A 230686-nucleotide genomic window follows, 5' to 3' on the forward strand; every position below is an offset into this window, starting at 1 on the left:
GCCCAGCACGCCGCCCCAAGCCACGAATGAGGTATCGAGCCCAGGTGGCGCGCGCCGCGACACAAGCCAACGCAGACCGAGCAGCGTGGCGACTCCGCCGAGCACCAGCCGCTTCGGGAGGAAGAACCGGTCGCTCGTTTCGAGCCCATCCACGCCAATCAGCAGCGCGGTCCCCAGCAGCGCGCTCCCCAAGAGCACGAGCTCAAGTTGGCCGGGCACGAGGCCCGCGCCGGCCAACTCGGTACCGGCCTGCCCCGCAGCTGAACTGGCTCGCGGCGCATCAGCGGAGGCGACGGTCACTCGGCGCTACTCCCACCCCTGGCAGATTCCGCCGACACAGGACTGCCCCGGACCACAGTCATTCATGTCCGCGCAACTCCCGGGTCCATCCACGCAGGTCCCGTCCAAGCAGGACTGCCCCCAATAGCAAACGACACCTTCACAGGCATCATTGGTGGGCTCCGGGAAACAATAGTTCTTGTAGCAATACTCGCCCTCGTCACACGGAGTATTCGCGTCACAGTGGGCGCCGACGAAGGACTGCTTCGTGGTGGAGGAACGCGTGGCAGTGGGCGATGGCGCCCCACAGCCCAACCCCACTCCGAGGAACAGCACAGCAGCGGCACTGAGCAATTGTCTGGTCATGGCTCTGAGTTCACGCGATGAGGGTCCTACATCTCTTCTTCGACACACTTCCCGCCCCTGCACATGTAGCCAGGGTCGCAATTGTAATCACTGTCACAGGTTCCACAGTTCCCCTGGCCCAAGCAGTCCGGCACGCACGCTCCGCTCTCACACGTGAAGCCCGTATCGCAGCCCGTGTTCATGCAGTTGTTGGGATCGTCCACGCACATCCCATCCATGCACATCTCCCAGACCCAGCAATGGACCTGCTCGCAAGGGTCGGGATCCGGCGGCGCGGGGACACAGGTGCTCGAAGGGACATCACACACCTCGCCTGTGTCGCACAGGGTTTGAGCGTCGCAGTAAGCCCCGAGGCTGCGCTGGCGAGCGCTCGACAACGTCTCGCCGTCAGCCAGCGCCACACCGCAACTGACTGACATTCCGGCCAACACCAAGACAGCCCACGTTCGAACGTGCTTCATCATGATGTCGCGTCTCCCTGGGAACCGGCGCGGCCCCGCTTGCGTCCGCGCCGAGCCGTGATTCTTCCCGTGGCGAGCAACCCGTTCAATGGGCCCAAGCCATAAAATCAGGATTATCAGTCAAGCTGGACGCGGCTGGTGCAATCAGGCCGGAACGCGGCGAGCCACATCTCGCGTCAAGGCTTGGACGCCACCGCGCGGCGCACCGCCGAGGCACCCCGGGACAGGACCCTCGCGAGGGGACGCGATTCCAGCCGCCACGGTGCTCCGCTTCGGGAGGCCAGGACCCGAGCCACGGTCAGGGGGCGTCATCCACGCCCCATCGGAGGACGTCATCGAGGCCGAGGACTCGCCTTCGCGCGCGGCCCCGCCCGGATTCAGACCGAGCCCCGCGGCTCACGGCGCAGAAAGACGAAGGGCGCGGACCCGAGGATTTCTCTTCGGATTCCGCGCCCTTTGAATGGTCGGGGAGACAGGATTTGAACCTGCGACCCCTTGGTCCCGAACCAAGTGCTCTACCAGGCTGAGCCACTCCCCGAAAATGCGCTGCACCGCGTCGGCATGCTGCTTCGGGACCGACGAGGCGACGCGGAAATATCCGAGCCGCCTCGCTGAGTCAACGCCCTTCGGATCACCTTTTCTTTCCTCCCCCTCGCCCCCCTGTACAGGGTCCCTCCAGACTCAGGTGCCCCCCAGGGCAACCTTCATCCCTCTTCCAAACACCCGGACATTCCTGTACTCCACGATAGGCATGACACCGACTCCGGAGCCTCCCCTATCCCGGAATCGTTGCAACCGAAGAGGACCATGACGCCCCCGGTCATCCTCATCTCGGACGATGAGCCCCTCATCGTCTCCGCGCTTGCACGAGAGGCCCGTCGGTCCGGCCTCACCTGCGTCTCCGACACCACCTCCGAGCGCGTGCTGGAGCTGGCTCGGCAGCACCATCCCGCCGTCATCATCCTGGACATCAATCAACACCAGGACGGGAGGGACCTGCTCGCGCAGCTCAAGCAGGATCCGCTCACCCGCGACTGCAAGGTCATCATCCTCAGCGGCGTCGAGGACCAGTTCACCCGTCACGTGTGCTTCGAACTGGGCGCCGACGACTACGAGGTGAAGCCCTTCGACCCCACCTTCATCACCCGCATCGCGCGCCTGGCCACCTCCGTGGCGCACGCGCGCTCGTGAGCGCCGCTCAGGGCCGCAGCGAGCGGATGGCCGCGGCGTAGTCCTTCGCGCCGAACACGTAGCTGCCCGCCACCAGCACCGTCGCGCCCGCGTCCACCACGCGCTTCGCCGTCTGCGCGTTGATGCCGCCGTCCACCTCGATGTCCACGTCCAGCCCGCGCGCGTCCAGCATCGCGCGCAGCCGGCGGACCTTGTCGACCGTGGTCTCGATGAAGCTCTGGCCCCCGAAGCCGGGGTTCACGCTCATCAGCAGCACCATGTCCAGCTCGCCCAGCACCTCTTCAATCGCCACCAGCGGCGTGGCCGGGTTGAGCACCACCGACGCCTTCGCCCCCGCGTGACGGATGTGCTGCAGCGTCCGGTGCAGGTGCGGGCTCGCCTCCACGTGCACCGTGACGATGTCCGCGCCCGCCTTCACGAACGCGTCCACGTACTTCTCCGGCTCCATAATCATCAGGTGCACGTCGAGCGGCTTCGTCGCCACCCGCTTGATGGCCTCCACAATCACCGGCCCCAGGGTGATGTTGGGGACGAAGCGACCATCCATGACATCCACATGAATCAAGTCCGCGCCCGCCGCTTCCACGGCGCGGACCTCCTCGGCGAGGCGGCCAAAGTCAGACGACAGGAGCGAGGGGGCGATGCGAACAGGGCGTTTCATGGCGGCGCTTCATAGCCGCTTCAACCCCGTCCGGGTACGTCCGCTCGCTCGGCGAGGACACTGGCGGACATCCCCTCCCCACCGTCCAGGTGGGCCACCGTGGGCAAGGGCTCGTGCCGCCGTGCTACAACCTTGAAGCCCTGCGGTCCCGACCCGCCTCCCCGGAGCCAGCCCCGGTGCATGCCCCCTCCGAGACCCCTGCCCCCAACCTCTCGCGTCGCCTGGCCAAGCTGACGTCCATCCTGGATGTCGCCAAGGCGATGAGCGCCGAGCGGGACCTGGACCTGCTGCTGCCCCTCATCCTCTACGAGGCCACCAAGGTGGTGGGCGCGGACCGCTGCTCGCTCTTCGTGCTCGACCGCGAGCGCAACGAGCTGTGGAGCAAGGTGGCCCAGGGCTCCAAGAGCGAGATTCGCCTCCCGGTGGGCAGCGGCATCGCCGGGCAGGTGGCGCAGACGGGCGCCATCATCAACATCCCGGATGCCTACGCGGACGCGCGCTTCAACCGCTCGTTCGACGTCTCCAGCGGCTACCACACGCAAACCATCCTGTGCGTCCCCATGCGCGACGCCAACGGTGACGTGACGGGCGTCATCCAGGCCCTCAACAAACTGGGCGGGCTCGTCTTCGACGCCGAGGACGAGGAGCTGCTGCTCGCCCTGGGCGCCCAGGCCGCTGGGGCCATCGAGAACGCGCTCCTCCACGAGGAAATCAACCGCCTCTTCGAGGGCTTCGTCTCCGCCTCCGTCGTCGCCATCGAAGCGCGCGACCCCACCACCGCCGGCCACTCGGGCCGCGTCGCCGACCTCACCGTCACGCTCGCGCAGGCGCTCGAGCACCACCCCTCCGGCGCCTACGCCCACCTGCGCTTCTCCGCCGTGGAGTTGCAGGAGCTGCGCTACGCCTCGCTGCTGCACGACTTCGGCAAGGTGGGCGTGCGAGAGCCCGTCCTGGTCAAGGCCGAGAAGCTCTATCCGCACGAGTTGGAGGGGCTCCGCTCGCGCTTCCAGCTCGCGCGCAAGGACTTGCAGCTCCAGAGTTGCCGGCGCCGCCTCGCGGCCGTGAAGGTGCGCGGCGATCGCGCCCTGCCCGACATCGACGCCGAGGAGGATGCGCGGCTCACCCACGAGATGAAGCAGCTCGACGAGGTGATGGAGTTCGTCCTCACCTGCAACCGCCCCACCGTCCTCGCGCAGGGCGGCTTCGAGCGGCTCTCCGAGCTGGGCCGCCTGACGTACACCGACGCGAACGAGCAGCTCCAGCCGCTCTTGCGCCCACAGGAAATCCAGTCGCTCTCCATCCCTCGCGGCACCCTCTCCTCCGAGGAGCGCCGCGAGATCGAGAGCCATGTGGAGCACACCTACCGGTTCCTCTCGCAGATTCCCTGGACGCGCGCCCTGCGCCGCGTGCCGGAGATCGCCTACGCGCACCACGAGAAGCTCGACGGCAGCGGCTACCCGCGCGCCATCCCCGAGAGGACCATCCCCGTCCAGTCCCGGATGATGTCCATCGCGGACATCTACGACGCGCTCACCGCCAGCGACCGGCCCTACAAGAAGGCCGTGCCGCACACGCTCGCGCTCGACATCCTCCAGAAGGAGGCCCGCTCCGGGCAGCTCGACCCGGAGCTGTTCACCGTCTTCGTCGAGGCGGAGATTCCGCGCAAGGCCCTCAAGCGCTGACGGCCCGGTCCCCTCCTCCCGCCAGAGGAGAGGACCCCGAGCCTCGCGTCAGCGGATGGTGTGCAGGCGCAGGCTGTTGATCTTCCCGGGCTGACCCACGGGCGCGCCGAAGACGATGACGATGCGGTCGCCCTGGCGAGCCAGTCCGCGCGCGAGCAGCTCCTCCTCCACGCGGCGCACCATGGCCTCCGACTCCTGGATGGGCTCCAGCACGCGCGGCACCACGCCCCACACCAGCGACAGGCGGCGGCGCACCTCCTGGTTCGGGCTGAACGCGATGATGGGCACCGACGGCCGGTAGTGCGCAAGCAGGCGCGCCGTCACACCCGACAGCGTGAACGCCGCGATGAGCGACGCGTTGCTCGCCTTGGCCGCCTCGCACGCCACGCGCGCGATGACGTCCGGGAAGTTCACCTGCTGCCCGAACGGCATCTCCAGGCCGCGCATCAGGTGCTGCGAGCGCGAGGACGACTCGGCCGCCAGGATGATGCGCTCCATCATCTGCACGGACTCGATGGGGAACTTCCCGCTGGCCGTCTCGCCGGAGAGCATCACCGCGTCCGCGCCGTCGTACACGGCGTTGGCCACGTCGCTCGCCTCGGCGCGGGTGGGCCGGGGGTTTTCAATCATCGAGTTGAGCATCTGCGTGGCCACGATGACGGGCAGGCCGCGCAGGTTGGAGCGCCGGATGATGTCCTTCTGGACGGCCGGCACCTCCTCGGGAGGAATCTCCACGCCCAGGTCGCCACGCGCGACCATCACGCCGTCCGTCTTGTCGAGGATGGCGTCGAGGCGGGCAATCGCCTCGGGCTTCTCCAGCTTGGAGATGATGGGCACCGAGCGGCCCACCTCCGCCATGGCCTGCCGGGCCGTGTCCAGGTCCGACGGCTGGCGCACGAACGACAGCGCGATGTAGTCCACGCCGGCCTTCAGGCCGAACACCAGGTCCTCGCGGTCCTTCGGAGTGAGCGCCGCCGCGCGCACCGCCACGCCGGGCAGATTGATGCCCTTGTTGTTCTTGAGCGTGCCGCCGTGGATGACCTCGGTCTTGATGAGCTGCTGCTTGTCCGTCTCCAGCACGCGCAGCTCGAGCAGACCGTCATCCAGGAGGATGCGATCGCCGGGGTTCACGTCCGCGGCGAGGAACGGGTACGTGGTGGACACGATTTCATCCGTGCCCTTCACGCTCTCATCGGTGGTGATGTGGAAGACACCACCGTTCTTCAGCTCGGTGCTGCCAGTGATGAAGCGGCCCGTGCGAATCTTCGGCCCCTGGAGGTCGCCCAGGATGCCCACGGCCTTGCGCACCTTCAGCGAGGCCGCGCGCAACTTGTCGATGTTCTCCTGATGCTGCTCGTGGCTGCCGTGGGAGAAGTTGAGGCGGGCCACGTCCATTCCGTTTTCCAGCAGCGCCTCCAACATCTCCTGGCTCTGGCTGGCGGGACCGAGGGTGCAGACAATCTTCGCTCGTCGCATAGAGCCCGCGAGGATGGGTGCAGCCACCGACGCGGTCAAGCACGCAACGAGCGGCCTCCGCTCGGTAAAACGGTAAATGAGCCTGCGGGCGGCGGAGCCTTCAACCGCGCAACAGCACACCCAGGTTCTCGCGCTCCCAACGCAGCGCAGCGGCGTAGTGCGGATACGTCCGCTCGCGCTCCCGGAAGGCCCTCGGGTGGTGCACGCGGCGCCCGCCGCGTCCCGTGCTGGGGAAGAGCTGGTGCAGCATCTCGTGGAAGACGATGAACTCCACGAAGAAGGCGGGCACCTCGGGCCGATCCAACGCGGGGTGGATGCGAATCTCGCGCGTCTGGTGGTCGTAGACGCCCAGGCGGATGGACTTGCGGCGGCGGCGCGGCGGCATGCGGCCCCAGCCGATGCGCGCCTGGATGTTGCTGCCGAAGAAGGTCGCGTTGACGGAGTGGAACATCGCCTGGAGGTCGAAGCAGCGCCCGAGCGGATTGAGCTCGGCGTCGGACTCGCGGCGCATCTGGCGGATGCGCGGCTGCTGCCCCCGGATGTAGTCGTCCAGCACGCTGCCGGCGCTGCGGTGGCCGCGGCCCGCATAGTCCGCCACCGCACGCACCACGGGCTCGGGTGCGTCCAGGAACATGTGGTGGAGCCTGAGCTGGAGCGCGCTCGAGCCGCGGCGGAACGACACCATGGTGGAGCGGTTGTCCGTCACCGCCAGCCGCACGGGCATGCCCAGGTCCGCGCTCAGCCGATAGGCGAGGGCCTCGGCGCGCGTCCACAGCTCATCGCGCGCGGCGGTGAGCATGCGAGGCGCTTCCTCGGGCACGCGGTGACGCGGCGGCAGCGGCGCCGGTGTCCGAGGCTCAGGCGTGGCAGGGGCGGCGGCGCTGCGGGCCGCCGCGGAGAGGCCACGCGGGAAGAGGGACATCTGACGGGTGTGCTCGGGCGTCACGCGAAGGGCATCGTACCCGGCACCCCTCGGGACTCAAGGCCAACGACTCTCGCCCGCCTGCCCTCCGTCAGCCCGTCAACCGCGCCCGCCATCACCGGCCCGCAGACGTCAGGAAGCAGAAGGCTCGCCGTGACGGGACTTCAACAAGCGCTCCAGTCGCTCCGGCTCCATGCGCACCACGAAGGTCTTCTCGCGCGAGTACGTCACCGCCCCCGGCGCCCCGCCCTTCGTCTTGCGCACGAACTTCACCGGCACATAGCTCACTTCCCCCCGCGGCTCGCCCTTGGCGCCCGAGTGGTGCAGCGCCAGATGCGCGGCATCCAACAACACCTCTTGGGCGGGCTCGCCGCTGCGCTCCAGCGGCACCACCACATGACTGCCGGGCACTCCGCGCGCGTGCAGCCACAGGTGCCAGGGCCGCGCCACCTTGAACGTGAGGGTGTCATTGTCTTCGGAGCCACGCCCCACCCAGATGCGCGCGCCGCCGTGGCCCACGTATTCCTTGAAGGGGCGGCCCACCGCCGTGCCGTCCTCGCCGGACGCCACGTGCAGCACCTCGGCCTGGGCCAGCAGCGCCGCCTCGTCCATCTGCTCAATCTGCGAGAGCGCCTCCTGCGCGTGCGCCACCTCGCGCGCCAGCTCCGCCTCGCGGTGTCGCGCCTGCTCCACGCCGCGCTGCAGGCGCCGGTACTGATGGAAGCGCCAGTCCGCCTCCTCCTTGGGACCGCGCTTCGGGTCCAGCTTCACCCGCACCTCCTCCACGCCGGACTCGGTGTAGGCCGTGAGCGTCACCTCGGTGACGCCGCGCTTGAGGCGGTAGAGGTTCTGCGCGAGCAGCTCGCCCACCTTCCGATGCGCTTCGGACTCGGGGCCGCGCGCCGCCTCCGCGCGGACCTTCTCCAGCGTGCGCCCGGAGCGCTTGAGGCGCGCGCGGTACGGCTGCGCCAGTCGGCGGCGAATGGACTCGGCGCGGCTCGCCTTGTCCTTCTGCCCCAGCAGTCGCTCGGAGGACTCCAACAGAGGCAGGGCCGCCGCTGGGTCCGGCGTGAGCCGGGAGGGTTGCGCGCGTCCCTTCGCGAGCGCCTCGGCGGAGACGGGCTCGGGCGGAGTCCACATCGCGCCCGGGTGCAGCGAGCGGCGCTGCGCGAAGCCCTCACCGGAGAGCATCAACACCCGGCCGCTCTCGCTCAGCAGGGCGACGCCTCCGGGAGCGCCCACCTCCAACACCAGACGACGGCGCGCGTCCTCGCGCGCGAAGTCGAACACGGCCACCCGCTCGGCCTCCATCCAGCGGGCGCCCTCCAGCTTGAAGCCAGTCAACTCCTGGCGCAGCCAACGCTGGAAAGGAGCGGGCTCTCCGGGGGTGGGGAAGCGATCAGCCGCCACCGAGACGCGCGCCAGGTCCCCTTCCGCGCACAGACACAGGAGGTGGGAGCGACCGGGGACTCGCAGCTCCACGTACAAGAGGCGGGGCAGCGGGCACCACGCCTTCTGCGCCACCGACCCGACGAGTCGCTCCGCCACCTCCGTCAGGACCTGCTCGAACTCGACGGGACGCAGCGACATGGGGCCCTCCGGGAAAAGAAAAACGGCCCGGCGGATTCCGCCGAGCCGTTCACCGGACGTCAATCGCGTCCGAAGATGACGCCGTGCTTCAGCCCTCGGTGGGGGCCGGGGCCGACGAAGCCGACGAGGCGCGCTTGCGAGCCGGCGCCTTGCGGGCCGTCTTCTTCGCCGTCTTCTTCGCCGCACCCTTCTTCGCCGTCTTCGCGGCGGTGGTCTTGCGGGCGGTCTTCTTCGTCGCGGTCTTCTTCGACGCGGTCTTCTTCTTCGCGGACTTCTTCGCGGCCATCGGAACCCTCCGTTCAGGTGATTGGCCCGCGCATGGCGAGCCCTGCACTCGCATTCATGGAAGTGAGTGCTTGAAGTGAATGGTACGGGCGACATGCCAGTGTGTCAACGCATGGTGATGTATCGCATCGCGGGGCGAGGCCGATTTCTCGGCTTCGGGCGCGTCCAACGCGCGGAGTGGGCACTCGCGAGGCCCGCGCCAAACGCGCGCGAGGCCGATTTTCAGCCTCCGGACGCGTTGGGCACCGCGCGCGCCGCGCACTGTCCGCTGTCGCGCATCTGCGCTGCGCGACGCCGCGCTTTCCCCCGCGTCGGGCGAGGCCGTAGGGTCCGCGCCCAGCATGAGCGTCCACGCGCAGACCTTCCCCGAGCACTTCACCTTCGGCGTCGCCACGTCGGCGTACCAGGTGGAGGGCGGCATCGAGAACGACTGGGCCGAGTGGGAGCGGGCCGGAAAGTTGAAGGAGCCGCACGCCAGATGCGGCCCCGCCGTCGACCACTGGAACCGCTTCGAGGAGGACTACGCCCTGGCGCGCGCGGTGGGCGCCACGGCGTTCCGCATCTCGCTGGAGTGGGCGCGCGTGGAGCCCGAGCCGGGCCGCTTCGACGAGGCGGCGCTGGAGGCCTACCGCGAGCGGCTCACGCGGATGCGCGCCCACGGCCTGCGGCCCGTGGTGACGCTGCACCACTTCACGCACCCCACCTGGTTCGCCGGCCTGACGCCGTGGCACCTGCCCGCGAGCGTGGAGGCCTTCCGCCGCTACGTCCGCCGGGTGGCGCCGCTCCTGGAGGGGCTCGACGCGCTCGTCATCTCCTTCAACGAGCCGATGGTGCTGCTCCTGGGCGGCTACCTCCAGGGCGCCATTCCGCCGGGCATCGCGGACGGCCCGCGCACCATGGCGGCGATGGAGAACATGGTCCGCTCACACGCCGCCGCGCGCCAGGAGCTGCTCGAGCGCCTGGGCCGGGTGGAGCTGGGCATCTCCCAGAACATGCTGGCCTTCGCGCCGGACCGCTGGTGGCACCCCATGGACCGCGCCCTGGTCCAGCTGAGCGCCCAGGCCTACAACCACGCGTTCCACGAGGCGCTGTCCTCCGGGAAGCTGCGCGTCAGCATGCCGGGCGTGGCCTCCACGCGGGTGGACATCCCGGCGGCGCGCGACTCGGTGGAGTTCGTGGGCGTCAACTACTACACGCGCGCGCACCTGCGCTTCGTGCCGCGCCCGCCGTTCATCGAGTTCAAGTACCGGGACCGACGCGAGCGGGGCTACACGGACATCGGCTGGGAGGACTGGCCCGAGGGCTTCCTCCAGATTCTGCGCGAGGTGCGCCGGTACGGCCGCCCCGTGTGGATTACGGAGAACGGCATCGACGACCGCGACGGCCAGCGCCGGCCGAGCTACATCCATGAACACCTGGCCCAGGTGCTGACCGCGCGGGCCGAGGGCGTGGACGTGCGCGGGTACCTCTACTGGAGCCTGCTCGACAACTTCGAGTGGCTGGAGGGCTGGGGGCCGCGCTTCGGCCTGTACCACGTGGACTTCCAGACGCTGGAGCGCCGCCCCACCCCCGCGTGCGACTACTACCGCGCGGTGGCCACCGGGCGGCGGCTCATCACCCCGGCCGAGGCGACTCAGCCCAGCGCCGCGCGGTAGTCCACGTCCTGCTCTTCATCCGGAGGCGCGGCGTCCACGTCCGCGCCCACGAAGAAGCGGGCCACGGCGTCCTCCACCTCCGCGGGCGAGTCGAGCTGGTTCACCTCGGCGCGGAAGGCCGCCGCGCCGCTCAGGCCGTGGGCGTACCAGCCCAGGTGGCGGCGGAAGGAGCGCGCCGCGCCCAGCGGGTCTCCCACGAAGGCCACGTGCTCGCGGAAGTGGGCCCGCACGAGCTGGCAGCGCTCCTCGGGCGTGGGGGGCGGGCCTCCGGCCAGCTCGCGAAATATCCACGGGTTGCCCAGCGCGCCCCGGCCAATCATCACGTAGTCGCAGCCGGTGCTCTCGCGCATGCGGCGCGCGTCCTCGGGCGTCTTCACGTCCCCATTCCCGATGATGGGCAGCGTGGGGAAGTGGCGCTTCAGGTCCGTGATGCAGCGCCAATCCGCCCGGCCCGAGTAGCCCTGCTCGCGCGTGCGCGGGTGGATGGCCAAGGCCGCGCAGCCCGCCTCCTGGAGCGCCTCGGCGACCTGGAGGTAGTTGAGCGTCTTCGCGTCCCAGCCCGAGCGAATCTTGCAGGTGACGGGCAGCCCCGTGGCCTCGCGAATGCGCCGGACGATGTCCGCCGCGCGGGGGATGTCGCACAACAGGCCGCTGCCCGCCCCGTTGCGCGTCACCTTCTTCACCGGGCAGCCCATGTTGATGTCGATGACCTGCGCGCCGTGCGACTGGCCCACCTGGGCCGCGAGCGCCATGGCCTCCGGGTCTCCTCCGAAAATCTGGAGCGAGTAGGGCCGCTCCACCTCGCGGTCGAAGCGCAGGTACTTGAGCGTGCGCTGGTTGGCGCGCATCAGCCCCTGGGAGCTGACCAGCTCCGTGGGGCACAGGGCGGCGCCCAGGCGGAAGGCAATGACACGGAAGGGCTGCTCGCTCACCCCGGCCATGGGCGCGAGGATGTACGGGTTCGGCAGGACGTAGGGACCAATCGGCAACATGGAGGCGGGGGAACCTAGCGGATTGACCCCGGGGTTGCAGTGGACGAGCAACGGACTGCGCGCACGGTCTCCAGCGGTTAAGGTCCCTCGCCATGTTCCGGTTTCGTCTCGGGAGCATTCCCGTCGAGGTTCAGCTCACCCATCTGATGTTCTCCGCGGCGCTCGCCTACCAGTCGCTGCCCACCGCGGGCCGAGGCTCCACCGCGGCGGGCTGGCTGGGGGAGCGCTTGCTGGACCCGCAGGGGCCGGGCTACGGCAGCGCCGTGGCCACCTATGTCCTCTCGTGGATGCTCATCGTCTTCGTGTCGGTGCTCGTGCACGAGCTGGGGCACGCGGTGGTCTTCCGCTTGTACGGCTACCAGCCGCGCATCTCGCTCGTCTTCCTGGGCGGGGTGACGGACCCGCACGCCACCGCGCCGCTGCCCTGGCACCGCGAGGTCTTCAGCAGCCTGGCCGGCCCCATGGCGGGCCTCGGCCTGGGGCTGGGGTGCAAGGCGGTGCTCGGCGCCTTGGACACGGTGTCGCCGGCCGCGTACTTCTTCCTCCAGCACTTCTTCGAGGCCAACGTCTTCTGGGCCGTGCTCAACCTGCTGCCCGTGCCGCCGCTGGATGGTGGCCACATCAGCACCGCGGTGGCGACGCGCGTGTTCGGGCGCCGGGGCCTCCTGGTGTCGGGCGGGCTGTCGCTGCTCCTGTGCCTGGGCGTGGTGGCGCTGAGCTGGGCGCGCGGCGGCGGACTGTTCCTCACCTTCCTCTTCGCCATGTTCGGCTTCCGGGCCCTGCGCATGGTGTCCGTGGGGCTCAAGGGCGACAACGTCCGGCTGGAGGAGGCCGAGATGCAGGCCCTCCACGACGCGCGCGAGGCCCTGGCCTCGGGCCGGCTGGACGACGCGCGCCGCCTGGGCCACTTCGTCTTGGAGAGCGAGGCCCTCACGCCCACGCACGCCAGCCGCGCCCACCACCTGCTGGGCTGGGTGGCGCTGAAGCAGGGCCAGGGCCGCGTGGCGCTGGACCACTTCTCCCAGGTGCAGGCCCACCCCCAGGTGGAGACGCACGCCATGGCGGCGGCGCTGTCCCTCATCGGGGATGAGCAGAAGGCCGTGGCGGCGTGGGAGCTGGCGTGGCGCGAGACGGGGGACCGGACCGTGCTGCACGAGTTCGCGGGCTCGCTCATCCGGATGGGCAAGGTGCAGGAGGCGCTGCGACTCCCCCAGGTGGAGCCGGCGGCCGCGTTCCAGTGCGCCGAGCGCGCCCTGTTCATCCGAGGCGCCTACTCGGAGGCGGCGGCGGTGAGCGAGGCCGCGCTCGAGTTCGTGCCGGACCCGGGCATCGCCTACGACGCGGCCTGCGCCTTCTCGCGGGCGCGCAATGTCTCGGACGCCGTGCGCCTCTTGCGGCGAGCGAGCGAGCTGGGCTTCCACGACGCGGCCTACGCGGCGTCGGACGAGGACCTCGCTCCGCTGCACGGGCACCCCGCGTTCGAGTCGTGGCTGGCGGAGCTGCGCGCCTCGCGTGCGTCCTGAACCGGGGCGGGCGCGGAGCACCTCGCCGCACTCGTTCCCACACTGAGCGGCGTGGGCCCGCCGTTCTCTGGCCCTCAGCAGACACCCGGTTAGAGTCCGCGCGCCGTGACGCCGCCCTCGCTGCAACCTGGAATCGAGCCCGTGCGTACCGGAAGAATCCCGGCGCGCGAGGGTGCGGCCGACGAGTCCGATGAGGCGTTGATGGCGAGGTTCTGTCAGGGAGAGGCCGCGGCGTTCGATGCACTCTTCCTGCGCTATTCGCGCCCCGTCCACGGCTACCTCACGCGGGTGACGGGCAGCGCGGCGGTCGCGGACGACCTGGCGCAGCTCACGTTCCTGTCCCTGGTGCGCGCGCGGGGCCGCTTCCAGGCGGGCTCGCGGGTGAAGCCGTGGCTGTACGCCATCGCCACCAACGCGGCGAGGGACCACCAGCGCCGCGGGCGCCGCCCCGAGGAGCTGACCTCCGAGGGGGAGCTGCCCAGCACCATCCCCGCCGACCTGCCCGCCCCGCGCGACGCGGGCCTGGAGCGGACCGTCCAGCGCGCCCTCGCCCAGCTTCCCGAAGGACAGCGCCTGCCCATCCTCATGCACCGCTTCGAGGGCATGGGCTTCGCGGAGATCGCCGAGGTGCTCGGCCTGACCGAGAGCGCGGTGAAGGTCCGCGCGCACCGGGGCTACGCGCGGCTGCGCGAGCTCCTGGCCGGCCTGCGCGACGAGGTGGCGCCATGACGCCCGAGTGCGAGCAGGTCCTGGACCTTGTGGGCGAGCCCCTCCCCGCCCCGCTGGCCGCGCACGCCGCCGCCTGCGGGGACTGCCGCGCGCTGAGGGAAGGCTTCGGCGCGCTGGAGGCCCCGCCTTCATCAGCGCCACCGGCCTTGGAGTCCGCGCGACGACTCGCCCTGGCGGAGTTGGCCGCGAGCCCTCGCCCCACGCCGTGGTGGCATGAGCTGGCGCTCCTGCTGGCCGTGGATGCCGCGGTCGTCGCGGCGGGCTTGCTGGCGCTGGGGCGCAAGGGGCTCGTGCTCAACGCCGCGCCCGCTCCGGTGGTGCTGACCCTGGCGCTGCTGCTCCTGCTGGTCGTGGGCGGCGGCGCGCTCCTGGCGCTGGCTCCGCTGCGCCGGCCTCGTCCGTGGGGGGCGTTGGGCCTGGGCGTGGCGGGGCTCGCGGTGGCCCAGGTGCTGTGCGGCTCGGGGCTCTCGCATCGGCCGCTCCTGTCCGGAACGCTCCGCTGCCTGGGCCTGGAGGTGGGGATGTCCGTGGCGCCGCTGGCCGTGGCGATGGTGCTGCTGCGGCGCGCGGCCTTCACGCCGGGGCGCGCGCTGGCGGCCGGGTTGTCCGCCGCGGGAGCGGGCCTCCTGGTGCTGCACCTGCACTGCCCCACTGGAACGGTGGCGCACGTGCTGTGGGGCCATGTGGCGCCCTGGCTCGCGTTGGCGGGGCTGGCGGTGCTCGTACGCTCGCGGATGGGCTCGCGCAGCTACGCGCCGTGAGCCCGGGGCGACGGACTTCGCCCCGGGGGCTCCCGCGTTCCGTCAGAGCTGCTGGAGCGCTTCCTGCGGGAAGGCCCGCGCGTCCACCTTCGGGTACCACGCCTTCACCTTGCCGTCCGGCCCGATGATGACGCCCACCCGGCGCGCGTTGGCCGCCGAGGCATCATCCGCCGCGCCATAGGCCCGCCCCACCTTGCGGTCCGTGTCGCAGAGCAGCGGGAAGTTGAAGCTGAACTTCTCCGCGAAGGCCTTGTTCTCCGCGGGCGTGTCGAAGCTGATGCCCAGGATGACCGCGTCCTTCTGCGCGTACGTCGGCTGGTGGTCCCGGAAGCCGCAGCCCTCGGCGGTGCAGCCCGGGGTATCCGCCTTCGGATAGAACCAGAGCACCACGTTCTTGCCCCGGTAGTCCGCCAGCCGATGCGTTCTTCCGGTGTGGTCCTGGACGGTGAAGTCCGGGGCCGTGTCTCCTGCCTTGAGCATGCGACGCCTCGCTCGCGTGGCGGCCCGGAGCCCCGCCCCGCCTGGTGTCCGCTGACTCCCCGGGACGCCCCTCGTACCACGCCCACCTCGCCGCCCCGCCGGGAACACCCGGTCGAACCGTGGCGTGGGTGGCAACCGACCGGCCCCATCACCAAGTCACTTGAAGCCGCCGTGTTCCTGGCTTAGTGGGAGCACAAATGAATGTCGATGAACCTCCGCCGGACCCGCGCGCTCGCCTGCGCGCCCTGCGGATCCGCCTCCGCTCGGACCTGAGGCGCTTCACCCACGCCGCGCTCCAAGCCTCCAACCGTCTTCGCCTCCCGGGTCCCTCCGTGCTGCCCATCGCGGGCGCGGTGGTGGGGCTCTACAGCGGGCTGGCCGCCGGCATCTTCGCCAACCTCATCGGCGTGGTGAGCGGCGTGGCCTTCGGGGCCGCGGACCTGGCGCACACGCTGCGCCCGGGCTCGCAGCAGCTGCGCTCGCTGGTGGAGGCGTTCTCCCAGGCGAGGTGGCACTTCGAGTACATGCTGGTGGGCGCGCCGCTCGCGTTGGGCGCCCTGGCGGTGGCGCGGGTCATCGAGCCGGGCGGCCCCCGTGACGAGGTGAAGCGCCGGCTGCGGCTGCTCTCGCTGCTGACGCTGGGCGCCCTGTCGCTCTACTACCCGCTGGTCGCGCTGGCGGCCATCAACAGCGTGTTCGGCCACTCGCACGACCTGCCGAGCCTGCTGCCCACGCTGCCGTGGTGGGTGATGTTGCTGTCCCCCATGCTGGGCGGGCTCGCGGTGGGGCGCCTGCTGCGAGACAGGCCGGAGACGCACGGCCACGGCGTGCCCGAGGTGGTCCGCGCGGTGAAGAGCGGCGCCAACATGGTGCCCGCGGACCGGGGCCTGCTGAAGCTGATTGCCTCCGCCATCACCATCGGAAGCGGTGGCTCGGGCGGGCGAGAGGGGCCCATCGTCTATGGCGGCGCGGCGTTCGCGTCCACGGTGGGCCGGGTGCTGGGCTTCAGCCGCAAGGAGCTGTCCATCCTGCTGGCGTGCGGGGCGGGCGCGGGCATCTCGGCGTCCTTCAACGCCCCCATCGCGGGCGCGGTGTTCGCGATGGAGATCATCCTGCGCGAGTTCGAGCTGCGCGTGTTCTCGCCCATCATCCTCGCCAGCGTGGCGGGGACGCTGGTGAGCCGGGGCGTCCTGGGCGAGGCGCCCATGATTCACCACGTCGACTACGAGCTCATCAGCGGCGCCGAGGTGTTCGCCTACGCGGGCCTGGGCATCGGCTGCGGCCTCCTGGCCTTCGCGTTCGTGCGCATGCTGCACGGGGTGGAGCACTTCTTCCACGGGCGGATGGGGGGACGGCTGTCACCGTGGCTGGGCGCCCGTCCGCTGCCGCAGCGCGCGGCCCTGGGCGGCCTGTGCGCGGGCCTGCTCGCCATGGTGAGCCCCACGGTGTGGGGCAGCGGGCACGACTACATCAACCTGGCGGCGGTGGGAAAACTGCCCTTCTTCTTCCTCGTCACCGCGTGCGCGCTGAAGCTGGTGGCCACCTCCATCACCATCGGCTCGGGGGGCTCGGGCGGGACGTTCTTCCCGGCGGCCGTCATCGGCGCCATGGCGGGCGGCGCGTTTGGCACGCTGGTGCACTACGTCTTCCCCGCGAGCACCGGCCCCAGCGGGGCCTACGCCATCGTCGGCATGGGCGGCGCGGTCGCGGCGCTCACCCGAGGCCCGCTCACCGGCATGATGATGCTGTACGAGCTGAGCGGGAGCCACGACATCATCCTGCCGCTCATGGTGACGTGCACCATCGCGTCCGCGCTCTGCCACTACCTCACCGAGCGCAAGGCGCCCAAGGACCAGAGCGACCAGGACCTGCTCCAAGCCACGCCCGTGCGCGCGCTGATGGCCGAGCAGGTGCCCGTGCCCGCGGGCACGCCGCTGCGCCCCCTGACGGACCTGCTGCTCACCGCCGAGGCGGGCACCCTCCCCGTGCTCGACACCGAGGGCCGCGTCTACGGCACGGTGCAGGTGGAGCAGCTGCGCGAGGTGTGGCGCGACGAGTCCGTCTATCCGCTGCTCGTGGCGAGTGACCTGGCGCGCAAGCTGCCCTCGCTCGCGCCGGACACGGACCTGGCGCAGGCGCTGCGGATGATGGACCAGGAGGACGTGGACGCCCTGCCGGTGAGCCGAACGCCCGGCTCCGACACGTGCGGCCTGCTCACCCGCGCCGCCGTGCGCCGCTTCCTCTTCGCGCACCACACCCGGGCCCACGCACACGGGGACGCGCCCATCACTCCGGCCGAGGCCCGTCACTGACCAACCGCGTCATGTCAGGAAGTCGAGAGAGCAGGCATCCTGCGCGGCCATGTCCGACGCCGCCCTGCGCGCCCTGCACACCGAGCTGTCCGCCCTCCACCACGATGCCCGCGTGCGACGGATGGTCGAGCTGGGGCGCGGGGCGAGGACGCGAGAGGCGGACCGCACCCTGCTCGACACGCTGAGCCAGGGCGCGGCCTACGAGCGCCGGCTCGCGCTGAGCGCCCAGTTCACCTGGAGGGACGGGGGCCGCGTGCTCCGAGCCACCGCGGATGTGTCCTCCCGCATCCGCGCCCTCGCGTTCCTGCTCGTTCCGATGGTGTGCGACGACCTCCAGGCGCTGGAGGCCCTCAAGATGGCGTACGCGATGCGCCGCGAGGGGCAGCTGCTCCTCAGGCTGGTGGAGCGACAGCGACAGGGCGTCATCGATGCGTACCTCGACTGGTTGATGACCCAGCCCGGCGTCCACGGCTTCGCCGATGTCGTCCCCCTCGCTTCCGCCTCGGGCCTGCGCAAGCACCTCCCCCACGCGCTGGAACGTCCGAGCCGCCGCTTCTGGACGCGACTGGCGCGCTTCGCCCCCACCACCTTGGGCGACGTGCTCGCCGAGCGGCTCCGCGCGGTGGAGGGCGTGCCGGATCCGGTGACGCGCCAGCTCCTCGACGCCTCGCTCGCGCGCGTCGCGGACCAGGCGCCCGCGGCGGGCCTCACGCTCGCCGAGTTGCTGCTGTCCCGCGGCGTCCATCCGTCCACGTCCACCTGGAGGCGACTGGCGGAACATCAGCCCCGGCAGACCGTGGCCCTGTTGCAGCGGCATGCGTCCGCGCTCACACCGGCGAACCTCTTCGCGCGCCACGTGCGGGCGCTGGACGTCGCGTCCCTCCAGTGGCTCGTCATGCACCGGCCCGACTCGCTCGGTGAGGCCGAGGCGTTGCTCAAGAAGGTGACCGAGCCCGAGCGCGTCACCCTCGCCGAGGCGTGGTGCGCCGCGGTGGACCTCGCGCCGGCCTGGGGCACCGAGTTGCTGAAGCGGATTCCCGAGGGCGCGGAGCGGGACCGCGTCCACGCGCGCTGGAGCCGCGCGTCACAGGACGCCGATGGCAGCATCGCGCTCGATGCGCTGGAGGCCCTGCCCGAGCCCCTGCGGGAGCGCGAGGCGCGCCGCCATCTGCGTGACGTCGTGGCCTTGGCGACGCAGCCGACCCGCCGCATCGCCTACGCGCGGTTTCTCCCCTGGGAGGAAGCGCTGTCCGCACTCCAGACCTATCTGGGCCATCCGGAGGGAGGGGTGCGCGGCACGGCCCTGGAGGCGGCCCTGGCCATCCCGGGCCTGCGTCCGGACGAGCCCGCGGTGGCGGACGCCGCGTTCGCGATGGTGCTGGCGCGCAAGAACGAGCAGGACCCCGTGCGGCGCGTGATGCTGCAAGCGCTCGCGAGTTGGCCCCGCCAGGTCTTCCGTCCCGAGCACACGCAGGCCATCGGCCAGCTGCTGCGGGACGCGCTCGATGCCGCCGACCTGTCCATGGAGTCCGCCAACAGCGCGGAGCGGCTCCTGCTGCGCACCTTCCGGCTGGATGCCGAGTGGGGCGCGGGCTGGCTGGCGACCCTGATTCAAGAACGCGGGGGACTCCAGGACCCACGCCTGGGTGACCACTTGACCGATGACGAGGTGCGCATCGCGGCGCCGCAGCTGCTCACCATCGCCAAGACCTGGGCCGACCAGAGGCGCGGTGACGCCATCCTCAGACTGTCCGAGAGCCTGGGCTCACGCGCCGCGCTCGTGCCGGGGATGTCGCAGATGCTCGAAGCCATGCGCGACCTCACGGGTTCGCACAGGTTCGCCCTGGGCATCATGCGGTGGATGGCGAAGTGCGACCGCCCCCGCTTCGTGGCGGGACTGGGCGCGGTGATGCGGCGCTGGTTCGACAAGGGCTGGGAGAGCGACATCGTCGAGCTGGCGGCGAACGAGCAGCGGGAGCAGGAGCTCCACCCGGAGCTGCTCGCGGCCCTGGAGCGCGTCGCGCTGCGCCTGGGCGACCCCTCGGAGAGCGCCCTGGGGTTGCTGCGGCGCCGCGCGGTCCGGACCTTCGACGCACTGCTCCCCCGCTTGTTGAAGCAGGACGCCAGCGCCATCCACGCCCACGTCGTCCGCACCTACCTGCACCGGCGACGACAGGACCTGCTGGGGCCGTACCTGAGTGCCCCCGTCATCCGGGGCAAGTTCACCCTGGGCGACTCGCGCTGGCTGCTGCCCTTCGAGCAGGGCTTCTTCCGGTGGACCGCCACGCAGTGTGCCGCGTACTCCGGAGCGCTCGCGGAGGTCTGCGCGGATCCCCAGCGCGACACGCCGACGCTGCTGAGCGCGGTGGCGCGGATGGCGGCGCTCGACTGGGGGCCCATGGAGGGCTTGTGCGCGCTCGTGGGTGACCCGCGACCGGTGGTGCAGGAGCGCGCCCTGCGGGTGCTGGCGCGCTGTGACCAGGGCCAGGGCGTGCCCACGCTGCTGCGCAGCCTGGAAGGGGGCCTCGCGCGCATCGCCATCTACGGCCTGCGCCGCGCCTTCAACGGGATGCCGCCCGCGCGGGTGGCGGCCTTGTTGGCGGATGTCCCGCTGACCAAGGTCACCGTGGCCAAGGAAGTGGTGCGCCTTCTGGGGGAGCTGCGCTCGGACGCCGCCTACGCGCGCCTCGTCGACATGGATGCACAGCCGCTTCACCGCGATGTGCGCATCGCCCTGCTTCGCGCCCTGTGGGACCACCTGGACCGCGAGCCGACCTGGGCAATCCTCGAACGAGCCGTCACCGGCAGCGACCTCGTCATGGCCGCGCGCGTGGGAGACATCCCGGCCGACCGGCTGACCGCCGAGTCCGACCGGCGCCTGTCCGCGCTGCTCGCCCGGGTGTTGGCGCGCCCCGAGCCGGAAGCCCGCATCGAGTTGCTGAAACGGGCGGCCTCCCTCGCCGTCAGGGACCGGGAGTTCGTGTTCCTGGATGCCTGCGGCGCGCGGATCGCATCGCCCTATGACGACGAGGTGCGGGCCGCCACGAACGCGCTGCTCTTCCGGTGTGACGAGCGCACCATCGCAAGGCTCGAGCCGCACCTGGGCGCGACCCGCTCGGACCTTCGCGCGCTGCACGTCGCCACGAACCAGGTGCTGGGGGTCATGAAGAACTGGCGCCCCGTGGTCACCGAGGCCGCGCGAATCGCCGAGCGCGTGGTGAGCGACGACCCGCGGCTCGTGGCGCTCCGCGTGCGCTGCGCCGCGGCGGGACTGGAGCCTCTCGACTTCGCCGCGCGCATCGCGGAACTGGGGGAGGCGGCCCTGCTCGATGCCAACGCGCTGGAGGCCTGCCATGGCGAGGTGGAGCGGCTCCCGCTCGAGACCCTGGAGCCGGTCGGCGCACGGCTCCGCGCCAGCGCCAGCGCGCAGGCCCGGCGCGTGGCGCTGTGGTGCCTCGTGCGAGACGCGGGGCCTCAGCGTGGATGGACGCCCGAGCGGCTCGCCGCGCTCGAAGCGCTTCAGGCGGACGCGTCACCGCTCGTGTCCGGAGCCGCACAGTTCGTGTTCCCGCCGCGCGAATTGATTTCCCCCGCACGCATGAATACGCCGAACGCCTGACCCGCGCCCGTCACCCCGCCCTGCGCGCGGACGCCTGCGCCGAGCGACGCGGCGTCGGTGCCACCGTCGATGGCTCGCCGGGCCCCATCCGGTCCGGCAACCACGCCACGGAGTCAGGCAGCGTGGCGGGCTTGCGCTTCGCGGAAGCCCGCCTCCTCGGCTTGCGCACCACGGCGTTGCCCTTGCGAGCGGGAGCGGGCCACACCGACACATCGAGCCAGAACAGCATCCACAGCATCACGTCCTCCTCGGGCCCCGCGCACGCGGAAGCCACTCCAGGGCACTCGCCCCAGACACGGCGCCTACCTTGCGCTTGAGCTGTGACAGCCTTGTGTCAGCTATCCGCGACGTCGGTTCCTCTCCGTGTCGCCCTCACGAAGTCCTTGTCGCCAGCGCATCCGGCGCGGTGTGCTGCCGGCGTGTCCTCGTCCGCCGCGACCGCCGCCGCTCTCCCGATGAAAGACCACGCCCTGGAGGAAGACCCCGAGCTCGAGCGCGAGGCCCTTTTCCGCAAGCTCGCGCATGCCGCCGAGCAGCTCCGCCCGGAGCGGACTGGGAGCGTGAACCTCTGTGACACGCCCCTGGCGCGGCTCGGCATCTATGTCGCGTGGAACCGCGAGCACTTCCGCCACCTGGACTTCACGCGCCCGCTGCTGGCCATCGTCTGCCGCGGCCACAAGGACGTGCGCTACAAGGGCCACCGCTTCGAGGTCCCCACCGGGAGCGCGCTGGTGCTGCCCGGCCCCATGGGCCTGAGCATCACCAACGTTCCTCACGAGGGCGAGTACCGCGCCTTCGTCATGGACGTCTCGCCCGAGGTGGGCGCCCAACTCCAGCAGCATCACCCCTCGCTGTGCGTGTCCCCCGCGTTCGGTGCCTTCTCCGCGGACCGGCCCCATGTGATGAAGCCGAACCGCTCGACGCTGCTGGCCCTGCTGCACTACTGCCAGAGCATCCCCGAGGTGGAGACCCACGCCACCGTGCTGCGGCACCGCCTGGAGGACGTGCTGCTGAGCCTGTCCGTCCAGTACCGAGGCCTCTCCGAAGAGCCCGCGCCCCGCTCCCACTTCCGCCAGGACCCCATCCTCGCCGTGCGCCAGTGGCTGCGCCGGGGACTCGCGGAGACGCCGCGCGCCACGCATGTGGCCCGCCAGTTCGGCGTGAGCGAGGCCACGCTGCGCCGTCAGCTCTCGTCCCAGGGCACCACGCTGCGCCAGCTCCTGCTGGAAGAGCGCATGTCGCTGGCCCACTCGCTGCTGGCGGATTCGCGGCTCGCCATCTCCGAGGTGGCGCAGCGCTGCGGCTACACCTCGCCCGCGAAGTTCAGCCGCCAGTACCGGCACTGGGCCGGAGTCCCGCGCACGCGAGCGAGAGCGGACCGGGCACATCTTTGAGCGGTGCGGGAACACGCGCCCACGCACCGTTTCCTAGAAGTCCCTCCACGCGACGCCGACTTCCCGGCGGAGCGCTCCAGGGATTTCCATGCGCACCTCTCATCTCCTCTGCTTCACGCTGCTGGTCGCGGGCTGCGACGACTCGAAGCCCACGCCCCCGCCTTCGCTGCCCTCGCCCATCGTCCTCCAGGGCTTCTCTTCTCCGGAGTCCGCGCTTCACGACCCCGAGGCGGACGTGTACCTGGTCAGCAACATGGCGGGGAGCCCGCTCGTCGCGGACGACAATGGCTTCATCTCGCGCATCTCGCCGGACGGCACCGTCCTGAACCTCGCGTGGATTGACGGCCGCAGCGCCGACGTCCACCTCGATGCCCCCAAGGGCATGGCGCTCGCGGGCGACGTGCTCTACGTCTCCGACATCACGGTCGTGAGGCGCTTCGATCGCCACACCGGTCGGCAGCTCAGCGACGTCACCATCGACGGCGCCACGTTCCTCAACGACCTGGTCAGCGCGCCGGATGGCTCGGTGTACGCCTCCGACATGGGGTATCGCGACAACGGCGGCGCCTTCGAGCCCACCGGCACCGACGCCATCTATCAAATCAAGCCGGACGGCTCCGTGCGCACGGTGGCCAAGGGCGAGGTGCTCGGCCATCCCAACGGCGTCGAGTGGAAGGACGGACTGCTCGTCGCCACCATGGGCACAGGCGACGTCTACCGGCTCTCCGCCGATGGCACCCGGAGCGCCGTGCAGCACATGCCTGCGGGGCAGCTCGATGGAATCGTCGCGTTGGCGGATGGACGCCTCGCCATCACCAGTTGGGACGCGGGTGACCTGCTCGTGGGCCGAGAGGGCGGCACCTTCACGGCCACCGCGACCCAGCAGATGGGCATCGCGGACCTCGGGCTGGATGCACGCCGTCAGCGGCTGCTGCTTCCCCTGCTGATGGACAACACGCTGCGCATCGAGTCCGTCGACACGGCGCTCACCCTCGCGCACTGAGGGTCGGGTGCACGGGGCACACCCGGGCGCGCGACCTGCGCCCCGGGTGCCTTGCGCACGGGGCCCGGCTACTTCGTCCCGGCGTCGCTGGGGATGAAGGCGGGCGCGGCGGCGGGCTTGCGCAGCGGGCACGCGGTGATGGCGCCCGTCGGGTCGACGGCGTCACCGCCCGAGTCCACCTTGAGAATCTTGCGGCCCTCGCCCACGGTGAACGTGTAGCGCTTGGCCAGCGACAGCACGGGCATCTTCACGTCGTACGCGCCGACGACCTTCCCCTCGGGGTCCGGGATGAACGGGAACGGCGCCTTCAGCTCCGTCTTGAAGCGCGTGAGCGTCTCCGCGTCGTCCATGGAGATGGCGAGCACCTGGCCCTGGAGCTTCTCGACCTCGGTGTAACGGTCCTTGTAGGCCGTCAGCTCCTTCGTGCAGCCACTCGTGAAGGCCTTGGGGAAGAAGGCCACGATGACCGGGCCCTGCTTCACCATCTCCGACAGCGTGTGCACGGCGCCGGTGGTGTCCTTCACCGTGAAGTCCGGGGCGACTTCGCCCACCTGGGGAATGGCCGCGCTGACCAGCCCCGCCACGAGCAAGGGAATGAGCATGGCGCGGACTTGAAGGCGTTCCCGCGCGGATTGCAAGCCGGCCCGAGGGCGCTAGCCCGCTTCCGCCATGCGGCCCCACACGGACGCGGCGGCCTCGCGCGCCTGCTCGGCCACCACCGTGGGGTTGACCGACAACGGCCGACGCGCCCACACGCGCCACACGCCATCCACCATCACCGCCTCCACGTGGCGACTGCCGAGTCCGTACACCACGTGCCACGCGAGGTTGCCCGCCGCGAGCGGCGTGGGCGGCTGGTAGTCCAGCACCAGCAGGTCGGCCAGCGCGCCCTCGCGCATGGGCCCGATGGCCGCCTCGAACACCTGCGACGCCAGCCGGTGCCCGTTGGTGAGATAGCGCAGCACGTCGATGGGCTGGCCCGCCTCGCGCGAACGCAGATAGGCCGCCTGCGCCTCGGCGAAGAGGTCCGCCGAGACGCCATCCGCGCCCAGCGTGGCCCGCGCGCCGAACTTCAGCGCGGGCGCGTAGCCCACTTCCAGCCCTTGGTTGGAGCGCGGCGTGTGGACAATCCACGAGCCCGTCGCGATGACCTGCGCGAGGTCCGCCCACGCCAGGTGCCCCACGTGGGCCAGCAGCGTGCGCGGCGAGAGGAGATTCGCGTTCAGCAGCCGCGCCACGGGCGAGGCCCCATGGCGCTCCATGGAGAGCCGCTCGTCGAGCGGGTCCTCCGCCAGCGGCACGTGCAGCCCGGTGCCCGTGGCGTGCAGCGCCTCGGTCAGCCCTTGGAACGCGTCATCGGACAGCGTGAAGCTGGGGCCGGCGCCCACCTGGCCTCGGAAGCGGCCCTTGGCCTTCTTCGCGAAGCTGACCGTCTCCTCCAGGCCCTCCTCGCGCCCGACCGCGCCCACGCGGTCCGTCACCGCGTAGGACAACACGCCGCGAACACCCACCTCGTGGAGCCCGCGCGCCAGCCGCACCAGCGAGCCCGTCACCGCCTTCGGGGAGGAGTGCAGGTCCAGGAGCGTGGTGGTGCCGCACTGGAGCGCCTCCAGGCCGCCCGCGGTGCCGGCCACCTGCACCGCGTCCAGGTCCAGCGCGTTCTCGTAGCGCCAGCGCACACGCTCCAGGGACTCTTGATAGGTCTCCAGGGCGGGCTGCGGCATGCCCCGCCCGAGCATCATGTGCAGCCGGTGGTGCGCGCTCACCAGCCCCGGGAAGACGAGCTTGCCGGACAGGGCGACGACCTCGTCGTCCGGCCCCGGCTGGAGGTCCGGACCGCGCGCCGCGATGCGGTCTCCTTCGATGCGAAGGTCCACGCGCTCCACCAGCGCGGGTTCCAGCTCGACGACGTATCCACCCTTGAGGACGGTGCCCAACATCCCTCCAGCAGACGCAGCGACTGAGTGCCTGACGGTCCCCGCCCCCGAGACCCAAACGGAATGCGCCGACGTTAGCACTCCCCCCGAGCCCTGGCGCGCACTGGAAGGGAGTGCACCCACATGCGGCGCGGCCACGACCCTCGGTGTGCGCAACGCACGTGTCACGTCCCCATCGCAGGGGGTCGCTTCCGCCCCGGTGCCCCATCCATCCAGGCGGGGAGGCGGGACCTCGCGGCGCGTCCGGCCACCGAGGCGAGGGGTGATCCACGCGCCGCCGCGAGGGAGCGGGGCAGGTTCAGGCCGCCGGGGAGCGTGTGGGCCTCGCGCCTGGCGACAGAGCGAACGTTCGAGCCGTGCAGAAGGAGATTGGGAAGCGGAGCCGCTGCTACGTAGACTGCCGCCACCGTGGAGCCGTCGGAGCAGAGCCTGTATTGGGTGGGCCGCTACCGCCTGAGCGCGCGAATCGCGACGGGCGGCATGGCCGAGGTGTACCTGGGCCGCCGCATCGAAGAGGACGGGCGGCATGGTCCCGCGGTCGCGGTGAAGCGGCTGATGCCGCACCTCGCCTCGGACCGCCGCATCGTGCAGATGTTCCTCAACGAGGCGCGCATCACCGCGCAGGTTCGCCACCCGCACGTCGTCACCATCCTGGAGCTGGGCATGGAGGGCACCGAGCCCTTCATCGCCATGGAGCTGCTGGAGGGGCGCTCGTTCGCGGAGGTGCGCCAGGAGGCCGCCGAGCGCGGGCAGCGCGTGCCGCTGGGCCTGACGCTGCGGGTGCTCGTGGATGCGTGCCGGGGACTGGACGCCGCGCATCGCGCCGTTGACGAGAGCGGTCGCCCGCTGCGCATCGTCCACCGCGACTTCACGCCCGACAACATCCACGTGGGCACCAACGGCGCGGTGAAGGTCATCGACTTCGGCATCGCCAAGGCGGACGCGCTGGGCTCGGGCACCGAGCCGGGGACGCTCAAGGGCAAGTTCTTCTACATGTCGCCGGAGATGATCGCCGGCCGCCCCGTGGACCACCGCGCGGACATCTTCGCCGCGGGCGTCATGCTGTACGAGCAGCTCTGCGGGCGGCGGCCCTTCACGGGCATGAACGCCGAAGAGGTGCTCACGCGCATCGCCGAGGGACGCCCGCGCCCGCCCACCGCGTTCGACCCGTCCGTGCCTCCCGCGCTGGAGATGGTCTGCCTCACCGCGCTCGCGCGTGACCCGGCCGCGCGGTTCGACAGCCTCCAGTCCTTCATCGAGGCCCTCGAGTCCATCGGCGGTCAGGCCGAGGTCGCCACGCCCGCGCAGGTGGCCGCCTACGTGGACGTGCTGTTCCCGCCCGGCACGGACCCCAAGCGACTGGCGCTGCGCCGGGCACGGCTCGCGGACCCATCCCACTCGGGGACGCCGCCGAATCAGGGCGTCGTGCCTCCCAGCTATGCGGCGACGGTCCCCGCCGCGGTGCTTCCGCCGCCGGATGTCGCGGCCGCGCCTCCACCCGAGCCCTCCGCCTCGCCGCGCGCGGCGTCGCCCTCGCGCATCGAGGACGCGCCCGCCGGGGAGTCATCGCGGGGACGCGGCAGGCGCGTGGCGGGGGTGCTGGGTGGGTTGCTCCTCGTGGGTGCGTTGGGCGGCGGCGCGACCTGGTACCTCCGCCGGCCAGGAACGCCTCCCACCGAGAAGCTCGCTCGGGCCGAGGCGGCCACCACTCCCGAGACGCGCGTCGCCGCCCTGAATGGGCTGGGGACGGACGCCCGCGCGACCGCGGCGGAGCTGGCCCGGGCGAGCGCGCTGTTGCTGGCATCCGGTGCGCACGCGAAGGCCCTCGAGCTGGCGGATGCCTATGCCGCGCGCTTCCCACAGGACGTGGAGGCACATCTGCTCGCCGCGCGCGCGGCCACCGAGCTGCGCATGGGCAAGCGCGCCGAGCACGCCCTCGACGTGGCGGCCTCGCTGGCGCCCAAGGACCTCCGCGTTCCCCTGGCGCTCACCGAGCTGCGCGAGCGCCAGGGAGATGTGCCGGGCGCGCTGGCCACGCTGGCGAAGGCCTACGCCCAAGCGCCGAACCACTCCGACGTGGCGCCGCGCTACGGACGCATGCTGTCGCGCGCGAGCCGACTGGACGAGGCCGCGACCGTGCTCTCCAACTGGACGCGCGAGCACGAGGACCCCGAGGCGCTCGCGGAGCTGGGCTTCGTGCGCTTCCGCCAGGAGCGCGTGGACGACGCGGCGGCGCTGCTGAAGCGGGCCGTGCGAAAGGCGCCGCAGCTGGCCGAGGCGCACTACTACCTGGGCGCGGTCCTCTTCCGTCAGGGCGACGCCAGCGGCGCCGAGCGCGCCTATCGAGAAGCGGATCGCCTCGCGCCGCAGGATCCGCGAGCCCTGGCGGCGCGGTGCCAACTCCACGCCCACGCGGGAGACGCCGCCGCCGTGGCCGAGGCCAAGCGGGCCCTCACCGAGCGCTTCCCCGCGCGCGCGGAGGCGCTGTCCGCCGAGTGCAAGGCGGGGAACTGAGCGCGCACCGCACACGGGCGAGACGCACCACGCAACGCGGGCGCTCCGCCTCAGCGTCGCGCCCCAGGTGGGAGTCGCACCGCACGCGGGCCTGATGTGCCTCGCAACACGGGCGCCCCGCCTCGGCGCCGCGCCCTCGACGACCAGGGAGCGGTTGGCCTGCTCGACACACCCTGTGGAGCGTCCAGCGGCGGACGGTGCTTTCACGCACCTCACCCTGTCCCCTGTCCGACACGCGCGCCTCCCGTTGCACGGGGGTGGTCCACCGCGCAAGGGGGACCGGGTGCATGCCGGCACGCCAGGAGATAAACCGGAGCCCATGCGTACCCTTCGCGCCGCCCTTGTCGTCAGCTTCCTCGGAACCCTGGCCGCGTGCTCGGACTCTCCCGGCACGCCGTCGGATCCACCAGACTCGGGAGTGGTGCGCAACGGCGACGTCGCGCCTCCGGATCGCACGAGCTGCACCGGGCTCACCCAGGGCCCCGGCACCATCGAATCCACGGTGCAGAGCGGAGGCCGGACGCGGAGCTACACCGTGCACGTGCCGCCGGGCTACGACGCCACCCGGCCCACGCCCGTCATCTTCGCGTTCCACGGCTTCACCTCGAACCGGACGGAGATGGAGCAACTCACCCAGCTCTCCGCCCTGGGCGACACCGAGGGCTTCATCACCGTGTACCCGATGGGGCTCGACGCACACGACGTCTTCGGCGTGAGCGGTGTCGATGCGGGCACCACCAGCTGGAACGCGGGCGGGGCCTGCTGCGGGCCCGCGCAGATCGCCAACGTGGACGACGTGGGCTTCGTGGACGCCATGCTCGCGGACCTCGACACGAAGGTGTGCGTGGATCCGCGCCGCACCTTCGCCACCGGATTCTCCAACGGAGCGTTCTTCGCGTACCGGCTCGCCTGTGAGCGCGCCCAGCGCTTCGCCGCCATCGCGCCCGTGTCCGGCATGCTGGGCGTCATGCCTTGCGCGCCCTCGCGGCCCGTGCCCGTGCTGCACTTCCACGGCACCGCGGACGCCACCATCGCCTTCGACGGCGGCACCGTGGCCTTCGCCACCGCGCCCTACCCGTCCGCCCCGGACTCGGTGCGGACCTTCGCCGAGCGCAATGGCTGCAAGGGCCCGCTCCAGCAGACCTACTCCAAGGGAGACAGCACCTGTGAGGCGTACACCGGCTGCACTCCCGACAGCGCCACCGCCAGCCTGTGCACCATCCAGGGCGGCCAGCACGCGTGGCCCGGCCAGCCGCTCTACAACAACGGCACCCGCAACCTGGATGCCTCGCGCGAGCTGTGGCGCTTCTTCCAAGCGCGGCCCCGGCCGTGAGGCCGCGCGCGCGCGCTGTCATCATCAACGCGGATGACCTGGGCTACGACCCCGCGGTGACACGCGGCATCCTCCGCGCACTGCGCGAGGGCATCGTCACCTCCGCCACCCTCCTGGTGAACACGCCGTGGTCCGCCCAGGCCGCGCGCGACGCGCGAGGGCTGTCCGTGGGCCTGCACCTGAACCTCGCGCGAGGCACGCCCGCGTGGAGCGCCTTCCCCACCGCGCTCCTGAATGACGGCCTCTTCGACGAGTCCCGAGCCCCCACGCTGCCTCCGGACGTGGCGGAGGCCGAGTGCCTCTCCCAGCTCGAACGCTTCCACGCCCTCGCGGGCCAGCGCCCCACCCACGTGGACGTGCACAAGCACCTGCACCGCCACCCCGGCGTGCTGGAGGGGCTCATCCGAGCCGCGCGAGCCACGGGGCTCCCCGTGCGCGCGCTCGACCCGGCCATGCACCGCGCCTTCGCCTCGCGAGGCGTGGCCTCTCCGTCCCACTTCCTGGGTGAGACGGGCGCCACCGCGCACTGGACGTTGGAGCGACTGGAGGCCACGGTGAGCGCGCTCCCCGCCGAGGGCATCACCGAGCTGATGTGCCACCCCGGCTTCGCGCCCGAACAGGTCAAGAGTCGCTACGCCGAGCAACGCGAGGTGGAGCTGGCCACCTTCCTCCACCCACGCGCCAGCCAGGCCCTGGCGCGCGCGGGCGTGACGACGGTGGACTTCCGCGCCCTCACTGCCGAGGCGCGCTGACCGGCTCCACGTCCGCGTGGGACACCCCCGAGGCCGCGCGCCAACGAGGCTCCAGGGCCAGCACGTTGCGAACGCGCGCCACCAGCTCGTCCGGGCTGTAGGGACGCGTGCACAGCGAGGCGTCCTCCTGCGCCCACCAGGGTCGCGCATCCCCGGCCAGGAGGATGGGCACCGGCCGGGCGCGTGGCAGGGTGGCGAAGGTCTCCAGGAAGACGCCCACCTGTCCGTGCGCGGCGCTGGTGGACAGCACCACCAGGTCCACCGGCAGGTGCGTGGCCCGGCGCAGCGACTCCGCGCCGTCATGCACCGTGAGCACCTCGAAGCCCTCCGCGCGCAGCACGCGCTCGGCCACCGCCTCCTGGGTCGCGTCCTCGTCCAGCAGCAGCACGCGCCGAGGCAGCCGCTTCACCTCGTGCGGCGGCATGCGGGGCAGGCACACCGTGAAGGTGGAGCCCTCGCCCTCCGCGCTCGTCAACGACAGCCCACCGCCGTGCATCTTCGCGATGGAGTGGCTGATGAACAGCCCCAGCCCCAACCCGCCGAAGTTGCGGTGCGACACGTTGCGCGCCCGATAGAAGCGCTGGAACACCTGGGACTGGTCCGCCCCTGGAATGCCGATGCCTCGGTCCTGCACGTGGATGCGCGCCTCGCCCGCCAGCCGGTCCACCTTCACGCCGATGGACTCGCCCGCCGGGCTGTACTTGTGCGCGTTCTCCAGCAGGTTCACCAGCACCTGCTCCAGCCGGTCCCTATCCCCCAAGACCCAGACGCACTCGCGCGGCACTTCCACGGAGAAGGGCCGCTCGAAGGCGTGGCGGAAGTGGTCCACCACCTCCGCCACCAGCTGCCCCATCTCCAGCGGCGCGAGCTGCAACGCCAGGCGCCCCAGCTCCAACCGGCTGGCGTCCAGCAGGTCGTCCACCAGGCCCCCCAAGCGGTCCACCTGCCGCTTGGCCTTGAGCACGCCCGCCAGCTCCACCGGCTGCCCCGCGGCGAGCCTCCGCTCCATGGAGTACAGGCCGAGCTTCAGCGGCGTCAGCGGCGTCTTCATCTCGTGCGAGGCGATGGACATGAACTCCTCGCGCACCCGCAGCGCCGCCTGCGCCTCGCGCAAGAGCCGCGCGTTCTCCACCGCCACCGCGAGCTGGTTGGCCGCGGCGCTCCACAGCTCCAGCTCGCGCACCGAGAAGGACGTGCCCTGCTCCTTGTAGAGCAGCAGCAGCCCCACCGTGCGGCGCGGCGCGCACAGCGGCACCGCCGCGAAGATGGAGCCCATCGCGTCGCCGTAGCCCCGCTGGATGCCGAGCTGCGGCTGGCGCGTGGCCAGCGCCTGGCGGAACGGATCATCCGCGGGGTCGAAGGTGTCCTCCGGCGCCTCCGAGCCCGCCAGGTCCGACACCGCGCCCCGGCGCAGCGGCTGCCCGTCCTCCTCGGAGAGGAACACCTCGGCCCGCCGCACCTGGGCGCAGCGCACCAGCGCCACCACCGCGGCGGCGCACACGCTGTCCACCTCCAGCGACTCACCCACCGCGCGGGCAATCTCCTGCACCGCCTGCGAGAAGGCGCCCTCGTCATCCACCCCCGAGGGCTCCATCACCAACCAGGAGCCCGCCGGCTCTCCCACCCGCGTGGGCCACACCTGCACGCGCACCTGCCGCAGCGCCCGGGTGATGACGTGCCCGGAATGCGAGTGCCCCTCGCGGATGGCCCGCTCCACGGCGTCCAGGCTCCGGCCGCGCTCCAGCACCTCCAAGAGACCGCCGCCCGGACGCAGCTCCACGCCCGTCTTCGCGGCGAAGCCCTCCTCGCACCACTGCACCCGCAGGTCCGGCCCCACGCGCACCATGGCCTGGGGCAGACCCGCGAGGACGTCCTCGATGTCGTGGGGGAGCGGCATGCGCGACGGAAAAGGGAGGAGGGGGCGAGCGCTGGATTATGGCCCCTCGGCCGACCGCGGAACTCGCCTCGCACTCCAATCCAGCGCGTTGGACGCCCGCGGCGTTGGGCCGCCAACACACGCGAGGGGTCAGCAGCCAGGGAGCCGACGGTGGGGAAAGGGATGCAATGGCCCAGGCGTGTGCTAGACGACAGCCGCATGCCTTCCCAGCCGTCCAAGGACCTCCAGACGTTCCCCAACCCGGCCCCCGAGCGCGACTATGAAATCGCCTTCGACTGCCCGGAGTTCACCTGCCTGTGCCCCATGACGGGCCAGCCGGACTTCGCGCGCTTCACCATCAAGTACGTGCCCGACCAGAAGTGCGTGGAGCTCAAGAGCCTCAAGCTCTACATGTGGGCCTACCGCAACGAGGGCGCGTTCCACGAGAAGGTGACCAACACCATCGCGGACGACATCATCCGCGCCATCCAGCCGCGCAAGCTCACGGTGGTGGGCGACTTCTTCGTGCGCGGCGGCATCGGCACCATCGTCACCGTCACGCACGAGAAGAAGTAGGACGCGAGGGCCCGCGTCCCGCGGCTCACTCCTCCGTCTTCTTCATGATGTCGTCGGCGCCCTTCTGGAGCTCTCCGCCCAGTCGGTCAGCCGCCTTGTGCACGTTCTCCAGCTGCCGCGCGGCGGCAGCCTGGGGATCCGTCCGGGCGGGCCGGTTCATCACGTACCAGACGGCGCCCAGCACCACGCCCAGGCCCACGACGAAAGTGACGATGCGTCCCATGGAATTCTCCTTGTCCCGCCTCAGCGGGTGAGGTGCTGCACGAGCGGCGCCCACTGCGCCTGGGTGAAGTAGAGCCCGGTGCCCGCCGCCGTGACGACGGCCGCCGCCGCCGCGAGCACCCACTTGAGACGCCCTCCGGATGCGCGCGGGCGAGGCGCGTCGAAGGCCTCCATCACGCCCAGCTCCTTCTGCGTGAGGTGCGCCAGCGCCTCTGTCTCGGTCAGCTTCTGTCGGAAGCGCAGGAAGGCCACGAGCAGCGCCGCGTGGGACACCTGCACCTCGTGCGCGAGGAACACGTCCAATTCGCGCCGCATGGCCGCCGCGTCCGGGAAGCGGTCCTCGGGCTTCACCTCCAGCGCCCTCCGGACGATGCGCGCCAGCGGCGCCGGCACGCTCGGGGCCACCTTGTGCAGCGGCGGGTACTTGCCGTCGCGGATGCGCGCGAACACCTCGCCCGCCGTCTTGCCCTGGAAGGGCCGAGCGCCGGTGAGGGCCTCATAGAGCAACACGCCCAGCGAGAAGATGTCCGTGCGCGCGTCCAGCGGCGCGCCCGTCACCTGCTCCGGAGACATGTACGAGGGCGTGCCCACCGCCATGCCCTGCTGCGTGAGCGCCTCCAGCCCCACGTCCTTCGCGATGCCGAAGTCCATCAGCTTCACCTCACCCGCCTTGGTGAGCATGACGTTGGCGGGCTTGAGGTCGCGGTGGATGATGCGGCGGAAGTGCGCGTGGTCCAGCGCGGAGGCGATGCGCGCGCCCACCACCGCGGCCACGTCCGGAGGCAGCGGGCCTTCCTTGATGAGCGTGTGGAGCGTGGGCCCGTCCACGTACTCCATCACCATGAAGAGGGACTCGCCCTTCTCCACCAGGTCATAGAGCGTGACGATGTTCTGGTGACGGAAGGCGGCCAGCGCCAGCGACTCACGACGGAAGCGCGACACCGCCTCCTTGTCGTGCTGGCCCTCGGGCAGCAGCTCCTTGATGGCCACCTCGCGCTGAATCATCTCGTGGAGGCCGCGATACACGAGCGCCATGCCGCCTCGGCCCAGTTCGCCGAGGATGCGGTAGGCGCCAATCTTCCGATGACGAACGGGCTTCTCGGCTACGGGCACGGGGCCAGAGGCTACCGATTCGAGCCGCGAGCGTCGATGCCCCGGGCCCGCTTCCTCCTCGGGCAGGTGCGACGACACACGGTGAGACACAACCCGTGTGTCATGACCGGCGCGCTACACTCGAAAGACCATGCGCCGTACCCACCCGCTCCTCCCGCGCGTCTCCCTCGGAGCCCGCCGCACCGACCCACGCATGCCTCCACCCGGGTCGCACAAATTCCATGACAGCAGCAGGCCCGCCGGGCACGCGCCGCGGCGCCAGGAGGACCGCGCGTGAGTTCCGCCGTGCCCCCTGACGCACTGCCGCTTCCGTCGCCCACCGCGGACAGCCCGGACTTCACCCTGCTGGACGGGGGGGCCCAGGCCTATCCGCGCATGCTGGAGGCCATCGCGGGCGCCCAGCGACGCGTGCACCTGGAGGTCTACGCCTTCGAGCGCGAGGGCGTGGGCTCGCGCTTCGTGGCCGCGTTGATCGCGGCGTGCCGGCGCGGCGTGGACGTGAAGGTGGTGGTGGATGGCTGGGGCAGCGTGAACAGCAGCCACCTCTTGTCGGCGGAGCTGCGCGACGCGGGCGCGCGGGTGCGCGTCTACAACCCGCTGACGTCGTTCTTCACCGGTCGCGCCTGGCGCAACCACCGCAAGATCCTCCTCGTCGATGACGCGGTGGCCTTCCTCGGCGGCATCAACATCGGGGACGACTACGCGGCGCATGGAGACGACCCGGGGTGGGCGGACCTGGCGCTGGAGCTGCGCGGAGACATCTGCCAGCAGCTCGGGGCCCACCTGGACGCGGGCACGTCCGAGCTGACCTCGGGGCCAGTGAGCGTGTTCCTCTCCGGCTTCGGCGGCGGCCACCGGCTGCGCAAGCGCTACCTGTCCGCCATCGAACGCGCGACCCAGGAGGTCATCCTCGCGCACGCGTACTTCCTGCCGGACAGCGCCTTCGTGAAGGCCTTGAAGCGCGCGGCGCGGCGGGGCGTGAAGGTGTCGCTGCTGTTGGCCGGGCGCAGCGACGTGGTGTTCGCCCGCGCGGCGACCATGCGGCTGTACCACTCGCTGCTGAAGTCCGGGGTTCACATCCACGAGTGGACGGCCTCCACGCTGCACGCGAAGGCCGCGGTGATGGATGGCTGCACGGTGCTGGTGGGCAGCTTCAACCTGGATCCGCTGTCGCTGGTGAACCTGGAGACGCTGGTGGAGGTGAAGGAGGCGGGGATCGCGGCCCAGGCCACCACGTGGCTCACGCAGCACGTGGCCCGCGCCCGCGCCGTCACGCTGAACGAGTGCGGTCGCTCCCGCCTCCAGCGCTGGCTGCTGGATGTGGTGGGGCTGACCGTGGCGCGCCTGGCCGAGCATTTCGCGAACTTCGTCGGCCGGCGCCGGGTGCGCTGACGCGTCCCGGGAGAGCGAGGCGCCCGGCCCTCCGCGCGCACGCCGTCCGCCGACCCGGGAGTCCCGAGCGCCACGACGTCCGGATGCGCTCGGCATGAAGCGGCCTCACCCTTCCTCGGGCACGCGCGCCTCGCCACGGCCACGGCCGGTCGGCGCGCCAGCGGGAGGACGAGGCCATGACCGAGCAAGAGGCGTACCTGCGGAAGCTGGAGGCGGAGAAGCAGCAGCTGTCCGCGCGCATCGACGAACTGAGCGCCCAGGCCGACATCGAGCGGACGGATGAGGCCCTCGCCGAGCTCACCGGCGCCCGCCAGCGTGAGCAGGACTTCGACCGCGAGCTGGCCGCGCTGAGGCAGGCGGATGCGCAGGACTTCCAGCGGCTGAAGGACGGCCTGGAGCGGCTCCGCACCCGCACCGATTCGTTTCTCCGGAGCGCGGAGTCCCGCGCCAGCGCCTTGCGCGAGGGCTACCGACGCAAGCGGGAGGCCGAGCTGCGACAGCTGGGCGCGCAGTTCGACGCGCACACCGCCGCCCTGCGCCGCACCCGCGCCGAGGACGCCCTGCTCACCCGACGCGAGGTCGAGTTCTTCCGGCAGGGCTTCCTCACCACCAGCGACCTGCTCCAGCGGCTGGGCAGCGCGCGGGGCAAAGGCTGGGCGGAGACTCGGGCGGAGTACGAGCGCGCGTGGAGGGAGCTCCAGGAGTCCTCGCGGCGGATTCGCGCCGACGCCTTGGCGCGCGAAGCCGAGCCTCCTTCCGCGCACTCCTGAGCTCCGAGGGAGCGGGCGCGGAGTTCACGCGGCTGTCACGGGAGCGACCCGCCCCGGAGCGAGCGAGAATGGAACCGCTGCGCTCGGGCGTTGTGAGGCCCTAGACTCCGCGCGCGACCCAATGCCTGCTCCCTCCACCAAGCCCCCTCACCATCCCGTCCTCGCCGCCATCGACGTGGGCACCAACGCCGTGCGCCTGGAGCTGGCGCGGCCCGACGCGGACGGCGCCCTGGAGACGCTGCACCAGGAGCGAGACCCCATCCGCCCCGGGGAGGGCGTCTTCGCCACCGGCCTCATGCCGGCGGAGACCGCCGATCGCCTGCTCTCCACGCTGCGGCGCTACGCCGCGCTGTGCCGGCGCCACAAGGCCCAGGTGCGCGCGGTGGCCACCAGCGCCCTGCGCGAGGCGCGCAACCGCGAGGACATCGTCCGGCGCGTGCACGAGGAGGCCGGGCTCCACCTGGAGGTCGTGAGCGGCAAGGAGGAGGCGCGCCTCATCTGCCTGGGCGTGCTGCACCGCAAGCCCGCGTCCACCCGCTCGCTCCTCGTGGACATCGGCGGCGGCAGCACCGAGGTCGCCACCGCGGTGGGCGAGCGACCCGACAACCTCTGGAGCCTCGCGCTCGGCTCGGTGCGGCTCACCGAGGTGTTCGACGCCTCCCGCAAGGTGACGCCCAAGCAGCTGCGCCTGATGCGCAGCTTCGTGTCCGAGGTCCTGCGCAAGACGCTGCCCGCGGACCTGCCCCCGCTGCCCAAGGTGGCCCTGGGCTCCTCGGGCACCATCAACGCGGTGGTGTCCTTCGCGGCGGGAGAGAACGGCGGCAACGCCACCGCGCGCCAGCTCACCCAGGCGGTGGAGACGCTGGCGGACCTGACCCCGGAGCGGCGGCGCAAGCGCTTCGACCCGCGCCGCGCGGACATCATCACCTCCGGCGCCGTCATCCTCGAAGGCGTGGTGAAGCACCTGGGCGTGGACTCGGTGAGCGTGGTCAACCGCGGCCTGCGAGACGGCCTGCTGGTGGACCTGCTCTACCGTCAGGACGAGACGCGCGACGACCACAGCCTCGCTGACGCGGCGCTCGTCATCGGCCGGCGCTTCCTCTTCGATGAGAAGCACGCCCGGCAGGTGGCGCGGCTGGCGCTGGCCCTCTTCGATGACCTCGCGGCGCTGCACCAGCTCCCGCTGTCGGCGCGGCCCCATCTGGAGGCGGCGGCGCTGCTCCATGACATTGGCAACGCGGTCAACTACGAGCGCCACCACAAGCACACGTACTACCTCATCCGCAACGCGGACATCCCCGGCCTCGCGGATGGCGAGCGCGAGGTGATTGCCCGCGTCGCCCGCTACCACCGCCGCAGCCCGCCCGACCCACGACACTCGGGCATGGAGGGCCTCACCCCGGCCGAGGTCCGCACCGTGCGCAAGCTCGCCACGCTGCTGCGCGTGGCGGACTCGTTGGACCGCAGCCACCACCAGCCCATCAAGGCGCTGAAGGCCAGCCACGGGCGAGACGGCGTGGCCATCCACCTCACCACGCGCCAGCCCGTGGACCTGGAGCTGTGGAACGTGGAGCGTGAGGTGCTGCCCTTCCGCCGCGTCTTCGGCAAGCGCATCTCCTTCCACGTGCACCACCCCCAGCGCTAGCGCCGCCCGTCCCCCTGGACGCCGTCCGACGGGGAGGCCCGCGCGCGTTGCCCCCCACCCCCGCCATGTCCAGCGTCCGAGGCGCGGGGCTCGCCATGAGCCCCACGGTCCTCGGAGTGGCCCCTCGGGCCAGGAGCGCGCGATGAAAGCGGTGGTCTTTCATGGAGTGGGCGACATCCGACTGGACGACGTGCCCGAGCCGCGCCTCGAGCAGCCCACCGACGCCATCGTCCGGCTGAGCGCGAGCGCCATCTGCGGCACGGACCTGCACATGATTCGCGGCACCCTGCCGGGGATGACGCCGGGCACCATCCTCGGGCACGAGGGCGTGGGTTACATCGAGGCGCTCGGCGACGACGTGCGCAACTTCGACGTGGGCGACCGCGTGGTCATCCCGTCCACCATCGCCTGCGGCAACTGCGTGTACTGCCGGGCCGGCTACACCTCGCAGTGCGACGTGGCCAACCCCCACGGCTCTGGCACGGCCTTCTTCGGCGGTCCCGAGTCCTCGGGCAGCTTCCCCGGCATGCAGGCCGAGAAGGTGCGCGTGCCCTTCGCGAACGTGGGGCTGGTGCGCGTCCCCGAGGGCGTCAACGACGAGCAGGCCATCCTCATCTCCGACATCTTCCCCACCGGCTACATGGCCGCGGAGCTGGCCGAGGTGACCCCCGGCGACACCGTGGCGGTGTTCGGCGTCGGGCCCGTGGGGCTGTTCGCCATCGCCAGCGTGAAGCTGATGCACGCCGGCCGCGTGTTCGCCATCGACTGCCATCCGGACCGCCTGGACCTGGCCCGGGCCCAGGGCGCGGAGGTCATCAACTTCGACAAGGAGGACCCGGTGGTGGCGCTGCGGCGGCTCACCGGGGGCATCGGCGTGGACCGCGCCATCGACGCGGTGGGAATCGACGCCGTGCATCCGCACCACGGCCCCGGCGGCCTGAAGGCCCGAGCGGACAAGGCCGGCTTCCAGCAAGAGCAACGGTCCACCACGCCCCACGCGAAGCCCTCGGGCGCCAACTGGGTGCCAGGGGACGGACCTTCCCAGGCGCTGCGCTGGGCCGTCGCCGCCCTGGCCAAGGCGGGCACCCTGTCCATCATCGGCGTCTACCCGGAGACCGCGCGCAGCTTCCCCATCGGCGAGGCGATGAACAAGAACCTCACGGTCAACATGGGCCACTGCAACCACCGCCCGTACATCCCCCGGCTGCTGGAGCTGGTGCGCTCGGGCGCGGTGGACCCGACCTCGGTCCTCAGCCACGTGGAGCCCATGACGGGCGCGCTCGAGGCCTACCGCAACTTCGACCTGCGAAAGCCGGGCTGGGTGAAGGTGGAGCTGGAGCCCATGCTCTCGCAGTAACAGGGTGCGCCGACCGGAGGCGTCACGCGGCCTTCGGCAGGGACGGCTCCGGGCCCGTGCCCGAAGGCAGGGCCTCGGCCTGCTGCTCCACCACCCCGACCAGCCGCGCCGCCACGCCGTCCGGGCACATCCGCACGTCCAGCTCCGCGGGGTCCACGGAGAGGAAGCGCACCCCGGTGCCCTCCAGCTCGGCGGCCCAGAGGCGGCCCAGGTGCTCCAGCGCCGCCCTGGACACGCCCGCAGCGCCCCAGCGCGGCTGCACCACCGCGCCCGAGGACACGTGCACCACCAGTCCCCGCCCTCGCCGCACCATGGCCTTCGCGATGGCCTGGGTGATGCGGAACGACCCCATCACGTTCGTCTCCAGCACGCTGGTCAGGTAGTCGCCCGCGGTGTCCAGCAGCGGCGACAGCGGCGTGCGCCCCACGGTGCTCGGGGTGTGCACCATCACATCCAGCGGGCCCACCAGCGACGTCGCCACGCTCACCAGCGGCTGGACCGCTCCCGCGGCGGCCACGTCAGACACCAGCCCGTACACCTCCAGGCCCTCTTCGCGCAGGGGATGGAGCGCGGCCTCCAACGCCTGCCCATCCTGCGCCACGCCCACCACGCGAACCCCGCGCCGCGCCAGGGCGCCCACCAAAGCCAGCCCGAGCCCTCGGCTTGCGCCGGTCACCAGCGCCGCAGTTCCTACGAGTCTCATGCGAACACCTCCGGACGCGAGACGCATTACCTCAGGCCTGCCCATTCGTTGGAACGCGCGCCATTCCTTTGGCAGATTGCCAATACATGAGCGACACCGAAGAGGACCTGGCGGGCCGACTGGCACGCAACATCCGAACCCTGCGCGAGCGCCGCGGCGCCACCCAGGCCCAGCTCGCGAAGCTGGCGAACGTGCCTCGGGCCACCTGGGCCCACCTGGAGTCTGGCGCCGCCAATCCCACCCTCACGGTGCTGCACAAGGCCGCGGCGGCCCTCCAAGTCTCCTTGGAGGAGCTGCTGGCCCGGCCCCGCGCGAACGCCCGGCACTACCCACGCGAGAGCCTGCCCGTGCGCATGCGCGGCGCCGGCATGCTGCGCAAGCTCCTGCCGGATCCGCTCCCCGGCATGGAGTTCGACCGGGTGGAGCTGCCCCCCAAGGTGCGCCTCACCGGCGTGCCGCACACCGCCGGGACGCGCGAGTACCTCGCCTGCGAGTCCGGCGAGATGATCCTCGTGGCCAGCGGGGAGCGCTTCGTGCTCGCGCCCGGCGACGTCGTCGTGTTCCGGGGCGACCAGAAGCACTCCTACGAGAACGCGGGCGCACGCACGGCGGTGGGCTACTCCGTCGTGCTGCTGGCGCCCCCCAGCTGAGCGAGGAACGCGTCCAGCGCGGCGTTCACCGCCTCGGGCGCATCCAGTTGGACCCAGTGCCCCACGCCCTCCATGGGCCGCGACGGCAGGTCCGCCACGAGCCGGTGATACGAACCCGGCGCGTCGTTGAACCGCGTGACGACGCTCAGCCGAGGCCCCCGGTAGCGCTTCAGCGCCGCCACCGGGTCGAAGGTGAGCAGCGCCCCCAGCGGTCCACGCACCGCCTCGCGCGGGGTCCGCCGCAGGTCCGCCACGATGCGCGCCCGCACCTCGGGGCGCGAGTCCGCGAGCATCGGTGACCAGAACTGCTCCACCACCTGCGCCCAGTCGTCCGAGGCGAGCGCGGCCATGAGCCCCTGGGCCTGCTCGGGCGGCATGTCCCGACCGTCCGAGGCCGGGTCGAGGAGGAACAGCCCGGCCACCGCGCCCGGGTGCGCGGCGGCCTGGGCCACGCACACCGCCCCGCCCAGGCTGTGCCCCACCAGCACGTAGCGCGTCAGGCCCAAGCCCCGCACCACCGCCTCGACGTCCTCCGCGAGCGCCTCCACCGAGTAGCGCCCATCCCAGGACAGCGCCGAGCGCCCATGCCCACGCAAGTCCAACGCGATGGCCCGCTGACGCCGGCGCAGGTGCGCGAGCTGCGCCGCCCAGTGCCCGGTGTTGCCCGCGCTGGCGTGGACGAACACCACCGGCACCCCACCCTTTCCCCCGTCGTCCACGTACAGCGCTCCCACGGGCCCTTGCATGACATCCCTCCCAAGTCGCTGGCGCGCGGCAGTGCGCGTCCAACGCCGCATTGAGTACGGGCCATCCCTGACAGAAACTGTCACCAATGGTTCGGACCGAGCGGGTGATGGGACTGTTGGATTTCTTGCGCGGGCGCGAGGCCACCCCGGTCGCGGAGATTGCCTCCGCGCTGAAGGTGAGCGCCCGAACGGTGCACCGGGACCTCGCCACGCTGCGCGGCATGGGACACCCCATCGAGAGCGACCCAGGGCCCGGCGGAGGCGTGCGCCTGGAGGGCGCGCGCGGGGTCACCGCCGTGCACCTCTCACCGGAAGAGGTGACCTCGCTGTGGCTGGCCGCGAGCTTGTCGGCCACGGCCACCGGGCTGCCCTGGAGCCGGAGCACGCGCTCGGCGCTCCACAAGCTGTTCGCCAGCGTGCCCCGCGAGAGGGCCCGCCACCTGCGCGCCCTCTGCGAGCGCGTGGTCGTGGGACGCCCCGCCTCCTCGCGCGTGCTGGCGGAGGTGGGACCGCCCTCGGAGGAGCTGCTCGGCGTGTTCGAGCGGGCCTTCGCCGCGCAGGTGTGCCTGTCCTTCGACTACCGGGACCGCCATGGCCAGCCGAGCCGACGCTGCGTGGAGCCGCACGGCCTGCTGGTGGAGGCCCCCGTCTGGTACGTGCTCGCGCTGGACGTCGAGCGGGACGCGGCGCGCATGTTCCGCATGGACCGCATCTCCCGGCCCCGGCTCGTCCTCGAGCGCCCCTTCGTGCCCGACTTCGAGGGCCTGCGCGCCCGAGCCCTGGCGCAGCGCGAACCGCCAGCGCCGGGTTGAGCGCGGCTACTCCAGCCCCGCGTCCGTCATCACCCGCGCGCCCTTCTGCCGCTGCGTAAGGGGGCGATAGCGCCGGGCCACCAGCGTGCTCAGCTTGAAGGGCAGGTCCCGCTCCCGCTCCACGCGCTCGGCCCGAGCCACCAGGGCCGCCTTGGAGTAGCGCTCCGGCCGCTCCAGGCCCACGAGGATGCGGTTCGTGGTGGGGGGCACCTCGAAGACGGACACGCCGTGGAAGCTCACCTGGTAGGTGCGCACCATGGCGGCGTAGTGCGGGTTGGCGGCGGACTCCCACAAGTTGCCCACCACCGCGCCGTTGCGAGCCAGCCGCGCCCGCGTGGCGATGAGGAACTCCCGCGTGGCGAGGTGACGCGGGATGTTCTCCGCGTCGAACGCGTCCAGGATGATGAGCCCGTATTCGGGCCCCTCGGCGTCCATGAAGGCCCGGGCATCCGCCACGTGCACGCGCAGCTGCGAGTCCTCCTGGAAGCCGCAGTACGTCTTCGCCGCGTCGACGACCTCGGGGTCGTTGTCCACCACGTCGATGTGGACCTCGGGCAGCACCGCGCGCAGGAACATCGGGATGGCCCCACCCCCCAGCCCCACCACGAGCACGCTCTCGGGCTCGGGCACGAAGGCCAGGCCCACCATGGCCATGCGCGTGTAGGGCAGCTCCAACCGCAGCGGCTCGCCGGGACGCACCGTGCTCTGCCGCGCCCCGCCCTCGCTGAGCCGCAGCGAGCGACGCCCCTCGTCGTCCTCGGTGACGATGACGCGCGAACTCATGGCGTGCTCAGCCGGCATCGCGCCCGTAGTACCACGCGGTGAGCGCCAGCCGGGGAACGTGCGTGGGCAGCACCTCGTGCTCCAGCCGCTCGCTCAGGAACACCACCAACGTGTCGAGCCGGGGCGGCACCTCCACGGGGTCCTCGCCGTCCGGATACAGCCGGAGCTGGCCCCCATGCGCGGGCTTCCAGTCCGAGTTGGCGTACCAGATGGCCGTGGCCCGCCGGTTGGACTGGCCCGGAAAGGCGTCCAGGTGCCGAGCGTAGCGCGCGCCTCCGCCGGGGTAGCACGCGAGCTGGAGGTCGAAGCGGCCCAGCCCCAGATAGGCGCCGGAGGACAACGCCTCGCCCAACGCCTGAAATCGCTCCCACAACGTCCCGAGCGCCGAGCCCGACTGGGGCAGCACCCAATCCACATGGTCTCCTCGCACGTGTGAATCCACCGTGCGGTCCGCGCCGCGCCGGATGCCTGCGGGATGCAACGTCCCCGCGGACACCCGAGCGCGTGCCTCATCTTGGACCGAGCGCGCCTCGACCTCTCCGAGGAGCGACGTCCGCAGGAAGTAGCCGCGCGCGCCCAGCGCCTCGACCTCCGCGTCCGTCAGCTCCACGGGCAGGGCCCCAGGGCCCCCCCACTGTCTGTGCATGAATGCACACGCTGCCCCAGACGCCCGTCCGTGGGAAGCGGATACACTGCGCGGATGGCGCGCCTCTCGCGAGTCCTCAGCGTCCTCGCCGCCGCGGTGCTCGGCGCGGCGGGCACATGGCTGCTCCTCCGTCCGCCCTCGCCTTCGCTGCCGGACACCCCCTCGGTGGTGCAGCAGATGCGCGACGTCGCGCGCCTGGAGACGCTGGACGTCTCCCTCTACAAGAAGGTCGTCTTCACGCCCCAGCCCGAGGCCCAGGACGCGCTCTGGAAGGACGTCATCGCCTGGGCGCGCTACACGCTCCAGGACCCGCACGGCCGCGCCATCGTCTTCGCGGACGCGCACCTGGGCTTCGACTTCCAGCGCTTTGGCCCGGAGAGCCTCCGCGTCACCGGCACCCGCGTGGACGTCGTCCTGCCGCCCTTGGAGGTCCAGGTTTCGCTGCGGCCCGGCGAGACGGAGATCATCGACTCCAACCTGGACAGCGCCCAGACGGCCGAGCTGCTGGAGAAGGCCCGCCTCGCCTTCGAGCGCGAGGTGCGCGAGGACGCGCGCCTCCAGGAGCGTGCCCGCCAGTCCGCGGAGCGCGCCCTGCGCGCACTCCTCGTCACCCTGGGCTACCGAGAGGTGCGCTTCGTCGACCGCCTGCCCCTGGGCACGGCCGGCTGAAGCGTCACGCGCGCGACAGTCCGTCCGCGGAGAGCCGGAACAGGCCCGGGATGCCGTCCGGCGCATGCCCCAGGCGGAGGAGCGCCTCGCGCGAGGCTTCGTCCGACTCGCGGCACACCAGCACCAGCTCACGCCGCCCCAGGCTCACCTGGAGCGGCCCCTCTCCGGCCTGGGACACCACGCGGCGCCACTGCGCGCGCGTCAGCAGCCGCGCGCCGTCGTGCCCGTCTCCCTCGGCCACCGCCCAGAGTCCGGTGAACGCTTCGGCCTGGCGCACCTCGCCCTGGTCGATGACCACCGGGTGCACCGGCGCGGGGCGCGCCTCCAGGTTGCGCCAGGCCGCCGCGTCCACCGCGTCCGCCGTCAGCCCCGCGCCCTCCAGCGCGGACGTCGGCAGGTAGCGCACGAAGTCCGCATCCTCCAGCACGTAGAATACGTCCAGGCCCGCGGGCCCCGGCCGGTGCAGCGCCCCCACCGCGCCCGCCGGGAAGTCCGCCGGACGCAGCACCGGACGCAGGCGCGCCTCGAGCCGCGCGTCCGCCTCCCCCAGCTCCGAGGACAACCCACCCAGCCGCGCCGCGAGCGCGTCCACGTAGGCCGTGAGCCCTCGCGTCCCGGGCGCCTCGCGATACGCGCCATAGAGCGAGCCCAGGTCCACCCGTCCCACGCCGCCCGTCGCGAGCTTGAGCAGGAGGTCCTTGCCCTGTCGGCGGAAGGCCACCCCCGCGCGCCCCAGCGCCGCGGCCAGCGCGGCGGTGAACTCCGGGCGCAGCACCTGCTCCTGCGGCGTGGGGGGCGGCGGAAGGTCCACCGCCTCCAGCTCCTCCTTCAACAGCCGCGTCTCCGCGTCGAACGGGTCGCGCGCGAGCGCATCCGCCACGTAGGCGCGGGCGCGCTCGGCCTCGCCCCGACGGAGCGCGAGCACCGCGAGCACCTTGAGCACCTCCGGGTCATCCGGCCCGAGCGCCATCGCGTCGCGCAGCTCCACCTCCGCGTCGCCGTGCCGCTCCAGCCCGAGCAGCGCGCGCGCCAGCCCCAGCCGCACCGGGATGTCGCGCGGGAAGTCGCGGCGCAGGGCCTCCAAGAGCGGCAGGGCCTCGCGCTCGGCGCCCGCGTTGACGAGCGCGTGGGCCACCACGAGCCGAGGCGTGGGGCCGCTGCCCATCCGAGCCGCGTCGCGCAGCGCGACCAGCTCCGCGTCGGCCAGCACGGCGCCGGACTCGACCTTGCGGCGCAGGTGCTCCAGTTCCAGGGGGGACGTCACGGCGCGGACTCTAGTGGGGGGCCTCGGCCCCGCCCAGCCCCGGGTCCGCGTCCGGAGGCTGCGGCGCGCCCTGCCGCCCGAGGAAGTCATCCAGGGCGCCCACGTCGATGGGCTTGCGGAACACCGCGTCCACCAGCGCGAGGCTGGCGCGGTTCTGTCCTCGCACGTCCATGCCCGTGACGATGGCCAGCAGCGCCTGGGGCGAGCGCTCGCGCAGCGCCTTCGCCAGCTCCCAGCCGGACATCTCCGGCATCACCGCGTCCAGCAGCGCGGCGTCAAAGCGGCGCCGGTCCCACAACTGGAGCGCCACCGCGGGGCTGTGGGCCACCTGCACGTCGTAGCCCTCCTCGGTCAGCACCTCGGCCATCATCCGCGCGTTGTCCAGGTCGTCATCCACCACGAGCACGCTGCGCGTCTGCTGGAAGCGCCGGTTCGGCTCCGGCCGGGTCTCGCCCTCGGCGGCGGGCGCGGAGGTGGGCGCACGCGCCTCCGTGACGCGCGGCAGCCGCACCACGAAGGCCGCGCCCGGTCCGCGCTCGGAGTTCTCCGCGGACAGCTCACCGCCCCAGCGCTGCACCTGCGCGCGCGCCACCGCCAGGTAGAGCGAGAGCTGGGGCGCCCCCGGGTCGCGGCGCAGCGGATCAAACAGCCGAGCCAGCTCGTCCACTTCGTAGGGCGGCCCCTGGTCCTCGATGCGCAGGGACAGCCAGGCGTCACCTTCGCGCCGCGTGGAGACGTGCAGCGTGCCACCGTCCTCCATGCGGTCGCGCGCGGACAACAACAGGTTCACGATGAGCTCGCGGAAGAAGCCCGCGTCGGCGCGCACCTCGCCCGGGCCCCGCAAGTCCAGCTCCACGTGGACGGGGTGGTCGCGCTGCTCCAGCTCGCCGCGCGACAGCTCCAGCGCCTCGCGCACCGTCTGGTCCACCGGCACGTCGGACAGCCGCTCCTCCGTGCGCTGGACGTTGAACTCCTGGAGCCGCGCCACCAGCTCGCCAATCTGCCGCACCGTCTTGTCGAGCGCCTCCAGGTGCTCGGGCTTGTACTCGCGCTGCAAGAGCGTGATGCGCAGCCTCAGCACGTTGAGGAAGTTGTTGAGCGCGTGCGCCGCGCCGCTGGCCAACTGCCCCAGGGCCTGCTGCCGCGTGCGCCGCAACAACTGGCCCTGGAGGCGTCGCAGCTCGTCGTGCGCGCTCTCCAGCGCCTTGGTCTTGTTGACGGACTCGGTGCGGTCCGTGAAGGTCTGGATGACGCCAGCCAGCTCGCCCTCCTCTTCCCAGACGGGCGTGGCGGACAGCTCCAGGGCGGCCTCCTCGCCGTCGGGCCGCTCCACCCGCATCATCACCCCGCGCACCGGGCCGTGCTCCCTGAGCGCGCGCAGGTACGGCATGTCCTGCGCGTGGAACGGCTCGTCGGACGGGTGGCGCGCGTTGACTTGAGACAGCACGGGCGCCATCGAGATGACGGGCCGCGCGCCCACCACCGCGCGCATGGGCACGCCCATCAGTCGGCTCACCGGCGGCGTGACGAAGGACACCGTGCCGTCCACCTCGGCCAGGAGGATGCCCACGTCCACGTGGTTGAGCACCGACTCCATCACGGCGGCTTCGCGAAAGCGCACCTCCTCCGTCTTCAGCACGCGCGCGTAGGACGCCTGTGCGGACGCGTCCGCCTCCCACACCAGCTCGGACACCAGCTCCGCCACGTGCGAATCCAACCGCCCGTTGCGCCGCGCGTAGACGTAGAAGATGACCTCCGCGAGCGACTTGAACTCGCGCGTGAGGTCCTCCGGTTCGAAGTTCTGTTCGTACCGGTAGGCCCCGTGCGAGCGCACCACCTCCGGCCACAAGCGGATGGCGTCCTCGCCCCGGTCCTTGAGCAGCCGGGCAAGCTCGGTCAGCAGCCGTCGCAGCGGCGCGCGCAGGTCCTTGCCGGGGATGTCCACTTCGTACGTCTCCGCGCGCAGGCGCTTGGCCCACAGGCGGGTGATGCGCTCGAGTTCCGTGTCGAGCAGCTCGCGGAGGGCGACGATGGCGTTGGCGGAGGGCACGCTCAGGCAGCAACGTGTGCACGGCGGCTCGGGCGGGCCACCCATGCGCCCGCTCGCCCGCTCATGGCCTGGGCCCCCGCCCGCCGCCACCTTTCGGGCGACCGCATGCCAACGAACGACCGAAGACAGGACGACCTGGAGCAGCCCCTCTTGTCGGAGCAGTCCATGGCCCAGCTCTATCGGGGGGAGCTGAGCCGCTCGGACACCTGGCGCACCCGCCTGGACACGACGACGAACTGGGCCCTCACCACCACGGCGGCGGTCATCTCGTTCGGCTTCGCGTCCCCGGACAGCTCCCACGTCACCTTCCTGGTGGGCATCTGGATGGTGGTGTCCTTCCTGCTCATCGAGGCGCGGCGCTACCGCTACTACGACCTGTGGAACCGCCGCGTGCGCCTCCTGGAGGACGGCTGGTGGGCGCCCATGCTCCGGCGCGAGCCCGTGGACCCGGACGCGCTGCGCGAGCTGGCGGTGGAGATGTCCCGGCCGCAAATCCAGCTCTCGCTGTCGTCGGCCATCGCCACGCGGCTCAACCGCGCCTACGGCCCCATCCTGATGGTCCTGCTCGTCACCTGGTTCTTCAAGGTGTACAGCCACCCGAGGCCCCCGGACTCGCTCGAGGAGTTCCTCGACCGCGCCCACGTGGCGTGGATACCGGGGGTGGTGGTGATGGGCACCCTCATCGTCATCACCCTGGCGGCGGCGTACCTGTTCCTCGCCTCGCTCTTCATCCGGGCGCCCCTGGGCGAGCTGCGCACCCGCCCTCGGGGCCGGCGCGCCGCCCTGTGGGAGTCCTTCTACCGGCCCTATGCCATCCACCATCGGCGCCGGACGCGGCGTCCCCCCGTGGCGCCCCCCGGCCCGCCCGCGCCCCGCCCGCCGTCTCCCCCGCTGTTCGAGCCGTAGCCCCCAGCCGCCCTGGCGGGCAGGCCCCAGCCCGCTGACGGACGCCGCCCGCGTTCATGGCGGCCATGTCCGAGGCTGAAGCCCGCGCGGATTCCTCCTTCCGGGGGCGGTGCTTTTGTGCTGTGTACCCCCGCCATGGCGAACACGCGCACTGTGACAATCATCAATGGCGACGGCATCGGCCCCGAGGTGACGGCGGCCACCCTCCGCGTCCTCGAAGCGCTCAAGGTCCCGCTCGAGTTCGAGTTCAAGGACGCCGGCAGCGAAATCGTGGCCAAGTTCGGCACCAACCTCCCGCACGAGACGGTGGAGGCGGTCCTGCGCAGCGGCGTCGCGCTCAAGGGCCCCACCGGCACCGTGGTGGGCGGCGGCCTGCCCTCCGCGAACGTGGGCCTGCGCAAGCGGCTGGACCTCTACGCGTCCCTGCGCCCCGTCAAGAGCGTGCCCAACGTGAAGACGCGCTATGACGGCGTGGACCTCATCGTCGTGCGCGAGAACACCGAGGACCTCTACGCCGGCCTGGAGCACATCATCGTCCCGGGCGTCGTCGAGTCGCTGAAGATCATCACCGAGAAGGCCTCCACGCGCATCGCCCGCTTCGCCTTCGAGTACGCCAAGAAGGCCGGTCGCAAGAAGGTGTCCGCCGTCCACAAGGCGAACATCATGAAGCTCTCGGACGGCCTCTTCCTGGACTGCTGCCGCAAGGTCGGCCGTGAGTTCCCGGAGATTCAGTACGAGGAAGTCATCATCGACAACCTCTGCATGCAGCTGGTGAAGGACCCGACCCGCTTCGACGTGCTGGTGACGGAGAACCTCTACGGGGACATCGTCAGCGACCTGTGCGCCGGACTGGTGGGCGGCCTGGGCCTGGTGCCGGGCGCGAACATCGGCGAGCGCACCGCCGTCTTCGAGGCCGTGCACGGCACCGCCCCGGACATCGCGGGCAAGGGCATCGCCAACCCCACCGCGCTGATGATGTCCGCGGTGATGATGCTGGACTGGATGGACCTGCGCGAGGAGTCCAAGCGCATGGCCAACGCCATCCTCAAGGTCTACGGCGACGGCAAGGTGCGCACCGGCGACCTGGGCGGCGGCGCGACCACCCGCGACTTCACCGACGCCGTCATCGCCGCGCTGTAATCAGCCGACGGTGACGCGGCGCACCCCCCGCGCTTCGAGCAGCGCGGGGAGTCGCTCCCGTTGATCGCCCTGGAGGACGAGCGTCCCGTCCTCCAGCGCGCCCCCGCAGCCCAGCGAGCCCTTGAGCGCCTTGAGCCACACCTCGAGCTGCGCCTCGGGCAGACCGAGCTGCTCCACCACCGTCACTTCCTTGCCGCCCCGCCCCTTGCGCTCCATGCGCACCACGGCGCGCGCGGGCCCCTTGGGCTCGGGCTTCGCCGCGGCCGGCTTGGGCGCGGGGCCGGTCGGCAGCGCGGCGCGCTGAGCGGCCAGCGCGGCGAACGGATTGTGGAAGGGCGCCGCGGGTGCCGGCGCCTCATCCTTCTTGTCGCGCTTGCCCATGCGACAGCGGCCTAGTGGCCGTGGCCCTCGTGGCCCGAGGGCTCGCCGGACATGAACACGCGCGGCGGCGGCAGCACCTGGAACTCGGGGGCGTTGGCGTTCCCACCCGCCAGCACGAGCGCGTAGAGCAGCGCCGGAGCAGGCGGCACCACGCGGCCGTTCACGACCACGAGCGGGGTGCCCTCCAGGTTGAACTTCATCGCGGCCTCCACGTCCGAGCGCAGCTTGCCCAGCGTCTCCGGGCTCGCCATGCACGCGTCCAGCTGCATGCGCGACATGGAGCCCGACGAGGCGATCTGCACCACGTTGTCCGTGTCCAGCATCGCCTGGGCGTTGAAGAGCTTCTCGCGCAGCTCCCAGAAGTCCGGCGCGCTCTCCAGGCACACCTGGGCCTTGGCGGCCTGGCACCGCACGCTCGGCGCGTCCGGGCCTCGGCGCGGCATGGCCGGGTTGCACATGCCATCCAGCGGGAACTGACGGGCCTCCACCGACACGGAGCCCGCCGGCACGCGCTTCTTCAGCACGGCCAGCTCCTCCACCAGCGCCTTGCAGTGGGGGCACTTGCTGTCCGTCCACTCGACAATCTTCACGGGCGCGTCCGCCGGACCGTACAGGCGACGCGGCGGCGTGGAGAACGGCTGCGGCGTGGCCGCGCGGTACTGCGCGAGCGCGTCCGACAGGCCCTGGCGCTGCTCCACCGTGAGGCTCCCCAGGAGCAGGTCCAGCGTCAGCGGCGTGGTGGCCGCGGCGCTCGAACCACTCTCGGACGAGGACGCCGTCGTGGGCGGGAGGATGACCCCGGGCTCCGAGGCCTTCGGGGTGGCGCTGCCCGGCAGCAGGGTGACGATGAACGCGGCCACCGCCATTCCCACCGTCCACTTCAACGCGGGCGCCAGCTCCCCGGCGCGCGGCATCACCGGCGCGGGCAGACCGCGCCACGCCACCGCGACGAAGGCGAGCACCAGCACGTAGGTGCCCAGACAGGTGAGACACAGCGCGCCCACCTGCGCGCTCGCGGCGGCGAACGTCACCACGGAGACGACGCCCGCGGCGGCCACCAGGCGCAAGCCCACGGCGGCCGGGCGCACGTCCCGACCCGCGCGGGCCCACACGAGGTACAGCGACGCGAGCCCCACGGCGACCAAGCCCCACACGAGCCCGAGGCCCGCCACGGGCATGCCGAGCAGCTCGTGCACGCGGCTGGCGAACGGCGAGTTCCACACCGTCTCGCAGTTGACGTGCTCGGAGATGCCGCAGACGGTGCTGCCGCCCTCGCGGAGGGTCAGCAACTGCGTCCACTGGAAGAGGGACAGGACACACTCGGCGACCCCGAGCAGCAGCAGCAAGGACGCGCCGCGCGTGGGGACGGAGGGAGTCGGTGGGGCCTTGGCTGGGGCCTTCTGGCTCATACGTGCTCCGGAGGAGGGGTCATCAGGACGAGGAGGCGGGCGGGTTCCGGGCCGTCATTGGCGACCCCGTGCTCCGCGCCCGCGGGGGCGAAGACCGAGGCGCCGGGCCCATGGGTCTCTTCCTCGGTGCCCACGCGAAAGCGACACCGGCCCTCCAGGACGACATAGACCTTGTCGGAGCTGGTGTGCCGGTGGGGCTTCTGCGACTGGCCCGCGGCCAGGCAGTAGACATCCAGGAGGAAGCGCCCGGACTGGAAGACGGCGTGTTTCTGGAGCTTCTCCAGGGAGAACCCCTGGAAGGACGACAGGTGCTTCACATCCATCGTGGCAAACGCTCCTTCGCCTCTATATAGCGACGGACATGGAACCGCTGTCGCTGCATTTTGTTCACGAGCGGGCCGGGGCCCGCTTCTTTTCCGTGGGCGGCCGCGAAGCAGTGGCCGGGTATGGGGACGACGTGGGCGCCGAGTATCGCGCGGCCCGCGACGCCGTGGGGCTCCACGATGCGTCCTACCGCGAAATCCTCCGGATAACCGGGGAGGACCGCGCCTCCTTCCTGCACGGCATGGTCACCCAGGAGGTGAAGGGCCTCCCGGTCGGCTCGGCCGCCTATGCCGCCCTCATCACCGTGAAGGGGGCCATGGTGGCGGACGCCCGCATCCTCAAGCGGGAGGACGACCTCGCCCTGGACACCGAGCCCGGCCTGGGCGCCAAGGTCCGGGAGTTCCTGGAGAAGTACCTCATCTCCGAGGACGCCGAGCTGCACGACGCCACGGCCGAACTGGGGTGGCTGCGGCTGCTCGGCCCCCGGACACCCGCGGTGCTGACCGCCGCCCTGGGCGCCCCGTTCGAGCCCCTGGCGCACCAGGCGAGCCGGACGGCCACGCTGGGCGGGCAGGAAGTCCGGCTGGTGGGCAACACGTCGCTGGGCGCCTCGGACGTGGACGTGCTCGTCCCGCGCGCGGGGCTGGAGGCGGTGTGGACGGCGCTGACTGAAGCCGGCGCGGCCCAGGGCATGCGCCCGCTGGGCTTCGAGGCGCTGGAGCTGCTGAGGGTGGAGGCCGGGGTGCCTCGGTATGGCCAGGACATGGTGGACACCACCATCCCGCTGGAGGCCAACCTCACCCACGCCATCTCGTACAACAAGGGTTGCTACATCGGGCAGGAGGTCATCGCCCGCGCCACCTTCCGCGGACACATGAACCGCAAGCTGGCGGGGCTGTTGCTCGGCGAGGCGGACGTGGCGCCCGGCACCGAGCTGCGCCGCGGCGGCAAGAAGGTGGGCTGGGTGACGTCCGTCGTGCGCTCGCCCACGCGGGGACAGCGGGTGGCGCTGGGCTACGTGCACCGGGACTCGCTGGAGCCCGGGACGGAGCTGACCCTCGCCGAGGGCCCTGCCACGGCCACCGTCTCCACCCTGCCCTTCCCGCCGGGGTAGATTCGGCCTCATGGCCACCTCCTCGTGCTCGCTCCCGCGCCCGCGCTGGCTGCTCGCCGCGCTGGCGATGCTGTCGCTCACCGGCTGCTTCGACATGGTGGAGGACGTCTGGCTGCACTCGGACGGCTCGGCGCGCGTGCGCGTGGACCTGAGCATGCCCCGAGCGCTCCTGCCGCTGGCACAGGCTGGCGCAGAAGAGCCGATGGCGCGCCTGAAGGGACGCACCCAGGCCGCCGAGGTCCGGCTGAAGAATGACCCGGACCTCTCCCACTTCGAGCTGACCTACACCGAAGAGGGAGCGCTGCTCCACGTCATCTACGACCTGACCGTGAAGGACGCCACGCGGCTGTCCACGCTCCAACAGCGGGCCCTGGACGTCGCCACGACGGAGGAGCGCGCGCAGCTCGGCGGATTGTGGGGGCTGCGCATCGAGAAGCCGTCGAGCGGAGAGGCCCTCTTCGTGCAGCGCTTCGAGCCAGACCAGCCCAGCGCGCGGGTGGACACCGACCTCGCGGACGCGGCGGCGAAAGAGTTGGGGCACCGGTTGGCGCTGGCGCTCTTCGCGGACCACCACGTCACGGTGAGGGTGCACGGCGAGAGCATCGGCGAGACGAACGGCACGGTGAACCCGCAGAAGGACTCGGTGGAGTGGAAGATGCCACTGGCGGACTTCGTGAACGGCAACAATCCGGGCCGAGAGCTGCGCGCCGTCGTGTACACGGGGGCGCCCGCGTGGCTGTGGCCGCTCGTCATCGGAGTGCCGCTGGCGACACTGGGACTCGCCATCGCCTCGGTCCGTCGCAGGCGCGCGCCGTAGGCCGATGAAGCATGCGGCGCATGCACGTCAAGCCCAGATGCCCCTCCGCTACGTGAGGCGAGCTGCCGCTCCGAACGTCCCGCCAGACCGAGCCGCATCTCGCTTCGCAGCCGAGCGCTGGGCCTGACGCCTCACCGGCGCCGCGCGCTCCACGCCACGACTCGAAGCGCCACGCTCAACCCGCCACGAGCATCCCCACCGCGCCTCCGCCGAGCACGAGCCACGCGGAGTTGATGCGGAAGCGAAGCAGCAACACGGCGGACACCACCGAGAGCGCCACCGTCCATCCATCCACCAGCGCCGAGCGCCCGAGCTGCCACGTCACCAGCGCCATGAGCGCGAGGGACGCGACGTTGACACCATCGAGCACCGCGCCCGCCGCCCATGAACGCCGCAGCCGAGGCACCAGCGGACCACTCACCGCGACGAAGAAGAACGACGGCAAGAAGATGCCCAACGTGGCCACCGCCGCACCGGGCGCACCGCCGAGCACGTAGCCGATGAACGTCGCCGTGGTGAACACGGGCCCAGGCGTCACCTGCCCCACCGCCACCGCATCGAGAAGCTGAGCCTGGGTGAGCCAGCCCCAGCGCTCCACCAGGTCCGAGCGCAGGAAGGCCAGCAGCACATATCCGCTGCCGTAAAGGACCGAGCCCACCTTGAGGAAGAACAGGAACAGGCCCTGAAGGCTGAAGGGAGTCGCGAGGGCCGCCACGCCCGAGGGCACCACGGGCCACAGCGGGACCAGACTCGCCAGCGAGGACGGAGTCCCCTGCTTCCACCGAGTCATCGCGCGAGCCACGAGCACGGCAAGTCCCGCGAGCAACAACACAAGCAGCTCGTTGACGCCCAGCGCGCTCGCAATCACCGCACCCACGCCCAGCCCCGCGAGCCCGGCGGCCTTCACGGTGGAGCGAAGCAGGCCCCACAGGGCCTGGAGCACCACGGCGATGATGACGGGTTTCACGCCATACAGCAGCGCGTCCGCGCGCGGCAGACTGCCGAACCGCACATAGGCCCAGGCAATGCCCGAGACGATGAGCGCGGCGGGAAGGATGAAGCAGGCCCCCGCCACGATGAGCCCAAGCCACCCCGCGCGCCGATGTCCGAGGTGGATGGCCAGCTCGGTGGAGTTCGGGCCCGGGATGAGATTGCAGGCACCCAGCAGGTCCACGAACTCCTCGCGCGACAGCCAGCGACGGCGGCGCACGACCTCGTCCTCCATCATCGCGATGTGCGCCGCGGGGCCACCGAAGGCGGTGGTCCCCAGGCGAAGGAACAGCAGGGCCAGCTCCGCGAGCGCGGGCCCCCGAGCGTGCGGCGCCTCGGGCTCGGAGGAAGGTTCGCGCGGCTGAGTCATCCGCCGGACCCTACCCGCGTTCCTCCGCCGCCTTCAGCAACGGATGGACGACATCGCCCGCCGACGACAGCGGCGCACAGCGTCCGCGGCCAAGCCGCCAGGCCAACCCAAGCGCCGGCAACGCGAGCAGGTCCGTCACATCCATCACATGCGAGACCGGCCGCACCGAAGGCCGAGGCTGACCCACGCCCCAGGCGCGAACAGCCCGAACCGGCCACTGCATGCCCCCGAGCCCCCAACGCCAACCCTCCGCCGCGAGCCGAGACACCTTGGTCGCGGAGAAGCCGAGCCCCGCCGCCAGGATGCAACCCCAGAGCACATGCCGCGAAGGATGGAACTCCCCCTTCACTCCAGCGCGAGCCACTTCCCAGAGGGCCTGAAGCAGCAGTGGGAACATGACGAGCCCCGCCACATCCGACAGCTTCCCGGTCCACCACGACGGCCAACGGGCCTTGAAGACATGGTCATTGAGGACGAGCACGCCCACGGCCAGCAGCATGCCGGGATGCAACAGCATGCTGCCGGGAAAAGGACGCGAAGAGGCCGTCGCATGATGGCGCGGCGGATGGCTCATGGCTCGAACACGCCCACCGCGAAGTCTTCGGGCATGGCGGGGTGACCATCGACATGCACGTTCGCCAGCATGTCCCATTCGATGTCGACAGTGCCCTCGGCGACGCCGCGCTCCAGTTCGAAGCGAACGGTCATCGGAAAGGCACACGGCGCAGCCTCATTCGAACGACAGTCCGGCGGAGATGACACGAAGGCGCGCTCGCTCAGCGTGACTGTCTCGCCCGGCCCACCGAGGGTGACCGCCGAGCCCAGCAACGGAGGAGAGCTCCCGGGCTGCTCCAACACCACCCGCAGCCAGGGGCGCGCGGACTGGGAGGGATTCGTCGGAGTCCAGCGCGCGGTGGCTCGGACTTGGAGCGCCCCCTCGACCCGTCCGAAGAGGTTCTCCTTCGAGGAGACCTGCACCACGACATTCCGGGTGACACTCGGCTCCTGGGACGTGAGCTGCACGGGGGTGCCGGTGCGCGGGGGTGAAAAGATATCGGGGGACGAAGGCGCGGAAGTGGCAACCACGCTCGCGCACGCCACCAGCAACGCGAGTCGCGCGGCCCAGGGGTGCGCACGAGGAGGGATGAACGAACGCAGGGACTGCGGAATCACCTGAAACGACGGCCTCGTGTCTGACATTGCCTCGGCTGGACCTTTCCCCGAGAGCCCCATGGCCGCCCCCGAGCACCACACTGAAGTCATCGCGAGCGAGCGCGCGCTCCGGGCCCGTAGCAAGTCAGGTGCCACCTCGCGCCCACAGATGGCCAGCAGTCCCGAGCCTCCCAGCACGCCCAAGTCGCGACACCCATGTCATGGAATCGAATCCCTCGCGAAGCCCAGTCGGCGGACCTCGACGCTCTGGCCCAGCCACCGGCCCAGGCGATACCTCAGGTCGAGATCCGAAGCACCGGCAGGCCCGCGTAGTGGTCGACGACATCGCGCCCGATGCGCGCGATGTAGCCATCAGGGCGAACGAGCACCTTCGAGTCCCCGCGCGACAGCAACGTCGCCCCGGGATGACGGAGCACATCGAAGACACGCTGCCCATTGGGCAATCGCCCATCCGGCATGCGGTCACCGGGGTGAAGCTCGCCCACGGGTGCGCCCGACGAGAGAGCACTCTCCCGATAATGAAGCCCGAGCTGATTCGTCAGAGCGCCGCGCTTGAGCGAGCGATTCACATACAACGTGCGACTCAGGTTCAAGACAGCAGCGGCAACAGGGAGTCGCTCGGCCTGATAGCTGTCGAGAATCGAGTCCGGGCCGCCACGCAGTGCCCATGCGAGCTTCCACCCAAGATTCCACGCATCCTGAACACCCGTGTTGAGCCCTTGGCCGCCCGTGGGCGGATGCAGATGCGCCGCATCACCCGCGAGGAAAACGCGCCCCCCCCGATAGCGCTGCACCATGCGAGCCTGCGGGGTGTAGCTCGATGACGTGAGCACCTCGGTGACGCGGCACTTGCTGACGGACTCAATGAGTCCCGCCACGTCCTCCACCTTGGCGCACGTCACCTGGAAGAAATCGGAGTGCGGCATCGGGCACAGCCCGAGCATGCCGCCTCGAGCCCAGGGCCAGACATGCCAGTCCTCGCGAGACAACCCCTCGACCTTCACATCGCCGACGAGCAGCGTCTTGTCCTCCACGGTGGAGCCCACCAGCCCGAACCCCAGCGCCTTGCGGACGGCGCTCCGTCCCCCATCGCAGCCCACGAGATAGGCACACCGGACGAGCACACCCTCCGAGAGCGCCACCTCGACCCCGTCGTCGCGCTGGACGAACGACTCGAAGCGGCGGCCGTACTCCACTGAGACGCCCAATTCGGCGAGGCGCGCGCGGAGCACGCCTTCCGTCTTGAACTGCGGCACTTGCAGCAGGTTGGGATACGGCGTCGCCGCAGTAGGCGCGTGACGAGTCCCGAGCGAGCCGCCGCGAAAACTGAACGGACCGAAGTGGAAGCGCAGGCGCTGGTAGAGACCACCCGCCTTCGCAATCTCGGGCATCACCCCAAGCAGGTCGAAGATCTCCTGAGTGCGAGGCTGAATCCCCTTCCCGCGAGAGCCACGGGAAGGCTCCACGGCCGCATCGACGATGCGCACCCTCACGCCCCGCCGAGCCAGGTCCACGGCGAGCGTCAGCCCCGTAGGCCCCGCGCCGACGATGAGCACCTCTTGTTCGTACACCATACGAATCATCCTCATCGTACGATGTACGGAATGCAAGGACGGTCGAAGAAGCGAGCGAGGAAGCAGGAGGCGACCCAGTCCATCTGGACACGCGAGGAGCCAGGCGCAAGGCAGCCCAAGCTCTCGCGAGCGAAGATTGCGGAGGCGGCCATCGCCATCGCGGACACCGAGGGCTTCGACGCGGTGAGCATGCGAAGCGTCGCTCAGCGACTCGGAGGCTCGACGATGAGCCTCTACTACTACGTGAAGACCCGAGCCGAGCTGTTGGCCCTGATGGACGACGCGTTGATGGGGGAGCTGTTGCTGCCCACTGTGAGCAAGAAGGGCCCACAAGCCCTCCTCGACATCGCGCTCGGCACGGCAGAGATGTTGCGGAGACACCCCTGGGCACTGGTGGCGATGCGAGGAGCGCCGCCAGGCCCCAACGCGCTCCGCCACGCGGAGCAGTGTCTAGAAACCCTGGCCGAAACAAAGCTCTCCGCGAAGGAGAAGCTGACGCTATTGGCGATGGTGGACGACTATGTCTTCGGCCACGCCCTCCGAGAAGCCGAAACACAGACCCCAACGGACGAAGCCCTCGCCAAGAAGTTGCTGGCGACAGGAGACTTCCCAAGGCTCGAAGAGACCTTCCGCCACGGCAAGCCAACCCCCGACCCCAAGCGCCTCCGCCGAGGACTCGAAGCCCTCATCCGACTGTCCCTCCCAATCTGACCAAAGGGGCGAGCGCTCAGTCGCACGAATCCCAACAGAGCTTCTCAGGCTGGGGGTTCAGAAATTACTTATCTGCTTTCGCCTTGAGAGCGCAGCCACAGAGAAAACCCTGAAACTTCACATCTCGAGCACACAATCCAAAACCACCAGGAGAGAGACGCCAACCAAAGCGTTCGCCCAAGCGACATTTACCAGTCACACCAATAAACAACCTGACAAACCTGTCACCCGTACAATAGAGGCGACTCCACCTCTCTCCAGAGCAAGAGCATCAGCCCCGCCCAGCGGCACACTACCCACACATCAATGAGGTCACGGAGCGGCAAGTAGTAATACATGCCAACCTTCTTCACTTTCATCCCCGGCCAACAAGTTCGGCGGCGCCCCTACTCTCACCCCAAGAGCCCCGTCCCCCATCGCAGCAAGAGAGACTCCAACTTTTGCTTGTCTTCAGGGTGCTCTCGAACGTGCGCTCGGCAGGCCTCAACCAGAAACTGCCGAAAGACAGGACAACCCGCAATCACGACGTCCTCATACAAGGAAAAACGTACACCATCAAAGCGAGGCTCGCCGGGATCAAGGTCTCCAGGAAAATCGCAATCTACACCATCGAGACCTCTCCCCACTCCATTCAGCAATCCCTCAATCACGTCCACAAACTCGCCCGCGCCAATCGCATTAAAGAACGCCTGCATAGGAAAAAGTGGATCGAAATCTGAAACAATCGAAATTCGCTTATCCATTCCGACTCTCAAAAATCAGGGAAGAAGCTCCTCACCGCACCTGAATCATCAAGATACCCCCGCATCCTAATGCCTTCTGGAGTTGTCCCGGACCATTCACGAGAAAGACGCCCCTCAGCCTGCGCCTCTGCCGCTGCCTGTCTACCCCACTGCAGATACTGCTCATTCGAAATCACCTTCGGGTCATAAACCGTCTTCTCGAATATTTTCGCCTTCCACGTTCCCGCTGGCTGTCCAGCAGCATCCAGTGCGGCCACTTGATAGTGTACTCGCTGAACGCCCTGGATAGTCGGGTGAGCCTCCGTCTTCACAATATTAATCTCCTTCGAATACTTCATAAACTCTTCAAGGCTATGCGCCCCGCCAATCCCTTTCTTGCGGTCGACAGCAAAGTCTCTTTCAATAATATGTTTTTCATAGTCCGCACGAATACGAACAAATCCCCTTCCGGCAAGACTGAAATCACTCGACTCTCGCGCAGCACGGCTTTCGTTCAGGTTCGCCAGCAACCGCTCTCTCATCGCGTGCTGTTCGAAATTACTGGCCTCTCGTGCAGCGCGACTCTCCGCCAAGCTAGATAGAATTCGCTCACGCGGGGAGAGAGCTAGTCGCGCCTCAGCAAGCAATGCCTCCCGAGCCATCACAGCACGGTATGACTGCCGAGAGTAACCCAACATAACAAGGTTGAAACCCGTCAGCCCGCACGACATCGTGGCCCCATCGTCCCTGGAGATGTCGTCCCCACACTTGTAGGCAATTACAAAAGTATTCGCCATCCCCAGCGCGCTAGCCGTTACCGGATCGACAATCTGTTGATCACCCGGGTTGTGGCCCTTGGAACTGAGGAGGGAGACCCCAGCCCAAACCATCATCCCGGTCTTTGACAGAAACGCAGGGGAAGTGACAGCTGCTATGTAGCCTGTCTTGATGGCGCATGCAGTCTCACTCCCAGCGACGCAATCATCCCGCATTGCAGCGAAACCAGCGTTCAGGCAACTACTAGGCCCCCCAGCACACGCATTCTGGAGGTCTGGCGGCAGGAACTGATTGCCGTACCCATCATTCGCTGCCCGGCCATCCGGGTCCGTGTACCGAAGCGGATTGACGTGGGCATAAGTCCAGGGATGCAACCCAATGGGGTTCTGAAGAAGTTTCTGGCGCTGGAGAATGTCGCCAAGCAACGGGTCCTCCGAGAGGAACCGGCCAGTGCCGGCGTCATACCAGCGCGCAAAGACAGACAGCGGCATCAGCAACAGCAGCGCTACTAGCCAACGGGCTCCTACTACACGCCTCACTTGCCTCCTCCTTCGTCCAGGTCCAACGGCTGAAGTTTTGCGCATTTATTACCAGGCGCGGGGCCGCAAACGTTTGCACACACACTCAAAACAGACCCAGGGTCTCGTCTGGCACGCTCAAAAAGGAATGGATCTGCCGCGAGTGCAAACTGGATAGGTCGCCCCCCCGGATTGAATAGGGAGGAGACATCAAATGGTTCGGGTGGCGGCTTCTTGGCCCCCACCTCGGTGCCTCCCATTTTGGACACCCTTGTCCAGTAATCCTGAACCAAGGGATGTGGAGCGCCTAGCCGAGTAGCTTTCTGACTGTAGACCAAGGCGCGGCGTGCATCATCCTTCACCCTGGGCGTCTTGTGGGGAGGAATCCTCCCACCCGGCGATTGGACAGACACCCGCATGGCCGCCAGATAATTAAAGACCAATGCCAGGTTCCAATTCGCCGTAATGCTGCGCGGATGAACCGTAAGGGCCAACTCGGACAGACGCGCTCCAAGCCCCACGTTCCAGTCATTCACGAGACGCGCGGCTACTTCAGCAATGAGCGCCCCTAGAAGCTCTCTCTTGGAAAGAGAGCGCATCATGGCGCCAGAGGAGACCGCCTCTGACGGGACTTCCAAGTCTTGGATGATGCGCTCGTCACTTGCCTCGCCCCCGCCGGAGGTGGCCTCGATGTTGGAGCGGTACGAGCCCTCCTGGTAGCGCAGGAAGAAGTGCTGCGGAGCTTCCACGATGGCCACCGGATAGTCCAGACGCTCCGCCACCACGAACCAGAGGACAGGCAGCGAGACACAGTTGCCCTTCTTCGTGGCCAACAGCCGCCACAGCGACGAAGCGTCAAGCCGCCGCCCCATTGGGTCGTCTTTGTCGTAGGTGAAGCCATTCTCCCGGAAGAGGACTTGGTTGATGGCGCGGATGCGGTAATCCGGGTCCGTCCGGGAGCCCACCAGGGTACGCACCTGTCCCGCCAGCAAATCGATACGCCGCCGCCCCTCAACAACGTCCGTGTCAGCGTCCACGAAGGTACCCAAGCGCAGTGCTGCATCACCGATGTTGAGCCTGTCCTCCGGAAGCGAGAGCAGTGCCCGGACCACGTGCACCATCGGCGGCTCCTCGGACGCCATCGCTGGCAACGAGAAAAGTAGGACTACGGCGAGAATACGCGCTCGGGCCATGAAATCTCCGGCTGCGTTCTACTATGTGCCTCCTGTTTGTTTGAAGGACGTACCGGATGACAGGCTGGTCATGGACACGACCGTCCAGAAGCGCAGATCCTCGATTTCACGACACGCTGAAACAAGAGGCGCCCCTATCGCGAATAGCGGCCCTGCAGTGATGCGTCGTGTGATGCCGCAGCCCGGAAAGCAGAGCAACGGGAACGAGAACGACTGAGGGAGGCGAGCGTCACACCTCCAGGTTCACGCCAAGCAGAGAAGGGCGTAACAGAATCCCCAACTGAGCCCCGCCGGATTCGCCGGCCGTCAAACATCGTCTGAAGGTGACTCGCTACGTCTTCCTCCAAGGACCCACGCGGAGGAGAACAGGACGCCACACCTGTGCCTCCCCCATCCCAGCTCAGTGACCGCTCGCGCGTGACTCGGCGGAAGCCACGGCGTGCTTGGCCATGTCCTCGAGTCCGGCGGCACCGAGGCGCGCGAGTCCTTCCTCGAAGTTCTTCCCCTGCATGCTGTCTACGTCCAGCAGCACCGTGAACGCCTTGCCCATGAAGCCGTTGTCCCCCTCCATCCGCCAGGTCACCTTCGTTCCCTTCCCGTCCGGCACCAGGAGGAACACCGCGTAGCTCGTGGCCGAAAACGGCTTCAAGAACACCATCTCCACCCGCACCCGCTCCTCGGGCAGGCTCTCCTGGATGGTCAGCCGCCCCTCGCCCATCTGGTTGTTTCCCTTCCACGCGTACCGCGCCCCCACCCCCGTCGGCGCCCCATCGATGCGCCGCTCCGCGTTCGGGTCCAACTTCTCGAAGGGCGACCACCGGCCCCACTGGTGGAAGTCATTGAGCAGCGTGAAGACGACGGACGCGGGCACCGGCAGATGCGCGGTCCGCTCGATGCGGAACGCCGCCGGACGCGTGGCGACAAACACGATGAAGCCGACGACGAGCACCGCGAGCGCAATGAGGATGTACGAGGCCATGGGAGTCTCTCTTTCGTGGGGAGAGCCGAAGCGGGCTTCCATCCCGACAACGAATGAGGATTCGGTGGATCGACACGGCCCGCATTTTTCGGCCTGCGGGCCGTGCCACGGGGTTTTCGCCCCTCGGACTACGCCGGCTGCGCGTCGGGCTGACGGTCCGGATGCGCCGCCTGGAAGGCCGGGAGCGCCTCACACGCGGCCTCGATGCGCAGCAGCGTGGGGTACTGCGCCACGTCCACCGCGAAGCGCCGCGCGTTGTAGAGCTGCGGCACCAGGCAGATGTCCGCCAACGACACCGAGTCTCCCACACAGAAGCGACCCGCCCACGGCTTCACCGTGGTCTCCAGCGCCTCCAGGCCGCGCCCAATCCAATGCGCCGCCCAGGCCCGCTCGTCCGCCTTCAGCTCGTTCTTCAGCTTCTGGAGGACCGACAGGTTCTGCAACGGCTGGATGCCCGAGTTCACCATCTCCGCGAGCATCCGCACCCGGGCCTTCAACAGCAGGTCCTCGGGGAACAACGAGGGCTGCGGCACGCGCGCGTCCAGGTACTCCAGGATGGGGAGCGACTGGGACAGCCGCCGCGTCTCGCCATTCTCCGTCCACTCGAGCGTGGGCACCGTGCGCATGGGATTGAGCGCGCGGTACTCGGCCGTGTTCTGCTTGCCCCCATCCTCCATGAGGTGCACGGGGATGTACTCGAAGGACAGGCCCTTGAAGTGCAGCCCCACCCGCGCCCGCCAGGACGCCGAGGAGCGCCAGTAGCTGTAGAGACGCAACCCCTTCATGGGACCTTCACCACCTTCTGCGCGATGCGCCCGAACACGCTGTGCCCCTCTGCATCCTGCATCTCGATCTCGATGGTGTCGCCGGGCTTCATGAAGGGCGTCTTCGGCTTGCCCTCCTCGATGGTTTCGATCATCCGCCGCTCGGCGAGGCACGAGATGCCGCGCGCCCGGTCCGCGTTGGACACCGTGCCGCTGCCCAGGATGGTGCCCGCCGTGTACGCGCGCGTCTTGGTGATGTGCTGGATGAGGTCGAAGAAGGAGAAGTGCATCTCCGGCCCCGCCTCGGGGTCGCCCACGAGCTGGCCGTTGAGCGTGCTGCGCATGCGCAGGTGCACGCGCCCGTCGTGCCACGCCGCACCCAGCTCGTCCGGCGTCACCGCGAACGGACCGAACGCCGTGGCCGGCTTGCTCTGGAAGAAGCCGAAGCCCTTGGCCAGTTCATCCGGGATGAGGTTCCGCAGCGACACGTCGTTGGCGATCATCACCAGCTTGACGTGCTTCGCGCCGTCCTGGGCCTTGGTGCCCTGCGGCGTGTCGCCGAGGATGACGGCGACCTCGCTCTCGAAGTCCATGCCCCACGCCTCATCCGCCAGCGGCAGGTCCGCGGTGGGCGCGAGGAAGTCTCCCGAGCCGCCCTGATAGACGAGCGGATCCGTCTTCAGCGTGGCGGGCGGCTCGGCGTTGCGCGCCTTGCGCACCAGGATGACGTGGTTGAGGTACGCGCTGCCGTCCACCCACTCGTAGGCGCGGGGCAACGGGGCGTGCAGGGCCTTCTCGTCGAGCGGGCGGCTCTGCACCGTGCCCGCCTCGAGCTGCTGCGACAGCGCGCGCAGCAGCGGCTCCTTCGCATCCCAATCATCCAGCGCGGCTTGCAGGGTGAGGGCCACGTTGGTGGCCAGCGCATAGGCTGAATTGTCCCGCTTGACGACGATGAGCCGTCCGTCCCGGGTACCGTCCTTGAGCGTCGCGAGCTTCAATGCCGGGCTCCCTGGCGGCCAGGAGAAGTAGCGGCGGCCGCCGCGTGCGCCCCGGCTTTTCGTCCGGGGGGCGGGGGGAGTCAAGCGTTCGCATGGGCATGCCGCACCGAGTCCACGCGCATCCCACCTCCAAGCAGCCACGCGGGCCGTCCGCGCCCCGGCTCGTCCGCGGGGACAAGGCAGCCAGGCACACCCACCCGGTCGTCGCGGACCGCGTCCGTTGCCGGACGGTGACGGGCATTCCCAGCATGAAGGCGGCGGCCATTTCGCGCCCAGGCACCCGCCGCGCTCGCGGCGACCGGAGGAGCCATGACGAGGACGATGAGCCAGCGGTGGAAGCAGGGAGCGGTGCTCGGTGGCGTGCTGTGGCTCATGGGCCTGCCCGCGAGCGCGCTGGCGCTCGCCCCCCAGGCCGACACCTCGGCATCGTCGGCGAAGCACGAGGCCGCGATGCAACGCGCGGACCTCACCGACGAACAGGCGCGCAGCGCCATCCAGCACGCGCACGACCAGTTCCGCTACGTGAAGGAAGGCAAGAACGCGGATTACATCCCGTTCCTCGCCCAGGTGAACCCGGACTACTTCGGCATCGTGATTGTCACGGTGGATGGGCGCGTCTTCGAGGTGGGGGACAGCCAGCAGCCCTTCGCCATCGAGTCCGTCTCCAAGCCGTTCACCCTGGCGCGCCTGCTCCAGGACGTGGGCGCGGAGACGGTGGAGACGAAGATTGGCGCCAACGCCACGGGCGCGCCCTTCAACTCCATCACCGTCATCGAGGAGAACAAGGAGGCCAAGCGGCCGCCCGCGGGCAACCCGCTGGTGAACGCGGGCGCCATCGCGTCCGTGAGCATGGTGCCGGCGGGCAACGCCGACGAGCGCTGGGCCCGCATCCTCGGCACCTACAACCTGTTCGCCGGGCGCAACCTCTCCGTGAACCAAGAGGTCTATCGCTCCGAGTCGGACACCAACACGCGCAACCGCGCCATCGCGTGGCTCTTGAAGTCCTATGACGTCATCCCGGGCGACCCCATGGAGGCCTTGGACATCTACACGCGGCAGTGCTCGGTGGCCATCACCGCCAAGGACCTGGCCGTGATGGGCGCCACGCTGGCCAACGGCGGCGTGAATCCCCTCACCGGCAAGCGCGTGATTGACGAGAAGAACGCGGAGAAGGTGCTGTCGCTGATGCTCACCACGGGCCTCTATGAGAACTCGGGCAAGTGGTCCTTCGATGTGGGCCTGCCCGCCAAGAGCGGCGTGGGCGGCGGCATCGTCGCCGTGGTGCCGGGGCGCTTCGCCATCGCGACGTTCTCACCTCCGCTGGATGAGGCGGGCAACAGCGTGCGCGGCCAGAAGGCCGTGCAGTCCATCGTGGATTCGATCGGCGGCGACGTCTTCAACGACCATGCGCCCGGCACCGGACAACCCGCGGCCCGGCCCTGACCGGCCCAGGCCCGCGCGGTTCCCCCGGGGATGGGGTTTGCGTCACAGTGTCGGGCGGGTGGTCCCCGCCGCCCGATACCCCATCGCCCGGAGTCCGCATGACCGTCTGGAATGCTTCATGCCGAGCGCTCGCCCTGGTGACCCTCCTGCCGCTCGCGGCCGTCGCGCTGCCCGCGCCCACCGCGCCCCCGCGTCCATCCAAGCAGTACACCATTGAACAGTTCATGGGGACGACCGGGCTGGCGGGCATGGACTTCACCGCCGACCAGAAGCACCTCCTCTACTCGTCCAATCAGACGGGCATCTTCAACATCTTCCGCGTCCCCGTGGGCGGAGGGGCGCCCGCCCAGCTCACCCACTCCACCACCGACAGCACCTTCCTCGTGAGCGCGTTCCCGCGCGACGAGCGCCTGCTGTTCCAGCGAGACCAGGGCGGCAACGAGCAGGTCCACCTGTACGTGCGCACCCCGGACGGCAAGGAGCGAGACCTCACGCCGGGCAGCAAGCTGCGCGCCTCGTTCCTGGGCTGGAGCCGCGATGACTCCGCCTTCTACGCCCTCACCAACGAGCGCGACGCGCGCTTCATGGACCTGTACCGCTACGACGCGAAGACCTACGCGCGCACGCAGCTCTTCCAGAACGACGCGGGCTACGACGTCGCGGGCGTGGCGCCGGACGAGAAGTCCCTGGCGCTGCTGAAGCCCCGCACCACGTCCGACAGCGACCTGTGGCGCTATGACCTGGCGACCCGCGCGCTCAAGCTCCTGACGCCCCACCAGGGTGACGCCCAGTTCTCCGTCGCGGACTTCGACCCGCTCTCCGGCGCGCTGTACGTGCTGACCAACGTCGACTCGGAGTTCACCCGCGTGATGCGCTATGTGGACGCCACCGGGACGCTGGAGGAGGTGGAGAAGACGGACTGGGACATTGTCTCCTCCACGTTCTCGCGCAGCGGCGCCTATCGCATCACCGTCATCAACGAGGACGGCCGCGCCACGGTGCGCCTGCACGACGTGAAGAAGGGCACCGAGCTGCCCCTGCCCACGCTCCCCGAAGGGGACGTCGTCGCGGTCCAGTTCTCGCGCGATGAGCAGCGGCTCTCGCTGCTGCACAACGGCGACCGCTCGCCCACCAACCTCTACGCCTACGTGCTCGCGACGAAGAAGGCCACGCGCCTGACGAACACCCTGTCGCCCACGGTGGATCCGGAGGACCTGGTGGAGGCCCAGCGCGTGCGCTTCAAGTCGTTCGACGGCGTGGAGATCCCCAACATCCTCTACAAGCCGCACCAGGCCTCACCCGACAACAAGGTCCCCGCGCTCGTCTGGGTCCATGGCGGCCCGGGCGGACAGACGCGCAAGGGCTACGCGGCGTTCATGCAGTACCTGGCCAACCACGGATATGTGGTGCTCGGCATCAACAACCGGGGCAGCTCGGGGTACGGCAAGAGCTTCTTCCGCGCGGATGACCAGAAGCACGGCCGCGAGCCGCTGCGCGACTGCGTGGAGGCGCGCAAGTACCTGGCCAGCCTGCCGTACGTGGACGCCACGCGCGTGGGCATCATCGGCGGCAGCTACGGCGGCTACATGACGCTGGCCGCGCTCGCCTTCCACCCGGACGCCTTCAACGTGGGCGTGGACATCTTCGGCGTGGCCAACTGGCTGCGCACCTTGAAGAACATGCCCCCGTATTGGGAGTCCCGCCGTCAGGCGCTCTACCAGGAGATGGGCGACCCGACGACGCAGGAGCAGATGCTGCGCGACATCTCGCCCCTCTTCCACGCGGAGCAGATCCGCAAGCCGCTGCTCGTCATCCAGGGCGCCAACGACCCACGGGTGCTGCGCGTGGAGTCCGACGAGATGGTCCAAGCGGTGCGCAAGAACAACGTGCCCGTCGAGTACGTCGTCTTCCCCGACGAGGGCCACGGCTTCAAGAAGAAGAAGAACGAGTTGGAGGCCTACTCGCGCACGCTGGGCTTCTTGGAGCAGTACCTCAAACAGCCCGCCAGCGCCGCCGTCACCAACTGACCCCCTGGCGCAAGGCGAAGCGGTGGGCAACGCATCTTTCGTCGCCCACCGCTCGCCCCGTCTACGACTCAGACGCGGAGCGGGTTCACCGCTTCCGGGCACTCCCAATACGTGTACTCGCACACGGCTCGGGAGGGATCGCACGGCACCTGGAGGATGGTGACGAGCTCACAGGGGTGACGCGGAGCCTTCGCCTCACCCGTCTGGCGCGTGCGGCTGCCGCTCGCCGCGCCCTCCGATGCATCGGTTCCGTGAGCGTCAGGCCCACGGGCTTCAGGCGCGAGCGGAGGTGGAACGACCTCCGCGTGGTTGCCTGTCTGTCCACTTCCCTGGGAGCGCCCCTTGCCCTTGCGAGAGGCCCCCCGCGCTTCCTGCCTCGACTCCCCCGACGGTGGTACCGACATGGACGACACCACCGGCAGGAGTCCCGGCGCCGCACCCAGCATCGCGCCGAGGACGTACAGCCTGGTTCTCATGAAACCCCCTTGCCGGCTTCGACCGCCCGCGCACGCCATGGCGCACGGGGCCCGATCGAACGGCAGCGACGAGGGTCGCCGGTGGGTCTGACATTCCTGCCCTCCAGGACAACACGGACACCGGGCAGGCACGAAGGAATGACACACGCCGGTATCCGATGACGGCCCCAGCGGGTACGATGCCCGCCCTCTCTGGAGCCGTAATCGAATGCCATTTCAGATCCACGTCCACCCGCCGCGCATCCTCGAGGTCATCTATCCCGCGGAGGTCACCGCGGAGGACCTGGCCGAGTACGAGAAGCAGCTCAAGGGGGTCATCGCGAGCCTCGGCGGTGATTGGTCCGCGCTGGTGGACCAGTCGCAGCTTCGGGTGATGCCCTCCAACGTGGTGGGCGTGATGGCGAACCTGAATGCCTACGCCCAGCTCCACGGCATGCAGCGCTCGGCGCGCGTGGTGAGCGACCCGTCCAGCGGCCTCCAGGCGTGGCGCATGACGAAGCGGGCCATGCTCAACATCCCCGCCCGCACGTTCCAGACCCGCGCCGAAGCCCTCGAGTGGCTCCAGAACCCCGACGCGGACTGAGCCCCTCTTCCCCATGGGGACGGCGCCGCCCACTGTCCCCGGGCGAGCACGTCCCCTGTCCTCCCAGACGACCTCTCAACGGCCCCGTCCAAGCGAGGCTTGACAGCCCGCAGGCCGCCATCTAACGCACAGCGCCATGAGCACATCCGGTTCGTCGCCGCAGCGTCCCATCAGCAAGAAGGGTCCCTTCCGCGTCCTGCTGCTGGAGAACATCCACGTGTCGGCGCAGGAGATGTTGTCCGCGGAGGGCCTGTCGGTGGAGCGGTTGTCCGCGGCGCTCAAGCCGGAGGAGCTGGCGGAGCGGCTGCAGGGCGTGCACCTGTTGGGCATCCGCAGCAAGACGACCATTCCGCCGAGCGTTCTGGCCAAGGCCAAGGACCTGCTCGCGATTGGCGCGTTCTGCATCGGCACGAACCAGGTGGACCTGCCGGCGGCCAATCAGCACGGCGTCCCGGTGTTCAACGCCCCGTTCAGCAACACGCGCAGCGTGGCGGAGATGGTGTTGGCGGAGGTGGTGGTGCTCACGCGCCAGCTCTTCGACCGCAGCCGCGAGGTGCACACCGGCCAGTGGCGCAAGGTGGCCACGGGCAGCCACGAGGTGCGCGGCAAGACGCTGGGCATCATCGGCTATGGCCACATCGGCTCGCAGCTCGGCGTGCTGGCCGAGTCCCTGGGCATGCGCGTGCTGTACTACGACGTGATGACCCGGCTGCCCTTGGGCAACTCGCGCCCGGTGGCCACGCTGGCGGAGCTGTTGGGCCAGTCCGACTTCGTCACCCTGCACGTGCCGGCCACGCCCTCCACGCACATGATGATGGGCGCGGAGCAGTTGGCGCAGATGAAGCCGGGCGCGTGCCTCATCAACGCCAGCCGCGGCACGGTCGTGGACATCAGCGCGCTGGCGCAGGCGCTGCGCTCCAAGCACCTGAGCGGGGCCGCGGTGGACGTCTATCCCGAGGAGCCCGAGGGCAACTCGGACGGCTTCGTCACCGAGTTGCAGGGCCTGTCCAACGTGGTGCTCACGCCGCACATCGGCGGCTCCACCGAGGAGGCGCAGGCGTCCATCGGCAAGGAGGTGGCCACGTCCCTGCTCAAGTTCTTCAAGTCCGGCGCCACCACGGGCGCGGTGAACTTCCCCAACGTGGAGAACCCGCTCATCCCCGGCACGCACCGCATCCTCAACGTGCACCGCAACACGCCAGGCGTGCTGCGTGACATCAACCGCATCGTCTCGGACCTCAACGCCAACATCCACGCGCAGGTGCTGAGCACGGACTCCAACATCGGCTACCTGGTGATGGACCTGGACCAGGACGTGTCCCAGCAGGTGTGCGAGGCCATCGCCAGCCTGAGCACGGACATCAAGACGCGCATCGTGTCCTGACGTCCGCGCGCGAACGGGCTCACGCGTCGAGGATCTTCCCAGGGTTGAGGATGCCCTGGGGATCCAACGCGCGCTTGAGGGCGCGCAGCAGCTCCAATTCCGCCGGGGCCCGCGAGTACGCGAGGTAGTCCTTCTTCAACAGGCCAATGCCATGCTCGGCGGAGATGCTGCCGCCGTGCTTGCGCACCAGCTCGAACATCGCGTGGTCCGCCTGCTTCACGTGGGCGAAGAACGCGTCCTTCTCCAGCGTGTCCGGCTTCATGATGTTGACGTGCAGGTTGCCGTCCCCGATATGGCCGAAGAGGCAGATTTCCCAGCCCGGGTAGCGGGCGCGGAAGACGCTGTCGAGCTCGGCGCAGAAGGCCTCCAGCGCGGCCACCGGCAGCGAGATGTCGTTCTTGTGCAGCACGCCGGTGGCGGACAGGCTCTCGCTGATGGACTCGCGCAGCGCCCACAGCTCGGCGGACTGGGCCATGCCCTGCGCCTGCGTGCCGTCCGTCACCAGCCCCCGCTCGAAGAGGGACGCCAGCCACGCCTCCACGGCGCTCGCGTCCGGGCTCTCGGCCTCCAGCAGCACGTAGCAGCCGCTGGGCGCCTCGAAGGGTGAGCGCAGCTTGCGGTGGCGCTGCACGCGGGCGAGGCACAAGTCGGTGAAGAACTCGTAGGCCGAGATGAGCAGCGGCGCCTGCCGCGCGTCGCGGAACAGCCGCAGCACGGCGGCCACGTCCGGCACGGCGAAGAGGAACACGTCCTGCTTGCCGGGCAGACGCGTCAGCTTGAGCGTGGCCTCGGTGATGACGCCCAGCGTGCCCTCGCTGCCGATGAAGAGCTGGCGCAGGTCCGTGCCGGTGTTGTTCTTCTCCAGCGCGCCGTTGAGCTCCAGCACCTGCCCCGTCGCCGTCACCACCTGGAGCCCCAGCACCCACTGCCGCGTGAGCCCGTAGCGGATGACCTTCACGCCACCTGCGTTGGTGGCGATGTTGCCGCCCACGGTGCTCGACCCCTTGGACGCGAAGTCCACCGGCCACGTCAGCCCGTAGGGCGCGCAGTGCTGGTGCACCGCCTCCGTCACCGCCCCCGCCTGCACGCGCACCGTGTTGCCGAGCGAGTCCACCGCGTCCATCCGGTTCATCCGCCGCAGCGACAGCACCAGCTCGCCTCGCGCCGCCACCGCGCCGCCCGCCAGCCCCGTGCGCCCACCGGACGGCACCACCGCGACGTGGTGCTGGTGGCAGAGCGACAGCAGGCGGGACACCTCGTCCGTCGTGCGCGGCAGGGCCACCGCGCTGGGCGCCGGCGTGTACACGCGCGTCCAGTCGCGACCGTACTCCTGAAGCTCGCTCGGCTCCCGAGAGAGGAAGTCCGACGGGAAGCCCTCGGCGAGGGCGCGGAGGAAGTCAGCGGGGAGCGCGGCGGTGGACATGGCGCAGGCGTATTTCACGCATCGCGCCATGACAAGCCCGAGGGTGACGGGGCCAGGGTGGCCTGACTACCTGGCGCCGCTCGACCGCTGCGACCGGCACCACGCGCTCGCGCCGAGGGCGGTGCGCTCCAGCAGCTTCCGCAGCCGGGCCACGGGCTCGGGGGGCGCGGGGGCCTTATCGTCCCAGACGAACTCCACCTCCACGGTCCGCATCCCCGCCGTCACGGTGAAGTCCTCCTGGAGGCGGTACTCCGGGGTGTTCACCCGGACCTTGGGCAGGCAGGGCCAGGTGCGCGCGGAGGCCTTGCCCCGGGAGTAGCGCAGCGGCCCCTCGGGAAGCTGGGGGAGGAGCGCGGCGATGGCCGCGGCCCGCGCCGGGTCGTCGTCCAGTCGGACGGCCTCTGGCGCGTGGAAGTTGTGGTTCTTCACCGACACGTCCTTGATGGAGCTGGAGTCGGGGTCGGACGCGACGACGAGCGTGACGTGGTCCTCACTCACGCCCGAGGAGGACTCACGGACGAGGGACGTACGATACTCCACCGCCCAGAGCAGCTCCGGCGCGGGCTCCGCGTGGGCCGGACTGCCCAGCAGCAAGCCGGACACGAGCAGCGGGGCCCACTGCGACAACGACTTCACCCAGACCCTGATTCGTCCTCGCATCCGGAGCGTCTTAGCACCCGGGCCCGTCCTCCTTCATCGGGACGCGGATGAGCAGCGGCTGCGTGCCCGTGGCCAGCGCCTCCTCGCCCACTGCGAGCAGCTCTCCTCGAGCCCGCACCTCCAGCCGCCCGAGCGCCGCGGCTGGGGGCACTTGAGGAAAGCGGAAGCAGCCCCGCGCGTCCGTTCGCGTGCTCAAGCGCAGCGTGGGCAGCTCCACCAGGGCGCCGGGAATGGGCTCGTCCCCAGGCCCCACCACGCGGCCTTGGAACGTCTCGTCCGGCGCGGAGGCCACGACCACGGGGAAGCCCGCCCGGCGAGGGGCCGTCTCCTGCCGCTCCTTGCGCACCGGAATGCGCAGGCGGAATCCCGGGCGCGGCGGCACGCGCAGCCCAGCCCACACCGCCGCGGCCACGGGCGCCAGGTCCACCTCGAACTCCGACTCCTGCATGGCCGCGAACACCAGCTCACCGAGCAGCCGATGCGCGGCTTCAGGTGAGGCCGCGCCCGCGGTCACCAGGTAGCAGACCGAGAACTGCAGCGGCGCACGCCGGCCCGTGCGAGCCGCCGGCGCGGGCGCCAGCTCCAGCAGATACAGGCAGACGCCGCGCTCCAAGGCCTCGCGGTCCGGCACGCCCAGATGCACGGGGGCATCCAAGGCAATGCGGCCCACCCACGCCTTCAAGCGTTGATCGACCTCGTCGATCATCCAGTCCCTCGCATCCCGGGCCGCCTCTCCGGAGCGCCCCGTGCCGCCCACGTCACTTCTTCACCAGCAACGCACCTTCGCATCCCCTCCCGCCCACGCCCATGGCCCTCCAGGATTATCATGGAGTTCTAGCTAAGACAGTTGTGCGGGTTTCCACAGGCCCAGGTGGGAGACCGAACACCCACCTGGGAAACCCGTGGGCGTCGCTTCTCTTTCACCGGGCCTTCCGCGAATGATGCCCCCTGGGCCGGAAACCAGTGGAACGACATCCATGATGATGATGGGCATACCTCCAGAAAGACGACGCAGTCCCCTTCGACTCGCGCGGCCGGTGGCGGTGCTGTTGGGCGTGTTGACATTGGGCCTGAGTGCACAGGCCCAGGCCCAGGAGGGCGGGGGCGGGCAGTACAAGCTGGGTTTGCTGGTGGACGCGGGGGCGCCTCACGGGGTGGGCGTCTCGGCGGTGGTGAAGCCAACGCCGTGGCTGCGGTTGCAGGCGGGTCCCACGACGAACTCGCTCAGCTTCGGCCTGCGGGGCGGGGTGAGCGTGCTGCCCCTGCAGACCTTCATCTCGCCGTCCATCAACGCGGAGGCGGGGCACTACTTCGGCTCGGACTACAACGACGTCATCGACTGGTTGGGCCGCACGCCCGGGCCAGCCACGGCGGGCATCCGAGACGTCGCCTATGACTACGTGGGCGGCAGCCTCGGCCTGGAAGTGGGCGCGGCCAACCGCTTCAACTTCTTCCTGCACCTGGGCCTGAGCTACGTCGCGCTCAACGTGAAGGACCCCACGCCGCTCCTCCAGGACGCGACGAACGACGACAGCGTCACGGCCGGACCGCTCCACGTGCGCGCCACCATTCCCTCGGTGAAGCTCGGCTTCATCTTCTACTTCTTCTGAGCCAGGAGCCTCCCGCCATGCGCATTCCTTCCTATCGGGCGCTCCTGCTGTGCGCCGCGCCGTTGCTCGTCACGGGCTGCGACTCGCTCTTCACCCTCGAAGTCGAGGCCGAGGAGATCTGCAAGACCCAAGCGGACGTCTCGTTCCCCGCCGCGCCCTCGGGCACCGCGAGCGTCCAGCAGACCCTCTCCCTGCCCCTGGGAGACTTCGCCGAGCCGCTGCCCGAGGACGTCGAGGTGACGTCCGCGCTGCGGCTCAAGACGTTCGAGGTCGACGCCAACACGGACCTGAGCGGCATCGAGCGCGCCACCGTGTCCTTGCGCAAGCCCGGCTCCGACGAGGTCATCCTCGTGGGCGAGTACCGCCGCTCCGGCACCGGCCCCGTGCGGCAGATCCGCCTGACGGGCGGCGGCGCGGTGGACGTGCTGGACCTGGCCAAGCAGAGCAACCTCGACTTCGTCTTCGACGCGAAGGGCTCGCTGCCGTCCACCCAGTGGACCGCCAACATGAAGGTCTGCGCCGCCGTGAAGGCGCGGGCCAACTACTTCAACCTGCTGTTCTGACCGTTCGCGCGCCCGGCGCCTCGCTCGTTCGAGGCGCCGGGGCGGCGCGCTCAGGACGCCGCCGCCGCGGGCTGCACGCCGAGGAACTCGCGCCGCGTCCCCATCACATGGTCGAAGAACGGGTGCGTCACGCACCAGTTCGCGTTCTGGTCGCGGCCCATGTGGTGATCGTAGTGCCAGGGCAGGTGCGCGCGCGCCCACGCCGGGTCCAGGTGCGCGCGGCGGTGCACGCGGTAGTAGTTCGCGGCGCAGGCCCACACCGTGCCCACGAAGAAGGGCGCCACGGGGAACAGGGGCGCGTGGGCCAGGGCCAGCACCGCCAGGGCGAGCAGCTCCTTGGTCTGCGCGGACCACGTCCACAGCGAGCGCAGGTACTGGTCATCCAGCATGTCGTGGCGGCGCGACTTCTGGTGGTGCTCGTTCCAGTGGAAGCTCCAGATGCTGCCCTTGCGCCGCCCCAGCCCGTGGAGCACGTGCTTGTGCAGCACCCATTCCCCGAAATTGGAGTACGCCCAGCCCAGCGGGATGCCAATCATGGCCTTCTCCGGCGGGCCGCCCGGCCGACGGCCCAGCAATAAACAATGACTATTTGGTCACTCTTTTTGTATCCCGTGACGCGCTGGAGTGCAAACCCATGGCGACCCTGAAGCGGCCGGGCCCACGCGGCGGGCCCCGAGACGTCAACCGGAGGGAGCGGACCCGCGTGCTGGAGGACGCCGCGCTGCGGCTGTTCCTCGAGCGAGGCCTGGACGCGGTCACCATCGACGACATCACCCAGGCGGCGGGGGTGGCCAAGGGGACGTTCTACCGCTACTTCGAGGACAAGGCCGCGCTGGTGGACGCGCTGCTGGCGCCGGTGCGCGAGGCCCTGCTGGAGGGGCTGGAGGTGTGCGGACGCGCGCTGGTGGCGGCACGGGACGTGGAGACCATGTTCGAGGCGTACCGGGCGATGGCGGCGGTCATCGCGGGCGCGCTCTTGCAATACCCGAGCGTGGTGCGGCTGTACCTCCAGGAGTGCCGAGGGCCGGCGGTGGGGGCGCGGCAGAAGGTGGTCGCGCTGGCGAGGCAGGTGGCGCACCACGCGGTGGACATCACCCAGAAGGCGCACACGCACGGGCTCCTGCGGCCCATCCGGCCGGCGGTGAGCGCGCTCGCGGTGGTGGGCGCGGTGGAGCGCCTGCTCCTGGCCGTGCTGAGCGAGGAGGACGCAGGGCTGGGCAATCCGCTGGAGATTCCGGACGCGCTCACCACGCTGGTGCTGGACGGGCTGCGGAGGCCGGGGGGGCCCGCGCGCCGGAAGTTGGACGGGGAGCCCAAGCGCCCGTAAGGGTGGGCGCGTGGGACACAAGCGAGCCCGGGGCGGGTTCCAGATTCCAGGGTGGGCGTGGTGGCTGGTGCCGTGCGTGTTGGCCCCCGTGGTGGTGCTCAACCTGCTGGTGGCCTGGCTGGGTGACACGCGGGTGCCGCTCCTGTCCTTCGACTTCCTGGCGACGAAGGCGCGGGCGCTCGGGGCGTATGCGCAGCATCGTCCGTCATGCGTGCTGGATGAGCATCCGCCGCTGGAGCCGCTCGTGGTGGCCGCGGAGCGCCGGCACGGCATTCCGACCGGGCTGCTCCAAGCGCTCGTGCAGGTGGAGTCCGAGACGCACACGCATCGCATCTCCGCGGCGGGAGCGATGGGGCCGGGGCAGCTCATGCCGGACACAGCTCGGCACCTGCGGGTGGAGGACCCGTTCGACCCGGGTCCCGCCATCGAGGGCAGCGCGCGCTACCTGGCGGAGCAACTGCGTCGCTTCGACGACGTGCGGCTGGCGGTCGCGGCGTACAACGCAGGTCCGGGCGCGGTGAACGGACACGTGCCCCACAACGGAGAGACCGAGTTCTACGTGGCGAAGGTGATGACCGCGTACGCGCACCTGCGTCCGCCCCCCGCGCCCGCGGCGAGGCCGCCCCTGCGAGTCGCGGACAAGCGAGACGCGCCGAGCCCCGTCGCGAGGACAAAGCCCGAGCCCGCCCCGCGTCCGCAGCCCGTGGCCGAGCGCCCCGCCCGCCCCCCACCGCCACGAAACCAGAAGGTGGCGCAGCAGCCCTCACGCAAGGCGACGCCGTCGACAGCGCGGTCTCAGCACACGGTCCAGCGGGGCACACCTCGCCCCCCCGTTGCGCGTGAGCGCGTTCCGGCGAAGCCAGCGGTGCGGGACGACGCACCCAAGAAAGCCTCGGCGCACGCGACTCGCGGCGCCTGACCGTCCGCGGTTCGCCGTGGGCTCACCCAACAGTTCTTCGAGACGTAGCGCCCCAGGGAGCCTCGTCACGCCAATGACAATCACACCGCGGGCAGCCTGCGCATCCAGTCCGCGATTCCCTGACCGATGGCGTGCGGGTGGTCTTCCTGGATGAAGTGCAGCCCCCGCCCCAGGTCGATGACCTCCAGGTGCGGCAGGTGTTCGCGGCACCAGGCCACCAGCGGCGGTGGCACGAGCACGCCGGGCTCTACGGCGAACAGCAACTTGGGCAGCGGCGAGTGACAGAGGGCGTCTCGATATCGCTCCACAATCCTCGCCACGTCCACGGGGTGTCCCGCGACGGGAATCTCGCGCGGCCAGGCCAGCGTCGGCTTGCGTGAGGTCCGGTCCGGGAACGGCGCCCGGTAGTGCGCCATCTCGGCCGGCGTCAGTCCTCTCACCACCGAGCCCGGTAGCACCTGCTCCACGAAGATGTTCTGGTCGAGCACGAGGTCCTCACCCACGCCCGGGTCTCGGAAGCGCTGGAACAAGCCTCGCGCTCGCTCCGGAAACTGCTCCCACGACGCGAGCGGCGACAGGAACGCCTCCATGAAGACCACGCCTCGAACACGCTCTGAGTGTCGCATGGCCCAATCCAGACCAAGCGCCGAACCCCAGTCATGAACCACCAGCGTGATGCGGTTCAATCCCAACGCGGAGATAAACCCATCCAGATACCTCGCATGGTCCACGAACCGGTAGCTCAACTCGGGCTTGTCCGAGGCTCCCATTCCAATGAGGTCCGGCGCGATGCACCGCCCCAGTCCTCGCAGGTGTGGAATGACATTGCGCCAGAGATAGGACGATGTGGGATTGCCGTGCAGGAACAGGATGGGGGCACCCTGCCCTTCATCGACATACGCCATGCGGGAGCCGTGCACCTCGACGAAGCGGTGCGTGAAGGGAAACTCAGCGGAGATGGAGGTCATGGTTCTTCCTGGGTCAGTGAATCGCGCCAAGCATCGTGCGCAGCGTCGTGACGAAATCGGTCCGGCTCTTGGACTCGGGCTCGCTTCGGTAGAAGGTCGTGACGCGTCGAAGTTCGGAGAGCGTCGCCATCTGCGTTCGCAGGGCCGCCACGGTGCCCTCGGGGCTCGCGGGCTCGGAGTGCTCGATGCGGCCCAACGCCTGCGCACGGCCCAACCTTCGATGACAAGCACAGGCCGCCTCGGGGTTGGCGATGCCACAGTGGCGATTCAGGAACGCGCTGAGCGCCGAGCGCGCTCGACTGAGTCGCTTGCGGAACGTGGCCGGTTCAATGTCGAGAATCTCCGCGGCGTCCGACGAGGAGAACTCGAGCAGCTCGCCGAGCACGAACGCGATGCGGTGGTCTCCATCCAGACACTGGAGCATCGCCCTGCCACAGCGCAGCTTGAGCTGTTGATGGAGGATGGCGTCCTCGGTGCGCTCGACCGCGTCCTCATCAAGTCCCTCCGTGAGGTCCTCCGCGAAGGCCTCGAACGTGCTGCGCGCCGAGGCGGCCCGCTGCTGTCGGAAGTCCAGAATCCTTCGGACCGCGATGCGCCAGGCCCAGGTGGAGAAGCGTGACTCGCCGCGAAATCGGGCCAGTCGCGTCACGATGCGAATCATCGCCTCCTGCGTCGCGTCCTCGGCGTCCTGCCGATCCAGGAGCATCCGCAAAGCCACGTTGAAGAGGGGGCGTTCGAGCGCCTGGACGATCGCCTCGACCGCGCGTGCGTCGCCCTCGGTAGCGCGGGCCACCAGCTCGTTCGTCAACTCCGACAAGGTGTTCGTCATGGGGTCGGAGAATTAGACCGCCCGTCTCACGGAGCTGTGACCGGGAATCGTCACGTCCGCGTCAGGGCGGCCCTTTGGCTCGGCCGGCCCTCGTGAACTCTGGTAGAGCCCAGCCCATGGCTGACTCGCCCTCGACGCTTGGCCCCTCGGTGGAACTCGACCTGGAGGAGCACCGCACCGCGCTCACCGGCCACTGCTACCGAATGCTGGGCTCCATCGCCGAGGCAGAGGACGCCGTTCAGGAGACGTTCATCCGCGCGCTCCGTCACCGCGACCAGTTCGCGGGCCGCGCGAATCCGCGCGCGTGGCTGTACCGCATCGCCACCAATGTGTGCCTAGACGCGATGCACGAGAACTCGCGCCGGGCACGCCCTATCGAGATGGGAGCGCCCGCCGTGCCCGAGGATGCGGTCCTCACCGCGCTCCCGGACTCGCACTGGGTGGAGCCTGTTCCAGACGCCTCGGTGCTGCCCGCGCAGTCCACGCCCGTAGAGTTGGTGATGATGCGCCAGAGCATCCGGCTGGCCTTCGTGGCCGCGCTCCAACATCTCCCGCCTCGGCAGCGCGCGGTGTTGCTGCTCACGGAAGTGCTGGAGTGGCCCGCCGCGGAGATCGCGGAGGCGCTCGACATGACCGTGGCCGCCGTCAACAGCGCGCTCCAGCGAGCCCGCGCCACCCTGGCGACGCGGGACCTCAGCCCTCGCACCCCACTGTCGGAGGTCCAGTCCACCTTGGTGCAAAGCTACGTGGACGCCTTCGAGCGCTACGACATGGAGGCCCTCACCGCGCTGCTGCATCAAGAGGTGAGCATGTCCATGCCGCCGTATTCCCTCTGGCTCCGTGGCGCCGGTGACATCCGCAGCTGGTTGGTCGGGCGCGGCGCGCGCTGCCGGGGCTCTCGGCTGGTCGCCACGACGGCGAGTGGCGCTCCCGCCTTCGGTCAGTACCGACCAGGAGGCCCGGGAGGAACATTCACCCCGTGGGCCCTCAATGTGCTGGAGATTCAGGGCGACCGCATCATCGGGCTGAACTACTTCCTGGACACCGCGAAGCTGTTCCCGCGGTTCGGCCTTCCTGCCTTCTTGCCTCCCGAAAAAGCCGACCCCTGATTTTCTTCACGGGGCACCGATGATTTTCGGCCGCTCGGGGAGTCATCCAAGCGAACCCATTTCCTGGAGCATTCCATGGCCACGACGAACACTCCCCGCAAGGTCTTCATCAACCTCCCCGTGAAGGACCTGAAGGCCACCAACGCGTTCTTCACCAAGCTGGGCTTCCAGTTCGACCCGCGCTTCAGCGACGACAACGCGACGTGCATGATGATCAGCGAGGAGGCCTACGTGATGCTCCTCGTGGAGAAGCGGTTCAAGGACTTCACCAAGAAGGACATCTGCGACACCCGCAAGGCGACCGAGGGCCTCTTCGCCCTGTCGTGCTCGAGCCGCGAAGAGGTCGACTCGATGGTGAAGACAGCCATCGCCGCGGGCGGCTCGTACGCCGTCGAACCGCAGGACCACGGCTTCATGTACGGCTGGAGCTTCTACGACCTCGACGGGCACCACTGGGAAGTCTTCTACATGGACATGAGCGCCATGCCCCACTGAGCATGACGCACGTCGGCGGAGAACTCGCGCCTCCGCCGACCCGTGGCATGTGAGAGTCTCGCCACATGGGTGCTGCTTCGCGAAGCGTGCTTCTCCTCCGTCCAAGCAGGACCCGAGCGAGAGGCGTCGTGGTGAGCCTGCTGATGCTGGTGCCGTGGCTCGTGCTCGCCGCGCCCAATGCCTCTCCCTCCGCGGAAGGGCTCGTAGGGACCTGGGGCAGCGAGCGGCTCCTCGGGCCTCAGGTGCGCGGTGAACTGACGCTGACGAGCCGAGCAGGGGTGTGGCGCGCGCGCATCGCGGGGTTCGACGTCCCCGCGCGCGTGGAGGGCGGGAGGCTCCGCGTCATCCTTCCGGGTGGACAAGGAGCGCTGAGAGGGCCCGTGCCGCAAGAAGGGCAGCGCATCACCAGCCATTGGGTCCAACCGCGCGTGCGCATGAGCGGCATGAAGTTCGCCACGCCGGTGACGCTGATACCGGTGCAGTCGGGCGTCTGGCGCGGCGAGGTCGCGCCCCTGGAGGATCGCTTCTCGCTGTACCTCGTCGTTCGCAAACAGCAGGACGACACGGTGGAGGCCTTCCTCCGCAACCCCGAGCGCAACTGGGGCGGCAAGCAGACCTTCCGCGTCGAGCTCCAGGGCGAGTCGGTCCGCCTCAGCGCCCAGGGCGGCGGCCTCCAGTTGGAAGGCTCGTATGACGCGAAGTCCGCGCGGCTGTCCCTGCGCATCCCCGCCATGGAGGAGACCTTCGAGTTCACGCGCCGCGAGCGGAACCAGGCCGTGGGGCTCCACGCGCGGACACCCGAGGCAAGCCCGTATGTGTATCAGCCGCCGCTCGCGGAGGACGATGGTTGGGAAACAGCCTCGCTCGACGAGGCGGGACTGGAGCTCGAGCCTGTTCGGCAGCTCGTGCAGCGCATCCTCGACCAGGAGCCGGGCCCCGAGTCCGCGCCTGCCATTCAAGGGCTGCTCATCGCGCGCCACGGGAAGCTCGTGGTCGAGGAATACTTCCAGGGATTCGACAAGGAGCGCCCCCATGACTTGCGGTCCGCCGCGAAGAGCTACGCGTCCTTGATGGTAGGCATTGCCCTGGACCAGGGCGCGCCCTTCACCGTGGACACGCCGGTGCTCGCGCTGTTCCCCGAGTACAAAGGCAAGGTGGCGAACCTGGATGCACGCAAGCGCCGGCTCACCGTCGCGAATGTGCTGTCCATGTCCTCGGGCCTCGCGTGCGACGACGATGACCCCGCCTCCCCCGGAAACGAGGACCGCCTCGATGACGCCGTGCCGGACTGGTACCGCTACACGCTGGACCTGCCCATGGCGGCAGAGCCAGGAAAGCGCGGCGTCTACTGCTCGGCGAACATGAACCTGCTCGGTGGCGTCCTGCGCAACGCCACCCGCGCGTGGCTCCCGGAGTTCTTCCATCAATTCGTCGCCAAGCCACTTCAGATGCGCGACTACCACCTCGACCTGATGCCCGACGGGGAGCAATACCTGGGGGGAGGCATCTTCATGCGCCCGCGAGACGCGCTGAAGCTCGGCCAGCTCTACATGGCAGGCGGGATGTGGAAGGGGCAGCGCGTGGTGAGCCAGCGCTGGGTGGAGCGCTCCACCGCGCCGCAGTCGACCCTCCCGGAGGGGCGGAGCTACGGATACGCCTGGTGGAGAAACACCATGCGCGTGGGCGACCACGTGTATGGCGAATACGAAGCCAGCGGGAATGGAGGCCAGCTCGTGATGGTGGTCCCCGAGCTGGACCTCGTGGTGATGTTCACCGCGGCCAACTACAATCAAGCCTCCATCTGGAGGAAGTTCCGCGAGGAGCTGTTGCCGCGATACATCCTCTCGGCCGTCAAGCCCGAGGGGACCTGACGCGTCCCGATCTCGGACCTCCACGCGGCGCCATGCCGCTGTCGCACTTACAAGAAGGGCGCCGCGAACTCAGCCCACTGCGCTCCGGGAAGCAGGAAGGCGCGCGCGGCATCGCCCTGCGTGAGCCACCAACCCCCTCCGCGCAGCTCGCGCTCCAATTGTCCGGGCCCCCATGCCGCAGACCCCGTGAAGCGCAGCACCGTACTGCCCCGCGGTGTCCCCTCTCCTTCCTCCCAGCGCAGGCCCGCGAGTCCCTCCCCTGAGCCCACCCGTGTCAGGGTGAACCGCCGCTCCGGCCGCACGGGACCGCCCCAGCGATCCACGCCGGCTGGCAAGGGAGGCCCCTCTGGCGCGCGGGGGCGATTGAGGACGAGCCCCCACGCCCCCTGCGTCCCGACCTCGAGCAGCAACACGACCGTCCCGTCGAAGTTGCGATCCACCGCGCCCGGTCTCGCCACCAGCAGGAGTCCTGGCGCGGGCGCGCGCATCGGGAGCCCCGCGTCACGCAGTCCGTCACGCCAACGCGGGAGGGCACCGAGCAGCACCACGCCCACCAACGACAGCAGCCACAGTCTCCCCCGCGCGCGGACCTCCATGCGTTCGACTGTAACGCGAGCCACGCACCTCCCAGGTTCCTCCGACGCCGAGCCTGGGGTTGCCCCCCATCCGAGCCCACTTCGCGCGCTTCCAACCTCACAGTCCCGCTGTATTTCTGTGTACACTGCGGGTGCAACACCACGCCAGGGAGGGGGAACCATGCCGCGCAAGCACACGGTGAAGGCGGGGGAGCACTTGATGCGCATCGCCCGGAAGTACGGCCTGCCCGATTGGAAGGCCCTCTACGACGCACCCGAGAACGCCGCGTTCAAGCAGCGCCGCCCCAACCCCTTCGTCATCCTGCCCGGGGACACCCTCCACATCCCTGACGCCGCACCCGCTGAGATGAAGGCCGGCACGGGCAAGCAACACACGTTCACGCTGAAGAAGGCGCAGACCACCCTCAAGCTCCAGTTCCACGACGACGGCCCCGACGCCCGTCCGCTGGCACGCGTGCGCTATCACCTCGACATCGAGGGAGCGCAGCCCGTGGAGGGGCAGACCGATGGCGAGGGCTGGATGGCGACGCCGGTCCCCATGGACGCCGAGGAGGCCACCCTCACCGTGTGGCTCTCCGAGCAGGAGTCGATGGAGTGGACGCTGGAGCTGAGCCACCTGACGCCCAGCGATGACGTCGCGGGCGCGAGGGCGCGGCTCAACAACCTGGGCTTCGACAGCGGAGACCCCAGCGCCGCGGATGAGCCGCTCACGGAGCAGATGCTGCGCGCCTTCCAGCAGGCCAATGGCCTGGAGGAACAGGACGCGCTCGGTCCCCAGACGCGCGCCCGCTTGGAGCGCGAGCACGGCTGCTGAACCCTTGTCCGAGAATGCCCATGGCGCCCCCCACCTCTCAGTCCCCTGACTCCGAGTCGAAGCAGAAGGTGCGCGTCGCGCTCAACAGCGCGAACAAGCTCGTCGTCCGCGACGTGCCCAACATCATCGTGCTGGTGGGCGGCACCGTCGACCCCGGCAACATGGACACCGCAGCGCGCTCGGCCAGCTTCCATGACCCGAAGCTCGCCAGCAGCGCGCATGACCCCAACTGGTATTGGCAGGACAACCGTCCCTTCCGCGAGGCGCTGGATGCCCTGCGCAAGGACTACACGAACCTGCACCTCTTCACGATGCACGGGTGGAGCGGAGACAACAACCCAGACAACCGGACCATCGCGGGCAGATACCTGGCGGATCGCCTCTGCGGCGGTGGCGGCGAAAAGCCGTACTACGCGGCCTTTCTCAACCGAGAGGTCTCCATCCACCTCATCGGCCACTCGCACGGCGGCAATGTCATCAATGAGTTCACCGAGCGGGCCGCCACGTCGAAGGAGTGGCCGAAGAAGTGGAAGATTCGCAGCATCACCTACCTGTCCACGCCCTTCTTCACGAAGATGCATCCGGTGAAGACAGGCGCGTTCAGCGACGCGTGCCACATCACCAACGTCTTCTGCAAATACGACCTCACCCAGCGCGTGGTCGCAGACTTCTCGCTCATGCCGTTGCACGACGTCCTTCGCCAGAAGGGCAACTCGGACGCGCTCATGAAGGAGGTGCATGGGCTCCACTTCGACATGGGCAAGCTGAACGCCGCGCTGATGTCCACGCGGCCCGTCGACAAGGACGACCGCTTCTGGCACATCGACCTGCACCTGCTGATGGACAAGGTGAAGGCGGAGCAGCTCTATGACGAGTCCCTCACGGCCATCGCCCAGCTCCGCAAGGTGTTCGACGCGGTGAGGGGACTGCTGCGCCAGTTCAACACGCCGCTACAGTTCCCCGTCGCCACGGAGCTCAAGGGCAAGCTCACGCATGAGCGCAAGGTGCTGAGCGACTCGCTCCTGGCCCGCTTCCTCGCGGAGCTGAAGACCGTGGAGAAGGGCATCGACCCCACGGAGAAGGCGCTCCGCGCCCGCCGCAAGAAGGGCGAGTACCCCGTGGGCGGGCTCTTCGATGACCTGCACCTCGCCGACTTCCTGCAACCGCTCGTGCGCCTCATTGGCGTGGACCGGAAGACCTTGAATGGTCCGCTGTGGGCGCTCATCGGCTCGATGCTGGAGGAGCAGGTCGCGGAGTTCGACAACACGGTCACCTCGCCCGCCGCGCAGCTCAAGGCGACGAAGTTCGCCACGGCCATCACCCAGGTGGATGTCTCCAAGGAGGATGGGTACAGCCACCGGCACAAGGACGTCGAGTTCGGCCGGTTCATCTCGCGGCTGGAGGGAATCGAGAAGCGCTACGCCGTGGCGCCCGCGCTGCGCAATCCACGCGACCTGCGCGACCTGCTCTTCACCTTGCTCGCGCAGGTGGAGCCGCTGCGGCTGCTCGTGCAGAAGTGGGCCTCGGCCGCGGACTGGGCCGCTTCGCTGGCCACGTATGGGAGCAAGACGAAGTCTCCCGGCCTGCGCGTCCTCATCGACCTGGTGAACCACCTGGAGAGCTACTTCGTCATCGTCAGCGAGCGGAGCGCGGGCGGCCTCCAGGTGGATCAGCCGAAGGTCGATCCTCCCTATGGGAGCCTGGACTACTTGATGCGGGTGTCCCACTCCGTCAGCCGACAGGACCTCTACCCTCCCGTGAAGGAGGCCCTGAAGAAGCAGCTCGACACGCGGCTGAAGCGAGGCTGAGCCCCTCGCCTGAGGCGGCATTGTCCGAGTGAGCACCGGGGCGCTCGAATTCTCGTGTGCCGGTGGGCCCTCCAGCACATCCTGGAGGACCCCACCTTCCTTCCAGGAGGATTCACCGCATGACTGGCACCGCGACTCGCCCCGCTGAGCAGAGTGGCACCTTCAAGCTGGGCGGAGACCTTCCCATCCATCGCCTGGGTTATGGCGCCATGCAGCTCACCGGCCCGGGCATCTGGGGTCCGCCCAAGGACCGCGCCGAGGCGGTGCGTGTGCTCCGCCGCGCCCTGGAGCTGGGCGTGGACTTCATCGACACGGCGGACTCCTATGGCCCGTATGTCAGCGAGGAGATCATCGCCGAGGCGCTTCACCCCTACGCGCCGGGCGTCGTCATCGCCACCAAGGCGGGGCTGGTGCGCACAGGCCCCAACCAGTGGTTCCCCGTGGGAGCGCCCAAGTACCTGCGTCAGGAATTGGAGATGTCCCTGCGCCGGCTGAAGCGGGAGCGCATCGACCTCTATCAATTGCATCGCATCGACCCGAAGGTCCCCGTGGAGGAGTCCCTGGGAGAGCTGAAGGCGCTCCAGAAGGAGGGGAAGATTCGCCACATCGGGCTCTCCGAGGTGTCGGTGGAGGAGATTCAGCGCGCCCGCAAGGTGGTGGACATCGTGTCGGTGCAGAACCGCTACAACCTCACGGACCGCGTGCATGAGGCGGTGCTCGATTACTGCGCGAAGGAGAACCTGGGCTTCATCCCGTGGTTCCCGCTCGCGACGGGCGGGCTGGCCAAGCCAGGGAGCCCGCTGGACTCGGTCGCTCGCAAGCACAACGCCACCCCGGCGCAGATTGCGCTCGCGTGGCTCCTGGCGCGCTCGCCGGTGATGCTGCCCATTCCCGGCACCTCGTCCGTGAAGCACCTGGAGGAGAACCTCCAGGGCGCGACGCTGAAGTTGAGCAAGGACGAGCTGGCCGCGGTGGACGCCCAGGCCCGCGCAGGCTGAGCCTCGCTACCTTTTCCGCTACCTTTTCTTGGAGGGCCGGCACTCTCCCACCGAGCCCTCCGCGCAATGACTCCCATCTGTCCAGGTGGCGCCCGACAGGTTGGCGCCATCCAAGCGCGCGCCCTCCAGGTTGGCGTTCTCCAGCACGGCCTCCCGCAGGTCCGCGTCGCGCAGGTTGGCGTTCTCCAGGTCGCAGCGCTCCAGCACGGCGCGCCGCAGCTTCGCGCCGCGCAGGTCTGCCCGGGCCAGCAGCGCGCCGCCTACCGGCACGGAGTACGCGTGGGAGCGCTCGGAGCGGCGGTAGGGCCCGTTGGGCCCGTGAAAACCGCGCTCCTCCAGATTGATGCCGCGCAGGTTCGCGCCCTCGTAGCGCGCGGACTCCAACCCCCGCGCGCCTCGCAGGTCCGCGCCCTCCAGGTTCACGCCCTGAAGGAGCGCCTGCTCCAGAAAAGCCCCGTCGAGGTTGCACTCACGCAGGTCCGCGCCCTGAAGGTCCGCGAGCGTGAGGTCCACGCCGGAGAGGTCCGCGCCCCGAAGCTGCGCGCGCACCAGCCGGGCCTTCTCCAGCCGCGCCCCGGAGAGCCGAGCCCGCTCCAGGTCCGCGCCCTCCAGGGAGACCCCTCGGAGATCACACCCCGAACACTCACGCGACACGAGGAGCCCTCGGGCACGTTGCTCCAGCTCGCTGGGACAACCCGCGCCCAACACGCCAGACAATCCCAGCAGGCAGACCGGAAGCAGACGCATCACACGGGAGCGGGACATGGACCGACACTACACCGGGCCGGCGGCAGTCACACGGCCCGACGAGGTCCTTCCCACGAGCCGACGCGCGCGACGATCGCGAGCACAGGCCAACGCCTGTCTTCAACCGGCCCCAGGGGACCTCGCATCAGCGAAGCCTGAATCGAACAGCGGGTTGTCCGTGCGGACGACAGTCTCGCCAATGGGAACCGGGCGGACGTCGCTCACGAACAGGCATCGCTTCTTGCAGTGCATTCGGCCCCGTCGGAGTCCCTGCCACGGGCGCCGCTCGCGAGGCTGACCGTCAGCGGCGGGGCTCTCCGCGGCTCCACCTCGTGGTCATTGCAGACAAACTCCTTCAACCCATCGTTCGAGTACGACGCCCCGCACCCCGCCGTGAACCACACACGGTCGGGCTTGGGCGTGACGGGCACCTCCGTGACGGAGTCGGTTCCCGGGAAGAACTTCTGGCAGTACGACAGCGGCTCCAGGCTCGCACCCGAGGAACAGTCGGCATCATGCGTCCAAGGGCCGCCCGGCGCCTTGTGAACGTTGACCTTCCCCCACCAGTAGGAGATGCGCCCCACCTCTCCGCCACGCTCGCCCGAGGTGGACGACCGTGCCTTCCCTCGGGTCAGGAAGGAGCTCGGCACGAGGCCCGCCCCTGCCTCGCCGCGCGCGAGCGTCGCGGGGCCCGCGGCATCACCGCACGCGACGGAGCCCAGCCCCATCACCACGGGCAGCCCCGTGGCACACCCTCTCAACAGGCAGACAGACAGGAGACCTGGCGCACGGGAGCGGGGCATGGCCAGACACTACAACGGAAGACGGCGTCGCGTCCGGGCGCCGTCCTCCCTTTCACATCACGGCACGCGAACGATGCGGGTGCCGAACCAGTCCCTACCGACGCGCGCGCGTCCGTAGAAGCTGCCGGCCGTCATGAAGTACTTGGAATTGACCTGCGTCTCGCTGGAGCCGGGAGGTCCCGGCACGCCACCGTTCTGCACGAAGCGGAAGCCTACGTTGGCATCGCTCCATCGACGAGCTGATACAGCTTCCCCTCGATGATGACCTGGAGGTGTTGGTCCACGACCTGGCGGAGGGTCACCTCCTCGTGAGGTACGCCGCGAGGTCATCCTGGAACTCGCTGTAGTCGACATCGACGATGTCGCTCCCCCGCGGCCTCGGTCGGACGGCGCGGCTCCAGATAGGACTTCGCGTTGACGAAACCGCTCGGAAGCATCTGGCTGGGCGGAGGGATGCCGCTGCGCGTGAAGGCGAGCGCACCGGAGCACGACAGCGCGGAGGAGCACCCCAGCCGGACCTCATGGGGGCCGGTGCGGGTCGCGGTGTACGTGATGCGGCTGCCATGCCCACCGCACGCGTCGTCATTGGAAGCGACCTCGATGTTCGTGCTCGAGTCGATGAGGCGCAGATACGTGTCGTCGTTCGTCGACGAATCCACGACGCCACAGATGTCGACATCCAGGACCTGCCCCTGGGTCAGGTGGACCAACACCGTCGAGACATTGGCGTTGGCAGGGCGTGCTCGTGTTCTGATACAGCTTCCCTGGGCTATTCCATGGACCAGACCTTCGACGTGGGCTGGGACAAGAGCACGGCGGTCAGTCCTGAGGACGGCTCGAACGCGCGCGCCACGGGCCGGGTGTATCGCGTGGACTTCGCTCTGAAGCCGGACTTCCATCCGGACCACGCCGACCCGGCCCGAAATGCCGGGGCATGGGTTCAGCACCCGATGCTGCGGCAATAACAGACAATGCGTTCCCGGCCGCGCCCCACGAGCCATGCGCTCGCGGGGCGAAGACGCCGGGATATATCCCCCCGCCTCCACTGTCTGTCGCTGAGCCAGCACGATTGGCTGGCGCCCAGTCCGAGTGTCTTCCTCGCGGGCCCGCGCTGAGCAATGGCGCGGGCGCGCCGCTTCCGCTCAGGCCTGCTCGTCGGGAAGGAGCATCAGGAGAAGCTCGTCGTCGGGACTGAGTGGGCGCCAGCCCGGAGGCGGAGGGTCGGCGCGAAGCACCTCCCGCGCCCGGCGAACCCTCTCCTTATGGGTGTCTGGAACGATGCCGGACCAGAGTCCAATGGCCTTAGCAATCTTGAAGCGGTTGTCGTCGTCCAACACAGCTGGCCATCCCTCAGGGAGGCTCGCCCATAGCTCGCGTACAAGTTGCCCACGAACCAAGCGGGTCACTTGCCCGGTTCGTATCGCTTCGGCCACCAAACCATCGTAGACCTGAACTCCAGCAACGTCGTCCGGCCCCAGTTCCTCAGCCAGCGCCACCAATGATGCAGTGGGACGGGCCTCAGCGAATGCCGTGAGTGAGTCGTAGCCTCTCGCACGGACGCGCCCGTACAAACGGCCCTTCCAGTTCCCCTGCCAGGATTGTCCGTCGCCGGTCATCGGCTCCTCCAGGTCGTGAACAGGAGCGGGACTCTGTAGACCTTCATGCGTTCCCCGACGATGTCCAGGACCTGATTCCGCGTCAACCTTTGGCCAGCTTCAGCCTCCGCGTCGAAGAGAGTCTCCATGATCATCCGGTTCCACTCGCCCGGCCACGTGCGCCCGCCCCCAACCGCCGACCCTGCCCCAGATTCATTCTCACGAACGTCACGGCGGCGCGTCAGCCGCTCCGACGCATCAGGCCCCGTGACGGATGACGGCCGAGAGACGGGGCCAGATGAATGCGCTGCATCCGACCGCTCGCTGAGCGCGGAGCCGTCCGGAGTACGCGGCCGGGTGTTCAGGTTCAGCGTTGGGCCCCGCTCTGGCGCCACCGACGCGCAGCTGGTCAGCCCCAGGGCCACTCCGAGCCAGAGGACACCCGCTCGCGGTACCCCTCGCCAGGACGCCGACGGCGAAGGGGCCCGCTCGCCGCGCTCCGTCCGCCGTGCAGCACCGCGGCGTGTCGCCCGTCCCCATCGCGTCACGCCCAGGAAGAGCGCGGAGAGAACAGCGCCGGTCGTGAATAGGACCGCACTCCCGGCTTGCCGAGAGTCAGACAGATTGGACATGGACGAGAACCCCCGAGCGCCCGCGCGAGAAAGACTCGCGCAAAGGCAGACTCAAGGTACCGCCGGCTCTGTCCAGCCTGAACGACGTGGCAGGTTCGGACCGAGGGAAACCCTCATCACGCCTCATGCCCCCGCGATGCCCGGCTTGAGCAGGTCAAGCCCTCATGGGCCTCGCGGCACGGGTCATCGTGGGCTCGGCACTAATAGAAGCAGGGGCCCGTCTCGCGCAGCTCGAGCGTCGCCCATTCGCTCGCGGGGCACTCCCTGGCGATGGCCATGGCCTCTTCACGCGTCTGGACGTCGAGATAGAAGAAGCCCCCGACAATCTCTTTCGCCTCCGTGAAGGGCCCGTCGCTGACCATCGGCTTTCCTGCTCGCGTCGTGAGCCGCACGCCCTCGGCGTCGGACTTGAGCGAGTCAGCGAACTTGCACACGCCTCGCGCCATGACGCTCTCGACGAACTTCCCCATGCGCTCGAACGCGCGCCGCGCCACGTCCGGTGGGCGAGTGCGCCGCTCCTCGCCCGACTCCAAAACCAACAACATGAATGCCATGGCAGACTCCTCGAGCGCGAGACCCTAGCGCACCCGCGCGGCATCCGGCTGAGCCAGCACCCAATCCACGAACGACTTCGCTGCGGGTCTCAATCGCCGATGCGCGGGGTACACGACGAAGTATGAAACGCGCGTGGTCAGGGAGGGGCCAGGCAAGCGAACGAGCCGCCCATCCTCGAGATACGCCGCCGAGACTCGCTCGCGGGCCAGCAACACGCCGAGTCCCTGGCTGGCCGCCATCAGCGCGGCGGACGTGTCACTGAAGTGGAAGCGCTCGTCGATTCGCGCGTCCCGCACCCCCGCCGCGCGGAACCAGTCGTTCCAACCTTGCCGAGCCAGGTCCGCGATGAGCGGCAGCGCCGCGAGGTCCGCCGCCTCGCGCACGTTCCCGAGCCCCGGCAGTGCAGGCGATGCCGCGGGGAACAAGGTGTCGTCCATCAAGTGGTGCGCGGTGAGTCCAGGCCAGGGGCCCTGCCCGTAGCGAATGGCGAGGTCCGCGCCGCCCTCATCGAAGCGCGCCAGCGACGCCTCGGAGTCCACGTGCACGCGAACTCCCGGGTGCGCGCGAACGAACGCGGGCAGGCGTGGCAACAACCAGCCGTAGGCCAGCGAGTGCAGCATCGAGATACGCACCCGCTCGGGATAGTCGCATCCCGCGAGCAGGTTGCGCATCACGCTGTCCATGTCGGACATCGCGGAGCTGGCCGCATCCGCGAGCTGGCGTCCCTGCGGCGTCAGCGACACCCCACGCGCGTGACGCTGAAACAACACGAGCCCCAGCCGCGCCTCCAACTGGCGCACATGGTGGCTGACGGCGCTGGCGGTCAGGTGCAGCTCCTTCGCCGCATGGGCGAAGTTCTGGTGGCGGGCGGCGGATTCGAACGCCGCCAGCGCGGGGAGCAGGTCCGTGCGGAGGGCCAAAGGGGGAGCCTCAAATCTGGCTTGTGTCTGCCGCTCAGAGTACGCGCTTGTGGCCCGGGCGGCGATATCCAGAATGCGCCGCGGACACCCAGCCCGTTATTCGTGTCGCCGCCTCCCTGAAACGGATCCCTCCCATGAGCGCTCCCGCCCTCTCCCCCGCGACGCCCACCTCCCCGTCCCTCTCCGACTCCTGGCGCACCCCGCTGGAGCTGGGCGGACTGGCCGCTGTCTGGGGCGCGTCCTTCCTGTTCATGCGCATCGCCGCCAAGGACTTCGGCGCCCTGCCCTTGGTGGAAATCCGCCTGGTGCTGGGCGCGCTCGTGCTGCTGCCCCTCTTGTGGCGTGCGCGCGCCGACCTCACGCTCGCGCGCTGGCCCATGCTGGTGTTGGTGGGCGCCATCAATTCAGCGGTGCCGTTCTCGTTGTTCGCCTGGGCCGCGCAGCGCGCCCCCGCGGGTGTGGGCGCGATCACCAACAGCATGGCCGCGCTGTTCACCGCCCTCGTGGCCTTCGCGTTCTACGGCGAGCGCATCGGCCCACGGCGGGCGATCGCACTCGTCGCGGGCTTCGCGGGCGTGGTCGTGCTCGCCAGTGGAAAGGCGGCGGGTGCCAGCGTCGGCTGGGCCGCGGCGGCGGGGACCACGGCCGCGTTCCTGTATGGCATTGGCGCCAACCTGGTGCGCCGCAAGCTCGCCGGACTGGCTCCGGGCGCGGTCGCCTCGGCGACGCTGCTGTGCGCCGCGGTGCTGCTGTTGCCCTTCGCGCTGCTCTCATGGCCCGAGCACGCCATCCCGGCGAAGTCCTGGGCGGCCGCCGCGGGGCTCGGGGTGTTCTGCACCGGCTTCGCCTACGCGGTGTTCTTCCGCCTCATCCAGCGCATCGGTGCGGCCCGCGCCGTCACCGTGACGTACATCGTCCCGCTGTTCGGCGTGGCCTGGGCGTGGCTGCTGCTCGATGAAGCCGTGACGCCCAGCCTGGCCATCGCTGGCGTGCTCATCCTCGGCGGCGTGGTGCTGAGTCAGCGCGAGAAAGCATGAAGCGCATCACCGCGGGCGGTGGTGGCGCACACCGCGCGCGGCGGGCTCGTCCAACCAGACCTCCACGTCTCGGTGGAGCTGGAGGAAGGAGGCCGGGCAGTGCGGCGTCACCGGCCCATGGAGCATGGCGGTCACCGCCGCCGCCTTGCTCGCTCCGAACGCGAGCAACACCACGCGCCGCGCCTGAAGGATGCTGGACACGCCCAGCGTCAGCGCCGCCATCGGCACGCGAGAGGGGTCGTCTCCGAACAGCATGGCGTTGGCCAACCGCGTCTCGCGACTCAGGCGCGCGCGATGACACGAGGCCACCAGCGACTCGCCCGGTTCGTTGAAGGCGATGTGGCCATTGGGACCGATGCCCAACAGGAGCAGGTCCAGTCCGCCCGCGGCGGCGAGCGCCGCGTCGTAGCGCGCGCACTCGGCCTCGGCGTCCTCCGCGCTCCCGTCGAGGAAGTGGATGCGCTCGGGCGCCAGGTTCACGTGATGGAACAGGTGCCGCTCCATGTACGCGCGGAAGCTGCCCGCGTCCTCGGGCGGCAGGCCCAGGAACTCGTCCAGGTTGAACGTCACCACGCGCGACAGGTCCAGCCCCCCGCGTCGCGTGAGCGCCACCAGCTCCCGATAGACGTTGAGCGGAGTGCGGCCCGTGGGCAGACCCAGCACGAGGTCGGGTTGCAAACGCACCGCCTCCGCGAGACGGGCGGCGCAGGCCTCGGCGGCTTCCTTCTCGGAGCTGAAGACACGCAGGTTCACGAGCGGCCCACAGCATAGGGCGCCCGCGCATCCTTGCCGCGTCCATTCCCCTCGCTGGCGGGAAGAGGACAGAGCCGTCGGCGCCCCGTGGACAGAAGACACGGTACACTGCGGGCCACATGGACCCCTTCGTGACACTCGACGCGACCGCGCAGGCGGACCTCGTCCGCCGCAAGGAAGTCTCCGCGCTGGAGCTGGTGGACGCCGCGATTGCCCGCATCGAACGGCTCAACCCCAAACTCAACGCCGTCACGCAGACCCAGTTCGAGCAAGCCCGCGACAAGGCGAAGCGCCCGCTGCCCCAGGGCCCCTTCACCGGCGTGCCCTTCCTCTTGAAAGACTTCCTGCTCGCGCAAGCGGGGATTCCCCTCACGGGTGGCTCGCGCTTCACGCGCGACTTCATCCCCGACCACGACGCGGAGCTGCTCCAGCGCCAGCTTCGCACCGGGCTCGTCGTACTCGGCAAGACGAACACCCCCGAGTTCGGACTGCTGCCCACCACCGAGGGCGCGCTGCTCGGCGCGTGCAAGAACCCGTGGGACCTGGGGCGCTCCGTCGGAGGCTCCAGCGGAGGCGCCGCCGCCGCGGTGGCCAGCGGCATGGTGCCCTTCGCGCATGCCGCGGATGGCGGTGGCTCCATCCGCATCCCCGCCGCGTGTTGCGGCCTCTTCGGCCTGAAGCCCACGCGGGGCCGCAATCCGCTCGGCCCCGAGCTGGCGGACCCCTACCACGCGCTCGTCGTGGAGCACGCCCTCACCCGCTCCGTGCGCGACAGCGCCGCGCTGCTCGACGCCACCGAGGGCGCGGATCCAGGCGCTCCCACGCTGGCGCCGCCCAAGGCGCGCCCCTACCTCCAGGAAGTGGGAGCGCCTCCTGGGCCCCTGCGCATCCGACTGGGTCTGCGCAACGCGGTGGGCGCCCCCATCCACCCCGAATGCCTGCTCGCCGTGAGCCAGACCGCCAACCTGCTGGAGGAGCTGGGCCACACCGTCATCGAGGAGGACCTCACCCTGCCGCAGGAGGATTCACTCAGCCTGCACTTCATGACGGTGTGGGCCGCGGGCGTCGTCTACACCATCGACAGCTTCGCGCAGCGCCTGGGCCGCACGCCCTCGCCCGAGCACTTCGAGCCCTTCACGTGGAGCCTTTATCAATTCGGCCTCTCCCAGGGCTTGAGCGCGTTCCTCCAGGCCCAGGCGGAGCTGCAACGCTTCGCCCGTGCCCAGGCTCGCGCCTTCACCGACGTGGACGTCTGGCTCATGCCCACCGTGGCGGAGCCTCCCCCGCCGCTGGGCACCTTCGGGGCTCCGCCGGACGCGCCCCTCACGCCCCTGTTCCGCGCCGCGTCCTTCACGCCCTACAGCCCCCTGGCCAACCTCACCGGCCACCCCGCCATGAGCGTGCCCCTGCACTGGACCCCGGACGGCCTGCCCGTGGGCGTGCAGTTCCTGGGGCGGTTTGGCGGCGAGGCCACCCTCTTCCGGCTGGCCGCCCAGCTTGAGGCCGCCCAGCCCTGGGCCACGCGGCGTCCGCCCCTGTTCGGGTAGCGGGGGGACGCAGCGCTCCCTGGCGGGCGCTCGGGCAATCGGTCCTCACGGAACTGGCACCGGGCGCGATAGAACGTCCCCCATGAAAGTCGCCGTGCTCACTGGCGGGGGAGACTGCCCCGGCCTCAACGCCGTCATCCGAGCCATCGTCCGTCGTGCCAGCGAGCACGGCATTGAAATGATGGGCCTGCGCGATGGCTGGAAGGGATTGCTGGACGACAATCACTTCCGCCTCACGCGAGAGACCACCTCCGGCATCCTGCACCGCGGAGGCACCATCCTCGGCACCTCGCGCGTCAACCCGTTCAAGGTGGAGAACGGCCTGGAGCGCGTGAAGCGCGCCGTGGAGCGCAATGGCATCCACGCCGTCATCGCCATCGGGGGCGAGGGCACCCTGTCCGCCGCCACGCGCATGTCCCAGGAGGGCCTGCGCATCGTCGGCGTGCCGAAGACCATCGACAACGACCTCAACGGCACGGACTTCACCTTCGGCTTCGACACCGCGGTGAGCATCGCCACCGAGGCGGTGGACCGGCTCCACTCCACCGCCGAGTCCCACAAGCGCGTCATCGTCTGCGAAGTCATGGGCCGGCACGTGGGGTGGATCGCCACCTACTCGGGCATCGCGGGCGGCGCGGACGTCATCCTCGTGCCAGAGATTCCCGCGGACCTGGAGCGCGTCGCGCAGCACATCCAGCGCCGCCACGCCAGCGGGCGCTCCTTCTCCATCGTCGTGGTGGCCGAGGGCACCCGCATCAAGATGGCGGCGGACCAGGACGAGCAGCTCATCACCACCGGCGCGCTGGACGAGGCCGGCCGTCCCCGACTGGGCGGCGTGGGCAACCTCATCGCGGCGGAGATCGAACGGCGCACGGGCTTCGAGACGCGCGTGTCCGTGCTGGGCCACATCCAGCGAGGCGGCGCCCCCACGGCGCACGACCGCGTGCTCGCCACCCGCTACGGCGTGCACGCCTGCGACATGGTGGCCCGCGGCGAGTTCGGGAAGATGGCCGCGCTGCGCGGCAATGAGATTGTCAGCGAGGAGCTGTCCGTCGCGACCCGCGAACTCAAGCAGGTGCCGCGCTCGTTCTTCGAGGTCGCCCAGGTGTTCTTCGGCTGACCCGACATCCGGTAGCATCGGCCCCCTGACCCCACGCCAAGGGATGGTGCCGATGCTCACCGGCCGCATGATGGACTTTCCGCTCACGCTGACCCACTTCCTGGAGCGCGCGCGCACGTACTTCGCCCGCTCGGAGATTGTCAGCCGCAACCCGGACAAGTCCTTGCATCGCTACACGTACGCGGACTTCTACCGGCGCACGTGTCAGCTCGCCCATGCCCTGACGAAACTGGGGGTGAAGCCGGGCGACCGGGTGGCCACGCTGAGCTGGAATCACTATCGGCACCTGGAGGTGTATTTCGGCGTGCCCGCCATGGGCGCGGTGATGCACACGCTCAACCTCCGCCTGCACCCCACGGACCTGGGCTACATCGCGCGCCACGCCGAGGACCAGGTGGTGGTGGTGGATCGCTCGCTGCTCCCCCTGCTGGAGAAGTTCCGAGGCGCGGTGCCCTCGCTGAAGCATGTCATCGTCGTCCCCGATGACGGGCCCGTGCCCGAGGGCATGCTCGACTACGAGCAGCTGCTCTTGCCCGAGCCCCCCCACTTCGACTTCCCCCGCCTGGACGAGAACTCCGCCGCGGCGCTCTGCTACACCTCCGGCACCACGGGCAATCCCAAGGGCGTGCTCTACAGCCACCGCTCCACCGTGCTGCACACGCTGGTGTGCTGTCTCCCCGAGGTGCTGGGCCTGCGCGAAGCGGACACCGTGCTCCCCGTGGTGCCCATGTTTCACGCGGCGGCCTGGGGCCTCCCCTTCGACTGCGTGGCCACCGGCGCGAAGATTGTCTTTCCGGGGCCGCACCTGGATCCACAGTCGCTGCTCGACTTGATGGCCGAGGAGAAGGTGACCATCGCGGGCGGCGTGCCCACCATCTGGCTGGGCATCCTCGCCCTGCTCGACCGCGAGCCGAAGCGCTGGGACCTCCACGCCATGCGCACCATGGTGATTGGTGGCTCGGCCGCGCCGCCGTCGCTCATCGACGGGTTCCGCAAGCGCCACGACCTGGAGGTGCTGCACGCCTGGGGCATGACGGAGATGAACCCGCTGGGCACGCTGGCGCGCCTGAAGGGAGACCTGCACCACGCCTCCGCCGAGGCCCAGCTCGCGGCCAATGCCTCACAAGGCTTCCCCGTCCCTTTCGTGGAGACGCGCCACGTGAGCGACACCGGCGAGGTGTTGCCCTGGGACAACGCGACCATGGGCGAGCTGGAGGTGCGCGGCCCCTGGGTGGCGGCCTCCTACTTCAGCAACGAGGGCGGGGACCGCTTCTCCGCGGATGGCTGGTTCAAGACAGGCGATGTGGTCACCATCGACCCTGAGGGCTATTTGCACATCACCGACCGCAGCAAGGACGTCATCAAGTCCGGAGGTGAGTGGATCAGCTCCGTCGCGCTGGAGAACGCGCTGATGAGCCACCCCGCCGTGCTGGAGGCCGCGGTGTTCGCGGGCCGGCACGCACGCTGGGACGAGCGCCCACTGGCCGCGGTCGTGTTCAAACAGGGACAGCAGGCCACGAAGGAGGAGCTGGCCGCGCACCTGGAGGCGCTCGTCACCAAGTGGTGGCTGCCGGACGACTACCTGTTCATCTCGCAGATTCCGCGGACCTCCACCGGCAAGTTCCTCAAGACGAAGCTCCGCGAGGACTACGGCGACCACCTGCTCAAGACGCCGGGCGCCTCCCCCACACGAAGCTGACCACGGCCAGGGTCGGCGCGGCCCTCAACAGAGGCGACCGCGCCGGCCGCACCGAGCGCTGGCGCGGGTGTAGAACGGGGAGCGCATGCCCACCGTCAAGCAACTGCGCCCCTTCGCCCGTGCCCCTCTGGCCAGTTTCCTGGAAGCCTCCGGCGCGGTGGTCCTCATCCAGCAGCCCCCCGAGCCCGTCTTCCAGCAGGTGGCCCTGCGCCTGGCCCAGGCCCGCACCGTGGGCATGGCGCACCGCTCCCGCCTCGTCGAGCGCCTGCTCGTCATGCTCCAGGGCTTTGACGCGCTGAACGTCCATTTCCTCCGCCCGGACCATGACGGCCAGGAGCTGACCGTGGGCCGACTGGAGGACTGCAAGCTGGTCGTCCATGACCCGTCTGTCTCCAAGCAGCATGCCGTGCTGCGTTGGCACGCCGCGGCGCACACCTGCTCCGTGCGGGACTCCGGCTCCATGAATGGCACGTGGCTCAACACCCGCTCGCTGAACGAGGGGGAGGAGTGGATGCTCAATGACGGCGATGCCTTGGGCTTTGGTGACGCGCAGTTCCTCTTCCTCCGCGCCGAGACCCTCCACGCCCATCTCCAGGCGGGGTGAGCGCGTCTGACATTGCGCGTCATCCATTCTGTCGACACCGTCGAATTTCATCGACGAGAGAAATCCTGACACACTCGCGGTCAAGTCCAACCCAGTGGGGTATGGACAGACAACTCATTGCGTCATTCATGCGACGCAACTCGCGGCGGTTGATCCAGGAGAATTGGAAATCGTTGTCACTTTTCATCCAATTCCGCAGGAGCTGCCATGAACCCCCTCGAGCGCGGCCGTAACATCCTCAACCGGGTCCGGACCGGTGCAGAGCACGCTGTCGACAATGTGAAGCACACGGCGCAGAACACCGCGCACCAGGTCGCCGAGGGTGGCCGCAAGGTCGGTCAGGCGGTCGACGCGTTCGAGCACAAGGTGGAGGCGAAGGCCACCACGGTGAAGGAGCTGTTTGGCAAGGGCAGCCAGCCGGATCGCCAGTATGACGGCCAGTTCGTGGGCGCGGGGGGCCAGACGTTCCCGCCCAACACGCCGCTGTCGTCCATCCCGGGCGTGACGCCGCGCAACAACCCGAACCCGAAGGAGACCGTCGTCTACGTCAACGGCATCCTCACGGAGAAGGCGACCCAGTCCTACACGCTCCAGGAGATCGCCGACAAGACGGGCGCGAAGGCCATTGGCATCCACAACGCCACGGAGGGCGCCGTCGCGGACGTCATCCAGTGCGCCAAGGACAAGCTCGACAAGGGCAAGAACCCGGCGGTGGACACGCTGGCGGACACGCTCTACTCGGAGCTGAAGGCCGGGCGCTCGGTGCACGTCATGGCGCACAGCCAGGGCGGTCTCATCACCAGCCGCGCGCTGGGTGACGTGGCCCGCCGGCTGCGCATCGAGGATGGGATGTCCCAGGCGGACGTGGAGAAGACCATGTCCAAGCTGAACGTGGAGACGTTCGGCGCGGCGGCCATGTCCTATCCGGACGGCCCCAACTACGTGCACTACATCAACACGAAGGACATCGTGCCCGGCGCGTTCGGCCTGGGCGATGGCAAGGGCCTGGACGAGTTCCTCCACCACCCCGGCAAGGGCGCCGTGGTGAAGCGCTTCACGGAGAGCGGCAGCCCCGTGCAGGCGCACTCCATCGACACCACGTACCTCAACCACCGCGTCCCGTTCGACCAGGCGCGCGCGGGCAAGTTCTAACCCGCGCTCACCCGCGGCCCGGCCCGCGCATCACTCCCGAGAGTCTTCGGGGAGCGCGGGCTGTTGGCCGTAGGTCTTGAAGCGGTCGATGACGCGCGTCATCTCCGCGCCGTCGAGCACCACTGGCGTTCCCACCTGCAGGGCCCGCCAGTACATGGCGGCCAGCGTCTCCACCTCCACCGCGAGCTTGAAGGCCGCGGGCAGGTCCACGCCCAGCGCCACGAGGCCGTGGTTGGCCAGGAGGCAGGCCTTGCGCCCCTCCAGCGCGACCAGGGTGTTGCGCGCCAGCTCCGCAGAGCCGAACGTGGCGTACTCCGCGCAGCGCACGTCCGTGCCCCCCGCGGCGGAGATCATGTAATGGAACGCGGGGATGCTCTTGCGCAGGCACGCGAGCGTCGTGCTGAACATGGAATGCGTGTGGAGCACCGCGCCCATGTCCGGCCGCGCCGCGAGCAGGTCGCGGTGGAGCTGCCACTCGGAGGATGGGCGTCGCCGTCCCTCGTGGCTCCCGTCGAAGCGCATGAACACGAGGTCCTCGGGGACGAGCGCGTCGTAGTCCATGCCGGTGGGGGTGAGCAGGAAGCCGCCCGCCACGCGCGCGCTCAGGTTCCCCGAGGTGCCCTGGTTGAGGCCCGCGCTGTTCATGCGCCGCGAGGTGGCGATCATCGCCTCGCGCAGCGCCCGGTGCTCCCCCGCCCCCGTCATGAGCCGGTGCCTCGCGCGGCCCGTCGCTCGGGGAAGAGCGACAGCATGCCCTCCTCGGTGGCGGGGCAGACGCCGCGCTCGGTGACGAGCGCCGTCACCAGCCGGGCCGGCGTCACATCGAAGGCGTAGTTGGCGGCGGGGCTGCTGGGCGGGGTGATGCGCACGGTCGCGATGTCTCCGGACGGCAGGCGACCGGACACCTCGCTCAGCTCCGTGCCCTCGCGCTGCTCAATGGGAATCTCCTTGAGGCCATCGCGGAGCGTCCAGTCGATGGTGGGCGAAGGCAGCGCCACGTAGAAGGGCACGCCGGTGTCCTTCGCGGCGAGCGCCTTGAGGTAGGTGCCAATCTTGTTGGCCACGTCGCCCTGGGCCGTCGTGCGGTCGGTGCCCACGATGCACAGGTCCACCATGCCGTGCTGCATGAGGTGGCCGCCCACGTTGTCGGCGATGACGGTGTGCGGAACACCGTGCTGGCCCAGCTCCCAGGCGGTGAGGCCCGCGCCCTGGTTTCGGGGGCGCGTCTCGTCCACCCAGACATGGACCGGGAGGCCCGCGTCGTGGGCCAGGTAGATGGGCGCGAGCGCGGTGCCCCAGTCCACGGTGGCCAGCCACCCCGCGTTGCAGTGGGTGAGCACGTTGAGGCGGCCCTGCTTGCCCTTCTTCTCCCATGCGGCCTGGAAGAGCTTCAGCGCGTGCTCGCCGATGGAGCGGTTGATGGCGACGTCCTCGTCGCAGAGGGCGGCGGCGCGGCGCCACGCCTCGGCCTCGCGCTCGGCGGGCGGCAGGGGGGCGAGCGCCGCGAGCATGCCGTCGAGCGCCCAGTGCAGATTGACGGCCGTGGGGCGCGTGGCGCGGAGCATCGCGTGCGCGGCCTTCAACCCAGCGTCCGAGGCATCCACGCGGAGGGCCAGACACAGGCCATACGCGGCGGTGGCGCCGATGAGGGGCGCGCCGCGCACCAGCATGCTCCGGATGGCATGAGCCGCCTCCTCCGCCGTGGAGAGCCGCACCTTCACGAAGGCATGGGGCAGGCGGGTCTGGTCGAGCACGCCGACGGACACACCGTCGGACTCGACCCAGATGGAGCGCATCGGGTGGCCATTCACCTTCATGGAGCGTCGTTCCTCGGGGAGCGGATTCTCCCCAGAAGGTAGCAGCCCCCGGTGCGCCGCCGAAAGGACTCCGCGCGGCGGATGGAGGTGGGGCGCACACGGTCTCCGAGAGGGGCACGGCGCCCGCCCGGTCGCGCAGCCGAGCGTCAATCCAAGACATCGCCCGACTTGAATCCGGGGCACCAGTCCCCGGCCCACGTCACGCGGCCGTGACCTGCCGCCAGCTGCGCGCAGTCGACTCGCACCCGGGTCCAGGCGGGGCGAGAGGACACGCCACGGACCGACTGATATTCTCGTATCGGCATCCGTCCGGCCGCGCACTTCGTGCAAGACATTTCGCCTGATTCACTGGACGGGCGGTACGCCGTTGCATTGCATCTCGGACTTTCCCCTCGCGGTCCCAGACGTTCTGCCTTCGGAGCCCACCATGTCTCGATTCATGAAGTCGTTCCTCGCCGTGGCCAGCCTTGCCCTGCCCTTCGCCGCGATGGCCGGGCCCAATCCCTATGGAGAGTGCCTGGACGTCTGTGATTGGACGGTGCCGTGCAGCCGCTGGTGCACGGCAGGGTGGCCGGGGGACTGGCACATCTACACGTGTGCCACGCATGGTCCGGACTGCGCTCCGGGCCTCGCCGCGGAGCCGACCGAGCAGGAGCGCCTCCTCATCAACTGGGACCTGGAGGCCACCTGCCACGAGGCCACGCCCGAGCCCCAGCCCGCTCCTGCGTCCCAGCCCTGAAACACGCTCGGCGGCACGACCGTCTCGCAGCACGCCATGCGCTCCTGCTGAGTTCGGCAGGATGAGGCTCGATGCGACCTGATGGATGACCCAGAAGTGAAGCGCACGTCCTGAGCGACAGCGGTCCCCTCCGCAGCGTGCCATCTCACTGCGGAGGGGTGCTTGATACCTATTCCTTCACGTCCATGCGGAAGGTCTTGGAGACAACCCTCCAGTCGCCGTCCTTCGAGCGCAGCATGGTGAGGCAGTCCGTGTAGTAACGCGGGTGGATGGAGAGCTCCACCTTCACGAACGCCATCTCCGGTCCCGTCAGGTCGAGAGACACGATGCGACCCGCGCGCGCGAGCCCTCGCGATTTCGGTGAGGGCCTGCTCGCCACCAGCTCCAGCCACTGAGCCCGCGGGACAATCCGAACGCCGCCCTCCTCGTTGATGGAGTAGACGTTGCACAACTCATGAAAGACGGTGCCGAGCTTCTGCGTATCGCCCTCGTGAAGCCCATCAAAGTACGTCTGAATCAACTGCGTAACCGCCTGAATGTCTTGGCTCACGTATTCTCCAATGCCCAGCCTTCACCGCGCGCCGTCGCGACGTGGTGCCCTGGGTCCATGCCCCATGGTGTGGTGGAGCCCACCACTAATCCCCTGTGCTTCCGGGTGCACGCCCATGCACGCGAACATTGAAAAAAGAGAAGCACATCCATCCACCGCCAATACTACCCGGACAAATGAAACCAGTATCACCCGGGCAAATGAATCGAGCGCGGCTCCCACGCGCAGCCAGTAGGCGTCGGGGACGAGTTCACAGCCCCTGCCCCGCAACGTGGGCTGGCCCTTGCCAATGGCCGGGCCAGCCTTGACTCTCGCGAAAGGCGAACGTCCGGCAGTCGCAGCTCGAGGTGAGCGCCGTGCGCCTCGCAATGGAAAGCGTCGCGACAGCTTGATGATGGCGGCGACAGCGAATCAATGCCAAGACACGTTCAATTGGAGTGACTACACGCCTGAGCAAGGCCCACAGAAACCCGCTCCCCGCCTCGGAACTCCAACGGTAGGAGCATGGGTCCGAGACGAAACGACGCGATCCGCGCGGGCTCCTATCGGAGGTCCCTTCGCCATGGCGAGCAGAGGAGATGAGGCTCAAACCCTCCGTCGCTGGGCCGGCAATCTTGACGCCCGTGAGAGAGCGCTCCGGTCGATGCGGCCCATTGCCCTGGGTCACTCGAGGTTGATTCGCCCGGGTGCGCCCGCGGTGCCCGTCACAGTGTGGCACGAACCGCATGCTCCGGTGCTCTGGGGCGTGCTCATGGCGCGCTCGACGCTCCCGTGGGTCACCCGGGCGGTGAACGGGAACGCGAAGTCCTGGGCATCTCCGGCGCGAAGGTAGAAGTTTCCCGCGGCGTTCGTCGTCAGCGTGTACGCCTTCTGCTTGGCGTCGGTGATGACGACCTGGGCACCCTCGACACCCGCACAGTCGTTCGCCTCATGCGCGGCGGAATGGACCGTGCCCGCCACCACGAATCGGGGGGCATCGGCTCGCTGGGAGTGGCACTGGATGCAGTCACCTCCGGGGTGCATCTCGGAGGAGCCGCTGTCTCCTCCCGTCCACTTCTTTCCAGAGGCACACTCGGCGGTGCTCACGGACTCCAGACTTCCACCACCGCACCCCACATGAAAGCTCCCGAGCACACACCCGAGAGCCGCCAGCGACCAGCGGCGAAGCATGCTGGACCTCCCCCTGAAAGGCACTGCCTCGACATCGCCTGCCATGACCTGTTCTCCAGTGAGTCCATCCACGCGGACTCGAACGATAGCCCCACGACTTACATCATCGTAAGCGACGGTCCAGAATGAGAGACTTCTCATGTTCCTCTCACTGGCGAGCTGGCGCGGCAGGAGCGCGGCGCCCTCCCCACGAGCGCCGCACGTTCGAATGCCTGGAGCCGCTGAGGGCTCCCGGCCGCGGCGCTTCGATGCGTGGCGGCGTCCTGGGATTGGAATACGAGGAGGAGCGGCACGACGAGCGCCGGAGCCCGGTATCACAGGGCCGTGGAGACTCGTGAGCGGTGAGGTGGAGGAAGGAGGGAGCGCCCGCCGCCGGCTGAATGGGGCCCTCTGTCCGTTCACGACGCTCGCGCGGAGTGCCTACGCGTTCGACGACACCGCGCGCCCCTTTGGGAGCGCGGAGCCCGTTCGGATGAGCCAGACAAAGGCAGGGAAGCGCGCCAGGGGCAGCAGATAGGCCGCGGCGGGGAGAACCAGCGAGAGCGCGGACAGCTCCGCCAGGGACGCCACCACGAGCCCCATCACCATCAACGTCCGCGACAGCAGTCCGTGCAGCCCCGCCGAGACCGCCACGCCCGCGATGAGCAGGCCAATCCCCACCGCGTAGCCCGGGCCTCCCGTCAAGAACGCGAGCACGTGGAACGCTCGCACCACGGCTGGCGACGCCGCGATGCCCGGCTCCGACAACACCCACTGCGCCAACGCCGAGGCCCCCATCCAGAACGACGCCAGGAACCCGCCGTACAGCGCGATGGTCGTCCCCGCCACGTTCACCCCAAGGAAGCGCAGCCGACTCACCACCGTCGCCGTGAAGATGCCCAGCGGCACCGACGCGCAGAACTGCAAGAACGCGCTCGTCCGCACCGCGACCCCGTTCGCCGTGAAGTACGCCAGCGAGAGTTCCTCGAGCTGGAACGGAGAGGGGAACGGCGTCCCCTTCGCGATGGCGAGCGACAAGCCCAGGCTCGCGACGAACAAGGCCGCGAAGATGGAGCCCACCATCACCAACGGCGGCCCCGGGTGCTTCACCACCACCAGCTGCGCCTCTTGATTGTTCTCTCTCATATCGTTCACCCAGTGAACGATTCATCACTCAAACCATATGGACACGCTAGATTCGATTCATGAAGAAAGATGAAGAGGCGCGGCCGGCCCCGGGCCGAGAAGGCGGGTCGACCGCGTTCCTGCTCGCGCAGCTTGGCGCCCATGCGGCCTCCCGGTTCGCCGAACACCTGGGTCCCACCGGCCTCTCTCCGCCGCAGGTCGGAATCCTGCGCGCCATCGGGAACGGCGCGGGCTCCAGTCAGCACGCCCTGGCCAAGCGCCTGTCCATCCTCCCCAGTCGCATGGTCGTGCTCGTGGATGAACTGGAAGGCCGCGGGCTCGTCGAGCGGCGCGACAACCCCGAGGACCGGCGCCTCTATGAACTCCACCTGAGCCCGCGAGGCCGGCAGACCCTGGAGTCCGTCGGCCGCATCGCGCGCGCCCACGACGAGGCCCTCTGCGCGGCGCTCGACGAGCGGGAGCGCGGCCAGCTGCGCGCCCTGCTCCTGCGCATCGCTGAACACCAGGGCCTCACCCCGGGTGTCCATCCCGGCATGCGACACGTCGGGAAGACCACCTCGGATGCACCTCAAGCGCCCTCGGGAGGAAGGGGCCGCCGCCCCAAGAAGGGCCCGCCCTGACGCCGTGCCGATTCCCCCCGGAACCTCCGCGCGCGGCCGTCTCCAGGTGCCGCGCGACGTTGCGCGGCGCCATGCGTCCGCACCCGCCATGCCCGGCAAGGTGCGCGGCCACGAAGAAAGGGACGCCCCTCCGCGCGAGGGTGCGTCCCCTGTCGACCACCGCGCCTTCGTGGGCCTCGGCTCAGAGGTCGTGGGTCTTCAGCTCTCCGAGATACTGGGCCTTGCCCAGGTCCACGCCGTTGTGGCGCAGGATGGAGTAGGCCGTGGTGGCGTGGAAGAAGAAGTTCGGCAGGGACATCTGGGTCAGGTAGTCCATGCTCTTCATCCCCTTGCCGGGCATGAAGCTCAGCGGCACGGTCCGCGCCGCCGCGCCCTCGAACTGCTCGGGCTTGAGCGTGAGCAACCAGTCCCGCGTCTTGTTCAGCCGCGCGCGCAGATCGTCCAGCGTCGTCTCGGTGTCCTCATAGCGAGGCGGCGTCACCCCCGCGAGAAGCCCGGACGTCCCCTTGGCGATGTCACTCAGGATTTGAACCTGGCGGATGAAGGCGAACTGGTCCGGCGCGAGCCGCGCGTTCAGCAGGACCTGGACGTTGAACTTCTTCTGCTCAGACAGCGCCACAGCGCGGTCCAACCAGACGTGCACCTGGGACAGCGTGCGGAGGAACATCGGGACGGTCAGCTCGTAGGCGTTCATGCCGGCCATTCTGCGAGGCCTCTCACGTTCGTGAAAGGCCTCTCCGCATGTATGGCCTTGCCCCACCGACCGGCGGACTATTGCTTCAGGACCCGACCCGCCACGGCGGACAGCTTCTGGAGCACCGCGGGGTCACGCGCCTCCGGGGCGGTGATGAGCGCGTGGTCCAGCGCCGTCTGGCAGCCGTGCCGGCACGGCCCCTGGTGCGCACCCAGCAGCGGCGCCACGTTCTTCACCAGCCCGCGCGCCTTGCCCGCGTTCCCCAGCAGCACCGCCACCACCTGGTCCACCGTGACGGCGTCATGGCCCGGGTGCCAGCAGTCGAAGTCAGTGACCATGGAGACGCTCGCGTAGCAAAGCTCCGCCTCTCGGGCGAGCTTGGCCTCCGGCATGTTCGTCATGCCAATCACGTCGCAGCCCCAGCTCCGGTAGAGCTTGCTCTCCGCCAGCGTGGAGAACTGCGGCCCCTCCATCACCAGGTACGTGCCGCCGCGCACCACCTTGAGGTCCAATCCCTCACACGCGGCCATCACCGCGTCCCCCAGGCGCGCGCACACCGGCTTCGCCATGGACACGTGCGCCACCAGCCCGGTGCCGAAGAAGCTCTTCACCCGCGCGAAGGTGCGGTCCACGAACTGGTCCACCACCACGAAGGTTCCCGGCGGCAGGTCCTCGCGCAGGCTGCCCACCGCGGAGATGGACAGGACGTCCGTCACCCCGGCGCGCTTGAGCGCGTCGATGTTCGCCCGGTAGTTCAGCTCCGAGGGCGGGATGCGGTGCCCGCGGCCATGGCGAGGCAGGAACACCACCGGGTTCCCGGCGATCTTCCCGAAGCACAGCTCGTCCGAGGCGTCGCCAAAGGGAGACGCGACGCGGCGCCAGCTCACGTCCGTCATTCCGTCAATCTGATACAGGCCGCTGCCACCGATGATGCCGAGGACGGGCGTGGAGGGATTCGACATGGGGATGCGCGCTCCGGTACGGAAAGTGAGGAGTTCAGGCCCTGAGAGCCCATGGGTCGAGTTGCTCGAAACTGGGGTAGGCCGGGTGGCCATGGCCGGGCCGAATCACCACCTCGCCTCGGTCCAGACACGCGGTGCGCAGGCCCGCGCTCTTCGCGGCGTCCAGCTCCGCCACGTTGTCCGACAGGAAGAGGAGCTCCCCGGGAGGCAACCCCACCGCCTGCGCGATGCGCGTGTAGGAGGGTGACTCCTGCTTCGGGCCGGTGGTGGTGTCGAAGTAGCCGGAGAACAGCGGCGTCAGGTCCCCCTGCGTGCTGTAGCCGTAGATGAGTTTCTGCGCGGCCACGCTCCCCGAGGAATAGACATACAGCCGCAGCCCGCGCTGATGCCACTGACGCAGCCCCGCCGCTGCGTCCGCGTAGACGTGGCCGTGCAACTCGCCGCTCGCGTAGCCCGCCGCCCAGATGAGGCCCTGGAGCGTCTTGAGCGGGGTGACCTTGCGGTCCTCGTCCAGCCACTGGAGCAGCAACGCCACGACGGCGTCATCGCTCGGAGCGCCCCCCGCCAGCGTGCGCGCGGAGTCCAGACACGCGCGGACCTCGGGCTCGCTCCGGTGCGCGGCCACATAGGCCGCCAGGTGGCGACGCGCATGAGGGAACAGCACGTCCTTCACGAAGGAGATGGAGCTGGTCGTGCCCTCGATGTCCGTGACGATGGCGCGCAGGTCGCTCACGGCTCGTACTTGGGAAAGAGGTCCGCGATGGCGTTGCCCGTGAAGTTCCCCACCCAGCCATCCGGCCGGATGAAGAAACGGATGGCCGCGAACAGGGGCTGAGGCCCCATGTCGAACCAGTGGCGCATGCCCTCGGGGACGCTGATGAGGTCGCCGCGCGTGCACACCACCTGGAACACCTTGTCCGCCGCGTGCAGGTAGAAGCAGCCGCTGCCCTCCACCATGATGCGGGACTCGTCCTCGGTGTGGGTGTGCTCGGAGAGGAACTTCTGGCGCGCCTGCGCCGCGTTGGGCGCGTCCGGCTTGATGCGCACCACGTCCACCGTGTTGTAGCCGTGCTCCGCCTTCTCCGCGTCCACGACGCTCCGGTAGGCCGCGAGCACCTCGTCCTGGCCCGCGCCGTCCGGCAGCGCGACGGAGGCATCCACGCGGCGGAAGCGGACACCAATGGACTTCAGCTCGCGCCCGATGTCTTGCGTCTCGGTGAAGACACCCAGCGGCTTGGGGGAGGACTCCTGATAGATGGTGAGGCTGCTCATCGACGCACCTTCATCTTCTCGAGTTCGTAGGTCAGCAGATGCTCCAGCGCCACCGTGTGGCGGCGCGCCTCGGCCATGTCGCGGCCCCAGGCATACAGGCCATGTCCCGCGATGAGATACGCCACCAGGTCCGCGCGCTGCGCCAGCACCGCGGTCACCTTGTCCGCGAGCCGAGGGATGTCCTGGTCGTTCGGAAAGATGGGAATGCGGACCGTCGTCTCGTGGGTGCGCGTGTTGCCCAGGGCCTTGAGCAGCTCGAAGTTGCTCAGCTTGATTTCACCCTCGGCCTCCAGCATCGAGGAGAGCAGCGCGGACATCACCGAGTGCGTGTGCAGCACCGCCTGGGCCTCGGGGCGCTCGCGATAGATTTGCAGGTGCAGCGGCGTCTCCGCCGACGAGCCCTTGGGCGGCGGGGCGTGGATGTCCGCCACCAGCACGTCCGACTCGGTCAGCTCGCCCTTGTCCACCCCGGAGCGCGTGACGGCCGCGGTGCGTGAATCCAGGCGGCGGGAGAAGTTGCCACTGGTGGCGGGTACGAAGTTCCTCACGCTGAGGAAGCGCCCCACGTCCACGATTTCGCGGGCGGCTTCGGACAGGGTGGCGGCGACTGCCGGTTCGGCGCTCATCATCCCCTCGGGAAATCCATGACGCGACGCGAGGTCGCGGGACCGCGGGGAGCATAGTCCGGTGTTGACGGGTGCACCAAGCACGCATGAAGACGCGAGAAATCGCGATGTTACGGCGTCTCACGTTCTCACGACGTGGCTAGTGTGACGGCGAGGTGGCGAGCGACTCGACCTGCTCGGTCGTGGGGTAGGCCGGTGGACCGTACACGTTGAACGTCACCGCCTCGACATCCCCCGCGTTGAGGACACGCAGCGCCTCGCCAGCGGGGATGAGGAGCAGGTCTCCGCGCCGCATCAGGCGGGTCTCCCCCTGCAGCTCTACCTCCACCAGTCCCTCGAGCACGAGGAGGACCTGGTCGCTTCCCTCATTGGCCAAGGGCGCGGGGCTGCTGGCGCCGCCGGGATCCAACCGCATCACGGCGGCCTGCGAGCGCTTGCCCGTCAGCAAGACGTCGAACCACGAGGACTCTTCCGTCACGTTCCGGATGTGCATGCCCCAAGCGTGCGCACCGCCTGGCCCGCATCCAGGGCACACAGGCCCGTCCCCTCCCCTGCTCTCCGGGCGAGGGCGCCGCCGCTCGCAGCGATGCGTCTGGGGGAGCGAGTCCTGGCACCCCACGTTGGGTGAGGCGAGCCGTGTCCACCCATGCCCGGAGGCGTCCCATGAAGGTCGAGGACATCATGACCCGAGATCCCGTCACCTGCATGCCGGACACGAGCATGCGTCAGGCGGCGCAATGGATGGTCGAGGGCGACTGTGGCGCGCTGCCCGTGGTGGACAGCGACGGGCTGCCGGTGGGCGTCATCACCGATCGGGACATCACCTGCCGCGTGGTGGCCCAGGGACGAGACCCGGCGGCGCTGACCGTGAACGACGCCATGACGCCGAACGCGGCCACGGTGTTCGGGGACACGACCGTGGCCCAGTGTCTGGAGTTGATGGAGGCCGCGCAGGTGCGGCGCATGGTGGTGCTGGACGATGACGGCGCGGTGTGCGGAATGGTGGCGCTGGCGGACATCGCGCGCAGCGCTCGGCCCGAGGAGACCGCGACGTTGCTGCGGGAAGTCTCGCTGGGGACCTCCAGCGCCTCTCAGACGGGGTGAAGCCACGCGGCGTCCCCACCCGGTGCGTGTGATTGACGGCTCCTACTTGAAACAAACACGCGAACGGGTTTGATTGCGCGGGTCCCGGGGAGTCGGTGTGCCCCCGGGGCTGTCTCGCAACGAGGGAGGACACACGCGATGAAGACGATGACGAAGGCGATCCTGGGTGCGATGTTCCTGATGGCGACTCCCGCCCTGGCCAATGACAGCTATCACGTCTACAAGACGTCCAATGGCGAGTGTGAAATCGACACGCGCGACCACGCGAAGATGAAGGACCAGCGTGGCACGGACCAGTGTATGGGTCACTTCAGCAACCGCACGGACGCGGAGAAGGTCCGCTCGTCGCAGGTGAAGTCTGGCTCGTGCAAGTGCCCGAGCGGGAACAACTGCTAGTCGAAGCCCCGAGCCCTGGCGTCGCGCCAGGGCTCACCTCTTCCGCCGGGAACGTCAGCGGAACAGCGCGGTGAACAGCGACATGCCCAGATTCACCGCGGAGGCCAGCCCCAGCGAGAACAGCGCGCCGGTGACGAGGACCACGAGCACCGGGTGCGCATCCACCACCCTCAGCATGCGATGCAGGCCGTTCTTGAGGAGCGTGCGCTGGCAGTGCACCTGGATGCGCCCGTCCAGCACACCCTGGAGTGACGTCACCATCTCCTCCACCGAGCCGTAGCGCTGCGCGGGGTCCTTGTAGAAGCCCTTCATCACGAACCACGCCAGCTCGGCCGGCACGGGCGGCTGGTTCGTCGTGCGATGCAGGTCCTGCATCGAGGGCAGCACTGACTCCACGCCCTTGAAGATGTCCTCCAGGGTCTTGCGGCCCTCCAAGTAATGGCGCAGGCAGAGGAACTCGTGGAACACCACGCTGAGGCTGTAGATGTCACTGCGCACATCCATCGTCGCGTGGCTTCCCCGCGCCTGCTCAGGAGACATGTACAGCGGCGTGCCCATCACGGTGCCCTGCTGTGTGTGCGGCGACGTGGTCTCCGGACTGGGCAGGGCCGGTGGGGCGGCATGGCGCATGGCCACGGGGAGCGGCGGGGGCGCGGACTCGGAACCCGAGCGCACGCGCCGCGCGAGCCCCCAATCGAGCACCGTCACTTCACCGAACGGGCCCACCATGATGTTCGCTGGCTTGAGGTCCCGGTGGATGAAGCCCTTGCGGTGCGCGTAGGAGACGGCGTTGAGGACGCCGAGGAAGATTTGCATCCGCATCGTGTACGGGAAGCGCGCGTGGGCATCCGGGTCGCCTCGGCGCAGCCGCGCGATGATGGATTCGAGCGTCTCGCCCTCCAGGTGCTTCATCACGAAGAAGTACCGGCCGCGCTCATCCACGCCCACGTCGTGCAACGGGACGATGTTCGGGTGATCGAGCTGGCCGACGATGCGAATCTCCTCCACGAAGCGCAGCACCCGGTCCATGTCCGCGCCGGGGTGCATGCGCTTGAGCGCCACCTGTCGATCGATGTCGTGGTCCTGGAGCAGGACCACCTCGCCCATGCCTCCTTGGCCCAGGGGACGGACCTCCTCGAAGCGCTCGCGCGCGAAGGGGACCACCGCGGGCTGCGCGCCCTTCCACTCCACGCGGGGCAACACCGTGTTGCGCGGCGCCCCGGACGGCGTGCCCAGCGGTGCCTCATGGGTGGAGCCCGAGGACAGCAGCGTGTCCTCATGGCCCATGTCGGTGGCGGCGTGCTCCAGGAGCGTGTTGGACATGGCCCCTGAGATAGCAGGCCGCCTCGCGCCACGCACCCCGCGCCCGGGGTTTCACGCCGGCGCGACGGCCTCGCCCTCGACCTCCAACCGATAGCCCACGCCTCGCACCGTCTGAAGACAGAAGCGCGACGCGCTGTTCCATCGCAGCTTACGCTTCAGGCTGGAGACGAAGTTGTCCACGGTGTGAGGGTCCACCACCACGTCCGCGCCCCACACCGCGTCGAGGATTTCATCGCGGCGCAGCGCGCGCTCCCGCTCGCGGATGAAGAAGGCCAGCAGGTCGAACTCCTTGCGCGTCAGCTCGATGGGCTCGCCCGAGGGGTGCTCCACCCGACGCCCGGCGAGGTCCAGCGTGTAGCCCGCGAACCGGACCGTCTTCGCCTGCGCGCCTCCCGCCCGGCGCACCAGCGCCCCCACGCGCGCCAACAGCTCGCGCAGACGGTAGGGCTTGCCCAGGTAATCCTGCGCGCCGGACTCGAAGCCGCGCACCACGTCATCCTCCAGCGTTCGCGCGGTGAGCATCATCACAGGCACCGTCTCCCCCTCGTCCCGCAGGGCGCGGCACAGCGAATAGCCATCCCCATCCGGGAGCATCACGTCCAGGAGGATGAGCTGGAAGGGGCGCCGGGACAGCTGTTCGCGGGCCTCGCGCACCGACGTCGCCTCCTCCACGACATAGCCCCCCTGGTGCTCCAGGTTGTCGCGCAGCGCGAGCCGCAGATTCGGATCATCCTCGACGACGAGGATGGCGAGGGTTGATGCATTCATGTCAGCGCTCCGGAAAACTCAGCTCGAAGGTGGTGCCCTCGGGGCTCGATGCGGCGACCCGCAGCGAGCCACCGTGCAGCGCGGCGATGCGGCGACAGAGCGAGAGCCCCAGGCCGCTGCCCGGCACCTCTCGCCGGCCCACGGAAGGCAAGCGACGGAACTCGTCGAAGACGTGCTCCCACTCGGACTCGGGGATGCCCACGCCATTGTCCGAGAACCGCAGGCGGCCTCCCGGAAACACTTCCACGCGCAGGATGACGGGGTCGCGGTTGTTGTAAAGACAGGCATTGCGACCCAGGTTCGCCAGGAGCAAGCGCAGCAGCTGCGCGTCGCCGTGCAGCCCGTGGTCGCCCACCTCCACGGACAGGGACACCGGCACCTGGGTCCAGCCCTCCAGGTCCTGGCGCAGCCCCGCGAGCAACTCGTCCCACCGCACCGGGGCGAGCTTCGGCGTCCAGCGCCCCTTGTCGATGCGATTGAAGGACAGCAGGTTCTCCACCAGGAAGCCCAGGCCGTCCGCCTCGCGGATGATTCGCGCGGGGTAATCCCTGGCGCCCGCGCCCTCCGCGACTCGCCACTCCAGCGTCTCCGCGAGCAAGCGGATGGAGGCGAGCGGCGTGCGCAGCTCGTGCGAGACCGTGGCCACGAAGTCGCTCTTGAGCTCGAGGAAGCGGTGCTTCCGGTGCTGCGCCAGGAAGGCCAGGCCCGCGATGACGAACGCGAGCACCGCGCACATCCCCACCATGAACGACTTCAAGGCATGACGCCGCGCCAGGGCCGCCTCACCGCGAGCCCACAAGGGTGACTCGACGGAGACGGGCAGCGACGCGAGCAGCAGCACGGGCTCATCCCCGGGCAGCGTCACCGTCCCGTCCTCGCTCAAGAGCCCTCGCTCGCGCATCTCGCGCGTGAGGGCTTCCAAGTGGGCGGGCACGTTCACCGTGACGCCTCGCACGATGGCGCCTCGGTCCGGCTCCAGGTACCAACCGGACCGCGCCAGGACGGGCCCGTCAATGTGCTCCGGCAGGTCCAGGGGCGCGGTCGCGAGTTCTTGCGCGCGCGCCTCGAAGTCCTCCGCGGGGATGCCCAGGCGCATCGACAGCGTGGTGATGCGCTCGCGGAGGAACTGGAAGTCCGCCGCCGTGAGCCGTGAGCGCTTGAGCAACAACAAGCGCTGCAAGCCCTCCATCCCCACCGAGCCCGGCCCCCCGCGCCAGCCCTCTCGCACCAGCGCCCGCATCACATCTGGCAGCAGGTCTCCCTGGGCAGCCACGCGCTCCACCACGAGCAGGAGCGAGGGCAGGTCCCGCCAGGAGGCCAGCATGTAGTGCGTGCGGTGGAAGAAGAGCGCGCCCAGGGCCTGCATCGTCGCCGCGGTCCGGCCCTTCGCCGCCAGCGTGCGCTCCACGCTCTTCATCAACGCGAGGCGCTCGGCCCAGGGCCCCTCTCCGGCCTTCGTCACCTCCGTGCCAGCGCGCAGCCGCGCGTAGCGCTCTTGAGCGGGCGTGGCCTTGGACGGATTGAAGCGCGCGAGCCGTGGGAGGAGCTGCTCGTCGTGCTCTCGCAGATAGAGCCCGGCGGCGGGCAGCAGCGGCTCCCACCGCGCGGCCTCCAGCGAGTGCCGAACGCCCTCCAGCTCCCGCCGCAAGGACTGTCGCAGCGACGCACGGGCATACTGCTCCAGGGCCTCGCGCTGGGAGCGCAGCGCCGCGCGGGCGTCGTCGCGCTCGGCGATGAAGATGCGCTCGAGACTCCACAAACCCACCCCGAGCCCGGCGAGGCCGAGCACGAGGGCGATCAGGGTGGGCAACAGCCGGCGAGTCATGCGGAGGGAGACCTACTTGATGCGGGGGGCGCGGTCGAAGTCCATTCCGCGAACGGGGACGATGGACTCGAAGCGGTCGTCGCGCTTGTCGAGCGAGCGGGTGGTCCGGATGAGCGCCCCCAGCGTCTTCACGTCAGGGCGATCCTTCAAGGCGGGGCCCAATCCCTCCCAGAGCACGATGAGGCGGTCATAGGTCAGCGGGCGAATCCAGTACGAACCGCGCAGCTTCTCGGCGAACGCCGCCGCCACGTAGGCCAGACGTGTCACGGGAGCGGCGCTTTCATATGAGGACCGCATGGCCTCGGCCGGGAGCTGGACCTCCAGTGGCTTCGAGGAGCCGCCATCTGGCGCCTTGAAGCGAATGCGGAACTTCCCCAGCGGCAGGGAGGGCGTGCGGAGCTGCACCTCGTAGAGGGCGGTCACTTCATGGCCCGCCCCCACCTCGCCGGCATCCACCTTGTCGTCGGTGAACTCCTGCCGCGTCAGGGCCCGGTTCTCATAACCAATCAAGCGGTAGCGAGACACGACCGAGCGGTCGAACTCCACCTGGAACTTCACATCCTTGGCCACGACCTGGAGCATGCCCGTGAGGTTCTGCACGAAGATGCGCCGCGCCTCCTCCAGCCGGTCCACGTAGGCGTAGTTGCCCTCCCCCACCTGGGCCAGGCGCTCCATCAGGACGTCGTTGTAGTGGCCCATGCCGAAGCCCACCGTGGAGAGCGTGATGCCCTGGGCCGCCTGGTCCTTCACGCGAGCCCAGATGCCATCCGCGTCGGTGACGCCGTTGTTCGCCACGCCGTCCGAGCAGAGGATGATGCGGTTGATGCCGCCCTCCACCCGGTTGCGCGCCGCCAGGGCATAGCCCAGCTCCAGGCCCGCCTGAGCGTTGGTGGAGCCACCAATGGACACCGAGTTGATGGCGGCGTGCAGCGGCTGCTTCTCGGTGGCGGCCGTGGGCGCGAGGACCTCCCGCGCCTCACTTCCATACGCGACGATGGAGATCCGGTCGCGCGCGTCGAGCGCGTCCACCAGCAAGTGCAGCGCGCGCTTCACGAGCCCCAGTCGCTCGCTGCCATCCATGGACCCCGAGACATCGATGACGAAGACCAGATGGCTCGGCTTGCGCTCCGCGGCGCGGACCTCCGGCGCCTTCACGCCGATGCGAAGGACCCGGTAGCCAAAGCGCGCGGGAGACGGAAAGCCCTCCACGCTCACCGTGAACGGCACATCCCCTCCGTTGACATAGCCATACTCGAACGCGTTGACGAACTCCTCGACCCGCACGGCGCGCTCGTCGGGGAGCGCGGACCGCTCGAGATAGGCGCGGGTGAGCGAGTACGACGCCGTATCAGTATCCACCGAGAAGGTGGAGAAGCGCTGCTCCTCCGTGTCCACGGTGGGATTCACGCCGTAGCCCTTGAAGTACATGTCACTCAAGGGCGGGGGCGCAGACACCGGCTCGGAGTGACTGGCCGCGGGTTCGCTGGGACGCGGCGCACGGAACACGGTCTGCGGCGTGCCATCCGGAATCACCACCGGCATGAGCGGCACGGCCCAATCCGGCGCGGCGTCACGACTGCTGTTGCTGCCCTGAGGGCCGTCACTGTCCGTCGCAGTGTTCACCCCGATGAGGCCCTCGAACCGACGGTCGGGGTTCCAGGCAGGCGGAGGAAGGAGAGGCCCCTTTCCATTGATCCCGTAACCAGGGTCGCTCGGACTCAGCCCCGAGAGCCAATCCTCGGCCAGCATCCCATCGCTCTGCCCATGCGACCCGCTCCGAGGGACTCGAACCACGGCGATTCGATTGATGAGATCCTGGTCCACATCCACCCCCTGGCCGCGCACAGCACCCACGTCCTCCGTGGGGGCCTCGGCACGTGGGGACGTTGCGGGGATGGGCGTCAGCGCGATGTCGACTCGGACGACGCGGCCCGCTCGCAGGTCCACGCCCGTTCGCTCCGCCACCGCGAAGCCCTCCTTCTCCAAGCGGAGGGAGTAGGCCCCCGGCGGCAGCTGAGGGATTCGATAGTCGCCCTTGGCGTTCGTCACCACGGTCTGGGCGCTCACCGTGCTGGGCGAAGTCGCGACAATGACGACGCCCGGCTCCCCGTTCGGGTTCAACTCGCTACGGACCTTCCCCAGCAGGACGCATGACGCGGCCCGACCCGCCTCGCCCTCAGCCCAGGCGGGCGAGACGAAGAGCAAGAGCCACGCACACAGGGCACTTCGAAACACGAACCTCATCGGGGCAACCTCAGCGAGCCGGGAGGAGGGCATCATCCCGGTCACGCCCACAGCAAACCGCATGTGCACCTCTCCACTTCATCATCGTTTCATCACGGGTGGCATCGATGATGTGGGCGCGGACGAAGACAGCCCGCTCCAGGCGTGCAGCCGAGCAGTGCCGCAGCTCTGAACGCGCGACCCGGGCTCTCAGCGCTCGGGCGGCGTCCCTCGAATCGGTCGGGGCTCGCGCTCAGTCGCGCGCGGCCCACAGGTCGGCAGCGGAGAGGGTGAAGTCGCTCTTGCCGTCCGCGTCCACCCACTCGACCGATGTCCCGCCGTACCGGAGCACGGGCCTCAGTTCGCGCTCCAGTCGCCGATAGGTGAACGTCGGTGACATAGGGAGCATCCAAACCTCCGCGCGCGTCGTCTCTCCATGAAGACCCCACGGTACCGTTCATCCAGTTCGACGGCTACGGAGTGGCGTCCCAGCCGCGACGTCGCCACGAGAGGAACTCAAGAATCAGCGGCGCAGGGCCTGAAAGGGAAAGGCAGTCGGCGTAGGGGGCGGAATCAGAAGCAGGGTGCGTCGTGATGATGCGGACCCCACGCACCTCTTGGGCGGTTGAGCCCAATGGGCAGCATGGGCCGTCGCCAATCCAGTAGTGCGTGGGAGGCGCAGTAGCGACTGCACCCGAGAGGACGAACGCTCTCTCCGCGCTCGCAATGGGCCACCTCGAGCCACCCCCGGAGGTAGCTGCGACCTTCACGCCATTGGCCCAATCACACTCATTTCCTACATGAAAAGAGCGACATATCCCCTGCAACTTGCCGCTGTTCAGCTCACGAGGCACCAAGACCTTTCCCACACCCGGATACGTCTCGAGGGGCACACCCATACGAGCGACGGGCTTGGATGCCCAGAGCACGACCTTCCGAAGATATTGAGGACGCGGAGTGGCTTGAGCATCCGGGCCACATCAACCTGAGGCCCAACCAGGGCGGCGCCACGTCTCTGCGCCGCACCCAGTTGGGCCTCAGACCCAACGCCGACCTGACGAATGCCTTGAAGCCCCCTCGCCCCTCCCTCACGGAGTGATCGCCCCCTCGGCGACTCCGTGATGACGTCCACCTGCTTCGCATTCGCCTCCGTGCGCCGCTCCCCTCCAAGGACTGGGAGAACACGCACAGAGCCCCAACGAGCGACTGCTTCAGCTCGTCACTGACCACCGTTCCCTCGGTACTCGCCATTCATCCAGACAGCAGCTCGGCACGACACCGCATGGAGCCGCCGCCCTCAGTCGCGGACCACTCCAACGGATGCACATGCGGAGCTTCAGGACGAACACCTCGGTGCAGGTGATGTCGCATCATTCGCAGACTCACCTCGCCCGTGCCTCACGAGGACATCGTCACTTCATCATCGTTTCATCATGATGGGACCGGACGTCGGGGAGTGAGCGTCCGCAGCATGGACGCGCCGCGCCCAGGTGCCGCCGCGGACTCTCGCGACATCACAGCGTGCTCCACTCAGCGTCTGTCTTTGGGCCGCGCCTCGGCGAATCTTCCATGCCGTGATGCCGCGTGGCAGCTTTGCAGGAAAGAACGAAGCTATCAACTTGCGCGTGCGTTCCGTACTTCTGCGTGCGACCGGGCTCCTCCGGTCTCATCCAGGAGACACGCCAATGGACGCAACGAGAGACTCGCGGCCCCCGCTGCTCGACGGGCTGCGCCTGCACTTCACGGTGATGGGCGAAGGCCCTCCGCTGTTGCTGCTTCATGGCTTCACCGGCGTGGGCGCGGACTGGGCCCATGTCTTTGATTTGGACGCGCTGGGCCGCCAATACCGGCTGATCGTTCCGGACCTGCGCGGCCATGGTCGCAGCCTCAACCCCTCGGACAACTTCACCATGCGCCAGTGCGCGGTGGATGTCCTGGCGCTGCTGGACTCGCTGGGGATCGAGCGGTGTCGCGCCATGGGGATGAGCCTGGGCGGCAACACGCTGCTGCATGTGGCGACGCTCGCTCCCGGCCGCGTCGAGCGCATGGTGCTCGTGTCCAGCACGCCGTACTACCCCGCGCAGGCGCGCCAGCTCATGGCCACCTTCACGGAGGAGTCACGCTCCGAAGCGGAGTGGGCGGAGATGCGCTCCAAGCACGTTCACGGCGACGCGCAGATCCGAGCGCTCTGGCGCCACGCGCGCGGCTTCGCGAACAGCGTTGACGACATGAACTTCACCCCGCCCCTGCTGGGCACGGTGCGCGCGCCGACGCTGCTCGTCCAGGGCGACCGGGATCCGCTCTATCCCGTGGAGCTGTCGATGGAGATGTACCGCGCGATTCCGGCGTCCCGCCTGTGGGTCGTTCCAGGGAGCGGCCATTGCCCCATCTTCGGGGAGCAGCGGGAGCCCTTCGCTTGCGCCGCCCTGGCCTTCATTGCGACGCCGCCCGACGGCCTCAGGGCTTCGGTGACGTGAACGGCACGTCCTGGACCGGGAGCTTCGTGGCGCCGGGCAGGTCGAAGTGCCACCACTCCATCTTGTTCGGCGTGAAGCCCGTCCCCGTCATCGCCTCGAGGAGAATGGCGCGGTGCGCTCGGGACGCGGGCGTCCCTCCTGTGTAGCCCTGGTGCGCCGCCGGGCTGAAGCTGTCGAACGGGGTCGGCATCTCCACCTCGCCCCCCTCCCGTGTCACCAGCGTCAGGTCCACCGCCGCGCCTCGGTTGTGATTGGAGCCCTTGCGCGGGTCCGCCACATATCCAGGCTTGGGCATGATCTTCCACATCTCCCACTGCACCGCGCGCGGCCGATAACAATCATAGACCTTCAGCCGATAGCCTTTCGGCCGCAGCGCGTCCGCCGCCTGCTTCAGCCGGCGCGCGGCGTCTGGCAACAACAGACACCGCGCGCCGTCGGGATACACCTTGCGATTCAGGAAGTTGTCGGGCGTCGCGTAGCGGAGGTCCAACACCAGGTCCTCCACCACCGTCGTCGCGTCCACCAGCGGCGCGATGCTCGCATCCGGCGCCGGGGGGCTCGCTGCTCGCTGAGGCGCTTGCGCGAGCGCTCCGCTTCCCAGACTCAGCCCTGCCACCACCAGCCATCCCGATGCGGCGCGCATGCTCAGACTCCGTCCGTGTACGGCGTGGGGTCCGGGACTCCGGCCTCCTCGAAGCCCTTCTTGCGCAGCAGGCAGCTGTCACAGCGGCCACACGCGCGGCCCTTCGTGTCCGGGTCGTAGCAGGAGTGGGTCAGGCCGTAGTCCACGCCCAGCCGCACGCCCTCCTGGATGATCTGCGCCTTCGTCAGACCCGACAGCGGCGCGTGCACGGTGAAGCGCGCGCCCTCCACGCCCGCCTTGGTGGCCAGGTTCGCCATGGACTCGAAGGAGCGGATGAACTCGGGGCGGCAGTCCGGATAGCCGCTGTAGTCCACCGCGTTGACGCCGATGTAGATGTCCGTGGCGCCCACCACCTCCGCCAGCCCCAGCGCCATGGAGAGGAACAGCGCGTTGCGCGCCGGCACGTACGTCACCGGAATCTCGTGCGACATCTCGCCGTCCGAGCGGTCCTTGGGCACCGGGATGTCCGCTGTGAGCGCCGAGCCACCAATCTGGCGCAAGTCCACCGTCACCACTCGGACGTCCGTCACGCCCATCACCTGGGCCACCTTGCGGGCCCGCTCCAACTCCACCGAGTGACGCTGTCCATACGCGATGCCCAGACACACGGGCTCGAAGCCCGCCGCCTTCGCCATCGCCAGACACGTCGTCGAATCCAGGCCCCCGGACAGGAGCACCACCGCGCGCTTCGTCATCAGTTCCTCCGTGCTTCGTCGCGGCGCACGTTACACGACGCGCGCTTCAGCCCGCCCGACTGGATGAGGCCACCGGGCCCGCCCCCAGGAAGGGCCGCTCGAAGTACCGGTGAAACATCCGGCTGGCGACCACGATGAGCGGTGTCCCCACGAGCGCTAGAAACGCATACAACCCACCGGACGACAGGCCGAGCGCCCGGCCCACCTGCTCCACTCGAATCAACAGCGGCACGTGCACCAGATACAGGCTGTACGAGAAGCCCCCCAGGGCCACCAGCCCCCGCGGCGTGAGCGCGCGCACCCAGCGACTCGCCGTGCCCTCGCCGTGCGTCGTCGCGCGAGTGCAGTGCACCACGAGACAAGCCGTGCCGAGCGCGAGGACGAAGTCGCTCACCCAATGGAACGGGCTGCGCTCCACGCCGGGCGGGGCGTACCAGTTGAGCTGGGGACAGACATAGACGAGCACCTCGGCGCCCACCCCGAACCCAACCGCGAGCCAGACCCACGGCACGCGCGCCCAGGAGGGCGACTCGTGCTCGGGGAAGTTGATGGCCGCGGCCACCATGCCGAGCGCGAACAGGCCGATGAACCAGGGCGCCGCCGAGTGGATGCTCGGGAAGGCCCAGGTCAGCGCGCAGCCCACCGCCGTTCCCACGCCGATGGCCGCCGCCCCGCCCCATCTCCGCCACGCGGGCAGCAGGAGGAAGGGGAAGAAGAAGTAGATCTGCCACTCCGTGGCGATGCTCCAGAGCGGGCCGTTGGTGGCGTAGACCCACTCGGGAAACAGGTTGTGCACCAGTGTCAGGTGCGAGACCAGGTTGCCCGGTGAGAAGCTGTGCCGACCGCTCTCGCGTCCCAGCAGGAACGAGGGCAGCACGCACAGGAGCGAGAATGCGAAGGCCGCGTAGTACGGCGGCAGGATGCGGCGAGCGCGGCGGCGCAGGTACGTGCGCCACCCTCCCGACATCTCACGTCGCCGCGAGCGCACCACGGGCAACATCAAGCAGTAGCCCGACAGGACGATGAAGACGACGACCGCCGAGTGGCCTCGCACGAACAGGTCCACGAGGTGCCGCCACGGCGCGCTCACGCCGGGGGTGGGCGGTGTCCAGCCCACCGTCTGCAGCATGTGGTGGTTCAGCACGTAGAGCGCGGCGAGACCGCGCAGCCCCTCCAGGAAGGGCAGACGCAAGGAGGCGGGAGCGGGAGACTCCGCGCCGGGGAGGCGCGCGGTGGGCTCAGCGGACTGCCGCTCGTCGGGGGACGGCGCTGCGGGCAGGGGCTGGGCCATGGCTCAGTACGTTCGCTCTCCTCGGACCGTGTAGACGGTGGTGCAGGTGGAGGGCTGGCAGTTGCACTTGGGGCCCGAGCCCGGCAGGAAGACGTCTCGCAACGTGCCGCACGCGAGCGTCGCGTCGTAGCCGCCTTCCTTGGGCCCTGGGGGCGTGCCCGTGGGCGTGCCTCCGTCCAGGCGGGCGCAGTCGCCCTCGATGCCGCGCGTCTGGCTGTCGCTCAAGAGCAGCACGTTGAGCGCCTCTTCAATCTGCGAGTCCTCGCAGCCCGTGCCACAGGATGCGCGCGGCGCGGAGGCGCGGTGCGTGGACATGGCGAGCTGGCCCTCGAAGCCCGCGTCGCGCGTGAAGCCCTGCACCGTGAAGAAGCCCGTGCCCGCATCGGTGTCGCGCGAGAACGTCCCCTCGAAGCGGAACGTCCCGGCGTCGTCAATCTGCGCGAAGTCTGGCGAGCCCGCGTCGCAGGTGGTGCGGCCCGGGTCCAGCTTCGCCTCGAAGCGGAACGAGCCCACCACCTGGTTGCCCGGGTACACGGGGTCCGAATAGCAAGCCATCGCCACCAGCACCGCGGTGACGGGGACCAGGAGCAGCGCGAGTCGCTTCAAGGGCATGAGGCCCGCGAGGTTAGACGTCCAGCGCCGCGAGAGCCACCGCGCGGAAGGCCTCGCTGTTCGCCAACACCGCACCCACCTCCACCCGCATCGGATCCCCGCCGCGCACGCTCGCGTCCAGCAGCGCCAGCACCCGGCCCGCCGCGAGCGACGTTGGCATCGCGCGCCAGGCCGTTACCGCCGCCGCGTCCAGCTCGGGCATAGCTCCAGGCCGCGCCAGCCGCGCGCCGTGCTCGCCGAGCACGAGCGCCAGCGCGCACAGCCAGCCCAACTCCACGGGCCCGAAGCACGCCAGCGACGCCGCGCCCAGCACCAGCGTGTCCGGCGTCACCAGGTACGCCTCCACGCCTCCCGTGGGGGCGACGCGCACGCGCACGTCCGCCGCGCCCAGCGACGCGAGCATCGGGTTCAGTGCGGAGTACAGCCGGGGGAGGCTCTCCGTCGTCACCGGCACCGCGTTCGCGGGCATCGCGTGCTCGAACGCGCCCTCGCGCGGCGGCAGCGCGGTCACGGGTGCGCGGGGGGCCGGCGTCTTGCTCGACGCGAGCGATGCCGCGATGCCGTCCACGCGCTCGACCACGTCCTTGCGGCCCACGGCGCGCAGGGCCTCCGCGAAGAGCGTCCAGCCGTCCACGTCCATCGTGCGCTCGCGCAGCAGGGCCGGCCAGAGACGAATCGCCAGCGCGGCCCCCTCGGCGGTGGGCGCGAGGCGCTCGGCGACGAGGCGCGTGGCTTCGGGGGACAGCACACCCGAGTCCGCCAGCCGCTCGGCCAGCCGCGTCGCCGGGGCCACGAGCTGCGCCTCCAGGTAGCCGCGCAGGATGGACTCCAGCATCGCCGGTTCGTCCGTGAGCCGCTCGCGAAGCTGGAGCGCTTCTCCGGTGTGGCCTCGCTCCTCCGCCAGCCGCGCGCGACGGGCCAGCCGCTCATCCGTCTCCGGGAGCTGCTCCAACTGCGCGGCGGCGTCTCCGGGCCGCGCGAGGGCCTCGAACGCGTCCGCGAGTCGCTCGCGATGCGGCGCCCACGCGTCCGGACCTTCCACCGCGGACAGGCGCTCCGCCAGGGAGAGGAAGACCGCGGGCTCGCGTGACTCGTCCACCAGGGCCAGCAGGAAGCGGACCGCGGGCAGGCACGCGTCATCGTCCGCGAGCGCCAGCTCGAAGGCCTGACGCGCCTCCGCGGGCTGCGCGAGTGGACCTTGGAGCAGCTCGCCGCGCTCCAGGTGCAGCGCCGCGCGCGCCTTCGGCTCCGCCTCGCCCTCGGCGAGCTGTGCCAGCGTGCGCTCGGCGGGCTCCAACCGCTCCAGGGCGCGCTCCAGCGCGTAGCGCTCGCGCAGCAGGGACGCGCGCCGTTCGGCCCAGCCGTCGGCGAGCATCGACAGGGCTTCGATGCGGGCGGGCTCGGGCTGCGCGCGCACGTGCGCCAGCACGGCCTCCGCCACGGGCTCGGGCAGACTCCCCGCCTCCGGGAGCAGGAGCGTCAGGCGGGCCGCGAAGCCCGGCGTGGTGGACAGTTCGTCCAGGGCGCGCAGGCGGGCCCTCACGGAGGCGGCCGGGCCGCGGGCCACTTCGTCTCGCAGCGCCACGGCGAAGGCGCCGTCACGCTCGGCGGACAGGCCCGCCAGCTCCAGCAGTCCCTCCCACTCGCCCTCCGCGCGCAGGCCGTCCGCCAGGGCTCCCGCGTGGGCGGAGTCCGCGTCCGGCAGCGCGACGAGCGCCCACAGCGCCTCACGTGAGCGGACCGTGTCTCCCGCCTGCGCGGCCATGGCCAGCGCGTCGGTGTACTCGCCCGCGGCCATGGCGGGCGCGAAGCCCACGTCCACGGCTCGCGCGAAAGCGCCCAGTCGGCCAAAGCGCTCGGCCAACTCGGCGGGAGGCAGGATGTCCGGGGCCTCGGAGGCGATGCGCTCGATGACCTCCAGCGCCTCGCCCGACTCGTTCGCCTTCTCCCAGAGGTCCGCCGCCTCCAACAGCAGCGGAGGCCGCTCATCGGGGGCGGCCAGCTTCGCGGCCTGCAACAGGGCCTGGGCCGCGCGCGGCGCGTCTCCCGAGGCACGGTGCAGGTGCGCGACCAGCAGCGCGGCGCGCAGGTCCGGCTCGGTGGAGGCGGCGGCCTTCGCGGCCTTGAGCGCATCCTCCAGTCGCTCCGCCTTCTCGAACGCGCGCGCGGCGGCGACGAGCAGCGTCACCCGCTGCGCGCCCGTCACCAGCTCGGCGCGCGCCACGCGGACCTCGGCGCGTCGCGCGTGCGACTCTCCGAGCAGCGGCTCCAGGACTTCGAGCGCCTCGGCGTAGCCCGCGCCGGACGGGCCGCGTGACACCACGAGCTCCAGCGCGTCGCGGGCCACGTCCTCGCGCCCCGCGTCGCGCGCCAGCGTCGCGAACTCCAACCGCAGCGTGGAGGCTTCGTCCGCGTCCACCGTCAGCGGGATGAGCCGCTCCAGCGCGTCAACCAGGAGCGCCGTCTGCGCTCGCGCGCGCAGCCCCTCCACGAGCGCGCGCAGGGCCGGCACGTCCGAGGGGTCCGCCTCCGCGGCGCGCTGGGTGAGCGCCCAGGCCGCCTCGGGGTCCGCCATCGACTCGGCGGCGACCGAGGCCGCGGCCAGGAGCAGCTCGGCGGCGCGGGCGCCCCCAGCGGCTTCCGCTCCGGCCTCGTACACCGCCAAGAGGTCGCCGTGGCGTCCCAGCGCGCGCAGGCCTCGCACCGCGCGGTCGATGACCGTCGCGTCCGAGGGCCGCAGCCGCACGAGGGGCAGCAGCGCGTCGATGGCCTCGCGCGGGTCCTCGAAGAGCTCCGCAGCGCGGCGGTACATCGCCTCGCGGGTGGCGCCGTCCTCGGTGCGCTGAGCGAGCAGCAACGAGGCCCGGTAGAGCCCCGCCGCGTTGTTCGTGCGCGCGTGCACTTCCGCGAGCAACGAGAGCGCCTCATGGCCGCGCTCGCCCTCCGGCTCCAGCGCCACCACCGCGTCGAAGGACTCCGCCGCGTCGTGGAAGGCGCCCGCCGCGAGGGACGCATGGCCCAGGCGAAGGTGCGTGCGCGCGCGCAGCGGCACGGGCAGCGCGTCACCGCCCGCGGACAGGAGCTTGCGGTCATACGGCCGCGCCGCGGTGGCGCCGCCGTCTCTCGCCGCCAGCTCGGCGCGCGCGGACAGGGCGTCCACGTCGGTGCTCGCGCGGGCCAGGTAGTCGTCGAAGGCCTCGGCGGCCAGCAACGCCTCGCCCGCGTCGAGCAGCGTCGTCGCCCGCTCGCGCAGGAGCGGCAGGGCTTCGTCCGGCGTCACCGCCGCCGCGCGCTGGGCGAGCAACTCCGCCAACCGGCGCACGTCCCCAGCCGCCCGCTCGCGCACGCGCTCGAAGGCCTCCGCGCTCGCGGGGCTCAGCTCGAAGGCCTGGTTCTCACACAGCAGCGCGCGCTCCAGGGCTCCCGCGTCGCGGAAGGCCCGGGCGGCGGCGAGGTAGCTGGCGGCGGCCTCGGTGGGCGCCTGACGCCCGGCGCGGCGCAGCATCAGCTCGGCCAGGGCCTGCCAGTCCTCGGAGGACACGAGGAAGGCGTGGTGCCGGGTGAAGACGGGCTCGCGGAACGGCTCCGCCTCCAGCAACACCGCGTCGAACTCGGCGGCATCGGCGGGGCGGCGCACCTGGTGCAGCAGCTCCGCGGCCTGCGCGGTCAGCTCCAGGTCGTCCGGCCTCGCGGCGCGCGCGGCGATGAGGGCCGCCGCGGCGGCCTCGGGCTTCTGGGCGCGATCGCGGTAGAGGAGCGCGGCCCGGTAGAAGAGGTCCGCGCGGCGCGCGGCATCGGTCGTGTCTCCGGCGCACTCCTCGTACCAGGCGGCCAGCTCGCCCAGCCGGTCTTCCTTCTCCAGGAGCCCCGCGAGCAGCGCCTCCGCCTCCGCGAGCGCGCGGTCCTGACGCAGCGCCTCGCGCAGGAAGCCCTCGGCCTTGGCCGAGTCGGCCAGGACGCCCAGGTTCAGCCGGGCCAGCCGGAGCAACACGGGCGCTCGCGCGGGCGTCTCGGTGAGCAGCGGCAGACCTCGCTCCAGCCAGCGCGCCTCGGCCGAGGCGTCGTCCCGGCGCTCCGCCAGCGCCGCGCCCAAGCGCGCCGTCCCCAGGTCCGCCGCCAGCGCGAAGGCGCTCTCCAGCGCCTCCTCCGCGGCGGAGAGGTCCAGCTTCACGTCGCGCAGCAGCTCGGCGCGACGCCGCTCGTGGGCCGCGGCGTCGGCGGGCCGGCCCTGCTCGGTCAGGAGTTCCCGCAGGTCCACCAGCGCGCGCAGCGCTTCGTCCGCGCGGCCCGTGTCCTCCGCGAGCCGGGCCTCTTCTTCGTAGGCGGCGAGCGCGGAGGGAAGGTCGTCCGCGGCGAGGCTCAGCCCGGCCACCTGGCGCAGCTCGACGAGGAGGTCCGCCACGCGGCCCGTCTCGCGGTAGAGCGACACGAGTCGGCGGTGCAGCGGCAGCGGCGCCTCGGACATGCTCGCCGCGCGCGAGAGCAGCGATGCCGCCACGCCCGCGTCGGACAGGGCCGCGCGCGCTCGGTCCGCCAGCGCCACCAGCCGCTGCGCCGTGCGCTCCGAAGGCGCCAACGCACGCGCGTGCGTGACGAGCACCTCGAACGCGCCTCGCGGGTCGTCCCGCTCCAGCAGCGCGGAGAGCCGTCCCACCGCGGGCTCGCACAGCGGCCGCTCGGCGAGCAGCGTCCGGTAGGCCGTCACCGCGCGACGAACGTCACCGGACTGCTCGGCCAGCTCGCCCAGCCGCAGGAACACGGCCTCGGCAGGGTCGGGCGCATCGTGGAAGTCCACCGCGGCGGCGAGCGACTCTTGCAGCGGCAGCGCCTCGCGCACCGCGCCGCGCTGATAGAGCAGCTCCGCGAGGATGGCGAGGTCCTCGCCCTGCGCCGCCACGAGGGCATGCGCGCGACGCGCCAGCCGCAGCGCGCGGTCCACATCCTCGGCCCGCCGCGCGTACGCCACGCCTTCACGCAGGAGCGACGCGGCCTCCTCGGGCGACGCCCCCTCCGCCGCGGCCTCCAGGAGCGATGCGGCCTCCAGCGGCTCGCCCCGCCCCGCCACCAACGACACCAGCCGCCGGCGCACCGCCGAGTCCGCGGGGTCCAGGCGCAGCGACTGGCGCAGCGCGGCCTCGGCGGGCCCTGGCTGCCCCAGTCGGTCCAGGTACAACCCGGCCAGCTCCGCGTACAGCGCCGCGCCAGAGCCCGTGGGCGCATGCGGCGCCTCGTCGGCCAGCAGCGCGGCGAGGCCCTTCCAGTCCTCCAGCCCGCGCAGCACGCGGTGCAATCCGTCGATAGCGCGCGCGTGGCGCGGAGCCAACGCCAGGGCGGACTCCAAATCCCGAGCGGCGTCGCGCAGCCCACCCGCCGCTTCGAGCAGCGCGGCGCGAGTCAGCAACGCCTCCACCCGCCGAGGCACGGGCCCCTGGCGCGCGGCCTCGGCCAGGGCAGAGGCCTCTTCATCGGCCTGGCCCTCGCGACGTGCCAGCTCCGCGAGCGCGAAGAAGGCATCGCAGCGCTCCTCCGCGGGCGGCTCCAGGTCAATGGCCGCACGCAGCGCCGCGCGCGCGGGGCCGCGCGCATCCTGACGGAGCAGCACGGCGGCCAGCGCCATCATCCGCTCACGCGCCCGAGCGCCCAGGGAGGCATCGGCGGCCACGGCTCGACGCCACGCCTCCAGCTCTGCGGACTCTTCCTGCGCCTCGTGCGCCAGCTCGGCCAGCGCGAGCCACAGCGGCGCGGGGCGGTGTGACAGCGACGCGGCCTCGGCGTAGTCCTCGCGGGCCACGGCCAGACGCCCCGCGCTCCGGTGCAGCGCCGCGCGCCGCGCCAGCAGCTCCGCGCGAGCCTCGCCCGTGGACGCGGACACCAACGAGCCCAACAACTCCAGGCGCTCGGCCTCCTCGTCGGGCGTCCCGGTGCCAGCGGGCGGCAGCAGGTCCAACAAGGACTGCGCGGCCCAGGTGTCCTCGGGCTCGTCGCGCAGGAGCCCGCGCAGCGAGTCCGCCGACGTGGTGGTCCGCCCCAGCGCGAGGCTCAGCTCCGCCAGCTCACGCCGCACCTGACGCCGGGCGTCTCCCGTGAGGCGCGGCCACAGCTCCACCAGCAGGTCCGCCAGGGCCTCGCGTGCGCCCGCCTTGCGGTGCAGCGCGGCCAGCTCCAGGCGCGCGTCCAAGTCCTCCGGCGCGCGGGCACAGTACTCGGCGAGCAACCGGCGCGCGGCGTCCGTGCGCGACGCCCGCACGGCGGCGGTGGCGGCCTTGCGCGTGAGGGCCACCCGCTCCGTCTCTCGGGGCGCGTCCGCGTCCGAAGGCGGCAGGGCCAGCACGGCCTCGAAGTCTTCCAGCGCGGCGCGCGCGTCGGTGACGAGCCGCAGCTCGCCTCGGTGCACCCGGGCCGGCGCGTAGGTGGCATCGCGCTCCAGCGCCTCGGCGAGGAACGACTCCTCGCGGCTGGTCCCCGCGGCCAGGAGCGAGGCGCGGAAGAGGAGCTTGGCGCCCTCGCGCGCTTCCGGCACCAGCAGGGCACGGCGCGCGTACAGGCGCGCGGCCTCCAGCTTCTCGCCGCGCTCCAGCTCCAGCTCGGCCAGCAGCTCCAAGACCTCGGCGGCCAGCGGCCCCTTGGGGCTCGCCTCCAACGCGGCCGTCAGGCGCAGCAGCGCCGCCGGGCGCTCTGCGCGCTCCAGCAGGGCGCGAGCGCTCTGGAGATAGAGCGGCGCGGCCTCCTCCGCCCGGTCCGCGCCCACCAGCGCCTGGGCACGCGTGGCCCACAGCTCCGCGAGCGCCTGCGCCTCTCCGGCCTCGGTGTAGAGGGCTTCGAGTCGCCCGGCCAGGGCGTCATCCAACCGGCGCAGCGGGAACGCCTGCGCGTAGGCGGCGATGGCCCCCTCGCGATCGCCGAGCATCTCGCACGCGCGGCCCAGTCGGGAGCGCACGTCCGCCAGCTTCTCGGGCGCCGCCGTGCGCGGCAGCATCGCGAGCAGTCCCTCCAGCGCGCGCCGGGCGTGCTCGGGCCGCTCGCAGCGCAGGGACAGGTCCGCCAGGTCCAGCAGCACCGCCGAGTCCGGGGCGAGCCGCGCCGCCTTCTCCAGCGCCACCAGCGCCTCGCCCACGCGGCCCAGGCGGGCCTCCAACACATGGGCGAGTTCGCGCAGGGCCGCCGCCCCGAGCCGCTTGTCACCCTGCGCCTCGGCCACCCGCGCGCGCTCCTCCAGCGCCGCGGCCAGCCCCGCCATGTCCGAGCGCTTGCGCTGCAACGCGCACAGCTCACCCAGCGCCGGCAGGTCATCCGGCTCCGCGCGCAGCACCTCTTGCAGCGCGTGCGCCGCGAGGTCCAAATCAAACGCGAGGTCGCGTGCGGCCACCGACAGGCGCCGGTAGCGCTGCGCACGCTCCTTGGGCTCCGTCGTCAGCCGCGCCAGGGAAGCCAGGCACCGCGTCAGGAGCGCGCCGTCCCGCCGTGCCTCCGCCAGCGACAGCAAGGACTCCAGCGCGGGGCGATGGTCCCCCTCGGCCTCCAGGGCGAGCGTGAGCAGCCGCTCGGCCTTCTCCGGCTGCTGGAGTCGGCCCCGGTACAGCTCGCCGGCCTCGGCCCACAGCGCGGCGCGCGCCTTCGGCTCCTCCTTCAGCGCGGCGGCCTTCTCCAGCGCCTCCGCGAGTTCCTGTCCGCGGCCCGTGCCCCGGAAGTAGGGAATCAGCTCGTCCAGCGCCACGCCGTCGCGTGGATCCAACGCCAGCGCGGACTCCAGATGCTCACGCGCACGCGCGGGGTCGCCCAGCCGCGAGCGGTACAGCCGGGCCAGGGCGTGGTGACTCTCATGCGCGGCCTTGCGCACCCCTTCCGAGCGCGGCGCCGGGCCCGCCAGCTCCAGCGCCTGCTGATAACCGGAGAGCGCCTCTTGGAGCCGTCCCAATCCCTCGGCGACGCGCGCGGCGGCGAAGAGGGGCTCGGGCTCCCCGGGCAAGAGCGACACCGCCTCGCGGTAGCGCAAGAGCGCGTTCTCGGGCTGGCGCAGGCCCTCTTCCCACACGCGGCCGGCGAGCAGGTTGGACTGCCCCACCCGGTCCAGCTCGTGCCGGGCCAGCGCCACGTCGCGCAGCCGGTCCAACGCCTTGAGCGCGCGCAGGTGCTCACCCCCTCGGTGGCACAGCTCGCCCAGCAGCAGCAGCGCGTCGGGCTGGTCGGGCGACAGCCGCAGCGCGGCCTCGCAGTGCAGCCGCGCCCCGGCGACGTCGTCATCCGTCTGCGCGCACAGCCGCGCGAGGTGCACGTGCGCATCGGCCGCCTCGATGGGGTCGCGCGCGAGGGCCGCCAGGCGACGGTAGGCCCGCACGGCACCGGCGCGGTCTCTTGCCTGATCCGACGCCCGCGCCAGGGCCTTGAGCGACGGCAGGTGGTCCGGCTTCAGGCCGAGCAGTTCGTGCAGCGCCTTCACCGCGACCTGGGGCGCCGTGTCTCGCGATGAACGCGCGGCGGCCTCGGCCGCGAAGAAGGCCGCGGCGTCCTCCGACACGCGCCGAGCCTGCGCGCACAGCGCCAGATAGCGCTCCGCCGCGCGAGCCCCCTCACCGCGGCGCTCGCGCACCACCGCCTCGCCCCACAGGGCCGCCGGGCTGCGGTCTCGCCGACGCAGGAGCGTGGCCGCCACGTCCAGCGCCAGGTCATGCGCCTGCGGATCCGCCACCAACAGGGACAGCAGGCGCTCCGCGGCGAAGGGGTGCGCGTCCTGCGCGTCTCCGGCTTGGAGATAGGCCTGGCGCGCCTCGGCCAGCCGCCCCTGCGCGACGAGCGCCTCCGCGTCCGCGAAGGCCCGCGCGCCCTCCAGCGTGAGCATCAGCTCCTCGTCCGGAGGAGCCGGCGGAGGAAGCCCTCCCGCCGCGAAGCGCAGCCGCAGCCCGCTGGGGGACACCTCGGCGGCGGACAGGCGCGCGGTGTCCAGCGTGGGCATCTTGTAGCCTCGGCTCAGCGCCGCGAGCTGACACAGCGCCGGCAACACGCGCGTGGAGAAGCCCGTGGCGCCGCGCACCTCCACGTCGGGCAGCAGCGCCAACGCGCCCACCGCGGTGGACAACAGCCCCGGCACCTGCACCGCCGGCGTGGCGCAGAAGCCATACAGCCGCACGTCGTAGAGGTAGACGGCGAGCTTGTCCCCATCCGCGTCGAAGGCGACCTTGAACGTGAACGGCGTGCGCTCCGGCGCGGGCAGCCGCCCCTGGCCCTCCAGGTAGCCGGGGCGGAAGTGGAGCCTCAGGTCCTCGATGCCCGCCAGTCGCCCGGCCAGCTCCGCCACCTTGCGGCCCACGAGGTCCGCGTCGACGGACAGCTCCAGGAAGCCGAACAGCAGCTTCTTGCGCTGGTAGCGCGTGGCGCCCGCGCTGACGTTGAACGGAAAGCTGACGTCCGGAATCTGAAGCGCGAAGTCGGAGATGCGCAGGCCGGGCTGCACCTCCAGCGCCGGAAAGCCCACGAAGGCGCGCCGGTCCAGCAGGCGCAGCTCGGGTGCGGCGGCACCCGCCGGGGACGCGGCAGGCTTGGAGGAGTCGCTTTCGGTGGCCATCGCGGAGGCGGGGAGGGTACCACGCAGGCTAAGCCCTCGAAATTTTTGCCAATCCCCCGCTTGTCGGGCAGGCGGCGGGGCAAGGGAGACCCGGCGCACGGCCCCGCAGAACGCGGTGCGCAACGAGCCGAAGCCGTGCAAGATGTCGCACCGTGCTGGCCAACGACTCCCTTGTGCTCGACGGTCGCTTCCGGGTGCTCCGTCCACTGGGCTCCGGCGGCATGGGCGAGGTCTACCTGGGGGAGCAAGTCTCCCTGGGCCGCAAGGTCGCCATCAAGGTGCTGCACCACGACCTGCACGCGCAGGCGGGCATGGCCGAGCGGTTCAAGCGCGAGGCGCGCCTGCTGTCCGCGGTGGAGCACCCCGCCGTGGTGCGCATCGTCGACTTCGGCGAGTCCGGCGACGCCGCGTGTCTGGTGATGGAGTTCGTCGAGGGCACCAGCCTCCACGACATGCTCAATGCAGGGCCGCTCGCCCCCATGCGCGCGCTGCCGTTGTTGCAGCAGCTCGCGGAGGGGCTGGCCGCCATCCACGACAAGGGCATCATCCACCGCGACCTCAAGCCGGAGAACGTCTTCGTCTCCCAGGGCGGGCGCGGTGAACAGGCCCGACTGCTCGACTTCGGCATCGCGCGGTTGGTGGAGCCGGACGCCGCCAGCAACCTGAGCCAGATTGGCGTCGTGCTCGGGACCCCCGAGTACCTCTCGCCGGAGCAGGCCGTGGGCGCGCGGGTGGACACGCGCAGCGACCTCTACTCCTTCGGAGTGCTGTGCTACCGCGTCCTGTCCGGGCGCCTCCCCTTCGATGGCCCCGCGCCCCGCCACTACCTGGCGCAGCACGCCTCCGCCGCGCCGCTGCCGCTGGACCGCGCCGCGCCGGGGCTGTCTCGCGCCGTGGGCCTCCTGGCCCTGGTGATGCGCCTGCTGGAGAAGGACCCCTCGCGCCGCGTGCAATCCGCGCATGAGCTGGCGGACGCGCTCACCGCCGCGCATCAAGCGCTGCTGTCGCTGTCGCCCGGGACCTCTCCACCGCCTTCGGGCAGCCACACGCCAGCGTCCAGCACGTCCCTGTTCGGCGCGGGCGCGGCCGTGCCCTCGCCCCCGAGCGGTACCGCGATGTTCGGTGGAGCCGGCGCGATGCCGGCGACGCCGGGCTCGGGGACGGCCGTGTTCGGCGCCACGCCCGCTCCCGCGGCATCGCAGCCCCCCGCGCCCTCAGGACGCTCGGGGACCGCCGCGTTCGGCACGCGTCCCTCGGGCAGCACCGCCGCGGTGACGGGCGGATCCGCCCTGGCGACGAAGCCGCAGAACCTCACGGTGATGCTCACCGACCTGCAGGGCTTCACCGAGCGCACCAGCCGGCAGACGCACGAAGAGAACGCGCGGATGCTGGAGACGCATGACCGGCTGCTGTTGCCGCTCGTGCGCGAGCATGACGGCCGGCTCATCCAGAAGCGCGGCGACGCGCTGCTCGTCGTCTTCCGCTCGCCCACCGCCTCCGTGCTGTGCGGCATGGCGATGCAGGATGCGCTGTGGCGCCATAACCAGGCCGTGCCCGCCGAGCAGCAGCTCCACGTGCGCGTCTGCATCCACGCGGGCGAGGTGCTCGTCACCCAGGACTCGGTGATGGGCGAGCCCATGGAGGTCGTGAAGGCCGTGGAGCACGTGGCCTCCGCGGGCGAGGTCACCTTCACCGAGGCGGTGAACCTGGCGCGCAACCGCGTGGAGGCCCCCGCCGACCCTTGCGGCACCATTCCCCTGCCCGGCCGCGAGGAGCAGCTCCTGTTGTATCGCTGCGTGCGCGCCGCGGAGGGTGCGCCCTTCGGCGATCGCTTCGCCTCCAAGCCCCGCCCCTCGCCGCTCCTCGCGCTTCGAGAGACGGCCCTCGCGGTGCTCTCCACGGGCGTGGCGCGCGCGCGTGAGGTGCCCCTCCGCGAACTGCTGCGCACCTTGCCCGCGCGCCTGCGCGCACTCGCCATCCACCTGCGCCATCAGCCTCGACAGCTCGGCGCGGTGGCCGGAGCGGCGGTGCTCCTCGTCGGCGGCATCGCGTGGGTGGTTCACTCGCGCGACGCGGTGGTCCAGTCGCGCGCGCTGCTCGCGGAGGGCAAGCCCGCCGAGGCCCTCAAGCGGCTCAACGCGCTGTCCGAACCCGAGAAGTCCAGCCCCCCCGTGAAGCAGGCGCGCGCGGCGGCCCTGCACGCCCTGGGGAAGCACGACCCGGAGCACGACCTGCTCGCCACGCTGGGCGAGGCGGACCGCGCCAACGTGCGCGACTGGGTACTCGATGGACTGGCCGAGGACTTCGGTGACGCCGAGAGCGATCGCGGCCTGCGCCGACTGCTCGACTCGCTCCCCGAGAAGCAAGTCCACGCGCGCTTCGAGGACCTGGCCACGGAGAAGTACTCCGCTCGCCAGTGGGGCGCGCTGCGCTACCTGGAAGCCACGCAGCACACCGAGGGACTCAACCTGGTGAAGATGTACTCGGCTTCGCTGGAGTCCCGTGACTGCGGCGTGCGCGCGCGGGCCGCGCGGCGGCTGGCGGCCCTGGGAGACGCGGACGCCATCCCCGCCCTCACCCGCCTCTCGGAGCAGCCGCGCGACAAGGGCCTGCTGGGCCTGAAGAGCTGTGGCCACGACGAGGCCGAGGACGCGCTGCGCCAGCTCCGCAAGAAGTCCGGCTGAGCCACCGCGCGGCTCCCGCGCCACACCTCGCGGCGGATCCGCGAGGTACGCGCATTGCACACGGCCGGGCACCGCGCGATGCCCGCGCGCCTTGGTCCCGGAGCCTCCATGTCCTCGCTGTCCCTTCGCTCGCTCTGCGTCTGGCCCCTGCTCGCGCTCAGTTGGGCCTGCGCGTCCGTCCCCACTCCAGCGCCCTCCTCCACCGCTTCCGTCGCGGCCGAGGAGACCGTGCTGGCTCCGGGCGTGCGCGTGCGCCGCATCGCTCCGGGCGTCTGGCTGCACATCACGCACACGCCCGCGTTCCCGGACGCACCCGCCAACGGGCTGCTCATCGAAGAGGGCGCCACCTCCGTGCTGGTGGACACGGGCTGGGACGTGTCCCAAGCGGAGCACCTGCTCACGTGGGCTCGGGACACCCTGCACCGCCCCGTGCGCGCGGCCGTGGTGACACACTTCCACGCCGACCGGACCTCGGGCATCCCCGCGCTCACGGCCCAGCGGATTCCCGTCTACGGGCTGGAGGAGACGGCGCGGCTCGGTGCTTCCCATGAGCAGCCGATTCCCACCGCCACGTTCGCCCACGCGCTGAGCCTCGCGCCCGTCGAGCTGTTCCACCCAGGCGCCGCGCATACGCCCGACAACCTCGTCGTGTGGCATCCGGCCAGCGGCATCCTGTTCGGAGGTTGCGCGGTGAAGGACGCCAGCGCCGAGGACCTGGGCAACACGAAGGACGCGGACGTGGCGGCGTGGCCCGCGAGCCTCGCCGCGATGCGGGAGCGCTTCCCCGCCATGCGCACCGTGGTGCCGGGCCACGGGCAGCCCGGCGGCCCCGAGCTGCTCACGCACACCGATGCGCTGCTGCGCACCACGATGCCCTGAGCAAGAGACTCAGTCGTCCCACTTCGCGTGGCCGCGCTTCTTGCCGCGGCCACGTCCGTGGTCGTCATCGTCGTCGTCCCAGTCGCCGCGCCCCTTCACCTTGTCGTCCACGCGGAGCAGGCTGCGCGAGTACGCGTCGTAGTCCAGGTGCAGGTGACCCTTGCCGCCCGGAGCGAAGGCGCGGAACTTCACCTTCCACACGTTGTTGCCCGTCAGGTGCGCTTCCTGGAGCTGGCAGTCATAGCCACGCGAGCGGCACTGCCCCCAGCCCAGGTTGACGGCCTCGTCGTACGACATCGCCGAGGGACGGGAGGGCGGCGGAGGCGGAGGCCGCGAGGGGCCCGGGCGATGGACGACCACGGGACCACCGGGCCGGGCCACGATGCAGCCGGAGCCACTCATCAGCAGCACGCCGAGAAGCAGGGGGATTCGCATGACACCTCATTACGGCGTCAGGCCCTGCCTCTTCAAACGCACGGCGAGTGCAGACACAGACAGGCTGGAAGGTTACAGGCCGCCCGGCGACGCGAAGGCCGCGAACAACTCGCCCGCGAGGTACGCGCGGCTGCCCTTGGCGGCGGGACGGATGAAGTCGTTGAGCACCGTGCCGTTGGACGCGAGCCGATGCGTGGTGGGGAAGGACAGGTTCATCCGCCCGCGCGCCACGCCCTTGCTGCCCCGGTGGATGAAGGTGACGGTGCCGTCGGCATCCACGCCCTCGACCACGGCGATGTGGGTCATCCCATCGTTGCGCTTGCCATCGCGGTTGCGGTCATACGTCTCGCGGAAGAAGACGAGGTCGCCAGGGTTCGGGTTCTGGCGGTGGACCGAGCCCACCTCCATCGCGCGGCGGAAGATGCCGGAGACCGCGTTCTCGCCCGCGAGGAAGCCGTGCGCCACCAGGTCGATGCCCACCTGGAGATACGCCAGTCGCACGAAGCCCGAGCAGTCATTGGGCACCTGCCGGCTGACGCGGCCCAGGTTGCGCACGCCCACGAGTTGCGTGGCGCGCTTCACGATTTGCAGCCCGGGCGCCGTGTGCGTCAGCAGCTCATCCCAGAACCGGCCGGTGCCGCTCGCGGGCCCCGTCAACAGCGCGGCGGCCTCCAGCGCGGCGGAGATGACGCCGGCCACGGGCTGGAGCAGCGCCTGCGTATCGGACGCCACGGCCTCCGCGTGCGTGGCCGTCAGGCGGGCAGGCGCAGCGGGCGGCGCCTCTTCTGCCTTGGCCCCCAGCGCTCCCACGGTGGACGCGGGCGTCTCCGCGAGAGGGGGAGCCTGCACGGGCGGTGGGACCTGGAGGGAGACCTCGGGCGAAGGAACCGGACGCACCGTGGCGCAGCCAACGAGGGCACAGAGCGGAATGAGGACCAGCAGGCTCGGACGGCTCGGCAAACTACCTCCCGGGGGTAAGGCGCGCGCATTCAACCTCACCTCCCGGGACCGTTGCACGTCCAACTTTGCTCAACCTTCCCAGGTGGACAGCAAGTCCTTCACCCGCTCGTACCGCTGGAGCAAAGCCGCGCGGTGCGCGCTCAGCAGCACCATGAAGCCCACCACCAGCAAACCGAGCAAGGACAGGAACGCCGCGCCCACGCGGTGGTCGCGCATGCCGAAGCGCACCAGGTTCGCGGCCACGCACGTCACCAGGAAGCCCGTGCCCAGGTACACGTAGGAGCGGATCCGCAGCGCGATGCCCGCGCCCACCCCCACCAGACACAGGAAGACGCACAGAATCATCGCGCTGCCATGGCTGAACTGGAGCGGCTCCCACGCGCCGGCCATGTAGATGACGGAGGCCGCCACCGCGCGCAGGCGAGCGTAGGTGTCTTCCTCCACCCCATCGCGGAACACGCGCAAGAGCGCGAGCAGCGAGAGGCCCGCGGGGATGGCGTAGTACTGGAGCTGCCCCGCGCCCGTCCCGAACCACACCCACACCAGCGCCGCGTTGAAGGCCACCACGGACGCCAACGACGCGAGCCCGCGACGCTCGGGGTGCGTGGCCAGCGCCGCGAAGTGGGCGGCATGCCCCACGAGCAGCGCCGCGGCCATCAGCGGCGACGACGCCCACGGCACCGCGAGCAACCCCAGAATCGGGAAGAGGTACGCGCCCACCAGCGCGGGCCGGCGGAAGGCCGGGAGGTCCGCGCCCTCGCGCATCGCGAAGGCGTGCAGCCCATTGAAGAGCGCGCCGCCCACCAGCGCCGCGAGGCTGTCCTCCATGCCGGGCACCGCGCCCTGCCCCATGCGCCGCACGCACAGATAGCCCACCGTGAGCACGGCCTGCGCCAGCCACGCGAAGCCCTCGTCCCGCTTCGTCACGGCCCGGTGCACCAGCGCGAACAGCAGCACCGCGAGCGAGCCCGAGGCCACCAGCGCCTCGCGCACCGCGCCGCCCGCGACCTCCATCCACATCAGCCCCAGGGTCAGCTCGGTGAGCGACACCAGCGTGAAGAGCTGCCCCATCCGGCCGCGCTCACGCTCGCCCGCCACGAGCAGCACCACCGTGGCCAGCACCGCGCTCGACGCGCCGAAGTACGGGAGGATGAACTCCGGGCCTCGGCCGCTGGAGTACACCGCGCCCAGGTGCACCCACGCGCCATGCGCGGCCACGAGCGAGGCCAACCACCCCACCCACTCCCGCTCCCGGCGCCGCACCACCACCGTCCACGCGCAGCCCAGACCGAAGGCAAGGCACAGCGAGAGGCTCAGGTGTCGCGGGTCCCTCAACCCACCGAAGGCCAGCAGCGACAGCACCCACCCGCCGTGGTGGAGCACCTCGCCCACCTCCACGTCGCGCGCGTCCAGCAACAGGCCCGCGATGCACAACACCAGCCCCGCGCCCCCAAGCACGGCGGGAGCCCAGAGCAGCGGCACCGCCGCGACAATCGACGCGGCCAACAACCCCTGCGCCACGCCTGCCATCCACCGCGTGCGCGTCACCATCAGGACGAGCGCCGTGAGCGCCGCCATCCCCGCCATCATCGGCGTCAGCGCTCCCGGCCCCACGTCCAGGAGCCGCGTGACCACCACCCCCGCCAGCACGAGCGCGCCGCCCACCCACAGCGGCTCGCTCCAGGAGCCCTCCAGGCCCGGCGTCAGCCGCTCGGACCATCGCGTGAGCGCGCCCTGCACGGACTCGGACTGACACACGGCGGCGAGCGCCGCTGCCATCAGCGCCACTCCCAACACCCACGGGCCCGCCTCGGGACGCCACACCCCGCGCGCGAAGTCAGCCGCCTCTCCCAGCGGCGCGCTGGCGAGCACCACCACCGCCGCCGCCAGCAACCACCGCTGCGAGAGCAGGAAGGCCGCCGCGAACAGCACCCCCGCGACCGAGGCGATGGCCCATGGCGTGCTCGACTCGGCGGCAGGAAGCACCGTCAGGACGAACGCCATGCCCACGGCCGCGGGGCGCAAGGCGCCATCGCGAGGCGCGCGGAAGAAGCGGTGCAGCGCGGAGGAAACATGGTGCTCCGCCAACGCCAGCCCCAGGAGCAGGACCGTGGCGTACGGCCGAGCCGAAGGAACCGTGAGCACGAGCAGCGCGGCCCCGGACACCCGCAGCGACGGGAGCGGCCCCGGCAACAGCGCGAGCGCCCCCGCGACCAGGACGAGCGCCAGGGGAGACGACCAAGGCACCATCCACAGCACCGCGCCCAACAGGCCCAGCTGCACCTGCATCCACAGGGACAACGCGCGCCGAGGTACCTCGTCGGTGGAGCGCAGCAGGGCACGAGACGCCGCGGGCACATGCTCCACGGCGCGCACGAGCACCAGCGCGAACAGCGCCAGGCCCGAGGCCCACGAGAACGGGCGCCCCACCACCAGGATGCCCGCCACCGAGAACACCACCATCAGGCTCGCGAAGAACGGCTGCCGCGTCGCGCGGGTCCACAGGAGGGGCAACAGGCACGTCCCCACCATCAGCAGGGCCAGCCGGGAGTCCGTCCAGCGCACCGTGGCGAGCGCGAGCACGGCCACCGAGCCCAGCGTCCCCACCCACGCGAAGCGCTGACCGCCCGCGGCGACGCGCAGCACGGCGGGCACCTCCTCCAGCACCGCGAGCACCGCCAGCACCGTGGCCAGCCCCAACAGCGCCACGGGACCCGAGGCCGTCAGGCCCGCGACCGCGTACACGGTGGCCATGCCCAGGCTGAGCGACGGGTGCAGGCTGCGCGACGTGAGCAGCGCCACGAACGACGCGGCCAGCAGGTGCCACTCCCGCTGCGACGTGGGGCCCACCGCGACGGCGAAGAGCGGGAACACCAAGGCCACGAGGCCCGCGGCGAGGGTGCTCGGGCTGCGGCCCCGGCGCGCGGTGAGGACCGAGCTGCCCAAGGACCACACGGCGAACAGCGCCTGGGACATCCACGGCGTCATCCAGCCGTTCCACGGGCGATACAGCGAGGACATGTCGGGCAACAGCGCGAACGCGGCCATCACCACCGCGAGGGGGCGAATCGCCGGGAAGCTGCGCGAGGCCACCGCCACGGCCGCGGCGCACACGAGCACCACCGCGCCCAGGAGCGTGACCTGCGCGGCCATGCCCCAGATGAACGCCACGACGGCATACACGACCGCCGGGACACCGAGCCGCCTGACGATGCCACCCCGCTCGCCCAGCACCGCGAGCCCCAGCGCCACGGCCGCCATCACCGGGGCCACCGTGCGGGAGCCGTGCATGAAGGCCAGCTTCGGCAACGTGGCGGCCAGCAGGAACGCCGCGAACGCGAACGCGGGCTCACTGCGCACCGTCCACGCCGCCACGAGCGCGGCCGTGCCACCCAGGCCCATGCCCACGACCTCGGCGACGCCCGAGCCCGCGAACGCGCTCAACAAGAAGACGATGGTCGACACCACTCCCACCGTCGACGCGAGGAAGGCGCGCGTGCGCTTCGTGCACAGCGAGCCCACGCCCGCGAGCGCCAACGCGAACGCGCCGCACACCACCGACGCAACGCCCGTCCCGTAAGCCCCCAGCGCGGAGAACGGCAGCAGGAAGAACACCCCCGCGCCCACCGCCACCAGATAGAAGCGCTCCAGCAGGAGGCCCGCGCCCAGGCCCACCAGCGACAGGCTCAGCGCCGCCCAGAACGCCGGGCGCGCGTCCGTTCCCAGATGGCCGTAGAGGACGAAGCACGGGAGGGCCACCGCGGTGGCGCGCAGCAACACCTCCGAGAGCCCCAGGTCGCGCACCTCGCTCGTGCGCTCCCCTCGCCACCGGAACCGGGCCGCGAGCACGATGCCCGCGAGGATGAACGGCACCGCGGAGAGGGCACCGTACTGGTACGGCAACACGTTCCCGGGCGCGTAGCCCATGCGCTGCTTGATGGCCGCCAGCAGCGAGCGCGCGGGCCCCGGGACCAACTCAACGGTCGAGGCATACGCGAGATACGCCGCGCCATACGCGGGATAGAGCCACGGCAGCCGCGCGATGGGACCGCGAGCCAGGGTCCACAGCGTCCAGGTGACCACCACGGCGGTGAGGAACAGCGCGGGCGCGGCCCCCGCGGCACCCGCCGCGAGACATGCCACCTGAAGCGCCACCACGACCAGGGCGAGCGGCTCCGCCGCGCGCGTCTCCCCCTCATTCCGGAACCGCAGGCAGGTCGCGAGCACGAACGCGGCGAACGGCGCGTAGGTGCCCACCGAGGGAGCCACATCCGCCGACGCGAGCGCCACATGCAGGCGCACGGCGAAGACCCCGGCGAGGAACAGCGGAGCCGCGATGACGAAGCCGAGCGCGCCGCCCTCGCGAGGAGTCGGAGGCGCCTTGCGCGACAGCAAGAAGAAGAGCCCACACGGCAGGACATTCAGCCAGACGGCGAGTCCACCGAGCCGAGCCACCAGCGGCGCCAGGCCCATCATCAACATGGTGGCGACCAGGGCCACCTGCACATGGCGGCGAGATGGCGCGTCAAAGGCATCCAGGGGCTTGCGCGCGAACACCGCGGCGACGGCGGCCCAGCCGAACAACAACGGAACGAGGAGCACCGGCGACACGCCATCGAGTTGCAGCGCATCTCCCAGCCCCATGGGCCCCAGGGCAATCCCCACCAGCGGAGCCACCGCCGAGCCAATCAACCCCAGAATTCTCCCGGGCTGACGCAGCGCCTCGCGGCGAGCCAGGAAGTTGCCCCAGATGGAGAAGCCCGCCGAGTACCCCGCCGTCATCAAGAACACGACGAGCGAGCGGGTGACGGACGTCATCCCCGCCCACGACTCGAAGACAAGGTAGAGCGTGCCCGAGAGGATGAGGAACGCGCCAAGGAACCACGCGATGCTCTCGTAGAGGAACGGCCGCCACATCCGATTCCACGAGGAGGCCTCCTCGACGATGCGGGCCGCCTCTCCCTTGGGCTGTGGCGGCTCGGTGAACGGATCACCAGGACGCATGGGCAGCGAAGATGCGCGCCCGGTCCCTCGCGCCGGCCCCCTGCCCCGAGCCGGCATGCCCTTCCCGGGAGGCACCTCAGGACGCGGAACCCGCGCTCCCGCATCGACCGAGCCCTCCACTCCAGCGGCCTGCCCCTGTCCCTGCGCAGTGGAGTGCGTCCCCATCGCATCCGCGGACACACTCCCTGCCGCCGCAACAGCGCCGTGCTGCGCGACATCACGCATCGGCGCCGCATCGCCCTCGGTACCAAGCGATTCGCCCGGCAACGCAGCGTCGCCAACACGTCGCCCCGGCCCGGTCAGCGCTCCGAGCGCGGACGCCTCCGAAGCGTCAACGACAAGGCCGCCTTCTGCGCCACTCGCTCCTCGGGCCGACGCATCCGAAGCCCCAGCAACACGCTCCTCCTCCGTGCCCGACGGCGCCGCTGCGTGCTCGGAGCCTTCTGCCTCCGACACGTCCGCGCGCGCGAACACCGCCGCAGCAGCACCTTCGTGGGAAGCCTCCCGCGCGGACACCGAAGCGCCAGACGTCTCCGCATCCACACGAGCGGCCACCGTTGCATCCGCCGCGGCCGAGCCCTCGCGAACCTCATGCGCCGCGGCTCGCGCGGCCACGCTCAGCGAACCGGCCTCGCGCCCAACCGCCCGCGCGGACTCCACGCCTTCCGCGGCAGCCATCTCCGACGGCAGCTCACTGAGCACCGAAAGCAGGATGCGCGCTTGCCGCTCGTAGCGCTCCGACAGGAAGCGACGAACGTGAGCGGGGACATCCGAAGGCTCCCAGCGCTGGAGTTCGTCGAGGAGGAAGTGGACGTGGGCCAGTTCGGCCTCCAGGACGGGCCGGGGCCGTGCACCCATGCGTGAACCACACATCACGCACGTCTTCGCACTCCCGAGCCGCTCCTGGCGGCATGCGGAACAATACATGGGCCCCCCTCCTACAACGGACGTGCCACGAAGAATGCCTTGAAACCACAGGGGATTGAAACTCGCGCCCTCGCGGGCTGCACAGCCATACCGCATCGCGCGGGTGGCAGCTGTGCAAGGACCTGCACAACCCGTCCAGCCCTCGCCGCGCCGCCCGCCCATCGAGCCAGCATCACCGCGAGCAGCCCCTCCGCCGCGTCGCCACCTTTTCAAGCAGCCCGACCCACGGAGCCGGACATGCCCACGACCACCGGCCGACGCGCACGCCTCCACACCCACTCCGCGCGAAGCGCCTCCGCGCCACAGGCTCACCCCCCGGAGCACCCGTTCGACATCGACACCGTGCTCGCCCGTATCCGCGAACGCATCCGCGACTTCGCGGACGCGGCCATGTTCGCGCTGGCCGAGCGAGGCCACGCCACCCTCTTCGAGCAGCTCGTGGGCTGCATCCTCTCCATCCGCACGATGGACGAAGTGAGCTTGCCCACCTCCCTCGCGCTGCTCTCCCGAGCCTCGACGCCAGAGGCCCTCGCGCGCCTCTCCGCGACGGACATCGACGCCCTCATCCAGCCCGTCACGTTCCACGAAGCCAAGGCCCGGCAACTCCACGCCCTCGCCGTGCGCACGCGCGACGAGTTCGGCGGCGTGCTCCCCTGCGACGCGGACGTGCTCCAGTCCTTCCATGGCGTCGGGCCCAAGTGCGCGCACCTCGCGCTGGGAATCGCGTGCGGGCAGGAGGCCATCAGCGTGGACATCCACGTGCATCGCGTGACGAACCGCTGGGGCTATGTGGCGACGCGAACGCCCGAGGCCACACGCCGAGCCCTCGAGGCCCGCCTGCCCCGCGCCTACTGGGTCGAGTTGAACCGGCTGCTCGTGCCCTTCGGCAAGCAGGTGTGCACGGGCTCGCGCCCCCACTGCTCCACGTGCCCCGTGCGCGAGTCCTGCCAGCAGGTCGGCGTCACCTCGGCACGCTGAGCACGTCGTCGTCGGTGGACCGCCATGCCGCATCCACCATTGCCGTGGCCCGCCGCGCTGGCCAGACTGCGCGGACCTCGCCACCTGGAGAGACGCCATGAAGGATGACGCCGCCCGCCCGTCCGCGCAGGAGCTGCTGTCCCTCCCCCGCCTCATGCCGCTGGTCCCCATGCTCTACATGGCGTGGACAGATGGAGAGCTGACCGCCGATGAGCTGCGCGCACTCGGCGCCGCGGCCCGCTCCCAGCCCTGGTTGGACCTGCGCTCCAGCGCGGTCCTCGCGCGTTGGGTGGATCCCCTCATGCCCCCCTCCGCGCGCGAGCTGGCCCTGCTCCGTGAGCACATCCGCCGCACCGCCGAGCGCCTCACCCACAGCCAACAGAAGAACCTCGCGGAGCTGGGCGCACAGCTCGCGCAGGTCGTCTCGGGAGATGAGGCCCTCCCCGTCCCCATGCCCGAGCTGACCCAGGCGCTCCTCGGCCTGGAAGAGTCGCTCGGCGTGTCCGGCCGCGAAGCGGTGCGCGCGCTGGTGCCCGACACGACGCTGCCGCCCGGCTCCCTCAGCGCGTCCTTCGAGCCCGCCGCGATGCAGACGCTGCTGGACGCCACGTATCCCACCCTCCGAGCCCAGGTGCGCGAATGGCTGAAGGACCCGGCCTTCCGCTACACGGACACGCGCCACACGGCGGCCTATCGCGAGCAGGTCTTCGCGTGGCTGAAGCGACTGGCGGACCAGGGACTCGGTCGCATCGCGTATCCCGAGGGACGCGAGGCCGGCGCGGACCTGGGAGGCTTCATCGCCGCGTTCGAGACCCTGGCCTTCTTCGACCTGAGCCTCGTCGTGAAGGCGGGCGTGCACTTCGGGCTGTTCGGCTCGAGCATCCTCTTCCTCGGCACGCGACCGCATCACCGAGACTACCTGGGCCGCGTGGCCTCGCTGGAGCTGCCCGGCTGCTTCGCGATGAGCGAGCTGGGCCACGGCTCCAACGTTCGCGATGTGCAGACGGTGGCGCGCTACGACGCCGCGACGCAGGAGTTCGTGGTGGACACGCCCTCCGAGGCCGCGCGCAAGGAGTGGATCGGCAACGCCGCACGTCACGCGCGAATGGCCACCGTGTTCGCGCAACTGGAGGTCGGCGGAGAACGCATGGGCGTGCACGCGCTGCTCGTGCCCCTCCGAGATGAGCAGGGACACGTGCTGCCCGGCGTGCGCATCGAGGACTGCGGCGAGAAGATGGGCCTCAACGGCGTGGACAACGGACGGCTGTGGTTCCACGGCGTCCGAGTCCCACGCGCGAACCTGCTGGACCGCTTCGGCCGGGTGAGCGAGTCGGGCGAGTACACCAGCGCCATCCCCGGAGACTCCAAGCGCTTCTTCACCATGCTGGGCACGCTCGTCGCGGGCCGCGTGAGCGTGGCCTGCGCGGCGCTGAGCGCGGCCAAGAGCGGCCTGACCATCGCGGTGCGCTACGGAGACCTGCGCCGCCAGTTCGGCCCCGCCGGAGCGCACGAGGTCCGCCTCCTGGACCACCAGGCACACCAACTGCGCCTGCTCCCCCTCGTCGCGAAGACCTACGCGCTCGACTTCGCGCTGAAGTACCTGGTGGACCGCTACGTCCACCGCACGGAGGAGGATGCGCAAGAGGTCGAGGCGCTCGCGGCCGGCCTCAAGGCCCACGCCTCGTGGCACACCACGCACGCGCTCCAGGTGGCGCGCGAGGCGTGCGGCGGCCAGGGCTATCTGGAGCAGAACCGCCTGCCCACGCTGAAGGCGGACACGGACGTCTTCACCACCTTCGAGGGCGACAACACGGTGCTCCTGCAACTGGTGGCCAAGAGCCTCATGACGGGCTACCGCCAGCGCTTCGAGGACGACCGCGTCCACACCGTGCTCAAGCTCATCCTCGACCGAGCCACGGGCGCCATGACGGACCGCAACCCGTTCACCACGCGGCGCACGGACAGCGCGCACCTGCGCGATGACGACTTCCAGCTGCGCGCGCTGCGCTTCCGCGAGGAGGAGCTGCTCACCTCGGTGGCGCGGCGCCTGCGCAAGCGGCTCGCCTCGGGCGTGGAGGCCTTCGAGGCGTTCAATCAGTGCCAGGCGCACCTGCTCGCGCTGGCCCACGCCCACGTCGAGCGCGTGGTGCTGGAGCGCTTCCGCACCGCGGTGTCCACCGTGAAGCAGGCCTCGCTCCGGCACGTGTTGGAGCGCCTGTGCGACCTCCACGGCCTGTCCTGTCTGGAAGCGGCCAGTGGCTGGTTCCTGGAGCACGACCACCTGGAAGGCGCCAAGGCGCGCGCCCTCCGCAAGGAAGTCGTTCGCCTGTGCGCGGAGCTGCGCCCGGACGCGGTCGCGCTGGTGGACAGCTTCGGGATTCCGGACACCTGCCTGGCCGCGCCCATTGGCCTGGGCCGCCTTGCGCCATGAGCTGAACGATTCGCGCGAGCATCCCCTGCCGGCCCCGGTGCCCGGACACAGACTCCGGGCGCCATGATGAAACGCCTGACGCTCTCCCTCCTGCTCGCGGCCTGCCTGGCGGGCTGCGCCACCACCGCGCCCGCCGAGCGCTCCGCCGCGCCCGGCGAGCAGAACAAGCTGCGCGCGCGGCAGTTCACCGAGGAGGTCTACAACCAGAAGCGCCTGGACCGCATCCCCGAGTACATCGCGGCGGACTTCATGGACCGCACGCTGGACTCACCGCCGAAGACCCGCGGGCCCGCGCTGCTGCGACAACAGGCCGAGGCAAGCTTCGCGGCGTTCCCCGACCTGCGCTTCGACCTGCTGCACGTGATGGCGGACGGAGACCTCGTCTCCCTGCACTGGCGCGCCACCGGGACGGACGCGAAGGGGCCTCGGGACGCCACAGGGCAGCCGCGGCGCGTGACGCTGCAAGGGCAGTCCCTCTGGCGCATGCGCGACGGACAGGTCGTGGAGGCGTGGGACGTCAGCGACCGGCTCGCGCCCTTGTTGCAACGCGGTTACTCGGTGGTTCCTCCCACGCCGTGAGACTCACTGCACGGGGACCGGCGCGCGGAACACCTCGCCGTCATTGCCCTCCAGGATGAGGCTCGCGTTGTCGGAGGGAGACACGCGCAGGTTCACCCGAGGCTGCCCCTTGCGGTCCACCAGCAACAGCCCCGGGGAGCCCTGCTCGTCCGCGCCGAGGATGACGCGCGGCCGGCCATCGGGGTCCGACAGCTCCAGTCGCGACGAGCCGTCCACCTGGAGACCCACCGCGAACAGCTCCACGCCGCCGGGCTTGGCCAACGTCAGCCGAGGCGCCTCGTCGGAGTACACGGTCAGCTCGGCCAGCATCTCGCCGCCTTGCGCGGAGAAGCGCAGCCGCGGCGAGCCATCTCCATCCACGCCCAGCAGCGCGCGCGGGCGCCCCGAGGTGTCGCGCAGGACGAGCTGGGTGGCGCCGTTCTCCTCCACGCCCCACGTGGCCCGGGTGCGGCCCTTCGCGTCCGTGAGGACGAAGCGCGACGCGACCAGCTCACCGCTCGGCATCGACTCCTCGCGCAGCACCGTCGCCCCCATCCCCAGCCCCGCCAGCACGAGCGCCGTGAGGGTGACTCCCTGCAAGCGCCGGTAGCGCTGCTCCAGCCGCTCCAACCGCGTCTCGTGCGACTCCATCGCGAAGGACCTCCTGGCAACCCCGGAACGCTAGCGGAAGACGGCGCCGGGCGCGCGTCCACGGAAGCATCCTGAACCGCCGACCGGCTCACCGCTACGCGAGCCCCACGCGCGCGGACACCTTTGAACGATGGGAGGCGCGGTGGGACATGGCCCTCGCCCGCCTGCCCGGCGTGAGGGCCACGGTGCCCCACTCAGGGCGGCGGCTGGGTCGTGGGGCCCCCCGCGGCGCTGGAGGGGTTCACCGGGATGGCCTCGCCGGAGACGACGTCGATCTCCTGCACGCGCGTCACGTGCCGGGCCAGCGAGTCGAACTCCAACTCCAGCACCTTGCCCGACCCCTTCTCCGGCAGGCCGAAGCGGATGCGCCAGTAGTTGGGCCGAATCTGAACGGCCTCGCCCGCCTGGGACAGCACCAGGCTGTTCTGCTGAGCATAGGCCTGCCCCGCTTGGATGACGTCCCGCTCGCCCAGCTCCTCCTGGACTCGCGCGGAGTTGGGGGGCTCGGGGGGACGTCCGGTGGGACCCGGGATGCACGCGGAGCCCAGCAACGAGGACGCGGTCAGAAGGAATGCCAGGGTGCGAGGCGCCATATCCGCACGTTGGCCACGCGCCGCGCCCCTCGCAGGAGGCCCGGCCGCCCACCTCACCCGAGGCCACGGCGCCTGCCCGCTGCGCCAGCGCGGGACCCCACCGCGCGCCAACGCCCGGAATGTTTCGAGGCCGCACGAAACAGAAAGGCCACCGCCCGTCCCGGAGCGGTGGCCCTGTCTCTGCATTCCCGTCGGCGAGGCAAGCCGCCCCGGCGGGGACCTAGCGGGTGGGCAGCGGAACGCCCTGCTTCTCCACCACCTCGTCGATGAGGCCGTACTGCCGGGCCTCCTCGGCGCTCATGTAGTAGTCGCGCTCGGTGTCCTTCTCGATGCGCTCCAGGCTGTGGCCGGTGTGCTTCACGATGAGGCCGTTGATGTAGGTGCGCAGCCGGAGAATCTCTTTCGCCTGGATGGCGATGTCCGAGGCCTGGCCCTGCGCACCGCCCAGCGGCTGGTGAATCATGATGCGGCTGTTGGGGAGCGCGGCGCGCTTGCCCTTGGAGCCCGCCAGCAGCAGCAGCGCGCCCGCGGAGGAGGCCTGTCCGATGCAGATGGTGGACACCGGACACTTGACGTACTGCATCGTGTCGTACATCGCGAGGGCCGCGGTGACCGAGCCACCCGGCGAGTTGATGTAGAGGTTGATGCCCTTGTCGGGGTCCTCGGACTCCAGGAAGAGGAGCTGGGCGACGATGACGTTCGCGACGTCGTCGTTGATGGGCGTGCCCAAGAGGATGATGCGGTCCTTGAGGAGCCGGCTGTAGAGGTCATACGCCCGCTCGCCGCGGTGCGTGGTTTCAATGACGAAGGGGACGTTCATGGCTCCCCTACCCTAATCGTCCTCGCTTCGCCGTGCCCGTCTCTTCGCACGGAGCGTGCGCTGGCCCACGGTTGCTCCTGCCCTGGCGCGCCGCGCCCACGCCCGTGGCGGGCAGCTCGAAGAGGGCGCGGCCCGCCCCGCCCTGGACTTCGTCGCGCTCGCGCGGGGCCCCGGGCCCGAATCCAGGGGCCACACGCGCCATACGAGACGCCTCGATTACCGAGGCCCGGTCATCTGCTCGGGGCGCACCCACTGGTCGAACTGCTCGGGCGTGACGAGCCCCAGCGCGACCGCGGCCTCCTTGAGCGTGGTGCCCTCCTTGTGCGCCTTCTTCGCGATGCGCGCGGCGTTGTCGTAGCCGATATGCGGATTGAGGGCCGTCACCAGCATGAGGCTGCGCTCCAGGTTCTCCTTCAGGCGCGGCAGGTTGGGCTCGATGCCCACGGCGCAGTGGAGCCGGAAGCTGCGCATGCCATCCGCCAGCAGCCGGCAGCTCTGCAGGAAGTTGTGGATGAGCAGCGGCTTGTAGACGTTGAGCTCGAAGTTGCCCGAGGCCCCGCCCAACGCGATGGCCACGTCGTTGCCCATCACCTGCGCGCACAGCATGGTGAGCGCCTCGCTCTGCGTGGGGTTCACCTTGCCCGGCATGATGGAGCTGCCCGGCTCGTTCTCCGGGAGGGTCAGCTCGCCAATGCCCGAGCGCGGTCCGGACGCCAGCCAGCGCACGTCATTGGCCAGCTTGAACAACACCGCCGCGAGCCCCTTGAGCGTGCCGTGCGCGTGCACCAGCGCGTCGTTGGCGGCCAGCGCCTCGAACTTGTTGGGCGCGGTTCGGAATACGTGCCCGGTCAGCCGACCAATCTCGCGCGCCACGCGCTCCGCGTACCCCGGCGGCGCGTTGAGGCCCGTGCCCACCGCGGTGCCGCCCAGCGCCAGCTCGGACAGGTGCGGCAGGGACGCCTCCACGTGCGCGCGGGCGTGCTCCAGCTGCGCCACGTAGCCGCTGAACTCCTGGCCCAGCGTGAGCGGCGTGGCGTCCTGGAGGTGCGTGCGGCCAATCTTGACGATGTCCTTGAACGCCTCGGCCTTCTGGGCGAGCACGTCCCGCAGCGACTCCAGCTCGGGCAGCACCTGCCGCGTCAGCGCCTCCACCGCGGCCACGCTCATCGCGGTGGGGAAGACGTCGTTGGAGCTCTGCCCCTTGTTCACGTCGTCGTTGGGGTGCACGCGCCGACTCTCGCCGCGCTCGCCGCCCATCAACTCCGAGGCGCGGTTGGCCAGCACCTCGTTGCAGTTCATGTTCGTCTGGGTGCCGCTGCCCGTCTGCCACACGAGCAGCGGGAACTCCTCGTCGTGGCCACCCGCGAGCACCTCGTCCGCCGCGCGCACGATGGCCTCCGCCTTGTCGCGCCCGAGCGAGCCGTTCTCCTGGTTGACGAGCGCCGCCGCCTTCTTCACCAGCACCAGCGCCTGGATGAGCGCCAGGGGCATGCGCTCCGTGGAGATGGCGAAGTTCTGACGGCTGCGCTGCGTCTGCGCGCCCCAGAGCCGGTCCGCGGGGACCTCGATGGGACCGAAGGTGTCTTTCTCGATGCGAACGTTCTTCGTGCTCATGGCATCCCTTCCTCCCGAGTCCCCCCTCGAACCCGGCGGGCGGTCCTCGGCCTGTCCGCCCGAGTTAACACGCCCCCTTCGCCCCGGCAGCACGACCTCGCGAAACATTTAATTCCCGTGAAACATGACACATCCCCACGCGAGTCCGGAGGCACCCAGCCCCCGTGCTTCCCTCGGGGGCGGCGGAGCCGAGGGCAGGCAGGCGCATCGGGTTGGAAGGGGAAATGTTTCATGTGACACACTCCGCGGGACGCCCGGCAGGCCCAGTCCACCGCCGAGGCGCGTCGGGGTGCGCGTGCATGTCGATGGTGTGGATGAGTCTGGCCGCGGGCCGAGGCCAACGGCCGAGGCGGAGCGCATCGCTCGCCCGTGGCCTTCGACGAATCCGCCCAGACCTTCGCGGTCCAGGTCTCTCTCCCCTTCCCTCCGCGGCGGCGCGCAGGTCCTCGGCGCGCTCACGTTCGGCCTCCCACTTCTCGACCCCTGAAGCCCTCCCATGCGCCTGCTGGCTGGAATGAAACTGCGCGGTCGCCTCACGCTGTCCGTCTCGCTGCTGCTGCTCGTGGCCATCGTCCCCCTCGTCACGCTGGGCGTGTCCTTCTCCCGCCGCGACCTGCAGAAGCAGATCCACGCCACGCTCCAGGTGGAGGCCGAGGGCCTGCGCGACGTGGTGGAGGGAACCCTCGCCGAGCGCGAAGCGAGCGTTCAGACCTGGGCCGAGGACTCCGTGCTGCGCGACGCGCTCCTCGTCGACACCTACGCGAAGAGCGACGCGGTGCTCGCCACGTTCCACCGCCGGCACCCGTCCTTCGCCGGGCTGGTGCTCTTCACGCCCGACGGGCGCGCGGTGTCCTTCAGCACGCCCGCGCTGCGGGACGGCTTCGCCGGACGCCGGCCCGAGGTGCTCGCCGCCTCTTGGTTCCAGGCAGCGCGGGAGGGCCACTTCGACGCGCACGCCCTCACCCAGGTGGACCCGTTCTTCGGCAAGCGCGTGCTGCCCCTGACCGTGCCCGTGGTCCACCCCATCACCGGCGCGCGCATCGGCCTGCTCCTGGCCGCGTATGACTGGGCCCAGGTGGGCGACGTCGTGTCCACCGTCATCCAGCGCGCCCACGCGCGCGGCCAGGTGAGCTTCGCGCTGGAGGTGCTCGCCGCGGACGGCACGTCGCTGTACGACTCGCACGACGCCACCACGCCGCCCCCCGCGGTCCCTATCCGCGAGGAGGCCGCCAACGACTCGCACCTGCACGACGTGGGAGACGGCTGGCGCTTCGTGGCCACCGTGGACTCCGACGAGGCCTACGCGGTGGTGGCGCACTCCATCCAGGTGGCCTCCCTCATGGTCGTCATCGCCCTGACGCTCGGCGCGCTCGCGTCCGCGTGGCTCGCTCGCGGCATCACCCGCCCCATCGTCACGCTGAGCAACGTGGTGGGCCGCATCGTGCGCGAGGGAGACCTCACGCAGGAGGTCGAGTTCCACCACCGACAGGACGAGGTGGGCGAGCTGTCCACCGCGTTCTCCCGCCTGCTCGCGCACCTGCGCGAGTCCACCACGAGCCTCCAGCAGGGCACGCGCGTGCTCGGCGAAACGGTCGAGGCGCTCACCTCCGCCGCGACCCAGCAGGAGCGCACCCTGGCGCAGCAGTCCGCCGCCATCCAGGAGACGCAGGTGACGGCGCAGGAAATCAAGCAGACGTCGATGATGGCCGCCGAGCGCTCCCAGGCGGTGCTCGGCGTGGCCACGCGCGCCCGCGAGGTGGGCCAGTCCGGCGAGACGACCGTCAGCGCCAGCCTCCAGGGCTTCGAGCAGTTGCGCGAGCAGGTGACGCGGATGGCCTCCAGCATCTCGCAGCTCAACGACCGCACGCAGCAGATTGGCGGCATCACCCAGACGGTGAAGGACCTGGCGGACCAGTCCAACATGCTCGCGCTCAACGCGGCCATCGAGGCGGTACGCTCGGGCGAGCACGGCAAGGGCTTCAACGTGGTGGCGCGCGAGATTCGCAGCCTCGCGGACCAGTCCATCCAGGCCACCGGCCGCGTGCGCGAGATTCTCGACGACATCCGCGGCGGCATCCACACCACGGTGGCGCTATCCGAGGAGGGCCAGCGCCGCACCGAGACGGGACTCGCCCAGGTGCGCGCCAGCGGAGACAGCCTGCGCGAGCTGGCGGGCATCATCGAGGACAACGCCTCCGCGGCGCATCAGATTGCCGCCGCGGTGACGCAGCAGAACGCCGGCATCGCCCAGATCTTCACCTCGGTGACGGACCTGTCCCGGGTGATGGACGAGACGATGCGGGGCCTTCACGGCACGCAGCAGATGACTCAGCAGCTGCGTGACGTGGCCGGCCGCATGGAGGCCGTGGCCCGCGCCTGGCGCGTGTAGCTAGACGCGCCGCTCGTAGCGCGGCATCTCGTCCGCGGGGGCGTTGCCCACGCGGGCCAGCCAGTTCACCAGCCGCTGCAGCGGGGCCGTGCCGCCCTCCACCGCCGGCGTGAAGCCGCACAAGAGCAGGTACACGAGCAGGGCCGTCCCGCCCGAGACAGCCAGCGTCACCATGAAGGCCACTCGCACGAGCGAGGGGTCCACGTTCAGCTCCCGCGCGAGCGCCGCGCAGGCGCCCAGCAACGTGCGGCCCTCGCCTCGGTGCATCGGAATCAGGCGCTCGTGGCACTCCGGGCAGCGCACCACCCGCGCGCCGAGTTCCTTCGAGCAAGCCGTGCAGCGCTTCGTCCCCGCCATGGCGTGACCCTCCGTGGGGCCCGGCTTCCGCGTGGAGCCGGGCCTCATCGTGGCCTACGGGCCCGCCGCCGCCCCATTGCGCAAGTCTGTTGATTTACAAATTTAATGATCATGGTGTTGACAACCTTACAGCCAAGCGGCTTCTAATTCACCAAGGCTTCCAAATCGCGCTCTGAAGACGCATTTTCGGACCCGTCAGAGCGTATTTACAACGCGGCATGTCAGGAGCACGGATGAGCGCAACCGTCCCGACGCAGAAGAGCCCGACCTTCGGTCCGGGTGTGAGCCTCCAGGGCCCGTGGCATCCGGATTACGCGGAGGTCCTGACGCCCGAGGCGGTGGCCTTCGTGGCGCGGCTCGTCCGGACGTTCGGGGCGCGGCGCGAGGCGTTGCTGGCGCGCCGGCAGGAGATGGCGAAGGCCTGGCGCCGGGGCGAGCGCCCGCACTTCCTGCCGGAGACGCAGGCCATCCGGGACGGCGACTGGACGGTGGCCCCGCTGCCGGCGGACCTCCAGGACCGGCGGGTGGAGATCACCGGCCCGGTGGACCGGAAGATGATCATCAACGCGCTGAACTCGGGCGCGAACGTGTTCATGGCGGACTTCGAGGACGCCAACAGCCCCACCTGGGACAACGTGGTGCGCGGGCAGCTCAACCTGCGCGACGCCGTGCGCCGAACCATCGACTTCACGGCCGAGGGCGGCAAGCACTACGCGCTCCAGCCCAAGACGGCGGTGCTCTTCGTGCGGCCCCGCGGCTGGCACCTGCTGGAGCGGCACCTGACGGTGGATGGCAAGCCGGTGTCGGGCTCGCTCTTCGACTTCGGGCTCTTCTTCTTCCACAACGCGCGCGCGCAGTTGGAGCGCGGCACGGGTCCGTACTTCTACCTGCCGAAGATGCAGAGCCACCTGGAGGCGCGCCTCTGGAACGACGTGTTCGTGGAGGCGCAGGAAGCGCTCGGCGTCCCGCGCGGCACCATCAAGGCCACGGTGCTCATCGAGACGCTGCCCGCCGCGTTCGAGATGCACGAGATCCTCTACGAGCTGCGCGACCACTCGGCGGGGCTCAACTGCGGCCGGTGGGACTACATCTTCAGCTTCATCAAGACGCTCCAGTCGGACGCGTCCGTGGTGCTGCCGGACCGCGGGCAGGTCACCATGGACAAGGCGTTCCTCAACGCCTACTCGCAGCTGCTCATCCAGACGTGCCACCGCCGCCGCGTGCACGCCATGGGCGGCATGGCCGCCTTCATCCCCATCAAGGGTGACGCCTCCGCCAACGACGCGGTGATGGAGAAGGTCCGCGTCGACAAGCAGCGCGAGGTGAAGAATGGCCACGACGGCACCTGGGTGGCGCACCCCGGCCTCGTGTCCCTGGCGCGCGACATCTTCGACGCGAACATGAAGGGCCCCCATCAGCTCGACAACGCGCGCGCCGACGTGCGCGTCACCGAGGCCGAGCTGCTCAAGGTCCCCTCCGGCACGCGCACCGAGGACGGGCTGCGCCACAACATCCGCGTGGGCATCCAGTACATGGCCGCGTGGCTGGGCGGGCTGGGCTGCGTGCCGCTCTACAACCTCATGGAGGACGCGGCCACCGCGGAGATTTCCCGCGCGCAGGTGTGGCAGTGGATCCACCACGGCGCCACGCTCGAGGACGGTCGCAAGGTGACGCCCGCGCTGTTCCGCGACCTGCTCGCGCAGGAGATGGCGCGCATCGAGAAGGAAGGCGCCAAGGAGCGCTACGGCGCCGCGCATCTGGAGCGCGCGCGCGTCCTCTTCGAGCGGCTGTCCGCCACCGACACCTTCGAGGACTTCCTCACCCTCCCGGCCTACGAGGCCCTCGACACCGCTTCCTGAAGTTCCACCCCAACCTGACTGACCCGCAGCGAGGAGTCCCGGCATGTACGACGCGACGCAGACCCCTTCCGAAGCCTCCCCTCACGCGAAGCTCCATGCCCGGCGGTTCGAGGGCATCCAGCGCAACTACTCCCAGAAGGACGTGGAGAAGCTGCGCGGCTCCATCCAGATCCAGTACACGCTGGCGGAGATGGGCGCCAAGCGTCTGTGGGAGCTGCTCCACACGGACCCATACATCAACGCGCTCGGCTCACTCACGGGCAACCAGGCCGTGCAGATGGTGCGCGCGGGCCTCAAGGCCATCTACCTGTCGGGCTGGCAGGTGGCGGCGGACGCGAACTCGGCTGGGCAGATGTACCCGGACCAGAGCCTGTACCCGGTGGACAGCGTTCCCTCCGTGGTGAAGAAGATCAACAACTCGCTGCGCCGCGCGGACCAGATTGACCACGCCGAGGGCAAGAGCGACCGCTACTGGTTCGCGCCCATCCTGGCGGACGCGGAGGCCGGCTTCGGCGGTCCGCTCAACGCCTACGAGCTGATGAAGGCGATGATTGAGGCGGGCGCCGCGGGCGTGCACTTCGAGGATCAGCTCGCCAGCGAGAAGAAGTGTGGCCACATGGGCGGCAAGGTGCTGGTGCCCACCAGCCACTTCATCCGCACGCTGACGGCGGCGCGGCTGGCGGCGGACGTCATGGGCGTGCCCACGCTCCTGGTGGCGCGCACGGACGCGGACAGCGCCAAGCTGCTGATGAGCGACGCGGACGAGTACGACCACGCCTTCATCGACCACAAGGCGGGCCGCACGCACGAGGGCTTCCACCGCCTCAAGGGTGGCCTTGCCTGCGCCATCGCGCGCGGCCTCGCCTACGCGCCGTTCGCGGACCTCATCTGGTGCGAGACGAGCACCCCGGACCTGAAGCAGGCGCGCGAGTTCGCCGAGGGCATCCACGCGAAGTACCCGGGCAAGCTCCTGGCGTACAACTGCTCGCCGTCCTTCAACTGGAAGAAGAACCTGGACGACGCGACCATCGCCAGGTTCCAGCGCGAGCTGGGCGCCATGGGCTACAAGTTCCAGTTCGTCACGCTGGCTGGCTTCCACGCGCTGAACCACTCGATGTACCAGCTGGCGCGCCAGTACAAGGACCGCGGCATGGCGGCCTACAGCGAGTTGCAGCAGGCCGAGTTCGGCGCCGAGAAGGACGGCTACACCGCCACGCGTCACCAGCGCGAGGTGGGCACGGGCTACTTCGACCAGGTGGCGGAAATCATCTCGGGCGGCAGCGCCAGCACCCTGGCCCTGCACGAGTCCACCGAGGCCCACCAGTTCTAGGCCGTCCCGCTTGACTCGCCAGGCCGCGGCCCACGGGGGGAAATCCCCAGTGGGTTCGCGGCCTTCGGCTTTTCAGTCCAGGCGCGCAACTTCGGGCCCGGCCGGGCGATAATGGGGATCAGACACCCCAAAAGCGCGTGGTGTGCCCACGGGGTCGTGACGGGAGCAGCCATGAACAGCATCACGTCCCTCGGTGGTCCTCGGGTGCAGGCCGCCACCACCAACGCGGGTGGCTCGGTGGGCGGAACGTCCGGTGCCCGCTTTGGCGCGCTCGTGCAGGGCCCCAACGCCCAGGCCCCGCGCCCAGGCGACCCGCTGTCCGGCAGCTCCGTGGTGGCGTCGGCGCTGTCCCAGGTGGGCGCGTCCCCGCACGGCGCGCTGCTCGGCTCCTACATGATGAACGCGGTGAAGGGCGGCGGCGGCCAGGGTGGCAAGGCCGGCGCGGCGCCCTCCGCGGATGACACCAAGGCGCTCAACGACCTGGCCATCATGTCCTCCGTATCCATGTCCCAGGCCATCCTCGGCATGGGCAACGACATGAAGATCGACCTCGAGCGCGAGTAGGACGCGGCGCCAGGCTCGACGCCAGCCTCCGGGGCGGCTCCACCTTCGCGGGTGGGCCCGCCCCGTTTCATTTCCGAAGCGATGGACCGTCCCCCGAAGGGGACGGCCCATTCAGCGTGAGCGCCTCAACGGCGCCGACGCGACCAGCCCAGCACCACGCCCAGGGCCGCCAGCATCACGGACGCTCCAGGTGTCGCGCCGGGCACGGGGTTGCAACCACACCCCGAGGCCTCGACAGGAGGCGACACAGGCGGCGGATGCACACCTCCGTCATCCATGGGCTGGCCCGCATCCGGGACTCCCGAGTCGGGGGAGCCGGGGTTGTTCGAGCCCGCGTCCACGGCGCCGCCATCCGGCTCTCCCGCGCCCCCATCACGCGGCCCCTCTCCGCTTCCGGCATCCGCCAAGGTTCCCGCATCGGCGGCACTGCCCGCGTCGAGCACGCTGCCCGCATCCGGTGCGCTGCCCGCATCCGGCGCACTGCCGGCATCGAGCGCGCTGCCTGCGTCCCACGTGCCGCCCGCATCCGGCGCGCTCCCCGCATCTTCTGCGGCCCCCGCGTCCGCGAGGCCTCCATCCGTGACGACTCCGCCATCCAACGGCACACGCGCCACCACCACGAACCCACGCCGCGGCGAAGGAGCGCTGGCGAGCCCCTCCGAGTCCACGGCGGTGACTCGCCACTCGTAGCGTCCCGGGGGAAGGACCTCCGCCAGGGCGTGCGTCGTCTCCATCGTGCGCGCGGTCCGGATGACCGCTCCGCCCTGGAACAGCTCCAAGGCGTAGCTCGGAGCCTCCGCGCCGTCATCCGTCGAGGCCTGCCACCGGAACGTCCCGATGCCCTCCACCCACAGGGCACCGTCCTCAGGCGCGAGGAGCACTGGCACGGAGGGCGGATGATTGACGGGCGTCACCTGGATGGAGACGGTGGCCGGCGCCGAGAAGAGCTCTCCATCCGTGACCTGATAGGTGAAGTCGTCCGCCCCCGAGTAATCGGGCACGGGCGTATAGGTCCACGTGGCGCCAGCGCCACTCAGTGTTCCATGGCGAGGCGAAGCGCGAATCACGTAGCTCAACGGCTGATTGTCTGGGTCGCTCCCCGCGAGCGTCAGCGTCAGCGGAACATCCTCGGCCGTGGACAGCGACAACGCCCCCGCCACCGGCGGCCGATTGTCCCCGAACGTCACCAGGCGCGCGCGAACGCGAGGCCCACCGTACGGCGGCTTCGGGTCATTGTGCGAATAGACCACGAGCGCCGTGCGCCCAGTTCCCAGGAAGGCCACCGCGGGCCGCTCCTCGTTGTCCGCGGAGGCCGCGACGGGGAACCCATCCGGCTCACGTACGACGCCCGCGCTCGTCACCCGCGCGCTGTAGACGTTCTCCTCGAAGGCGTTGAGCACGCTGTCCTGCCACGCGACCAGATACTCCGATCCGATGAAGGTCACGGAGGGGAAGCGCTGGTAACGCAGGTTGGCGATGGTCAGGCTGGCGGGATCCAACACCGCTCCCGCCCGCGTCACCCGCGTGCCATAGATGTGCGGCCGATTCTTGCTGCTGTAGCCCGCCCAGACGACCAGGTAATCCTCCCCGTTCGAGGCCACCGCCGGGGTCTGTTGGTTGTACCGCTGGGTCGCGATGGGAATGCCGGCGCCATCCAAGCCCTGTCCGTCGCGCGTCACCCGCGTCCCCAGGACATCCCGGTCATCGCCACCGCTGCTCCACACCACAAGGAAGTCGGTGCCATTCGACGCGACCCGGGGAGTGTCGCATCCTGTCGACGTATCGGCGAGGTGAAGTGCCGTGGCGTCCAGGACATCGCCCTGCCCCGAGACACGCACGCCACCGAGGTAGCCATTGGGCGAATCATCCTGGACGGCGAAGGCCACCAGATAGGTCTCCCCGTTCGACGCGAGGCCCACCGGATTCCCAAGGGGCGAATTCAGCGGCTTCTCCGGAACGAGGACGCGGCCCCCTGGATTCTGAACCGTCCCCGCGCGAGTGATCCGCGTCCCGACCAGCCTTCGGGAATACTCTTGCAGGGAGTACCAGGCGACGAAGTAGTCCGTGCCGTTCGAGGCCACCACGGGAGCCGAGACCATGAAGTCTTCCCCGGTGTTCGAGGAGACGAGGATTCCGGTGGGGTCCAAGGGCCGGCCATCCGCTGATACCCGCGTGCCCACCACGACCTCGCCGCTCGACCACTCATCCTGCCAGACCACCAGGAAGTCCGTGCCGTTCGACGCCACCGCGGGCTGGGTCTGCTGACTGGCCGTCGCCCCGATGAAGAATCCATCCGGGTCGAGGACCGCCCCTTGAGGTGTGACCTGCAACGCGTGGAGGTCTGAATTCCAGTCCGGGTACCAGACCGAAACAGCCAGGAAGTTCACGCCATCGAAGGCCACCGAAGCCGCGGCATGGGACACGGTGGTGGTGGAGAGCAGGAGGCTCGTGTCATCCACCACAGCGCCATCACTGCTGACGCGCGTGCCCAGGATGCGAGTGAGCCCCCCAAGCGAATCCGTCCAGCCCACCAGGTACTGAGTGCCGTCGGAGGCCACGGTCGGATCCAATTCGTTCGCATGCGTCGCAACGATGGCGATGCCCGCGGTATCCAGCAGCTCGCCCGCGCCGGAGACGCGTGAACCGTAGATGTCTCCCATCGCGTCGGTCCGACCATCACGCCACACGACGAGATAGTTCGCGCCCGCGGAGGCCACGGCGGGGGCACTGTCGGTCACGGCCTCCTGTACGAGCACCACGCTTTGTGGCGCCGCCGTTCCCGTCGCGCCGTCCACGAGCACGCTGGAGACGACGCGCGCTTGCGTCCACGCCACCAGGTAGTCCGTCCCATTCGAGGCCACGGCGCTCTGGGCCTCCGACCCGACATCACTCGCGAGGGTCTGCTCCGTCGCATCCAGGAGCGTGCCCTCGCGGGAGACACGGATCGCCGAGAGGCGTGACGCCGTGTCGGCCGTGGTCCACGTGACCAGGTAGTTCGTCCCGTTGGAGGCCACCGCGGATCCGAACTGCCCATACCCCGTCGAGGACAGCACGAAGGGAGCAGACTCCAGCAAGCCGCCATCTCGCGCCACGCGCGCGGCCATGAGCTTGGGCATGGTGTCATTCACCGAAGACGACCAGACCACCAGATAGCCTTCACCATCCGAGGCAACCGCCGGCGCACCCCACCCGTGAAGCGGCGAGGCACCACGGGAGATGTCGATGCCCCAGATGTCCTGCACCACCCCCGCGGTGGAGACACGCGCGCCCAGGATTCGCTCCGTGCCATTCAGGCTGTCCTGCCACACCACGAGCGAGCCGGCCCCATTCGAGGCCACCGCGGGCTGACTCTGCTCGCCCGCCGCGCGCGCGGGAATCGGCTGGTTCAAGCCAATCTCGGGCGAGACGACGGTCGCCAAGGTCGCGGGAAACACGGTCGCCTCCAGCACCGCCGTGGGCACCTGGAACTGGACGGACCCCGCCACGAACTTCGCCTGCACCGGCGTGCCATGGCCCGCCGCATCCACCCAGGTCGCGTGCCCGTAGCGAACGCCCAGCCCCATCCGCGCGTCCTTGAAGTGCAGCCCCTTGGCGCTCGCACTGACGTAGGCAGCGCCCTTCGCGGGCACCGTCAGCACCAGCGCTCCTGCTCCCTCGGGCGCAGAGGCGAAACGCCACTCCTGCCGGAGTCCTTCCTCCGTGTTCGACAGGTGCTCCTCAATGCCTTCTTGAGACAACACGAGCCCACCCGTCGGCTCCACCTGAGTCCGCACACGCGGCTCGTCCTCGTGCCGCGCGCCGCGCTGCCAGCGCATGCGGCCCAGCGAGAGGGGCGCTCCGCGCGGGACCGCATCCGGAGCCCCGTGCGCGCCCACCTCCGAGCCACCGCGCTGCGCCGGCGCAACGGACCTCGGCGTCAGCGACACCCCGCGCTCGTCCGCGAGAACGACATACGTGGCGTGTCCTCCCGTCCAGGCCGAGCCCTCGGGCCGGAACGCGAAGTGGGCCTGTCGCATCACGGCCGAGACATCGAATGGCGCTCGGACCTCGGGCCGAGCCTCAGGCGCCACACCGGGCGCCCCGGAGGAAGAGGGGGACTCGCTCAAGCACGACACCACCAACACGAACAAACCAACGCCCATCCAAGTCCGCGGCCTCGCCGCGGAGGAGCCATGCAAATGAATCATGTGTCCCTGAGAATGCCTTGAGCCGACCGGCCCGCCTCAAGGCGAGAAGAGAGCGCCTCCAAGAATCGCCGCTCCTCGACAGAGACACAAACCCTTCTCACGGGAATGGATGTCTGCCCAATCTGCCCAGGAAGTCCTGCGCGCCCCTGGCCCTCAGTTGAGGTACTGGGGGCGGACGGGGGCGCGCGGCTGGGACTCGGACTGGCGCATCAGCTCCAGGCCTTGCTGCGTGAGGACGAAGCGCACCACGCCCGAGCCTCGCTCGGTTTCAATCTCCGCCTCGAAGGCTGGCCCCGCGACCCCTCCGAGCGACACGTCCTTGCGCAGGTTGCGCACGCGCCCGCTGAGCAAGTCTCCGGCCACCTCGCGCGAGCCCTCGCCCCGCTGGTGCAGCGCATAGGCGGCCTCGTGCAGCGTCATCGCCAGCGCCGGCGTGAGGGGCTGGGAGCTGAACAGCACGGAGATGAGGACCCAATAGGGCGGCGTCTGGTCTGCCATCGCATCCATCCTAACGGCGCCCACTACCGCGCGCGTGGCTGTCTTCGGGCGGCAATCTGCTCGGCGAGCACGCCCTGCTGCTTCCAATGTCCATACAAGCGCCCGCGCGACGCGAGCCAATCCAGCCGCTGCTGGGCGCGCTCATCCACCCGCCCCGGCGGCGCGTCTCGGTACGGCGTCCCGGGCAGGGGCATGAAGGTGTGCCCATGCACCCGCGCGCCCAGGTCCGCCAGCCGCTGCATCAAGTCCAGCGTGGCGTCCACGTCCTCGGGCTCCTCGCCCGGCAGCCCGAGGATGAAGTCCACGTTGGGCACGAAGCCCCCCTCCACCGCGAGGCGCGCCGCCCGCACCACCGTCTCCACGTCGTGCCCACGGCGCGTGGCCTGGAGCATGCGCTCGGAGCCGGACTGGCCGCCGATGATGAGGTTGTCGTTGTGCACGTGGCGCTTGAGCAGCGCCAGGGCCTCGGGCGTCACATGCTCGGGGCGGACCTCCGAGGGGAAGGTGCCGTAGAAGATGCGCCCGTCCGGCCCCATGGCCTCGCGCACCGCGACGAGCAGCGCCTCCACCGCGCCCAGGTTCATCGTCTCGTCCGCCGTGCCGTAGGACATGGACGTGGGCGTGATGAAGCGGATGTCCCGCCGCCCCGCGCGTCGCAGCTCGCCTGCCCACCGCGCCACGTTGGCCACCGAGCGATGCCGGAAGCGCGCCTTGCTCATGAACGGCGTCTGACAGAAGCGGCAGGCGTAGATGCAGCCCCGGGTGATCTCCACCGCGCCGAACTTCGCGTGCCGCGCGGCGAAGGGCGGGAAGTCATCCAGCCGCACGCCCTCGCCATGGCCGCGCTGCACCAGCTTGCCCGCATCCAGATACGCCACGCCATGCGTGCCGCGTGGGTCCTCCCCTTGGAGCACGCGCAGGAGCAGGGCACGCAGCGTGTGCTCGCCCTCGCCCACGGCGATGAGGTCGAAGCCGGCCTGGAGGGTCTGGAGTGGCTCGGCCGTGGCGTGCACCCCGCCCGCGATGCACAACACCTGACGACCCTCCAGCCGCGCGCGAACCCAGGCCAGCTCCTCGGCGGCGGGGCCGAAGCTGGCCGAGTAGAACGACCAGGCCACCACCACCACGTCGCCCGCGTCCGCCCGCTCGCGCACGGTGGTCAGCAGCGAGTCGCGGTCGCGCGGGAAGTGCAGCGACACGTCCGCGAGCGCAGGGTCCGCCTCCACGGCGCCGGCCAACACCGTGAACGCGTACTTGCCGGGGTACTGATAGCTGAGGACGAGCGAGACCTGGGGGCGCGAGGACATGCGGGGCCGGGATGATGCCACAGCCCCTCGCGCGCCCCGCCGCTTCCTCGCGGTCATCGCCTCCTCGCCCGAAGGGAGGGCGGGCGCCCCACGCCGCGGCCCCCGATGCCCCTGACTGGGAACACCGGGGGCCAAGGACCTCAGGCCCGGCGGCGCGCGCGCGCCAGCCCCAGCAAGCCCAGCAGCGACAGCGCGGCGAGCGAACCTCCCGTGGAGGAGCAGCCATCCGGCGCGGCCCCGGGCTCCGGAGTCGTCGGGGCCGTCACGCCCGCATCCGGAACCACCGGGGTCGTCGTGCCCGCATCGGTGGTCGCGGGCGGAGGCGTGCCCGCGTCCGGCGTGACGGTGGGAGGAGGCGTCCCCGCATCCGTCGTCGTAGGAGGAGGCGTCCCCGCATCCACCGGCGGGGGCGTGCCCGCGTCCGGCGTGACGGTGGGAGGAGGAGTGCCCGCATCCAACGGCGTGGGCGTACCCGCGTCCGGCGGGGTTGTCGTGGGGAAGACATCCTCGGCGCGCGTCGCCTGGATGAACCCGTCATGGTAGACGACGCCCGTCTGAGACACGGTCTCGTTCCGGTACAGGCCGAGCTTCAGGTAGTTCTTCATGCCCGAGTACATCGTCCCCACGTTGCGCTTGGGCAGGACGAGCTGGCCGTTGTGCCACAGCTCCACGAAGCCCACCTTGGGGTCCGACGACCACCTCACGTGGAAGATGAACTCGTGCCACACGCCGCGCGTCAGCTTCGTGGTCCACGGCGTCTCGTTGTCGTTCAACGACAGACGAATCTCCTCGCCATAGACAAAGAACTCCACCGGCGGCGAGCCACAGCAACCATCGTGGTGCCACTGCGTGAAGAGCTGCCAGGTGTCCACGCTCGGGAAGTCCGGAGCGAACATCACCTTCCAGCGGTAGTAGTACTCCGAGCCCACCGCCTCATCCCCCATGTAGACCAGCTCGTTGCGATTCCCGCTGGACCCGATGGGGTCATCCCCCTGCCTCACCGTGGCTTTGAGCGCGTACTTGCCCTCCGCCACCGGTGACGTCACCACCTGGAGGCGATCCGCGCTGACCATCTGCGTGCTGCTGTACTGCGACCGATCCCCAGTCTCGAAGTCGCCCTTCCAGACGATCTCCGCCGACGCCAGGGCCGGTACCACCGACATCGCAAGCCAAAGGGGCAGAACTCTCAATGACACATCCTTGCGAAGGTTTGACAGCCAACGATTGACAAACCCTATCGCAATGCATTCCAGCCTTCATTCCCCCTGGAAAGTCATCCCGGCTGTCTGACAACAGACCATGCACCCGGCCAGGCGGATGTCTGTCTTCAGCATGTTTCACAGGGCGGCGCGCACCGGGCCCACACCCTCCGTCCGGGCGCTCAGGCTCCAGACGACGCAATGCGTCATGGCGGACATGCATCCAAGAGGCTGGCGGCCCGCAGGCGTGGTGTATGGTCCACACCCCTACCGGCGGCCCCACTCCGGGGCCGTCCCGGGTGCCCCATGCTCGTCCTGCGTGACGTCCAGAAGACCGACCTTGCTGGCCTGAAGCGGCTGGCCGCGGTGCTCAACACCGTGAACCTGCCGAACAATGAAGAGACGCTCGAAGCCATCATCGACAAGTCGGTGAAGAGCTTCGCGGGCAAGGTGAAGGACCCTTTCGGACGCGAGTACCTCTTCGTGCTCGAGGACGTGCGCAACAACCTCATCATCGGCACGTCGATGATCATCGCGCAGCACGGCACGTATGAGGCCCCGCACATCTATTACGAGGTGAGCGAGCGCGAGCACTACTCGGCGTCGCTCGAGCGGCACCTGCGGCACAAGGTGCTGTCCATCGCCTACAACTACGAGGGCCCCACGGAGATTGGCGGCCTGGTGGTGGACCCGCCCTACCGCGCCACGCCGGACAAGCCCGGCAAGCAGCTGTCCTTCGTGCGCTTCCTGTTCATCGCCATGCACCGGCGGCTGTTCCGCCCGCGCGTGCTCGCGGAGCTCTTGCCGCCGCTGTTGCCGGATGGGCGCAGCCTCTTGTGGGAGGCGTGCGGCAAGAAGTTCACCGGCCTGACGTACCTGGAGGCGGACCGGCTGAGCCGGCAGAACAAGGAGTTCATCAAGGAGCTGTTCCCCTCCTCGGACATCTACGCGTCGCTGTTCCCGGACCGCGTGCAGAAGGTGCTGGGCGAGGTGGGCCCGGCCACGCGCGGCGTGCAGCGCATGCTGGAGCGCGTGGGCTTCCGCTACGTGGAGCGCATCGACCCGTTCGACGGCGGCCCCCACTTCGAGGCGAACACCGGGGACGTCTCGCTGGTGCGCCGCTACCGCACCGTGAAGCTCGCGGAGGAGGACTTCGAGATGGAGGGCGATGACGTGCTCGTCGCCATCGAGAACGACTCGGGCCGCAACCGCTTCCGCGCCGTGCGCTGCCAGGCGCGCCTGGACAACCAGGTCGTCTACCTCCCCGCCCGCGCCAAGGAAGTGCTCGACGTGGAGCCCGGCGCCCGGCTGTCCATCATTCCCTTCGAGTAGCGCCCCGCACCACCCGGTGCTCACCGCGCAGGAGCGCCAACCAGCGCTCCCCCGCCTCCAGGGCGGGACCGTCCGCGGGAACCAGGGCCACCGCCACGTGCGTGGCCGGCGACACCTCATCCAGCGAGGTGGGGTCCAGGTCCAGCGTGCCGCCCCCCTTCAGCGCCACGCGCACCCACGCGTGCGGGCGCGCCGGCCCGCCATCCACCACCAGCAGGCCGTGCACCACCCCCACCCGCTGCCCGGCCCGCTCCGCCAGCTTCGCGAAGCGCAGCGCGTGCGCCAGGCACCCGCCCGCTTCGGCGTCCGCGCCCACGCGCCAGTCCGCCGCGGACGGAGCCTTGCTCGGAAACGCCGCGTGGACCCGCGCAGCCAGGGTCCGCGCCGGCGCCACGGCCCAGGCCGTCATGTCTGGCAGCCGCTCGGGCACCTCCAGCGCGGGCTCCAAGCGCAGCGGCCCCATCCCCCGCCCCTCCACGGGCAGCCCCGCGGCGAACAGCTCGGGCGGCGCGCGCAGCCGCGCTCCTGGCGCAGCCCGCGTGAAGCGCGAGTCCCCCACCTCCAGTGACGCCAGCTCCCCGTCCTCGCCGTAGCGCGCGCGGAACGCCGCGCCCAGCAGCGTGCCCTCCACCTGCGCCCCGTGCACCGCCGTCACGCAGTGAGGCCCCTCCTGGCCCGACAGCTCCTCGCGCCCCGTCACGCAGCCCACCGCCGGCGGCGCGCGCCACAACCACAGCGCCTGCGGCACCGCGTGGGTCCCCTCCACGTGCCCCGCGGCATCCACCCGCAGGGTCACCTCGCGCACGCGCTCGCCCACCTGTCCCTCGCGCGTGTGCAGGTGGTGGCTCTCGTACGTGAAACGCCCCGCCGCCCAATGCAGGTTCACCGTGCCCACCGGCACCCCGCGCCACGCGAAGACGTAACGCGCCGAACGCTCCGGTGGCTCCGTGTTTACAGGCTTATCTGGGAGAGCGAGGAGCAGAGCGACCAAGAGGGCGGGCACGGGCTCGGAGTGTGTGTCGATTTGAGGACCGGAGCCAGAAGGCGGGATAGCGTGGAGGGGCCCATGGGAGCCAAACGGTACCTCTTCGCGTTCGGGGTCGCGGCGGGCCTCCCTTCCGCCCTCGTGCTGGGTCTGCTCCTGCGGGCCGTCACGGGAGAGCCGCACGACGTGGAAGGGTGGGCCGTGCTGCTCCTCGGCGTGCCCGCGCTCTGGTTGGTGGGCGGATACCTCGCGTGGTTCCGCTGGGCGGCGCTGCGGCGCCATGCCCGGCGCGCGGTGATGGGCCGGCTGGCGGAGGGTGACCTCGCCACGCCCATCCGGCAGGAGTTCGAGGGGCAGGAGGACGTGCGCCGGTTGGTGCTGTCGCTGCGGCGCGCGCTGGCGCAGGTGCAGCACGTGACGGCGAACCTGCATCGCACCTGCAACGGCGTGGGCGAACAGGCCACGCTGCTGCTCGAAGCGGCGCGACGGCAAGGCGGCGCCGTGGAGCGCACGCTCACGGCGGTGGGCAGCAGCGGCGACAGCCTCCAGACCGCCGTCAAGCGCGTGCAGCACCTGGAGGCCTTCGCCCATGAGACCACGGGCGCGCTGCTGGAGATGACCGAGCGGCTGCACCAGGTGGTGGCGGGCATGGCCACCGTCAACGACTTCGGCCAGAGCACCAGCTCGCTCATGGAGGCGATGAGCGAGCGGCTGGCGCACATCGCCGCGTCCGGCGACGAGCTGGGCCGCTTCGCCAGCGAGGCCGAGGACTTCGTGGCCATGGTGGAGGGCGGCATCGACGCCGTGCGCCGCCGCGCCAACGAGACCAACCAGTTGGCCCACGCGGTGACGGCCACCGCCGAGCACGGGGAGCTGCTCGTGGGCGACAGCGTCCAGGGCATGTACCGGGTGGAGGAGACGGTGCGCAAGGCGGCCGAGCTGATGGGCACGCTCGGCGCGCGCTCGACCGCCATCGGCCGCATCGTGGACGTCATCCAGGAGATCGCCGACCAGACGAACCTCCTGGCCCTCAACGCCGCCATCATCGCCGCGCAGGCGGGCGAGCACGGCCGCCCCTTTGGCGTGGTGGCCAACGAGATTCGCAGCCTCGCCGAGCGCACCACGCGCTCCACGCGCGAGATTGGCGCCATGGTGACGGGCATCCGCGACGCGGTGCAGACCGCCGTGACGCTGGTGCAGGAGGGCCGTGAGCAGGCCACCGCGGGCGTGCAGTTGGGAGACCGGGCCGCCGAGGCGCTGGCCGAGATTCGCACCATCACCCAGCGCACCTTCGCCGCCGTGGAGGCCACGGTGGCCGAGACGCAGCGACTGGAGGCGCAGGGCTCCACCGTGGTGGAGGCGAGCCGCCGCGTGGCGACGCGCGTGGAGGACGTCACGCGCATGGCCATCGAGCAGTCCGGCCACGCCCGCGAGTTGGTGCGCCAGACGCAGGAGATGGCGCGCGTGGGCCAGGGCGCCGCGCAGAAGGCCGAGGCGCAGGCCCACACCGGCCGCGAGCTGTCCGAAGCGGTCATGCGGCTGAGCGCGGCCATCGACGAGCTGCGCATGGCGCACGCGGTCCTCACCCGAGGCGACGCCGCCATCCGTGAGGAAGTCGCCCAGGTGCGCGAGGACGCGCGCCGGGTCATCCGCATCGGCGACGGGTTGGACCGCACGGTGGAGCAGCTGGGCCACGAGGCGCGCAGCCTGGAGGCCGAGGTGTTCCGCTTCCAGCTCCCCAGCCCGCGCGTGGGCGGCAGGCTGCGCGTGGCGCTGCATCAGACGGCCTCGCTGCGCAACCGGCAGGCGGTGGATCCGCTGTTCACGGTGGAGAGCCAGATGGCGGAGCTGACCGCCTGCGTGTTCTCCGGCCTCCTGCGCCTGGAGGACGGCCTGCTCGTGCCGGACCTCGCCGAGCGCTGGGACGCGGACCCCTCCGCGCGCCGCTACCGCTTCTATCTGCGCCGCGGCGTCACCTTCCATGACGGCACGCTGCTCACCGCCCAGGACGTGAAGCGACACCTGGAGCGGTTGATGGACCCCGCGGTGCGCTCGCCGGACCGCAGCCTCCTGGAAGACGTGGAGGGCGCGCTCGAATACGGCCAGGGGCTGGCGCGCGAGGTGACGGGCATCGAGGTGCTGGACGAGGGCACGCTGGAGATCCGCCTGCGCGAGCCCAAGGCCTTCTTCCTCCAGCTCATGGCGCTGACCGCCACCAGCGTGGCCCGCGTGGACACCACGGGGCGGCTGGTGGGCACGGGCCCCTTCCGCCTCATCGCGCTCGAACCCGACCGCGTGGTGCTGGAGCGCAACCCCACGTACTGGCGCGGCGGCTCGCCCATGCTGGACCGGCTGGAGTTCCAGTTGGTGGACTCGCGGCAGGCGGGCATCACGCGGCTGCTCACGGGCGACGTGGACCTGGTGTCCTTCCTGCCCACCGAGCACACCGAGGAGCCTCGGTTGGAGCCGTTCCAGGTCGTGGCCAGCACCACGCCCTCCACCGCGTTCGTGGGCCTCAACCTGCGCGAGCCGCCCTATGACGACGTGCGCGTGCGCCGCGCGCTCCGGGCGGGCATGGACATCCCCGGCATGGTCGGGCAGTTCCATCCGGGCGCGCGCGTGGCCCGCACGCTCACCCCGCCGGAGCTGCTCGACACCGGCGAGCCAGGCCCGGCCCCAGGCCCGGACGTGACGCTCGCGGAGCAGCTGTTGCGCGAAGCGGGCGTGCGCCGCCTCCAACTCACCCTGCACCATCCCGCCGGCCGCGACAGCTCCGCCGAGGACGCCGTGCTGTTCCGCCCGCTGGTGCAAGCGGGCCTGCTGGAGCTGCGGCACCTGGAGATGCCGTCGCTCGAGTACACGGCGCGGCTGCGCGAGGGGAAGATTCCGGCCTTCCGCACGCTGTGGTTGGCGGACTTCGCGGACCCCGACTCGTTCCTCCACTTCCTGCTCAACTCGGGCGCGCAGACCGTCTACCCCGTGGGCTACCGCAACCCGGAGCTGGACCGCATCACCTCCGAGGCGCGCATCTCCATCGACCCGGAGCTGCGCGACCAGCTCTACCGCCGCGCGGAGCGCATCTTCCACGAGGACTGCCCGCTCATCCCGCTGTTCCACGACCGCATCCACGCGGCCGCCTCGCCCGCCATCCAGGGGCTGCGCCTGCACCAGACCCCGCCCCAGGTCCGCTTCGAGGACCTGTGGGTGGACCCCAACGCGGGCTTCTGAAGCGATGCGCTACGGGCCCGCGCGACGGGCACCGGCTGCGCCGCCGTGGCGCTGCGGCCAACCGCGCGTCTCCGCGACGGCGCCGCGGTCGAGCGCATACGACTCCAGGCGCCAGACGCCATCGCGCTCCAGCACCACGCTCAGCGCGCCGCCCGCGAACACCGCGCCCGCCACGTGCGGCAGGCCCGGCAGCGGGCACATCGACACGCGCTTGCCCGCGGTGAACATCTCCAGCCACGTCCGGCGGCCGCCCCGCACCTCCGAGTCCGCGAGCACGCCCACCCCACCGCCCTCCAGGAGCGCCACCTCCAGGAGCGAGCCGGGCTCGGTGTCGAAGGGGCGCACGTCCACGTCCCACAAGCGGCGCCCATCGTCCGAGCCGAACGCGCGCAGGACCACGCGCACCTCCTCGGGAGGACAGGCCACGCCGGGCGGACGCCCACACGCCAGCGCGAAGGCGTAGCCCGTGGCCGCGGGAGACATCAGCGCGGGCTCGCTCCACGGCGACAGCTGCTGGCTCGGCTCCGTCCAGTCCGCCCGTCCTCTCACCCCGCCATCCGTGTCGGTGAAGGCGCTCGCGCCCAGCCACAACCGCCCCGCCACCACCGACAACGACAGGCCCGCGTCGGGCACGCCGTCGCCCAACGTGACGAGCCGCAGCGCCGCGACTCCCGCGTCCGAGTCCTCCGACTCGGCCAGCACGAGCCGGCCGTCCGGCGTGAAGAGATACGCGCGACCGGTGGCGTCCACCGCGAGCCGCCCCGAGCCGAGCCCGGGCTCCATCGGCCCCGCGCGCAGCACCGTGCCGCCATCCGCGTTGAGCCATACCAGTCGCGCGACTCGCGACGCGGTGGACAGGCCGCCGTCCTCCTCGGGAGCGGTCCACGTCACGTACGCGACGATGTTCCCCTCGGGCGTGAGCGCCACCTGTCCCGCGCCCGTCTCGGCGCGCCAGCCCTCCAGCCCCGCGTCCTCCGGCGACAGCGCGCTCAGCGCCGCGGCCCACTGCCGCACCCCACCCGCCGAGAGCGCATAGGACTCCAGCGCCTCCGGCGCGCGCACCAGCACGCCCCCATCCGAGCTGGCCACGAGCGTGCGCGGGCCACCGTCGGGATATGGGGCCTCGAAGCGCAGGAGGCCCTGCGACGTGTACGAGACGAGGCGGCAGCCCGCGTCCGCGTCGCACAGGGAGGCCAGCAACGCGGTGCCTTGGGAGAGCAACACCGGGCCGCCGTCCTCCGCCACGGGGACGCCGCCCAGCACCTGACTGAACGTGGGCGTCAGGTCACCCGCGTCGGGACGGGCGCACTCGCCGCTGGCGCAGTGTCCCTCGCCCTGACACGCGGTGGCCGGCGCGCAGAGAAAGCCCTCCGGTGTCGGCACGCTCTTGCACGTGCCCGAGAAGCACACGTTGGCGTGCTTGCAGTCCACCGAGCCGCACGGCTGGAAGTCCTCGGCGTCCGCCTCGACGCAGCCCCGGTTGCGGTTGCACACGCCCACCTTGCAGGGGTTGCTCGACGCGGGGCACACCACGTCCGTGTTCACACACCCCCGCGTGGGCGAGCACGAATCCACCGTGCAGGGGTTGTCGTCGTCGCACGAGCGCGGCGTGCCCGCGCAGACGCCCGCCTGACAGCGTCCATGCTCCTGACAGCGGCTGGACGGATTGCACGACGCGCCGTCATCCTGCGGCGTCTCGATGCAGGTGCCCGTCGCCAGGTCGAAGCGGGACTCGCGGCACTCGGCCGACGGCAGACACGTCAACGGATGCACGCCCGTGCCCTTCAAGGGCACGGCCACCGACGAGGAGCCCGAGGTGAGCACCAACGTGCCCGCCTCGGCGCTGCCGCCCGCGGTGAACACCACGTCCACCGCCGCCTCGCCGGCCCCCGGCACCGTCACGCTCGCGGTCACCACGGAGAAGGGAGCCCCCTCCACCGAGGCCGTCACGGACGCGCTGGCGCGCCCGGTGGCCACCAGCGTCACGGCGCGGCGCGCCTGGGTGCCCTCCAGCACGCGACCGAAGTCCACCTCGCCCTCGTCGCGCACGCGGAAGCCGCCCCGCGAGCCGCTCACGCCACCATCACCGCAGTGACAGCCGCCAACGAGCACGAGCGCCACGAGGAGCAGCCACCAGGAGCGGGCACGGACCATGGCCGGACTCAAGCGCGCAACCTGGGGACGCGCAATCATCGCCCACCCGGGCGTCCGCGAGCCGACGCGCCCCTGCGCCCTCCGGACGTCCCCTCACTGCCCCGTGGGCGCCGTGCGGCGCCGAGCCAGCGCGCGCACCGCCAAGGCCACCACCGCCACGACCACCAACCCCACGACCGCGTACTGGTAGCGGCTCACGAGGTACGTCAGCCGCTCCAGGTTGCCGCCCACCGCCATGCCCAACCCGAGCACCAGCGCCGTGTGCGCCATGGCGGACACCGCCCCCAGCATCAACGCGTTGAAGCGAGGCATCTGCGCGGCGCCCGCCGCGATGAAGATGACGCCGCGGATGCCGGGCAGGAAGCGGTTGATGACGAGCAGCCACGGCCCCGTGGTCCGCATCCGCGCCTGCACCTGCACCAGTCGGGCATGGGTGAGGCCGAAGAAGCTCCACTCGGGATGGGCGTCGAAGCGGCGGGCCAACCACCGGCCCACGGCGTAGTCGATGGCCGCGCCCACCACGCTGCCCACCGTCACCACCAGGAACACCAGGGGCCACGGCTGCGCGCCGCGCACCGCGTACACCCCGCCCAGCAAGGTGATGGTGTCTCCCGGGAAGGGCGGCACCACGTACTCGAGCATCGCCGCCACTCCGAGCACGAGCAGCCCGAACGGCCCCAGCGACCCGATGAGCTTGTCGATGAATGCCACCACCATGCGCGCGCCCCACCTCCGCTCGGACCAGACATAGGTCGTCGCGGCCCACTGCAAAAGGCGCTCGCGTACTCCGGGCACCGTCCACTACTGGACCGCGCACGCCCCAGGGAGGGGCGCCGCGTCACTCACCCGGCGGCGCGAGCACCGTGCCGCCATACTGGCTGGCCGCCAGCGTGCCGCAGGCCGCGCCAATCTCCTTGCCGCCCGAGTACCGCCGCGCGATGGGCGCCTTGAGAATCTGGAGGTGGTCGCGAAACGCGCTCAACTCCTCGGCCGTGGGCGGCAGGTACTTCCCCGTGGGGTCCGTCACGTCGATGAGGTCCACCTTGATGGGGATGCCCTCGAAGGCCACCTTCAGCGCCTCGGCGTCCTCGCGCCCCAGGTTGAAGCCCTGGATGGCCACGTAGGCAATCATCGCCCGCTCGCGCCGCGCCTCGCTGTACTCGCGGATGGCCTCGATGAGCTCCGGCAGCGGGTGCGTCTTCTCGATGGGCAGCACCTGCGCGCGCTTCTCCGCGATGGCGCTCGTCACCGAGAAGGCCAGCCGGTACGGGTGCCCCTCGCGCGTGTAGCGCCGGATGGCCGGCACATGCCCCGCGGTGGAGAAGGTGATGGACTGCCCGGAGATGGAGAAGCCCGCCGGGTTGGACAGGATCTGCGCCGCCCGGAGCGTCTCCTTGTAGTTGAGCAGCGGCTCGCCCATCCCCATGAACACCACGCCGCGCACGGGCCGGTCCGCCTCGGCGCGCACCTGCATCACCTGGTCCAGGATCTCCCAGGTCTGGAGGTTGCGCTTGAAGCCCAGCTTCCCCGTCATGCAGAAGTCGCACGCCAGCGCACAGCCCACCTGGCTGGAGACGCAGACGACGTACTTCTCATCGAAGATGGGGATGCGCACCGCTTCAATCTGCCCGCCCAGCGGCGACTCGAAGAGGTACTTCACGAAGCCGTCGTCCGCCTTGCGCCGCTCCACCACCCGGAGGCTCGGCATTTCGGCGTGGGCGCGCAGGTGGTCCGCGACGCGGCGCGGCACCTGGGGCGCCCGGCAGATGGCCTCCACCGACGGCAGGCCATGCGCGAACACCGCCGCGAACACCTTGCGGACGGCCACCGGAGAGGGGGCGAGTGGAGCCAGGGCCTCGTGCAGCTCCGGCAGGGACAATTGCTTCAGGTTCAAGACGCGGGCTTGATCTTCGACCGCAGGAACTCGGTCAGCTTGGCCGAGACTTCCTGGGGAATTCGCTGAGCCAACGCGCGTTTGCACATCCCGGACGTGGCCCGGTAGGTGCTCAGGAACTCCTCGCACGGCCTGCAGCCCGCGAAGTGCTCCTTCAAATGGCGCGCTTCCTCCGGCGTCATCTCGCCGTCGAGGTACTCCAGCAGGAGGTTGATGGAATCTTTACACGTATACATCCGAACCTCGGCTGGCTGCGGCGCGCATCATCCTCTTTCTACGAAGATGCCGAGCCCCCCGGCGGGTTTCAAATCCCGCGATCATCCCGGCTGGTAGAACTGCTCGATGGCCTCGCGAAGCGCAAGCCGGGCCCGGTGCAGACGACTCTTGATAGCAGGGATGGAATCCCCCGTTGCCTCTGAAATCTGTTCGTAACTGAGGCCGTCCACGTCTTTCAAGAGGAAGACCTCCCTGTAGCCCTCGGGCAGCCGGTCGGTCGCCTGCTGGATGGCCACGCCCAGCTCAGCGTCCAGGGCCTTTTCCTCGGCGTTCTGGCCCCAGTCGGAGAGGGGGTAGTCCGCCAGGGTGCCCCGCTCGGTGAACTCGGGGCCCTGCAGCTCGGACTCGGCGGCCTGGGCCACCCGCCGGTGGCGCAGGCGCATGAGCGCGTGGTTGGCGGCGATGCGATGCACCCAGGACCCGAAGGCGGCCTCGCCTCGGAAGTCCTTCAGGTGTTGATAGGCGGACAGGAAGGTGTCCTGGGTGATTTCGGCGGCGTCCGCCTCGGAGCGGGTCATCCGCAGCGCCAGGCCGTACACCTTGTCCTGGTGGGCCTCCACCAGCGCCTCGAAGGCGGCGATCTCGCCGTCCTGCGCCCGCGCCAGCAGCCGGCGGTCGTCTCCTGTGTCGACCTGGTCGGACATGGGAGGGCGCACCCAACCAGTCGCCGCGTCCCGCGTCAAGGCCGGCTTCATGCCCGCTTGCCCGGAGCCCGGCTGACATGTCGGCTGTCGCGAACCCAGAGCCGGAAGGGCTCGGCGGCCCACGCCCCCGCGTAGTCCACCCCGATGCGCGGCCCCCGCGCCACCTGGGACTCGGGCACCGGCGCGCCGGTCAGCAGGTGCAGCGCCGGCGAGTACAGCGGCGCGCGGTTGTGCGCCATCGTCAGCCCCAGCGCCTTGCACAGCCGCCCCGGGCCATCCGTGCGCGCGGCCGGAGGCAGCCCCTGCACCGGCTCCACCGCGCGCACCAGCACCGCGGCCCCGTGGCCGGGCGCGTCCGTGGTGACGTTGAAGCAGTGATGCATGCCGTAGATGAGGTAGACGTACGCGCGGCCCGCCGGACCGAACATCACCTCGGTGCGTGGGGTCAGGCCCTTGGATGAGTGGCTCGCCAGGTCGTGCGGCCCCACGTAGGCCTCCGTCTCCACGATTCGCCCCACCCGCCGCCAGCCGCCCTCCTCCACGACGAGGAGCGTGCCCAGCAGCTCGCGCGCGACCACCAGCGCGGGGCGGGCATAGAAGGCTTCGGGCAGCGGGTCCATGGACACCTTCTGTCTCCCGCCCACCAGGGAACGTCAACCGCGGGGTGGCAGTTCACACCGGCTCGGGGCTGGGGCAGATTGCGCGGCATGTCCACGCCTGGCCGGCTCTCCGGTCTTCTCCTTCCTCTCTTCTCGCTGCGCTCCCAGACGGACTTCGGCATCGGCGACTTTGGCGCCCTCCCCGGCCTCTTCGGCTGGATGCGCGCCGCGCGGCAGCGGATGTTGATGGTGTTGCCGCTGTTGCCCACGGCCCCGGGCGACTCCAGCCCCTATGCCACGCGCTCGGCGTTCGGACTCAACCCGCTGTTCATCGACCTGGCCCAGGTGCCCGAGTACCAGGCCACCGGCGGCGAGGGCGCGCTCTCCGAAGCGGAGCGCCGCCAGCTTCTGGAGGCCCGCGCCGCGCCGCGCATCCGCTACGACCTGGTGTTCCCGCTGAAGGACGCCGCCTTCGCGCGCGCGTTCGAGCACTTCGAGGCGCACGCGTGGGCCCCGCGCACCGAGCGCGCCCGCCAGTTCCAGCAGTGGCGCGAGGCGCAGGGCGAGTGGCTGGAGGACTACGCCCTCTTCACCGCCATCAGCGAGCAGGAGTCCCGCCGCGCGTGGTGGGAGTGGCCCGAAGGCTTGCGCGCGCGCCACCCGGAGGCCCTGCGTGGCAAGGCCCAGGAGCTGGAGCGCCGCGTGCGCTACCACGCGTGGCTCCAGTGGCTGGCCGAGGCGCAGTGGAACGCGATGCGGACCCAGGCGCGCGCGCACGACGTGCTCTTGTGCGGCGACGAGCCCTTCATCATCGGGCAGGACAGCTCGGACTGCTGGGCCCACCCGGACATCCTCCGCCGCGACGCGCGGCTGGGCGTGCCGCCGGATGACTTCTCGGCCACGGGCCAGGACTGGGGCCTGCCCTACTTCGACTTCGCGGCCATGGAGCGCGAGGACTACCGGTGGCTCAAGCAGCGCGCCGCCAAGGCCGCCAGCTACTACGACCTGCGCCGGGTGGACCACGCGGTGGGCTACTTCCGCCAGTGGATCCGCGACGGGCACACGCCCACGGGCCGCTTCACCCCACCGGACGAGGACAGCCAGCGGCGCCTGGGCGAGCGCAACTTCCGGCTCCTGTCCGAGGGCGCTGGCATCGTCGCCGAGGACCTGGGCGTCATCCCGCCCTTCGTGCGCCACATCCTCGCGAACCTCCAGCTGCCCGGCTACCGGGTGATGCGCTGGGAGCGCGACGACCAGACCTACCGCGACCCGCACCAATTCCCCGCCGTGTCGCTGGTCACCACCGGCACCCATGACACCGACACCGTGGCCGAGTGGTGGGAGGGCGCCCGCGACGACGAGCGGCACGCCGCCGCGCGCGCGTGGCCGGAGTTCCACGGCGTCCCGCTGACGCGCGAGTTCACCCCGGACATCCACCGCGCCACGCTGGCCGCCACGCTCAACGCGGGCAGCGACCTGTGCGTGTTGCCGTGGCAGGACGTGCTGGGCACGCGCGAGCGCATCAACCTGCCGGGCTCCATGAGCGACTCGAACTGGGCGTATCGCATGGCCCAGGACGCGTCCGAGCTCTTGACGAACCCTCAGACGAAAGAGGCCGCCGAGCGGCTGGCGTGGCTCACCGCGTCCGCTCGGCGCTGAGCCTCGCCCGCCAGGGCAGGCGCTCGGGAACTGCTCACTTGATGCACTTCACCTGGCCGGGGAAGCCGTCGAACACGGCGCAGCGCCGGCCGTCGTTGGCGCACTGGAGTCGCGCGCAGATGTCATCCCCCACGCAGATGGGGGGCGAGCGGCCGAAGTCGAAGAACAGCTCCGCGCAGAACTTGTAGGGGTCCTCGCAGCCGAGGGAGCCACAGTAGGGCGCGTCGCGCAGGCTCTCGCCCTCCTTGAGAATCACCACCTCGTCCTCGTTGACCCCGCAGGCAGTGCCGAGCAGCGCCAGCGAGGCCGACACCAGCAGCGTGATTCGCCATGACATAGGGCCCCAATCTGGCGCACCCCGCGCCGGGTTGCACGTCCTCTGGCGCCCGAGCGAGAGACACCCGACACTGAGCAAGGTGTTTTCAGGGGCGCAATGCGACAGAGTCTCGTGGCCGAAACGAAGGGAAACAGGTCAGCGCGCGGACTTCCGGCTAGAAACGGCCCCGTGGCCGCCGTCGTCCCGCTCCGCTCCCTTCGCCTCCTGTTCGCCACCACCCTCCTGGCGCTGGTGACGGCCTGCGCCACCATGTCCGAGCCCCCACCCGGCCCCAAGGTGGAAGCGCTGGACATCGAGGGCACGAAGCAGGTCTCCGAGGGGGCCCTCAAGGACCGCATCCTCACCTCGGCCACGCCCTGGTACGCGTTCTGGCCGTTCGGCAAGCCGCACTACTTCGACCCCAACGCGTGGCAGGCGGACCTGCGCCGCATCGAGCGGTACTACGCGGCCCAGGGCTTCTACCAGGCCGAGGTCGTCGCCAACGAAGTACAGGAGGTGGGCAAGGACACGGTCCGGCTGGAGGTGAGCGTCCAGGAGGGAAAGCCCACCCGCATCGCCGCCATCCACATCGACGGGCTGGAGCCCCTGTCCCAAGGGGAATCCGCGCCCACCCCGCTGCAGCGCGAGCGGCTCCTGGCGAACCTGCCCGTGCGCGAGGGCGACATCTTCCGCGAGGAGGCCTGGGGCACGACGAAGGAGGAGCTCAAGCAGCGCTTGCGCGAGCTGGGCTACGCGGAGGCGGAGGTGACGGGCGAGGTGCACGTGGACGTGGCCACGCAAGAGGCCACCGTCCACCTCCAGGCGAAGCCGGGCCTGCGCTACCGCTTCGGCAACATCTTCGTCGCCACGGACGCCAACCCCCAGGTGCCGCCCAAGCGCATCATCGAGCAGGCGCAGGGCGCGGTGCACAAGGGCGCGTACTACAGCGAATCCGCGCTGGCCGAAGCCCAGGCCCGCGTGTTCCGCATGGGCGTCTTCGGCGCGGCCAAGGTGAACCGCGGCGCGCCCGACCGGACGAACGCCACGGTGCCCATCGTGGTGGACGTGCGCGAGGCGCCGTTCCGCTCCATCCGGCTCGGCGGTGGTATCGGCGTGGATGCCGCGCGCCAGGAGGTGCGCCTGTTAGGCGAGTGGACGCACCGCAACTTCCACGGCGGCCTGCGCCGACTGACGCTCCGGGGACGCGCCGGCTATGCGTTCATCCCCAACGTCATCGCCGCGCTCAAGAGCTCGGACAACTCCAGCGCCAAGAGCGGCACCATCTTCAACCTCACCGCCGAGTTCGAGCAGCCGCGCTTCCTCCTGCGCGACCTGCGCTTGCAGTCCTCCCTCACGGGCGAGAAGGGCGTGGAGCAGGCGTATGACTACCTGGGCGGGCGCCTCCAGGCGGGTGTCATCTGGCAGCCCCACCCCAGCTTCAGCGTCTTCCCCTCGTACAACCTCCAGGTGTACCGGCTCAACGGCAGCGTCGCGGCGGACGCGACCGTGCCGCCCATCGTCCTCGGCTGCGCCACGAGCGGCTCCAGCACCACCGCGTCCAGCAAGTGCACGCAGGCGCTGAGCTTCGTGGAGATCGCCTTCGCCTGGGACCGGCGGGACGACCCCGTGGAGCCGCGCGACGGCTACTACCTGGGGCTGAGCGTGCAGCGCGGCGGCGGGCCGTTCTTCGGCGGCTTCGACTATGTGCGCCTCTTGCCGGACCTGCGCTTCTACGAGTCGTTCGGCGAGCGGCGGCGGGTCACCGTGGCGGCCAAGCTGCGCATGGGCACGCTCAACACGCTGGGCAACAGCCAGAGCTCCATCGTCACGCGCTTCTTCTCCGGCGGCGCCAACTTCATGCGCGGCTTCAACGGCAACCGGCTGTCCCCCATGGTGGCCGTGGGCGCGCCCGACAACGGCGAGCAGCAGACCGTCCCGGTGGGCGGCAACAGCCTGTTCGAGAGTTCGGTGGAGCTGCGCTACCAGCTCTCCGAGAGCTTCGTGGTCGCGGGCTTCTATGACTCGGGGCTGGTGGGCGTGAACGGCTTCCTGCGCAAGGACTCGCCCAAGCTGTTCGGCCCCGACCACTACCACGCAGTGGGCCTGGGCATGCGCTACCTCACGGTGGTGGGCCCCATCCGCCTGGACCTCGCGCGGCGGTTGAACATCGGGCGGGGATTGCCCGTCGCGACCGACGGCTACACCTATCCCACCGCCGGAGGTTGCTTCGGCATCGGACGCAAGGCCGTGAAGGCGCCCCTGTCCGGACCCACGTCTCCAGACGCCACCTTCGCGGGCTCGCCCGAGGGGATGTGCGCCCTGCAGATTTCCATTGGAGAGGCGTTTTGAAGCGCGCGCGCTGGCGACGACGACTGGCATGGGGACTGGGCGGCCTGTTGGCCCTGCTCGTGCTGCTCGTGGCGGGCGCCCTGCTCTTCGCGACCAGCCGTCCAGGCGAGGCGTGGCTCCTGCGCCAGGGCTTGGGAATCGCGGGCGAGCAGCTCGCGGGGCGCCTGGAGGTGGGCAGCCTGGACGTGGGCCTGGGCCAGGTGACCCTCACGGACCTGAAGCTGTACACGCCCGAGGGCGAGCTGGTGGCGGAGGTGGCCCGCGTGCAGGCCCGCGCGAGGCTCTCCCGATTGCTCCGAAACTCCGTCGACCTCACGTCCGTGACGCTCGACACGCCTCGCCTCTACCTCGCTCAAGACGAGCGCGGGCTGAACCTCTCGCGCGCGGTGGCGCCGCGACACCCCAAGCCCGAGGAGCCGCCCTCCCCCACGCCGAGCCGCCTGCGGCTGTCGCTGAGCGCGCTCCAGCTCACCCACGCGTACGTGGACTTCCAGCAGGAGCTGCCGGACGGCGGCCAGCGGCAGGCGCGCCTGGAGGACTTCTCCGCGACGGGCTCGGGCTCGTATGCGCTGGCGAACCAGGCGTTCACCGTGACGCTCGATGCCACAGGCGCGCTCAGTCGTCCCACCGCGGGCCCCGTGAAGCTGACGGTGAAGGGCTCGGGCCAGCAGGACGCGCGCGAGGTGGATCTCCAGCTCGCCCTCGCGGGGCTGGAGCTGGACGCGGCGGCGAAGCAGTCCGGGCCCAAGACGCTCGGCCTGGAGCTGCGGCGGCTCACGGTGGCGCCTGCCCTGGCGCAGGGGCTGCTCTCCTCCTGGCCGCTCGTGGTGCCGGTGACGCTGCACGGCACGGCGGGCCTCGACGGCGACACGGTGACGGCGAAGCTCGCCGCGAGCGCGGCGAAGGCCACGGTGGACGTGGACGGTGACTTCGACCTGGAGCGGCTGCGGTCGAGCGGGCTCACCGTGAAGGTGCGCGACGTGAACCTCGCGGAGTTGATGGACGAGGGCATCGCCACGCACCTGTCCGCGGACCTCGTCGCGAAGGGCGGCGGCACGAGCCTGGAGTCGCTGGATGGCGACGCGGCCCTCACCGTCTCCCCGTCCGAGTACCGAGGCCAGGCGGTAGGCCCCGTGGAGGTGCGCGCGAGCGCGAAGGACGGGCGCTATCAGCTCGCGAAGCTGCGGGTGCTCGTGCCGGGCGCCTCGCTCGTGGCCAGTGGCGAAGGCACGACGAAGTCCCTGCGCGCCACGGGCACGCTCCAGGCGACGAACCTGGAGCAGCTCTCCCGCGCGCTGAATCGGCTGGTGCCGGGCGGCGTGGTGCCCCCCCTGGCCGGCGGCGGCGCGCTGGACCTGCGTCTGGACGGCCCGCCGCGCACGCCCCACCTGAAGGCGGACGGAGACTTCGCCGCGCTCACCTATGGCGACTTCGCCATGAAGGGCCTGCGCCTGCACGTGGACATCCCCAACGTGACGCGCCCCCTCACCACCGACGCCAACCTGGCCGTGGCCGAGCTGCGCACCGGAGGCCGTGCCTTCCGCGACCTGTCCGCCGTCATCGCCACGGAGAACCAGAACCTGGAGGCGCACATCAACCTGGCCGGCGACGCGCAGTTCGCGCTCGGGCTGCGCGGACAGGTGGACTCCGGCGGCGACGGGCTGGACGTGCGCACGCTGTCGCTGTCCTGGCCCGAGGCCACCTGGACGCTGCGGCACCCCACGCACGTGCGCTTCGGCGGGGGACGCGTGGCCGTGGAGCCCCCGCTGGCGCTGGCCTCCGAGTCGCAGTCGCTCTCGGTGGGCATGACGAAGGTGGGCTCGCGCCTGGATGCGCGCGTGGAGCTGGGCGCCGTGGACCTCGCGAAGCTTCCGCGCCTCTTCGTCCCGGAGTCGCTGGGCCTGGGCGGCACCGTCACAGGCCACGTGGCCACGCGCGGCGTGCTGTCGCGGCCCGACGCGGAAGTGGACCTCGCGTGGAAGGACGGTCGCGCGCGGGGATACGAGAACCTCGCGCTCGGGCTGAGGGGGCGCACGTCCGGAGACCGCGCCACGGGCACGCTCAGCGCGGGGCTCCCCGCGGCGCACGCCACCGCCGACTTCGACATCCCCATCCAGGGCCTCTTGCGGCGCCGGCGCGAGCCCGTGTCGCTGCGAATCAACCTGGAGGATGTCGACATCGCGGGGGCCATGGCGCTCGTCCACCGCCCCGAGCCCGAGCCCGATGCGCCGCCGACCCCGAGCCCCACCGGACACCTCGCGGGGCTGCTGGAGGTCACCGGCACCGCGAAGGATCCGCGCGTGGCGCTCACCCTGCGCGGGCGCGAGCTGCGCTACACCGGCCGCCCCGAGGAGCTCTTCGCCCGGCCGCTCTCCTTCGAGCTGCGCGCGGGCTCGGATCCAGAAGACCAGACACTGGACGCTCGCCTGGACGTGCAGGGCTTGAGCCCACAGACCTACGCGGTGCTGCGCACGCCGTTCACCCTGAATGGACTGCTCGCGCATCCGCCCACCGCCGCGCAGGCGCTGGACACGCCCGTGCAGCTGGAGGCACGGCTGGCGGATCTCTCGCTGGCGCTGCTCCAAGGCATGCCGGGCGTGGAGGCCCCCTCGGGCACGGTGTCCGTGCAGGTGGCGGCCTCGGGCTCGCTGGTGACGCCCGTGGGCCGGGTGGATGTGCTCGCCAAGAACGCCACGCTCAACGGCGCGCCGCCGCTGGACGGCCAGCTCGCCATCGTCGCCAGCACCGAGGACGTGAAGCTGACGCTGAACGCGCAGCGCCAGCAGGAGGCGCTCGCGGAGCTGACGCTCCTGCTCAAGGCGCCGCTGGCCGCGCTGCAAGACCGGGACGTGTTCGGCCATGTGCCCTTCGAGTTGAAGGGCCACGCGGGCCCCGTGCCCTTGCACGAGCTGCATCCGCACCCAGCCGGTGAGGGGCGCGGCCTGCAAGGACTGCTGGCGCTGGAGATGCTCGCCCACGGCACGTTGGAAGCGCCGCAGGTGGACCTCACCGCCACCGTGCAGAAGCTGGGCGTGGGCTCGCTCGCGCTCGGACAGGCCCGCGCGCACTACACCTATGCGTCGCAGCGCTCCACGGTGGACGCGATGTTCTCCGGCGCGAGCGGCGGCACGCTCCAGCTGAACGGCGGTCTGACGCTGGACCTGTCGCTCCCGGCGCTCCAGGCCGCGTCGCTGCCCGTCGCCAGCGCGCCGCTGGAGATGAACCTGCGCGCGAACGACTTCGACCCGTCCTTCCTCTCTGGCGCCTCGCAGACCGTGCGAACCCTGGGCGGCATCCTCCAGGCGCAGGCCCGGCTGGGCGGGACCGTGGGCGCCCCCACCTTCCAAGGCACGCTGCAGTGGACGGACGGCAAGCTGGGCTTGATGGGGTTCGGCGAGTATCGCGGCATCCAGCTCGACCTGGACGCGACGCGCGAGAACATCCAGCTCAAGCGCCTCTCGGCGCAGGCGGGCAACGGCACGCTGGACCTCTCCGCGCAGGCCAAGCGCGCCCAGGGCGACGAGTATTCGCTCGAGGGCAAGGGCACCACGAAGAACTTCCCCATCGTGGTGGATGACCAGCTGCTCGCGCTCTTGAGCATGAACATGACGATGCGCGGCACCCTGTCGGATCAGCTCGTGCACCTGACCGACCTGTCCATCCCCGAGGCCCACGTCGAGCTGCCCGAAATCAAGCGCAAGGACCTCCAGTCACTCGACCGTCCCACCGACGTGGTGCTGGTGCGCAACGGCGTTCCGGTGGAGCGGCGCAAGCGCAAGGCCGCCACACCGCCACCCGCGCCGGGCACCGCGACAGGGACGGCGCCACCCGAGGGCGCGCCGTCGACGCCCGAGCCAGAGCCGGCGCGGCGCGCGTACTGGGTGAACGTGCACGCGCCCCGGAACATCTGGGTGAAGGGCTCGGACTTGAACCTCCAGCTCGGCCTCTCGGATGACTTCCGGCTGGAGTACACGGACGAGGCCCGCATGTTCGGCGAGGTCACCGTCATCTTCGGCCGCGTGGACGTGCTGGGCCGCCGCTTCGACGTGCAGAAGGACAGTCAGGTGCGCTTCACCGGCCCGGCCCTCGCGCCGTACATCAACGTCACGGCCGAGCACCGCAACGACTCAGCGCAGGTCACGGTGTTCGTCACCATCCGAGGCCAGGGCAAGGACATCACCCTGAAGACGAGCAGCGAGCCGCCGCTGCCCGAGTCTGAAATCTACACCCTGCTCGCCACGGGCCGCCGCACCCTGGAGCGCAACTCCGGCGCGTCCATGACGGCGGGCGCGCAGGCGGCCTCGGTGGTGGGCTCGTACATCGCCAACCAGGCGCGAAAGACGCTGGCCTCCAAGCTGCCGTTGGACGTGCTCTCCATCGAAGCCGGCGGCGCGGGGCTCGCGGGCACCAAGCTGGAGGTGGGCACCTACGTCACGGACAAAATCTACGTGGGCTACACCGGCCGCGTCGGCGCCAACTTGCAGCAAGGCGAGAACGCCAACGCCGTGCGCTTCGAATACCAGTTCGGTCCCCGGTGGAGCGTGGAAGGCCAGTATGGCGATGCGCGCCACGGCGGCCTGGACCTCATCTGGACCAACGAATACTGACGCACCCAGGTCAGCGCACACCCGCCCCAAAGGCAGACATCCCATCTTTCGAGAGAGTGGAAACTGACCGGGGCTCCACAGACGAAATGTCTGCTCATGAGAGGGAGCGCGGCGAACACTCGCTGCCCTTGAGTGCCATTGCCGCGTCGGCGTCACAAAGCCGGGGTAGCGTGCATGACACCCATGCGGACCTCCTCAATCTCTCGACAGAAGCCGTGGCTGTGTCTCGTGCTCGGCCTGGTGGTGCTGGCCGGCTGCTCCGACCCAGGACCGACGGAGCCCCATCCCAGTACCGACGGCGGTACGGAGAACCCGACGGACGGTGGCACGCAGCCCTCGGGCTGCATGGAGTCACGCTTCCTCTCGCAGCTCGGCAAGGACCGGCTCATCGTGGGCGCGCAGATGGAGGACGCCACCGCGAAGGCCGCGCCCTTTGACCTGCGCTACCTCTACGTCGCGGCCGGCATCTTCGACTCGAAGGACGCCTGCACGTCGTGCGCCTCGGGATGCACCGCGGCGGGCACCTCGTGCGCGGGCGGGGCGTGTGGTTGGTGGGGCTGCTGGCAGTGGGACCAGGATCCGCCGGGCGCCTACGTGCGCGACTTCATCAAGACCGCGCGCGGCAACCACCAGATTCCCTTCATCACCTACTACGAAGAGTTCCAGGCCAGCGGCTACACCGAGGGCCAGGCACAGCTCGCCGCGCTCAACGACGTGAACTTCCTGCGCCGCTATCTGGCGGACTGGCGCTTCTTGCTGAAGCAGGTGGGCAGTGAGCAGGTGCTGCTGCAAATCGAGCCCGACCTCTGGGCCTATCTCCAGTTCTTCTCCCCGGACGGGACGCCGCGCGCCATGCCCGCGCAGGTGGCCGCCGCGAACCCCACGGACTGCGCCTCGCACGAGAACAACGCCGCGGGCTTGAGCAAGTGCATGATCGCCATGGCGCGCAAGTACGCGCCGAACGCGAAGGTGGGCCTGCACGCCAGCGCGTGGGCCACCAAGGTGGACGTGTCCATCAACACCAACGCGTCCTTCAACGTGGCGGGCGAGGCGAACAAGGTCGCGGACTTCCTCTCGCAGCTCGGCGCCACGGAGATGGACTTCGTCACCGTGGAGGCCTCCGACCGGGACGCGGGCTGGTACGAGAAGCAGCAGGGCAAGGCCACGTGGTGGGACACCAACAACACCAAGCTCCCCCACTTTCGTCAGGCCTTCACGTGGGCCAAGGCCGTGTCCGAGCGCCTCAACAAGCCGAACTTCTGGTGGCAGCTCCCGCTGGGCAACATGTCCCTCAACAACACGGACAACCACTGGCGCGACAACCGCGTGGACTACTTCTTCGCGCACGCCGACGAGGTGGCCGCCGCGCACGGGGTCGGCTTCGCCTTCGGCGCCGGTGCCCTGGGCCAGACGACGCCCGAGACGGACAACGGCAACCTCGCCAAGAAGGTGAACGCCTACAAGGTCGCGGGCGGACAGCGCCCGTGTCCGTGAGGGCCGCCTCAGAAGAGGCGTGAGAAGGTCGCGGGCACGCCAGGACGCGGACGCCAGCGCTGGCCGTCACGTGGCAGCCAGAGCAGGTGGAAGCGTCCGGCGGGCCCCTCGTAGCGCACCGTGTGCTCGCCCCGGGACAGCGAGAACTCCGGGGTCGTCACCCGCCCCCCGTCGATGACGAGCGTGCCGCGTTCGAGCACCTGGGCCGGCTCCACGAAGTAGCGGTCCTCGCGCACGGCGAGGAAGCGGTCCTCCAGCGGCGCGGCGCCCGACGCGTCGTAGCCCTGGCCCCAGAGGTACAGGTCGCCATCGAGCGGTTGATAGTGCGCGTCCAGGAAGGCGCGCAGCGAGGGCGGCAAGCCCGGGGTGCGCAGGTCGTCCACGCGCAGCACGCAGCCCCGTGACACCAGGGCCTCGGGCACCTCGCGCGCGAGCTGCTCCGCGACGGAGCCTCGCAGGTACGCGTCCGTGTAGAAGTAGAAGTGCGCGTGCGGACGGCTCACCGCGCCGCCCGCGTTGTCGTAGACGACGTCCTCGGGCCCCGTCAGCGTCCCGATGCGCGCGAGCACCTCGCGTTGACGCGCGTTGTCCCCACCGTCCAGCAACTGCTCCAGGCCCGTCGCCTGGAGCGCGAGCAGCGCGCCCAACCCCACCGCCGCCTCGATACGCGGCCCGAGCGTGCGCGGCCACATCACCGCCAGCATCGCGCCACGCGCGGCCAGCGGCGCCAGCACCCCGAGGAACGGCAACAGGCTGTAAGGGAACGGAGCGCGTTGGAGCGCGTACGCGCCGAACGTCGCGGGCACGGCGAGCACCAGCAGCGCGTCCGGATGACTCCAGCGCGCGGGCCCCTCGCGCACGAGCGTCCAGAGGGCTCGCGCGAGGCCCAGCGCGGCCAGGATGAAGAACACGGGCTGCTCGCGCACTGTCGGGACGAAGAAGTCGCGCCATGAGAAGCCCGGGTAGTGGCGTTGATGCTCCGCGGCCCAGACGAAGCACCACCGCCACGTCGCGCCCCAGGACGCCGTCACGGTGAGGTACACGGCCACCAGCGCCAGCACGCTCCCCGCGCCCACGAGGAAGGCGCGCGGCGAGCCCAGCCGCGCCGGAGGACGCCCCCGTCGCCACGCGACATCCACGAGGAGCGCGAGGCCCACGAGGCCACCGTGGAACAGCACCTTCTGCGAGGCCCACACCGCCGCGACCAGCAACGCGCCGGACAGGAAGCTCCCCCCCTTGCCGACCGTGCGCGACGACAGCATCGCCAGCGCACCAAGAAACAACGCGGTGGAGAGCGCGTCCGGCCGCACCTCGGTGGCGAACCGCGCGTAGGACGGAAGCGACAGCAGCAACACGGGAGCGAGCAGCGCCGCGAACGAGCCCTCGCGCCGGTTGATGCCCCAGGTCGCCAGCGCCGCGCCCGCCAGCGGCGCGAGCATGGCCGCGCGCAGGACGAGCATCGTGCTCGGCGCATCCCCATACACCCAGAACAGCGGCGCGAGGAGCTGGTAGACGAGCGGGAGGTGCACCTCGAAGAAGTCGCGGTAGGGCACCTGCCCGTGGGCCATGAGCCACGCCGAGTGGGCGTACTGGAACTCGTCGATGCTGAAGGACTTGTGCAGCGCGAGCCGCGCGGCCTCGAACGCGAGCACGGCGAGCGCTCCGCCCAACCAACTCCACGCCACGCGCGTCCAGCGGGACTCCGTCATCGGCGGCGTCATACCTTGAATCCCCGCGGGCCTCACTGTCCCAGGCGCCGGCGAGCGCGCGCCCGTGCCGCTTCCAATGCGGAGTCCATGCCGGCCGGCGCCGCCTTCGTCTCGCTCGCGGCGGGCGCCTCGGACGCCGCGGGCGCCTCGCTCGGCCCAGCCGGTGGCTTCGCGTGCCGCGGCGCGGCCACCTGCCACACCGGCGAAAGAGACGCGGCCGGGGCGCGCGGAGGCGCGGCGCGGGCGACCTTGCGCAGCCGCGGTCCGGAGAGGAGCCGGCGCACGGTCACCTCCGCCAGCAACACGGCCACGGCCAGGCCCACCAACCACGGCGCCAGCGAGACGAGGCCCGCCGACGCGGGCGCATCCTGGAAGAGCCCCGTCATGGACAGGCGCTCCACGCCCCCGCCCACGGCCGCGAGCGCCATCAACAGCTCACGTCCCTCCTTCGCGCCGCCGGGCTCGAACTCCGGCGCGTACGGCAGCACGACGGGCGGGGCGCGGAGCACACGCGCGCCCAGCTTCACCAGCGGGAACCAGGTGCCACTGCCGCTCAGCGGCACCTCGACGGCGAGGCGGTCCGCGTCCTCCCAGTGCAGGGGCTGCTCGACGGACGAGCTCCGCCCATCTCCCGACACCAGCGTCAGGGTGGGGCTCGCGCCCGGCATGGGCTCGCCCTCGGGCACGTCCAGCGTGACGCGCAGCAGGTTGCCGCGCCGCTCGGAGCGCACCACGGACTGGCTCGCCGGAGCACTGCTGCCCAGCGTCCAGCGCACCATCGCCTCCAGCGTGGGGCGCAGGGCACTCCACTCGCGCAGCTCGCCGGTGTACGGGCCATCCACCTCCGCGGTGAAGGCCACCACGCGGCCCGCGCCTCGCGACCAGAGCGCCAACACGGGCGCGCCGCTGTCATCGAGCGTGCGCAGCGCCACGTTCGCGCGCGGCTTCAAGTACGTGAGGTTGTAGCCCCCCAACTGCGGCAGCCCTTGCGTGGGCAGCGGGCCCAGCAACGACAGGTCCGGGGCGGCCTCCATCGACGTGGGCTCGTCCCGGAAGGTGGCGCGCGCGACCGCGATGGTCTCCTGGCTGAAGATGCGCGGCAGGCTGAGCGCGTCCTCCGCGAAGTAGATGCGCCCACCACCGCGCACCGCCACGTCGCGCAGCAGCGCCGCGTCCGAGTCCTTCGCCGTCCCCAGCCCGATGACGGACACGGTGACGTTGCGGGAGCGCAAGTCCGAGAGGATGCGCTGGTAGTCCTCGGGGTTGGTCGAGTCCGCCGCGTCGGCGAAGAGGAGCACGTGCCGCGTCGACTTGTCGCTGGCGAGAATCTGTTCCTGGCCCGCGCGCAGCGCCGCCCCCACGTAGATGCCGCCGCCTCCACTGAAGCCGCGCGCGACCTTGCCCACGGGCAGCCCCTCTTCCACGCTCTTCATCGGGAAGATGACGTGGGGCTCCGTGTCGACCATCAGCACGGACGCCTCGTCGTGCTTGTTGAGCAAGGTCAGCGCGCCGACCACGCCCTCCGCGGCCACCTCCATCTTCGTGCGCCCATCCGGAACGGTGGCACCCATGGAGCAACTGCAATCCATGAGCACGCTCAGCGCCACGGCGGCCCGGCGCTGCTCCTCGCGCAGCTCCAACGACACGGGCAACAGCGGCTCGACGGGTGATCTCCGATAGCCCCCCTCACCGAAGCTCTCGCGCCCGCCCGTCATCACCAGCCCGCCCCCGAGCTGATCCACGAACAGCGCGAGCGCATTCAGCCCACGCTCGCCCAGCGCGTTCGCGTCCACGTTCTCCAGCACCACCGAGCCCACGCCCTCCAAGTCCTCGAGAGACAAGACGAACGGCGTCTGCACGCTCACGTTCATTCCAGCCGCGGTGAGCGCCCGCGCGAGCGTGCCGCCGGGCTGATGCGTGAGCAGCAACACGCGCGGAGGCCCCTCCACGCGCACCACGCCCAGGCCTCGGTCGTTCTCCACCACCGCGTCACCCGGAGCCTCCACCACGAGCCGGTAGCGCGCGAGCCCCGGCTCCTCGACGAGGTCGCGCAAGGACAGCACGTTCGCGCCGGGCGCGAGGGAGAACGGGCCCTTCACCAAGAGTCGGCCATCGCGCTCCAACCGGACGGTGGCGGTGACCGCGGCGGTGGCGTGCACGACCGCGGAGAACTGAAACGGCTCACGCACGGAGACCACCGGCGGCACGTCCAGCGAGACGACCGCGACATCCAGCGGCGCCTCGGGACGGGCGACCTGACGGAAGTCCACCGCGATGCCACGCGCGGCGAGCCGACGGGCCGCGCCTCGCGCATCCGCGCCCGTGGCCCGCCCATCCGAGATGACGAGCACACGCCCCGCTCGCTCCTCCGGAATCAGCCCACCCGCGGCATCGAGCGCGGCGGACAGGTCCGAGGCCTCCGCATCCACGGGCCGCAGGAAGCCACCGAGGCGCCCAGGGTCCGTGAGCACCTTCTCCACCTGCGCCTCGCGACCGAAGGTGACCACGCCCACGCGGTCCCCCGGACGGCGCTGCGACTCGACCAGCGACACGAGCTCCTGCGCGGTCCGGTCCACGTCGGACGGCATGGAGCGCGAGCGGTCCACCACGACCACCACATCGCTGCCCGCGTCAGCGAGGCGCAGCTCGGGCCCTGACAGCGCGCCCACCGCGAGCACCAACAACACGGCCCGCAGCCACTGAGGCGCTCCCGGACGGCGACCGTAGCGCCACAGGAAGAGCCCCAGCGGCAGCAGCAGGATCCAGGCTTGGGGAAGAGTGAAGGTCATCGGCCCGCCCGCCTCACGTGCGCCTCGTGACGTAGAAGTCCGCCAGCAACGCCGCCAGCAGCAACCACAACGGCCAGCGCGCGCGCCCCGAGCCCGCCGCCGCCTCCGACGACGCGCGCGTCTCCTTCGCCGCGAGGTCCACGCTGCCGCGTCCGCGCAGGTCGGACTCGCGAGCGTCCAGCGCGAGGACCTCGGTCGAGTCCACCGCCTCACCGTCCCGCTCCAGCACGTAGCGGCCCGGCGCGGCGGGCGCGGGGAGCGTCAGCGGCCCAGCGCCGAACACGGGCTTCGTGCCCAGCGGTCCGCGCAACGCGTAGCGCTCGCCTGGGTTCGTCACCACCGGCAGCGGCTCGCCCAGCGCGAGCTGGTGACGCGGGAAGCCCTCGCGCCTCCGCCGCGCCTCGCGCAACACGTTGCTCCACAGCACGGGCCACGCCGTCGTGCGCTGCACGTTGGAGCGCGCCACGTCCAGGTTGAGGTGCAGCCGCCCCTCCTCCTCGGACACCAGCACCGCGTCCCCCGCGGCGATGAGCGGACGGCCCGGCGGATTGTCTCCCGCCGTCCAGCGCACGCCCGCGAGCTGCACGTCATCCAGCAGCGCGTCGCCCTTCTCGGTGAAGAAGGGACCGACGAACGTGCGCAGCTTCCCGCCCGCGCCCACCGTCACCTTCGCGTTCGTGCCGCGCGGTCCAACGTCCACCTCGGCAACCCCGAGCCCCATGCTCCCGCGCGCCACCTCGGGCGACGCCGCCAGGAAGCGCTCCAACGCCGCGCGCTCGGCGGCGCCCAGCTCGGGTGCCATCCCCACCGCCACCGGCGACACCGGCGAGGGCGGCAGGAGCACGTGCCCGTCTTCCGGCAGCGCGTCGTCGGGCAGCGCCGCCTCCACGTCCCCCGCGCCCTGGAACGTGAGGCGCACGGTGGTCGCGCCCTCCTCGGGCAGCGCCACGTGCTCGACGCGCTCCGTGCCCTCGCGAGCCCCGGGCCCGGGCGCCGCGCGCAGCCGCAGGTCCACCGTTGAGGGCCCCGGACCAAAGCGCGCCACCCGCAGCGTCACCGTCGCCGTGTCCCCCTCATCCCGGCGCTGCGCCGAGATGAGCGCCACGTTGTCCCGAGGCCCGCCCAGCGCCGTCCAGCGCACCGTCGCCGGCACACTGAAGCCCTCCACCGGCGGCGCGTCCGTGAGGAAGTGCACCGGCGCTCCCGGTCCGGCCAGCTCCTGAGCCCACCGCAGCGTGGGCAGCACGTCATGGTCCGCGCCCAGCGGCTGGAAGGACTCCAGCGCCGACAACGCCCGAGAAGCCTCCACCTCCGGCCCCGCCAACACGCGCGGCGATGCACCACTGGCGAGCAACGTCACGTGGGTGGCCGACTCGGAGTCCACCCGCTTCGCCGCTTCCCGGCGCACGCGCTCCATCACCGAGTCTGCCGGGGCGCCCCGCGCGGACATGGACAGGCTGCCATCCACCACGAGCACGACGTGCCGCCGTCGCGCGGCCTCGCCCCACCGCACATCCGACAGGAAGAGCGCCGCGGCCACCACCGCCAGCACCTCCAGCAGCAGCGAGACCTCGCGCGTGAAGCGCTCCCATCGCGGCCCCGCCTCCGCGCGCGGACGTGGGGTGCGCCACAAGAAGAGCGCGCTCACCATCACCGGCTTCTGCCGACGACGCAGGAAATACGCCGCCACCAGCGGCGCGAGCGCCCCGAGCGCCAACAAGCCCCACGGCGCGCCGAAGTTCACGCGCCACCTCCGGGCACGAACAGCGCGCGCAACGGCCCCGCCACCAGGGCGCTCAGCGGATCCGCCGCGCTCACGGTCAGCAGCGTCGCGCGAGCGCGTTGGGCCGCGGCCCGCAAGGCGCGCTGATGCTCCGCGAAGCGACGGGCATAGGCCGCGAGCACCGGCTCGGTCAGCAACTCCTCCAGCGCCGCGCCGCTCTCCGCGTCCACCAGCCTGGCGCCCTCACCGCCCGAAGGGTCCAGGTCCTCCGCGTCCAGCACCTGCACCAGGAAGAGCGCCGAAGCGCCGCGCGACAGCCGCGAGCACAGCGCGCCCAGGTCCACCTCGACGAGGAAGTCGCTCACCACCACGCGCACGCCACACGGCCGGAGCGGCGGCAGTCGCGCCAGCGCGGCGGACAGGTCATCCCGCGCATCGAACTCAGACGTGCGCAGCGCGCTGCGACACGCCCCGCCCTGCACTCGCTCCGCCCGGGCCCCGGCCACCCACAGCGCGGGAGAGAGCCCCTGCCGAGCGCCCACGTCCGTCGTCAGCAGCGCCACCTCGCGCGCCCGCGCCTCCTTGGACGCGGACAGCGCCATGCTGCGCGAGCCATCCACCACCACTTCCAGCCGAGGCGACACCTCGTCCTGGCGCACGCGCAGAATCAAGTCGCCGGTGCGCGCCACCGCGTTCCAGTCCACCTGACGCAAATCATCTCCGGGCTGGTACGCCCGGAAGTCATGCAGCTCCAGCGAGCTGCCCGCCGACGCGGCGCGCACCTCGCCCACTCGGCCGCGGTGCGGTCCCCGAGGCAGCGCCAGGGCCAGCCCAGCGCCAAGCCTCGCCACCTCGGCTTCGTCCATCCGAACGCTCACGACGCGTGGACCCGCCGCTCACGCTGCACCAAACTCCGGTCCGCGCAGAAGGCGGCCAGCACCGCCAGGAGCCCCACGCACGCGAGCATGGAGTCGGGCAGCGCATCCCGGTACCTGGACTCCGCGAAGTTCACCGGCCCCATGAACGGGTTGAGCACGTTGAACAGCGGGGCATCCGACGACAGGTCCAGCAGCGAGGCCAAGACGGGCGGCACCGCGCCCCCCAGCGCCACCACACAGAAGAAGACCAGCCGCACCGAAGCGGACCGGCTGAAGCGCTCCTGCGGGACCAGCCGGCTGAGCAGGAGGGACACGGAGAGGTAGAGCACGCTGTAGAACAACATGGACACCAGCGCGCGACTGAACCCCGCGAGGGTCGACTCCGCGGCCACGGATGCTTGCACCATCACGAAGCAGACCGCGGTCCAGCCCGCCTCCAGCACGAGCGCCAGACGGAACCCTCGCACCGCGCCGGGTCGGTAGAGGGACCACGGACGCGTCGCCGCACGGAGCGCGCGCGCCTGCCCATCCGCGTCAGAGGCGAGGATGACCCCGATGCCCGCGAGGTGGACCATCCCCATCACCCCCGTGAAGGACGCGGCATGGAACGACTGGTCCTTCAATTGCCACGCGCAGAGGGCCACCAGCAGGGACAAGGTGCTCTGAAGCACCACCGCCCGGCGCGGCTCGAGCGTGTAGTTCTCCGTGGGCAGGGCCAGCCTCGCCGCGGACGCCTCGAACAACAGCCAGCCATACGACAGCATCCCCCACAGACAGATACCCACCCCGATGAAGAACTCCGTGTCCCCCATCCATCGGCCGGTGTGTTCGATCATCCCGTAGGCGGACGTCAGCGCCGTGACGAGCGAGATGCCCAGCCCCCCGAGGAGCGCGAAGTGAACGAAGGCGCGCCCCACCCGGCTGTCCGCCAACGTCGCGGCGCAGACCGCCACCATCGTGACGAACACGAGCCACGCCGCGGCCAGCCCCAGCACGAGCAGGATGGTGAACAGGTCGATGCCGTTGAGGTAGTAGCTGAAGAGCAGGAACGGCCCCGCCGCCGAGGCGTACAGCGCCCCCTGCACCAGATACGAGGCCACCTTGCCCCGAAGAATCCGGCGCGGGCCCAGGCCCGTGAGCACCAGGAGCACCCACGTCTCGTCCTCCCGCTCGCGCGCCAGGGAGCGGTAGGCGCTGTAGGGGACGATGAAGAAGTGCACCACCGCGAGGCAGAAGAAGAACGCGAAGAAGAACGAGCTCCCCTGCTGAGACACCGCCGAGTTGCGCAGATCCAGGTACGCCACCAGCGACAGGGCCAGGCACGCCAGCAGCATCAGCGCGAAGCAAATCCAGAAGACCCGCGTGCGCAGGCCCTGACGCACCTCCTTCACCACCAGGGGATTGAGGCGATCGCCCCACCGCGCCCACCAGGGCTCGCTCGGCGCGGGCGGCGTTGCTTGCGCCGACGGAGCCAACTCCGCGGCGGGAATCACGGGCGCGCTCATGCGACCCTCCCCTTCGTCACCGTCATGAAGGCATCTTCCAGGTTGCGCTCGCGCGGGCTGAACGCGCACACCGGAAGCCCCGCCGACACCAGCGTGGACAGCAGCACCGCGCAGGCCGCGTCGAGCTCCGTGGGGCTCGCCCGCGCCGCCAGCTCCACCCGGACGCGCAGCGCCTGACCATCGCGGACCACCTTCATCACGCGGGGCTGCTCCAGGAGCAACCGCTCCGCTCGCGCCCACTCCGCTTCCGCGTCACGCTCCACCGCCAACCGCAGCGACAGCTCCACGGAGGCCGCCGCATCCGTCGCCGGGTGCAGCAGGTCCTGCACCGTGCCCGTCGTCAGCAGGCGCCCCTGCTCGATGATGGCGCAGGTGTCGCAGATCTCCGCCAGCTCCGTGAGGATGTGGCTGGAGATGATGACCGCCTTGCCTTGGTCCGCCAGCGCGCGCAGCAGCTCGCGCAGCTCGATGCGGGCGCGCGGGTCCAACCCATCCGCGGGCTCGTCCAACAGCAGGAGCCGCGGGTCGTGCAGCAGCGTGCGCCCCAACGCCACCCGCTGGCGCATGCCCTTGGACAGGGCCGTGGTCAGCCTGCCCGCCAGCGGCGTGAGCCCGGTGAACTCCATCACCGAGGCCACTCGCGCCGTGCGCTGCGCGCCCTTCAGCCCGTAGGCCCGCGCGAAGAAGTCCAGGAACTCGGCCACGGTGACATCGTCATAGGTGCCGTACCGGTCCGGCATGTAGCCGATGAGCGGCCGGGCCTTGTCCGGCGCATCCACCAGCGACATGCCATCCAGCAACACCTCCCCCGAAGTGGGCACATCCAGCGTCGCCAGGATGCGCAGCGTGGTGCTCTTGCCCGCGCCGTTCGGCCCGATGAACCCGAGGATGCTGCCCGCCTCCAGCCGGAAGGACACGTCGTCCACCGCGCGCAGCGTCCCGTAGTCGCGGCACAGACCTCTGACTTCCAACAAGCTCATGGCCGCCCCTCGTCCACCTGGCCCCGGATGACGTGGCCTGAGTCCTCCAGCGCCACCTCCAACGTCGCGGTGGGCGCGGTCCCCATGCCGCGCATCCGTGCCACGAACTCCCCATCCACCGGAGGCTCGGTGAACAGCAACAGACTCCGCGAGAAGCGGTTCGCGGCGGCCTCGGGAAAACCCCAGTCCATCTGCGCACTCTCATCCCGAAGCGTGGCCTTGCCCTCCGCGCCATCCGCGAGCGCCGGCAGGGTCCAGAGCGTGCCCGCCATCCGCACTGCCCCGCCCAGCAAGGGTCCACCCAGCGCGTTCTGCACGACGAGGTCCGAGCCCTCGCGATGGACTCGCAGCCGCGCCCGTGATGGCACGACCGCCAGTTCGCCCCATTCACGATACGTGCGCGCAGGAAGAAAGCCCCCGCGGACCACGAGGCCGTGCGTCCAGTCCAGATCCAGCACCGTGCCCTCGCCATCCTCCGGCGCGATCAGCACGCTCGTGTCGGGCAGCTCAAACGAATCCGGGGGCAGGTTGGCGTACCAGGCGCCCAGGCCCACGGTGATGGCGCGGGAGCGCTCCCGATCCAACCAGGTGAGGCTGTAGCGCGCCGCGTGCACGGAGAAGCCTTCCACCAGCACGGACCAGAGCACCAGGGCCACACACGTCACGAGCGCCACCGAGGGCACGGCGATGAGCACCGCGACCGGTCCCTTGCGCCGGGAGAGCAGCAGCGAGCCGGGCCCGACCACGACCGCGAAGAGGACCATCAAGAACAGGAAGTGCCCCACCGGAGACCGCGCGCTCGCCAACAGGGGGCTCTCGCCATTGCTGAGCAGGTGCCGGTTGCCCGCCCAGCCCCGCGAGAGCCCCACGGGCACCACCGGCCCGTCCACGCCATGCGAGCCCATCTCGAGGTCTCCGACGCACGCCTTCGCCGTGGTGCTGCAGACGTGGATCTGCCCGAAGCCATAGAGAGGCTCCGCCTCCGACGCCGTATCGAGCGGGAGTCGCGCGGACAGGTCTCGCGGAGCCTGCGCGATGACCAGGTTGCCGCCCGTGGCGGCATACGACTCCAGCGCGGCCCACAGCTCGCCACTCACCTTGTCGGGGGACGTGGCGACCATCACGGTTCCATATCCCGCGTACGCAACGAGCTGACGCGGCGCGAGCGCGGGGTCCATGAACCGGACCTCCATCAAGGGCGACTGGCCCGACTCCGCACGGGCCAGCGCGGTGACGAGCTCGAACTCCTTCTGCGTGCCCAACACCAGGACGCCCAACGACGTGCCGGGATTGTCCACGTACACGCCTTGCCGCCCGATGCCGAGCCCCTCCCCCTCCAACAGCGCGCTGCCGGACTGAATCCCCGCGGGGATGAGCAGGTGGGTCACCATCCGCTGTCGCGGCGCTAGCTTCAGCGCCATCGTGGCGACGCGCCCCCCGGCCTCGCTCGACTCGAACGAGAGTTGAAGCGAGCGGGCCACGGGAGAGACGTTCTCCAGTGACACCTGCAACGGCGTGTACCCGAACCGCGCCATCAACGCGCCGCTCTGCACGCTCGCGTGGACCCCCTCGTCCATGAGCACGAGCATGGACTCGGACACGTCGCGATAGCCGCCGGGCGCCGGGGGCGCGTCGACTGGCTCGACCGCCGGGGCGGCCACCGCGTCGGTCTCCGGGGCGGCCACCTCTTCTCCCGCGTGGGCGGCGCCCGCCAGCAGGAGCGCCGCCAGCGCCAGCGCTCGCAGCGCGCTAGTCACGGGGAACCTCGGGGATCGCCTGGAGCAGCGCGCTCACCACGTCCTGCGTGGACACCTTCTCCAGCGAGGCCTCATACGCGAGCACCAGCCGGTGATTGAGCACGGCGGGGGCCGCGGCCACCACGTCATCGAAGCCCACGTTGGGCCGCCCCTTGAGCAGCGCGAGCGCACGTCCCGCCGCGGCCATGGCCAGCGCGGCGCGCGGGCTGGCGCCATAGCGCACGAAGCGCCGCACCGGCTCGGGAGCGCTCGGCTGACGCGGGTCGGTCGCCTCCACCAGACGCCCGATGAAGTCCGCCACCGGCCCCGGCAGGTGCACGCGGTCCACCGCCGCGAACAGCCGCTCCAGCCCTGGCCCATCCAGCACGGGTGACAGCTCCGGAGGCGCACCGCGCACGCGCGTGGTGAGCAGCGCGCGCAGCGTCTTGGCGCCCACGGAGGGCACCTGGATGCGGAACAGGAAGCGGTCGAGCTGGGCCTCCGGCAAGGGATAGGTGCCCTCCAACTCGATGGGGTTCTGCGTGGCGAGCACGAAGAAGGGCTCGGGCAACGGGCGCGTCTGACCGAGCACCGTCACGCGGCGCTCTTGCATCGCCTCCAGCAGCGCCGACTGTGTCTTGGGACTGGAGCGGTTGATTTCATCCGCCAGCACGAGGCTGGCGAACAGCGGGCCCTCGCGGAAGACCAGCTCGCGGTGGGACTCGCCTTCCAGCACGTAGGTGCCGGTGATGTCACCGGGCAAGAGGTCCGGGGTGAACTGGATGCGGCGGAAGGGCAGCGCGAGCAACCGCGCCAGTGCCTTGCACAGCTCCGTCTTGCCCAGGCCCGGCAGTCCCTCCAGCAGCACATGGCCGCGCGCGAGCACCGCCACCACCACCTGCTCGACGACCGCCGGCTGGTCGAGCATCACCTGATTGAGGCCCTCCTGAAGGCGCGCCACCGCCTCCACCGCCCCCTGGACTTCGCCTGGACTGAGTAGCTCCGCTGCCACGTCATCTCCCCTTCTGGACTACTCGCCACCGAAGTACCGCTTCACCAGCTCGCGGTTGCGCGGCAGGAGCTGCGTCGCGCCGGGCCCCGCGGTCGCCTCGCCCCGCGCGCCCGTCCCTCGCGACCCCTCCGCGGTCCCCGCGCCTTCACGCGGACGTGCATCTCCCGCGCGCAGCCCCCATACCTCACCGGCCTCGCCCCCGTGACCAGCGGGCAGGGGCTCGTAAGCCAGCCGCCTCGGGTCCATCTCCGCCGACCCACCGAACGCCAGGGGCGTCTCGCCTTTCCCATCCTCCGACGAGGCGCCCGTGCTCCCGGACCGCACGTGCCGACTCAGGTGGTCGCCGTCGGTGATGGGGCGCCCCTGCCCGGTCCGCGAATCGCCGGCCCCCTGTTGCGTCGAGCCATTCTCCGAGGACGACGACCGCGAACCTTGTCCCGTTCGCGAACCCTGGCCCGTCGCCGCGCGCGCCTCACGCTGGGCCTCGGACGAAGCACCTCCCGGGCGCTCCGATGGCGCGTTCCCGAAGCGCCGCTCCAACGACGCCTGACGCTGAGCCAACGCACGACGCAAATCCGAGAGCTGCGTGGGGTTCCCCGCGGCCTTCGCGTGGGCCTCCGCCGCGCCCTGCTCCGCGGAGCGTGCTCCCGCCGCACCCGACTCCGAGGGGCGCCCCTCCTGCTGCTCCGACCCTTGCGTCCCCGCGTTCGACGCCTGCGCGCCCTGCTGCGTCCCCGCCGCGCCCTGCGGCCCCGTGTCCGACGCCTGCGCGCCCTGCTGCGTCCCCGACTGAGCCCCGGCCGTCTCGCCCGTCTCGCCCTTCGCGTTCCGGTCGAGGTCCATCAGGGCCTGTTCCAGGGCCTCGCGCTCGCGCGTCACGGCCTCGGCGTCCCCAGCCGGGCCCAGCGCATCCTCCAGGTCACGAGCCGCCTCGGCGGCGCGCGCGAGCTGAGCCGCGGCCTCGGCGGCGCGCTCGGCCAACCGCTGGGACAGCGCATCGGTGGCCTCCCAATCGGCGGCGTCGAAGCGCCCCGCCGCGACCTCCTCCGAGAGCCGGCGCAGCTCCTCTTCGACATTCGCGCCCAGGGGCTCCTCGCGGGCCAGCGCCTCGGCCTGGGCCTGCACAGCCGCCACCTGGGTCGCGGCGGCGGCGTTGATGCGCGTGTCGCGCGCCACGGGCCGAGGCAGCAGATGCCCCACCCCGGCGAACAGCACCGCGCCGAGCAGCGCGGCCACCGGCCTGTGCCAGCGAATCGACGGAAGCGTCACCGCGCGGGCCAGCTGATTGGCCGCCAGTTCCCACTCCCCCACGGGGCGCTCCAGCCGCGTCAGCAACAACCCCGAGGCCCCCGCGGAGCGATCCGCGAGCACCGCCGCGTGCTCCAGCGAGACGCGCCGCGAGCGGGCCCGCACGACCCAGGCCCACAGCCCCACCGCCACGAGCGGGAGCGCCGCCCACACGGGCGCACGGGGAAACCCCAAGCGGACGAGCACGCACGCGGTGGCCACGGCCCACGCGGGGGCCACGCCGTGCTCCAGCCAGACCTCCACGTTGAGGCGCCGCCGCACGCGCCGCACGGGCGCGAGGACCAAAGCTTGGAGTCGACGTTCTTCGCTGGCCGCCATGTGTGGGCCAGCAGTGTCGGACACTCGGCCCATGCGCGACAAGCGAGGGGAGGGGGACGGTCCAAGGCGGCCCTGGAGCGGTCGCCCGCGGTGACGAGCGGTCCGTCTGACCCGTGCGTCTTCCCGCGCGCATCGCTAACGTGCCCCCATGAACTTCCGCCACCTTGGACGCAGTGGGCTCGTCGTCAGCGAGATCTCCTTCGGCAACTGGTTGACCCATGGGAATCAGGTCGAGGAGGAGGCGGCCCTCGCGTGCGTGCGCGCGGCCCTCGAAGTGGGGATCACCACCTTCGACACCGCGGACGTGTACGCGGAAACGAAGGCGGAGGCGGTGCTCGGCCGCGCGCTCAAGGGCGAGCGCCGCGCCGGCTACGAGCTGTTCACCAAGGTGTTCTGGCCCACGGGCCCGGGGCGGAATGACCGGGGCCTGTCCCGCAAGCACGTCCTCGAGTCCATCGATGGGTCGCTGCGCCGGCTGCAGACGGACTACGTGGACCTCTATCAGGCCCACCGCTACGACCCGAGCACACCGCTGGAGGAGACCATGCTCGCGTTCGCGGACATCGTGCGCCAGGGCAAGGCGCTGTACATCGGCGTCTCGGAGTGGTCCGCGGAGCAGATCCACGCGGGCGCGAAGCTGGCTCGCGAGCTGCGCATCCCCTTCATCTCCAACCAGCCGCAGTACTCCATGCTCTGGCGCGTCATCGAGTCGCAGGTCATCCCTGTCTCGGACGCGGAGGGGATGGGGCAGATTGTCTGGTCCCCGCTCGCGCAGGGCGTGCTCACGGGCAAGTACCGCCCAGGCCAGCCTCCGCCCGCGGGCAGCCGCGCGCGCGACTCGAGGGGGGCGGGCTTCATCAAGGATTTCCTCACGGACGACGTGCTCACCCGCGTGCAGCAGCTCCAACCCATCGCGAAGGACGCGGGCCTCACCATGGCGCAGCTCGCGGTCGCGTGGGTGCTCCAGAACCCGAGCGTGAGCTCGGCCATCATCGGCGCCTCGCGCCCCGAGCAGGTCCACGACAACGTGAAGGCCAGCGGCGTGAAGCTGGACGCGGAGCTGCGCCAGCGCATCGACGCGGTGCTCGGCCCCGCCATCGTGCGCACCGCCCCCGCGCAGTAACCCTCGGCGCCATGCTGCTCGCCCACGCCTCGCCTTCTGAGTCCCGCGCGGGGCCCGGGAACCTGCCCCTGGTGCTCTGGCCCGCCGCGCTCACGATGTGGGGGCCGGGCGAGCAGTCGCGAGCGCACGCGCACCACGCGCTGCACCTGGCGCTGTGTCGCCAGGGCACGCTCGCGCTCCAGCAAGAGGGCGCGGCCACGTCCGAGCACGTGGCCGCGGTGCTCGTGGGGCCAGACGTGACGCACGCGCTCGACGCCCGCGGCAGCGAGCTGCTCCTCTTCTTCGTGGAGCCCGAGAGCCAGGATGGCGAGCGACTCCTCGGCGCGCTCGCCGGTCAGCCCGTGCGCACCTTCGATGCGGCCCAGCGCGATGCCTTGCTCGGTGAGCTGGCCGCGCCAGGGCCGCTCGCTCCGGAGGCCGTGTCTCGCTGGATGCGCGCGACGGTGGACGCGCTCGCGGCGCAACCCCACGCAGCCCCCCGGCGCATGCACCCGCGGGTGCGCCGCCTGCTGCGCGCCCTGCGCCGAGAGCCCCCGCCCGAGGACACCTCGCTGGAGGCGCTCGCCCGCATCGCGGGCCTGTCCCCGGGGCGTCTGATGCACGCCTTCACCGAGTCCGTGGGCGTCCCGCCCCGGCCCTACCTGCTGTGGCTCCGGCTCCAGCGCGCGGCGGGCGCCATCGCCGCGGGCCTGCCGCCTGGCGTCGCGGCGCACGCGGCGGGGTTCTCGGACGCGGCCCACCTGACGCGCACCTTCCAGCGCATGTATGGAGCCCCGCCCTCGGTGCTCCGCGAGCGCAGTCCCCACGTCCAGGCCCAGGCCCTGCCCGACCCCTGACGTTCCGCCCCACCCTGCACTCCAGGCATGCCCTGGCGTGGTCCATCCGACATCCGCCTCCCCGCCCGCTCCAAGGCGCTGAAGGACCCGCTCCCTCAGCGCCGTTCCATTTGACTTTTGGTCTCTCAGGAACAAGAGATTCGCGCGCGCGTTGGCAACCCCACCCACACACAGGCCTCCATGACGTCCCTCTTCATCCTGGCCCAGGCGGGCCAACCCCAAGTCGGCTGGCTCAGCGGCAAGTTGCTCGGCGTCACCCTCACCAGCGCCGAATGGGTCCTCTGGCTGCTCGTCGTCCTGTCAGTGATGTCCATCGCGGTGATGCTGGAGCGCGCGGTCTTCTTCTCGCGGCACCGGCTGCCCAACTCGGAGGAGCTGGCCCTGCGGCTGGCGCGCGGCGAGTTCGAGGCCGTGCGCACCGCCATCGCGGGCAGGAGCGGCATGGAGGCCGCCGTCATCCGCGAGGGCCTCGCCTCCTCGGACCGCGGCGCGGACACCGTGGAGCAGGTCATCGCGTCCACCGTGGCGCGCGAGCGGCCCCAGTACGAGCGCTTCCTGTCGCTCCTGGGCACGCTGGGCAACAACGCGCCGTTCATCGGCCTCTTCGGCACGGTGCTCGGCATCATCAAGGCCTTCCACGACCTGGGATCCATCAACGTGAAGGGCGCCGCCATCCAGCAGACCGTGATGGCCGGCATCTCCGAGGCGCTCGTCGCCACGGCCGTGGGCCTCGCGGTGGCCATCCCCGCGGTGGTGGCCTTCAACATCTTCAACCGTCAGCTCAAGACGCTCACCAGCCGCACCAACGCCCTGGGCCACGCGCTCGTCGGGGCCCTGCGCGCCGAGGGAGGCAAGTCCGCCTCCGCGAACGCCCGCGCCGCGGAAGGTCGGTAGCCCATGGCCGGCGGCGCGTCTGACAACGACGAGGAGATCACAGGCATCAACGTCACCCCGCTGGTGGACGTGGTGCTCGTGCTGCTCATCATCTTCATGGTGACCGCCAACTTCATCGTCCGCGAGACGGTGGAGGTGGACCTGCCCCGCGCGGCCAACGGCGGCGAGACGGTGCAGGGCCTGGTCAACGTGGTGCTCGACAAGGACGGGAAGTTCTTCTTCGACGGCGCCGAGGTGAGCGAGGCGGACCTGTCTCGCAAGGTGGCCGAGGCGGTGGCCAAGGACAAGGAGACGCGCGCCATCATCAGCGCGGATCAGTCCATCCCGTACGGCCGGGTGATGCGGCTCATCGACGTGGTGAAGGGCCAGGGCATCGCCAAGTTCGCGCTCAACATCGAGAAGGACGTGGCCCCCGTCCCCGCGGCCACGCCCGCCACGCCCTGAGGCGCTCTCCATGAGTCAGGCGGTCCTCGACGCTCCTCTGCATCCCCGCGATCGCTCCACGCGCGGGGTCCTCGCGTTCCTGCTCCTCTCGCTCGCGCTGCATGGCGTGGGCTTCTGGTGGCTCGGGAACGTGGCGGACCGGCCTCGGCCCGAGGTCGTGCGCCCCGTGGAGCTGGTCATGGTGGAGGTGAACAAGCCTCCCCCGCCGCCGCCCGAGGAGAAGAAGGAGGAGCCCAAGCCACCACCGCCCAAGGTGAGGCCGGTGAAGCCGCCGCCCGTGAAGGTAGCCGAGGCCCCCAAGCCTCCACCGCCGTCGCAGGCCCCGCCGCCGCCCAACGACACGCCCCCGCCGCCGCAGGCCAAGCCGCCGCCCTTGGTGGTGGGCATGACGCTGTCGTCCACCACCAGCGCGGGCTCCTTCGCCGCGCCCGTGGGCAACACCACCTACGGCAAGGTGGATGCGAAGGCGAAGAACCCCCAGGACGTGAAGGCGTACTCCGCCCCGAAGTACACGCCCATCTATCAGGTGGACTCCGAGCCCACGGTCTCCTCCGCGGTGAAGATTCCCTATCCCCCCGAGGCGCGCAGCGCGGGCATCGAGGGGACCGTGGTGCTGTCCATCACCGTCGACACCGAGGGCAAGGTCGTGGCCGCCAAGGTGGTGTCCGGCCCTGGCTATGGCCTCAACGAGGCGGCGCGCGACGCCGTCCTCCGCTTCCGCTTCAAGCCCGCCATCAAGAATGGCGAGGCGGTCTCCACGGAGCTGAAGTACGCGTACACGTTCCTGCTGGAGTGAGCGCGCCCCGCGTGAGGGCGCGGAGGGCTAACGCTCTCGCGCCCGGCGCATGATGTCGCGCAGGGACTTCAGGTCCCCTTCCGGCATGTTCGCGATGACGGCGGGCGGCTCGGCCAGCCGCTCGAGCAGCCGCTCCCGCAGCGCCGCGCCCGCCTCCGTCAGCACCAGCATCTTCACGCGACGGTCGTGCTCGCTGCTGCGGCGCTCCACCAGCCCGCGGACCTCCATCCGGTCCACCAGCCCCGTCACGTTCGAGGCGTCACACGACAGGTAGGTCGCCAGCGTGCTCATGGCCAGCGGGCCTTCGCCCAACTGCCGCACCACGTGCGCCTGCACCGGCGAGAGCTCGAACTCCGCGGCCAGCGCCGGGAAGTTCCGCATGTGCGCGTGCATCACCTCGAAGAGCAGCGCCCACGCCTCATGCGCCAAGTCCTGCCCCAGAGCATCCACCGAAGGACCCACGCCCGAGCGGCGTCGGACCTCCGCCGGCTTCCCCCCTCGCTCCATCTGTCCCTCACTCGTCCCGCTCATGATTTTCCTATGTTAATTCACTCGAATCACCTAAACAATTGACAACATCAACCTTTGATGGATACTACATTCCGGAAATTCCACCATTGAACGGCCGGCTCCGCTAAATGGGGGGCCGGACAACTCGAAGGGGACCTCGCGGGCGGTGCAGCCTGGAGGGCGTCCCGCTCCGGGGGGTTCACCGGTTCGTGTCGTCTTCCGCCTGCTTTTCTGGTGCTCGCCAGGACGCTGGTGGCTAGAGGTTCCCCAGGATTTGTCCACCGTGACGAGTCCGGCCCGCGATCGAGCGGGCCTGTCGAGGAGGTAGAGGCGGTATGAGTTCCCTTCTGGCGCTGACCCTGTCGGCCACCCTGGCCGCGGCGCCCGTACTGACACTGGACGAGGCCTTGGAATCGGCCCGCCAGCAGAACCTGGATTTGAAGATCGCGCAGGCCCGCCTGGATCAGGCGGAGACGGCGACGCGCAAGGCCTGGGCGGGCTACCTGCCCACGTTGACCGCCGGCGCGGCGCTCACCCGCAACTCGGACTCGGCGCAGATTCCGCCCGGGCTCCTGGCCCCGGTGCCCATCACGCTCCAGCCGCTGTGGCTGCGCAGCGCCCGCGTGGAGGCGAAGCAGGCCGTCATCGCGCCGCAGCTCTTCGCGGCCATCTCGGCGTCGTACAAGGCCGTGAAGCTGGCGGAGCTGAACACGGAGACCGCGCGCCGCGAGATCCTCTTCGGCGTGGCGCAGGCGTACTACGGCGCCGCCGCGCAGCAGGAGGCCCTCAAGGCCCAGGAGCGGCTGCTGGAGCTGAACCAGGCGCGTGAGAAGGACACCCAGGCGCGCTTCGACGCGGGCACCGTCACGCGGGTGGCGCTGCTGCGCGCCCAGTTGGACCGCACGCGCGCCGAGCAGGACCTGGTGCGCGCGCGCAACGCCCTGGCCAGCCTGAAGCTGGCGCTCGGCACGCTCATCCAGCGCGAGCCGGACTTCGATCTCGCCGCCCCGCCGGAGCCGCAGGTCGCCGCCAAGCAGTCCTCCGACGCGCTGGTGAACGAGGCCCTCGAGCACCGCACCGAGGTCGCGGCCGCGGCCACGGGCGTCAGCCTCGCCCGCACGAACAAGACGGGCGTCCTCCTCAGCTACCTGCCCAACCTGGGCCTGAGCGGCACGTACAACATCAGCAACGCGGCGGCCTTCACGGGCAAGAACGACTCGTGGGCCATCACCCTGGGCCTGAGCTGGACGCTGTTCGACGGCGGCCTGCGCGAGGCGAACCTCACCGAGGCCTCCGCCAAGGTCGTCGAGGCCACCCAGTCCCAGCGCCTGGCCGAGTCTCGCGTGCGCGAGGAAGTGCGCCGCTCGCAGCTCGACCTGGAGAACGCCCTGGCCAACCGCGCCAAGGCCGAGGAGTCGCTGTCGCTGGCGCGTGAGTCGTCTCGCCTGACGGACGTCAGCTTCAAGGCGGGCGTCGCCACGTACCTGGAGGTCGCGGACTCCAACACTGCGCTCACCGGCGCGGAGGTCGGCTTCGTATCCGAGCGCCTCCAGGCCTCGCTGGCCGCGCTGCGCCTGCTCAAGGCCGTGGGCTCGTTCGAGTCCGGCACGACGCGCAAGGACGCCGCCGCCCTCGACCAGCCGCAGGCGCCCGCTGGACAGCCGCAGGCGCCCGCTGGGCAGCCCGCTCCGACTCCGGCGCCGCAGCCGTAGTCGCAGGCACGCCCGGCGCCGCCTTCTGGGCGCCGGGTTCCCTGCCCGCCCGCAGAACGGGAGCCCCGGGCTTGTAGCCGCCCAGGGGCGACCCCACCCTCGTGAGGAACCCCGCTTCCACGAGGAGGTCGTCATGGCGGATGCACAGTGGGGCAACTGCAAGGGCTGCCGGTTCTTCGCCAGCACCAGCGCGAGTCCGGAGGACCGCGAGGTCCACAACTGCAACCACCCGAAGCTGCGCCCCTTCGAGCTGGAGGTATCCGGGGCCAGTGGTTGCAACGTCTACGAGGCCCGCACGAGCCCCAAGGACACCTACGAGGAGCCCGCTCCGTCCGTGCAGTAGGCCACGGGAGGATGGCGTGCTCCCTCACGCCCCAGAGGCCTCGCGCGCCAACGACAGCGGCGCGGCCTCTGGCTGAACCCCGTAGTAGATGCGCTCCATCAAGCGGCGCTGGTGGACCAGCGGCTTGTCGTAGCGGTCCAACCGCATGCCTTTGTGGCTGTAGGGCGTGTCCGCCACCATCGGGATGAAGCGCGCGTCGTCGCGAACCTCCCACCAGGTGAGCCCCAGGGCGGCCTTGGCCGCGAGCGGCAACAGCGGCCGCATCGCCCGGACGTCCGTGCGCAGGAACGAGAAGACGTGCAGGCGCGTGGTCGTCGCCGTCTCCGGCACGAAGAAGATGTGCGCCTGCGTGACGAAGGGCCGAGGCCGGCCCGCCGCGGTCACCCAGCGAATGGTGTACACGCTGCGCACCGGGTCGAAGCGCGTCACCCAGTCATTGTGGAACGTGTCCCCCGGCGCCACGCCCAGCAGCCGGATGATGGGCGCGGGCCGCTGCGGCGCGCGGTAGTGCACCTCCGTGCGGTCATCGAAGTTGTGCGCCTCGAACTCCACCGCGTCCGTGTGCGGACCGTCCCAGCCCAGCCGCGTGTGCACGAACGGCGTGTGCTCGTCCTCGCTGAAGTTGTCGAGCGACACGTGCAGCGGCGCGCGGAAGAGCGTGGAGAACGAGCCGCCGAACACGTAGTCCTCGGACTGCAGCTGAGGCAGCGCGGACAGCGGCGTGTCCTGCTGGGCCAGCCACAGGTAGCCCAGGTGCTCCACCACCTGGAAGCCGCGCGTGTCACAGTGGCGCAGGTCCGGCTGACTGGGATTGACCCCGTTGCCGCGCGAGTCGAAGCGCCAGCCGTGGTACGGGCACTCGAGCCGCCCGTCCTTCGTCACCCGCCCCCGAGACAAGGGCGCGAAGCGGTGCGGACACGCATCCAGCAGCGCCGCGGGACGCCCGGCCGCATCGCGGAACAGCGCATAGGCCCGGCCCGCCAGCTCCACGCGAACGGGCTTGCGGCCCAGCGCGCTCGCCGGCAGCACGGGGTGGAAGTGGCGGACGACGTCGGGGGTAGGCTCCATGTCTCACGCAGTATAGCGGCGAGGCGCTCATACCCCGCCCACTCGGATTCCTCCTGGAGCTTCGAGAAGTTGAGGCCGGCATGAATTCTCTGGATTCCATGCCGCATCGCCTCGCCCTCCGTCCGGGAGTCCACGCACCCTGGGCAGGCCGCTGGGCGAGCGCGCGTCGTGAATCCGCGAGGATGCGAGCTGCGGACGGGTCGCGGAGTGTGTCCGGGCACGCATAGACTGCGACCCCGTGGATGCCCCCGCCCCCACCCGACGCCGACTCCGCCCGCGCGCGGTGTTGCTCCTGGTCCTCCCCCTGCTCGTGGGGCTCGGGGGGGTGCTTCACGTCCGGGGGCTGGTGCCCGCCGCGGTGCCCACCCTGTCGTCGCCGTTCAGCGTCCAGACCTACTCGCGGGCGCTCACGCACGTGAGAGCGGATGGGCAGGTGGACTTCCCAGGGCTGGGCCATGACCGGGCTTCGCTGGATGGTTTCGTGGCGCAGCTCGCGTCGTGCTCGCCGCACAACCGGCCGGATGTCTTCGACACGCCCGAGGACGCGCTGGCCTACTGGCTCAACGCGTACAACGCGCTGGTGCTCCAGCAGGTGGTGGATGGCTATCCGTATCTGGAGAGCGTGCGGCAGCCCTGGCTGGGCCGCTTCTATTGGGGCCGCGCCTGGCCCGTGGGCGGCGAGCGGCTGACGCTGTGGGCCCTGGAGAACCGCATCCTCCGAGGTGAGTACGAGGACCCGCGCATCCACTTCGCCCTCTTCCGCGGCACGCGCGGCGGGCCCCTGCTGGACGGCGCGCCGTTCCAGGGCGAGTTCCTGGACGCGCAGCTCAACGACGCCAGCCGCCGCTACATGGCGGACCCGCGGCACGTGCGCCTGGAGGGCCACACCGTCCACCTCGCGGGCCTGTTCGACGCGCACCGCGAGGACTTCCTCGCCGCGCTGCCCGAGGGCCGGCGCGGCACCGTGCTCCAGTTCGTCTGGGCCTTCCTCCCGGAGGCGTGCGACGAGCGGCCCGGCTGCGACACGCGCTCGGACCTGGACCGGGCCTGCGGCACCCGGCTGGATGCATGTCAGGTCGTCTTCGAGCCGGATGACGTGTCGCTCCCCGATGCCACGGCCCGCGCCGCTCGGCCCTGAGCGCGCGTCCGCAGCCACTTCTCCAGCCCCACCGTGGGCAGCACCACCGCGCCCACCAGCACGGACAGCCCCAGTTCCTTGGCGGACAGCCCCACGGTGCCGAACACGCGCTGCATGAACGGCAGGTACATGAAGCCCGCCTGGAGCACGCACAGCGCGCCAATGCCCACGAAGACGAGCGGGTTGGAGAACACGCCCACCTCGCGCATGGAGCCCGTCAGCGTGCGGCACAGCAGCAGGTAGAACATCTGGAAGCAGATGACGGTGTTGACCGCGCTCGTCTGCGCCGCCGCCAGCGACACGGCCTCGCTGTCCACGCGCGCGTCGCGGGTGAACTCCCAGAGGAACAGGCCCACCGCGCCCGCGGACATGAGCAGCGCCACCAGCCCCGTGCGCATCACCACGAAGTGGCTGAGCACGGGCGCGTTCGGGGCTCGGGGTGGCCGTCGCATGACGTCGCGTTCACGCGCCTCGAAGGCCAGCGGGAGCGCCAGCGTCACCGTCGCCACCAGGTTGATCCACAAGAGCTGCGTGGGGAGCATGGCCATCAGCGGCTGGCGCACGCCATCCACCTCGGCCATGGGGAAGAAGGCCACGCCGAACATGAGGATGAGCGCGAGCCCCAGGTTGGTGGGCAACACGAAGGCCAGGGACTTGATGAGGTTGTCATAGACGCGCCGCCCCTCCTCCACCGCCGCGGCGATGGAGGCGAAGTTGTCGTCCGTCAGCACGATGTCCGCGGCCTCGCGTGACACCGCGGTGCCAGTGATGCCCATGGCCACCCCGATGTTGGCCTGCTTCAGCGAGGGCGCGTCGTTGACGCCATCGCCCGTCATCGCCACCACCTGCCCTCGGGCCTGGAGCGCGCGCACCACGCGCAGCTTGTGCTCGGGCGCCACGCGGGCGAAGACGTTCGCTTCGAGCACCACCTCGGCGAGCCGCGCGTCATCCATCCCGGACAGCTCCGCGCCCGTCACGCCCCGCGTGCCGGAAGGCATCAGTCCGAGCCGCGCGCCAATGGCCTCCGCCGTCGCCGGATGGTCACCCGTCATCATCTTCACGGTGATGCCCGCGCCGTGGCACACGCGCACCGCCTCGATGGCCTCCTCGCGCGGTGGATCCATCATCCCCGCCAGCCCCAGCAACCGGAGCCCCTCGGCCACATCCCCCGGGCGCAAGGTGGCCTGGGACTCGGGCACCTCCTTCCACGCCATCGCGAGCACGCGCATGCCCTCGTGCGCCAGCGCCTCCACCGCGTCGAGCACGCCCTGCGTCCCCAGCCCCTCCACCGGCGCGCAGCGGGCCAGCACCACCTCGGGAGCGCCCTTGAAGAACACACCTCGCGTCCCGCGCCCCGTCTCGTGGAGCGTGGCCATGTACTGGTGCTCGGACTCGAAAGGGATGGCGTCCACCCGAGGCTCTCTCGCGCGGAGGTCCTCCACGCGCAGGCCCACCTTCTCCGCGGCCACCACGAGCGCCCCCTCGGTGGGGTCGCCCGTCATCTCCCACAGCCCGCGATGGAGCTGGAGCGTGGACTCGTTGCACAGCGCGCCCGCCACCAGCAGCGCGCGCACTTCCGCGGGCACGCCCACCACGGGCTGACCTTCGCGTTGGAGCTGCCCTCGGGGCGCATAGCCCACGCCGGTGAGGCAATAGCGTCCCTCCGGCGTCCACAGCGCCTGCACCGTCATCTCGTTGCGCGTGAGCGTGCCGGTCTTGTCCGAGCAGATGACCGTGGTGCTGCCCAGCGTCTCCACCGCGGGCAGCTTGCGCACCACCGCGCGGCGGGCGGCCATGCGCTGGACGCCGATGGCCAGCGCGATGGTGACGATGGCGGGCAGCCCTTCCGGGATGGCCGCGACCGCCAGGGTGATGGCCACCAGCACGGCCTCGTTGAGCGGATAGCCGCGCCCGAGCCCCACGGCCATGAGCGCCACGGACACGACGACGATGGCCACCGTGATGGTGCGCCCCAACACCGCGAGCGCGCGCGTCAGCGGCGTCTGGAGGTCCGTGGCCTGCTCCAGCAAGGAGGAGATGCGACCCAGCTCGGTGGCGCCGCCCGTGGCCACCACCACCGCCGTCGTCGTCCCCGAGGTGACGAGCGTGCCGCCATGCACCAGGCTCGAGCGGTCCCCCAGCTCCGCGTCCGCGGGCACCTCGGGCACGGCCTTGCGCGCGGGGACGGACTCCCCGGTGAGCGCGGCCTCCTCCACCTGGAGGTTGCGCGCGGACAACAGCCGCATGTCCGCCGGCACGCGGTCGCCGGACGACAGGCTCACCACGTCCCCAGGCACCAGGTCCGAGGCGGGGACTGACAGCCGTCGTCCGCCGCGCGTCACCGTGGCGTTCTCCGGAACCATGTGGCGCAGCGCCTCGATGGCCTTGCCCGCGCGGTACTCCTGCACGAAGCCGATGAAGGTGTTGAGCACCACCACCGCGGCCACCACCAGCCCGTCCGTCACCTTGCCCAAGAGCATCGCGAGCCCCGCCGAGGCCACGAGCACCCAGATGAGCGGGTTGTTCACCTGCCGCCAGAGCAGGGCCAGCGGGCCGTCCGTGCGCTCGCGCTCCAGCACGTTGGGCCCGTGCCGCGCCAATCGCGCGCGGGCCTCCGCGTCGGAGAGGCCCGCCTCGGAGCTGTCCAACCGAGCCAGCGCCACCTCGGAGGACAGCGCGTGCCATGCGGGCTGCGCACCGGACCGCTCTTCCAAACGGGGCGTGACTCCCATGGGCACCTTCCTCCTCGCGCCAGGAAAGGTGGTGATGGCCTCGCCTTCAGTCCGCCCGAGTGCTCGCGCGGCCCATCCGCCAGTCGAAAGAGTCCTGCCCTCGGAGGCGATGGCCGCATCGACGCAAGCCCCCAGATTGAGCCCCGCCCGGGTCTCCGCGTCTCGAGAAGACGGGCACGCGAGCCCGCATGGAAAAGCTGCGCCGAGGCTTCGAGCACCTGCTGTGGGGCAGCCGCTTCATCATGCTGGCGGGCGTCCTGTTCAGCCTGTTGATGACGCTGAGCGCCTTCTTCATGGCCACCGTGGACTCGCTGCAGCTCCCCGGCTACCTGGACGACTACGCGCGCTCGGACCTGCCCACCGAGGAGCGCTCGGACCTGCGCGCCCAGCTGCTCACGCTCATCGTCAAGGCCGTGGACGGCTACATCGTCACCGCCATCCTCCTCATCTTCTCGCTGGGCCTCTACGAGCTCTTCATGGGCCGGCTGGAGGTGGCGCGCGACTCACAGGTGACGCCGCAGCTGCTTCAGTCCTCCAGCCTGGAGGACCTCAAGGAGCGCATCGCCAAGCTGCTCGTGCTGGTGCTCGTCATCGAGTTCTTCCAGCGCGCGGTGCGCCTGGACGTCAACAGCGCCAAGGACCTGGTCCTCATGGCGCTGGGCATCCTGCTCATCGGCGCGACGCTCTGGATTGGCCGGCTCAACCTGCACGAGAAGCACTGAGGCCCAAGAGCCCCGCGCCAATCAAGCCGCTGTCGTCGCCCAGCTCGGCGTCCACGATGAGCAGCCCCTCGCGCGACACCTGCGAGGCCCAGGCCTGCACGCCCTCCACCAGACGGCGGCGGATGCCCGGGCAGTTCATCAGCACGCCGCCGCCCAGCACGAGCCGCGCCGGGTTGAGCACCGTCACCTGATTGGCCACCGCGAGCGCCAGGAACTGGGCCGCGCGGTCATGAATCTCCTGCGCCTCTTCGTCGCCCGCCTCCGCGGCCTGCTCCAGCACCACCGGCGTGACGAGCGCGGGGTCGCCGCCCGTCAGCTTCGCGAGCATGGGCGAGCGCCCCGCTGCGAGCAGCTCCCGCGTCAGCGCGATGAGGTTGTGCCCCCCCGCGTAGGCCTCCAGGCAGCCCAGCTCGCCGCAGCCGCAGCGCCGTCCGCCCGGCACGACCTTGATGTGGCCCAGCTCGCCCGCGACCCCGCCGGCGCCGCCCACCAATCGGCCATCCGCGATGATGGCGCTGCCCACGCCCGAGCCCACGAAGGCCACCAGCATGTCCTGCGAGCCGCGCCCCGCGCCGGCGTGCAGCTCGCCCCAGGCCGCGGCGGACAAGTCATTCACGAGCTGCACGGTGCAGCCGAGCTTCTCGCCCAACATCGTGGCCAGCGGCACGTTGCGCCAGCCGAGGTTCGGCGCCACCGCGAGCACGCCGGTGTCCTTGTGGATCTGCCCCGCGGCGCCCACCACCGCGCAGCCCTCCACCCTCACGCCCGAACCCGCCACCGCCTCGCGGGCCGCCTGGGCCAGCGTCTCCACCACCGCGGTCGGGCTGCGCTCGGCGAGCGGCCGCTTGGCCACCGAGAGCAGCGCCCCCGAGGCATCCACCACCGCGGCCCGGGCGAACGTCCCGCCCAGGTCGATTCCCAGCGTCGGCATGGCGTGCAGTCTCCTCCTCGCGCCCCGCGACCTCGCGAGCGCCCTTCAGCCCTTCAGCCGCGCCACCAGCGAGGCCATCTGCGCGGCGAGCTCCTTCTGCCTGGCCTCGTCCTTCAGCACGCCCTCGGGCGTGAAGGCCTCCATCGCGCGCGCGATGTGCACCTGCGTGGGCAGCACGTGCGCGCCCAAGAAGGCCAACACCTGCCGCAGATGGGGCTGCATGCGCGCCGTCCCGAAGATGCCCGGCGTGGAGCCCATCAGCGCGGCCCACTTCTCCTTGAAGCGCTGCCCGGGCGGGCGCGAAGCCCAGTCGATCGCGTTCTTCAGGCCGCCGGGGATGGACGAGTTGTACTCGGGGCTGGCGATGATGAAGCCCTGCGCCTTGTCGATCCGCTCCCGCAGCTCCACCACGGAGGCAGGCAGGCCCGCGGCCTCGACGTCGCCGTCGTAGATGGGCAGGTTCAGCGCCCGGAGGTCCACCACGTCCACGTCGGCCCCCAAGGCGCGCGCCTGGGCCACCGCCGCGTCGCGCAGCATGGAGTTGAAGCCGTGGGCTCGCAGGCTGCCGCTGAGGGCCGCGATCCGCGGCGCCCCGCTCAAGCGCCGACCTCCCGCTGGGCCTGGGCCACCGTGTTGTCGATGAGGGCTTGGATCTCCTTGAGCCGCGCCTCGGTGCTCGCCTCGAAGCGCAGCACGAGGATGGGCTGCGTGTTGGAGGCGCGGATGAGGCCCCAGCCGTCCGGGAACGTCACGCGCACGCCGTCCACGTCGATGATGCTGTGGCCCGCGGCGCGCAGAATCTCCGTGGCGCGCTTCACCATCGCGAACTTCTTCTCCTCCTTCGTGTCGAAGCGCAGCTCCGGGCTGGCGTACGTCTTCGGCACGTCCGCGAGCAGCTCGGACAGCTTCTGCTTCTCGTGGGTGAGGATCTCCAGGAGGCGCGCGGACGAGTACACCGCGTCGTCGAAGCCGAAGTAGCGGTGCTTGAAGAAGATGTGGCCGCTCATCTCGCCGGCCAGCTCCGCGTGCTCCTCCTTCATCTTCGCCTTGATGAGCGAGTGGCCCGCCTTCCACATCACCGGCTTGCCGCCGCGCTTCGCGATGTCGTCGTACAGCGTGTAGCTGCACTTCACCTCGCCCACGATGGCCGCGCCCGGGGCCTCCTTCAGCACGTAGCGGCTGAAGAGCACCATGAGCTGATCGCCCCAGAGGATGTTGCCCTGGTCGTCGATGACGCCAATGCGGTCGCTGTCGCCGTCATAGGCGATGCCCACCTCGGCCTTCTCGCGCTTCACCGCCGCGATGAGGTCCTGGAGGTTCTCCACCACGGTGGGGTCCGGGTGGTGGTTGGGGAAGGTGGCGTCCATCTCGCAGAACAGGGGCACCACGTCGAAGCCCATGCTCTGGAACAGCGGCACCGCGATGGCGCCGCCCGTGCCGTTGCCGGCGTCGATGACGATGCGCATGCCCTTGCGCCCCACCTTCACCGTCTGCCGGACGAAGTGGTTGTAGGGCGTGATGATGTCGAACGCTTCCACCGTGCCGGGCTTGGCCGAGGTGGCGAAGTCGCGCGCCTCGATGAGCCGGCGCAGCTCTTGAATCTCCGGGCCGTGGAAGGTCGTCTTGCCCGCGCCAATCTTGAAGCCGTTGTACTCGGGCGGGTTGTGGCTGCCGGTAATCATCGCCAGCCCGTCCACGGGCAGCGTGTTGGCCGCGAAGTACGTCAGCGGCGTGGGCACCACGCCCACGTCGAGCACGTTCAAGCCGGTGGACGTCAGGCCGCGCGCCAGCGCGTCGCGGAAGCGCGTGGAGGACTCGCGGCAGTCGCGCCCCACCACGATGGAGGTCCCGCCCTTGCGGCGGATGATGGTGCCCAGGCCCTTGCCCAGCAGCTCCACCACCTCGATGGTGAGGTCCTTGTCCACCAGACCCCGGATGTCGTACTCGCGAAAGATATGGGTGTTCATGAAGGTGTCCCCGCGCCTCCTCACGGCCAGAGGGCGTAGCAGAGGGCGGCGGACAATACACGAGCCCCGCGCCCGGCGTGCACGCACCTGCGGGGTCAGGCTGACTGCTGGACTCCCGGGCCGTCCAGGAGGGCCCGGGTGCGCTCGGACGCCTCCCCCCACGGCGGACAGACGCCGCGCGTCAGCGGCCCGCGCTCGCCGCGCGCACGGGCTGCGCGGCTGACAGCTTGCGAACAGAAGGCCGCGCCTGGGTCCGCCGGCGCAGCGCCTCGTAGTGACGCAGCCAGGGCAGGTTGAGCGGGTCCACGGCCAGGGCCTGCGCGTAGTGGGCCAGCGCCGCCCGCGGGGACCGCCCCGACTCCAGCGCGTGCCCCTGGGCGAAGAGGGCCTGGGCCTGGGCGCTGGCCTCCGGACGGGCGGCGAGGAAGGCGCGCCGCAAGGGCTCCACCTGCGCCTCGGTCAGCCCCGCCGCGAGGCACTGGCTGACCCCCTCCAGGTTGCCCCGGAGCGCGTCGAAGCCCGCGCGGGACAGGGGCTCGCCCAGCGTCCGGCGAGCGGCCTCCACCCGGGCGCGCAGGGACTCCAGCGCCAGGCGCTGGCGCGTGGGCAGGGGCCGGTCCTGGAAGGCGCCCAGCCGGCTCAGCGCGGAGTCACCTCGGCGGCGGATCTCCACGAAGTCCGCGTTGGGCGCGGCCCCCAGCAGGCGGTACGGGTTGCGCGCCACGGCGCTCGCGCGCGCCAGGAGCTGCTCCAACTCCGCGTCCGGGGCGGGCTCACGCGCCGGGGGGGCGCCGCTCGCGAGGAGCTGGCGCCAGGGCTCGCTCACGTCCACCAGGTGGACGAAGACGCCCGCGGTGACGCCCCACGTCCGCGCCTCGTCGGCGGTGACGTGCCGGACGACGTCGCACTCGCACGTCAGCGCCCGGCCTCCCGAGGACAGCTCCACGCACAGCCGCGCGGCCAGGGGCGGCAGCGCACCGGGACACGCCACGAAGAAGCCGCCCGGCGCCACGTCGCTCACGGCCACGGCCTGGAAGCCCACGCCGGGGAGCGCCATCCGCACGCCCAGGTCCGCGGGCGTCGCCGTGCCCGGCGCGGTGGCCTCCATCAGCACCACGGGCGCAGCGCCCGCGTCGTCCACGACCGCCACCCCCGACCCGCGCGACGACGGCACCGGCAGCAGCTCGGAGGAGGCGCTGAAGGCGGCGGCCTCGCGGCGCAGGGTCTCGGCGTCCCGAGTCCCCTCCACCACGAAGGGTCGCAGCGGGCCGGTGGGGGTGGCGGTCGCGGGCCGCGGGCCGCCCTCGAGCGCTTCGCGGAAGGCGCGCGCATCCGCGAAGCGCTCCTCGGGGCGCTGGGCCAGGGCGCGCAGGAGCACCTGGGAGAAGCCCACGGGGACGCGAGCATTGAAGACATGCGGCGCGGTGGGAGGCGCGTCGCCCACGCGGCCGAAGCCGAAGGGCAGCCGGCCACACGCGAGCAGGTAGCCCGCCACGCCCAGCGCGTAGAGGTCCGCGCGCCCGTCCACGGCCGCGCCCGTCCACTGCTCGGGCGCGAGGAACGCCGGCGAGCCCGCCACCATGCCCGCGCGTCGCTCCGCGTCGGTGAGGCTCGCGTTGAGCACCGCGCTCGCGCCGAAGTCGAGCAGCTTCACGCACCGCACGCCCCGCGCGTCACGGGCGAGCACCAGGTTGTCCAGCGTCAGGCCCCGGTGCACCACGCCGTTCGCGTGCGCGGCCTCCAGCCCCGCCAGCGATTGCCGGAGCACGTCCAACACCTCGGGCATCGTCAGCGGCAAGGCGCGACGGGACAGCGGCTCACCCTCCACCAGCTCCATCAACACCGAGGGCAGCCCCCCGGGCCCCGGGCGCACATCCATCACCCGCGCGATGTTCGGGTGCCGCAGCTTGCGCGTGGCGAGTGCCTCCGTGACGAAGCGCGAGCGCACGACGGGCTGATCCGCGAGGTGCGGATGCAGCACCTTCACCGCGAAGCAGTGGCCCGTGGGCGCGTGCTCCGCCGCGTACACCACGCCCAGGGACCCCGCGCCCAACCATCGGCGCAAGAGCAGCGGCCCATGTCGCTTGCCCTCGAGCGAGCCCCTTCGTCCCCGGGGAGCCCCGGACTCACACGGCTCGCTCTCCGGATGCTTCTGCACGCAAAGCTGGCAGCCCATCGCAGTCCTCCCACGAACCGCCCGTCGCGGACGGGTTCGTCGGCCAGGGCTGCAACCTCCGTGCAGCGCGCGCGTGCATCACCCGACACCCCAAGCATCCGAAGGACCAAGGCCCCCCTCGGGAGGGCCCCCGACGGCTCGGTAAAAGCTTCCAACCACTCCGGAAAAAACTGCTCTCACTGTCATTCTCTCGCACACCGAGAAGCCGGTTGACACTGCGATTCCCGTCATTTCCCGAACGGTTCGAACGTCAGCCTCGCTTGGGATTCTGTCCCGCCCACGGAGGTGCCTCATGGTTGTTTCTCTCGCGGGTCTCGGAGCTCCTCGCGCCACGCGACCCTTCCTTTCCACCCTCGCCGCGCTCACCACGGGCGCGCTGCTCTCGGGCTGCGCCACCCCTTGGACAGCCGCTGGCGAGGCCGTTCCCGCGCCGTCCATCCGCTACCGCTCGGCGTCCCCGCCGTCGCTCCAGCGTGGCCGTCACCTGCCGCCGGTGGGCTCGGAGCCAGAAGCCCCGCCCGCGCCCCCGCGCGCCACCGTCAACGTGGCGGCTCCGGGCGCCACCATCGCGGAGGCGCCCGCGCGCGAGGAGGCGGACCTCTTCGAGGCGGTGCTCCTGCGCGCCGGCTTCGACGCCACCTCGGAGCTGCCTCCGCGCGCGCAGGCGCTGTCGCCCGGAGACGCGGCGGCGCTGTACGGCGCGCTGCTGAGCAGGCCCGTCACGCTGGGGACGTTCGCGCCCCGGCGTGCCGTGGCGCACCTGCTGCGCGAAGTCTTCGAGGAGGGACGGGACGTGTCGCGCACGGAGCTGCTCGCGCGCATGCGCCGCTACGAGAAGCTCACGGTCCTGCGTCCGGATGGGAACCTGGCGTGGGTGCTCACCGGCGCGGCCCAGCAGCGCGTGGGCGAGGTGCAGTGGACGGCGGGCGCCTTCCGCGCCTACCAGTTCGAGGTGGGGCCGTTCTACGCGACGGAGAGCGGCGCGTTCCGCCGCGTGGACGCCAACCTGCGGCAGGGCTGGGACTCGGCCGCGCTCGCGGAGGTGTACGGCGGCGCGACCACCGCGGCGCCCGAGCAGGACGCTCCGGTGGAGCCCTTCGTGGAGCACGCGCTCGCGCTGGAGGCCGCCTTCGCGCGCCCCGGTGACAGCCTCGCCGCGCTCCAGCGCTTGCCGCAGGGGCTGGCGGATCTCCTGGAGACCTCGCCCGCCTTCCTCGCGCGCTTCCGGCTGATGACCCGCGCGGAGCAGGCCCGAGCGGTGCGCCAGCTCGCCACCCAGATGCTCGCCACCTGCGGCGGCGCCTCGGGCGTGGACTGTCTGCCAGCGGCGCCGCGGCCCTCGTGGGAGGCACGGCGCATTCCCGACCTGAAGCTCAGCGACGCGGGCGCCCTCGTGCTGGAGCGCCTGGACGCCGCGTCCAGCACGGCATCCGTGCTCCCGCCCGTCACGCCGTGAATCGAGCGCGGCGGGCGGTGCGCGTCACAGGTAGCGCGTCATCTTGCGCGCCTTGAGCGCCTCCACCACCTTGCGCACATCCTGGCTCTTGTCCTTGGGCACCACGAGGACGGCGTCGCCCGAGTCCACCACCACGACATCGGTCAGGCCCACCACCGCGAGCGGGCGCTTGTCCGCGAGCACCACGCAGCCCTGGCAGTCCACCACCACCGCCGAGGCCCCGGAGATGACGTTGCCCTTCTCGTCCGCGGGCCGCACCTCGGGGATGGCCGCGAACGAGCCCACGTCCGACCACCCGAAGTCCCCGGGCAGCACGGCGATGTTGGACGCCTTCTCCATCACCCCGTAGTCGATGGAGATGGAGGGCAGCTTCGGGAACACGCGCTTGAGCACCGCGCCAAAGGTCCGCTTGCCCACCGCCTTCGCCAGCGCGTCCAGCCCCTTCTGCATCTGGGGCATGTGCTTCGCGAAGGCCTCCAGGATGACGTCCGCGCGGAAGACGAAGATGCCACCGTTCCACGCGTACTCGCCGGAGGACACGTACGCGCGCGCGGTCTCCAGGTCCGGCTTCTCCTTGAACGCCTTCACCGCGCGGCCCCCGCCCTCCAGGGGCGCGCCCACCTGGATGTAGCCGTAGCCCGTCTCGGGATGGCGCGGGGTGATGCCCAGCGTGACGATGTGGCCGGCCTCCGCGATGCGGGCCGCGTCCGACAGCGTGCGCTGGAAACCCGCCACGTCCGCCACGTGGTGATCCGACGGCAGCACCACCAGGACGCCCTTCGGGTCCCTCGCGGCCACCTGGAGCGCGGCCAGGGCGATGGCCGGCGCGGTGTTCCGCGCCACCGGCTCCACCAGGAGGTTCTGCTTGGGCAGGCCCTTCACCAGCTTCGCCGCGTTCTTCGCGTGCAGCGGCCCGCAGACGATGAAGGTGTTCTTCACCGGGGCCAACCCCTTGAGGCGTGCGGCGGTGTCGGTGATGAGGGGCTGCTTGGAGGCCAGCGGCAGGAACTGCTTGGGGCGCGCCTGCCGGGACAGGGGCCAGAAGCGGGTGCCGGAGCCACCAGCCATGATGACGGGATAGAGGGCCATGCGGGAATCGGACTCCTGAGGGCGCCGGAGACCAATCCGCCCGGCGCGGGATGGCGGCGCACCATAGCGCTTCGCGCCGCTCGCGGAAGGGGGCCTGCCCGCCTGCCCAGCCACCGGCGGAACGCTTCAGTGTGGGCAGAGTTTTGACCGCCCCCCAAAAAGCCAGTCTCATGCCGCCCGTTGGACCTCAAGCCCACATCCACCGGGTGGACGCTCGCCCTCACCGTGCTGCTCGCGTTGGGGTTGTCGCTCGCGCCACTGCCGGTCCAGTTCCGCCCCATTCCCAGCCTCCGCCAGGACGAAGGCACGCTGGGGCCCAAGCTGGTGGCGCTCGTGCTGCCCGCGTCCCTGCGCGGGAAGAAGGCACGGCCGCCTCCGGACGCGCTCGCGCCAGACTCGGCGCCCGCGGCCCACCCGGAGTCCGAGTCCTCGGCCGTGGCGGAGAGCGCCGCGCCGGAGGGCCCCGACGCGGGGGTGGCCCCCGCCGCCGTGCCCGGCATCGGCCTGGAGGACCTGAGCGCCCCCACCCTGGCGAGCGCGCTGGAGCTGGAGGCCCTGCGCGAGCGCATGGGCGCCAGGCACGTGGACATCGAGCTGAACTGCCGCAAGGCCCGAGCGGACGGCACCTGCGAGGAGGATGGGCTGGCGCCCTTTACCCGAGCGCTGGGGGAGCTGCGCGCCGACGCGCGCCGCACGCCGGTGCGCGTGGTGCACCTGGGCGACTCGCTGGTGGCCTCGGACTACATCACCGACGTGGTGCGCGAGCGGCTCCAGGAGCGCTTCGGCTCGGGCGGACGGGGCTTCCTCTACATCCACCGGCTGGCCCAGGCGGGCCGCGCCACGCGCGCGGGCACCGCCAGCACCGAGGGCTGGAAGATGGAGCGGCTGGTGGACACCAACTGGCCCAAGGACCGCGTGGGCTGGACGGGCGTGGCCTTCTCCACCAGCGGCCCGGCGCAGGGCACGCGCTACGCGCTGGATGGCGCGCGCGTGGCGGAGCTGTACTTCCTCACCCAGCCGGCCAACGGCGCCGTGCAGTTCGCGGTGGATGGCAAGCCCGCGCAGCGAATCCAGACGCGCGCCATCGCCTCCAAGCCCGAGGCCGCCTTCGCGCGCCTCACCCTCCCCGAAGGCGCCAAGACGCTCTCGCTGCTCGCCTCGGGCAAGACGGAGCTGCACGGCGTGACGCTGGAGACGGGCGCGCCCGGCATCGTCTACGACACGGTGGGCCTGCTGGGTGGCATGGCGGAGGTGTACCTGCGCGCGCAGCCCGCGGCCTTCCGCGCTCAGCTTCGACACCGCAAGCCCTCGCTGGTGGTGTTGATGGTGGGCGGCAACGAGGCGTTCTTCCTGTCGCGCGAGCGCACCACGCTGGACGAGGTGCGCACACAGATGACGGCGCTGGTGGCCCGCGTGCGGGAAGCCACGCCCGAGGCCGCGTGCCTCGTGCTGTCGCCCATCGACGCGGGCGTGCGCACCATGAGCGGCGAGCTGGTGACGCGCCGCCACTCCGCCGAGGTGGGGCAGATCTTCCGCGAAGTCGCGCGCGAGGGCGGCTGCGCGTTCTACGACACGCTGGCGGCCATGGGCGGCGAGGGCAGCGCGCTGCGATGGCTGGAGGCGGGCCTCCTCCTCGAGGACCTGGTGCACCCGCGCGTGCGTGGCTCGAACCTGCTCGGCCACCTCTTGGACCTGGCGCTGCAGCGCGCCTTCGCCCGGCGCCACGCGCCGCTCGTGAACGTGGAGGATGACCCAGGGCTCCAGAACGCGGATCCATCGCTCGCGGGCACCTTCGCGAAGCTGCACCGCCGCGAGTCTGGCGAGGCGCTGCGCGTGGGCATCGCGCAGCTCGGCGCCTCGCACACGGCCGCGCACATCTTCACGGACGCGGTGCGCGAGGCGCTGGCGAAGCGCTTCGGCGACGCGGGCCGCGGCTTCATCTCCGCGGGCAAGGCCTCGCCCCGGTTGGACGCGGGCCACGTGGTCCGCGCGATGACGGGCCCCTGGACCGTGGAGGACGCGAAGGAGTCGCCTCCAGGCGGCATCTGGGGCTTGAGCGGCACGCGCGCGGTGGGCGCTCCCGGCGCCTCGCTGTCCATCCAGTTCTGCAAGGACTGCCCGGCGGGAGACGCCCCGGCCGGACGGCTCGACGTGTACGCGGTGGATCAACCCGGCGCGGGTGCGCTGGAAGTGACGGTGGACGGCGAGCCCGTCCCCGCCGAGGCACCACCTCCCGAGCCGCTCACCGCGCCCACGGTGCGCATCCGCTCGTTCCCCGTCACGGGGCTCGGCCACACGGTGCGGGTGTCCGTGCCCGAGGGCGGCGGCTCGGCCACGGTGCTGGGCGCCGCGCTGGAGTACGAGCGCCCCGGCATCGTCTACGACGCGATGGGCCTGCCCGGCGCCACCGCCTTCACCGCGAAGGCCATGGACGCCACCGCGCTGGACACGCAGCTCGCCGCGCGCCGGCCGGACCTGCTCGTGTACTGGTACGGCACCAACGAGGCGGGCGAAGAGGGCCTCGACGCGGCGGCGTTGCACCAGGACTACACCGCGCTCGTGTCGCGGATGCGCCGGGCCACCGGCGCCGAGTGCCTCATCATCGGCCCCACGGACCGACTGCGGCAGGACGCCACGGGCCGCTGGACGGAGGCGCCGTCGCTGGCCAAGGTGCTGGCCACGCTGCCCCAGGTTGCCAAGGACGCGGGCTGCGCCTACTGGTCCGCGCGCGCGGCCATGGGCGGCGAGCGCGCCATGCAGCGCTGGCAGCGACAGGAGCCGCCGCTGGGACTCACGGACGGCGTGCACCTCACCCAGACGGGCTATGAGCGGCTGGCCGCCGCGTTCGTGAAGGACCTGATGAGCGCGTACGACGCGACGAACAAGAAGGCCGAGCCCACGGCCCGCGCGGGAGGGCCCTGACCGTGCTGTCTCACAGCCTCCAGTACCTCGCGTTCGTCATCGCCGTCTTCGCCGCCTACTGGGCGGTGCACCGCCACTACGCCGCGCGGATGTTCGTGCTGCTCGCGGCGAGCGTGTACTTCTACGCGGTCTTCACGCCCTTCCCGCTGCTCATCTTCCTGGCGGGCGTGACGGTGGACCACCTGCTCGTGAAGGGCATGGCGCGCACCGATTCGCCGGGCACGCGCAAGCTCTTCGTCGTCCTGTCCATCGTCTCCAACCTGGGGCTCCTGGCGGGCTTCAAGTACCTGGAGCTCTTGCGCAAGACGGCCGTGTCGCTCCTGGCGCCGTGGCACATCGACGTGCGCGCCGAGCCCTTCCACCTGCTCTTGCCGGTGGGCCTGTCCTTCTACGTCTTCCAGGCCATCAGCTACACGGTGGACGTGTACCGAGGGAAGGCGAGCGCGGAGCACTCGTTCTTCGAGCACCTGCTGTACATGCTCTTCTTCCCCCGCGTGGTGAGCGGGCCCATCGTCCGCGCCTCCGAGCTGATGGCGCACTTCCGCGAGGAGCCCACGCTCTCGCCCGATGACGGCGCGCGCGCGCTGTTCCGCGTCGCGGTGGGGCTGGTGAAGAAGCTCATCATCGCGGACGTGCTGGGCAGCGGCATCGTGGATCCGGTGTTCGGCAGTCCGCACGCGTACTCCTCCGCCGAGTGCGCGGTGGCCGCGGTCGCGTACACGCTGGAGCTCTACTACGACTTCTCGGGGTACTCGGACATCGCCATGGGCGTGGCGGCGCTGTTCGGGTTCCGCTTCCCGGAGAACTTCGCGCGGCCGTACCTGGCGAAGAACCTGTTCGAGTTCTGGAACCGCTGGCACATGAGCCTGTCTTCGTGGCTGCGGGACTACCTGTACATCCCGCTGGGCGGCAACCGGCGCTCGAAGCCCCGCGTGTGCTTCAACCTGATGATGGTGATGGTGCTGGGCGGCCTGTGGCACGGGGCGGACTGGCGCTTCGCCGTGTGGGGCGGCGTGCACGGCGTGGCGCTGTGCGCGGTGCGCTGCTGGTGGTGGTTCCGCGGCAAGACGAGCGAGCCGGGGCCGGTGCGCGTCGCGCTGGGCATGCTCGCGACCTTCACGCTGGTGGTGCTGACGCGCGTGGTGTTCCGCGCGCCGGACATGACGCACGCCGCGGAGTTCTACGCGCGCATGCTGGCGGGCGTACCAGGGCTGGCCAACGTGGCGCCGCTGGTGTGGGGGATGATCGCCGTGGCGGTGGCCGCGCACGCCCTGCCCCTCAAGCTCTATGAGCTGTCCGCCGAGCTGTTCGTGCGAATGCCCGTGCCCGTGCGGGCCGTGGCGCTCGTGCTGCTGGGCCTGGGCATCCGCCACCTCTCCACCATGGAGACGCGGCCGTACGTGTACCTGCAGTTCTGAGCGCGCTCCGGTCCGCTACGGCCGTCCGAGCAGCGCCGCGACATCCGGCACGCGGGCGACCAGGTGCAACAGCTCGCGCACGATGCGCGCGGTGGCGCCCCAGATGACGTGCGAGTCGTACGTGTAGAAGTACAGGTCGTGCTCCACGCCCTGCCAGATGCCGCGCTCGGTGCGCAGCAGCGCCGGGTCCATCAAGCGCACGAGCGGCACCTCCAGGATGAGGTCCACCTCGGCGGCGCTCGGGCGGTACTGACCGTTCCCCGGGATGACGCCCACGAACGGGCGGATGCGGTACGCGGAGGTGGTGGGCGTCTCGTTGAGCATCCCCAGCACGCGCACGTCGCGCCGGTCGATGCCCAGCTCCTCCTCCGTCTCACGCAGCGCCGTGTGCAGCGGGGTGGCGTCCTCCGCGTCTCGCCCACCTCCGGGGAACGCGTACTGGCCCGCGTGCGTGCGCAGGTTGGCGGGGCGCCGCGTGAAGAGCACGTGCGCCACGCCCTCCCGCTCGAACAGCGGCACGAGCACGGCCGCCTCGCGCAGCGCCACCCCGGGCAGCTCGAAGGAACGCGCCGGACGCGTCGACAGCGTCGACTCCAGCGCATCGAACAGCGCTTGCACGCCCACGGCCACGCCCTCTCTCAGTCCGTGACTTGCTTCTCGACGGGCGGCTTCAGGGGCGACTTCGCTGTGTCCACGTTCTCCACGCCTGACATCGGCTGGAGCACGCTCATCTTGAGCAGCACCAGGAGCACCACGCCCAACACCACGCGGTACACGATGAACACCATCGTGGTGCGCGTGCGCAGGAACTTCAGCAGCCACGCGATGGCGGCCATGCCCGAGGCGAACGCCACCAGCGTCCCCGTCCACAGCGCCACCGCGGAGGGGCGCTCGGTGGCCTCGAGCAGGTGCTTCAACTCGAACAGGCCCGCGAGCCCCGTGGCTGGGATGGAGAGCAGGAACGAGTAGCGCGCCGCGTCCTCGCGCTTCAGCCCGCGCGACAGGCCGCCCGTCAGCGTGGTGCCCGAGCGCGACGAGCCCGGAATCAGCGCGAGCGCCTGCCACAACCCGATGGCGATGCCGTCCGCCCACGTCATGTCCGCCACGGTGCGCCGGTGCGACGCGCGCTTCTCCACGTAGAGCAGCACCAGCGCCAACAGGATGAGGCTGCACGCGATGACGTAGAGCGAGCGGAACTGCGTCTCGATGAGCTTCTTCAGCCCCAGCCCCAGCAGGCCGATGGGCAGCGTGCCCACGAGCACGTACCAGGCGAGGCGGGACTCCTGCGTCCCGAAGGGCTCGCGGCGCCACAGGCCGCGGAAGAACGCGGCGCCCAGCGCGACGATGTCCTTGCGGAAGTAGATGAGGACCGCGGCCACCGTGCCCAATTGGATGACGGCGGAGTACGCCGCGCCCGGGTCCGGCCAGCCGAACAGCTCCGGGGCGATGCGCAGGTGCGCGGTGGAACTGATGGGGAGGAACTCGGTGAGGCCCTGGACCAGGCCCAGGACGATGGCTTCGAGGAGGCTCATAGGGGCGCGGGCGCCAGGGATATGCCCGCGCCTGCTCGCCAGCAAGGGCGAAGCATCACCCCGGCGACGAGGTCCGGTACTCAACGCCCCGGCAAGAGGACAGGACAGGTAGGCTCACCGGCGCCCATGCCTCCCGCGCCCCAGTGTCCCTGCTCCTCCGGCCTCCGCTATCGCCAGTGTTGCGCGCCCTACCACCGGGGCGAGGCCGAGCCCCCCGACGCCGAGCACCTCATGCGCAGCCGCTACAGCGCCTTCGCGCTCCGGGAGGTGGCCTACCTCTGGAAGACCCTGCACCCGGACCACCCGGACCGCGCGCGCCCGGAGGCCGAGGCCCTCCGCGAGCTGCGCGCCTCCGCCGCGGCGCATCAGTACCCCGGGCTGGTGGTCATGGACCGCCAAGCCCCGGACGCCTCGGGCGTGGCCCGCGTGCTGTTCTTCGCGAAGGTGTTCGAGAGGGGCAAGGACCGCTCCTTCGTGGAGCGCTCCGACTTCCGCCATGACGGCACCGGGTGGCGATACGTGTCGGGCGTGGGGAAGCTCCCGCGCGAGCTTCCCGTGCCCCCGGAATCGCTCACCCTGGCGACCTTCCCCAAATAGCGGAAGGCCGCCGTCAGGATTCTCCCGCCGGCTCGTGAAGGAGCGAGCTGCCCGGCCGAAGAGGCCCTACACGCCCTGGCAATCGCCCTTAAAAGCGAGAACGGTTCGAGTCCGTCCGACCCTGAAAAGGTCACCCCAAAGGTGGCTTCTTCACTCGGGCAGCACCCTTTTCTCCCTCATTGGTCCGCGCGGACGCTCACCGTGTTGAGCGCCTTGGCAGCGCCCCAGGCCAGCTCCTGGAAGGCCCCCCGCTGACGACCGTTCCACCAGCTGTTCGGATTGTCGGGATCCTTCGGCGGCTCATCGCCAATCTCGCAGTGCGTGCCCGGCGCCGCGCAGGTTCCGCCTGTTCCCGACGTACCCGCGTCCGCGCCGCCCGCCACCGGAGCGCTGGGCTTCGCGTTCGCCGTGCCCGGCACGTCCTGGAGCAGGGACTGGGCACACGGGTCGAAGAGCACGGGCGGCGTCAGGGTCATCGACGGCCGCGGCTTGACCGTGAGAATCCGCGTGTACGTCACGAGCGGCACCCCGGACGCGTGGACCTGCGAGGTGAACACGTTGCGCGTCGAGGTGCCGCCCCCCACGTAGAACGTGAAGGCGCGGTGGTTCGCGTCGACGCCCAGCGCGATGTACGCGCCCGTCGTGGGGCAGTACCCCATCACGACCTGGGTGGTGGACGCGAGCGGCAGCGTGGGAGTCTCACGCAGGCTCCGCAGGACGGGGGGGCTCGGAGCCCTGCCCGGATCCGCGCACGTGTTCTCGGCAGGGCGCGAGCCCTCGTTCTCCCCGGGGCGGTTCTCGAACAGCGCGCACCCGCTCCCCAGCCAGCCGCACAACACCACTCCCCACAGCAGCTTCCTCATGATGTCTCCCCTCCCGTCACGAAACCGCCAACGACAGCTCAATCAAAGACAAGCACCGACCGAGCCCAGGTCGACGGCGCATGCGCCATCCACTCCAGGCGGGTGTCGCGCAAGGCGATGGCGGCGGGCCGGCCGTCCTCGATGCGCCCACGAACCGCGTCGAAGAACGGCGCCGCCTCCGCGTCCGGTACGTCCACCGTCGCGGCGAGCACCGTGCGCGCACCCGCCTCGATGAACGCCGTGGGCAAGCTGAAGCGCTCATACATCCACGGCGCCGAGCGCGCCGCGCGACACGCCCCGAGGATGACCAACGGCTGCCCGCGCAGCCGCGCCGCGCGCACCTCGCCAGCCGTCAGCGCGTAATGCCCGCCCGGCTCGGGTGAGAGCACCAGCAGCGACGCTTCCGACAGGCTCGGGTTCACCAGCCCGTGCGCGTGAATCTCGATCTCTGTCGCGTCCGCCATGGACTCCAGCACGTGACCGGGCGTGGCCTCCGCGCCGGACAACAGCGTCACGTCCTGCGCCGAGGACCGCCAGATGCCCAGGGGAGGCAGCCCCAACTCCGGCGGCGCCTCCACGTTCGCCACCACCAGCCGCCGCACACCACCGGCCGGGCTCGCGCTCACGGCGGGATGCGCGCCGTAGTAGGCCCACGCGATGTCCTCGGGCAGCAGGCCGGCGCGACCATGAAGCGGCGGCCGTGCGACCACCTCCACGCGCTCACAGGGGCGCAGCGCATCCACCAGCGCCGTCGGCACCAGCCCCCGCACCTCCTCGCCCAGCGGCGCTGTGCGCGAGGCATCGAAGTCCCCGCGCAGACTCCCATCGGGCCCGCGCATGACCACGAGCGTGCGCTCCAGGTCCGCGCTGATCGCCAGTGAGCAGCGCCCCGGGAGCGAGGCGCCCAGCTCCTCACCGAAGAGGGCCTCGGCCCGCGCGAAGTCCCCCGCGCGCCCCGCCGCGTAGAGGAGCGCCGCCTGGCTGTAGGCGCGAGCCTTGCGAGCCTCCACGTTGTAGTCGGGCAACTGGCGCGCCTCGTCCACCGCGCGCCGCAAGAGCGCCTCACCCTGGGCGCGGTCCTTCCCGACGAGATAGTTCCCCTGGATGTAGCGCGCGAGCACCCGCTGCCCGGGCGGCAGCTTCGCGTCCTGGAGTCTCGCCTCCAGCCCCGCCACGAGCCGCGCGTCCTGCTCCGCGTCGGGACTCAGTCGCGCCAGGTCCGCCAGCGTGTCCGCGCCCACGAGCGACAGCGGCCCCGGACAGGAGAGCGCCTCGCCCATGCTCGCGCGGGCCCCCTTCACATCCAGCTCGCGCAACAGCGCGTACGCGTCATTCGCTCGAACGAACTGCCGCGTGGCGCAGTCCTCTGGCCGGCGCAGGAGCACCTCGCCCAGATACGCCACCGCCAGCGCCGCGTTCTTCTGGAACCGCGCGAGCTGACCGAGCTGCATGAGGTAGCGCACCTCGCTCCACGAGCCATCGCTCCGGTACGCCGCCTGCGCGGACTCGACCGCCTGGATGGCCTCGGGCACGCGGTGGAACTGGCGATACAGCTCAGCGAGCGCGGAGTAGATGGGGCCGCAGCGATAGCCGAGCGGCTGGGCCTTGCAGGTCGCCACCGCGCCGCGCAGCACCTGCTCCGCTTGGAGCAACAAGCCCCGGTCCGAGCTGGCCGCCGCGCGCTCCTGCTCCGCGAGCAACACGAACCACGGGTCGCCAAGGTCGCGCGCGAGCGACGCGTACTCCTCCAAGTTCGCCGCGACCTCGCCATTCGTGACGAGCGCCCCCATGAGGAGGTCCCGCTCCCCCGCGCGCCGCAGCTCCGCCAGGAACGCGGGCATGCCCCCCGGCACGGGGCGCTTGAGGGCCAGCTCCCGGTAGCGCTCGGCCAGCGGCGCGCGCACGCGGAAGTCCCGCGCCTCTGCCCAGCGAAGCGCGTCACCCAGCGCCGTGCCACCAAAGCGCGCGTCCAATGCCTCCGCCATCGGCGCGAGGCTCCGCAGCCGCTCGATGGAGCCCGCCGCGCGGATGGCCTCGTAGAGATACATGCGCATGAATCCAGGATGGGCGCGCAGCTCCCCCGTGGGGACCGTCCCCGTCCCCGCCACCAGCGCCTTGCCCGCGGCCATCCCTCGATTCCAGCCCTCGCGCTCGGAGGCCAATCGCTCGCGCAGCGCCTGGGCGAGAGCGCGGGCCTCCTGCGACCAGCCCGTCTCGCCCAGGGCCGCCACCGCCTCGAAGCTCTCGGCGGCCGAGGCCCACAGCTCCAGTTCGCGCAGCACGAGCCCTCGATTCCACAGGGCCTGCGCGTGGCGCGGATGGGCTCGCAGCACACCGTCCAGCAGCGTGAGCGCCCGGGTCAGGTCTCTGCGGTCCAGCGCGAGCAGCGCCCGGTCGCAGTCCACATCCGGCGAGGCCTCCGCTTTCTCCAGATAGGGAGCCGCCAGCGCCGCGTCGCCGCGCACGAGATAGGCCGCGGCCAGTCCGTGCATGTCGCCCTGCGACTCCAGTCGGGCCAGCGCCTGGAGCGGGAGCGGCGCCACCGGGGTATGCTCCGCGCGCATCGGACCATAGGGACGGTAGGCATCCGCCGCCGCGAGGCTCACACGCGCCTCGATGAGCCGCGTGGCGGCCTCCGCTCGCCACACTGCGGCGCCGACCCGCGCCTCGTGCTCCCTCGCCGCGCGTCCCCACCGGACGAGTCCCGCGCCCACCGCGAGCATCAGGACCAGCCCCATCGGCGCCCAACGCCACACTGCCTTGCGAGCCTTGTTCGCTGACACGTCAGTCCCCTGGCCGATGCCGCAGTCCCTGCCTCCTCAACGGAGGGGCTGAGCGATCTTCCCGGGGACGCTACGAAGGTTCTCCCGTGGTGGCGATATGCGGGCGGAAGCTCAGCGCGGAGACGCGGCCGTGGGGCGCAGGTGGAAGCGCGCCTCGAAGCCGTTGAAGAGGTCCAGGTACTGCTCCAGGTAACGGGTGAGCAGGAAGCGCTCGCGCACGGTCTCGCGCGCCCGCTGGCCCATGCGGTCTCGCAGCGCCGGGTCCCGCAGCAGTTGCACGATGCGCGCGGCGCACTGCTCCACCGAGTCCACCAGGAAGCCGTTGTGGCCATCCTGGAGCTGATGGCGGATGCCGCCCACGTTGCCGCCGATGACGGGCGTGCCCTTCCACATCGCCTCGGTCACCGTGAGGCCAAAGCCCTCACGCAGGGACTTCTGCACCACCACGGCCGCGCGCCGCTGGAGCGCGTTCACCAGCGCGGTGTCCTCGCGGCTGAGCAGGAGGATGCGGTCCGAGCGGTGCCGGTGCAGGTGGCCGTAGACCTCCTGTCCCTCGGGGTCATCCGCGGCCATGTTGCCCAGGAGCACCAGCGTGCAGGGCACCTGCTCACGCGCGAGCTTGTACGCGGCCACCACGCCTTCAGGGTCCTTCCAGCGGTCGAAGCGAGACACCTGCACCACCAGGGGCAGGTCCGTGGGGATGCAGTGGTACGCGAGGCGCTCGTCGATCTCCTTGTCCGTCAGCTCGCGGTTCTTGATGGAGAACGGATCAATGGCGGGCAGGAAGAATCGCTGGGGGATGGGGAGGTCCTGCTCGTACTCGGGGATGCTGAGCACGGCGGCGTCGTAGGCCCCCAGGAACGACTTGAGATAGGACCACAGCGCGGGGTCGGGCCGGGTCATGTCCACGTGACAGCGCCACACCCACGGGCCTCGCTTGCGGCTGTGGTGCACGATGGGCAACGGCTGCGGGTCATGAATCACGACGCGGTCATGGTCCAGCCGGTTGCGCACGGCGTTCTCGTAGACGACCTCTTCGTAGATGCGGCGCTTGCGCGGCGTCAGGTCGATGCACGCCCCCTGTAGCGCGTTGTGCATCTTCTTCGTGATGTTGAAGAAGTCCGGCGGGCCTTGGATGGCGCGCCACTCGGTCACGAGCCCCACGCTGTTCATCAGCAGCGTGAGCGGAGAGAGCAGCTCCGCCACGCCGCCGCCGTAGTACGTGGAGTTGACGTGCGCCACGCGCAGGTCTTGGAGCGGGCGCGCCTTGCGCAGGATGCGCTCCACGGTCTCGGCGCCGACGTAG

The 230686-nt window shown here is 70.7% G+C and carries 192 protein-coding genes and 1 tRNA gene (2 of these 193 cut by a window edge); 80 read left to right on the plus strand and 113 right to left on the minus strand.

The window, feature by feature from the left end; translation table 11 throughout:
* Window positions 1-300, minus strand: the 5' portion of a protein-coding gene (locus tag KRR26_RS07155; RefSeq protein WP_217079450.1) for an O-antigen ligase family protein. It extends 1425 nt beyond the left edge of the window; 300 of the gene's 1725 nt are visible here — the first part of the coding sequence; it begins with the start codon at window positions 298-300; the stop codon falls past the left edge of the window.
* A 1267-nt stretch (window positions 301-1567) separates the two neighbouring features.
* Window positions 1568-1644 (minus strand) — tRNA-Pro (locus KRR26_RS07160).
* 269 nt (window positions 1645-1913) lie between these two features.
* Between KRR26_RS07160 and KRR26_RS07165 the strand changes: the two genes are divergently transcribed.
* Window positions 1914-2297 carry a response regulator gene (locus KRR26_RS07165; RefSeq protein ID WP_120206012.1) on the plus strand — a complete coding sequence of 128 codons (384 nt, stop codon included), beginning with the start codon at window positions 1914-1916 and terminating at the stop codon, window positions 2295-2297.
* A 7-nt stretch (window positions 2298-2304) separates the two neighbouring features.
* Here the strand turns inward: KRR26_RS07165 and rpe are convergent, their stop codons facing one another.
* The gene (gene rpe / locus KRR26_RS07170; RefSeq protein ID WP_217079451.1) at window positions 2305-2958 is read right to left on the minus strand and encodes a ribulose-phosphate 3-epimerase; all 654 of its coding nucleotides are present in this window, start codon (window positions 2956-2958) and stop codon (window positions 2305-2307) included.
* Window positions 2959-3134: 176 nt separating this feature from the next.
* Here rpe and KRR26_RS07175 point away from each other — a divergent pair, with 176 nt between their 5' ends.
* Entirely contained in the window at window positions 3135-4640 is a 1506-nt protein-coding gene (locus tag KRR26_RS07175; protein WP_233576886.1) for an HD domain-containing phosphohydrolase, read from the plus strand.
* A gap of 48 nt (window positions 4641-4688) precedes the next feature.
* Here KRR26_RS07175 and pyk read toward each other — a convergent pair whose 3' ends face one another.
* The 4 genes from pyk to KRR26_RS07195 form a co-directional block, all read right to left on the minus strand.
* Window positions 4689-6116 (minus strand): pyruvate kinase, encoded by a 1428-nt coding sequence (gene pyk / locus KRR26_RS07180; RefSeq protein ID WP_120206009.1) that lies wholly within the window; start codon window positions 6114-6116, stop codon window positions 4689-4691.
* Window positions 6117-6216: 100 nt separating this feature from the next.
* Window positions 6217-7038 (minus strand): hypothetical protein, encoded by an 822-nt coding sequence (locus tag KRR26_RS07185; RefSeq protein WP_120206154.1) that lies wholly within the window; start codon window positions 7036-7038, stop codon window positions 6217-6219.
* A gap of 132 nt (window positions 7039-7170) precedes the next feature.
* Window positions 7171-8628: an NFACT family protein gene (locus tag KRR26_RS07190; RefSeq protein WP_217079452.1), complete on the minus strand. Its 1458-nt coding sequence runs from the start codon at window positions 8626-8628 to the stop codon at window positions 7171-7173.
* Window positions 8629-8716: 88 nt separating this feature from the next.
* The gene (locus KRR26_RS07195) at window positions 8717-8914 is read right to left on the minus strand and encodes an excinuclease ABC subunit A (protein WP_120206006.1); all 198 of its coding nucleotides are present in this window, start codon (window positions 8912-8914) and stop codon (window positions 8717-8719) included.
* A gap of 340 nt (window positions 8915-9254) precedes the next feature.
* Between KRR26_RS07195 and KRR26_RS07200 the strand changes: the two genes are divergently transcribed.
* A complete protein-coding gene (locus KRR26_RS07200; protein ID WP_217079453.1) occupies window positions 9255-10568 on the plus strand; it encodes a glycoside hydrolase family 1 protein in 1314 nt (437 codons plus the stop codon).
* Here the strand turns inward: KRR26_RS07200 and dusB are convergent.
* The gene (dusB, locus tag KRR26_RS07205) at window positions 10547-11560 is read right to left on the minus strand and encodes a tRNA dihydrouridine synthase DusB (protein ID WP_120206002.1); all 1014 of its coding nucleotides are present in this window, start codon (window positions 11558-11560) and stop codon (window positions 10547-10549) included. The genes KRR26_RS07200 and dusB overlap by 22 nt on opposite strands.
* A 92-nt stretch (window positions 11561-11652) precedes the next feature.
* Between dusB and KRR26_RS07210 the strand changes: the two genes are divergently transcribed.
* The 3 genes from KRR26_RS07210 to KRR26_RS07220 all read left to right on the plus strand — a co-directional run bounded on the left by KRR26_RS07210 (window position 11653) and on the right by KRR26_RS07220 (window position 14573).
* Window positions 11653-13083 carry a site-2 protease family protein gene (locus KRR26_RS07210; RefSeq protein ID WP_120206000.1) on the plus strand — a complete coding sequence of 477 codons (1431 nt, stop codon included), beginning with the start codon at window positions 11653-11655 and terminating at the stop codon, window positions 13081-13083.
* Between the two features lie 141 nt (window positions 13084-13224).
* On the plus strand, window positions 13225-13812 hold the full coding sequence (locus KRR26_RS07215) for an RNA polymerase sigma factor (protein ID WP_233576885.1): 588 nt from the start codon (window positions 13225-13227) through the stop codon (window positions 13810-13812).
* Complete coding sequence (locus KRR26_RS07220; protein WP_120205996.1) at window positions 13809-14573, plus strand: NrsF family protein; 765 nt, start codon at window positions 13809-13811, stop codon at window positions 14571-14573. Before KRR26_RS07215 ends, KRR26_RS07220 begins: the two co-directional genes overlap by 4 nt.
* Before the next feature lie 42 nt (window positions 14574-14615).
* Here the strand turns inward: KRR26_RS07220 and KRR26_RS07225 are convergent, their stop codons facing one another.
* Window positions 14616-15053: a peroxiredoxin gene (locus KRR26_RS07225; protein WP_120205995.1), complete on the minus strand. Its 438-nt coding sequence runs from the start codon at window positions 15051-15053 to the stop codon at window positions 14616-14618.
* 197 nt (window positions 15054-15250) lie between these two features.
* Between KRR26_RS07225 and KRR26_RS07230 the strand changes: the two genes are divergently transcribed.
* Together KRR26_RS07230 and KRR26_RS07235 are read left to right on the plus strand one after the other, a co-directional pair.
* On the plus strand, window positions 15251-17365 hold the full coding sequence (locus tag KRR26_RS07230) for a chloride channel protein (RefSeq protein WP_217079454.1): 2115 nt from the start codon (window positions 15251-15253) through the stop codon (window positions 17363-17365).
* A gap of 49 nt (window positions 17366-17414) precedes the next feature.
* Window positions 17415-20984 carry a hypothetical protein gene (locus KRR26_RS07235; RefSeq protein WP_236068374.1) on the plus strand — a complete coding sequence of 1190 codons (3570 nt, stop codon included), beginning with the start codon at window positions 17415-17417 and terminating at the stop codon, window positions 20982-20984.
* A 10-nt stretch (window positions 20985-20994) separates the two neighbouring features.
* Here the strand turns inward: KRR26_RS07235 and KRR26_RS07240 are convergent, their stop codons facing one another.
* A complete protein-coding gene (locus tag KRR26_RS07240; RefSeq protein WP_217079455.1) occupies window positions 20995-21258 on the minus strand; it encodes a hypothetical protein in 264 nt (87 codons plus the stop codon).
* 181 nt (window positions 21259-21439) lie between these two features.
* Here KRR26_RS07240 and KRR26_RS07245 point away from each other — a divergent pair, with 181 nt between their 5' ends.
* Both KRR26_RS07245 and KRR26_RS07250 read left to right on the plus strand, forming a co-directional pair.
* The gene (locus tag KRR26_RS07245; RefSeq protein ID WP_217079456.1) at window positions 21440-22378 is read left to right on the plus strand and encodes a helix-turn-helix transcriptional regulator; all 939 of its coding nucleotides are present in this window, start codon (window positions 21440-21442) and stop codon (window positions 22376-22378) included.
* 88 nt (window positions 22379-22466) lie between these two features.
* Window positions 22467-23381, plus strand: a complete 915-nt coding sequence (locus tag KRR26_RS07250) for an SMP-30/gluconolactonase/LRE family protein (protein ID WP_120205989.1) — start codon at window positions 22467-22469, stop codon at window positions 23379-23381.
* Between the two features lie 68 nt (window positions 23382-23449).
* On the opposite strand, the gene KRR26_RS07255 is transcribed toward KRR26_RS07250, so the two are convergent.
* Complete coding sequence (locus KRR26_RS07255; RefSeq protein WP_120205987.1) at window positions 23450-23983, minus strand: peroxiredoxin; 534 nt, start codon at window positions 23981-23983, stop codon at window positions 23450-23452.
* A gap of 51 nt (window positions 23984-24034) precedes the next feature.
* Entirely contained in the window at window positions 24035-25318 is a 1284-nt protein-coding gene (locus KRR26_RS07260) for an amidohydrolase family protein (RefSeq protein ID WP_120206151.1), read from the minus strand.
* A 408-nt stretch (window positions 25319-25726) separates the two neighbouring features.
* On the opposite strand from KRR26_RS07260, the gene KRR26_RS07265 reads away from it, so the two are divergent.
* The 3 genes from KRR26_RS07265 to KRR26_RS07275 all read left to right on the plus strand — a co-directional run bounded on the left by KRR26_RS07265 (window position 25727) and on the right by KRR26_RS07275 (window position 29917).
* Window positions 25727-27832, plus strand: coding sequence for a protein kinase domain-containing protein (locus KRR26_RS07265; RefSeq protein WP_217079457.1), 2106 nt, complete (start codon window positions 25727-25729; stop codon window positions 27830-27832).
* A gap of 319 nt (window positions 27833-28151) precedes the next feature.
* Window positions 28152-29165, plus strand: a complete 1014-nt coding sequence (locus KRR26_RS07270; protein WP_217079458.1) for an extracellular catalytic domain type 1 short-chain-length polyhydroxyalkanoate depolymerase — start codon at window positions 28152-28154, stop codon at window positions 29163-29165.
* Window positions 29162-29917 carry a carbohydrate deacetylase gene (locus KRR26_RS07275; RefSeq protein ID WP_217079459.1) on the plus strand — a complete coding sequence of 252 codons (756 nt, stop codon included), beginning with the start codon at window positions 29162-29164 and terminating at the stop codon, window positions 29915-29917. Before KRR26_RS07270 ends, KRR26_RS07275 begins: the two co-directional genes overlap by 4 nt.
* On the opposite strand, the gene KRR26_RS07280 is transcribed toward KRR26_RS07275, so the two are convergent.
* Complete coding sequence (locus tag KRR26_RS07280; protein ID WP_120205980.1) at window positions 29898-31814, minus strand: hybrid sensor histidine kinase/response regulator; 1917 nt, start codon at window positions 31812-31814, stop codon at window positions 29898-29900. The two genes, KRR26_RS07275 and KRR26_RS07280, sit on opposite strands and share 20 nt — an antisense overlap.
* A gap of 198 nt (window positions 31815-32012) precedes the next feature.
* Here KRR26_RS07280 and queF point away from each other — a divergent pair, with 198 nt between their 5' ends.
* Window positions 32013-32369 (plus strand): preQ(1) synthase, encoded by a 357-nt coding sequence (gene queF, locus KRR26_RS07285; protein WP_120205978.1) that lies wholly within the window; start codon window positions 32013-32015, stop codon window positions 32367-32369.
* Window positions 32370-32394: 25 nt separating this feature from the next.
* Here queF and KRR26_RS07290 read toward each other — a convergent pair whose 3' ends face one another.
* Window positions 32395-32592 (minus strand): hypothetical protein, encoded by a 198-nt coding sequence (locus KRR26_RS07290; protein WP_120205977.1) that lies wholly within the window; start codon window positions 32590-32592, stop codon window positions 32395-32397.
* A gap of 20 nt (window positions 32593-32612) precedes the next feature.
* Entirely contained in the window at window positions 32613-33704 is a 1092-nt protein-coding gene (locus tag KRR26_RS07295) for a serine/threonine-protein kinase (RefSeq protein WP_120205975.1), read from the minus strand.
* 273 nt (window positions 33705-33977) lie between these two features.
* Here KRR26_RS07295 and KRR26_RS07300 point away from each other — a divergent pair, with 273 nt between their 5' ends.
* From KRR26_RS07300 to KRR26_RS07315, 4 genes are all read left to right on the plus strand, one after another.
* Window positions 33978-35096, plus strand: coding sequence for a phospholipase D-like domain-containing protein (locus tag KRR26_RS07300; RefSeq protein WP_328707073.1), 1119 nt, complete (start codon window positions 33978-33980; stop codon window positions 35094-35096).
* 176 nt (window positions 35097-35272) lie between these two features.
* Window positions 35273-35866, plus strand: coding sequence for a hypothetical protein (locus KRR26_RS07305; RefSeq protein WP_120205974.1), 594 nt, complete (start codon window positions 35273-35275; stop codon window positions 35864-35866).
* 121 nt (window positions 35867-35987) lie between these two features.
* Entirely contained in the window at window positions 35988-37511 is a 1524-nt protein-coding gene (locus KRR26_RS07310; RefSeq protein ID WP_120205972.1) for a Ppx/GppA phosphatase family protein, read from the plus strand.
* Window positions 37512-37653: 142 nt separating this feature from the next.
* Window positions 37654-38868 (plus strand): zinc-dependent alcohol dehydrogenase, encoded by a 1215-nt coding sequence (locus tag KRR26_RS07315; RefSeq protein WP_120205970.1) that lies wholly within the window; start codon window positions 37654-37656, stop codon window positions 38866-38868.
* Window positions 38869-38890: 22 nt separating this feature from the next.
* Here KRR26_RS07315 and KRR26_RS07320 read toward each other — a convergent pair whose 3' ends face one another.
* Window positions 38891-39571, minus strand: a complete 681-nt coding sequence (locus tag KRR26_RS07320) for an SDR family NAD(P)-dependent oxidoreductase (protein WP_217079460.1) — start codon at window positions 39569-39571, stop codon at window positions 38891-38893.
* Window positions 39572-39657: 86 nt separating this feature from the next.
* On the opposite strand from KRR26_RS07320, the gene KRR26_RS07325 reads away from it, so the two are divergent.
* Entirely contained in the window at window positions 39658-40221 is a 564-nt protein-coding gene (locus tag KRR26_RS07325) for an XRE family transcriptional regulator (RefSeq protein ID WP_120205967.1), read from the plus strand.
* Here KRR26_RS07325 and KRR26_RS07330 read toward each other — a convergent pair.
* Window positions 40188-40967 carry an alpha/beta fold hydrolase gene (locus KRR26_RS07330; protein ID WP_120205965.1) on the minus strand — a complete coding sequence of 260 codons (780 nt, stop codon included), beginning with the start codon at window positions 40965-40967 and terminating at the stop codon, window positions 40188-40190. The genes KRR26_RS07325 and KRR26_RS07330 overlap by 34 nt on opposite strands.
* 86 nt (window positions 40968-41053) lie before the next feature.
* Here KRR26_RS07330 and KRR26_RS07335 point away from each other — a divergent pair, with 86 nt between their 5' ends.
* Window positions 41054-41779 carry a helix-turn-helix transcriptional regulator gene (locus KRR26_RS07335; protein ID WP_120205964.1) on the plus strand — a complete coding sequence of 242 codons (726 nt, stop codon included), beginning with the start codon at window positions 41054-41056 and terminating at the stop codon, window positions 41777-41779.
* Window positions 41780-41785: 6 nt separating this feature from the next.
* On the opposite strand, the gene KRR26_RS07340 is transcribed toward KRR26_RS07335, so the two are convergent.
* On the minus strand, window positions 41786-42562 hold the full coding sequence (locus KRR26_RS07340; RefSeq protein WP_233576882.1) for a spermidine synthase: 777 nt from the start codon (window positions 42560-42562) through the stop codon (window positions 41786-41788).
* A 7-nt stretch (window positions 42563-42569) separates the two neighbouring features.
* On the minus strand, window positions 42570-43208 hold the full coding sequence (locus tag KRR26_RS07345) for a 2OG-Fe(II) oxygenase (protein ID WP_233576881.1): 639 nt from the start codon (window positions 43206-43208) through the stop codon (window positions 42570-42572).
* 54 nt (window positions 43209-43262) lie between these two features.
* Between KRR26_RS07345 and KRR26_RS07350 the strand changes: the two genes are divergently transcribed.
* Window positions 43263-43877: a DUF4230 domain-containing protein gene (locus KRR26_RS07350; protein ID WP_217079461.1), complete on the plus strand. Its 615-nt coding sequence runs from the start codon at window positions 43263-43265 to the stop codon at window positions 43875-43877.
* Between the two features lie 4 nt (window positions 43878-43881).
* Here the strand turns inward: KRR26_RS07350 and KRR26_RS07355 are convergent, their stop codons facing one another.
* Together KRR26_RS07355 and KRR26_RS07360 are read right to left on the minus strand one after the other, a co-directional pair.
* A complete protein-coding gene (locus KRR26_RS07355; protein ID WP_233576880.1) occupies window positions 43882-45141 on the minus strand; it encodes a tetratricopeptide repeat protein in 1260 nt (419 codons plus the stop codon).
* Window positions 45142-45151: 10 nt separating this feature from the next.
* A complete protein-coding gene (locus KRR26_RS07360) occupies window positions 45152-47236 on the minus strand; it encodes a hybrid sensor histidine kinase/response regulator (RefSeq protein WP_120205948.1) in 2085 nt (694 codons plus the stop codon).
* 60 nt (window positions 47237-47296) lie between these two features.
* On the opposite strand from KRR26_RS07360, the gene KRR26_RS07365 reads away from it, so the two are divergent.
* Together KRR26_RS07365 and KRR26_RS07370 are read left to right on the plus strand one after the other, a co-directional pair.
* Entirely contained in the window at window positions 47297-48097 is an 801-nt protein-coding gene (locus KRR26_RS07365; protein ID WP_120205947.1) for a DUF2270 domain-containing protein, read from the plus strand.
* A gap of 135 nt (window positions 48098-48232) precedes the next feature.
* Window positions 48233-49237 carry an isocitrate/isopropylmalate dehydrogenase family protein gene (locus KRR26_RS07370; RefSeq protein WP_120205945.1) on the plus strand — a complete coding sequence of 335 codons (1005 nt, stop codon included), beginning with the start codon at window positions 48233-48235 and terminating at the stop codon, window positions 49235-49237.
* Here the strand turns inward: KRR26_RS07370 and KRR26_RS07375 are convergent, their stop codons facing one another.
* Genes KRR26_RS07375 through KRR26_RS07385 form a run of 3 tightly spaced genes read right to left on the minus strand, consistent with a single transcriptional unit; the run spans window position 49238 to window position 51350 of the window.
* Window positions 49238-49618, minus strand: a complete 381-nt coding sequence (locus tag KRR26_RS07375; RefSeq protein ID WP_120205943.1) for a translation initiation factor — start codon at window positions 49616-49618, stop codon at window positions 49238-49240.
* Between the two features lie 11 nt (window positions 49619-49629).
* The gene (locus KRR26_RS07380; RefSeq protein WP_217079462.1) at window positions 49630-51027 is read right to left on the minus strand and encodes a vitamin K epoxide reductase/DsbA family protein; all 1398 of its coding nucleotides are present in this window, start codon (window positions 51025-51027) and stop codon (window positions 49630-49632) included.
* Complete coding sequence (locus KRR26_RS07385; protein WP_217079463.1) at window positions 51024-51350, minus strand: cupin domain-containing protein; 327 nt, start codon at window positions 51348-51350, stop codon at window positions 51024-51026. Before KRR26_RS07385 ends, KRR26_RS07380 begins: the two co-directional genes overlap by 4 nt.
* A gap of 38 nt (window positions 51351-51388) precedes the next feature.
* Between KRR26_RS07385 and ygfZ the strand changes: the two genes are divergently transcribed.
* Together ygfZ and KRR26_RS07395 are read left to right on the plus strand one after the other, a co-directional pair.
* Window positions 51389-52465, plus strand: coding sequence for a CAF17-like 4Fe-4S cluster assembly/insertion protein YgfZ (ygfZ, locus tag KRR26_RS07390; protein WP_217079464.1), 1077 nt, complete (start codon window positions 51389-51391; stop codon window positions 52463-52465).
* A 10-nt stretch (window positions 52466-52475) separates the two neighbouring features.
* Window positions 52476-53282, plus strand: coding sequence for a hypothetical protein (locus tag KRR26_RS07395; RefSeq protein WP_120205937.1), 807 nt, complete (start codon window positions 52476-52478; stop codon window positions 53280-53282).
* 175 nt (window positions 53283-53457) lie between these two features.
* On the opposite strand, the gene chrA is transcribed toward KRR26_RS07395, so the two are convergent.
* The 4 genes from chrA to KRR26_RS07415 all read right to left on the minus strand — a co-directional run bounded on the left by chrA (window position 53458) and on the right by KRR26_RS07415 (window position 57404).
* Window positions 53458-54642, minus strand: coding sequence for a chromate efflux transporter (gene chrA, locus KRR26_RS07400; RefSeq protein ID WP_217079465.1), 1185 nt, complete (start codon window positions 54640-54642; stop codon window positions 53458-53460).
* Window positions 54643-54652: 10 nt separating this feature from the next.
* Window positions 54653-55216 carry a hypothetical protein gene (locus tag KRR26_RS07405; protein ID WP_217079466.1) on the minus strand — a complete coding sequence of 188 codons (564 nt, stop codon included), beginning with the start codon at window positions 55214-55216 and terminating at the stop codon, window positions 54653-54655.
* A complete protein-coding gene (locus tag KRR26_RS07410; protein WP_217079467.1) occupies window positions 55213-55815 on the minus strand; it encodes a hypothetical protein in 603 nt (200 codons plus the stop codon). Before KRR26_RS07410 ends, KRR26_RS07405 begins: the two co-directional genes overlap by 4 nt.
* Before the next feature lie 275 nt (window positions 55816-56090).
* Complete coding sequence (locus KRR26_RS07415) at window positions 56091-57404, minus strand: FAD-dependent monooxygenase (RefSeq protein WP_268905775.1); 1314 nt, start codon at window positions 57402-57404, stop codon at window positions 56091-56093.
* A 15-nt stretch (window positions 57405-57419) separates the two neighbouring features.
* Here KRR26_RS07415 and KRR26_RS07420 point away from each other — a divergent pair, with 15 nt between their 5' ends.
* Entirely contained in the window at window positions 57420-58100 is a 681-nt protein-coding gene (locus KRR26_RS07420; RefSeq protein WP_217079469.1) for a TetR/AcrR family transcriptional regulator C-terminal domain-containing protein, read from the plus strand.
* A gap of 392 nt (window positions 58101-58492) precedes the next feature.
* On the opposite strand, the gene cdiI is transcribed toward KRR26_RS07420, so the two are convergent.
* The 6 genes from cdiI to KRR26_RS07450 all read right to left on the minus strand — a co-directional run bounded on the left by cdiI (window position 58493) and on the right by KRR26_RS07450 (window position 64051).
* On the minus strand, window positions 58493-58843 hold the full coding sequence (gene cdiI / locus KRR26_RS07425) for a ribonuclease toxin immunity protein CdiI (RefSeq protein ID WP_217079470.1): 351 nt from the start codon (window positions 58841-58843) through the stop codon (window positions 58493-58495).
* An 8-nt stretch (window positions 58844-58851) separates the two neighbouring features.
* Window positions 58852-59715, minus strand: coding sequence for a CdiA family toxin C-terminal domain-containing protein (locus KRR26_RS07430; RefSeq protein WP_217079471.1), 864 nt, complete (start codon window positions 59713-59715; stop codon window positions 58852-58854).
* 419 nt (window positions 59716-60134) lie between these two features.
* A complete protein-coding gene (locus KRR26_RS07435; protein WP_217079472.1) occupies window positions 60135-61238 on the minus strand; it encodes a transglutaminase-like domain-containing protein in 1104 nt (367 codons plus the stop codon).
* Between the two features lie 472 nt (window positions 61239-61710).
* Window positions 61711-62289 carry an SRPBCC family protein gene (locus tag KRR26_RS07440; RefSeq protein WP_217079473.1) on the minus strand — a complete coding sequence of 193 codons (579 nt, stop codon included), beginning with the start codon at window positions 62287-62289 and terminating at the stop codon, window positions 61711-61713.
* 128 nt (window positions 62290-62417) lie between these two features.
* Window positions 62418-63074, minus strand: coding sequence for a maleylacetoacetate isomerase (gene maiA / locus KRR26_RS07445; protein WP_217079474.1), 657 nt, complete (start codon window positions 63072-63074; stop codon window positions 62418-62420).
* Window positions 63071-64051 (minus strand): fumarylacetoacetate hydrolase family protein, encoded by a 981-nt coding sequence (locus KRR26_RS07450; RefSeq protein ID WP_120205916.1) that lies wholly within the window; start codon window positions 64049-64051, stop codon window positions 63071-63073. Before KRR26_RS07450 ends, maiA begins: the two co-directional genes overlap by 4 nt.
* Before the next feature lie 309 nt (window positions 64052-64360).
* On the opposite strand from KRR26_RS07450, the gene glsA reads away from it, so the two are divergent.
* Together glsA and KRR26_RS07460 are read left to right on the plus strand one after the other, a co-directional pair.
* A complete protein-coding gene (gene glsA, locus KRR26_RS07455; protein ID WP_199723770.1) occupies window positions 64361-65494 on the plus strand; it encodes a glutaminase A in 1134 nt (377 codons plus the stop codon).
* A 98-nt stretch (window positions 65495-65592) separates the two neighbouring features.
* Complete coding sequence (locus KRR26_RS07460; protein ID WP_120205915.1) at window positions 65593-67521, plus strand: S9 family peptidase; 1929 nt, start codon at window positions 65593-65595, stop codon at window positions 67519-67521.
* 68 nt (window positions 67522-67589) lie between these two features.
* On the opposite strand, the gene KRR26_RS07465 is transcribed toward KRR26_RS07460, so the two are convergent.
* The gene (locus tag KRR26_RS07465; protein ID WP_120205913.1) at window positions 67590-67997 is read right to left on the minus strand and encodes a hypothetical protein; all 408 of its coding nucleotides are present in this window, start codon (window positions 67995-67997) and stop codon (window positions 67590-67592) included.
* A 208-nt stretch (window positions 67998-68205) separates the two neighbouring features.
* On the opposite strand from KRR26_RS07465, the gene KRR26_RS07470 reads away from it, so the two are divergent.
* A complete protein-coding gene (locus tag KRR26_RS07470) occupies window positions 68206-68580 on the plus strand; it encodes a SpoIIAA family protein (RefSeq protein WP_120205912.1) in 375 nt (124 codons plus the stop codon).
* Window positions 68581-68716: 136 nt separating this feature from the next.
* On the plus strand, window positions 68717-69964 hold the full coding sequence (gene serA / locus KRR26_RS07475; RefSeq protein WP_120205910.1) for a phosphoglycerate dehydrogenase: 1248 nt from the start codon (window positions 68717-68719) through the stop codon (window positions 69962-69964).
* Window positions 69965-69983: 19 nt separating this feature from the next.
* On the opposite strand, the gene KRR26_RS07480 is transcribed toward serA, so the two are convergent.
* The 3 genes from KRR26_RS07480 to KRR26_RS07490 form a co-directional block, all read right to left on the minus strand.
* Window positions 69984-71387, minus strand: a complete 1404-nt coding sequence (locus KRR26_RS07480; RefSeq protein ID WP_217079475.1) for an FAD-binding oxidoreductase — start codon at window positions 71385-71387, stop codon at window positions 69984-69986.
* Between the two features lie 66 nt (window positions 71388-71453).
* Entirely contained in the window at window positions 71454-72047 is a 594-nt protein-coding gene (locus KRR26_RS07485) for a hypothetical protein (RefSeq protein WP_217079476.1), read from the minus strand.
* 10 nt (window positions 72048-72057) lie between these two features.
* A complete protein-coding gene (locus KRR26_RS07490; protein ID WP_120205905.1) occupies window positions 72058-72753 on the minus strand; it encodes a carboxypeptidase-like regulatory domain-containing protein in 696 nt (231 codons plus the stop codon).
* Window positions 72754-73084: 331 nt separating this feature from the next.
* Between KRR26_RS07490 and KRR26_RS07495 the strand changes: the two genes are divergently transcribed.
* Complete coding sequence (locus tag KRR26_RS07495) at window positions 73085-73657, plus strand: hypothetical protein (protein ID WP_328707074.1); 573 nt, start codon at window positions 73085-73087, stop codon at window positions 73655-73657.
* A gap of 17 nt (window positions 73658-73674) precedes the next feature.
* A complete protein-coding gene (locus KRR26_RS07500; RefSeq protein WP_120205904.1) occupies window positions 73675-74220 on the plus strand; it encodes a hypothetical protein in 546 nt (181 codons plus the stop codon).
* Window positions 74221-74270: 50 nt separating this feature from the next.
* Here the strand turns inward: KRR26_RS07500 and KRR26_RS07505 are convergent, their stop codons facing one another.
* Window positions 74271-74756: a hypothetical protein gene (locus KRR26_RS07505; RefSeq protein WP_120205902.1), complete on the minus strand. Its 486-nt coding sequence runs from the start codon at window positions 74754-74756 to the stop codon at window positions 74271-74273.
* Window positions 74757-74854: 98 nt separating this feature from the next.
* Between KRR26_RS07505 and KRR26_RS07510 the strand changes: the two genes are divergently transcribed.
* Together KRR26_RS07510 and KRR26_RS07515 are read left to right on the plus strand one after the other, a co-directional pair.
* A complete protein-coding gene (locus KRR26_RS07510) occupies window positions 74855-75547 on the plus strand; it encodes a TetR/AcrR family transcriptional regulator (RefSeq protein WP_120205900.1) in 693 nt (230 codons plus the stop codon).
* Window positions 75548-75557: 10 nt separating this feature from the next.
* Window positions 75558-76466, plus strand: coding sequence for a lytic transglycosylase domain-containing protein (locus KRR26_RS07515; RefSeq protein ID WP_120205899.1), 909 nt, complete (start codon window positions 75558-75560; stop codon window positions 76464-76466).
* 80 nt (window positions 76467-76546) lie between these two features.
* Here KRR26_RS07515 and KRR26_RS07520 read toward each other — a convergent pair whose 3' ends face one another.
* Complete coding sequence (locus tag KRR26_RS07520; protein WP_217079477.1) at window positions 76547-77434, minus strand: haloalkane dehalogenase; 888 nt, start codon at window positions 77432-77434, stop codon at window positions 76547-76549.
* Window positions 77435-77447: 13 nt separating this feature from the next.
* Window positions 77448-78263 (minus strand): RNA polymerase sigma factor, encoded by an 816-nt coding sequence (locus tag KRR26_RS07525; RefSeq protein WP_217079478.1) that lies wholly within the window; start codon window positions 78261-78263, stop codon window positions 77448-77450.
* A gap of 116 nt (window positions 78264-78379) precedes the next feature.
* On the opposite strand from KRR26_RS07525, the gene KRR26_RS07530 reads away from it, so the two are divergent.
* The 3 genes from KRR26_RS07530 (at window position 78380) to KRR26_RS07540 (ending at window position 81738) form a co-directional block, all read left to right on the plus strand.
* Entirely contained in the window at window positions 78380-79372 is a 993-nt protein-coding gene (locus KRR26_RS07530) for a sigma-70 family RNA polymerase sigma factor (protein ID WP_120205893.1), read from the plus strand.
* A 75-nt stretch (window positions 79373-79447) separates the two neighbouring features.
* Window positions 79448-79867: a VOC family protein gene (locus KRR26_RS07535; protein WP_120205891.1), complete on the plus strand. Its 420-nt coding sequence runs from the start codon at window positions 79448-79450 to the stop codon at window positions 79865-79867.
* A 128-nt stretch (window positions 79868-79995) separates the two neighbouring features.
* Entirely contained in the window at window positions 79996-81738 is a 1743-nt protein-coding gene (locus tag KRR26_RS07540) for a serine hydrolase domain-containing protein (protein WP_328707075.1), read from the plus strand.
* 47 nt (window positions 81739-81785) lie between these two features.
* On the opposite strand, the gene KRR26_RS07545 is transcribed toward KRR26_RS07540, so the two are convergent.
* The gene (locus tag KRR26_RS07545) at window positions 81786-82358 is read right to left on the minus strand and encodes a YqgE/AlgH family protein (RefSeq protein WP_217079479.1); all 573 of its coding nucleotides are present in this window, start codon (window positions 82356-82358) and stop codon (window positions 81786-81788) included.
* A 136-nt stretch (window positions 82359-82494) separates the two neighbouring features.
* Here KRR26_RS07545 and KRR26_RS07550 point away from each other — a divergent pair, with 136 nt between their 5' ends.
* The 3 genes from KRR26_RS07550 (at window position 82495) to KRR26_RS07560 (ending at window position 85954) form a co-directional block, all read left to right on the plus strand.
* Window positions 82495-83148 (plus strand): PGRP and LysM peptidoglycan-binding domain-containing protein, encoded by a 654-nt coding sequence (locus tag KRR26_RS07550; RefSeq protein ID WP_217079480.1) that lies wholly within the window; start codon window positions 82495-82497, stop codon window positions 83146-83148.
* A 20-nt stretch (window positions 83149-83168) separates the two neighbouring features.
* On the plus strand, window positions 83169-84956 hold the full coding sequence (locus tag KRR26_RS07555) for a hypothetical protein (protein WP_217079481.1): 1788 nt from the start codon (window positions 83169-83171) through the stop codon (window positions 84954-84956).
* Window positions 84957-85075: 119 nt separating this feature from the next.
* Entirely contained in the window at window positions 85076-85954 is an 879-nt protein-coding gene (locus KRR26_RS07560; RefSeq protein WP_120205886.1) for an aldo/keto reductase, read from the plus strand.
* A gap of 18 nt (window positions 85955-85972) precedes the next feature.
* Here KRR26_RS07560 and KRR26_RS07565 read toward each other — a convergent pair whose 3' ends face one another.
* From KRR26_RS07565 to KRR26_RS07580, 4 genes are all read right to left on the minus strand, one after another.
* Entirely contained in the window at window positions 85973-86719 is a 747-nt protein-coding gene (locus KRR26_RS07565; RefSeq protein ID WP_120205885.1) for a pentapeptide repeat-containing protein, read from the minus strand.
* A 203-nt stretch (window positions 86720-86922) separates the two neighbouring features.
* Window positions 86923-87504: a hypothetical protein gene (locus KRR26_RS07570; protein ID WP_217079482.1), complete on the minus strand. Its 582-nt coding sequence runs from the start codon at window positions 87502-87504 to the stop codon at window positions 86923-86925.
* 57 nt (window positions 87505-87561) lie between these two features.
* Window positions 87562-87705 carry a hypothetical protein gene (locus KRR26_RS07575; protein WP_217079483.1) on the minus strand — a complete coding sequence of 48 codons (144 nt, stop codon included), beginning with the start codon at window positions 87703-87705 and terminating at the stop codon, window positions 87562-87564.
* 125 nt (window positions 87706-87830) lie between these two features.
* A complete protein-coding gene (locus KRR26_RS07580) occupies window positions 87831-88217 on the minus strand; it encodes a hypothetical protein (RefSeq protein WP_217079484.1) in 387 nt (128 codons plus the stop codon).
* A gap of 63 nt (window positions 88218-88280) precedes the next feature.
* On the opposite strand from KRR26_RS07580, the gene KRR26_RS07585 reads away from it, so the two are divergent.
* Window positions 88281-88469 (plus strand): hypothetical protein, encoded by a 189-nt coding sequence (locus KRR26_RS07585; protein WP_217079485.1) that lies wholly within the window; start codon window positions 88281-88283, stop codon window positions 88467-88469.
* Window positions 88470-88646: 177 nt separating this feature from the next.
* Here KRR26_RS07585 and KRR26_RS07590 read toward each other — a convergent pair whose 3' ends face one another.
* From KRR26_RS07590 to KRR26_RS07600, 3 genes are all read right to left on the minus strand, one after another.
* Complete coding sequence (locus KRR26_RS07590) at window positions 88647-89120, minus strand: NUDIX hydrolase (protein WP_217079486.1); 474 nt, start codon at window positions 89118-89120, stop codon at window positions 88647-88649.
* An 811-nt stretch (window positions 89121-89931) separates the two neighbouring features.
* Window positions 89932-90285, minus strand: coding sequence for a YciI family protein (locus KRR26_RS07595; RefSeq protein ID WP_120205876.1), 354 nt, complete (start codon window positions 90283-90285; stop codon window positions 89932-89934).
* Between the two features lie 24 nt (window positions 90286-90309).
* Window positions 90310-91206, minus strand: coding sequence for a LysR substrate-binding domain-containing protein (locus KRR26_RS07600; RefSeq protein ID WP_217079487.1), 897 nt, complete (start codon window positions 91204-91206; stop codon window positions 90310-90312).
* A gap of 134 nt (window positions 91207-91340) precedes the next feature.
* Between KRR26_RS07600 and KRR26_RS07605 the strand changes: the two genes are divergently transcribed.
* Window positions 91341-92243: a DMT family transporter gene (locus tag KRR26_RS07605; RefSeq protein WP_217079488.1), complete on the plus strand. Its 903-nt coding sequence runs from the start codon at window positions 91341-91343 to the stop codon at window positions 92241-92243.
* Between the two features lie 6 nt (window positions 92244-92249).
* On the opposite strand, the gene nagB is transcribed toward KRR26_RS07605, so the two are convergent.
* Window positions 92250-92996: a glucosamine-6-phosphate deaminase gene (nagB, locus tag KRR26_RS07610; RefSeq protein ID WP_120205872.1), complete on the minus strand. Its 747-nt coding sequence runs from the start codon at window positions 92994-92996 to the stop codon at window positions 92250-92252.
* A 131-nt stretch (window positions 92997-93127) separates the two neighbouring features.
* Here nagB and KRR26_RS07615 point away from each other — a divergent pair, with 131 nt between their 5' ends.
* From KRR26_RS07615 to KRR26_RS07635, 5 genes are all read left to right on the plus strand, one after another.
* Window positions 93128-94543, plus strand: a complete 1416-nt coding sequence (locus KRR26_RS07615; RefSeq protein ID WP_328707076.1) for an amidase — start codon at window positions 93128-93130, stop codon at window positions 94541-94543.
* Between the two features lie 82 nt (window positions 94544-94625).
* A complete protein-coding gene (locus KRR26_RS07620) occupies window positions 94626-95663 on the plus strand; it encodes a 6-phosphofructokinase (RefSeq protein ID WP_120205869.1) in 1038 nt (345 codons plus the stop codon).
* A gap of 52 nt (window positions 95664-95715) precedes the next feature.
* Entirely contained in the window at window positions 95716-97362 is a 1647-nt protein-coding gene (locus tag KRR26_RS07625; protein ID WP_120205867.1) for a long-chain fatty acid--CoA ligase, read from the plus strand.
* Window positions 97363-97447: 85 nt separating this feature from the next.
* Window positions 97448-97966, plus strand: a complete 519-nt coding sequence (locus tag KRR26_RS07630) for an FHA domain-containing protein (RefSeq protein WP_120205865.1) — start codon at window positions 97448-97450, stop codon at window positions 97964-97966.
* Window positions 97967-98173: 207 nt separating this feature from the next.
* Window positions 98174-99118 (plus strand): hypothetical protein, encoded by a 945-nt coding sequence (locus tag KRR26_RS07635; protein ID WP_120205863.1) that lies wholly within the window; start codon window positions 98174-98176, stop codon window positions 99116-99118.
* A gap of 30 nt (window positions 99119-99148) precedes the next feature.
* On the opposite strand, the gene KRR26_RS07640 is transcribed toward KRR26_RS07635, so the two are convergent.
* Window positions 99149-99823 (minus strand): class II aldolase/adducin family protein, encoded by a 675-nt coding sequence (locus KRR26_RS07640; RefSeq protein WP_120205862.1) that lies wholly within the window; start codon window positions 99821-99823, stop codon window positions 99149-99151.
* A complete protein-coding gene (mtnA, locus tag KRR26_RS07645) occupies window positions 99820-100935 on the minus strand; it encodes an S-methyl-5-thioribose-1-phosphate isomerase (protein ID WP_120205860.1) in 1116 nt (371 codons plus the stop codon). Before mtnA ends, KRR26_RS07640 begins: the two co-directional genes overlap by 4 nt.
* A gap of 427 nt (window positions 100936-101362) precedes the next feature.
* Here mtnA and KRR26_RS07650 point away from each other — a divergent pair, with 427 nt between their 5' ends.
* Window positions 101363-101674 (plus strand): hypothetical protein, encoded by a 312-nt coding sequence (locus KRR26_RS07650; protein ID WP_217079490.1) that lies wholly within the window; start codon window positions 101363-101365, stop codon window positions 101672-101674.
* A 169-nt stretch (window positions 101675-101843) separates the two neighbouring features.
* On the opposite strand, the gene KRR26_RS07655 is transcribed toward KRR26_RS07650, so the two are convergent.
* The 3 genes from KRR26_RS07655 to KRR26_RS07665 form a co-directional block, all read right to left on the minus strand.
* Complete coding sequence (locus KRR26_RS07655; protein ID WP_158611455.1) at window positions 101844-102224, minus strand: nuclear transport factor 2 family protein; 381 nt, start codon at window positions 102222-102224, stop codon at window positions 101844-101846.
* Window positions 102225-102887: 663 nt separating this feature from the next.
* The gene (locus tag KRR26_RS07660; protein WP_147422946.1) at window positions 102888-103394 is read right to left on the minus strand and encodes a hypothetical protein; all 507 of its coding nucleotides are present in this window, start codon (window positions 103392-103394) and stop codon (window positions 102888-102890) included.
* 420 nt (window positions 103395-103814) lie between these two features.
* Window positions 103815-104528: a hypothetical protein gene (locus tag KRR26_RS07665; RefSeq protein WP_217079491.1), complete on the minus strand. Its 714-nt coding sequence runs from the start codon at window positions 104526-104528 to the stop codon at window positions 103815-103817.
* Between the two features lie 50 nt (window positions 104529-104578).
* On the opposite strand from KRR26_RS07665, the gene KRR26_RS07670 reads away from it, so the two are divergent.
* On the plus strand, window positions 104579-105139 hold the full coding sequence (locus KRR26_RS07670; protein ID WP_120205851.1) for a MarR family winged helix-turn-helix transcriptional regulator: 561 nt from the start codon (window positions 104579-104581) through the stop codon (window positions 105137-105139).
* A 181-nt stretch (window positions 105140-105320) separates the two neighbouring features.
* Here the strand turns inward: KRR26_RS07670 and KRR26_RS07675 are convergent, their stop codons facing one another.
* The 6 genes from KRR26_RS07675 to KRR26_RS07700 all read right to left on the minus strand — a co-directional run bounded on the left by KRR26_RS07675 (window position 105321) and on the right by KRR26_RS07700 (window position 109186).
* Window positions 105321-105842 (minus strand): DUF1993 domain-containing protein, encoded by a 522-nt coding sequence (locus tag KRR26_RS07675; protein WP_199723769.1) that lies wholly within the window; start codon window positions 105840-105842, stop codon window positions 105321-105323.
* Between the two features lie 68 nt (window positions 105843-105910).
* Window positions 105911-106795, minus strand: a complete 885-nt coding sequence (locus KRR26_RS07680) for an S-methyl-5'-thioadenosine phosphorylase (RefSeq protein WP_120205850.1) — start codon at window positions 106793-106795, stop codon at window positions 105911-105913.
* Window positions 106796-106829: 34 nt separating this feature from the next.
* The gene (gene mtnC, locus KRR26_RS07685) at window positions 106830-107528 is read right to left on the minus strand and encodes an acireductone synthase (RefSeq protein ID WP_217079492.1); all 699 of its coding nucleotides are present in this window, start codon (window positions 107526-107528) and stop codon (window positions 106830-106832) included.
* Window positions 107525-108067: a 1,2-dihydroxy-3-keto-5-methylthiopentene dioxygenase gene (locus KRR26_RS07690; protein WP_120205846.1), complete on the minus strand. Its 543-nt coding sequence runs from the start codon at window positions 108065-108067 to the stop codon at window positions 107525-107527. Before KRR26_RS07690 ends, mtnC begins: the two co-directional genes overlap by 4 nt.
* On the minus strand, window positions 108064-108696 hold the full coding sequence (locus tag KRR26_RS07695; RefSeq protein ID WP_236068375.1) for a methylthioribulose 1-phosphate dehydratase: 633 nt from the start codon (window positions 108694-108696) through the stop codon (window positions 108064-108066). Before KRR26_RS07695 ends, KRR26_RS07690 begins: the two co-directional genes overlap by 4 nt.
* A gap of 136 nt (window positions 108697-108832) precedes the next feature.
* Entirely contained in the window at window positions 108833-109186 is a 354-nt protein-coding gene (locus tag KRR26_RS07700) for a cupin domain-containing protein (protein WP_120205844.1), read from the minus strand.
* A gap of 170 nt (window positions 109187-109356) precedes the next feature.
* On the opposite strand from KRR26_RS07700, the gene KRR26_RS07705 reads away from it, so the two are divergent.
* Complete coding sequence (locus KRR26_RS07705; RefSeq protein WP_120205842.1) at window positions 109357-109797, plus strand: CBS domain-containing protein; 441 nt, start codon at window positions 109357-109359, stop codon at window positions 109795-109797.
* A 138-nt stretch (window positions 109798-109935) separates the two neighbouring features.
* A complete protein-coding gene (locus KRR26_RS07710; RefSeq protein ID WP_120205840.1) occupies window positions 109936-110193 on the plus strand; it encodes a hypothetical protein in 258 nt (85 codons plus the stop codon).
* A gap of 54 nt (window positions 110194-110247) precedes the next feature.
* On the opposite strand, the gene KRR26_RS07715 is transcribed toward KRR26_RS07710, so the two are convergent.
* From KRR26_RS07715 to KRR26_RS07735, 5 genes are all read right to left on the minus strand, one after another.
* Entirely contained in the window at window positions 110248-111516 is a 1269-nt protein-coding gene (locus KRR26_RS07715) for a serine/threonine-protein kinase (protein ID WP_217079493.1), read from the minus strand.
* Between the two features lie 51 nt (window positions 111517-111567).
* A complete protein-coding gene (locus tag KRR26_RS07720) occupies window positions 111568-112284 on the minus strand; it encodes a response regulator transcription factor (protein ID WP_120205836.1) in 717 nt (238 codons plus the stop codon).
* Window position 112285: 1 nt separating this feature from the next.
* A complete protein-coding gene (locus KRR26_RS07725) occupies window positions 112286-114109 on the minus strand; it encodes a sensor histidine kinase (protein ID WP_120205834.1) in 1824 nt (607 codons plus the stop codon).
* Window positions 114110-114121: 12 nt separating this feature from the next.
* Entirely contained in the window at window positions 114122-116344 is a 2223-nt protein-coding gene (locus KRR26_RS07730; protein WP_217079494.1) for a YfbK domain-containing protein, read from the minus strand.
* A gap of 241 nt (window positions 116345-116585) precedes the next feature.
* Window positions 116586-116732: a hypothetical protein gene (locus tag KRR26_RS07735; RefSeq protein WP_158611453.1), complete on the minus strand. Its 147-nt coding sequence runs from the start codon at window positions 116730-116732 to the stop codon at window positions 116586-116588.
* A 1285-nt stretch (window positions 116733-118017) separates the two neighbouring features.
* On the opposite strand from KRR26_RS07735, the gene KRR26_RS07740 reads away from it, so the two are divergent.
* Window positions 118018-118809, plus strand: coding sequence for an alpha/beta fold hydrolase (locus KRR26_RS07740; protein ID WP_217079495.1), 792 nt, complete (start codon window positions 118018-118020; stop codon window positions 118807-118809).
* On the opposite strand, the gene ddpX is transcribed toward KRR26_RS07740, so the two are convergent.
* From ddpX to KRR26_RS07765, 5 genes are read right to left on the minus strand one after another with little or no spacing between them, the layout of a single operon-like run.
* On the minus strand, window positions 118790-119452 hold the full coding sequence (ddpX, locus tag KRR26_RS07745; RefSeq protein WP_120205829.1) for a D-alanyl-D-alanine dipeptidase: 663 nt from the start codon (window positions 119450-119452) through the stop codon (window positions 118790-118792). The two genes, KRR26_RS07740 and ddpX, sit on opposite strands and share 20 nt — an antisense overlap.
* A gap of 2 nt (window positions 119453-119454) precedes the next feature.
* Complete coding sequence (gene queC, locus KRR26_RS07750) at window positions 119455-120147, minus strand: 7-cyano-7-deazaguanine synthase QueC (RefSeq protein WP_120205828.1); 693 nt, start codon at window positions 120145-120147, stop codon at window positions 119455-119457.
* A 46-nt stretch (window positions 120148-120193) separates the two neighbouring features.
* The gene (locus KRR26_RS07755) at window positions 120194-121438 is read right to left on the minus strand and encodes an acyltransferase family protein (protein WP_217079496.1); all 1245 of its coding nucleotides are present in this window, start codon (window positions 121436-121438) and stop codon (window positions 120194-120196) included.
* Window positions 121439-121441: 3 nt separating this feature from the next.
* On the minus strand, window positions 121442-122050 hold the full coding sequence (locus KRR26_RS07760; RefSeq protein ID WP_217079497.1) for a hypothetical protein: 609 nt from the start codon (window positions 122048-122050) through the stop codon (window positions 121442-121444).
* A 13-nt stretch (window positions 122051-122063) separates the two neighbouring features.
* On the minus strand, window positions 122064-131609 hold the full coding sequence (locus KRR26_RS07765) for a tetratricopeptide repeat protein (RefSeq protein ID WP_217079498.1): 9546 nt from the start codon (window positions 131607-131609) through the stop codon (window positions 122064-122066).
* A gap of 152 nt (window positions 131610-131761) precedes the next feature.
* Between KRR26_RS07765 and KRR26_RS07770 the strand changes: the two genes are divergently transcribed.
* Entirely contained in the window at window positions 131762-134293 is a 2532-nt protein-coding gene (locus KRR26_RS07770; RefSeq protein ID WP_217079499.1) for a protein kinase domain-containing protein, read from the plus strand.
* 108 nt (window positions 134294-134401) lie between these two features.
* Window positions 134402-135172 carry a subclass B1 metallo-beta-lactamase gene (gene bla, locus KRR26_RS07775; RefSeq protein WP_120205819.1) on the plus strand — a complete coding sequence of 257 codons (771 nt, stop codon included), beginning with the start codon at window positions 134402-134404 and terminating at the stop codon, window positions 135170-135172.
* Window positions 135173-135181: 9 nt separating this feature from the next.
* Here the strand turns inward: bla and KRR26_RS07780 are convergent, their stop codons facing one another.
* From KRR26_RS07780 to KRR26_RS07790, 3 genes are all read right to left on the minus strand, one after another.
* Window positions 135182-135607 carry a hypothetical protein gene (locus KRR26_RS07780; protein WP_120205817.1) on the minus strand — a complete coding sequence of 142 codons (426 nt, stop codon included), beginning with the start codon at window positions 135605-135607 and terminating at the stop codon, window positions 135182-135184.
* Window positions 135608-135679: 72 nt separating this feature from the next.
* Window positions 135680-136567 (minus strand): NlpC/P60 family protein, encoded by an 888-nt coding sequence (locus KRR26_RS07785; RefSeq protein WP_120205816.1) that lies wholly within the window; start codon window positions 136565-136567, stop codon window positions 135680-135682.
* A gap of 69 nt (window positions 136568-136636) precedes the next feature.
* The gene (locus tag KRR26_RS07790) at window positions 136637-141571 is read right to left on the minus strand and encodes a hypothetical protein (protein WP_236068376.1); all 4935 of its coding nucleotides are present in this window, start codon (window positions 141569-141571) and stop codon (window positions 136637-136639) included.
* A gap of 1164 nt (window positions 141572-142735) precedes the next feature.
* On the opposite strand from KRR26_RS07790, the gene KRR26_RS07795 reads away from it, so the two are divergent.
* The 3 genes from KRR26_RS07795 to KRR26_RS07805 all read left to right on the plus strand — a co-directional run bounded on the left by KRR26_RS07795 (window position 142736) and on the right by KRR26_RS07805 (window position 146486).
* The gene (locus KRR26_RS07795) at window positions 142736-143476 is read left to right on the plus strand and encodes an endonuclease III domain-containing protein (protein ID WP_217079500.1); all 741 of its coding nucleotides are present in this window, start codon (window positions 142736-142738) and stop codon (window positions 143474-143476) included.
* A gap of 97 nt (window positions 143477-143573) precedes the next feature.
* Window positions 143574-145907, plus strand: a complete 2334-nt coding sequence (locus KRR26_RS07800; protein ID WP_217079501.1) for an acyl-CoA dehydrogenase family protein — start codon at window positions 143574-143576, stop codon at window positions 145905-145907.
* A 63-nt stretch (window positions 145908-145970) separates the two neighbouring features.
* Window positions 145971-146486 (plus strand): ester cyclase, encoded by a 516-nt coding sequence (locus KRR26_RS07805; protein WP_120205810.1) that lies wholly within the window; start codon window positions 145971-145973, stop codon window positions 146484-146486.
* A gap of 3 nt (window positions 146487-146489) precedes the next feature.
* On the opposite strand, the gene KRR26_RS07810 is transcribed toward KRR26_RS07805, so the two are convergent.
* The 4 genes from KRR26_RS07810 to fumC all read right to left on the minus strand — a co-directional run bounded on the left by KRR26_RS07810 (window position 146490) and on the right by fumC (window position 150143).
* On the minus strand, window positions 146490-147116 hold the full coding sequence (locus KRR26_RS07810; RefSeq protein WP_120205808.1) for a hypothetical protein: 627 nt from the start codon (window positions 147114-147116) through the stop codon (window positions 146490-146492).
* Window positions 147117-147310: 194 nt separating this feature from the next.
* Complete coding sequence (locus tag KRR26_RS07815; RefSeq protein ID WP_120205806.1) at window positions 147311-147709, minus strand: hypothetical protein; 399 nt, start codon at window positions 147707-147709, stop codon at window positions 147311-147313.
* 220 nt (window positions 147710-147929) lie between these two features.
* Window positions 147930-148529 carry an ATP-dependent Clp endopeptidase proteolytic subunit ClpP gene (clpP, locus tag KRR26_RS07820; protein WP_120205805.1) on the minus strand — a complete coding sequence of 200 codons (600 nt, stop codon included), beginning with the start codon at window positions 148527-148529 and terminating at the stop codon, window positions 147930-147932.
* Between the two features lie 216 nt (window positions 148530-148745).
* On the minus strand, window positions 148746-150143 hold the full coding sequence (gene fumC, locus KRR26_RS07825; RefSeq protein WP_120205803.1) for a class II fumarate hydratase: 1398 nt from the start codon (window positions 150141-150143) through the stop codon (window positions 148746-148748).
* 496 nt (window positions 150144-150639) lie between these two features.
* Between fumC and KRR26_RS07830 the strand changes: the two genes are divergently transcribed.
* On the plus strand, window positions 150640-152532 hold the full coding sequence (locus KRR26_RS07830; protein WP_217079502.1) for a methyl-accepting chemotaxis protein: 1893 nt from the start codon (window positions 150640-150642) through the stop codon (window positions 152530-152532).
* On the opposite strand, the gene KRR26_RS07835 is transcribed toward KRR26_RS07830, so the two are convergent.
* Complete coding sequence (locus KRR26_RS07835; RefSeq protein WP_120205800.1) at window positions 152533-152889, minus strand: PspC domain-containing protein; 357 nt, start codon at window positions 152887-152889, stop codon at window positions 152533-152535.
* A gap of 233 nt (window positions 152890-153122) precedes the next feature.
* Here KRR26_RS07835 and aceB point away from each other — a divergent pair, with 233 nt between their 5' ends.
* The 3 genes from aceB (at window position 153123) to KRR26_RS07850 (ending at window position 156642) form a co-directional block, all read left to right on the plus strand.
* The gene (gene aceB / locus KRR26_RS07840) at window positions 153123-154748 is read left to right on the plus strand and encodes a malate synthase A (protein ID WP_217079503.1); all 1626 of its coding nucleotides are present in this window, start codon (window positions 153123-153125) and stop codon (window positions 154746-154748) included.
* A 43-nt stretch (window positions 154749-154791) separates the two neighbouring features.
* Entirely contained in the window at window positions 154792-156078 is a 1287-nt protein-coding gene (aceA, locus tag KRR26_RS07845; RefSeq protein WP_120205796.1) for an isocitrate lyase, read from the plus strand.
* Window positions 156079-156249: 171 nt separating this feature from the next.
* Window positions 156250-156642 (plus strand): hypothetical protein, encoded by a 393-nt coding sequence (locus KRR26_RS07850; RefSeq protein WP_217079504.1) that lies wholly within the window; start codon window positions 156250-156252, stop codon window positions 156640-156642.
* A gap of 125 nt (window positions 156643-156767) precedes the next feature.
* Here the strand turns inward: KRR26_RS07850 and KRR26_RS07855 are convergent, their stop codons facing one another.
* The 4 genes from KRR26_RS07855 to KRR26_RS07870 all read right to left on the minus strand — a co-directional run bounded on the left by KRR26_RS07855 (window position 156768) and on the right by KRR26_RS07870 (window position 163797).
* Window positions 156768-160658 carry an Ig-like domain-containing protein gene (locus KRR26_RS07855; RefSeq protein WP_236068412.1) on the minus strand — a complete coding sequence of 1297 codons (3891 nt, stop codon included), beginning with the start codon at window positions 160656-160658 and terminating at the stop codon, window positions 156768-156770.
* A 324-nt stretch (window positions 160659-160982) separates the two neighbouring features.
* Complete coding sequence (locus KRR26_RS07860; protein ID WP_120205791.1) at window positions 160983-161327, minus strand: hypothetical protein; 345 nt, start codon at window positions 161325-161327, stop codon at window positions 160983-160985.
* A 23-nt stretch (window positions 161328-161350) separates the two neighbouring features.
* Window positions 161351-162634: a TIGR04013 family B12-binding domain/radical SAM domain-containing protein gene (locus KRR26_RS07865; RefSeq protein ID WP_217079506.1), complete on the minus strand. Its 1284-nt coding sequence runs from the start codon at window positions 162632-162634 to the stop codon at window positions 161351-161353.
* 140 nt (window positions 162635-162774) lie between these two features.
* A complete protein-coding gene (locus KRR26_RS07870) occupies window positions 162775-163797 on the minus strand; it encodes a polysaccharide lyase (protein ID WP_120205787.1) in 1023 nt (340 codons plus the stop codon).
* Window positions 163798-164139: 342 nt separating this feature from the next.
* On the opposite strand from KRR26_RS07870, the gene KRR26_RS07875 reads away from it, so the two are divergent.
* Entirely contained in the window at window positions 164140-165165 is a 1026-nt protein-coding gene (locus KRR26_RS07875) for an arginine N-succinyltransferase (protein WP_120205785.1), read from the plus strand.
* Here KRR26_RS07875 and KRR26_RS07880 read toward each other — a convergent pair.
* Window positions 165149-166147 (minus strand): lasso peptide biosynthesis protein, encoded by a 999-nt coding sequence (locus KRR26_RS07880; RefSeq protein ID WP_236068413.1) that lies wholly within the window; start codon window positions 166145-166147, stop codon window positions 165149-165151. The two genes, KRR26_RS07875 and KRR26_RS07880, sit on opposite strands and share 17 nt — an antisense overlap.
* 84 nt (window positions 166148-166231) lie before the next feature.
* Here KRR26_RS07880 and KRR26_RS07885 point away from each other — a divergent pair, with 84 nt between their 5' ends.
* On the plus strand, window positions 166232-169378 hold the full coding sequence (locus tag KRR26_RS07885; RefSeq protein WP_120205782.1) for an ABC transporter substrate-binding protein: 3147 nt from the start codon (window positions 166232-166234) through the stop codon (window positions 169376-169378).
* A gap of 9 nt (window positions 169379-169387) precedes the next feature.
* Here KRR26_RS07885 and KRR26_RS07890 read toward each other — a convergent pair whose 3' ends face one another.
* From KRR26_RS07890 to KRR26_RS07915, 6 genes are all read right to left on the minus strand, one after another.
* On the minus strand, window positions 169388-171532 hold the full coding sequence (locus KRR26_RS07890; RefSeq protein ID WP_217079508.1) for a hypothetical protein: 2145 nt from the start codon (window positions 171530-171532) through the stop codon (window positions 169388-169390).
* A gap of 93 nt (window positions 171533-171625) precedes the next feature.
* Window positions 171626-172246, minus strand: coding sequence for a DedA family protein (locus tag KRR26_RS07895; RefSeq protein WP_217079552.1), 621 nt, complete (start codon window positions 172244-172246; stop codon window positions 171626-171628).
* Window positions 172247-172370: 124 nt separating this feature from the next.
* Window positions 172371-173426 carry a radical SAM protein gene (locus tag KRR26_RS07900; protein ID WP_120205779.1) on the minus strand — a complete coding sequence of 352 codons (1056 nt, stop codon included), beginning with the start codon at window positions 173424-173426 and terminating at the stop codon, window positions 172371-172373.
* Entirely contained in the window at window positions 173423-173662 is a 240-nt protein-coding gene (locus KRR26_RS07905; RefSeq protein WP_120205777.1) for an anti-sigma factor family protein, read from the minus strand. The genes KRR26_RS07900 and KRR26_RS07905 overlap by 4 nt, the downstream gene beginning before the upstream one ends.
* Before the next feature lie 81 nt (window positions 173663-173743).
* Window positions 173744-174346 carry an RNA polymerase sigma factor gene (locus tag KRR26_RS07910; protein WP_120205775.1) on the minus strand — a complete coding sequence of 201 codons (603 nt, stop codon included), beginning with the start codon at window positions 174344-174346 and terminating at the stop codon, window positions 173744-173746.
* 47 nt (window positions 174347-174393) lie between these two features.
* Complete coding sequence (locus KRR26_RS07915) at window positions 174394-174966, minus strand: DNA-3-methyladenine glycosylase (RefSeq protein ID WP_217079509.1); 573 nt, start codon at window positions 174964-174966, stop codon at window positions 174394-174396.
* Window positions 174967-175053: 87 nt separating this feature from the next.
* Here KRR26_RS07915 and KRR26_RS07920 point away from each other — a divergent pair, with 87 nt between their 5' ends.
* Complete coding sequence (locus KRR26_RS07920; protein WP_120205774.1) at window positions 175054-176604, plus strand: 4-alpha-glucanotransferase; 1551 nt, start codon at window positions 175054-175056, stop codon at window positions 176602-176604.
* 34 nt (window positions 176605-176638) lie between these two features.
* On the opposite strand, the gene KRR26_RS07925 is transcribed toward KRR26_RS07920, so the two are convergent.
* Window positions 176639-176941, minus strand: a complete 303-nt coding sequence (locus tag KRR26_RS07925; RefSeq protein ID WP_120205772.1) for a hypothetical protein — start codon at window positions 176939-176941, stop codon at window positions 176639-176641.
* 249 nt (window positions 176942-177190) lie between these two features.
* Here KRR26_RS07925 and KRR26_RS07930 point away from each other — a divergent pair, with 249 nt between their 5' ends.
* The 3 genes from KRR26_RS07930 (at window position 177191) to KRR26_RS07940 (ending at window position 185370) form a co-directional block, all read left to right on the plus strand.
* Window positions 177191-179269: a BamA/TamA family outer membrane protein gene (locus KRR26_RS07930; protein ID WP_236068414.1), complete on the plus strand. Its 2079-nt coding sequence runs from the start codon at window positions 177191-177193 to the stop codon at window positions 179267-179269.
* Window positions 179266-183876: a translocation/assembly module TamB domain-containing protein gene (locus KRR26_RS07935; RefSeq protein ID WP_236068378.1), complete on the plus strand. Its 4611-nt coding sequence runs from the start codon at window positions 179266-179268 to the stop codon at window positions 183874-183876. The genes KRR26_RS07930 and KRR26_RS07935 overlap by 4 nt, the downstream gene beginning before the upstream one ends.
* Before the next feature lie 183 nt (window positions 183877-184059).
* The gene (locus tag KRR26_RS07940; protein ID WP_120205767.1) at window positions 184060-185370 is read left to right on the plus strand and encodes a hypothetical protein; all 1311 of its coding nucleotides are present in this window, start codon (window positions 184060-184062) and stop codon (window positions 185368-185370) included.
* Window positions 185371-185378: 8 nt separating this feature from the next.
* On the opposite strand, the gene KRR26_RS07945 is transcribed toward KRR26_RS07940, so the two are convergent.
* The 9 genes from KRR26_RS07945 to KRR26_RS07985 are packed head-to-tail and all read right to left on the minus strand — an operon-like array spanning window position 185379 to window position 199295.
* Window positions 185379-187091: a hypothetical protein gene (locus tag KRR26_RS07945; RefSeq protein WP_217079511.1), complete on the minus strand. Its 1713-nt coding sequence runs from the start codon at window positions 187089-187091 to the stop codon at window positions 185379-185381.
* Between the two features lie 20 nt (window positions 187092-187111).
* The gene (locus tag KRR26_RS07950; protein ID WP_217079512.1) at window positions 187112-189868 is read right to left on the minus strand and encodes a VWA domain-containing protein; all 2757 of its coding nucleotides are present in this window, start codon (window positions 189866-189868) and stop codon (window positions 187112-187114) included.
* A 13-nt stretch (window positions 189869-189881) separates the two neighbouring features.
* The gene (locus KRR26_RS07955) at window positions 189882-191612 is read right to left on the minus strand and encodes a BatA domain-containing protein (RefSeq protein WP_217079513.1); all 1731 of its coding nucleotides are present in this window, start codon (window positions 191610-191612) and stop codon (window positions 189882-189884) included.
* Entirely contained in the window at window positions 191609-192457 is an 849-nt protein-coding gene (locus KRR26_RS07960; RefSeq protein WP_199723767.1) for a DUF58 domain-containing protein, read from the minus strand. Before KRR26_RS07960 ends, KRR26_RS07955 begins: the two co-directional genes overlap by 4 nt.
* A gap of 8 nt (window positions 192458-192465) precedes the next feature.
* A complete protein-coding gene (locus KRR26_RS07965) occupies window positions 192466-193974 on the minus strand; it encodes an ABC transporter permease subunit (RefSeq protein ID WP_217079514.1) in 1509 nt (502 codons plus the stop codon).
* Entirely contained in the window at window positions 193971-194954 is a 984-nt protein-coding gene (locus KRR26_RS07970; RefSeq protein ID WP_120205759.1) for an ABC transporter ATP-binding protein, read from the minus strand. The genes KRR26_RS07965 and KRR26_RS07970 overlap by 4 nt, the downstream gene beginning before the upstream one ends.
* Window positions 194951-196711: a hypothetical protein gene (locus tag KRR26_RS07975; RefSeq protein ID WP_120205757.1), complete on the minus strand. Its 1761-nt coding sequence runs from the start codon at window positions 196709-196711 to the stop codon at window positions 194951-194953. The genes KRR26_RS07970 and KRR26_RS07975 overlap by 4 nt, the downstream gene beginning before the upstream one ends.
* A complete protein-coding gene (locus KRR26_RS07980; RefSeq protein WP_120205755.1) occupies window positions 196704-197702 on the minus strand; it encodes an AAA family ATPase in 999 nt (332 codons plus the stop codon). The genes KRR26_RS07975 and KRR26_RS07980 overlap by 8 nt, the downstream gene beginning before the upstream one ends.
* Before the next feature lie 18 nt (window positions 197703-197720).
* The gene (locus KRR26_RS07985; protein ID WP_236068379.1) at window positions 197721-199295 is read right to left on the minus strand and encodes a hypothetical protein; all 1575 of its coding nucleotides are present in this window, start codon (window positions 199293-199295) and stop codon (window positions 197721-197723) included.
* Between the two features lie 181 nt (window positions 199296-199476).
* On the opposite strand from KRR26_RS07985, the gene KRR26_RS07990 reads away from it, so the two are divergent.
* The 5 genes from KRR26_RS07990 to KRR26_RS08010 all read left to right on the plus strand — a co-directional run bounded on the left by KRR26_RS07990 (window position 199477) and on the right by KRR26_RS08010 (window position 203421).
* Entirely contained in the window at window positions 199477-200451 is a 975-nt protein-coding gene (locus tag KRR26_RS07990; protein WP_217079516.1) for an aldo/keto reductase family protein, read from the plus strand.
* An 11-nt stretch (window positions 200452-200462) separates the two neighbouring features.
* A complete protein-coding gene (locus KRR26_RS07995) occupies window positions 200463-201287 on the plus strand; it encodes a helix-turn-helix domain-containing protein (protein WP_217079517.1) in 825 nt (274 codons plus the stop codon).
* A 180-nt stretch (window positions 201288-201467) separates the two neighbouring features.
* Window positions 201468-202181, plus strand: coding sequence for a MotA/TolQ/ExbB proton channel family protein (locus tag KRR26_RS08000; protein ID WP_120206140.1), 714 nt, complete (start codon window positions 201468-201470; stop codon window positions 202179-202181).
* 3 nt (window positions 202182-202184) lie between these two features.
* On the plus strand, window positions 202185-202625 hold the full coding sequence (locus tag KRR26_RS08005; protein ID WP_120205749.1) for an ExbD/TolR family protein: 441 nt from the start codon (window positions 202185-202187) through the stop codon (window positions 202623-202625).
* A gap of 10 nt (window positions 202626-202635) precedes the next feature.
* Window positions 202636-203421 (plus strand): energy transducer TonB, encoded by a 786-nt coding sequence (locus KRR26_RS08010; protein WP_217079518.1) that lies wholly within the window; start codon window positions 202636-202638, stop codon window positions 203419-203421.
* Window positions 203422-203448: 27 nt separating this feature from the next.
* Here KRR26_RS08010 and KRR26_RS08015 read toward each other — a convergent pair whose 3' ends face one another.
* Complete coding sequence (locus KRR26_RS08015) at window positions 203449-203952, minus strand: MarR family winged helix-turn-helix transcriptional regulator (RefSeq protein WP_120205746.1); 504 nt, start codon at window positions 203950-203952, stop codon at window positions 203449-203451.
* Between the two features lie 314 nt (window positions 203953-204266).
* Here KRR26_RS08015 and KRR26_RS08020 point away from each other — a divergent pair, with 314 nt between their 5' ends.
* Together KRR26_RS08020 and KRR26_RS08025 are read left to right on the plus strand one after the other, a co-directional pair.
* Window positions 204267-205643, plus strand: a complete 1377-nt coding sequence (locus KRR26_RS08020; RefSeq protein ID WP_120205744.1) for a TolC family protein — start codon at window positions 204267-204269, stop codon at window positions 205641-205643.
* A gap of 133 nt (window positions 205644-205776) precedes the next feature.
* Window positions 205777-205986, plus strand: coding sequence for a hypothetical protein (locus KRR26_RS08025; protein WP_120205743.1), 210 nt, complete (start codon window positions 205777-205779; stop codon window positions 205984-205986).
* A 24-nt stretch (window positions 205987-206010) separates the two neighbouring features.
* Here the strand turns inward: KRR26_RS08025 and KRR26_RS08030 are convergent, their stop codons facing one another.
* On the minus strand, window positions 206011-207054 hold the full coding sequence (locus KRR26_RS08030; protein WP_217079519.1) for a Rieske 2Fe-2S domain-containing protein: 1044 nt from the start codon (window positions 207052-207054) through the stop codon (window positions 206011-206013).
* A 238-nt stretch (window positions 207055-207292) separates the two neighbouring features.
* Between KRR26_RS08030 and KRR26_RS08035 the strand changes: the two genes are divergently transcribed.
* Window positions 207293-208192, plus strand: a complete 900-nt coding sequence (locus tag KRR26_RS08035; RefSeq protein WP_328707077.1) for a DUF547 domain-containing protein — start codon at window positions 207293-207295, stop codon at window positions 208190-208192.
* On the opposite strand, the gene KRR26_RS08040 is transcribed toward KRR26_RS08035, so the two are convergent.
* Complete coding sequence (locus KRR26_RS08040; protein WP_120205740.1) at window positions 208126-210924, minus strand: cation-translocating P-type ATPase; 2799 nt, start codon at window positions 210922-210924, stop codon at window positions 208126-208128. The two genes, KRR26_RS08035 and KRR26_RS08040, sit on opposite strands and share 67 nt — an antisense overlap.
* Window positions 210925-211112: 188 nt before the next feature.
* Here KRR26_RS08040 and KRR26_RS08045 point away from each other — a divergent pair, with 188 nt between their 5' ends.
* A complete protein-coding gene (locus tag KRR26_RS08045) occupies window positions 211113-211646 on the plus strand; it encodes a YqhA family protein (protein ID WP_120205738.1) in 534 nt (177 codons plus the stop codon).
* Here the strand turns inward: KRR26_RS08045 and KRR26_RS08050 are convergent.
* The 4 genes from KRR26_RS08050 to KRR26_RS08065 all read right to left on the minus strand — a co-directional run bounded on the left by KRR26_RS08050 (window position 211624) and on the right by KRR26_RS08065 (window position 216720).
* On the minus strand, window positions 211624-212577 hold the full coding sequence (locus KRR26_RS08050) for an ROK family protein (protein WP_217079520.1): 954 nt from the start codon (window positions 212575-212577) through the stop codon (window positions 211624-211626). The two genes, KRR26_RS08045 and KRR26_RS08050, sit on opposite strands and share 23 nt — an antisense overlap.
* A 45-nt stretch (window positions 212578-212622) precedes the next feature.
* Window positions 212623-213177 carry an NADPH-dependent FMN reductase gene (locus KRR26_RS08055; protein ID WP_217079521.1) on the minus strand — a complete coding sequence of 185 codons (555 nt, stop codon included), beginning with the start codon at window positions 213175-213177 and terminating at the stop codon, window positions 212623-212625.
* A complete protein-coding gene (locus tag KRR26_RS08060; RefSeq protein WP_120205733.1) occupies window positions 213174-214544 on the minus strand; it encodes a phosphomannomutase/phosphoglucomutase in 1371 nt (456 codons plus the stop codon). Before KRR26_RS08060 ends, KRR26_RS08055 begins: the two co-directional genes overlap by 4 nt.
* Before the next feature lie 181 nt (window positions 214545-214725).
* On the minus strand, window positions 214726-216720 hold the full coding sequence (locus KRR26_RS08065; protein ID WP_217079522.1) for a serine/threonine-protein kinase: 1995 nt from the start codon (window positions 216718-216720) through the stop codon (window positions 214726-214728).
* 292 nt (window positions 216721-217012) lie between these two features.
* On the opposite strand from KRR26_RS08065, the gene KRR26_RS08070 reads away from it, so the two are divergent.
* Window positions 217013-218176 carry a hypothetical protein gene (locus KRR26_RS08070; RefSeq protein WP_120205729.1) on the plus strand — a complete coding sequence of 388 codons (1164 nt, stop codon included), beginning with the start codon at window positions 217013-217015 and terminating at the stop codon, window positions 218174-218176.
* Window positions 218177-218200: 24 nt separating this feature from the next.
* On the opposite strand, the gene KRR26_RS08075 is transcribed toward KRR26_RS08070, so the two are convergent.
* Window positions 218201-219265, minus strand: a complete 1065-nt coding sequence (locus KRR26_RS08075) for a mannose-1-phosphate guanylyltransferase (RefSeq protein WP_120205728.1) — start codon at window positions 219263-219265, stop codon at window positions 218201-218203.
* Between the two features lie 180 nt (window positions 219266-219445).
* Between KRR26_RS08075 and KRR26_RS08080 the strand changes: the two genes are divergently transcribed.
* Together KRR26_RS08080 and KRR26_RS08085 are read left to right on the plus strand one after the other, a co-directional pair.
* Entirely contained in the window at window positions 219446-222187 is a 2742-nt protein-coding gene (locus tag KRR26_RS08080) for a GDSL-type esterase/lipase family protein (protein WP_217079523.1), read from the plus strand.
* Between the two features lie 2 nt (window positions 222188-222189).
* A complete protein-coding gene (locus KRR26_RS08085) occupies window positions 222190-223605 on the plus strand; it encodes an MBOAT family O-acyltransferase (RefSeq protein ID WP_217079524.1) in 1416 nt (471 codons plus the stop codon).
* Window positions 223606-223620: 15 nt separating this feature from the next.
* Here the strand turns inward: KRR26_RS08085 and KRR26_RS08090 are convergent, their stop codons facing one another.
* Together KRR26_RS08090 and KRR26_RS08095 are read right to left on the minus strand one after the other, a co-directional pair.
* Window positions 223621-224229 carry a CoA pyrophosphatase gene (locus tag KRR26_RS08090; protein WP_120206138.1) on the minus strand — a complete coding sequence of 203 codons (609 nt, stop codon included), beginning with the start codon at window positions 224227-224229 and terminating at the stop codon, window positions 223621-223623.
* A 14-nt stretch (window positions 224230-224243) separates the two neighbouring features.
* Window positions 224244-225137, minus strand: a complete 894-nt coding sequence (locus KRR26_RS08095; RefSeq protein ID WP_120205725.1) for an undecaprenyl-diphosphate phosphatase — start codon at window positions 225135-225137, stop codon at window positions 224244-224246.
* 126 nt (window positions 225138-225263) lie between these two features.
* Here KRR26_RS08095 and KRR26_RS08100 point away from each other — a divergent pair, with 126 nt between their 5' ends.
* Window positions 225264-225734: a YchJ family protein gene (locus KRR26_RS08100; protein ID WP_217079525.1), complete on the plus strand. Its 471-nt coding sequence runs from the start codon at window positions 225264-225266 to the stop codon at window positions 225732-225734.
* A gap of 176 nt (window positions 225735-225910) precedes the next feature.
* Here KRR26_RS08100 and KRR26_RS08105 read toward each other — a convergent pair whose 3' ends face one another.
* From KRR26_RS08105 to KRR26_RS08115, 3 genes are all read right to left on the minus strand, one after another.
* On the minus strand, window positions 225911-226597 hold the full coding sequence (locus KRR26_RS08105) for a hypothetical protein (protein ID WP_217079526.1): 687 nt from the start codon (window positions 226595-226597) through the stop codon (window positions 225911-225913).
* A gap of 38 nt (window positions 226598-226635) precedes the next feature.
* The gene (locus tag KRR26_RS08110) at window positions 226636-229335 is read right to left on the minus strand and encodes a CHAT domain-containing protein (RefSeq protein WP_217079527.1); all 2700 of its coding nucleotides are present in this window, start codon (window positions 229333-229335) and stop codon (window positions 226636-226638) included.
* A gap of 156 nt (window positions 229336-229491) precedes the next feature.
* On the minus strand, window positions 229492-230686 hold the 3' portion of the coding sequence (locus KRR26_RS08115; protein ID WP_217079528.1) for a glycosyltransferase. Its footprint extends 50 nt past the window's final position; the window shows 1195 of its 1245 coding nt (coding positions 51-1245); the start codon falls outside the window, past its right edge; its stop codon occupies window positions 229492-229494.

The organism is Citreicoccus inhibens (genome assembly GCF_019039035.1).
GTDB lineage: Bacteria > Myxococcota > Myxococcia > Myxococcales > Myxococcaceae > Citreicoccus > Citreicoccus inhibens.

Bases quoted from the DNA above. Each gene is read 5' to 3' on its own strand.
- KRR26_RS08045 (WP_120205738.1), top strand. From the start codon at position 211,113: ATGGAAAAGCTGCGCCGAGGCTTCGAGCACCTGCTGTGGGGCAGCCGC.
- KRR26_RS07220 (WP_120205996.1), top strand. From the start codon at position 13,809: ATGACGCCCGAGTGCGAGCAGGTCCTGGACCTTGTGGGCGAGCCCCTC.
- KRR26_RS07810 (WP_120205808.1), bottom strand. From the start codon at position 147,116: ATGGAGTCGCACGAGACGCGGTTGGAGCGGCTGGAGCAGCGCTACCGG.
- KRR26_RS07865 (WP_217079506.1), bottom strand. From the start codon at position 162,634: ATGTCCTCGCGCCCCCAGGTCTCGCTCGTCCTCAGCTATCAGTACCCC.
- pyk (WP_120206009.1), bottom strand. From the start codon at position 6,116: ATGCGACGAGCGAAGATTGTCTGCACCCTCGGTCCCGCCAGCCAGAGC.
- KRR26_RS07375 (WP_120205943.1), bottom strand. From the start codon at position 49,618: ATGGGCAAGCGCGACAAGAAGGATGAGGCGCCGGCACCCGCGGCGCCC.
- KRR26_RS07660 (WP_147422946.1), bottom strand. From the start codon at position 103,394: ATGCTTCGCCGCTGGTCGCTGGCGGCTCTCGGGTGTGTGCTCGGGAGC.
- KRR26_RS07755 (WP_217079496.1), bottom strand. From the start codon at position 121,438: ATGGCCCAGCCCCTGCCCGCAGCGCCGTCCCCCGACGAGCGGCAGTCC.
- KRR26_RS07325 (WP_120205967.1), top strand. From the start codon at position 39,658: ATGAGCGACACCGAAGAGGACCTGGCGGGCCGACTGGCACGCAACATC.
- KRR26_RS07395 (WP_120205937.1), top strand. From the start codon at position 52,476: ATGGCCACCTCCTCGTGCTCGCTCCCGCGCCCGCGCTGGCTGCTCGCC.
- KRR26_RS07910 (WP_120205775.1), bottom strand. From the start codon at position 174,346: ATGTCCGACCAGGTCGACACAGGAGACGACCGCCGGCTGCTGGCGCGG.
- queF (WP_120205978.1), top strand. From the start codon at position 32,013: ATGCCTTCCCAGCCGTCCAAGGACCTCCAGACGTTCCCCAACCCGGCC.
- KRR26_RS08040 (WP_120205740.1), bottom strand. From the start codon at position 210,924: ATGGGAGTCACGCCCCGTTTGGAAGAGCGGTCCGGTGCGCAGCCCGCA.
- KRR26_RS07635 (WP_120205863.1), top strand. From the start codon at position 98,174: ATGAACCCCCTCGAGCGCGGCCGTAACATCCTCAACCGGGTCCGGACC.
- KRR26_RS08110 (WP_217079527.1), bottom strand. From the start codon at position 229,335: ATGGGGCTGGTCCTGATGCTCGCGGTGGGCGCGGGACTCGTCCGGTGG.
- KRR26_RS07585 (WP_217079485.1), top strand. From the start codon at position 88,281: ATGGACCAGACCTTCGACGTGGGCTGGGACAAGAGCACGGCGGTCAGT.
- aceB (WP_217079503.1), top strand. From the start codon at position 153,123: ATGAGCGCAACCGTCCCGACGCAGAAGAGCCCGACCTTCGGTCCGGGT.
- KRR26_RS08025 (WP_120205743.1), top strand. From the start codon at position 205,777: ATGGCGGATGCACAGTGGGGCAACTGCAAGGGCTGCCGGTTCTTCGCC.
- KRR26_RS07710 (WP_120205840.1), top strand. From the start codon at position 109,936: ATGAAGACGATGACGAAGGCGATCCTGGGTGCGATGTTCCTGATGGCG.
- KRR26_RS07765 (WP_217079498.1), bottom strand. From the start codon at position 131,609: ATGGCCACCGAAAGCGACTCCTCCAAGCCTGCCGCGTCCCCGGCGGGT.
- KRR26_RS07700 (WP_120205844.1), bottom strand. From the start codon at position 109,186: ATGCACATCCGGAACGTGACGGAAGAGTCCTCGTGGTTCGACGTCTTG.
- KRR26_RS07330 (WP_120205965.1), bottom strand. From the start codon at position 40,967: ATGCAAGGGCCCGTGGGAGCGCTGTACGTGGACGACGGGGGAAAGGGT.
- KRR26_RS07715 (WP_217079493.1), bottom strand. From the start codon at position 111,516: ATGTCCAACACGCTCCTGGAGCACGCCGCCACCGACATGGGCCATGAG.
- KRR26_RS07305 (WP_120205974.1), top strand. From the start codon at position 35,273: ATGACCGAGCAAGAGGCGTACCTGCGGAAGCTGGAGGCGGAGAAGCAG.
- KRR26_RS07950 (WP_217079512.1), bottom strand. From the start codon at position 189,868: ATGACCTTCACTCTTCCCCAAGCCTGGATCCTGCTGCTGCCGCTGGGG.
- KRR26_RS07735 (WP_158611453.1), bottom strand. From the start codon at position 116,732: ATGTCACCGACGTTCACCTATCGGCGACTGGAGCGCGAACTGAGGCCC.
- queC (WP_120205828.1), bottom strand. From the start codon at position 120,147: ATGACGAAGCGCGCGGTGGTGCTCCTGTCCGGGGGCCTGGATTCGACG.
- KRR26_RS07385 (WP_217079463.1), bottom strand. From the start codon at position 51,350: ATGGATGTGAAGCACCTGTCGTCCTTCCAGGGGTTCTCCCTGGAGAAG.
- KRR26_RS07960 (WP_199723767.1), bottom strand. From the start codon at position 192,457: ATGGACGAAGCCGAGGTGGCGAGGCTTGGCGCTGGGCTGGCCCTGGCG.
- KRR26_RS08075 (WP_120205728.1), bottom strand. From the start codon at position 219,265: ATGGCCCTCTATCCCGTCATCATGGCTGGTGGCTCCGGCACCCGCTTC.
- KRR26_RS07280 (WP_120205980.1), bottom strand. From the start codon at position 31,814: ATGCCGCTCCCCCACGACATCGAGGACGTCCTCGCGGGTCTGCCCCAG.
- ygfZ (WP_217079464.1), top strand. From the start codon at position 51,389: ATGGAACCGCTGTCGCTGCATTTTGTTCACGAGCGGGCCGGGGCCCGC.
- KRR26_RS07370 (WP_120205945.1), top strand. From the start codon at position 48,233: ATGGCGAACACGCGCACTGTGACAATCATCAATGGCGACGGCATCGGC.
- cdiI (WP_217079470.1), bottom strand. From the start codon at position 58,843: ATGGATAAGCGAATTTCGATTGTTTCAGATTTCGATCCACTTTTTCCT.
- KRR26_RS07460 (WP_120205915.1), top strand. From the start codon at position 65,593: ATGACCGTCTGGAATGCTTCATGCCGAGCGCTCGCCCTGGTGACCCTC.
- KRR26_RS07850 (WP_217079504.1), top strand. From the start codon at position 156,250: ATGAACAGCATCACGTCCCTCGGTGGTCCTCGGGTGCAGGCCGCCACC.
- KRR26_RS07310 (WP_120205972.1), top strand. From the start codon at position 35,988: ATGCCTGCTCCCTCCACCAAGCCCCCTCACCATCCCGTCCTCGCCGCC.
- KRR26_RS07185 (WP_120206154.1), bottom strand. From the start codon at position 7,038: ATGTCCCTCTTCCCGCGTGGCCTCTCCGCGGCGGCCCGCAGCGCCGCC.
- KRR26_RS07945 (WP_217079511.1), bottom strand. From the start codon at position 187,091: ATGACGCCGCCGATGACGGAGTCCCGCTGGACGCGCGTGGCGTGGAGT.
- KRR26_RS07940 (WP_120205767.1), top strand. From the start codon at position 184,060: ATGCGGACCTCCTCAATCTCTCGACAGAAGCCGTGGCTGTGTCTCGTG.
- KRR26_RS07920 (WP_120205774.1), top strand. From the start codon at position 175,054: ATGTCCACGCCTGGCCGGCTCTCCGGTCTTCTCCTTCCTCTCTTCTCG.
- KRR26_RS07195 (WP_120206006.1), bottom strand. From the start codon at position 8,914: ATGGCCGCGAAGAAGTCCGCGAAGAAGAAGACCGCGTCGAAGAAGACC.
- KRR26_RS07405 (WP_217079466.1), bottom strand. From the start codon at position 55,216: ATGAGCCATCCGCCGCGCCATCATGCGACGGCCTCTTCGCGTCCTTTT.
- clpP (WP_120205805.1), bottom strand. From the start codon at position 148,529: ATGAACGTCCCCTTCGTCATTGAAACCACGCACCGCGGCGAGCGGGCG.
- KRR26_RS07670 (WP_120205851.1), top strand. From the start codon at position 104,579: ATGAAGAAAGATGAAGAGGCGCGGCCGGCCCCGGGCCGAGAAGGCGGG.
- aceA (WP_120205796.1), top strand. From the start codon at position 154,792: ATGTACGACGCGACGCAGACCCCTTCCGAAGCCTCCCCTCACGCGAAG.
- KRR26_RS07875 (WP_120205785.1), top strand. From the start codon at position 164,140: ATGCTCGTCCTGCGTGACGTCCAGAAGACCGACCTTGCTGGCCTGAAG.
- KRR26_RS08050 (WP_217079520.1), bottom strand. From the start codon at position 212,577: ATGCCGACGCTGGGAATCGACCTGGGCGGGACGTTCGCCCGGGCCGCG.
- maiA (WP_217079474.1), bottom strand. From the start codon at position 63,074: ATGAAGGGGTTGCGTCTCTACAGCTACTGGCGCTCCTCGGCGTCCTGG.
- KRR26_RS07805 (WP_120205810.1), top strand. From the start codon at position 145,971: ATGATGAAACGCCTGACGCTCTCCCTCCTGCTCGCGGCCTGCCTGGCG.
- KRR26_RS07255 (WP_120205987.1), bottom strand. From the start codon at position 23,983: ATGCTCATTCCCTTGCTCGTGGCGGGGCTGGTCAGCGCGGCCATTCCC.
- KRR26_RS07235 (WP_236068374.1), top strand. From the start codon at position 17,415: ATGTCCGACGCCGCCCTGCGCGCCCTGCACACCGAGCTGTCCGCCCTC.
- KRR26_RS07245 (WP_217079456.1), top strand. From the start codon at position 21,440: ATGAAAGACCACGCCCTGGAGGAAGACCCCGAGCTCGAGCGCGAGGCC.
- KRR26_RS08065 (WP_217079522.1), bottom strand. From the start codon at position 216,720: ATGGGCTGCCAGCTTTGCGTGCAGAAGCATCCGGAGAGCGAGCCGTGT.
- KRR26_RS07345 (WP_233576881.1), bottom strand. From the start codon at position 43,208: ATGCACAGACAGTGGGGGGGCCCTGGGGCCCTGCCCGTGGAGCTGACG.
- KRR26_RS08070 (WP_120205729.1), top strand. From the start codon at position 217,013: ATGGTTGTTTCTCTCGCGGGTCTCGGAGCTCCTCGCGCCACGCGACCC.
- KRR26_RS07250 (WP_120205989.1), top strand. From the start codon at position 22,467: ATGCGCACCTCTCATCTCCTCTGCTTCACGCTGCTGGTCGCGGGCTGC.
- KRR26_RS07350 (WP_217079461.1), top strand. From the start codon at position 43,263: ATGGCGCGCCTCTCGCGAGTCCTCAGCGTCCTCGCCGCCGCGGTGCTC.
- KRR26_RS07420 (WP_217079469.1), top strand. From the start codon at position 57,420: ATGCAAGGACGGTCGAAGAAGCGAGCGAGGAAGCAGGAGGCGACCCAG.
- KRR26_RS07290 (WP_120205977.1), bottom strand. From the start codon at position 32,592: ATGGGACGCATCGTCACTTTCGTCGTGGGCCTGGGCGTGGTGCTGGGC.
- KRR26_RS07995 (WP_217079517.1), top strand. From the start codon at position 200,463: ATGCTGCTCGCCCACGCCTCGCCTTCTGAGTCCCGCGCGGGGCCCGGG.
- KRR26_RS08015 (WP_120205746.1), bottom strand. From the start codon at position 203,952: ATGAGCGGGACGAGTGAGGGACAGATGGAGCGAGGGGGGAAGCCGGCG.
- KRR26_RS07555 (WP_217079481.1), top strand. From the start codon at position 83,169: ATGGCGCCCCCCACCTCTCAGTCCCCTGACTCCGAGTCGAAGCAGAAG.
- KRR26_RS07435 (WP_217079472.1), bottom strand. From the start codon at position 61,238: ATGGTGCACGTGGTCCGGGCACTGCTCTCGCTTCCGGAGGACAGGCTC.
- KRR26_RS07225 (WP_120205995.1), bottom strand. From the start codon at position 15,053: ATGCTCAAGGCAGGAGACACGGCCCCGGACTTCACCGTCCAGGACCAC.
- KRR26_RS07915 (WP_217079509.1), bottom strand. From the start codon at position 174,966: ATGGACCCGCTGCCCGAAGCCTTCTATGCCCGCCCCGCGCTGGTGGTC.
- bla (WP_120205819.1), top strand. From the start codon at position 134,402: ATGTCCTCGCTGTCCCTTCGCTCGCTCTGCGTCTGGCCCCTGCTCGCG.
- KRR26_RS07430 (WP_217079471.1), bottom strand. From the start codon at position 59,715: ATGATGGTTTGGGCTGGGGTCTCCCTCCTCAGTTCCAAGGGCCACAAC.
- KRR26_RS07320 (WP_217079460.1), bottom strand. From the start codon at position 39,571: ATGAGACTCGTAGGAACTGCGGCGCTGGTGACCGGCGCAAGCCGAGGG.
- KRR26_RS07565 (WP_120205885.1), bottom strand. From the start codon at position 86,719: ATGTCCCGCTCCCGTGTGATGCGTCTGCTTCCGGTCTGCCTGCTGGGA.
- KRR26_RS08060 (WP_120205733.1), bottom strand. From the start codon at position 214,544: ATGAACACCCATATCTTTCGCGAGTACGACATCCGGGGTCTGGTGGAC.
- KRR26_RS07480 (WP_217079475.1), bottom strand. From the start codon at position 71,387: ATGTCCACCGCCGCGCTCCCCGCTGACTTCCTCCGCGCCCTCGCCGAG.
- KRR26_RS07595 (WP_120205876.1), bottom strand. From the start codon at position 90,285: ATGGCATTCATGTTGTTGGTTTTGGAGTCGGGCGAGGAGCGGCGCACT.
- KRR26_RS08020 (WP_120205744.1), top strand. From the start codon at position 204,267: ATGAGTTCCCTTCTGGCGCTGACCCTGTCGGCCACCCTGGCCGCGGCG.
- KRR26_RS07620 (WP_120205869.1), top strand. From the start codon at position 94,626: ATGAAAGTCGCCGTGCTCACTGGCGGGGGAGACTGCCCCGGCCTCAAC.
- KRR26_RS08000 (WP_120206140.1), top strand. From the start codon at position 201,468: ATGACGTCCCTCTTCATCCTGGCCCAGGCGGGCCAACCCCAAGTCGGC.
- KRR26_RS07965 (WP_217079514.1), bottom strand. From the start codon at position 193,974: ATGAGCGCGCCCGTGATTCCCGCCGCGGAGTTGGCTCCGTCGGCGCAA.
- rpe (WP_217079451.1), bottom strand. From the start codon at position 2,958: ATGAAACGCCCTGTTCGCATCGCCCCCTCGCTCCTGTCGTCTGACTTT.
- KRR26_RS07315 (WP_120205970.1), top strand. From the start codon at position 37,654: ATGAAAGCGGTGGTCTTTCATGGAGTGGGCGACATCCGACTGGACGAC.
- KRR26_RS07690 (WP_120205846.1), bottom strand. From the start codon at position 108,067: ATGAGCAGCCTCACCATCTATCAGGAGTCCTCCCCCAAGCCGCTGGGT.
- KRR26_RS07230 (WP_217079454.1), top strand. From the start codon at position 15,251: ATGAATGTCGATGAACCTCCGCCGGACCCGCGCGCTCGCCTGCGCGCC.
- KRR26_RS07535 (WP_120205891.1), top strand. From the start codon at position 79,448: ATGGCCACGACGAACACTCCCCGCAAGGTCTTCATCAACCTCCCCGTG.
- KRR26_RS07165 (WP_120206012.1), top strand. From the start codon at position 1,914: ATGACGCCCCCGGTCATCCTCATCTCGGACGATGAGCCCCTCATCGTC.
- KRR26_RS07780 (WP_120205817.1), bottom strand. From the start codon at position 135,607: ATGCGAATCCCCCTGCTTCTCGGCGTGCTGCTGATGAGTGGCTCCGGC.
- KRR26_RS07590 (WP_217079486.1), bottom strand. From the start codon at position 89,120: ATGACCGGCGACGGACAATCCTGGCAGGGGAACTGGAAGGGCCGTTTG.
- mtnA (WP_120205860.1), bottom strand. From the start codon at position 100,935: ATGAAGGTGAATGGCCACCCGATGCGCTCCATCTGGGTCGAGTCCGAC.
- KRR26_RS07440 (WP_217079473.1), bottom strand. From the start codon at position 62,289: ATGGCCTCGTACATCCTCATTGCGCTCGCGGTGCTCGTCGTCGGCTTC.
- KRR26_RS07680 (WP_120205850.1), bottom strand. From the start codon at position 106,795: ATGTCGAATCCCTCCACGCCCGTCCTCGGCATCATCGGTGGCAGCGGC.
- KRR26_RS07365 (WP_120205947.1), top strand. From the start codon at position 47,297: ATGCCAACGAACGACCGAAGACAGGACGACCTGGAGCAGCCCCTCTTG.
- KRR26_RS08100 (WP_217079525.1), top strand. From the start codon at position 225,264: ATGCCTCCCGCGCCCCAGTGTCCCTGCTCCTCCGGCCTCCGCTATCGC.
- chrA (WP_217079465.1), bottom strand. From the start codon at position 54,642: ATGACTCAGCCGCGCGAACCTTCCTCCGAGCCCGAGGCGCCGCACGCT.
- KRR26_RS07720 (WP_120205836.1), bottom strand. From the start codon at position 112,284: ATGAATGCATCAACCCTCGCCATCCTCGTCGTCGAGGATGATCCGAAT.
- KRR26_RS07465 (WP_120205913.1), bottom strand. From the start codon at position 67,997: ATGAGAACCAGGCTGTACGTCCTCGGCGCGATGCTGGGTGCGGCGCCG.
- KRR26_RS07500 (WP_120205904.1), top strand. From the start codon at position 73,675: ATGCGCATTCCTTCCTATCGGGCGCTCCTGCTGTGCGCCGCGCCGTTG.
- glsA (WP_199723770.1), top strand. From the start codon at position 64,361: ATGACGAGGACGATGAGCCAGCGGTGGAAGCAGGGAGCGGTGCTCGGT.
- KRR26_RS08105 (WP_217079526.1), bottom strand. From the start codon at position 226,597: ATGAGGAAGCTGCTGTGGGGAGTGGTGTTGTGCGGCTGGCTGGGGAGC.
- KRR26_RS07605 (WP_217079488.1), top strand. From the start codon at position 91,341: ATGAGCGCTCCCGCCCTCTCCCCCGCGACGCCCACCTCCCCGTCCCTC.
- KRR26_RS07925 (WP_120205772.1), bottom strand. From the start codon at position 176,941: ATGTCATGGCGAATCACGCTGCTGGTGTCGGCCTCGCTGGCGCTGCTC.
- KRR26_RS07885 (WP_120205782.1), top strand. From the start codon at position 166,232: ATGGGAGCCAAACGGTACCTCTTCGCGTTCGGGGTCGCGGCGGGCCTC.
- KRR26_RS07520 (WP_217079477.1), bottom strand. From the start codon at position 77,434: ATGACCTCCATCTCCGCTGAGTTTCCCTTCACGCACCGCTTCGTCGAG.
- KRR26_RS07490 (WP_120205905.1), bottom strand. From the start codon at position 72,753: ATGATCGACGAGGTCGATCAACGCTTGAAGGCGTGGGTGGGCCGCATT.
- fumC (WP_120205803.1), bottom strand. From the start codon at position 150,143: ATGAGCACGAAGAACGTTCGCATCGAGAAAGACACCTTCGGTCCCATC.
- KRR26_RS07695 (WP_236068375.1), bottom strand. From the start codon at position 108,696: ATGATGAGCGCCGAACCGGCAGTCGCCGCCACCCTGTCCGAAGCCGCC.
- KRR26_RS07200 (WP_217079453.1), top strand. From the start codon at position 9,255: ATGAGCGTCCACGCGCAGACCTTCCCCGAGCACTTCACCTTCGGCGTC.
- KRR26_RS07530 (WP_120205893.1), top strand. From the start codon at position 78,380: ATGGCTGACTCGCCCTCGACGCTTGGCCCCTCGGTGGAACTCGACCTG.
- KRR26_RS07550 (WP_217079480.1), top strand. From the start codon at position 82,495: ATGCCGCGCAAGCACACGGTGAAGGCGGGGGAGCACTTGATGCGCATC.
- KRR26_RS07525 (WP_217079478.1), bottom strand. From the start codon at position 78,263: ATGACGAACACCTTGTCGGAGTTGACGAACGAGCTGGTGGCCCGCGCT.
- KRR26_RS07210 (WP_120206000.1), top strand. From the start codon at position 11,653: ATGTTCCGGTTTCGTCTCGGGAGCATTCCCGTCGAGGTTCAGCTCACC.
- KRR26_RS07485 (WP_217079476.1), bottom strand. From the start codon at position 72,047: ATGCGAGGACGAATCAGGGTCTGGGTGAAGTCGTTGTCGCAGTGGGCC.
- KRR26_RS07270 (WP_217079458.1), top strand. From the start codon at position 28,152: ATGCGTACCCTTCGCGCCGCCCTTGTCGTCAGCTTCCTCGGAACCCTG.
- KRR26_RS07870 (WP_120205787.1), bottom strand. From the start codon at position 163,797: ATGTCGGTGGTACCGGCCCTGGCGTCGGCGGAGATCGTCTGGAAGGGC.
- KRR26_RS07790 (WP_236068376.1), bottom strand. From the start codon at position 141,571: ATGCGTCCTGGTGATCCGTTCACCGAGCCGCCACAGCCCAAGGGAGAG.
- KRR26_RS07335 (WP_120205964.1), top strand. From the start codon at position 41,054: ATGGTTCGGACCGAGCGGGTGATGGGACTGTTGGATTTCTTGCGCGGG.
- dusB (WP_120206002.1), bottom strand. From the start codon at position 11,560: ATGTTGCCGATTGGTCCCTACGTCCTGCCGAACCCGTACATCCTCGCG.
- KRR26_RS08010 (WP_217079518.1), top strand. From the start codon at position 202,636: ATGAGTCAGGCGGTCCTCGACGCTCCTCTGCATCCCCGCGATCGCTCC.
- KRR26_RS07890 (WP_217079508.1), bottom strand. From the start codon at position 171,532: ATGGTCCGTGCCCGCTCCTGGTGGCTGCTCCTCGTGGCGCTCGTGCTC.
- KRR26_RS07415 (WP_268905775.1), bottom strand. From the start codon at position 57,404: ATGAGGATGATTCGTATGGTGTACGAACAAGAGGTGCTCATCGTCGGC.
- KRR26_RS07740 (WP_217079495.1), top strand. From the start codon at position 118,018: ATGGACGCAACGAGAGACTCGCGGCCCCCGCTGCTCGACGGGCTGCGC.
- KRR26_RS07795 (WP_217079500.1), top strand. From the start codon at position 142,736: ATGCCCACGACCACCGGCCGACGCGCACGCCTCCACACCCACTCCGCG.
- KRR26_RS07705 (WP_120205842.1), top strand. From the start codon at position 109,357: ATGAAGGTCGAGGACATCATGACCCGAGATCCCGTCACCTGCATGCCG.
- KRR26_RS07510 (WP_120205900.1), top strand. From the start codon at position 74,855: ATGGCGACCCTGAAGCGGCCGGGCCCACGCGGCGGGCCCCGAGACGTC.
- KRR26_RS07360 (WP_120205948.1), bottom strand. From the start codon at position 47,236: ATGGGTGGCCCGCCCGAGCCGCCGTGCACACGTTGCTGCCTGAGCGTG.
- KRR26_RS07190 (WP_217079452.1), bottom strand. From the start codon at position 8,628: ATGTCGCTGCGTCCCGTCGAGTTCGAGCAGGTCCTGACGGAGGTGGCG.
- KRR26_RS07860 (WP_120205791.1), bottom strand. From the start codon at position 161,327: ATGGCAGACCAGACGCCGCCCTATTGGGTCCTCATCTCCGTGCTGTTC.
- KRR26_RS07830 (WP_217079502.1), top strand. From the start codon at position 150,640: ATGCGCCTGCTGGCTGGAATGAAACTGCGCGGTCGCCTCACGCTGTCC.
- KRR26_RS07340 (WP_233576882.1), bottom strand. From the start codon at position 42,562: ATGAGTTCGCGCGTCATCGTCACCGAGGACGACGAGGGGCGTCGCTCG.
- KRR26_RS07630 (WP_120205865.1), top strand. From the start codon at position 97,448: ATGCCCACCGTCAAGCAACTGCGCCCCTTCGCCCGTGCCCCTCTGGCC.
- KRR26_RS07930 (WP_236068414.1), top strand. From the start codon at position 177,191: ATGTCCGAGCCCCCACCCGGCCCCAAGGTGGAAGCGCTGGACATCGAG.
- KRR26_RS07990 (WP_217079516.1), top strand. From the start codon at position 199,477: ATGAACTTCCGCCACCTTGGACGCAGTGGGCTCGTCGTCAGCGAGATC.
- KRR26_RS07640 (WP_120205862.1), bottom strand. From the start codon at position 99,823: ATGACGGGGGCGGGGGAGCACCGGGCGCTGCGCGAGGCGATGATCGCC.
- KRR26_RS08030 (WP_217079519.1), bottom strand. From the start codon at position 207,054: ATGGAGCCTACCCCCGACGTCGTCCGCCACTTCCACCCCGTGCTGCCG.
- KRR26_RS07725 (WP_120205834.1), bottom strand. From the start codon at position 114,109: ATGACTCGCCGGCTGTTGCCCACCCTGATCGCCCTCGTGCTCGGCCTC.
- KRR26_RS07625 (WP_120205867.1), top strand. From the start codon at position 95,716: ATGCTCACCGGCCGCATGATGGACTTTCCGCTCACGCTGACCCACTTC.
- KRR26_RS07970 (WP_120205759.1), bottom strand. From the start codon at position 194,954: ATGAGCTTGTTGGAAGTCAGAGGTCTGTGCCGCGACTACGGGACGCTG.
- KRR26_RS07815 (WP_120205806.1), bottom strand. From the start codon at position 147,709: ATGGCGCCTCGCACCCTGGCATTCCTTCTGACCGCGTCCTCGTTGCTG.
- KRR26_RS08095 (WP_120205725.1), bottom strand. From the start codon at position 225,137: ATGAGCCTCCTCGAAGCCATCGTCCTGGGCCTGGTCCAGGGCCTCACC.
- KRR26_RS08005 (WP_120205749.1), top strand. From the start codon at position 202,185: ATGGCCGGCGGCGCGTCTGACAACGACGAGGAGATCACAGGCATCAAC.
- KRR26_RS07560 (WP_120205886.1), top strand. From the start codon at position 85,076: ATGACTGGCACCGCGACTCGCCCCGCTGAGCAGAGTGGCACCTTCAAG.
- KRR26_RS07470 (WP_120205912.1), top strand. From the start codon at position 68,206: ATGCCATTTCAGATCCACGTCCACCCGCCGCGCATCCTCGAGGTCATC.
- KRR26_RS07505 (WP_120205902.1), bottom strand. From the start codon at position 74,756: ATGATTGGCATCCCGCTGGGCTGGGCGTACTCCAATTTCGGGGAATGG.
- KRR26_RS07675 (WP_199723769.1), bottom strand. From the start codon at position 105,842: ATGGCCGGCATGAACGCCTACGAGCTGACCGTCCCGATGTTCCTCCGC.
- KRR26_RS07650 (WP_217079490.1), top strand. From the start codon at position 101,363: ATGTCTCGATTCATGAAGTCGTTCCTCGCCGTGGCCAGCCTTGCCCTG.
- KRR26_RS07835 (WP_120205800.1), bottom strand. From the start codon at position 152,889: ATGGCGGGGACGAAGCGCTGCACGGCTTGCTCGAAGGAACTCGGCGCG.
- KRR26_RS07760 (WP_217079497.1), bottom strand. From the start codon at position 122,050: ATGCCCTTGAAGCGACTCGCGCTGCTCCTGGTCCCCGTCACCGCGGTG.
- ddpX (WP_120205829.1), bottom strand. From the start codon at position 119,452: ATGCGCGCCGCATCGGGATGGCTGGTGGTGGCAGGGCTGAGTCTGGGA.
- KRR26_RS07905 (WP_120205777.1), bottom strand. From the start codon at position 173,662: ATGTATACGTGTAAAGATTCCATCAACCTCCTGCTGGAGTACCTCGAC.
- KRR26_RS07380 (WP_217079462.1), bottom strand. From the start codon at position 51,027: ATGAGCCAGAAGGCCCCAGCCAAGGCCCCACCGACTCCCTCCGTCCCC.
- KRR26_RS07855 (WP_236068412.1), bottom strand. From the start codon at position 160,658: ATGCGACAGGCCCACTTCGCGTTCCGGCCCGAGGGCTCGGCCTGGACG.
- KRR26_RS07800 (WP_217079501.1), top strand. From the start codon at position 143,574: ATGAAGGATGACGCCGCCCGCCCGTCCGCGCAGGAGCTGCTGTCCCTC.
- KRR26_RS07570 (WP_217079482.1), bottom strand. From the start codon at position 87,504: ATGCCCCGCTCCCGTGCGCCAGGTCTCCTGTCTGTCTGCCTGTTGAGA.
- serA (WP_120205910.1), top strand. From the start codon at position 68,717: ATGAGCACATCCGGTTCGTCGCCGCAGCGTCCCATCAGCAAGAAGGGT.